This is a genomic window from Spirillospora sp. NPDC047279, from assembly GCF_040643285.1.
In the GTDB taxonomy this organism is placed as follows: Bacteria; Actinomycetota; Actinomycetes; order Streptosporangiales; family Streptosporangiaceae; genus Spirillospora.
Map to the genome: position 1 here is coordinate 1 of NZ_JBEYUA010000017.1, position 225195 is coordinate 225195.

211 protein-coding genes, 3 tRNA genes and 1 pseudogene (1 of these 215 only partly in view) are annotated in these 225195 nt (G+C 73.1%); 109 read left to right on the plus strand and 106 right to left on the minus strand.

What is annotated here, in order from left to right; genetic code table 11:
* The 9 genes from arc to ABZ810_RS35665 form a co-directional block, all read left to right on the plus strand.
* Positions 1-1522 (plus strand): proteasome ATPase (gene arc / locus ABZ810_RS35625; RefSeq protein WP_358410813.1); only part of this gene is annotated, 1522 nt, incomplete at its 5' end.
* A gap of 294 nt (positions 1523-1816) precedes the next feature.
* Positions 1817-3334 carry a depupylase/deamidase Dop gene (gene dop, locus ABZ810_RS35630; protein WP_358410815.1) on the plus strand — a complete coding sequence of 506 codons (1518 nt, stop codon included), beginning with the start codon at positions 1817-1819 and terminating at the stop codon, positions 3332-3334.
* A 178-nt stretch (positions 3335-3512) separates the two neighbouring features.
* The gene (locus tag ABZ810_RS35635; protein ID WP_358410817.1) at positions 3513-3722 is read left to right on the plus strand and encodes a ubiquitin-like protein Pup; all 210 of its coding nucleotides are present in this window, start codon (positions 3513-3515) and stop codon (positions 3720-3722) included.
* A 269-nt stretch (positions 3723-3991) separates the two neighbouring features.
* Entirely contained in the window at positions 3992-4837 is an 846-nt protein-coding gene (gene prcB, locus ABZ810_RS35640) for a proteasome subunit beta (protein ID WP_358410819.1), read from the plus strand.
* A 21-nt stretch (positions 4838-4858) separates the two neighbouring features.
* A complete protein-coding gene (prcA, locus tag ABZ810_RS35645) occupies positions 4859-5608 on the plus strand; it encodes a proteasome subunit alpha (RefSeq protein WP_358411179.1) in 750 nt (249 codons plus the stop codon).
* Between the two features lie 209 nt (positions 5609-5817).
* Positions 5818-7176: a Pup--protein ligase gene (gene pafA / locus ABZ810_RS35650; RefSeq protein ID WP_358410822.1), complete on the plus strand. Its 1359-nt coding sequence runs from the start codon at positions 5818-5820 to the stop codon at positions 7174-7176.
* Between the two features lie 110 nt (positions 7177-7286).
* Positions 7287-8228 carry an FKBP-type peptidyl-prolyl cis-trans isomerase gene (locus ABZ810_RS35655; protein ID WP_358410823.1) on the plus strand — a complete coding sequence of 314 codons (942 nt, stop codon included), beginning with the start codon at positions 7287-7289 and terminating at the stop codon, positions 8226-8228.
* A gap of 57 nt (positions 8229-8285) precedes the next feature.
* Positions 8286-9002, plus strand: coding sequence for a helix-turn-helix domain-containing protein (locus ABZ810_RS35660; protein ID WP_358410825.1), 717 nt, complete (start codon positions 8286-8288; stop codon positions 9000-9002).
* Between the two features lie 31 nt (positions 9003-9033).
* Complete coding sequence (locus ABZ810_RS35665) at positions 9034-9510, plus strand: DUF3291 domain-containing protein (protein WP_358410826.1); 477 nt, start codon at positions 9034-9036, stop codon at positions 9508-9510.
* A 3-nt stretch (positions 9511-9513) separates the two neighbouring features.
* On the opposite strand, the gene ABZ810_RS35670 is transcribed toward ABZ810_RS35665, so the two are convergent.
* Complete coding sequence (locus ABZ810_RS35670) at positions 9514-10596, minus strand: DUF3866 family protein (RefSeq protein WP_358410827.1); 1083 nt, start codon at positions 10594-10596, stop codon at positions 9514-9516.
* Positions 10597-10752: 156 nt separating this feature from the next.
* Here ABZ810_RS35670 and ABZ810_RS35675 point away from each other — a divergent pair, with 156 nt between their 5' ends.
* The 9 genes from ABZ810_RS35675 to ABZ810_RS35715 all read left to right on the plus strand — a co-directional run bounded on the left by ABZ810_RS35675 (position 10753) and on the right by ABZ810_RS35715 (position 19313).
* Positions 10753-11721: a WYL domain-containing protein gene (locus tag ABZ810_RS35675; RefSeq protein ID WP_358410829.1), complete on the plus strand. Its 969-nt coding sequence runs from the start codon at positions 10753-10755 to the stop codon at positions 11719-11721.
* Positions 11718-12701, plus strand: coding sequence for a WYL domain-containing protein (locus ABZ810_RS35680; RefSeq protein ID WP_358410830.1), 984 nt, complete (start codon positions 11718-11720; stop codon positions 12699-12701). Before ABZ810_RS35675 ends, ABZ810_RS35680 begins: the two co-directional genes overlap by 4 nt.
* 273 nt (positions 12702-12974) lie before the next feature.
* Positions 12975-13352: a Sec-independent protein translocase subunit TatA gene (gene tatA / locus ABZ810_RS35685; RefSeq protein WP_358410832.1), complete on the plus strand. Its 378-nt coding sequence runs from the start codon at positions 12975-12977 to the stop codon at positions 13350-13352.
* Between the two features lie 53 nt (positions 13353-13405).
* A complete protein-coding gene (gene tatC / locus ABZ810_RS35690) occupies positions 13406-14275 on the plus strand; it encodes a twin-arginine translocase subunit TatC (RefSeq protein WP_358410834.1) in 870 nt (289 codons plus the stop codon).
* Positions 14276-14332: 57 nt separating this feature from the next.
* On the plus strand, positions 14333-17101 hold the full coding sequence (locus ABZ810_RS35695; RefSeq protein ID WP_358410836.1) for a DEAD/DEAH box helicase: 2769 nt from the start codon (positions 14333-14335) through the stop codon (positions 17099-17101).
* A gap of 121 nt (positions 17102-17222) precedes the next feature.
* Positions 17223-17534 (plus strand): DUF2470 domain-containing protein, encoded by a 312-nt coding sequence (locus ABZ810_RS35700; RefSeq protein WP_358410837.1) that lies wholly within the window; start codon positions 17223-17225, stop codon positions 17532-17534.
* Between the two features lie 158 nt (positions 17535-17692).
* The gene (locus tag ABZ810_RS35705; protein ID WP_358410839.1) at positions 17693-18358 is read left to right on the plus strand and encodes a biliverdin-producing heme oxygenase; all 666 of its coding nucleotides are present in this window, start codon (positions 17693-17695) and stop codon (positions 18356-18358) included.
* A gap of 100 nt (positions 18359-18458) precedes the next feature.
* Positions 18459-19022 carry a hypothetical protein gene (locus ABZ810_RS35710; protein WP_358410840.1) on the plus strand — a complete coding sequence of 188 codons (564 nt, stop codon included), beginning with the start codon at positions 18459-18461 and terminating at the stop codon, positions 19020-19022.
* Positions 19023-19112: 90 nt separating this feature from the next.
* Positions 19113-19313 (plus strand): hypothetical protein, encoded by a 201-nt coding sequence (locus ABZ810_RS35715; RefSeq protein ID WP_358410841.1) that lies wholly within the window; start codon positions 19113-19115, stop codon positions 19311-19313.
* Position 19314: 1 nt separating this feature from the next.
* Here ABZ810_RS35715 and ABZ810_RS35720 read toward each other — a convergent pair whose 3' ends face one another.
* The 4 genes from ABZ810_RS35720 to ABZ810_RS35735 form a co-directional block, all read right to left on the minus strand.
* Positions 19315-20748, minus strand: a complete 1434-nt coding sequence (locus ABZ810_RS35720; RefSeq protein ID WP_358410843.1) for an RNB domain-containing ribonuclease — start codon at positions 20746-20748, stop codon at positions 19315-19317.
* 92 nt (positions 20749-20840) lie between these two features.
* A complete protein-coding gene (locus tag ABZ810_RS35725) occupies positions 20841-21590 on the minus strand; it encodes a Crp/Fnr family transcriptional regulator (RefSeq protein ID WP_358410844.1) in 750 nt (249 codons plus the stop codon).
* A 472-nt stretch (positions 21591-22062) separates the two neighbouring features.
* Positions 22063-22995 carry a 5'-3' exonuclease gene (locus tag ABZ810_RS35730; RefSeq protein ID WP_358410846.1) on the minus strand — a complete coding sequence of 311 codons (933 nt, stop codon included), beginning with the start codon at positions 22993-22995 and terminating at the stop codon, positions 22063-22065.
* Between the two features lie 36 nt (positions 22996-23031).
* Entirely contained in the window at positions 23032-25518 is a 2487-nt protein-coding gene (locus tag ABZ810_RS35735) for a SpoIIE family protein phosphatase (RefSeq protein WP_358410848.1), read from the minus strand.
* Between the two features lie 250 nt (positions 25519-25768).
* Here ABZ810_RS35735 and ABZ810_RS35740 point away from each other — a divergent pair, with 250 nt between their 5' ends.
* From ABZ810_RS35740 to ABZ810_RS35760, 5 genes are all read left to right on the plus strand, one after another.
* A complete protein-coding gene (locus tag ABZ810_RS35740; RefSeq protein ID WP_358410850.1) occupies positions 25769-26890 on the plus strand; it encodes a Xaa-Pro peptidase family protein in 1122 nt (373 codons plus the stop codon).
* A 252-nt stretch (positions 26891-27142) separates the two neighbouring features.
* Entirely contained in the window at positions 27143-28333 is a 1191-nt protein-coding gene (gene ugpC, locus ABZ810_RS35745) for a sn-glycerol-3-phosphate ABC transporter ATP-binding protein UgpC (RefSeq protein WP_358410852.1), read from the plus strand.
* 52 nt (positions 28334-28385) lie between these two features.
* Positions 28386-29687: an ABC transporter substrate-binding protein gene (locus ABZ810_RS35750; RefSeq protein WP_358410853.1), complete on the plus strand. Its 1302-nt coding sequence runs from the start codon at positions 28386-28388 to the stop codon at positions 29685-29687.
* A 31-nt stretch (positions 29688-29718) separates the two neighbouring features.
* Entirely contained in the window at positions 29719-31332 is a 1614-nt protein-coding gene (locus ABZ810_RS35755; protein WP_358410855.1) for an ABC transporter permease subunit, read from the plus strand.
* 329 nt (positions 31333-31661) lie between these two features.
* Positions 31662-32519: a carbohydrate ABC transporter permease gene (locus tag ABZ810_RS35760; RefSeq protein WP_358411181.1), complete on the plus strand. Its 858-nt coding sequence runs from the start codon at positions 31662-31664 to the stop codon at positions 32517-32519.
* Between the two features lie 178 nt (positions 32520-32697).
* On the opposite strand, the gene ugpC (ABZ810_RS35765) is transcribed toward ABZ810_RS35760, so the two are convergent.
* On the minus strand, positions 32698-33942 hold the full coding sequence (gene ugpC, locus ABZ810_RS35765) for a sn-glycerol-3-phosphate ABC transporter ATP-binding protein UgpC (protein ID WP_358410857.1): 1245 nt from the start codon (positions 33940-33942) through the stop codon (positions 32698-32700).
* Between the two features lie 191 nt (positions 33943-34133).
* On the opposite strand from ugpC (ABZ810_RS35765), the gene ABZ810_RS35770 reads away from it, so the two are divergent.
* On the plus strand, positions 34134-35210 hold the full coding sequence (locus tag ABZ810_RS35770; RefSeq protein ID WP_358410859.1) for a LacI family DNA-binding transcriptional regulator: 1077 nt from the start codon (positions 34134-34136) through the stop codon (positions 35208-35210).
* Positions 35211-35351: 141 nt separating this feature from the next.
* Complete coding sequence (locus ABZ810_RS35775) at positions 35352-35792, plus strand: winged helix-turn-helix transcriptional regulator (RefSeq protein WP_358410861.1); 441 nt, start codon at positions 35352-35354, stop codon at positions 35790-35792.
* Between the two features lie 26 nt (positions 35793-35818).
* Here ABZ810_RS35775 and ABZ810_RS35780 read toward each other — a convergent pair whose 3' ends face one another.
* The 7 genes from ABZ810_RS35780 to ABZ810_RS35810 all read right to left on the minus strand — a co-directional run bounded on the left by ABZ810_RS35780 (position 35819) and on the right by ABZ810_RS35810 (position 43572).
* Complete coding sequence (locus ABZ810_RS35780) at positions 35819-36712, minus strand: TIGR03619 family F420-dependent LLM class oxidoreductase (protein WP_358410863.1); 894 nt, start codon at positions 36710-36712, stop codon at positions 35819-35821.
* A gap of 111 nt (positions 36713-36823) precedes the next feature.
* Positions 36824-37807, minus strand: coding sequence for a pyridoxal-phosphate dependent enzyme (locus tag ABZ810_RS35785; protein WP_358411183.1), 984 nt, complete (start codon positions 37805-37807; stop codon positions 36824-36826).
* On the minus strand, positions 37723-38265 hold the full coding sequence (locus ABZ810_RS35790; RefSeq protein ID WP_358410865.1) for a DUF1707 and FHA domain-containing protein: 543 nt from the start codon (positions 38263-38265) through the stop codon (positions 37723-37725). The genes ABZ810_RS35785 and ABZ810_RS35790 overlap by 85 nt, the downstream gene beginning before the upstream one ends.
* A gap of 185 nt (positions 38266-38450) precedes the next feature.
* Positions 38451-39668 carry an acyl-CoA dehydrogenase family protein gene (locus ABZ810_RS35795; protein ID WP_358410867.1) on the minus strand — a complete coding sequence of 406 codons (1218 nt, stop codon included), beginning with the start codon at positions 39666-39668 and terminating at the stop codon, positions 38451-38453.
* 128 nt (positions 39669-39796) lie between these two features.
* Positions 39797-40876, minus strand: coding sequence for a DUF3616 domain-containing protein (locus ABZ810_RS35800; RefSeq protein ID WP_358410869.1), 1080 nt, complete (start codon positions 40874-40876; stop codon positions 39797-39799).
* A 62-nt stretch (positions 40877-40938) separates the two neighbouring features.
* Positions 40939-42126, minus strand: coding sequence for a cytochrome P450 (locus ABZ810_RS35805; protein WP_358410871.1), 1188 nt, complete (start codon positions 42124-42126; stop codon positions 40939-40941).
* A 60-nt stretch (positions 42127-42186) separates the two neighbouring features.
* Positions 42187-43572 (minus strand): lysine 2,3-aminomutase, encoded by a 1386-nt coding sequence (locus ABZ810_RS35810; RefSeq protein ID WP_358410873.1) that lies wholly within the window; start codon positions 43570-43572, stop codon positions 42187-42189.
* A gap of 142 nt (positions 43573-43714) precedes the next feature.
* Here ABZ810_RS35810 and ABZ810_RS35815 point away from each other — a divergent pair, with 142 nt between their 5' ends.
* The 8 genes from ABZ810_RS35815 to ABZ810_RS35850 all read left to right on the plus strand — a co-directional run bounded on the left by ABZ810_RS35815 (position 43715) and on the right by ABZ810_RS35850 (position 52719).
* Entirely contained in the window at positions 43715-44761 is a 1047-nt protein-coding gene (locus ABZ810_RS35815) for an L-erythro-3,5-diaminohexanoate dehydrogenase (RefSeq protein WP_358410875.1), read from the plus strand.
* Positions 44762-44818: 57 nt separating this feature from the next.
* Positions 44819-46150 (plus strand): DUF2252 domain-containing protein, encoded by a 1332-nt coding sequence (locus ABZ810_RS35820; RefSeq protein ID WP_358410877.1) that lies wholly within the window; start codon positions 44819-44821, stop codon positions 46148-46150.
* A gap of 98 nt (positions 46151-46248) precedes the next feature.
* Positions 46249-47856: a lysine 5,6-aminomutase subunit alpha gene (locus tag ABZ810_RS35825; RefSeq protein WP_358410879.1), complete on the plus strand. Its 1608-nt coding sequence runs from the start codon at positions 46249-46251 to the stop codon at positions 47854-47856.
* Positions 47853-48773, plus strand: coding sequence for an OAM dimerization domain-containing protein (locus ABZ810_RS35830; RefSeq protein ID WP_358410881.1), 921 nt, complete (start codon positions 47853-47855; stop codon positions 48771-48773). Before ABZ810_RS35825 ends, ABZ810_RS35830 begins: the two co-directional genes overlap by 4 nt.
* Complete coding sequence (locus tag ABZ810_RS35835) at positions 48770-49189, plus strand: hotdog fold domain-containing protein (RefSeq protein ID WP_358410883.1); 420 nt, start codon at positions 48770-48772, stop codon at positions 49187-49189. The genes ABZ810_RS35830 and ABZ810_RS35835 overlap by 4 nt, the downstream gene beginning before the upstream one ends.
* 469 nt (positions 49190-49658) lie before the next feature.
* Positions 49659-51338, plus strand: a complete 1680-nt coding sequence (gene lnt / locus ABZ810_RS35840) for an apolipoprotein N-acyltransferase (RefSeq protein ID WP_358410885.1) — start codon at positions 49659-49661, stop codon at positions 51336-51338.
* A 5-nt stretch (positions 51339-51343) separates the two neighbouring features.
* A complete protein-coding gene (locus ABZ810_RS35845; RefSeq protein WP_358410887.1) occupies positions 51344-52090 on the plus strand; it encodes a polyprenol monophosphomannose synthase in 747 nt (248 codons plus the stop codon).
* Positions 52091-52200: 110 nt separating this feature from the next.
* On the plus strand, positions 52201-52719 hold the full coding sequence (locus ABZ810_RS35850; protein ID WP_358410889.1) for an FxsA family protein: 519 nt from the start codon (positions 52201-52203) through the stop codon (positions 52717-52719).
* 122 nt (positions 52720-52841) lie between these two features.
* Here the strand turns inward: ABZ810_RS35850 and ABZ810_RS35855 are convergent, their stop codons facing one another.
* From ABZ810_RS35855 to ABZ810_RS35865, 3 genes are all read right to left on the minus strand, one after another.
* Positions 52842-53186, minus strand: a complete 345-nt coding sequence (locus ABZ810_RS35855; protein WP_151560963.1) for an RNA polymerase-binding protein RbpA — start codon at positions 53184-53186, stop codon at positions 52842-52844.
* Positions 53187-53381: 195 nt separating this feature from the next.
* Positions 53382-53981 (minus strand): ATP-dependent Clp protease proteolytic subunit, encoded by a 600-nt coding sequence (locus tag ABZ810_RS35860; RefSeq protein ID WP_358410891.1) that lies wholly within the window; start codon positions 53979-53981, stop codon positions 53382-53384.
* Positions 53978-54562 (minus strand): ATP-dependent Clp protease proteolytic subunit, encoded by a 585-nt coding sequence (locus ABZ810_RS35865; RefSeq protein WP_358411185.1) that lies wholly within the window; start codon positions 54560-54562, stop codon positions 53978-53980. Before ABZ810_RS35865 ends, ABZ810_RS35860 begins: the two co-directional genes overlap by 4 nt.
* 140 nt (positions 54563-54702) lie before the next feature.
* On the opposite strand from ABZ810_RS35865, the gene ABZ810_RS35870 reads away from it, so the two are divergent.
* A complete protein-coding gene (locus ABZ810_RS35870; protein WP_358410893.1) occupies positions 54703-54999 on the plus strand; it encodes a type II toxin-antitoxin system Phd/YefM family antitoxin in 297 nt (98 codons plus the stop codon).
* On the opposite strand, the gene ABZ810_RS35875 is transcribed toward ABZ810_RS35870, so the two are convergent.
* Entirely contained in the window at positions 54996-55787 is a 792-nt protein-coding gene (locus ABZ810_RS35875; protein ID WP_358410895.1) for a glycerophosphodiester phosphodiesterase, read from the minus strand. The genes ABZ810_RS35870 and ABZ810_RS35875 overlap by 4 nt on opposite strands.
* Before the next feature lie 302 nt (positions 55788-56089).
* Between ABZ810_RS35875 and ABZ810_RS35880 the strand changes: the two genes are divergently transcribed.
* Positions 56090-56302 carry an EF-hand domain-containing protein gene (locus ABZ810_RS35880; protein ID WP_358410897.1) on the plus strand — a complete coding sequence of 71 codons (213 nt, stop codon included), beginning with the start codon at positions 56090-56092 and terminating at the stop codon, positions 56300-56302.
* Between the two features lie 20 nt (positions 56303-56322).
* Here the strand turns inward: ABZ810_RS35880 and ABZ810_RS35885 are convergent, their stop codons facing one another.
* Together ABZ810_RS35885 and ABZ810_RS35890 are read right to left on the minus strand one after the other, a co-directional pair.
* The gene (locus ABZ810_RS35885) at positions 56323-56862 is read right to left on the minus strand and encodes a TrmH family RNA methyltransferase (protein WP_358410898.1); all 540 of its coding nucleotides are present in this window, start codon (positions 56860-56862) and stop codon (positions 56323-56325) included.
* The gene (locus tag ABZ810_RS35890; protein WP_358410900.1) at positions 56859-57473 is read right to left on the minus strand and encodes a methyltransferase; all 615 of its coding nucleotides are present in this window, start codon (positions 57471-57473) and stop codon (positions 56859-56861) included. Before ABZ810_RS35890 ends, ABZ810_RS35885 begins: the two co-directional genes overlap by 4 nt.
* Positions 57474-57621: 148 nt before the next feature.
* Here ABZ810_RS35890 and ABZ810_RS35895 point away from each other — a divergent pair, with 148 nt between their 5' ends.
* Positions 57622-58437, plus strand: a complete 816-nt coding sequence (locus tag ABZ810_RS35895) for a rhomboid-like protein (protein ID WP_358410902.1) — start codon at positions 57622-57624, stop codon at positions 58435-58437.
* A gap of 22 nt (positions 58438-58459) precedes the next feature.
* Here ABZ810_RS35895 and ABZ810_RS35900 read toward each other — a convergent pair whose 3' ends face one another.
* From ABZ810_RS35900 to ABZ810_RS35910, 3 genes are read right to left on the minus strand one after another with little or no spacing between them, the layout of a single operon-like run.
* Positions 58460-59407 carry a VWA domain-containing protein gene (locus tag ABZ810_RS35900; protein ID WP_358410904.1) on the minus strand — a complete coding sequence of 316 codons (948 nt, stop codon included), beginning with the start codon at positions 59405-59407 and terminating at the stop codon, positions 58460-58462.
* Positions 59404-60420 (minus strand): DUF58 domain-containing protein, encoded by a 1017-nt coding sequence (locus ABZ810_RS35905; RefSeq protein WP_358410906.1) that lies wholly within the window; start codon positions 60418-60420, stop codon positions 59404-59406. Before ABZ810_RS35905 ends, ABZ810_RS35900 begins: the two co-directional genes overlap by 4 nt.
* A complete protein-coding gene (locus tag ABZ810_RS35910) occupies positions 60417-61430 on the minus strand; it encodes a MoxR family ATPase (protein WP_358410908.1) in 1014 nt (337 codons plus the stop codon). The genes ABZ810_RS35905 and ABZ810_RS35910 overlap by 4 nt, the downstream gene beginning before the upstream one ends.
* Before the next feature lie 131 nt (positions 61431-61561).
* On the opposite strand from ABZ810_RS35910, the gene ABZ810_RS35915 reads away from it, so the two are divergent.
* Genes ABZ810_RS35915 through ABZ810_RS35925 form a run of 3 tightly spaced genes read left to right on the plus strand, consistent with a single transcriptional unit; the run spans position 61562 to position 64745 of the window.
* Positions 61562-62323, plus strand: a complete 762-nt coding sequence (locus ABZ810_RS35915; protein ID WP_358410910.1) for a hypothetical protein — start codon at positions 61562-61564, stop codon at positions 62321-62323.
* 60 nt (positions 62324-62383) lie between these two features.
* A complete protein-coding gene (locus ABZ810_RS35920; RefSeq protein ID WP_358410912.1) occupies positions 62384-63046 on the plus strand; it encodes a LysE family translocator in 663 nt (220 codons plus the stop codon).
* A gap of 25 nt (positions 63047-63071) precedes the next feature.
* Positions 63072-64745, plus strand: a complete 1674-nt coding sequence (locus ABZ810_RS35925) for a DUF885 domain-containing protein (RefSeq protein ID WP_358410914.1) — start codon at positions 63072-63074, stop codon at positions 64743-64745.
* 84 nt (positions 64746-64829) lie between these two features.
* Here ABZ810_RS35925 and ABZ810_RS35930 read toward each other — a convergent pair whose 3' ends face one another.
* From ABZ810_RS35930 to ABZ810_RS35945, 4 genes are all read right to left on the minus strand, one after another.
* Positions 64830-66254, minus strand: a complete 1425-nt coding sequence (locus tag ABZ810_RS35930) for a DUF6596 domain-containing protein (RefSeq protein ID WP_358410916.1) — start codon at positions 66252-66254, stop codon at positions 64830-64832.
* On the minus strand, positions 66251-66631 hold the full coding sequence (locus tag ABZ810_RS35935) for a YciI family protein (RefSeq protein ID WP_358410918.1): 381 nt from the start codon (positions 66629-66631) through the stop codon (positions 66251-66253). Before ABZ810_RS35935 ends, ABZ810_RS35930 begins: the two co-directional genes overlap by 4 nt.
* Before the next feature lie 125 nt (positions 66632-66756).
* Positions 66757-67680 (minus strand): alpha/beta hydrolase, encoded by a 924-nt coding sequence (locus ABZ810_RS35940; protein WP_358410920.1) that lies wholly within the window; start codon positions 67678-67680, stop codon positions 66757-66759.
* A 59-nt stretch (positions 67681-67739) separates the two neighbouring features.
* Positions 67740-68435: an alpha-ketoglutarate-dependent dioxygenase AlkB gene (locus ABZ810_RS35945; RefSeq protein WP_358410921.1), complete on the minus strand. Its 696-nt coding sequence runs from the start codon at positions 68433-68435 to the stop codon at positions 67740-67742.
* 40 nt (positions 68436-68475) lie between these two features.
* Between ABZ810_RS35945 and ABZ810_RS35950 the strand changes: the two genes are divergently transcribed.
* Positions 68476-69258, plus strand: coding sequence for a leucine-rich repeat domain-containing protein (locus tag ABZ810_RS35950; protein WP_358410923.1), 783 nt, complete (start codon positions 68476-68478; stop codon positions 69256-69258).
* Here the strand turns inward: ABZ810_RS35950 and ABZ810_RS35955 are convergent.
* Positions 69249-69842 (minus strand): GNAT family N-acetyltransferase, encoded by a 594-nt coding sequence (locus ABZ810_RS35955; RefSeq protein WP_358410925.1) that lies wholly within the window; start codon positions 69840-69842, stop codon positions 69249-69251. The two genes, ABZ810_RS35950 and ABZ810_RS35955, sit on opposite strands and share 10 nt — an antisense overlap.
* Positions 69843-70194: 352 nt before the next feature.
* Between ABZ810_RS35955 and ABZ810_RS35960 the strand changes: the two genes are divergently transcribed.
* The 4 genes from ABZ810_RS35960 to ABZ810_RS35975 all read left to right on the plus strand — a co-directional run bounded on the left by ABZ810_RS35960 (position 70195) and on the right by ABZ810_RS35975 (position 72403).
* Positions 70195-70267: transfer RNA gene (locus ABZ810_RS35960), tRNA-Asp, on the plus strand.
* Between the two features lie 32 nt (positions 70268-70299).
* Positions 70300-70374, plus strand: a tRNA-Cys gene (locus tag ABZ810_RS35965).
* A 27-nt stretch (positions 70375-70401) separates the two neighbouring features.
* Positions 70402-70474, plus strand: a tRNA-Arg gene (locus tag ABZ810_RS35970).
* 141 nt (positions 70475-70615) lie between these two features.
* Positions 70616-72403 carry a thiamine pyrophosphate-requiring protein gene (locus ABZ810_RS35975; RefSeq protein WP_358410927.1) on the plus strand — a complete coding sequence of 596 codons (1788 nt, stop codon included), beginning with the start codon at positions 70616-70618 and terminating at the stop codon, positions 72401-72403.
* A 53-nt stretch (positions 72404-72456) separates the two neighbouring features.
* Here ABZ810_RS35975 and ABZ810_RS35980 read toward each other — a convergent pair whose 3' ends face one another.
* From ABZ810_RS35980 to ABZ810_RS36015, 8 genes are all read right to left on the minus strand, one after another.
* Positions 72457-73302: a 5'-3' exonuclease H3TH domain-containing protein gene (locus ABZ810_RS35980; RefSeq protein ID WP_358410929.1), complete on the minus strand. Its 846-nt coding sequence runs from the start codon at positions 73300-73302 to the stop codon at positions 72457-72459.
* Between the two features lie 138 nt (positions 73303-73440).
* The gene (locus ABZ810_RS35985; protein WP_358410931.1) at positions 73441-74913 is read right to left on the minus strand and encodes a M20/M25/M40 family metallo-hydrolase; all 1473 of its coding nucleotides are present in this window, start codon (positions 74911-74913) and stop codon (positions 73441-73443) included.
* 95 nt (positions 74914-75008) lie between these two features.
* Positions 75009-76991: a thiol reductant ABC exporter subunit CydC gene (cydC, locus tag ABZ810_RS35990; protein WP_358410933.1), complete on the minus strand. Its 1983-nt coding sequence runs from the start codon at positions 76989-76991 to the stop codon at positions 75009-75011.
* A complete protein-coding gene (gene cydD, locus ABZ810_RS35995) occupies positions 76988-78652 on the minus strand; it encodes a thiol reductant ABC exporter subunit CydD (protein WP_358410934.1) in 1665 nt (554 codons plus the stop codon). The genes cydC and cydD overlap by 4 nt, the downstream gene beginning before the upstream one ends.
* A gap of 13 nt (positions 78653-78665) precedes the next feature.
* Positions 78666-79409, minus strand: coding sequence for a cytochrome d ubiquinol oxidase subunit II (locus ABZ810_RS36000; RefSeq protein WP_358410935.1), 744 nt, complete (start codon positions 79407-79409; stop codon positions 78666-78668).
* Positions 79410-79486: 77 nt separating this feature from the next.
* Positions 79487-80731: a cytochrome ubiquinol oxidase subunit I gene (locus tag ABZ810_RS36005; RefSeq protein WP_358410936.1), complete on the minus strand. Its 1245-nt coding sequence runs from the start codon at positions 80729-80731 to the stop codon at positions 79487-79489.
* A gap of 159 nt (positions 80732-80890) precedes the next feature.
* Positions 80891-82135, minus strand: a complete 1245-nt coding sequence (locus ABZ810_RS36010) for an MFS transporter (RefSeq protein WP_358411187.1) — start codon at positions 82133-82135, stop codon at positions 80891-80893.
* Positions 82136-82186: 51 nt separating this feature from the next.
* Positions 82187-82678, minus strand: a complete 492-nt coding sequence (locus tag ABZ810_RS36015) for an Lrp/AsnC family transcriptional regulator (protein WP_358410938.1) — start codon at positions 82676-82678, stop codon at positions 82187-82189.
* A gap of 70 nt (positions 82679-82748) precedes the next feature.
* On the opposite strand from ABZ810_RS36015, the gene ABZ810_RS36020 reads away from it, so the two are divergent.
* The 4 genes from ABZ810_RS36020 to ABZ810_RS36035 all read left to right on the plus strand — a co-directional run bounded on the left by ABZ810_RS36020 (position 82749) and on the right by ABZ810_RS36035 (position 85425).
* Positions 82749-83714, plus strand: a complete 966-nt coding sequence (locus ABZ810_RS36020; RefSeq protein ID WP_358410940.1) for a pyridoxal-phosphate dependent enzyme — start codon at positions 82749-82751, stop codon at positions 83712-83714.
* Positions 83715-83788: 74 nt separating this feature from the next.
* Positions 83789-84010, plus strand: a complete 222-nt coding sequence (locus tag ABZ810_RS36025) for a hypothetical protein (protein WP_358410942.1) — start codon at positions 83789-83791, stop codon at positions 84008-84010.
* Between the two features lie 209 nt (positions 84011-84219).
* Positions 84220-84711 carry a GNAT family N-acetyltransferase gene (locus ABZ810_RS36030; RefSeq protein ID WP_358410944.1) on the plus strand — a complete coding sequence of 164 codons (492 nt, stop codon included), beginning with the start codon at positions 84220-84222 and terminating at the stop codon, positions 84709-84711.
* 288 nt (positions 84712-84999) lie between these two features.
* Complete coding sequence (locus ABZ810_RS36035; protein WP_358410945.1) at positions 85000-85425, plus strand: hypothetical protein; 426 nt, start codon at positions 85000-85002, stop codon at positions 85423-85425.
* Between the two features lie 433 nt (positions 85426-85858).
* On the opposite strand, the gene ABZ810_RS36040 is transcribed toward ABZ810_RS36035, so the two are convergent.
* Together ABZ810_RS36040 and ABZ810_RS36045 are read right to left on the minus strand one after the other, a co-directional pair.
* Complete coding sequence (locus ABZ810_RS36040) at positions 85859-87730, minus strand: hypothetical protein (RefSeq protein ID WP_358410947.1); 1872 nt, start codon at positions 87728-87730, stop codon at positions 85859-85861.
* Positions 87731-87959: 229 nt separating this feature from the next.
* Positions 87960-88421: a hypothetical protein gene (locus ABZ810_RS36045; protein ID WP_358410949.1), complete on the minus strand. Its 462-nt coding sequence runs from the start codon at positions 88419-88421 to the stop codon at positions 87960-87962.
* A gap of 225 nt (positions 88422-88646) precedes the next feature.
* On the opposite strand from ABZ810_RS36045, the gene ABZ810_RS36050 reads away from it, so the two are divergent.
* The gene (locus tag ABZ810_RS36050; RefSeq protein ID WP_358410951.1) at positions 88647-89654 is read left to right on the plus strand and encodes a tyrosine-type recombinase/integrase; all 1008 of its coding nucleotides are present in this window, start codon (positions 88647-88649) and stop codon (positions 89652-89654) included.
* A 372-nt stretch (positions 89655-90026) separates the two neighbouring features.
* Here ABZ810_RS36050 and ABZ810_RS36055 read toward each other — a convergent pair whose 3' ends face one another.
* From ABZ810_RS36055 to ABZ810_RS36075, 5 genes are all read right to left on the minus strand, one after another.
* On the minus strand, positions 90027-90692 hold the full coding sequence (locus ABZ810_RS36055; RefSeq protein ID WP_358410952.1) for a hypothetical protein: 666 nt from the start codon (positions 90690-90692) through the stop codon (positions 90027-90029).
* Complete coding sequence (locus tag ABZ810_RS36060) at positions 90689-91660, minus strand: winged helix-turn-helix domain-containing protein (protein WP_358410954.1); 972 nt, start codon at positions 91658-91660, stop codon at positions 90689-90691. Before ABZ810_RS36060 ends, ABZ810_RS36055 begins: the two co-directional genes overlap by 4 nt.
* Before the next feature lie 52 nt (positions 91661-91712).
* Positions 91713-92264 carry a hypothetical protein gene (locus tag ABZ810_RS36065; RefSeq protein WP_358410955.1) on the minus strand — a complete coding sequence of 184 codons (552 nt, stop codon included), beginning with the start codon at positions 92262-92264 and terminating at the stop codon, positions 91713-91715.
* Positions 92265-92367: 103 nt separating this feature from the next.
* Positions 92368-93015, minus strand: coding sequence for an HAD-IB family phosphatase (locus ABZ810_RS36070; RefSeq protein ID WP_358410957.1), 648 nt, complete (start codon positions 93013-93015; stop codon positions 92368-92370).
* Between the two features lie 67 nt (positions 93016-93082).
* Positions 93083-93574 carry a DUF1707 domain-containing protein gene (locus ABZ810_RS36075; protein ID WP_358410958.1) on the minus strand — a complete coding sequence of 164 codons (492 nt, stop codon included), beginning with the start codon at positions 93572-93574 and terminating at the stop codon, positions 93083-93085.
* A 284-nt stretch (positions 93575-93858) separates the two neighbouring features.
* Between ABZ810_RS36075 and ABZ810_RS36080 the strand changes: the two genes are divergently transcribed.
* Entirely contained in the window at positions 93859-94755 is an 897-nt protein-coding gene (locus ABZ810_RS36080) for a phosphatase PAP2 family protein (RefSeq protein WP_358410960.1), read from the plus strand.
* Between the two features lie 72 nt (positions 94756-94827).
* A complete protein-coding gene (locus ABZ810_RS36085) occupies positions 94828-94995 on the plus strand; it encodes a hypothetical protein (protein WP_358411191.1) in 168 nt (55 codons plus the stop codon).
* Between the two features lie 135 nt (positions 94996-95130).
* Here the strand turns inward: ABZ810_RS36085 and ABZ810_RS36090 are convergent.
* A pseudogene (locus ABZ810_RS36090) lies at positions 95131-95478 on the minus strand (cupin domain-containing protein); the annotation flags it as partial.
* Positions 95479-95510: 32 nt separating this feature from the next.
* Here ABZ810_RS36090 and ABZ810_RS36095 point away from each other — a divergent pair.
* Positions 95511-96524, plus strand: a complete 1014-nt coding sequence (locus tag ABZ810_RS36095) for an ABC transporter ATP-binding protein (RefSeq protein WP_358410961.1) — start codon at positions 95511-95513, stop codon at positions 96522-96524.
* Positions 96525-96527: 3 nt separating this feature from the next.
* A complete protein-coding gene (locus tag ABZ810_RS36100) occupies positions 96528-97352 on the plus strand; it encodes an ABC transporter permease (protein ID WP_358410962.1) in 825 nt (274 codons plus the stop codon).
* Positions 97353-97386: 34 nt separating this feature from the next.
* Here ABZ810_RS36100 and ABZ810_RS36105 read toward each other — a convergent pair whose 3' ends face one another.
* Complete coding sequence (locus ABZ810_RS36105) at positions 97387-98049, minus strand: response regulator transcription factor (RefSeq protein WP_358410963.1); 663 nt, start codon at positions 98047-98049, stop codon at positions 97387-97389.
* A gap of 67 nt (positions 98050-98116) precedes the next feature.
* Positions 98117-99823: a histidine kinase gene (locus tag ABZ810_RS36110; protein WP_358410964.1), complete on the minus strand. Its 1707-nt coding sequence runs from the start codon at positions 99821-99823 to the stop codon at positions 98117-98119.
* A gap of 177 nt (positions 99824-100000) precedes the next feature.
* Here ABZ810_RS36110 and ABZ810_RS36115 point away from each other — a divergent pair, with 177 nt between their 5' ends.
* The 5 genes from ABZ810_RS36115 to ABZ810_RS36135 all read left to right on the plus strand — a co-directional run bounded on the left by ABZ810_RS36115 (position 100001) and on the right by ABZ810_RS36135 (position 104420).
* Entirely contained in the window at positions 100001-101218 is a 1218-nt protein-coding gene (locus ABZ810_RS36115; protein ID WP_358410967.1) for a sensor histidine kinase, read from the plus strand.
* 69 nt (positions 101219-101287) lie between these two features.
* Positions 101288-101953 carry a response regulator transcription factor gene (locus ABZ810_RS36120; RefSeq protein ID WP_358410969.1) on the plus strand — a complete coding sequence of 222 codons (666 nt, stop codon included), beginning with the start codon at positions 101288-101290 and terminating at the stop codon, positions 101951-101953.
* A gap of 67 nt (positions 101954-102020) precedes the next feature.
* Complete coding sequence (locus tag ABZ810_RS36125) at positions 102021-102614, plus strand: sigma-70 family RNA polymerase sigma factor (RefSeq protein ID WP_358410970.1); 594 nt, start codon at positions 102021-102023, stop codon at positions 102612-102614.
* Complete coding sequence (locus ABZ810_RS36130; RefSeq protein WP_358410971.1) at positions 102604-103386, plus strand: methylated-DNA--[protein]-cysteine S-methyltransferase; 783 nt, start codon at positions 102604-102606, stop codon at positions 103384-103386. The genes ABZ810_RS36125 and ABZ810_RS36130 overlap by 11 nt, the downstream gene beginning before the upstream one ends.
* A gap of 188 nt (positions 103387-103574) precedes the next feature.
* Positions 103575-104420, plus strand: coding sequence for a hypothetical protein (locus ABZ810_RS36135; protein WP_358410972.1), 846 nt, complete (start codon positions 103575-103577; stop codon positions 104418-104420).
* Positions 104421-104486: 66 nt separating this feature from the next.
* On the opposite strand, the gene ABZ810_RS36140 is transcribed toward ABZ810_RS36135, so the two are convergent.
* Both ABZ810_RS36140 and ABZ810_RS36145 read right to left on the minus strand, forming a co-directional pair.
* A complete protein-coding gene (locus ABZ810_RS36140; RefSeq protein ID WP_358410974.1) occupies positions 104487-105239 on the minus strand; it encodes a 2OG-Fe(II) oxygenase in 753 nt (250 codons plus the stop codon).
* A gap of 65 nt (positions 105240-105304) precedes the next feature.
* Positions 105305-106210, minus strand: a complete 906-nt coding sequence (locus tag ABZ810_RS36145; RefSeq protein WP_358410976.1) for a DMT family transporter — start codon at positions 106208-106210, stop codon at positions 105305-105307.
* 93 nt (positions 106211-106303) lie between these two features.
* Here ABZ810_RS36145 and ABZ810_RS36150 point away from each other — a divergent pair, with 93 nt between their 5' ends.
* The 3 genes from ABZ810_RS36150 (at position 106304) to ABZ810_RS36160 (ending at position 108619) form a co-directional block, all read left to right on the plus strand.
* A complete protein-coding gene (locus ABZ810_RS36150) occupies positions 106304-106888 on the plus strand; it encodes a CGNR zinc finger domain-containing protein (RefSeq protein WP_358410977.1) in 585 nt (194 codons plus the stop codon).
* Positions 106889-107016: 128 nt separating this feature from the next.
* On the plus strand, positions 107017-107613 hold the full coding sequence (locus ABZ810_RS36155; protein WP_358410978.1) for an isochorismatase family protein: 597 nt from the start codon (positions 107017-107019) through the stop codon (positions 107611-107613).
* 7 nt (positions 107614-107620) lie between these two features.
* Positions 107621-108619 carry a DJ-1/PfpI family protein gene (locus tag ABZ810_RS36160; RefSeq protein ID WP_358410980.1) on the plus strand — a complete coding sequence of 333 codons (999 nt, stop codon included), beginning with the start codon at positions 107621-107623 and terminating at the stop codon, positions 108617-108619.
* Positions 108620-108740: 121 nt separating this feature from the next.
* Here ABZ810_RS36160 and ABZ810_RS36165 read toward each other — a convergent pair whose 3' ends face one another.
* The 3 genes from ABZ810_RS36165 to ABZ810_RS36175 all read right to left on the minus strand — a co-directional run bounded on the left by ABZ810_RS36165 (position 108741) and on the right by ABZ810_RS36175 (position 111216).
* Positions 108741-109367: a YigZ family protein gene (locus ABZ810_RS36165; protein WP_358410981.1), complete on the minus strand. Its 627-nt coding sequence runs from the start codon at positions 109365-109367 to the stop codon at positions 108741-108743.
* Positions 109368-109381: 14 nt separating this feature from the next.
* Positions 109382-110215, minus strand: a complete 834-nt coding sequence (locus tag ABZ810_RS36170) for a DUF3152 domain-containing protein (RefSeq protein ID WP_358410983.1) — start codon at positions 110213-110215, stop codon at positions 109382-109384.
* 215 nt (positions 110216-110430) lie between these two features.
* Entirely contained in the window at positions 110431-111216 is a 786-nt protein-coding gene (locus tag ABZ810_RS36175; protein WP_358410984.1) for an HAD-IIA family hydrolase, read from the minus strand.
* Positions 111217-111370: 154 nt separating this feature from the next.
* Here ABZ810_RS36175 and ABZ810_RS36180 point away from each other — a divergent pair, with 154 nt between their 5' ends.
* The gene (locus ABZ810_RS36180) at positions 111371-113086 is read left to right on the plus strand and encodes an AMP-binding protein (protein WP_358410986.1); all 1716 of its coding nucleotides are present in this window, start codon (positions 111371-111373) and stop codon (positions 113084-113086) included.
* A 113-nt stretch (positions 113087-113199) separates the two neighbouring features.
* Here ABZ810_RS36180 and ABZ810_RS36185 read toward each other — a convergent pair whose 3' ends face one another.
* From ABZ810_RS36185 to ABZ810_RS36195, 3 genes are all read right to left on the minus strand, one after another.
* A complete protein-coding gene (locus tag ABZ810_RS36185; protein WP_358410988.1) occupies positions 113200-113775 on the minus strand; it encodes a TerD family protein in 576 nt (191 codons plus the stop codon).
* 241 nt (positions 113776-114016) lie between these two features.
* On the minus strand, positions 114017-115813 hold the full coding sequence (locus ABZ810_RS36190) for an acyl-CoA dehydrogenase (protein WP_358410990.1): 1797 nt from the start codon (positions 115811-115813) through the stop codon (positions 114017-114019).
* 254 nt (positions 115814-116067) lie between these two features.
* The gene (locus ABZ810_RS36195; protein ID WP_358410992.1) at positions 116068-117132 is read right to left on the minus strand and encodes an acyltransferase domain-containing protein; all 1065 of its coding nucleotides are present in this window, start codon (positions 117130-117132) and stop codon (positions 116068-116070) included.
* A 208-nt stretch (positions 117133-117340) separates the two neighbouring features.
* Between ABZ810_RS36195 and ABZ810_RS36200 the strand changes: the two genes are divergently transcribed.
* Positions 117341-118357 (plus strand): ketoacyl-ACP synthase III, encoded by a 1017-nt coding sequence (locus ABZ810_RS36200; RefSeq protein WP_358410994.1) that lies wholly within the window; start codon positions 117341-117343, stop codon positions 118355-118357.
* Positions 118358-118379: 22 nt separating this feature from the next.
* Here the strand turns inward: ABZ810_RS36200 and ABZ810_RS36205 are convergent, their stop codons facing one another.
* Both ABZ810_RS36205 and ABZ810_RS36210 read right to left on the minus strand, forming a co-directional pair.
* A complete protein-coding gene (locus tag ABZ810_RS36205; protein WP_358410996.1) occupies positions 118380-119516 on the minus strand; it encodes a serine hydrolase domain-containing protein in 1137 nt (378 codons plus the stop codon).
* 132 nt (positions 119517-119648) lie between these two features.
* Entirely contained in the window at positions 119649-120713 is a 1065-nt protein-coding gene (locus ABZ810_RS36210) for an aminotransferase class V-fold PLP-dependent enzyme (RefSeq protein WP_358410998.1), read from the minus strand.
* Positions 120714-120797: 84 nt separating this feature from the next.
* On the opposite strand from ABZ810_RS36210, the gene ABZ810_RS36215 reads away from it, so the two are divergent.
* Both ABZ810_RS36215 and ABZ810_RS36220 read left to right on the plus strand, forming a co-directional pair.
* A complete protein-coding gene (locus ABZ810_RS36215; RefSeq protein ID WP_358410999.1) occupies positions 120798-121733 on the plus strand; it encodes a LysR family transcriptional regulator in 936 nt (311 codons plus the stop codon).
* Positions 121734-121776: 43 nt separating this feature from the next.
* Positions 121777-122556, plus strand: coding sequence for an alpha/beta hydrolase (locus ABZ810_RS36220; RefSeq protein ID WP_358411000.1), 780 nt, complete (start codon positions 121777-121779; stop codon positions 122554-122556).
* 96 nt (positions 122557-122652) lie between these two features.
* On the opposite strand, the gene ABZ810_RS36225 is transcribed toward ABZ810_RS36220, so the two are convergent.
* The 4 genes from ABZ810_RS36225 to ABZ810_RS36240 all read right to left on the minus strand — a co-directional run bounded on the left by ABZ810_RS36225 (position 122653) and on the right by ABZ810_RS36240 (position 127302).
* Positions 122653-123117: an SRPBCC family protein gene (locus tag ABZ810_RS36225; RefSeq protein ID WP_358411002.1), complete on the minus strand. Its 465-nt coding sequence runs from the start codon at positions 123115-123117 to the stop codon at positions 122653-122655.
* A gap of 227 nt (positions 123118-123344) precedes the next feature.
* Positions 123345-124307, minus strand: coding sequence for a WYL domain-containing protein (locus ABZ810_RS36230; RefSeq protein ID WP_358411003.1), 963 nt, complete (start codon positions 124305-124307; stop codon positions 123345-123347).
* Positions 124308-125790: 1483 nt separating this feature from the next.
* Complete coding sequence (locus tag ABZ810_RS36235; RefSeq protein WP_358411005.1) at positions 125791-127095, minus strand: hypothetical protein; 1305 nt, start codon at positions 127093-127095, stop codon at positions 125791-125793.
* 3 nt (positions 127096-127098) lie between these two features.
* Positions 127099-127302 (minus strand): hypothetical protein, encoded by a 204-nt coding sequence (locus ABZ810_RS36240; RefSeq protein ID WP_358411006.1) that lies wholly within the window; start codon positions 127300-127302, stop codon positions 127099-127101.
* 357 nt (positions 127303-127659) lie between these two features.
* Here ABZ810_RS36240 and ABZ810_RS36245 point away from each other — a divergent pair, with 357 nt between their 5' ends.
* From ABZ810_RS36245 to ABZ810_RS36255, 3 genes are read left to right on the plus strand one after another with little or no spacing between them, the layout of a single operon-like run.
* Entirely contained in the window at positions 127660-129507 is a 1848-nt protein-coding gene (locus ABZ810_RS36245) for a hypothetical protein (RefSeq protein WP_358411008.1), read from the plus strand.
* Positions 129504-129662 (plus strand): hypothetical protein, encoded by a 159-nt coding sequence (locus tag ABZ810_RS36250; protein ID WP_358411009.1) that lies wholly within the window; start codon positions 129504-129506, stop codon positions 129660-129662. The genes ABZ810_RS36245 and ABZ810_RS36250 overlap by 4 nt, the downstream gene beginning before the upstream one ends.
* A gap of 10 nt (positions 129663-129672) precedes the next feature.
* The gene (locus ABZ810_RS36255; RefSeq protein ID WP_358411011.1) at positions 129673-130458 is read left to right on the plus strand and encodes an SDR family oxidoreductase; all 786 of its coding nucleotides are present in this window, start codon (positions 129673-129675) and stop codon (positions 130456-130458) included.
* 71 nt (positions 130459-130529) lie between these two features.
* Here ABZ810_RS36255 and ABZ810_RS36260 read toward each other — a convergent pair whose 3' ends face one another.
* The 7 genes from ABZ810_RS36260 to ABZ810_RS36290 form a co-directional block, all read right to left on the minus strand.
* Positions 130530-130829: a 4a-hydroxytetrahydrobiopterin dehydratase gene (locus ABZ810_RS36260; RefSeq protein WP_358411012.1), complete on the minus strand. Its 300-nt coding sequence runs from the start codon at positions 130827-130829 to the stop codon at positions 130530-130532.
* Positions 130830-130882: 53 nt separating this feature from the next.
* Positions 130883-132865 (minus strand): glycosyltransferase family 39 protein, encoded by a 1983-nt coding sequence (locus ABZ810_RS36265; protein ID WP_358411014.1) that lies wholly within the window; start codon positions 132863-132865, stop codon positions 130883-130885.
* 4 nt (positions 132866-132869) lie between these two features.
* Positions 132870-135005 (minus strand): glycosyltransferase family 39 protein, encoded by a 2136-nt coding sequence (locus ABZ810_RS36270; RefSeq protein ID WP_358411015.1) that lies wholly within the window; start codon positions 135003-135005, stop codon positions 132870-132872.
* Positions 135002-136258, minus strand: a complete 1257-nt coding sequence (locus ABZ810_RS36275; RefSeq protein ID WP_358411017.1) for a bifunctional glycosyltransferase family 2/GtrA family protein — start codon at positions 136256-136258, stop codon at positions 135002-135004. The genes ABZ810_RS36270 and ABZ810_RS36275 overlap by 4 nt, the downstream gene beginning before the upstream one ends.
* A 120-nt stretch (positions 136259-136378) precedes the next feature.
* Positions 136379-137818, minus strand: coding sequence for a HAMP domain-containing sensor histidine kinase (locus tag ABZ810_RS36280; RefSeq protein ID WP_358411189.1), 1440 nt, complete (start codon positions 137816-137818; stop codon positions 136379-136381).
* Positions 137818-138525, minus strand: coding sequence for a response regulator transcription factor (locus tag ABZ810_RS36285; RefSeq protein WP_358411019.1), 708 nt, complete (start codon positions 138523-138525; stop codon positions 137818-137820). Before ABZ810_RS36285 ends, ABZ810_RS36280 begins: the two co-directional genes overlap by 1 nt.
* Positions 138526-138638: 113 nt before the next feature.
* Positions 138639-139727, minus strand: coding sequence for a hypothetical protein (locus ABZ810_RS36290; protein ID WP_358411020.1), 1089 nt, complete (start codon positions 139725-139727; stop codon positions 138639-138641).
* Between the two features lie 266 nt (positions 139728-139993).
* Between ABZ810_RS36290 and rsgA the strand changes: the two genes are divergently transcribed.
* Positions 139994-141067, plus strand: coding sequence for a ribosome small subunit-dependent GTPase A (rsgA, locus tag ABZ810_RS36295; protein WP_358411022.1), 1074 nt, complete (start codon positions 139994-139996; stop codon positions 141065-141067).
* 11 nt (positions 141068-141078) lie between these two features.
* On the plus strand, positions 141079-141591 hold the full coding sequence (locus ABZ810_RS36300) for an N-acetyltransferase (RefSeq protein WP_358411024.1): 513 nt from the start codon (positions 141079-141081) through the stop codon (positions 141589-141591).
* Between the two features lie 74 nt (positions 141592-141665).
* Here the strand turns inward: ABZ810_RS36300 and ABZ810_RS36305 are convergent, their stop codons facing one another.
* Both ABZ810_RS36305 and ABZ810_RS36310 read right to left on the minus strand, forming a co-directional pair.
* The gene (locus ABZ810_RS36305) at positions 141666-142508 is read right to left on the minus strand and encodes an ABC transporter permease (RefSeq protein ID WP_358411026.1); all 843 of its coding nucleotides are present in this window, start codon (positions 142506-142508) and stop codon (positions 141666-141668) included.
* The gene (locus ABZ810_RS36310; RefSeq protein ID WP_358411028.1) at positions 142505-143458 is read right to left on the minus strand and encodes an ATP-binding cassette domain-containing protein; all 954 of its coding nucleotides are present in this window, start codon (positions 143456-143458) and stop codon (positions 142505-142507) included. Before ABZ810_RS36310 ends, ABZ810_RS36305 begins: the two co-directional genes overlap by 4 nt.
* A 107-nt stretch (positions 143459-143565) precedes the next feature.
* Between ABZ810_RS36310 and ABZ810_RS36315 the strand changes: the two genes are divergently transcribed.
* Positions 143566-144393: a TetR/AcrR family transcriptional regulator gene (locus ABZ810_RS36315; protein WP_358411030.1), complete on the plus strand. Its 828-nt coding sequence runs from the start codon at positions 143566-143568 to the stop codon at positions 144391-144393.
* 28 nt (positions 144394-144421) lie between these two features.
* Here the strand turns inward: ABZ810_RS36315 and ABZ810_RS36320 are convergent, their stop codons facing one another.
* Positions 144422-145252 (minus strand): ABC transporter permease, encoded by an 831-nt coding sequence (locus tag ABZ810_RS36320; protein WP_358411032.1) that lies wholly within the window; start codon positions 145250-145252, stop codon positions 144422-144424.
* Positions 145249-146289, minus strand: a complete 1041-nt coding sequence (locus ABZ810_RS36325) for an ATP-binding cassette domain-containing protein (protein ID WP_358411034.1) — start codon at positions 146287-146289, stop codon at positions 145249-145251. The genes ABZ810_RS36320 and ABZ810_RS36325 overlap by 4 nt, the downstream gene beginning before the upstream one ends.
* Before the next feature lie 96 nt (positions 146290-146385).
* Here ABZ810_RS36325 and ABZ810_RS36330 point away from each other — a divergent pair, with 96 nt between their 5' ends.
* On the plus strand, positions 146386-146961 hold the full coding sequence (locus ABZ810_RS36330) for a TetR/AcrR family transcriptional regulator (RefSeq protein WP_358411036.1): 576 nt from the start codon (positions 146386-146388) through the stop codon (positions 146959-146961).
* Here ABZ810_RS36330 and ABZ810_RS36335 read toward each other — a convergent pair.
* Positions 146955-147953 carry a YafY family protein gene (locus ABZ810_RS36335; RefSeq protein WP_358411038.1) on the minus strand — a complete coding sequence of 333 codons (999 nt, stop codon included), beginning with the start codon at positions 147951-147953 and terminating at the stop codon, positions 146955-146957. The two genes, ABZ810_RS36330 and ABZ810_RS36335, sit on opposite strands and share 7 nt — an antisense overlap.
* Positions 147954-148051: 98 nt before the next feature.
* Here ABZ810_RS36335 and ABZ810_RS36340 point away from each other — a divergent pair, with 98 nt between their 5' ends.
* The 3 genes from ABZ810_RS36340 (at position 148052) to ABZ810_RS36350 (ending at position 150644) form a co-directional block, all read left to right on the plus strand.
* Positions 148052-149206 carry a winged helix DNA-binding domain-containing protein gene (locus ABZ810_RS36340; RefSeq protein WP_358411040.1) on the plus strand — a complete coding sequence of 385 codons (1155 nt, stop codon included), beginning with the start codon at positions 148052-148054 and terminating at the stop codon, positions 149204-149206.
* 75 nt (positions 149207-149281) lie between these two features.
* Positions 149282-149890 carry a helix-turn-helix domain-containing protein gene (locus tag ABZ810_RS36345; protein WP_358411041.1) on the plus strand — a complete coding sequence of 203 codons (609 nt, stop codon included), beginning with the start codon at positions 149282-149284 and terminating at the stop codon, positions 149888-149890.
* 1 nt (position 149891) lies between these two features.
* Positions 149892-150644, plus strand: coding sequence for an SRPBCC domain-containing protein (locus tag ABZ810_RS36350; protein ID WP_358411043.1), 753 nt, complete (start codon positions 149892-149894; stop codon positions 150642-150644).
* Between the two features lie 30 nt (positions 150645-150674).
* On the opposite strand, the gene ABZ810_RS36355 is transcribed toward ABZ810_RS36350, so the two are convergent.
* Positions 150675-151508 carry an NAD(P)H-binding protein gene (locus ABZ810_RS36355; protein WP_358411045.1) on the minus strand — a complete coding sequence of 278 codons (834 nt, stop codon included), beginning with the start codon at positions 151506-151508 and terminating at the stop codon, positions 150675-150677.
* A gap of 98 nt (positions 151509-151606) precedes the next feature.
* Between ABZ810_RS36355 and ABZ810_RS36360 the strand changes: the two genes are divergently transcribed.
* Positions 151607-151975: a helix-turn-helix domain-containing protein gene (locus ABZ810_RS36360; RefSeq protein ID WP_358411047.1), complete on the plus strand. Its 369-nt coding sequence runs from the start codon at positions 151607-151609 to the stop codon at positions 151973-151975.
* Positions 151976-152030: 55 nt separating this feature from the next.
* On the opposite strand, the gene ABZ810_RS36365 is transcribed toward ABZ810_RS36360, so the two are convergent.
* Entirely contained in the window at positions 152031-153068 is a 1038-nt protein-coding gene (locus ABZ810_RS36365; protein ID WP_358411049.1) for a tyrosine-type recombinase/integrase, read from the minus strand.
* A gap of 88 nt (positions 153069-153156) precedes the next feature.
* Positions 153157-153339: a hypothetical protein gene (locus ABZ810_RS36370; protein ID WP_358411051.1), complete on the minus strand. Its 183-nt coding sequence runs from the start codon at positions 153337-153339 to the stop codon at positions 153157-153159.
* Positions 153340-153493: 154 nt separating this feature from the next.
* Between ABZ810_RS36370 and ABZ810_RS36375 the strand changes: the two genes are divergently transcribed.
* Positions 153494-157072 carry a discoidin domain-containing protein gene (locus ABZ810_RS36375; RefSeq protein WP_358411053.1) on the plus strand — a complete coding sequence of 1193 codons (3579 nt, stop codon included), beginning with the start codon at positions 153494-153496 and terminating at the stop codon, positions 157070-157072.
* Positions 157073-157135: 63 nt separating this feature from the next.
* Here ABZ810_RS36375 and ABZ810_RS36380 read toward each other — a convergent pair whose 3' ends face one another.
* Positions 157136-157852 (minus strand): MerR family transcriptional regulator, encoded by a 717-nt coding sequence (locus ABZ810_RS36380; protein WP_358411055.1) that lies wholly within the window; start codon positions 157850-157852, stop codon positions 157136-157138.
* Between the two features lie 107 nt (positions 157853-157959).
* Here ABZ810_RS36380 and ABZ810_RS36385 point away from each other — a divergent pair, with 107 nt between their 5' ends.
* Complete coding sequence (locus tag ABZ810_RS36385; protein ID WP_358411056.1) at positions 157960-158895, plus strand: ABC transporter ATP-binding protein; 936 nt, start codon at positions 157960-157962, stop codon at positions 158893-158895.
* Positions 158892-159743 (plus strand): ABC transporter permease, encoded by an 852-nt coding sequence (locus ABZ810_RS36390; protein ID WP_358411058.1) that lies wholly within the window; start codon positions 158892-158894, stop codon positions 159741-159743. Before ABZ810_RS36385 ends, ABZ810_RS36390 begins: the two co-directional genes overlap by 4 nt.
* Before the next feature lie 67 nt (positions 159744-159810).
* On the opposite strand, the gene ABZ810_RS36395 is transcribed toward ABZ810_RS36390, so the two are convergent.
* From ABZ810_RS36395 to ABZ810_RS36410, 4 genes are all read right to left on the minus strand, one after another.
* Positions 159811-160683 (minus strand): hypothetical protein, encoded by an 873-nt coding sequence (locus ABZ810_RS36395; RefSeq protein ID WP_358411060.1) that lies wholly within the window; start codon positions 160681-160683, stop codon positions 159811-159813.
* 173 nt (positions 160684-160856) lie between these two features.
* Positions 160857-167210 (minus strand): tetratricopeptide repeat protein, encoded by a 6354-nt coding sequence (locus ABZ810_RS36400; RefSeq protein WP_358411062.1) that lies wholly within the window; start codon positions 167208-167210, stop codon positions 160857-160859.
* Positions 167211-167354: 144 nt separating this feature from the next.
* Positions 167355-168032, minus strand: coding sequence for a response regulator transcription factor (locus ABZ810_RS36405; RefSeq protein ID WP_358411064.1), 678 nt, complete (start codon positions 168030-168032; stop codon positions 167355-167357).
* A complete protein-coding gene (locus ABZ810_RS36410) occupies positions 168029-169294 on the minus strand; it encodes a histidine kinase (protein WP_358411066.1) in 1266 nt (421 codons plus the stop codon). Before ABZ810_RS36410 ends, ABZ810_RS36405 begins: the two co-directional genes overlap by 4 nt.
* Positions 169295-169585: 291 nt before the next feature.
* Here ABZ810_RS36410 and ABZ810_RS36415 point away from each other — a divergent pair, with 291 nt between their 5' ends.
* Positions 169586-171709 (plus strand): MMPL family transporter, encoded by a 2124-nt coding sequence (locus tag ABZ810_RS36415; protein WP_358411068.1) that lies wholly within the window; start codon positions 169586-169588, stop codon positions 171707-171709.
* A 71-nt stretch (positions 171710-171780) separates the two neighbouring features.
* Positions 171781-172821: a hypothetical protein gene (locus ABZ810_RS36420; protein ID WP_358411070.1), complete on the plus strand. Its 1041-nt coding sequence runs from the start codon at positions 171781-171783 to the stop codon at positions 172819-172821.
* A 164-nt stretch (positions 172822-172985) separates the two neighbouring features.
* On the opposite strand, the gene ABZ810_RS36425 is transcribed toward ABZ810_RS36420, so the two are convergent.
* From ABZ810_RS36425 to ABZ810_RS36460, 8 genes are all read right to left on the minus strand, one after another.
* A complete protein-coding gene (locus ABZ810_RS36425) occupies positions 172986-173564 on the minus strand; it encodes a DUF1707 domain-containing protein (RefSeq protein WP_358411072.1) in 579 nt (192 codons plus the stop codon).
* Positions 173565-173613: 49 nt separating this feature from the next.
* Entirely contained in the window at positions 173614-174375 is a 762-nt protein-coding gene (locus tag ABZ810_RS36430; RefSeq protein WP_358411074.1) for an ABC transporter permease, read from the minus strand.
* The gene (locus ABZ810_RS36435; RefSeq protein ID WP_358411076.1) at positions 174372-175166 is read right to left on the minus strand and encodes an ATP-binding cassette domain-containing protein; all 795 of its coding nucleotides are present in this window, start codon (positions 175164-175166) and stop codon (positions 174372-174374) included. Before ABZ810_RS36435 ends, ABZ810_RS36430 begins: the two co-directional genes overlap by 4 nt.
* 31 nt (positions 175167-175197) lie before the next feature.
* Positions 175198-175626 carry a hypothetical protein gene (locus ABZ810_RS36440; RefSeq protein WP_358411078.1) on the minus strand — a complete coding sequence of 143 codons (429 nt, stop codon included), beginning with the start codon at positions 175624-175626 and terminating at the stop codon, positions 175198-175200.
* Positions 175627-175645: 19 nt separating this feature from the next.
* Positions 175646-175897 (minus strand): hypothetical protein, encoded by a 252-nt coding sequence (locus tag ABZ810_RS36445; RefSeq protein WP_358411080.1) that lies wholly within the window; start codon positions 175895-175897, stop codon positions 175646-175648.
* A complete protein-coding gene (locus tag ABZ810_RS36450) occupies positions 175894-176256 on the minus strand; it encodes a DUF2089 domain-containing protein (protein ID WP_358411082.1) in 363 nt (120 codons plus the stop codon). The genes ABZ810_RS36445 and ABZ810_RS36450 overlap by 4 nt, the downstream gene beginning before the upstream one ends.
* Positions 176257-176539: 283 nt before the next feature.
* Entirely contained in the window at positions 176540-177487 is a 948-nt protein-coding gene (locus ABZ810_RS36455; protein ID WP_358411084.1) for a hypothetical protein, read from the minus strand.
* 293 nt (positions 177488-177780) lie between these two features.
* The gene (locus tag ABZ810_RS36460) at positions 177781-178518 is read right to left on the minus strand and encodes a VOC family protein (RefSeq protein ID WP_358411086.1); all 738 of its coding nucleotides are present in this window, start codon (positions 178516-178518) and stop codon (positions 177781-177783) included.
* Positions 178519-178665: 147 nt separating this feature from the next.
* Here ABZ810_RS36460 and ABZ810_RS36465 point away from each other — a divergent pair, with 147 nt between their 5' ends.
* From ABZ810_RS36465 to ABZ810_RS36510, 10 genes are all read left to right on the plus strand, one after another.
* Entirely contained in the window at positions 178666-179106 is a 441-nt protein-coding gene (locus tag ABZ810_RS36465) for a VOC family protein (protein ID WP_358411088.1), read from the plus strand.
* Positions 179107-179208: 102 nt separating this feature from the next.
* Entirely contained in the window at positions 179209-181896 is a 2688-nt protein-coding gene (locus tag ABZ810_RS36470) for an AAA family ATPase (RefSeq protein WP_358411091.1), read from the plus strand.
* Positions 181897-182017: 121 nt separating this feature from the next.
* Complete coding sequence (locus tag ABZ810_RS36475) at positions 182018-182572, plus strand: dihydrofolate reductase family protein (RefSeq protein WP_358411094.1); 555 nt, start codon at positions 182018-182020, stop codon at positions 182570-182572.
* 67 nt (positions 182573-182639) lie between these two features.
* On the plus strand, positions 182640-183419 hold the full coding sequence (locus ABZ810_RS36480) for a maleylpyruvate isomerase family mycothiol-dependent enzyme (protein ID WP_358411096.1): 780 nt from the start codon (positions 182640-182642) through the stop codon (positions 183417-183419).
* A gap of 214 nt (positions 183420-183633) precedes the next feature.
* The gene (locus tag ABZ810_RS36485; RefSeq protein ID WP_358411098.1) at positions 183634-184809 is read left to right on the plus strand and encodes an aldo/keto reductase; all 1176 of its coding nucleotides are present in this window, start codon (positions 183634-183636) and stop codon (positions 184807-184809) included.
* Between the two features lie 131 nt (positions 184810-184940).
* Positions 184941-186416 (plus strand): lipase family protein, encoded by a 1476-nt coding sequence (locus tag ABZ810_RS36490; RefSeq protein ID WP_358411100.1) that lies wholly within the window; start codon positions 184941-184943, stop codon positions 186414-186416.
* 445 nt (positions 186417-186861) lie between these two features.
* On the plus strand, positions 186862-188025 hold the full coding sequence (locus tag ABZ810_RS36495; protein WP_358411102.1) for a hypothetical protein: 1164 nt from the start codon (positions 186862-186864) through the stop codon (positions 188023-188025).
* Positions 188026-188045: 20 nt separating this feature from the next.
* Positions 188046-188423, plus strand: a complete 378-nt coding sequence (locus ABZ810_RS36500) for a VOC family protein (RefSeq protein WP_358411104.1) — start codon at positions 188046-188048, stop codon at positions 188421-188423.
* On the plus strand, positions 188420-188815 hold the full coding sequence (locus ABZ810_RS36505; RefSeq protein ID WP_358411106.1) for a YciI family protein: 396 nt from the start codon (positions 188420-188422) through the stop codon (positions 188813-188815). The genes ABZ810_RS36500 and ABZ810_RS36505 overlap by 4 nt, the downstream gene beginning before the upstream one ends.
* Complete coding sequence (locus ABZ810_RS36510; protein WP_358411108.1) at positions 188812-190053, plus strand: sigma-70 family RNA polymerase sigma factor; 1242 nt, start codon at positions 188812-188814, stop codon at positions 190051-190053. Before ABZ810_RS36505 ends, ABZ810_RS36510 begins: the two co-directional genes overlap by 4 nt.
* Positions 190054-190133: 80 nt before the next feature.
* On the opposite strand, the gene ABZ810_RS36515 is transcribed toward ABZ810_RS36510, so the two are convergent.
* The 4 genes from ABZ810_RS36515 to ABZ810_RS36530 form a co-directional block, all read right to left on the minus strand.
* Complete coding sequence (locus ABZ810_RS36515) at positions 190134-191198, minus strand: ABC transporter permease subunit (RefSeq protein ID WP_358411110.1); 1065 nt, start codon at positions 191196-191198, stop codon at positions 190134-190136.
* Positions 191195-192088 (minus strand): ABC transporter ATP-binding protein, encoded by an 894-nt coding sequence (locus ABZ810_RS36520; protein ID WP_358411112.1) that lies wholly within the window; start codon positions 192086-192088, stop codon positions 191195-191197. The genes ABZ810_RS36515 and ABZ810_RS36520 overlap by 4 nt, the downstream gene beginning before the upstream one ends.
* Positions 192085-192477 (minus strand): GntR family transcriptional regulator, encoded by a 393-nt coding sequence (locus ABZ810_RS36525; protein WP_358411114.1) that lies wholly within the window; start codon positions 192475-192477, stop codon positions 192085-192087. The genes ABZ810_RS36520 and ABZ810_RS36525 overlap by 4 nt, the downstream gene beginning before the upstream one ends.
* 132 nt (positions 192478-192609) lie before the next feature.
* Positions 192610-193605, minus strand: coding sequence for a hypothetical protein (locus tag ABZ810_RS36530; RefSeq protein WP_358411116.1), 996 nt, complete (start codon positions 193603-193605; stop codon positions 192610-192612).
* A 76-nt stretch (positions 193606-193681) separates the two neighbouring features.
* On the opposite strand from ABZ810_RS36530, the gene ABZ810_RS36535 reads away from it, so the two are divergent.
* On the plus strand, positions 193682-194167 hold the full coding sequence (locus tag ABZ810_RS36535; protein ID WP_358411118.1) for a GNAT family N-acetyltransferase: 486 nt from the start codon (positions 193682-193684) through the stop codon (positions 194165-194167).
* 13 nt (positions 194168-194180) lie between these two features.
* Here the strand turns inward: ABZ810_RS36535 and ABZ810_RS36540 are convergent, their stop codons facing one another.
* Positions 194181-194780 carry a TetR/AcrR family transcriptional regulator gene (locus ABZ810_RS36540; protein WP_358411120.1) on the minus strand — a complete coding sequence of 200 codons (600 nt, stop codon included), beginning with the start codon at positions 194778-194780 and terminating at the stop codon, positions 194181-194183.
* A 117-nt stretch (positions 194781-194897) separates the two neighbouring features.
* Here ABZ810_RS36540 and ABZ810_RS36545 point away from each other — a divergent pair, with 117 nt between their 5' ends.
* The 5 genes from ABZ810_RS36545 (at position 194898) to ABZ810_RS36565 (ending at position 200101) form a co-directional block, all read left to right on the plus strand.
* The gene (locus ABZ810_RS36545; RefSeq protein WP_358411121.1) at positions 194898-195683 is read left to right on the plus strand and encodes an RNA ligase family protein; all 786 of its coding nucleotides are present in this window, start codon (positions 194898-194900) and stop codon (positions 195681-195683) included.
* Complete coding sequence (locus ABZ810_RS36550; RefSeq protein WP_358411122.1) at positions 195670-196794, plus strand: AAA family ATPase; 1125 nt, start codon at positions 195670-195672, stop codon at positions 196792-196794. The genes ABZ810_RS36545 and ABZ810_RS36550 overlap by 14 nt, the downstream gene beginning before the upstream one ends.
* A gap of 120 nt (positions 196795-196914) precedes the next feature.
* Positions 196915-197676, plus strand: coding sequence for an SDR family oxidoreductase (locus ABZ810_RS36555; protein WP_358411123.1), 762 nt, complete (start codon positions 196915-196917; stop codon positions 197674-197676).
* Positions 197677-197778: 102 nt separating this feature from the next.
* Positions 197779-199038, plus strand: coding sequence for a cation:proton antiporter (locus ABZ810_RS36560; protein ID WP_358411125.1), 1260 nt, complete (start codon positions 197779-197781; stop codon positions 199036-199038).
* Between the two features lie 82 nt (positions 199039-199120).
* Positions 199121-200101, plus strand: coding sequence for an SDR family oxidoreductase (locus tag ABZ810_RS36565; protein WP_358411127.1), 981 nt, complete (start codon positions 199121-199123; stop codon positions 200099-200101).
* A gap of 38 nt (positions 200102-200139) precedes the next feature.
* Here ABZ810_RS36565 and ABZ810_RS36570 read toward each other — a convergent pair whose 3' ends face one another.
* The 4 genes from ABZ810_RS36570 to ABZ810_RS36585 all read right to left on the minus strand — a co-directional run bounded on the left by ABZ810_RS36570 (position 200140) and on the right by ABZ810_RS36585 (position 202777).
* Entirely contained in the window at positions 200140-200370 is a 231-nt protein-coding gene (locus tag ABZ810_RS36570) for a hypothetical protein (protein WP_358411129.1), read from the minus strand.
* Positions 200371-200406: 36 nt separating this feature from the next.
* A complete protein-coding gene (locus ABZ810_RS36575) occupies positions 200407-200634 on the minus strand; it encodes a hypothetical protein (protein ID WP_358411130.1) in 228 nt (75 codons plus the stop codon).
* A gap of 29 nt (positions 200635-200663) precedes the next feature.
* Positions 200664-202265, minus strand: coding sequence for a CocE/NonD family hydrolase (locus ABZ810_RS36580; RefSeq protein ID WP_358411132.1), 1602 nt, complete (start codon positions 202263-202265; stop codon positions 200664-200666).
* A 62-nt stretch (positions 202266-202327) separates the two neighbouring features.
* Complete coding sequence (locus ABZ810_RS36585) at positions 202328-202777, minus strand: DUF3237 domain-containing protein (protein WP_358411133.1); 450 nt, start codon at positions 202775-202777, stop codon at positions 202328-202330.
* A 74-nt stretch (positions 202778-202851) separates the two neighbouring features.
* Here ABZ810_RS36585 and ABZ810_RS36590 point away from each other — a divergent pair, with 74 nt between their 5' ends.
* Complete coding sequence (locus ABZ810_RS36590) at positions 202852-203391, plus strand: MarR family transcriptional regulator (RefSeq protein WP_358411135.1); 540 nt, start codon at positions 202852-202854, stop codon at positions 203389-203391.
* Between the two features lie 39 nt (positions 203392-203430).
* Here ABZ810_RS36590 and ABZ810_RS36595 read toward each other — a convergent pair whose 3' ends face one another.
* A complete protein-coding gene (locus ABZ810_RS36595; protein WP_358411136.1) occupies positions 203431-204378 on the minus strand; it encodes a YafY family protein in 948 nt (315 codons plus the stop codon).
* A 105-nt stretch (positions 204379-204483) separates the two neighbouring features.
* On the opposite strand from ABZ810_RS36595, the gene ABZ810_RS36600 reads away from it, so the two are divergent.
* Positions 204484-205227: an alpha/beta hydrolase gene (locus tag ABZ810_RS36600; protein ID WP_358411137.1), complete on the plus strand. Its 744-nt coding sequence runs from the start codon at positions 204484-204486 to the stop codon at positions 205225-205227.
* Between the two features lie 37 nt (positions 205228-205264).
* On the opposite strand, the gene ABZ810_RS36605 is transcribed toward ABZ810_RS36600, so the two are convergent.
* The 6 genes from ABZ810_RS36605 to ABZ810_RS36630 form a co-directional block, all read right to left on the minus strand.
* On the minus strand, positions 205265-206554 hold the full coding sequence (locus ABZ810_RS36605; RefSeq protein ID WP_358411138.1) for a cytochrome P450: 1290 nt from the start codon (positions 206552-206554) through the stop codon (positions 205265-205267).
* Positions 206555-206613: 59 nt separating this feature from the next.
* On the minus strand, positions 206614-207291 hold the full coding sequence (locus tag ABZ810_RS36610; RefSeq protein ID WP_358411139.1) for a phosphatase PAP2 family protein: 678 nt from the start codon (positions 207289-207291) through the stop codon (positions 206614-206616).
* Between the two features lie 41 nt (positions 207292-207332).
* Complete coding sequence (locus tag ABZ810_RS36615; protein ID WP_358411140.1) at positions 207333-208535, minus strand: LLM class flavin-dependent oxidoreductase; 1203 nt, start codon at positions 208533-208535, stop codon at positions 207333-207335.
* 136 nt (positions 208536-208671) lie between these two features.
* Positions 208672-210534, minus strand: coding sequence for a glycoside hydrolase family 3 protein (locus ABZ810_RS36620; protein ID WP_358411142.1), 1863 nt, complete (start codon positions 210532-210534; stop codon positions 208672-208674).
* Positions 210535-210634: 100 nt separating this feature from the next.
* A complete protein-coding gene (locus tag ABZ810_RS36625; RefSeq protein WP_358411144.1) occupies positions 210635-211870 on the minus strand; it encodes an AI-2E family transporter in 1236 nt (411 codons plus the stop codon).
* An 85-nt stretch (positions 211871-211955) separates the two neighbouring features.
* Positions 211956-212732, minus strand: coding sequence for an IclR family transcriptional regulator (locus tag ABZ810_RS36630; protein ID WP_358411146.1), 777 nt, complete (start codon positions 212730-212732; stop codon positions 211956-211958).
* 150 nt (positions 212733-212882) lie between these two features.
* Between ABZ810_RS36630 and ABZ810_RS36635 the strand changes: the two genes are divergently transcribed.
* From ABZ810_RS36635 to ABZ810_RS36670, 8 genes are all read left to right on the plus strand, one after another.
* Positions 212883-213902: an ABC transporter substrate-binding protein gene (locus ABZ810_RS36635; RefSeq protein WP_358411147.1), complete on the plus strand. Its 1020-nt coding sequence runs from the start codon at positions 212883-212885 to the stop codon at positions 213900-213902.
* Positions 213899-214921: an NrtA/SsuA/CpmA family ABC transporter substrate-binding protein gene (locus tag ABZ810_RS36640; protein WP_358411150.1), complete on the plus strand. Its 1023-nt coding sequence runs from the start codon at positions 213899-213901 to the stop codon at positions 214919-214921. The genes ABZ810_RS36635 and ABZ810_RS36640 overlap by 4 nt, the downstream gene beginning before the upstream one ends.
* Positions 214918-215775, plus strand: coding sequence for an ABC transporter permease (locus ABZ810_RS36645; RefSeq protein WP_358411152.1), 858 nt, complete (start codon positions 214918-214920; stop codon positions 215773-215775). The genes ABZ810_RS36640 and ABZ810_RS36645 overlap by 4 nt, the downstream gene beginning before the upstream one ends.
* Positions 215772-216635 (plus strand): ABC transporter ATP-binding protein, encoded by an 864-nt coding sequence (locus ABZ810_RS36650; RefSeq protein WP_358411154.1) that lies wholly within the window; start codon positions 215772-215774, stop codon positions 216633-216635. Before ABZ810_RS36645 ends, ABZ810_RS36650 begins: the two co-directional genes overlap by 4 nt.
* A complete protein-coding gene (locus ABZ810_RS36655; protein WP_358411156.1) occupies positions 216632-217459 on the plus strand; it encodes an LLM class flavin-dependent oxidoreductase in 828 nt (275 codons plus the stop codon). The genes ABZ810_RS36650 and ABZ810_RS36655 overlap by 4 nt, the downstream gene beginning before the upstream one ends.
* Positions 217449-218561 carry an LLM class flavin-dependent oxidoreductase gene (locus ABZ810_RS36660; RefSeq protein ID WP_358411158.1) on the plus strand — a complete coding sequence of 371 codons (1113 nt, stop codon included), beginning with the start codon at positions 217449-217451 and terminating at the stop codon, positions 218559-218561. The genes ABZ810_RS36655 and ABZ810_RS36660 overlap by 11 nt, the downstream gene beginning before the upstream one ends.
* A complete protein-coding gene (locus ABZ810_RS36665; RefSeq protein WP_358411159.1) occupies positions 218558-219466 on the plus strand; it encodes an ABC transporter substrate-binding protein in 909 nt (302 codons plus the stop codon). Before ABZ810_RS36660 ends, ABZ810_RS36665 begins: the two co-directional genes overlap by 4 nt.
* 178 nt (positions 219467-219644) lie before the next feature.
* Positions 219645-220061: a thioesterase family protein gene (locus tag ABZ810_RS36670; RefSeq protein ID WP_358411161.1), complete on the plus strand. Its 417-nt coding sequence runs from the start codon at positions 219645-219647 to the stop codon at positions 220059-220061.
* Positions 220062-220216: 155 nt separating this feature from the next.
* On the opposite strand, the gene ABZ810_RS36675 is transcribed toward ABZ810_RS36670, so the two are convergent.
* From ABZ810_RS36675 to ABZ810_RS36685, 3 genes are read right to left on the minus strand one after another with little or no spacing between them, the layout of a single operon-like run.
* Positions 220217-221311 (minus strand): DUF6569 family protein, encoded by a 1095-nt coding sequence (locus ABZ810_RS36675; protein ID WP_358411163.1) that lies wholly within the window; start codon positions 221309-221311, stop codon positions 220217-220219.
* Positions 221308-222648 (minus strand): hypothetical protein, encoded by a 1341-nt coding sequence (locus ABZ810_RS36680; RefSeq protein WP_358411165.1) that lies wholly within the window; start codon positions 222646-222648, stop codon positions 221308-221310. Before ABZ810_RS36680 ends, ABZ810_RS36675 begins: the two co-directional genes overlap by 4 nt.
* Before the next feature lie 51 nt (positions 222649-222699).
* A complete protein-coding gene (locus ABZ810_RS36685) occupies positions 222700-223464 on the minus strand; it encodes a TetR/AcrR family transcriptional regulator (protein ID WP_358411167.1) in 765 nt (254 codons plus the stop codon).
* A gap of 98 nt (positions 223465-223562) precedes the next feature.
* Between ABZ810_RS36685 and ABZ810_RS36690 the strand changes: the two genes are divergently transcribed.
* Positions 223563-224579 (plus strand): ATP-binding cassette domain-containing protein, encoded by a 1017-nt coding sequence (locus ABZ810_RS36690; RefSeq protein WP_358411169.1) that lies wholly within the window; start codon positions 223563-223565, stop codon positions 224577-224579.
* 20 nt (positions 224580-224599) lie between these two features.
* A protein-coding gene (locus ABZ810_RS36695) for an ABC transporter permease (protein ID WP_358411171.1) crosses the window boundary here: on the plus strand, positions 224600-225195 show its 5' portion. 253 nt of this gene lie beyond the right edge of the window; 596 of the gene's 849 nt are visible here — the first part of the coding sequence; its start codon is at positions 224600-224602; the stop codon falls past the right edge of the window.

A 225195-nucleotide genomic window follows, 5' to 3' on the forward strand; every position in this document is an offset into this window, starting at 1 on the left:
CGTGGCGCTCAAGGAGGAGGTCGACAGGCTCGCCCAACCGCCATCCGGCTTCGGGGTCTTCCTGGAAGCCCGGGACGATGGAACGGTCGACATCTTCACCGGTGGCCGCAAGCTGCGGGTGAACGTCAGCCCGGCGGTGGACGTCGACGAGCTGAAGCGTGGCCAGGAGGTCATGCTCAACGAGGCGCTCAACATCGTCGAGGCACTGGAGTTCGAAGAGCAGGGCGAGGTCGTCATGCTCAAAGAGGTCTTCGCCGACGGTGAACGGGCCCTGGTGATCGCGCACGCCGACGAGGAGCGCGTGATCAAGCTCGCCGAGCCGCTGCGGGGCGTCCCCCTTCGGGCGGGCGACTCGCTGATGCTCGAGCCCCGCTCGGGATACGCCTACGAAAAGATCCACAAGGCCGAGGTCGAGGAGCTGGTCCTCGAGGAGGTCCCCGACATCTCCTACGAGGAGATCGGTGGCCTCGGGCCGCAGATCGAGCAGATCCGCGACGCGGTCGAGCTCCCCTACCTGCACGCGGACCTGTTCCGCGAGCACCAGCTGCGTCCCCCCAAGGGCGTGCTGCTCTACGGTCCCCCCGGTTGCGGCAAGACGCTCATCGCCAAGGCGGTCGCCAACTCGCTGGCCAAGCAGGTCGCCGAGAAGACCGGCCAGGAGGGCAAGAGCTTCTTCCTCAACATCAAGGGCCCCGAGCTGCTCAACAAGTACGTCGGTGAGACCGAGCGGCACATCCGCCTGGTCTTCCAGCGGGCACGGGAGAAGGCCTCGGCCGGCACCCCGGTGATCGTGTTCTTCGACGAGATGGACTCGATCTTCCGGACCCGCGGGTCCGGTGTCTCCTCCGACGTCGAGAACACCATCGTCCCGCAGCTCCTGAGCGAGATCGACGGTGTCGAGGGCCTCGAGAACGTGATCGTGATCGGTGCCTCCAACCGGGAGGACATGATCGACCCGGCGATCCTGCGGCCCGGCCGGCTGGACGTCAAGATCAAGATCGAGCGTCCGGACGCCGAGGCGGCCAAGGACATCTTCTCCAAGTACATCCTCGAAGGGCTGCCCCTGCACCCCGACGACGTCAAGGAGAACGGCGGAGCCACGGACGCCACCGTGGAGGCCATGATCCAGCGGGTCGTCGAGCGGATGTACACCGAGACCGAGGAGAACCGCTTCCTGGAGGTCACCTACGCCAACGGTGACAAGGAGGTCCTGTACTTCAAGGACTTCAACTCCGGCGCGATGATCCAGAACATCGTCGACCGGGCCAAGAAGATGGCCATCAAGCAGTTCCTCGACACCGGCCAGAAGGGCATGCGGGTCGCGCACCTGCTCGCGGCCTGCGTCGACGAGTTCAGCGAGAACGAGGACCTGCCCAACACGACCAACCCCGACGACTGGGCCCGGATCTCCGGCAAGAAGGGCGAGCGGATCGTCTACATCCGCACGCTCGTCTCCGGCACCAAGGGCGCGGAGGCCGGCCGTTCGATCGACACGGTCGCCAACACCGGTCAGTACCTGTAAAGGCGGGAACGAAGCGACGACGCTCGTGCGGAACACGGCGGTCACCCCGGCGGGTGGCCGTCGTGTCCTGCTTCCACGGCCTTCACACCACGGCTTCCCGGCCGCCGGCGCGGCGGCCGGCACGGCACGCGGGTCGGCATGCCGACGTCCTCGCGGCCCGGCCGGCGATGATCCAGCGGCCGACACGCCGGGGGCGAACGATTCGCCTGTCGCGCCCCCACCGGCGCGGACACTCCCGCAACCCGGTGCGGAGCCCCATGGCTCCGTCCCGCCCGCCCCGATAGGCTCGACGATATGAGTGTTCGGCGGGTGATGGGCATCGAGACCGAGTACGGCATCTCCGTACCTGGTCAGCCGGGGGCCAACGCGATGGTGACCTCTTCCCAGGTCGTCAACGCCTACCTCGCGGCATCGGCGGCACGGGCGCGGCGCGCCCGCTGGGACTTCGAGGAGGAGAACCCCCTGCGCGACGCGCGCGGGTTCGACCTCGCCCGGGAGGTGGCCGACCCGAGCCAGCTCACCGACGAGGACCTCGGCCTGGCCAACGTCATCCTCACCAACGGCGCGCGGCTCTACGTCGACCACGCGCATCCCGAATACTCCGCGCCCGAGTGCACCAACCCGCGCGACGCGGTGACCTGGGACAAGGCGGGGGAGCGGGTGATGGCCGACGCCGCCGCGCGCGCCGCCCTGGTGCCCGGCACCCACCCCATCCAGCTCTACAAGAACAACACCGACAACAAGGGCGCCTCCTACGGCTGCCACGAGAACTACCTGATGAAGCGGGAGACGCCGTTCGCCGACGTCGTCCGCCACCTCACCCCGTTCTTCGTGTCCCGCCAGGTCGTGGCCGGCGCGGGCCGGGTCGGCATCGGCGTCGACGGCCGCGGCGACGGCTTCCAGATCAGCCAGCGCGCCGACTTCTTCGAGGTCGAGGTGGGCCTGGAGACCACGCTCAAGCGGCCGATCATCAACACCCGTGACGAACCTCACGCCGACCCCGAGAAGTACCGGCGGCTGCACGTCATCATCGGCGACGCCAACATGAGCGAGGTGTCGACCTACCTCAAGCTCGGCACCACCGCGCTGGTCCTGGCGATGATCGAGGACTCGTTCCTGACCGTCGACCTGTCGGTCGACATGCCGGTGGCGGCGCTGCGCGCGGTCTCGCACGACCCGAGCTGCAAGCACCTGCTGACCTTGCGCGACGGCCGCAAGATGACCGCCGTCCAGCTGCAGATGGAATACCTCGAGCAGTCCCGCAAGTACGTCGAGGACCGTTTCGGCGTCGACGTCGACGAGATGACCAAGGACGTGCTGGACCGCTGGGAGTCGGTCCTGCACCGCCTCGGCGACGACCCGATGCAGCTGTCCCGCGAGCTGGACTGGGTGGCCAAGCTGGAGCTGCTGGAGGGCTATCGCAGCCGCGACGGCCTCGACTGGTCGCACCCGCGCCTGCAGCTGGTCGACCTTCAGTACTCCGACGTGCGGTCCGAGAAGGGCCTCTACAACCGGCTGGTCGAGCGCGGGCGCATCGAGCGCATCGCGACCGAGACGCAGGTGCAGGAGGCCATCGAGGAGCCGCCGGAGGACACCCGGGCCTACTTCCGGGGCCGGTGCCTGCGCCAGTACGCCGATTCGGTGGCCGCCGCGTCGTGGGATTCGGTGATATTCGACGTGCCGGGCCGGGAGTCGCTCCAGCGCGTGCCCACCCTGGAGCCGCTGCGCGGCACCAAGCAGCACGTGGGCGGCCTCCTGGACCGCTGCCGTACCGCCGCCGACCTGGTGGCCACCCTGACCGGGCAGAGCTGATCCCAGCCCCGTGAACGCCGTGCATTCGTGACCGGTATGCCCGTTTCAGTGTTTCCAGGACGGGCGATAACCTCCGCAAGCCCCGGCGCTGTCGGTGGTGGCGAAACGGCCCGCGTCGGCCGCTCGTCACCGGTGATCGGAGATAGGGTTGGGGTACCGGCAGGAGTGGAGGTACGGGATGGCCACGAAGGACACCGGCGGTCAGAAGCAGACAACTCGTCGCACCGAAGAGGTCGAGGAGACCCAGGGGGCGACCGAGGGCGACGTTCAGGAACGTCAGGACAAGCTGAGCGATGACGTCGACGCCATTCTGGACGAGATCGACGAGGTCCTCGAAGAGAACGCCGAGGAGTTCGTCCGGTCATACGTCCAGAAGGGCGGAGAGTGACGCGGATCACTTCGATTCGTGTACCGCGCTACTGCACGGTGCGTTGAACGTATAGCCAGATCCGAGGAGGCGTGCTCCCGGGCCGAAGGGCCCGCGGGGCACGCCTCCCGGCGTTCCCGGTGCCGTCCGCGGGCGGGGTTCGCCCTGAGCTGACCGCGCCGGGGATCACGCGGCATGCAGCGGCGGTCCTCGGAACAGTAGGGTCATAGGCGTCCGCGCCGGTGCGCTCATAAGGGGGAGCCGGCGCACTGGTGGAGGGAAGGAGTCGCGTGGCGTCCCACGAATCGCACACCGGACGTCTGCCGGGGCTGTTCATCAACCCGGGCACGTCCTCGTTCACGGATTTCCTGGGGGCGTACTCCCCGGAGATGTTGCCCGGGCGGAGGACGCCTCCGGCGTCTCCCGTGGGGGACGACATCCCGCACGGGACGACGATCGTCGCCGTGACGTTCCCCGGCGGGGTGGTGATGGCGGGGGACCGGCGGGCGACGGCGGGCAACGTGATCGCCCAGAGGGACATCGAGAAGGTGTTCCGCGCCGACGAGTTCTCGGCCATCGCGATCGCCGGCACGGCCGGCATCGGCATCGAGATCGTCCGGCTCTTCCAGGTCGAGCTGGAGCACTACGAGAAGATGGAGGGCCGCACGCTCTCCCTCGAGGGCAAGGCCAACCGCCTGGCGACCATGGTGCGCGGCAACCTGGCGATGGCGATGCAGGGGCTGGCGGTGGTGCCGCTGTTCGTCGGGTACGACGAGGAGCGCGACACCGGGCGGATCTTCTCCTACGACCCGGCCGGCGGCCGGTACGAGGAGCGGGACTTCTACTCGATCGGCTCCGGGTCGGTCTTCGCGCGGGGGGCGCTCAAGAAGCTCTACCGGCCCGAACTCTCGGCCGAGGACGCGGCGCTGGCCTGCGTCCAGGCGCTGTACGACGCGGCCGACGACGACTCGGCGACCGGCGGTCCCGACCTCACCCGGCGGATCTTCCCGGTGGTCGCGACCGTGACGGACGACGGGTACCGCAGGCTCGGTGAGGACGAGGTCGGCGCGATGGCGCAGACCGTCGTCGACGGGCGTTACGACTCGCCGGGCGGCCCGACCGCCCCGCTGCGATAGAAGGGATCCAGACCGGTGTCCATGCCGTTCTACGTGTCGCCCGAACAGCAGATGAAGGACAAGGCCGACTACGCGCGCAAGGGCATCGCGCGTGGCCGGAGCGTCGTCGTGCTGCAGTACGACGACGGCATCCTGTTCGTGGCCGACAACCCGTCCCGGGCGCTGCACAAGATCAGTGAGATCTACGACCGCATCGCGTTCGCGGCGGTCGGCAAGTACAACGAGTTCGAGAACCTGCGGCTGGGCGGTGTGCGGTACGCCGACGTGAACGGCTACCAGTACGACCGGCGCGACGTGACGGCCCGGGGCCTGGCCAACGTGTACGCGCAGTCGCTCGGCACGATCTTCACCGAGACCAACAAGCCCTACGAGGTCGAGATCGTGGTCGCCGAGGTGGGCACCGAGGCCGCCACCGACCAGATCTACCGGCTGACCTTCGACGGCTCGGTGGCCGACGAGCACGGCTACGTCGCGATGGGCGGCCAGGCCGACGCGGTGGCGCAGGCCCTCAAGGACAGCTTCCGCGAGGACATGTCGCTGGCGGACGCCCTCAAGGCGGCCGTGCAGTCGCTGGAGGCGCAGGACTCCGACCGTCATCTGGAGGCCAAGTCGCTCGAGGTCGCGGTGCTCGACCGCAACCGCGAGCACCGGTTGTTCAAGCGGCTCCCGGCGGCGCGGATCGAGTCCCTGCTGGGCGAGGCGGCCGGGGACGCGGGCGACGGCGCGGGCGACGGCGGGGACGACGGCGGGAACGACGACGCCTCGACCTGACGTGTGACCGGCCGGAGACCCGCCGTGACCGCGCCCCGCGCGGCGACGGCGGGTCTCCGCACGCCGGGGCCCCGCCGGTTATTGATCTACAATGTAAAGGTGCCGGGCCGGACGGCCGTCAGGCCCGGCGGAGCGCCGTGCCGGGGGCGCTGCGAAACCAGGGGCTTCAGAGGCTGCCAACTCGGGGCCCGGCCGCATAGGGTCAGGGTGTGGACAGGCGCATCTTCGGGCTTGAGAACGAGTACGGCGTCACTTGCACCTTCCGCGGTCAGCGGCGGCTGTCACCCGACGAGGTGGCCCGCTATCTGTTCCGCAGAGTGGTGTCGTGGGGCCGTAGCAGCAATGTGTTCCTGCGCAACGGCGCGCGGCTCTACCTGGACGTGGGAAGCCACCCCGAGTACGCCACGCCCGAGTGTGACAGCGTCATCGATCTGGTGACGCACGACAAGGCGGGCGAGCGGATCCTCGAGGGGCTGCTGGTCGACGCCGAGCGCAGGCTCCGCGAGGAGGGCATCGCAGGCGACATCTACCTGTTCAAGAACAACACCGACTCGGCCGGCAACTCCTACGGCTGTCACGAGAACTACCTGGTCGGACGGCACGGCGAGTTCGGCCGGCTGGCCGACGTGCTGATCCCCTACCTGGTCACCCGTCAGATCATCTGCGGCGCCGGCAAGGTGCTGCAGACCCCCCGCGGCGCGGTCTACTGCGTCTCGCAGCGCGCCGAGCACATCTGGGAGGGCGTCTCCTCGGCCACCACCCGGTCCCGGCCGATCATCAACACCCGCGACGAGCCGCACGCCGACGCGGAACGGTTCCGCCGGCTGCACGTGATCGTCGGCGACTCCAACATGAGCGAGACCACGATGTTGCTCAAGGTCGGCGCCACCGACCTGGTGCTGCGGATGATCGAGGCGGGCGTGGTGATGCGCGACCTCACCCTGGAGAACCCGATCCGGGCGATCCGCGAGGTCAGCCATGACATGACGGGCCGCCGCAAGGTCCGGCTCGCCAACGGCCGCGAGGCCAGCTCGCTGGAGATCCAGAAGGAGTACTTCGGCAAGGCCAAGGACTTCGTCGACCGCCGCGGCGGCGACGAGGTCGCGATGCGGGTGCTCGACCTGTGGGAGCGCACCCTGCGCGCGGTCGAGACCGGCGACCTGGACCTGGTGTCGCGCGAGATCGACTGGGTGACCAAGTACCAGCTGATCGAGCGGTACCGGCGCAAGTACGACCTGCCGCTGTCCTCGCCGCGGGTGGCCCAGCTCGACCTGGCCTACCACGACGTGCACCGCGAGCGGGGCCTCTACTACCTGCTGGAGAAGCGCGGCTCGGTGGAGCGGGTCGCCAAGGACCTGGAGATCTTCGAGGCCAAGTCGGTGCCGCCGCAGACCACTCGCGCGCGGCTGCGCGGCGAGTTCATCCGCAAGGCGCAGGAGAAGCGCCGCGACTTCACCGTCGACTGGGTGCACCTCAAGCTGAACGACCAGGCGCAGCGCACCGTGCTGTGCAAGGACCCGTTCCGCTCGGTCGACGAGCGCGTCGACAAGCTCATCGCCGGAATGTGACCCGTGCCGGGACGACACGGGACACACCGGGCTGACGGAAGGTGACCAAGGGGTAGGGTGAGCGCTCAATTGCGCTCGCCGCCCCTGGCACCCCCTGGAGAAGGACCCGAATGCGCCGTCGTCCCACCGGTCTCCGCCGTTCGGCGGCGGCCTTTCTGATCACGCCTCTGCTGCTGTCCGGCTGCTCGCTCTTCGGCGGCGGCGACGACGTCCAGGTCGCGGTCAAGGGCGCCGCGGGGACGCGCCCGGACGTCTCGTTCCCCAAGGACAAGCCGGGCGCCGAGCTGGCGGTCAAGACCCTCGACGAGGGCAAGGGCGCCGAGGCGCGCAAGGGCGACCTGGTGGTCGCCGACTACGTCGGCTACCGCTGGAGCGACGGCGGCTACAAGCTGCTGGCCAACACCTACATGGCCGGCCAGCCCGGCGCGTTCCCGGTCGGGCAGCTGATCAAGGGCCTGGACGAGGCGCTGGACGGGGCGCGGGTCGGCGGCCGGATCGTGGCCAAGATCCCGCCCAAGGACGGCTACGGCACCAAGGGCGACGCCCAGCACCAGGTCGGCGGCAACGACTTCCTGGTCTACGTGCTCGACGTCCGCGCGGTCTACCCCGGCACGGCCGGCGCGCAGGGCCGCCAGCAGCCGCTCGACGACCCGCGGCTGCCCAAGGTGGCCGGATCCGCGGGCAAGGCGCCCACGGTGACCGTTCCGCGCACCGCGCCCCCGGCCAAGCTGGCGATGAAGGTCCTGGTCGAGGGCGCCGGCCCGGAGGTGCGCAAGGGCCAGCTGCTGGCGCTGCAGTACGTGGGCCTGTTCTGGCGGGACGGCAAGGCGTTCGACTCGTCCTGGAGCAGCGGCCGCCCGTACGCCGCCACCATCGGCACCGGCCAGGTCATGAAGGGCTGGGACGACGGCCTGCTGGGCCGCAAGGTCGGCAGCCGCGTGCTGCTGGTCGTGCCGCCGTCCCTGGGGTACGGCTCCAAGGGTCTGCCGCAGGCGGGGATCAAGGGGAACGACACCCTGATCTTCGTGGTGGACATCCTCGGCGCCCACTGAGGCGCGTCCCGCCCGTCATCTTCTATCTCCGGCGCCGGTTGTTCTTAGAATGGCGGGGTGGAGGACATCGACGCGATCGCCGTGCTGCAGGACCCGGTCCGGCGGCGCCTGTACGACTATGTGGCGGCCCAGGGCCACGAGGTGAGCCGGAACGAGGCGGCCGAGGCGGTCGGGGCCCAGCGCACGCTGGTGGCGTTCCATCTCGACAAGCTCGTGGCGGCCGGCCTGCTGGAGACCGAGAGCAGGCGCCTCACCGGCCGGTCCGGCCCGGGGGCCGGGCGGCCCGCCAAGCTCTACCGGCGTTCGGCGGGCGAGCGTGCCGTCTCGCTGCCGCCGCGCGACTACCGCACGGCCGCGGACCTGCTGGCGGAGGTCGCCGAGGCGGCGCGCCTGGACGCCGAGCTGCACGAGGCGGCGCGGAGGCAGGGGCGCGCCCTGCGGGGCGGCGAGCGGCCCGCTGAGAGCCCGGAGGCGGTGTCCGACCTGCTCGCGGACCGTGGCTACGAGCCGTACGCGGAGAGTGGCAGGGAGGACGGCACTGAGGATGGCGCTGAGGACGGCGCCGAGGACGGCACGGCGGCCGGGACCGTGCTGCGCATGCGCAACTGCCCGTTCCACGCCCTCTCCGAGCGTTACCCGCCGCTGGTGTGCGGGATGAACATGGCCCTGCTCGAAGGGCTGCTGGAGGGCAGTCCGGGGGCGTCGGTGCGGATGGACCCGCGACCGGGATCGTGCTGCACGGTGGTGGAGATTTCTAAAAACAATGAGAATTGACATAGAGATCCGGCCGTGGTGAGGTGGGCCCATGACCGCACATCACCTCGCCCAGTTCAACGTGGGCGTCCTCAGGCACCCCCTCGACGACCCGCGCACGGCGGGCTTCACCGACATGCTCGAGCCGATCAACAAGGTCGCCGACGGCGCGCCGGGGTTCGTGTGGCGGCTCGTGGACGACGGGGGAGCGGACGCGACCTCGCTGCGCCCGCTGGGCGACGACGTGATCGTCACCATGTCGGTCTGGGAGACCAGGGAGGCGCTGTGGGAGTTCGTCTACCGCAGCGGCCACCTGGACCTGCTGCGGCGGCGCGGCGAGTGGTTCGTCCGGCCCGACGAGGCCGACCAGGTGCTCTGGTGGGTCCCGGCCGGGCACACGCCGACCCTGGAGGAGGGCGTGGAACGCCTGGAGCTGCTGCGCCGCGAGGGGCCGGGCCCGCGCGCGTTCACCTTCCGCGACGACTACGCCCCCGTGCGGGCGGAGGCGCCGATGCGGGCGCAGGCTTGAAAGTCAGTCCAGGAGGGTCGCGGCGTGCCGCCCCGCCGCGGCGGCGGTGAGGAAGTAGGCCAGGTCCTCGTCCAGGCGGCGGCCCATCGTGGACATCCGCACGCCCCAGTCCTTCTCCGCGGCGCGCAGGACGTCCTCCAGTCCCTCCACTCCGGCCGGGATCAGGTCGTGGCGTTCGCCCAGCGTCGCGGCCTGCGCGGCCACTTTGGCGCCGAACTCGCCGCCCAGCTCGGGCACGACGACGTCGGCCCGGGCCAGCGCCACCCGCCCGTAGGCGGTGAGGCTGTGGTGGGAGACGCCCTGGTGGCGCTCCCGCAGGTCGCCCTCGCTGACCCGCAGCGAGGCCACCGGCCGGCCCGACAGCACCGCCGCCGCGTTGACCGCCTCGCCCGCCGACACGCCGGAGAAGCCCCAGCGGGTGCCGGTGCCGAGGTTGCCCGGGCCCTGGGCCAGCACCACGACGTCCGCGCCGAGCACCAGCCGGGCGCCCAGCAGGCCGGTGTGCACCGTGACGGCCTCCAGATCACCGCCGAACGCCTGCCCGGCCGTGACCGTGCCCGCCAGCGCCCCGGCCTCGGTGAGGCGGCCGATCGACATGGAGAACCACGACGGCAGCGCGCCGCCGTCGGGCATCACGTACACCACCTTGGCGCCCGGGCGGCCGGCCAGCAGCCCCGCGAGGATCGGCGGCAGCGCCGAGTGCAGGTCGGCGACGATCACCGGCATGCCGTCCAGGGAGTCGGCGTCGCGCAGCAGCTCGTGGTGGGGGGAGTCCTGCTCGTCCGCGCCGAGCACGGTGGCCTGGAGCGGGGTGTAGCGCGCCTTGACCAGGTGACCGGGGCCCGACGGGTCGGGCGGCAGCCGGTCCGGCACCGCCACGACCATGGCGTAGCCGCCGGTGCCCAATCCCATCGCCAAGGCCGTAGTGTTGAGCAGGACGGCGTCGCCCGGCTCCGGCCGCCCCACCAGTGCGGGGTAGGCCAGCGCACGGCGGATGCCGTCGCCCTCGATCGCGACGTCCAGTTCGACCGCCCCCGGCCATTCCCGCCGGATGCTCTCCACCGTGCCTTCGCGCCATCGGATCACACCGGAAACGGTAGCGTCCTGATCGCGAGAACGTGCGGACGCGGAGCCCGTCCTTTGGCAGGGTGGTCCGGTGGGCCGTAACGGAGCGCGCGGGCGAGCCGATCCGGCGCAGGGACCGGCCGCGGGGGCCCGGACAGTGAGAGGTGGTGGGCGAAAGTGTCGCGGCGCAAGACCGAGCGCCTGCTCAATCTGGTGGTCTGCCTGCTCGCCACCCGGCGTTACCTGACGGCCGAGCAGATCCGCCAGGCGGTGCCCGGGTATCCGGACTCCGACGAAGCGTTCAAGCGTATGTTCGAACGCGACAAGGAGGAGCTGCGCGAGCTGGGCGTACCGCTGGAGGTCGGCAGCGATCAGCAGGGCGGCGGGGGAGAGGAGATCGGCTACCGGATCCCCCCGCAGGCCTACGAGCTGCCCGACATCCACCTGTCGCCCGACGAGGCGGCGGTGCTGGGCCTGGCCGCCCGGGTGTGGCAGCGCGCCAGCATGGCCGACGCCGCCTCCGGCGCGCTGCTCAAGCTGCGCGCCGCCGGGGTGGAGACCGACGGCGCCACCGGCCTGGGCATCGAGCCGCGGGTCGACACCGGCGACCCGGCGTTCCCCGCCCTGTGGGAGGCGGTCCGCGACGGCAGGCCCGTCACGTTCGACTACCGCGGCATCGGGCGCACCTCGGTGGTGCGCCGCCACCTGGAGCCGTGGGGCGTGGTGAGCCGCCGCGGCCGCTGGTACGTGGTCGGCCACGACCGTGACCGCGACGAGACCCGGGTGTTCCGGCTGAGCCGCATCACCGGCGAGGTCGGCCCCGACGGCCCGGCCGGCAGCGTCAGCGTGCCCGCGGGCGTGGACGTCCGCAGCCTCGCGTTCACCTGGGGCGACCCGGTCAACGAGCCGCGCCCGGCCACCGTCCGCCTCCGGTCCGGCGCGGCGCAGGGCCCGCGGCAGTGGGCCAAGGACGTGCACACGATCGACGGCGAGTGGGACGAGGCCACCCTGACCTTCCGCGACGTCGACCGGTTCGCGCCCTACCTGGCCCGCTTCGCCGACGACGTCGTGGTCCTCGACCCGCCCGACCTGCGCGAGGCGGTCATCCAGCAGCTGAAGGCGGTCCTGGCGGTGAGCGACCGATGAGCAGGACGACGGCGGGCAAGGCGAGCGCCACGACCTCCACCGACCGGCTCGGGCGGCTGCTCGCCCTGGTGCCCTACGTGGTCAACCGCGACTCGGTCGCCCTCGACCAGGCCGCCGCCGCGTTCGGCGTCACCGAGAAGCAGCTGATCGACGACCTCAACCTGCTGTGGTGCGTCGAGCTGCGGGCGCCCGACCCCTACTGCCCGATCGATCTGTCCTACGAGGGCGGCGAGATCATCGTCACCGAGGCCGAGTCGATCGCCCGGCCGCTGCGCCTGAAGGTCGACGAGGCCTCCGCGCTGCTGGTCGCGCTGCGCATGCTGGCGGGCATCCCCGACCTGGAGGACCGCGACGCCCTCAGCCGCGTGATCGCCAAGCTGGAGAGCGCGGCCGGCGCCGCGGCGTCGGTCAGCAGCCAGGTCGCGGTCGAGGTCGACGCGCGCGGTGACACGCTGAGCGCGCTCCGTGAGGCCGTGGCGCGCGGCAGGCGCGTGCACCTCAGCTACTACGTGCCGGCCCGCGACGAGAACACCGAGCGCGACGTCGACCCCATGCGGCTGCTGGTCGTCGAGGGCAACACCTACCTCGAGGGCTGGTGCCGCCGGGCCGAGGCCGTCCGCGTCTTCCGGCTCGACCGCATCCGCGACCTCCAGGTCCTCGACGTGCCCGCCCAGGTCCCCGACGACGCCGAGCCGATCGACGTCGACGCCGGGCTGTTCCGGCCCTCGCCGGGCGACGTCCAGGTCACCCTCGAGCTGACCCCGCAGGGCCGCTGGGTCGCCGACTACTACCCGTGCGAGAGCGTCGAGGAGCTGGGGGAGGGGCGGCTGCGCATCGTCCTGCGGACCCCCGACACCCGGTGGATCCGCGGGCTGGCACTGCGGCTCGGTGACCAGGGCAGGGTCGTCGCGCCGGCCGACCTGGCGGCCGGTGTCCACGACGACGCCGTGCGGGCGCTGGCCCAGTACGACAAGGTGTGACCGCTTCGGCTACGGTGGCGGGCGTGGGGTGGGTTCCGGCAGCCGTGGCGATGGGCTTCATTGGCATGGCCATACTGGCTTTTTGCAGCTTCAAGGTCTACCTTGGCGTGCGGAGGCTTGGGCGTGAACTTGATCGAACTCGTCGGAATCTAGAGCCGAAACAATCCGCGTTGCAGGATGAACTCGAAGCACTCAAGGACGCGCGAGAGTCACAAGGCCCCGGAGACGGCGTACGATCGTCCTGAGTACCACCTGCTCTGAAAAGGATTGCGCATGCCGAACATCGGGACCCCCGAGCTGCTGATCATCCTCCTGGTCGTCGTTCTGATCTTCGGATCGGCGAAGTTGCCGCAGCTCGCACGCTCCCTTGGCAAGTCGGCCCGGATTCTGAAGGCCGAGACCAAGGGCCTGCGCGAGGACGACGACGAGCAGCCGTCCGACAAGGCCGACAAGCCCGCCCAGACCGCCGCTCCCCAGCAGGCGCCGCAGGACGCTGCCCGCGACCGCGCCGCCCAGCTGCGCGCCGAGGCCGCCCGCCTGGAACGCGAGGCCTCCGGTCAGGACGCCGCGCAGCGTTCCCAGGGCGCCCTTCCCTCCGGCGAGCCGATCCAGGGCGTGCCGGTGGACCCCAGCCGCACGCGCCAGTCCTGATCATCCCCCTTCTCGCGTAAAGACGGGTCCGACCTCTCAAAACGATGAAGACGATGAGCCAGCAGGTCAACCCCGAGGGCCGTATGCCGCTCATGGAGCATCTCCGTGAGCTGCGCAACCGTCTGATCAAGGCGATACTGGCCCTGCTGGTGGGCACGGTCATCGGCTGGATCTTCTTCTCACCGGTCTGGGACTTCCTCAAGGAGCCCTACTGCTCCCTGCCGCAGTCCAAGGACCTCAACGGCCAGACGTGCTCGCTCGTGGTGAACGGGATCTTCTCGTCGTTCTTCCTGCGGCTGAAGATCGCGTTCATCATCGGGCTGATCCTGTCCTCGCCGGTGTGGCTGTTCCAGCTGTGGGCCTTCGTGGCGCCGGGGCTCTACCGGCGGGAGCGCCGGTGGACCTACGTGTTCATGGGCGTGGCCATCCCGCTGTTCTTCGTGGGCACGGCGCTGGCCTACATCACGGTCGACAAGGGCCTGTCGATCTTCCTGGGCTTCGTGCCGGACGACGTCTCGGCGCTGATCACCGTCGACCACTACCTCGGCTACGTGCTGGCGATGCTGCTGGTCTTCGGCCTGACGTTCGAGCTGCCGCTGTTCGTGGTGATCCTCAACCTGGCCGGGGTGCTGAGCTCGGCGCGCATCCGCAAGTCGCAGCGGATGATCATCTTCGGCATCTTCGTGTTCAGCGCGGTCGCCACGCCCAGCGCCGACCCGTTCACCATGCTGGCGCTGGCGTTGCCGACCGTCCTGCTGTTCGAGGTGGCCGCGTTCCTGGCCTTCCTCAACGACCGGCGCAAGGCCGGCCGGCCCGAGCTCTACGAGGGCCTGGCCGACGACGAGGCGTCGCCGCTCGACCTCGAGGCGATCGACGCCGAGATCGAGCGCGGCGAGCAGGCCCGGAGCGATCGGCGACACTGATCACCCAGTCGGGCCCTGAATTGGGTATCGGGCCGGTCGAAACCGTAGGCTCGATACATGACCACCCCCGACACGCCGTCGGCCGACCAGAGCCCGTCCGAGCGCTACGCGGCCTACCGCAAGCGCACCGCCGGGAACGGGCCCGCCCTGCTCGACTTCCAGACCCTCTATGACTTCGCGCTGGACCCGTTCCAGCTCGAGGCGTGCCGGGCGCTGGAGGGCGGCAGCGGTGTGCTGGTCGCCGCGCCCACCGGTTCAGGCAAGACCGTGGTCGGGGAGTTCGCCGTCCATCTGGCGCTCACCGGCGGGCAGAAGTGCTTCTACACCACGCCGATCAAGGCGCTGTCCAACCAGAAGTACGCCGACCTGGTCAAGCGCTACGGCCCCGACAACGTCGGCCTGCTCACCGGCGACAACAGCGTCAACGGCGAGGCGCCGATCGTCGTCATGACCACCGAGGTCCTGCGCAACATGCTCTACGCGGGATCGCACACCCTGACCGGGCTGGCGTTCGTCGTCATGGACGAGGTGCACTACCTGGCCGACCGGTTCCGCGGCGCCGTCTGGGAAGAAGTGATCATCCACGTGCCCGACTCGGTGCGGATCGTGGCCCTGTCGGCCACGGTCAGCAACGCCGAGGAGTTCGGCGAGTGGCTGCAGGAGGTGCGCGGCGACACCGCCGTGATCGTCGACGAGCACCGGCCGGTGCCGCTGTTCCAGCACATGCTGGTCGGCACGCGGCTCTACGACCTGTTCGTCGACACCGGCAAGGGCAAGGACCGGCAGGCCAAGGTCAACCCCGAGCTGCGCCGGATCGCGCTGGACGAGGTGCGGCGCGCCAAGGTCAACCAGGGCAGGCGGACCGGGCGGCGGCGAACCGCGCGCCCGCAGCGTTACCGGCCGCCGCTGCGCTCGGACGTCGTCGAGCGGCTCGACCGCGCCGGGCTGCTGCCCGCCATCACCTTCATCTTCAGCCGCGCGGGCTGCGACGCGGCCGTCATGCAGTGCCTGCACGCCGGGTTGCGGCTCACCTCCAAGGAGGAGGCCGAGGAGATCCGGGCGCACGTCGAGCTGCGGACGTCCGACATCGCGGCCGAGGACCTGCGCATCCTCGGCTACGACGACTTCCTGTCGGGCCTGGAGCGCGGTGTCGCCGCCCACCACGCCGGCATGCTCCCCACGTTCAAGGAGATCGTCGAGGAGCTGTTCACGCGCGGGCTGATCAAGGCGGTGTTCGCCACCGAGACGCTCGCCCTGGGCATCAACATGCCCGCGCGCACGGTCGTCATCGAAAAGCTCGACAAGTGGAACGGCGAGGCCCACGTTGACCTCACGCCGGGGGAGTACACCCAGCTCACCGGGCGCGCCGGTCGGCGCGGCATCGACGTCGAGGGCCACGCGGTGGTGGTGTGGGGGCCGAGCGTCGACCCCGGCTCGGTGGCGGGGCTGGCGAGCACCCGTACCTACCCGCTCAACTCCAGTTTCCAGCCGTCCTACAACATGGCCGTCAACCTGGTCGGCGCGGTCGGCAACGAGCGGGCCCGCACGCTGCTGGAGGAGTCGTTCGCGCAGTTCCAGGCCGACCGGGCCGTGGTGGGGCTGGCGCGGCAGGTGCACAAGAACGAGGAGGCGCTGGAGGGCTACGCCAAGGCCGCCAAGTGCCACCTGGGCGACTTCATGGAGTACGCCGCGATGCGCCGCCGCCTGTCGGACCGCGAGGCCGAGCTGGCGCGCGAACGGTCGTCGTCGCGGCGCGCGGAGGCCGCCAGGTCGCTGGAGCACCTGCGGCCCGGCGACGTCATCCTGGTGCCCAGCGGGCGGCGGTCGGGCGTGGCGGTCGTGCTCGACCCCGGCGTCGGCCGGCGCTCCGACGGCCCGGCGCCGCTCGTGCTGACCATCAACCGGTCGGTGCAGCGGCTGTCGATCCTGGACTTCCCGCGCCCGGTCGAGCCGATCGAGCGCATCCGCATCCCCAAGTCGTTCAGCCCGCGCAACCCGCAGGCGCGCCGCGACCTGGCGTCCACGCTGCGCAACAAGGTCCCCGACGACGTGAGCGAGCGCAAGCGCGGCGGGGGCGACGCGCCGGCGGCCGACGACGCCGAGATCACCGAGCTGCGCGCCGAGCTGCGCCGCCACCCCGTGCACGCCTGCGACGAGCGCGAGGACCACGCGCGCTGGGCCGAGCGCTTCTTCCGGCTCGAACGCGAGACCGAGCAGCTGCGCCGCCGCGTCGAGGGCCGCTCGCAGGTCATCGCCCGCACGTTCGACCGGGTGTGCGCGGTGCTCGAACAGCTCGGCTACCTCGACGGCGACGAGGTGACCGACGAGGGCCGCCGCCTCGGCCGGATCTACAACGAGCTCGACCTGCTCACCGCCGAGAGCCTGCGCGCCGGGATCTGGGAGCGGCTCGACCACGCCGAGCTGGCCGCGTGCGTGTCCGCGCTGGTGTACGAGTCGCGGCAGCCCGACGACGCGGCGCCGCCCAAGACGCCGGCGGGCGCCGCCCAGGACGCGCTGGCGGCGATGGTGCGGTTGTGGGGCGAGCTCGACTCGATCGAGAGGGACAACCGGGTGTCGTTCCTGCGCGAGCCCGACCTGGGGTTCGCGTGGACGGCCTACCGGTGGGCCAAGGGCCACGAGCTCGACGCGGTGCTGCTGGACGCCGACATGACCGCGGGCGACTTCGTCCGCGCGGTCAAGCAGCTTCTCGACCTGCTCGGCCAGGTGTCGGACGCCGCGCCGCCCAACAGCCACATCCGCAAGACCGCGCGCAAGGCGATGGACGCCATGCGCCGCGGCGTCGTCGCTTACTCCTCGGTGGCCTGACCGGGGCGCTCGCCGGCCGACCGGCCCGGCTCCCAGTTAAGTTAGGCTTGCCTAATTTGCGGGGCCGGGCCGGTCGCACGGCCGCGTTAGGGTGACCCCAGCCGTTCCGAGAGGTGGATCAATGACGGACATCGACCCGTTCACCGACGACGTCGTGGCGCAGATCATGCGGCACATGAACGAGGACCACGCCGGCGACTCGCGGATGATCTGTCAGGTGCTCGGCGGCCAGCCCGAGGCCGACGCGGCGCTGATGAGCGGCATGGACGCGGACGGGATCGAGTTCGTCGCGGTGGTGGGCGGCAAGGACGTGCCGGTGCGGATCCCGTTCAGCGAGCGCCTGACCGAGCGCGTCCAGGTGCGCCGCGAGGTCGTCCGCATGTCGGACGAGGCGCGCGACGTCCTCGGGCTGGCGCCGCGCGACGGCCGCTGATCGGGCGTCCGGATCCCGCTTGGTGTTCCGACGCGGCGTCGGTAAAGTAGCCTACGTCACGTCGGAAACTTCGCCGGGAGGCCTTCCGCTGCAAGTTAGGTGAGGCTAACCTAACTTGCATCCGGATGATCCGGGTGAAGCGGGCGAAGGGGATGTGCATGAGTGCGGACGAGCCCGGCCAGGGTTTCTCGGTGGCGTTGCGGACGGCCACCTGGAGCGACCACGGGGACAACGAGGGTTCGTCGTACATGACCGCGCTCGTCGAGGGCCGGCTCGGCCGGGACGAGTACGCGGTCCTGGTGGCGCAGCTCTACCACGTCTACGACCTGCTGGAGGACGCCGCCGACCGGATGGCCGCCGATCCGGTGGCCCGCGCGTTCGACTTCGGCGACCTGCGCCGCCGCGAGGCCCTCCAGGCCGACCTGGCGTTCTTCTACGGGCCCGGCTGGCAGGGCCGCATCAGCCCCAACGACGCCACCCGGCGCTACTGCGACCGGCTGCGCGAGGTGTGCTTCGAGTGGCCCGGCGGCTTCGTCGCCCACCACTACACCCGCTACCTCGGCGACCTGTCGGGCGGGCAGTACATCGCCCGGCAGGTCGAACGTTCGCTCGACATCGCCGCCGGCGAGGACGGGGTGCGCTTCTACCGGTTCCCGGGCAAGCCCAAGGGCTACAAGGACCGCTACCGCGCCCTGCTCGACGGGGCCCCGTGGGACGAGGCCGAGCGGGCCCGCATCGTCGACGAGGTCAAGCTCGCCTACCGGCTCAACGCCGAGGTGACCGCGGAGCTGAGCCGCGACCTGCGGATCGAGCCCGCCGCCTGAGCACCGGGCACCCCGCGGGCGGGCCGCGGGCGGCACCGTGATCTCCTGATACGGACGGTGACCGTTCCGGCGTCACCGGTGACCCGATCGGGGGAGCGGGATGCGTACGACGGGGATGCGGAGGAGAGGGGCGGTCGCGGCCGCCGCCATGACGGCGGCCGTGGTCTCGGGCGGGTGCGGGGCCCAGATCCCGGTGCAGCTGACCAAGGCCCCGCCGGCCGGCGCCGCCGGGAACGTCGGCGGCATCGCCGTCCGGAACCTGTTCGTGCTCGGTTCCGGACCCGGCGGAACGCTGGCCGCGGGCGCCGCCGCCCCGGTGTACTTCGCCCTGGCCGGCAGGGCCACCGTGCAGCAGACGGCCAACGCCCAAGGGCAGGTCCAGCCGCAACCCGGCGGTGACGTCCTGCAGAACGTGACCTCGCCCGACGCGGCGTCGAGCCGACTCGTCGCTGGGCCCGTCTCCATTCGCGATGGTCAGAACGTCCGGATCGGACCGGAAGCGACGGTTCTGCTCGAAGGACTGGCCAGGCCGCTCTCGCCCGCCGACAACGTGAAGATCACGCTGAGTTTCAAGGAGTCCGGGTCGCGCACGTTCGATGTCCCCGTGCTGCCGCCGAACGGCTTCTGGAGCAGCTACTCGCCGGCACCGGCGAGCACGGGCTGACCGAATCGGGCCGGTGGTTTGAAACGGTTTCGTTCGGAGATCTCCTGTGTGCGCTTCGGGGGGTATGGCGCTACTTAAACGGAGGTCACCATGCTCGCGATCGTCGCAGCGATCGTTTTCGGACTCGCCCTGCTCTTCGACCTGGCCGACGTCCAGTCCGACCCGTTCAACTACATGACGCTCGTCACCGTGGGCCTGCTGCTGCTCGCCCTGCATCTGGCGGGCGTCGGCGGCTCGACCAACTGGCGGGGCCGCAACTGGTCGCGCGGCCGTGCCCGCAGCCGGCGGTGACTCAGGCCGTTCGTGAGAAACGAACCTGACGGCGAACGGGGTCGGACTCCTCCAGGCGCACCTTGACCGGGTCGCCGAGCGGCAGTCCGTCCCCGTCGCAACGGGCCAGCACCGCGGGGTCGAGCAACTGCACGAGCCCGCCCGAGCCGTTGCCCGACACGTCCACCACCACCGCGTCGAACACCTCGCCGACATGCTCGCGCAGCAGCAGGGCCTCGACCAGGTCGACGCAGGCACGGTCCACCGAGCCGCTCTGCTGCAGGCTCCTGCGCATGATGTCGGGCAGGTCGTGCAACGCCGCGAGCACCCACTCGGGCACGTCGCGGCCCGCGGTCAGCGCCAGGCAGATCTCGGCCGCGTAGCGGTCGGCCAGCCGCCGCAGCGGCGCGGTGACATGCGCGTACGGCGCGGCGACCGCCGAATGTTCCAGCGCCGCCGGATCGTCCGGGCGGGTGCCCTCGAACGCGGTGTACCCCGCGCCGCGCATCAGTCCCACCGCCTCGTGCAGGAACGCCGCGTGCCGGGACGACGCCGGGTCGAGACCGCGGACGACCTCCCCGTACGAGCGCCCCTCGGGCCAGTCGATGCCGAGCGCGGTCGCCGACCTGCGCAAGCGGGTCAGCCCCTCGGCGGGCGCCGGCGGCATCGTGCGCAGCAGGCCGATCCCGCCGTCCAGCATCAGCCGCGCGGCGGCGCGGCCGGCGAGCAGCGAGATCTGCGCGTTCCACGCCTCGCTCGGCAGCCCGCCGCGGAAGGCCAGCCGCCAGCCGTCCTCGCCGCGCACGACCTCCTGCTCGGGCAGCGGCAGGCTGACGCCGCCGCGCGCCGCCTCGGCGTCGAGGAGCAGAGCGCCGATCTCGGCGAGCAGCACGATGCGCGGATCGGCGGTCGCGTCCCGCTGGGCGTTGTCGTAGTCGAGGCGCTCCCGGCTGGTCACGATCCGCCGGCGGACGTCGACGTCCGCGATCCGCCCGTTCTGGTCGACGTCGACGGTCCACACGACGGCGGGGCGCGCCTGTCCCGGCAGCAGGCTCGCCGCGCCCTCGGACAACTCCGTCGGATGCAGCGGTGCCTTGGCGTCCGGCAGGTAGAGCGTCACGCCGCGCGCGTGCGACTCGGTGTCGATCGGCCCGCCGGGGCGGACGAACGACGCCACGTCGGCGATCGCGTAGTGCACCCGGTAACCCGAGCCGGCGCGTTCCAGGTGCATCGCCTGGTCGAGGTCCATCGAACCGGGCGGGTCGATGGTGAAGAACGGCAGATCGGTCGCGTCCGGAGGGGGCTCGGGCAGCAGCCGCGCCGCCGCGGCGGCCTCGGCCAGCACGGGGCCGGGGAACGCGCCGGGCACCGCCATCTCCTGGCGGATCCGGTCGAGGCCCGCGCGGACCTCGGAATCGGCCTCCTCAGAACGGAGCCGTATCGACCGATGGAGCACTCCACGAGCGTAGGGGGCCGACCCGGCAAGACCGGGCAAAGGACGCTGATCTTCCCGGCAAAGCCGGTCGGCGGTGTCCTTCTCGGCCGTCGTCAATGCGTCCCCGAGGCGGCCGGAGCGCTGGCGAACGCCTTCAGCCCGGGCAGGTCGACCACGGTGATACGGCGCCAGCCGGTGCGCACCAGCCCGTGGCCGCGCAGGTCGCTGAGCGCCCGTGCGACCGTCTCGCGGGACGCGTCCATCCAGCTGCCCAGCTCCTCCTGGGACAGGGGCGGCGCGATGTCGATGCTGCCGTCGGCGCCGGGCGCGCACCGCTTGGCCGACAGCTCGGCCAGATGGGCCAGCAGCAGCGCCAGCCGCTGCGTGCCCTTGGCCGACACGTGCGCCTGGAGCCGCCGGTCGGCGTCGTCCTGGCGCCGTACGAGGGTGCCGCTGACCAGCATCCAGACGCGCGGGTGGGCGTCGAGGAACGCGGTGAACCGGGCCGCCGGGATCACCAGCGCCGACAGCGGGCTGAGCGCCGTCACCGTCGCCGACCGGCGGCGGCTGCCGAGCACCGCGCTCTCGCAGACCAGGTCGCCGGGGCCGCGCACGGCCAGCACGACGTCGTGACCGTCCTCGGTGGCGGAGGTGACCTTGGCCCAGCCCTCTTTGATGATGATGATGTGGTCCGATTCCTCGCCCTGGTAGCAGAGCGGCGCGCGGGCCGGGAACCCGCGCGGGCGCGCGACCTGGCGCAGCGCCTCGCGCTGCGGGACGTCCAGGTCGTTCCAGAACCCGTCCCAGGACGGGGTGTCGGACGCGTGGTCGTAGGGGCGGGGCGGAATGTTCCTTTCGCTCACCGGGGGTCCGTTTTCTGAGCGCTCCGGGAGGGGAGGCTCGCCAGTCGGGGTGGAGTCCATTCCAGTGGACAATCGCGCCGTGGGTTATGGCAAGGCCGACGGCCGTATTGCCGGACGTCAGATCCACCACATCGGGGGCCGTGCGCCACAGGACCGATCGTCGTTCGCGTGGCGTCCGTGGAGATCCGCGCATCGACCGTGGAGATCCGTGTGGCGTCCGTGGAGACCGGTACCCGCAGCAGTTGGGGGGAGTGGGGCGGTGAGGCCCAGTGCCGCGGGCACCGGCGGCTCACGAGCCGGCCGGGCGATCGCAGGTCGACAGGATCTGCATGGCCCTCCAACGGCGGTGCGGTCGTGCTGCTCACGCGTCCAGCAAAACCCGCCATTGATCACGATGCTGCGCCCAGAGGGCCGCCTAATCTGCGTCACCTGACACAGTGGTGAGGCCGGGCTTGCCGCCCGGATCGGGCGGTCAGGCCCGCCGGTCAGCCGCCAGCGCGTTGAGCAGGCGATTCACCGGGCTCTCCAGGCCCCAGCGGTCGGCGAGTGTGACCAGCGCCTCAGGGTCGCGCGGCGACGAGGGCAGCCGGTCGTCGAGATCGCGGAGCTCGCGGGAGTCGATGTCGGTCACGACCCGCACCACGGTCTCGGCGGCGGCGAGGTAGTCGCGCGCACCCTCGAGCCGCTTGCGCGCGCCGGCCGGGAACCCCTCGGTGCCGCCGGACTCCAGCGCCTCGATGACGCCGTCGATCGAGCCGAAGCGCGTGATGAGCGCGGCGGCGCTCTTGTCGCCGATGCCCGGCACGCCCGGCAGGCCGTCGCTGGGGTCGCCGCGCAGCGTCGCGTAGTCGCCGTAGCCGCGGCCGGGGATGCCGTACTTCTCGGCGACCTCCTTTTCGCCCATGATCTGCAGGTTGCGGATGCCGCGCGCGGTGTAGAGCACCAGGACCGGGCCGCGCTCGTCGACGAGCTGGAACAGGTCGCGGTCGCCGGTGACGATGTCGACCGCGCCGGCGGGGGCGCCGCGCACCGCCAGGGTGCCGATGACGTCGTCGGCCTCGTAGCCCGGCACGCCCACCCGCGCCAGCCCGACGGCGTCGAGCACGTCGTCGATGATGGGCAGCTGGAGCTCGAGCGGGTCGGGGGTCTGGTCACCGCCGTCCTCGGCGACGCGGTGCGCCTTGTAGGACGACAGCGCCTCGACGCGGAACGCCGGCCGCCAGTCGGCGTCCATGCAGCACACCAGGCGCTCGGGGGAGCGGTCCTGGACCAGCCGCGCGATCATGTCGATCAGGCCGCGGACCGCGTTGACCGGCGTCCCGTCCGGCGCCTTGACCGACTCGGGGACGCCGAAGAAGGCGCGGAAGTACAACGACGGCGTGTCCAGCAGCATCAGCCCGCTCATAGGCCTCATCGTGCCATGCCGGGCCGACGAACGTGGTCACCTGATCTGCACGGCGAGCAGGCAGGTGTCGTCGTTGGGGTTGGCGGCGCCGACGGCGCGCAGTACCCGGTCGATGAGCAGGTCGGGCCCCGCGCTGGAATGGGCCTCGACCGCCTCGCGCAACAACCGGAACCCGTCGGTGAGGTCCCGGTCGCGGCGCTCCACCAGGCCGTCGGTGTAGAACAGCAGCGTGTCGGCGGGCTCCAGCCTGGTGTGGGAGAGCGCCAGCTGCGGCTGGTCGATCGCGCCGAGCAGGACCCCCTCGGGCTGGTCGAGCATCTCGGCCTTGCCGTCGCGCAGCAGTACCGGCGGCGGGTGCCCGGCCTGCGCCCAGGTCAGCGTCTGGTCGGCGGGCGTGTAGCGGGCGCAGATGACGCTGGCGGTGAGCGACTGGTGCCGGGTCATCAGCAGCCGGTTGAGCCAGGACAGCAGCCGGTCGGGCTGCTCGCCGGTGCAGGCCAGGCCGCTGAGCGCGTTGCGCATGCGCGCCATCGCGGCGGCCGCGGCGAGCCCGTGCCCGGACACGTCGCCGATCGCCAGGAAGACCTCGTCGTCCGACAGCGCGGTCGCCTCGTACCAGTCGCCGCCGACCCTGGTCTGGCTCTGCGCGGGGAGGTAGCGCACCGCGACGCGCATGCCGGGCAGCATGCGCGGGCCGCGCGGCAGCGGCAGGATCGCGCGCTGGAGCTCCACCGCGATGTGGCGCTCCTCGGCGATGCGGCGGCGTTCGCGCTTGAGCTCCTGCCGGGTCGCGGCGAGCATCGCGTCGGACCGGCGGCGCTGGCTGACGTCCTGGAAGACCGTGTGCAGCGCGATCGGCTCGCCGACCGCGTCGAGGACGGGCTCGGCCATGACCCGCAGATGCCGGACGTCACGGCCGACCCGGAACCGCAGCTCCAGGTCGGCGGCCTCACGCCGGCCGAGCAGGGTGCGCATGAGGTGCTCGGCGTGCGGCAGGTCTTCGGGGACGACGTAGTCGGCGAGCCGTTCGAGCGCCAGCGGCCCCTCCGACCGCGGCCGGCCCAGGATCGTGTAGAGCTGGTCGGACCAGCGGATGTCGCCGGTGGCCAGGTCCCACCGGCTCCAGCCGAGGTTGCCCAGCCGCTGCGCCTGGAGCAGCTGCGCCGACAGGTCGGCCGAGTCGTCCTGGAACTGCCAGCTGGCCAGCACCCCGCCGCCGACCCGGCAGGCGCGCACGCTCATCGTCGCGGGCACCAGCCGGCCCTTGACCAGGCTGGCGTAGTCGCGCGGGCCGCGGCGCAGCGGCACGCCGGTGTCGAGGACGCGGACGTACTCCTCGAACAGGTCGGTGACCGCCAGGCCGGGGTACTGCTCGAGCAGGCGCTTGCCGACCAGGTCTTCGGGGCGGTGCCCGGGCAGGTCGGTGGCGTCGGAGTTGACCGCGTCGACATGGAAGTCGACGACGCGGCCCGACTCGTCGCGGATCGGGGACATCAGCGCGCACGGCCCCTGGATGGCGTCGAGCACCGCCCGCAGCCACGGCGCCCCGGCCGCCGCGTCGGAGGCGGGCGCCAGGTCGCGCAGCCGCCGCGCGCACGCGGCCAGCACCGAACGCACGTAGCGGCGGGTGCCGTCGTCGGAGTCCAGCGGCTGCGCCCAGGAGATCTCGACGGCGCCGACGATGCGGCCGCCCACGATGAGCGGCAGGCACGAGTGCGGCCCGGGCAGCTGGGCCGACCCGCCGACGAGGGCGAGCTGCGCCGGGTCGGCCGCCCACAGCGGCGTGCCGCCGCGCACCGCCTTGACCAGGCCGATGTTGCAGTGCGGCGGGATGCGCGCCCACTCGCTGACCACGTGCGCGGGCAGCGAGCAGGAGCCCGCGACGCGCAGCGCGCCGTCGGGCTCCAGTACGGTCAGCAGCGCGCTGTGCGCGCCCAGCCAGCCGAGCGCCTCCTCGGCCAGGCGCTGCGCCAGCTCGTCGCCGGTGCGCGCCTCGGTGAAGGCGGCGGCGGCCAGGTGGCGGGCGGCGGCGAGCGGCGGCGGCAGCGCGCCGTCACCGTCGGGGCCTGCGCCGATGCCTGCCTCGATGCCTGCGCCGATGCCTGCGCCGATGCCTGCGCCGACGCCCGCTTCAGGGCCCGCGTCGTGGGAGGCGAACGCGCGACCGCCGTTGAGGTGCACGCCGTCGGGCGCGCGCGGCGGCGGCGGAGCGGGCTCGGTGGTGCCGGCGATGTACGTCGCCGGGTCGAAGATCGAGGTGGTGGGGCGGGCGGGCTCGGGGGCGGCTCCCACGCCGGTGCCCAGCAGCAGCGCCGCGGCGACGGCGGGCTCGACGTCGGCGTCGGCCGCCAGCTGGAGGAGATGGTCGTGGGCGGGTTCGACGCCGCAGCTCAGCCGTTCGGCCAGCAGGCCCTTGGCCTGCTCGACGACCATGCGCGAACGCAGCTCGCGGCGCTGGTCGTCCAGCTCGCGCCGCAGCCGCTCGACGGTCGCGGCCAGGGCGACGGCATGGCTTTCGTGCATGGCGCTTTCCGGCATGACGGCCCCCCGGTCGTCCATGGTCAGGAGCGGCCGGGATCGGGCCCGGCGTGCGAGAGCGCGGCGGCGCTTGTCATCCTGGTTCCTGGGATCCTTGTTCGTATCCGAAGCGGACGATCCGGTGTCGGAGCACGTACAGAATGTAACAGGACCAGCTCACAGGGGAGGGAGGAAGCGGAAATCCGTCACGGCCGGGGCCTTCGCGAAGGCCGCCGTACGGATCTCGCTACCCAGGATGGAGACGGATGTGACAACGGAGTTGTATCCGCGTGAGCGGCTCTCACGCGTTCAGGAGGCGACCGCCGCGTCGGGGCTGGGCGCCCTGCTGCTGACGCCGGGGCCCGACCTGCGGTACGTCACGGGGTACAACGCGCTGGCCCTGGAGCGGCTCACCTGCCTGGTGGTGCCCGCCGCGGGCGACCCGTTCCTGGTGGTGCCCCGCCTCGAGCTGCCGGCCGCCCAGGAGTCGCCGGCCGGCGCGCTGGGCGTCGAGCTGGTGCCCTGGGACGAGACCGACGACCCGTACGCGCTGGTCGCCGGGCGGCTGCCCGGCGGGGTCGCCAAGGTGGGCCTGGCCGACCGCATGTGGGCGATGATGGTGCTGCGCTTCCGGTCCGCGCTCCCGGGCGCCGAGCAGGTCACGGCGGGCAGCGTGCTGCGCGAGCTGCGCATGCGCAAGAGCGCCGCCGAGGTGGCCGCGCTGCGCGAGGCGGGCGCCGCGATCGACCGGGTGCACCGCCGGGTGCCCGGGTTCCTCAAGGCGGGCCGCACCGAGCGCGAGGTGGGCCGCGACATCGCCGACGCCATCATCGCCGAGGGCCACGAGACGGTCGACTTCGTCATCGTCGGCTCCGGGCCCAACGGGGCCAACCCGCACGCCGAGCTGTCGGACCGCGTGATCGGGCCGGGCGAGCCGGTCGTGGTCGACATCGGCGGCACGATGCCGAGCGGCTACTGCTCGGACTCGACGCGCAACTACTGCGTCGGCGAGCCGCCGGCCGACTACCTGGCGTACTACCGGGTGCTGGAGGAGGCGCAGCAGGCCTCGTGCGACGCGGTCCGGCCGGGCGTGACGCCCGAGGCGGTGGACGCGGCGGGGCGCGACCTCATCGCGGCGGCGGGTTACGGCGAGTACTTCATCCACCGCACCGGCCACGGCATCGGCCTGGAGACCCACGAGGAACCTTACATCGTCAAGGGCAACACCGAGCCGCTCGAGCCCGGCATGGCGTTCTCGATCGAGCCCGGCATCTACCCCGGCGCGCACGGCGCCCGGATCGAGGACATCGCGGTCTGCACCGAGGACGGCGTCGAACGCATGAACTCCACCGAAAGGAACGTGGTCATCGTCGGCTGACCGACGTATCGCGCGACAGAGGGGCGGCCCGCCATCGGGCCGCCCCTTTGTCATCCGATGCCAAGTTTTTTCCGGCGTGCCGGCCGTACGGTCGGGGCGGGCGCACGGGGAGATAACGATCTACGCACCAAATGTCTCAGTAAGTGGTGTGTGTGTTGCGGCCCGGCCACGCACAGAGGTACGACGTTATTCCTTGTTCCGACGGGGTTACGGACTGATGTCCCCGAGATGGCCGGACGAAGAGGAGACGCCGTGGCAGAGGTGGCGCTGACGGGCGTCGGGAAGGTCTATCCCGACGGCACCCGCGCCGTGACCGACTTGAACCTGGCCATCCAGGACGGGGAGTTCCTCGTACTGGTGGGCCCTTCGGGTTGCGGAAAGACGACCGCGCTGCGCATGGTGGCCGGCCTGGAGGAGATCTCCGAGGGAGAGGTCACGATCGGCGACCGGGTGGTGAACCGCATTCCCTCCCGGGACCGTGACGTGGCGATGGTGTTCCAGAGCTACGCGCTCTACCCGCACCTGTCGGTCCGCGACAACATCGGCTTCGGCCTCTCGCTGCGCAAGCTGCCCAAGGCGGAGATCCGCGAGAAGGTCGAGCGCGCCGCGCAGATCCTCGGGCTCACCGACCACCTGGACCGCAAGCCCCGCAACCTGTCGGGCGGCCAGCGGCAGCGGGTGGCGATGGGCCGCGCGATCGTGCGCGAGCCGCAGGCGTTCCTGATGGACGAGCCGCTGTCCAACCTGGACGCCAAGCTGCGCGTCCAGACTCGCGCCGAGATCGCGCGCATCCAGCGCGACCTCGGCGTCACCACGATCTACGTCACGCACGACCAGACCGAGGCGATGACGCTCGGCGACCGGGTCGCGGTGATGAAGAAGGGCGAGCTCCAGCAGGTGGCACCGCCACAGGAGCTCTACGACCGGCCGGCCAATCTCTTCGTGGCCGGCTTCATCGGCTCACCCGCCATGAACCTGCTTCAGGGCACGTTGTCCGACGACGCGGAGAACCCGAGTCTGACGGTCGGCGGCCAGACGCTCACGATTCCGGCGCAGGTGCTGCGGGACCGGGAGGACCTCGGCGGCTACCTGGGACGTGAGGTGGTGTTCGGGATCCGTCCCGAGGACATGGAGGACGCCGAGCTCGTCGAGACCGCCGACGGGGCACGCCTGAGCTCCACCGCGGAGCTCGTGGAGGCGATGGGCTCCGACGTCCTGGTGCACTTCGCGGTCGAGGCCGCTCAGGTCGTCACCGAGGACACCAAGGAGCTGGCCCGCGACGCGGGCACCGACGTGCTCGGCGCGCTGGACGCGCCGCGCACCGACCTGGTCGCACGTTTCAGCCCCCGGACCCGGGTGAAGGTCGGCGACCCGCTCGACATCCACGTGGACACCGGCCGCCTGCACTTTTTCGACCCCGAGAGCGGTGCCTCGATCTGGTGATCGGGCGCACCGCCGTTCAGGAAGGAAACGAATGCGCAGCAACCGTTCTGCCGTGATCCGGGGCACCGCCCTGGCGAGCGGCCTGCTCCTCGCCCTCGCGGGCTGTGGCGGCGACGACTCCGGCGACGGCGGCGGTGACTCCGGCGGCCAGTCGCTCAAGGGCACCAAGCTCGAGGTGGCGGCCGTGTGGACCGGCGCCGAGGGCGCCGGGTTCAAGAAGGTCCTCGACGCCTTCGCGAAGAAGACCGGCGCGACCGTCACGCTCACCCCGACCGGTGACAACACCGCCACCTTCCTGCAGACCAAGATCCAGGGTGGCGCGCCGCCGGACATCGCGATGCTCCCGCAGCAGGGCGTCATCGCCGAGTTCGCCAAGAAGGGCTGGATCAAGGAGCTCAGCCCCGAGGTCCAGACCGCGGCCAAGCAGAACTTCTCCCAGGTCTGGCAGGACTTCGGCACCGCCGACGGCAAGATGTACGGCCTGTACTTCAAGGCCGGCAACAAGTCGCTGGTCTGGTACCGCACCAAGGCGTTCCAGGACGCGGGCGTGCAGCCGCCGACCGACTGGGCCACGTTCGTCAAGTCCGCGCAGACCCTGTCGGACGCGGGCACCACGCCGCTGGCGATCGCGGGCGGCGACGGCTGGACGCTGACCGACTGGTTCGAGAACGTCTACGCCTCGCAGGCCGGCGTGGAGAAGTACCGCCAGCTGTCCAAGCACGAGATCAAGTGGACCGACCCGTCGGTCAAGCAGGCGCTGCGGACGCTCGCCGAGATCTGGGGCAAGCCCACCCTCATGGCGGGCGGCGTCACCGGGGCCACCACCACGCCGATGGACAAGGCGGTCACCGACACCTTCGGCAGCGAGCCCAAGGCCGCCATGATCTCCGGTGCCGACGTCGTCTCGGCGACCATCAGCGAGACCAAGGCCAAGGTCGGCACGGACGCGCTGGTCTTCCCGTTCCCCAAGACCGGGGAGAAGCCGCCGCTGGTCGGCGCCGGTGACGCCGCGGTCATGCTGAAGGACAACAAGGGCAGCCAGGAGTTCATGAAGTTCCTGGCCACCCCGGAGGCCGCGGCGGCCTGGGCGAAGGTGGGCGGCTACATCTCGCCCAACAAGGGCCTCGACCTGTCGAACTACCCCGACGACGTCCAGCGCACCAGCGCCAAGGCCGTCATCGACGCGGGCGACGACTTCCTGTTCGACATGTCCGACCTCTACCCGGCGGCCTTCGGCGGCACCAAGGGCGCGGGGGAGTGGAAGCGTCTCCAGGACTTCCTGAAGAACCCCTCCAGCGTCGACGCGACGGCCGCCGGCCTCGAGGCCGACGCCGCCAAGGCCCTGAAGAGCTGACGACGACACCGACGGGACAACGGAGAACCACATGACCGACTCCCCCGAGAGTCCGGCCGCGCCCGAGCCCTCGGGGGAGCGGCCGAAGGCCGGAGCCGAGGCCCCCGCCGGGGCCGCGGCCGGCACGAAGACCAGGCCGGCGGCGCAGCCGGCCGCCGGCAACGGCCGCGTGGGCCCGCCGCCGTGGTTGTCGAGCGGCTTCCTGCTGCCCGCGATCCTGGTGCTGGGCCTGCTGGTCGTCTATCCGATCTTCTACACGCTCTGGCGGAGCCTGTACGACGGCTCCGGCGAGAAGCTCGTGGGCCTCGGCAACTACGTCGACATGTTCACCGACGACGTCACGTTCAGCGGCGGCGTGTCGGCGGGCAAGGTGATCGTCACCTTCCTGGTCCTGCTGATCGCGGTCGGCACGGTGTTCGCCGCCTACGCCGGGATCATCGAGTGGCGCCGGGTCTGGCTGACCTTCGCGTTCCTGGTGGGCGCCGAGATCCTGATGTGGGCGCTGCTGTCGGCCGAGTCGCCGATGTACACCGCGTTCCGCAACAACCTGATCTGGGTCATCGCGGCGCCGTCCATCATCGTGGCACTCGGCCTGATCTTCGCGGTGGTGACCGAGCGCATCCGCTGGGCGGCGGCGTTCAAGCTCATCGTGTTCATGCCGATGGCGATCTCGATGCTCGCCGCCGGCGTCATCTTCACGCTCGTGTACGACCGGGCGCCGGAACGCGGCGTGCTGAACGCGATCGCCGTCGGCGCGCACGACACGTTCAAGGAGTCCTCGGCCTATCCGGGCGTCCGGCCGCGCGAGGCGGGCGGGCCGATCACGGCGCAGAAGACGCCCGACGGCACCGCCTACGTGACGCGGGCGGCGGTGCAGCCCGGGCAGACGGCGCTGCTGCCGCTCGTCGCGGTCACGCCGGAGATGCAGAAGACGCTGTCGCCGGCCAAGGCGGCGACCGCGACACCGGGCGCCGTCGCCGGCACGGTGTGGGCGGACTTCACCCCCGGCGCCGCCGCCAAGCCCAACCAGGTCGACCCGTCGGAGAAGGGCCTCGGCGACATCAAGGTCGAGGCGGTCTCCGGCGGCAAGGTCGCCGCGACGGCGACGACCGCGGCGGACGGCACCTTCGTGCTCAAGGACCTCCCTGCCGGGTCGTACACCGTGCGGCTGCCCGCCTCCAACTTCGCGGCGCCCTACAACGGCATCGACTGGCTCGGCTCGAGCCTGGTCACCGCGTCCATCATCGGCGCCTACATCTGGATGTGGGCGGGCTTCGCGATGGTGCTCATCGGCGCGGGCCTGGCCGCGATCCCGCGGGACGCGCTGGAGGCCGCGCGCGTGGACGGCGCCACCGAGCTCCAGGTGTTCTGGCGGGTGACGATGCCGCTGCTGGCCCCGGTGCTGGTGGTCGTGCTCGTCACCCTGGTCATCAACGTGCTGAAGGTGTTCGACCTGGTGTACATCATCGCGCCCGGGGCGACGCAGCAGGACGCGAACGTGCTGGCCCTGCAGATGTACCTGAAGTCGTTCACCGGTGAGGGCGCCGACCAGGGGATGGGCAGCGCGATCGCGGTCGTGCTCTTCCTGCTCGTGCTGCCCGCGATGATCTTCAACATCCGCCGATTCCGCCAGGAGCAGGGATGACCAGCGAACCCAGGTCCGCGGACGGGACCCCCAAGGACGAGGCGCCGGACAAGGCGCCGGACAAGGCGCCGGGCGAGGCACCGGGCAGGGCACCGGACGAGAAGCCGGAGAAGACGCCGGACGAGGCCGCGGCGGGGACGCCGGACGAGGGTGCCGCCGCCGCGCCGGAACAGGAGCCGGCGAAGGCCGAGCCCGTCGCGGAGTCCGAGCCTGTCGCGAAGGCCGACGCCGGTGACGAGGCCGGAGCCGGTGGCAAGGCCGACGCCGGTGGCAAGGCCGACCCCGCTCCCGCGCGGAACCAGGGCGCGGCGGGCGCGCCGCGCCGCGGCGTGGCGTCCCGGATCGTGAACCGGCTCGGCGGCGGGGCGGCGCAGATCGCCCTGATCCTGGTCGGGGTCGTGTGGCTGGTGCCGACGTTCGGGCTGTTCATCGCCTCGCTGCGCGGCCAGGCCGCCAACACCGAGAGCGGCTGGTGGAAGATCTTCACCAAGCCGACCGAGATCACCCTGCAGAACTACAAGGACGTCCTGTCCAACGACGACATGACGTCGGGGTTCGTCAACACGGTCCTCATCACGGTGCCCACGACGGTCCTGGTCGTGGTCATCGCGTCGCTGGCGGCGTACGCGTTCGCCTGGATCGAGTTCCCCGGCCGCGACTGGCTGTTCCTCGGCGTGGTCGGGCTCCTGGTGGTGCCCATTCAGGTCGGCCTCATCCCGGTGGCCAAGCTCTACGGCGGGATCGAGATCGGCGGGTTCAAGATGTTCGGGTCGATCCCCGGCGTGGTGTTGTTCCACGTCGCCTACGGCCTGCCGTTCGCCATCTTCCTGCTGCGCAACTACTTCGCCGGGATCCCGCGCGACCTCCTGGAGGCGGCGCGGATGGACGGCGGCACCGAGTGGACCATCTTCCGGCGGGTGATCTTCCCGCTGGGCGGGCCCGCGATCGCGTCGCTGGCGATCTTCCAGTTCCTGTGGGTCTGGAACGACATGCTCATCGCGCTGATCTTCGCCAACCGCGACTCGCAGCCGCTCACCGTGGCGATCCAGCAGCAGGTCAGGCAGTTCGGGTCCAACATCGACATCATCGCGCCCGGCGCGTTCCTGTCGCTGGTGGTCCCGCTGATCGTGTTCTTCGCCTTCCAGCGTTACTTCGTCCAGGGCGTCCTGGCCGGGTCGGTGAAGTAACCGGGCACGATGAAGCGCCGCATGCCCTCAGATGAACGGCATGCGGCGTATTCCCGAAAAATGTGACGCGCATCACGTTCCCCACAGCCTGTGGACAAGGCTGTGGGGAACGTGATGCGCGCCTATGTGGAAAGGGCTGCGGACCTGTGGGCGAGCGCGGCGGCCCCGGCCCGGCGGATCAGGCCTCTTCGTCGTCGGCCGGCTGCTCGACCGCCGCGGCGGACTCGTGGCCGATCGACAGGCCGCTGGCCGGGTCGAAGAAGTGCAGGCGGCGGGTGTCGACCGCGAGCTCGATGTCCTGGCCGGGGCGGACGTGCGAGCGGGCGTTGACCCGGGCCGTCCAGAGCGCCTTGTTCTCGATCAGCGGGATCGCCATGTCGGCCTCGCCCTCGGCGGCGTCCTCGGCCAGGTCGGCGGTGTCCTTGTGCTCGACCGGCGGGGCGTCGATGGTGAAGATGACGTTGATCTCGCTGCCCAGCTCCTCGGTGACGCTGCTCTTGGCGGCCAGCGGCGCCCAGTCGGGCTTGGCGTGCGCGGCGTCCTCGAAGTCCGAGGGGCGGATGCCGAGGATGATCTTCTTGCCGATGTAGCCGTCCAGCCCGGGCTTGTCGGCCAGCAGCGCGTCCGGCACCGGCAGCTCGTAGCCGGCGAAGGAGACCTTCGCGCCGCCGTCGCCGCGGGTGAGCTCGGCCTCCACGAAGTTCATGGAGGGCGACCCGATGAAGCCGGCGACGAACAGGTTGACCGGGTTGTCGAACAGCCGCTGCGGGGTGTCGACCTGCTGCAGCTTGCCCTCGCGCAGCACGCAGACCCGGTCGCCGAGGGTCATGGCCTCGACCTGGTCGTGCGTGACGTAGACGGTGGTGACGCCGAGGCGCTCGTGCAGCTGGCTCAGCGAGGCGCGCATGGACACGCGCAGCTTGGCGTCCAGGTTGGACAGCGGCTCGTCCATGAGGAACGCCTGCGGCTGGCGCACGATCGCGCGGCCCATCGCCACCCGCTGGCGCTGGCCGCCGGACAGGGCGGCGGGCTTGCGCGACAGGTACTGCTCCAGGCCGAGCATCTTGGCCGCCGAGAGCACCTTCTGCTTGATCTCGGCCTTGGGCGTCCCGCGCAGCTTGAGGCCGAACGCCAGGTTCTGCTCGACCGTCATGTGCGGGTAGAGGGCGTAGTTCTGGAAGACCATCGCGATGTCGCGGTCCTTGGGGGCGAGGTCGTTGACGACCTGGTCGCCGATGGAGATCTTGCCGCCGCTGATCTCCTCCAGCCCGGCGATCATCCGCAGCGCGGTCGACTTGCCGCAGCCGGACGGGCCCACCAGCACCATGAACTCACCGTCGCGGATCTCCAGGTCCAGGGAGTCCACGGCTTTGACGCCACCCGAGTAGATCTTGTCGATCCGGTCCAGCTCGATCTTGGCCATCTCGCACCTCTCGCCACCGCCCGGCCGGATTCCGATCCGGGCTCCCCGATCACCGGCCTCCCGGACCGGGATCGTGTTCTGATGGAAACGTTTCCAACCCACTCGGTTGAGCAGGCCTTTTAGCTCTGTGCCGCATTTAACCCTATGGAAACGTTTCCATGACAAGGGTGGATCATGAAAGAATGCCCGGCATGGCCGACAAGGGAGATTCCGGGGTGCGCCGGGCGGGCACGGGCCCCGGGCGGCGGACGGGACGACCAGCGACGATCAAGGACGTCGCGGCGGCGGCGGGGGTGGGCATCGCGACCGTGTCGCGGGTGTTCTCCGGCGGCTCGGTCAGCCCGGAGACGCGTGAACGGGTGCTCGCCGCGGCGGGGGAGCTGGACTACCGCCCCAGCGCCGTCGGCCGGAGCCTGAAACTCCAGCGGACGGGCGGCATCGGGGTCATCGTGCCGGACGTGACCGACCCGTTCTGCGCGGACCTGGTCGCGGGCGTGCTGGACTGCGCCCGCACGCTGGGCGAGCACGTCCTCCTGGACGCGGCGCACGGCGACGGCGAGCGGGAGGCGGGCATCGCCGACCGCATGATGGAGCAGCGGGTCGACGGCATCATCGTCGTTCCGGGCGGTGACCCCGCCGCCTGGCACGCCCTCGTGGCCGCCGGCGGGTGGGTCGTCTCGGTCGACCGTGAGATCGCCGGGCCACCGGAGATCCCCGCCGTCCTGATCGACGACCGGGCGGGCGTGCGGGCGCTGGTGGAGTACCTGGTGGGGCTCGGCCACCGGCGGATCGCCTTCCTCGGCGCGGCCGGACCCGGCGAGCCGGCCGGCGTGCGCGAGACGGCGTTCCGCGACACGCTGGCGCGCCTGGGCGTCCCCGTGGCGGACGATCTCGTGGTGGCGGCCAGGCCGGAGCGCGACAGCGCCTACGCGGCCGCGGCGGGCCTCCTGCAGCGCCAGGCGGAGGTGCCGGCGGTGCTGGCGTCGGGGCACCTGCTGGGGGAGGCCGCGGTCCTGGTGGCACGCGAGCTGGACCTGCGGGTGCCCGCGGACGTGTCGATCGCGATGATGGGCGACGTGCCGTGGGCGGAGTTGTGCGACCCGCCGCTGACGGCCGTGGCGCGGCCCGGCTACGACGCCGGATACCGCGCCTGCGAGCTGCTGGTGCGCGACCGTGCCCGGCGGGCGCCGGGCGCGCCGGTGGTGCTGCCGGCCGAGCTGATGATCCGGGGGAGCTGCGGCCCGCCTCGGTCGCGGCGCGGACGGTGAGGCCGCGCGTGGGACCGCGCGTGGGACCGCGCGTGGGACCGCGCGTGGGACCGCGCGTGGGACCGCGGGTGAGACCGCGCTGCCGATCTGTGACCGGATCCGACTCGGCACCGGAGGCCCCGGCACGCTAGATTCTCCGAGGTGGAGGAGATCGATCGTCAGATCATGACACTGCTGGCCGACGACGGGCGGATGAGCTTCACCGACCTCGCCAAGGAGACCGGCCTGTCAGTGTCCGCCGTGCACCAGCGGGTGCGCAGGCTGCAGAAGCGCGGCATCGTCAAGGGGTTCACGGCCCTGCTCGACCACGAGCAGATCGGGTTGCCCATGACGGCCTTCGTGTCGATCAAGCCGATCGACCCGGCCGCGCCTGACGACGCCCCCGACCGGCTCAAGCACATCACCGCGATCGAGGCCTGCCACTCGGTCGCCGGCGAGGAGAGCTACATCCTCAAGGTGCGGGTGGGTTCGCCCAACGAGCTCGAAGACCTGCTCCAGCAGATCCGGGCCGCCGCCAACGTCGCCACCCGCACCACCGTCGTGCTCAGCACGCCGTGGGAGGGCCGCCGCCCGCCCATCTGACCCCCGAGCCCGAGCCGGCCGCCGATCTAGCGCGGCGCGAACTCGGCCAGCGCCTCGTTGGCGCGCGGCACCGCGTCGGTCGCCGACGTCAGCTCCGGGTCGAAGTTGAGATCGACGAACGCCTCGGTCATGCCCTGCTCGGCGATCCGGGCGAGGTCGCCGCGGATCTCCTCGTACGATCCGGTCAGCGGTGTGCGCCCGGCGGCGCCCGCGGGCCCCACCCGTACGGCGGCGCGGCAGACGAAGCGCAGCGCGCCCGGGTCGCGGCCGGCCTTCTCGGCGGCGTCGCGGACGACGCCGACCGACCGGGCCAGGCCGGCCGGGTCGGCGCGGCTCGAGCTGATCCAGCCGGCCGCCAGGCGCCCGGCGCGCCGCAGCGCGGGGTCGGACGCGCCGCCGAGCAGGATCGGCGGCTCGGGCGACTGCACGGGCGCGGGCTCCATGCGGACCGGCGGGAAGTCGTAGAACTCGCCGTGGAACTCGCTCGCCTCGTCGTGCCACAGCGAGCGCAGCGCCGCGAGGAACTCCTCGGCGCGGGCGCCGCGCCGTTCGATCGGCGCGCCGGAGACGGCGAACTCCTCGGGCATCCAGCCCAGGCCGAGCCCGAGGTCGAGCCGGCCGCCGGACAGGTGGTCGAGGGTCGCGGCCTGCTTGGCGAGCAGGGCGGGGGAGACGAACGGCAGGTTGACGATGGCGACGCCGAGCCTGATCGTCTCGGTGAAACCGGCGAGATAGCCGAGGGTGACCAGCGGGTCGGGCACGCCGCGGTACGTCGCGTCCGCCGATCCGGCCGGGGTGACCAGGCGCTGGAGCGTCCACAACGAGCGGTAGCCGAGGCTCTCGGCCTCCTGGGCGATGAGGACCTGGTTGCCGGGAGCGGCCCACGCCCCCGAGACCGGCACGGCGAACCCGATGTGCACGACGCTCCCCTCCGTTGGCGACTCCGACGGCGCTGACCGTCCCGGCTCGAACCTTACAACGTCAAGGCGCCGGGCCGGTGCGTGCCCCGCCCGGCGGCGCGAGGAGGCATGTCAGCGGGGGAGGGGGCCGGGGGCGTCCGCGACGATCGAGACGATCGTGCCGTCCCCGCGCCCGGCCGCCAGCCGCAGGGCGGCCCGCAGGCAGGTGCCGCTGGAGGGGCCGGCCGGGATGCCGGTGACCTCGTGCAGGTGCCGGGCCGTCGCCAGGCTGTCGTCGTCCTCGACGGGGATGACGACGTCGACGACCGAGGCGTCGAAGCCGGGCTCGACCCGGGGACGGCCGATGCCGTCGATGCGCGACGGCATCCCGGTGGCGTAGTCGGCCACGTCGTAGGCCCAGGCCGCGAAGTAGGCGCTGTGCTCGGGATCGGCCACCGCGATCCGGGTGGGCAGCCCGGCCTCGCGCACGTGGCGGCCGAGCGCGGCGCTGGTCGCGCCGCTGCCCGCGCCGGCCACCACCCACGCCGGCGGCTCGTCCAGGAGGCCGAACAGCTCCACCGCCAGCGACCTGTCGTCGACCGGGGCGAACGGGTCGAGGACGTGGCCGCCGATCTCGGCCGCGAGCCGCCGCGCCTCGTCGTAGACCGCCAGCGGCGGGTCGTGGCGGCGGCACTCGCCGCCGTGCCGTTCGATGCGGGCGGCCTTGTCGGGCCGGGTGCGGCCCGGCACGACGGCGATCATCCGCAGGCCCAGGAGGCGGGCGAACCAGGCCGCGGCGACGGCGGTGTTGCCGCTGGTCGGTGTGATGATCGCCATGCCCTCGGTGAGCGCGCCGGACGCCACGGCGCCGCGCAGCAGGGTACGGACGGGACGGTGCTTGAGGCTGCCGGACGAATGCGCCGACTCGTCCTTCAGCAGGATCCGGGCGTCGCCCGGGTAGGGGAGCAGCGGTGTCGGGGCGGCGCCGGCGGCTTCGCCGTCCAGGCGTTCCAGCGCAGCCGCGGCCCAGCTCAGGGGGCCGCCACGATGAAGCTGGAGTTGCCGAAGCCGACCTCGTCGCCGGGGCGGACGCGGGCCGGGCCGGTGAGCCGCCAGCCGTTGACGCGGGTGCCGTTCATGGAGCCCAGGTCGGAGATCATCCAGTCGCCGTCGTCGTCGCGGTAGATCTCGGCGTGAAACCGGGAGACGGTGAGGTCGGTGAGGATGAACTGGCAGCCGGGCGCGCGGCCCACCACGATCCGGGTGAGCCCGGACGGCGGCAGCATGAACCGCGGCAGCCGGGGCGCCCTCCAGGCGGCCTCGATGCGCGCGGTGACCTGGGAGACCGAGGAGATGATGCCGGTCAGCCGGTTGACGACGCGGTTGGTGGACGGCAGGTCGTGGACGATGTCGGCCAGCTCGGCCTGGCTCTGGGCGCGCAGGACCTGGTCGACCCGGCGCTCGAACGTCTCGTGCGACATCCGGCCCTCGGCCACCCGATCGCTGAGAACGCGCAACACGCGGTCGCGCTCCATATCGGACGCTCTCACCGGATATGAGGGCTGACCGTCCATAGCTGTGAGTATCCAGATCCCGTCGTCGGCTGTCCAGGAAAGCCCCGCATCCTCAGAATAAGTGATCATCCGCACTCATCCCTTATGGGTTCGACGTCCGCCGATCACCAGAAGTTCGGGTGACCGGCGGGTTTCCCGGCACGGTCCGCGGCGCGATCCGGTCAGCGCGGCGGCACCGGATCAGGTCACCGCGACAGCAGGTCGCGGGCGATGTGGGTCACCTGGATCTCGTCGGTGCCGGCGTAGATCTGGAACGATTTGGCGTCGCGGGCGAGCTGCTCGACGCGGTACTCGCTCATGTAGCCGTTGCCGCCGTACAGCTGGACGGCCTCCATCGCGACCTCGCTGGCGGCCTGCGCGGCGTAGAGCTTCATCGCCGACGCCTCGGCCAGCGTCGGGGTGCGGCCGGCCTTCTGCATCTCGATGTGCCGGAACACCAGGTTCTGCACGTTGATGCGGGCGACCTCCATCTTGGCCAGCTTCAGCTGGATGAGCTGGAAGTCGCCGATCCGCTGCCCCCACAGCTCGCGCTTCTTGGCGTAGTCGATCGACAGCTTGAGGCATTCCTCGATGACGCCGAGGGACATCGCCGCGACGCCGGCCCGCTCGGTGACGAAGTTCTGCTTGGCCGACTCCTTGCCGCCGCCCGAGCCGCCGGACAGCACCCGGTCGGCGCCCGCGCGCACGTCGTTGAGGAACAGCTCGCCGGTGGGGGAGGAGTGCAGGCCCATCTTGCGCAGCGGCCTGCTCTGCTCCAGCCCGGGCATGCCGCGGTCGAGCACGAACGTGAGGATCTCGCGGTCGCGCCGGTCGCCCCCGGCGGCCCCGTCGTCGAGCTTGCAGTAGAAGACGATGGTGTCGGCGTACGGGCCGTTGGTGATGAACGTCTTGCTGCCGTTGAGCACGTACTCGTCGCCGACCTTGCGCGCGGTGGCCTGCATGCCGCCGAACGCGTCGGAGCCGGAGTTGGGCTCGGTGATGGCCCACGCGCCGACCTTGTCCATGGTGAGCAGGTCCAGGCCCCAGCGTTCCTTCTGCTCGACCGTGCCGCGCTTCATGACGGTGCCGGCGGCGAGGCCGAGGCTGACGCCCATGGCGGTGACCAGGCCGGGGGAGACCTTGCACAGCTCGATGATCGGCAGCATGCTCATCGCGGCGTTGCCGCCGGCGGGGCGGTCGCCGTCGTCGTCGCGCTGCTCGCCCGACCGTTCCCTGGCGATGCGGGAGGCGAACGAGGAGCGCGCCATCTCGTCCATGCCGAACGTCTTGTAGAGGCTCCGGATGAGGTCGTAGGGCGGGAGCTCACCGGCGTCGAGCGCGTCCAGGTTGGGCCGGACCTCGGCGTCGATCCAGCCGCGCACCGCGTCCCGGATCATCAGGTCTTCGTCGGACCACTCGATCATGCTCCCCGCCCTTCCCGGTCGGCCGCGCCCATCGCGTCCCTGCTCGGAGATGCCCATCCAAGCAGAAACTGAAAGCGAGCACTTATTCGGGGGTGGTGGTGCCCGTCACCTGCCGAGCGGGCCGGGCCTCACTTCTCGAAGGACACGACGTCGGCGAGGATGCCGCCGCCGGGCGTCTGCCGTTCCTGCGACGGGCTGTCGTAGACGACCAGCAGCCGGGGGCCGACGGCGTCGGGCTCGTCCAGCACGGCGATGCCCTCGGCGTGGTCGTCGCCGGCGCCGTACGGCAGTTCCCCGACGAGCTCCAACTCGGCGGCGGGAACGATGTCGGGCGCCTGGACCTTGGCCGCGCCCGGCCAGCGCACCACCTGCACCGGCCCGTCCAGGTCCATGGTGGGGCCGGTGAGGATCAGCAGGTCGTCGCCGTGCGGGCACAGGTCGCGGATGCCCAGGCCGCCGAGGTCGAGGAAGTGCGTGCGGTAGCGGGCGCCGCCCTCGCCGAGCGGGCGCAGCCGCAGCCGGCCCGGGTCGTCGGGGTGGGTCTCGGGGTGGATCTCCAGGAGCACCGCCCAGCCGCGCAGCACCGGGCCGCGGAAGCCGATGTAGACGCGGTCGCCCTGGACGGCGATGCCCTCGATGTCGATGCCGTTGTCCTTGCTGGGGATCGGCAGGAACGGCGCGAGGTGCGGGTCGTCGGCGAGCAGGTCGGTGATGGAGTCGCCGTGGCCGCCGAGGACGGCGGCGGTGTGCTCGCCGTCGCCGCGCACCACGTCGGGCAGGCCGTCGGCGCCGGTCACCAGCGGGAGCCGGGCGAGGATGTAGCGGTTCTCCTCGCGCACCACCGTGCCGAGCCGCTTGCGGCTCTTGGCGTCGGACTGGCCCTCTTTGATCTTCTTGCGCTTGAGGCTGTGCGAGCCGATCGCCCACAACCAGCCGTTGGCGCGGGCCAGGCCCTCGATGTCGGCCTCCTCGTCGGGACCGGCCGGGAGGGTGACCAGGTCGGCGAGCGAGACGGTGCGGTGCCCCTCGTAGGCGGTGACGCGCCCCGCCGCGTCGGTGGCCGCGGTGAGCCGCTCGATGGTGGCGGTCTCGTCGCCCGCCACCCACAGGCAGGAGCCGTCCTGGCGGACGGCGGAGAGATTGGTGTGCGTCTCGGCCTCGACGCTCGCGTGCCCGAAGCGCAGCTCGACCCGGCGTTCCACGATCATGCGCAGATGTTCCCACACAACCTGGGGCGAAGGCTCCCCTATCGCTGCAGGCCAAATGTGATCTACTTTGTAAAGGCGGGCTCCCAGATCACCGGCAGTGACGGCGGCTTACGGAACACCAGCCCCCGCGGCGCCACATCGGCACCGGCGACCAGCCGCAGCCCCGGCAGCCGGTCCAGCAGCGCACGGAGCGCCACGGCCGTCTCCAGCCGGGCCAGATGGGCGCCGAAACAGAAGTGCGGCCCGTGCGCGAAGGCCAGGTGGTCACCGGCGTTGGCGCGCCGCACGTCGAACGCGTCGGGGTCGGCGAAGACCGCCGGGTCGCGGTTGGCGCCCGCGATCGAGACCCGTACCAGCTCGCCCTTGGCGATCCGGGCGCCGGCGATCTCGACGTCCTCGGTGGCGTACCGGTCGACGACCGAGGCGGCGGGCTCGAACCGCAGCGACTCCTCGATCGCCCCGCCCAGCAGCGCGGGGTCCGCGCGCACGAGGTCCAGCTGCCCGGGGTGGGCGAGAAGGTGCAGGGCGGCGTTGGAGATCATGCCCTCGGTGGTGTCGATGCCGCCGAACATCAGCACCGCCGCGTTGGAGACCACCTCGTCGGCGCTCAGCCCCTCCTCCTGGTGCGCGGCCTCGGCCAGCAGCGAGTCCGAGCCGGGCACGGAGATCGCGTCGCGCACGGCCGCGCCGAGCCGCTCGTAGGCGTCGCCGGCCTGGCCGGGTCGCCCGGCGGTGATGTCGGACACCGCGGTCACGAACGTCTCGTACCAGGAGCGCACGGTGGCCGCGTCCACGCCCTCCAGGCCGAGCGCCTCGGCCACGACCGCGACGGCGAGCGGGCCGGCGAGGTCGGCGCGCAGCTCGGCGCGGCCGGCCGGCGCCATGCCGCCGACCAGGCGGTCCACCTCGGCCTCGACGAACGCGGTGAACCGGGCGCGGGTCCGCGCGGGCCGGAACGGGCGGGCGAACGGCTCGCGGTGGCGGGTGTGCGTCCGCCCGTCCAGCGACAACATGCTGGGGCCGACGACCTGCGCGGTGGAGAAGCGCGGGTCGTCGACGGTGAACGCGGCGGCGTTGCGCATGACCCGCAGGGCCGGGGCGTGCGCGGTGACCAGCCACCCGCCGAACGCGGGCAGCCAGGACACCGGTTCGTGCTCGCGCAGGCGGGCGAGGAGGGGGTGCGGGTCGTTCTCCAGTTCCCCGACCGTGGCCTCGGCGCCGACGGGGAAGCTCTCTGACCGGTATGTCACCTCTGTGAGGGTAGTCAGCGATACGGGTGGACGGCCCGGCAGGCCGTGCGGCCCGCCAGGTCAGGCGGCCGTCGGGCGCTCCTGCCACCACTGGCGGCCGGCCTCGGGCAGGGTGTGGATCGGGTCGTAGTACTCGTAGCGGCGGGCCAGCGCCTCGGGGTCGGCGGCCTCCAGGGCGGTGCGGTAGTTCTTGGTCCAGTAGGAGATGCCGCGTTCGCGGTCGTAGTCGGTGAGCTGGTGCACCCAGCGCTTGCCGACGTAGGGCACGTCGCAGACGATGCGCGGGGTGGCGAAGCCCGGCAGGTAGCCCATGATCGCGTGCTGGAGCTCCTGGGCCTCCCACACCGCGACCCGCCAGTGCTCGCTGTAGGGGATCATGTCGCACATGTAGAGGTAGTAGGGCAGGATGCCGGCCTCGTCGAGGAGTGCGAACGACAGGTCGAGCAGCTGATCGGGGGTGGTGTTGACGCCGCGCAGCAGCACCCCCTGGTTGCGCACGTCGCGGATGCCGGTCTCCAGCATCGCCCTGGCGGCGCGGGCGACGAGCGGGGTGACCGACTGCGCCGCGTTCACGTGCGTGTGGACGGCTATCTGCACGCCCCGCCCGTGCGCCTTGGTGGCCAGGCGTTCCATCCCGGCGCGCACCTCGTCCTGCAGCCAGTGTTGCGGCAGCCCCATCAGGGCCTTGGTGGCCAGCCGGATGTCGCGGACGTTGTCGATGTCCAGGAGGGCGTCGACGAACGTCTCCAGGCGAGGCCAGGGCAGGTTGGCCACGTCGCCGCCGGAGACGACCACGTCGCGCACGCCGGGGGTGCGGCGCAGGTAGTCGAGCATGGCGCCGTGCCGGTCGGGCGCCTTGATGGTGAACTTGTGCTTGTTGACCGCGGGGGTCGAGGTGCCGACCAGGTCCATGCGGGTGCAGTGCCCGCAGTACTGCGGGCAGGTGGGGAGCAGCTCGGCCAGCACCTTGGTGGGGTAGCGGTGGGTGAGGCCCTCGACCGCCCACATCTCGGCCTCGTGCAGCGAGTCGCGGGCGGCGTAGGGGTGCGAGGGCCAGTCGGTGCGGCGGTCGCCGAACACCGGGATCATGTAGCGCCGTACCGGGTCGGCGTAGAACGCCTCGGTCGAGCTCACGTCCATCGTGTTGAGCATCTGCGGCGTGACCAGCATCGACATCGTCGCGCGTTCGGCCTGGTCGCGCTCCAGGTCGGCGTAGAAGCCCTCGTCCAGGAGATCGCCCATCAGCGCGCGCAGCTGCCGCACGTTCTTGACGCAGTGCGCGCGCTGCCACTGCGCGGACTCCCACTCGGCGGCCGTGACCTCACGCCAGCCGGGGAAGCGGGTCCAGTCGGGCTCTTCCAGGGGCCGCCGGGCGTAGGCGTAGGGCTGTTGCGAGGGTCCGGCCGTGCCTGCCGCGGCGGGCTCCGGACGCAGGGCAGTGGTCATCGTTGACCCCTTCGCGCGTACGTTCTTAACGATATGTTGCCTGAGACGGACGTTACGGGAAGAATTCCGTATATACCAGTGGTGCCCGGGACATCCTCCGGGGAAGCCAAATTCGGACAGGAAAGCCTAGGCGGGCAGGAATATGGACGCAACAAGCTCTCCGGTGGGGCTGCACCGGGTGCTGGAGCCGCCCGGCGTGCTGCCCCAGGCGGCCGCCCGGCTCGACACCGATCCGCGCATCCGGCCGGACGAGGTGCGGATCAGGGTGGAGCGCCTCAACCTGGACGCGGCCTCGTACCGCCAGCTGCACACCGCGCACGACGGCGATCCCGCCGCGATCCGCGCCGCAGTGCTGGAGATCATCGCCGCGCGCGGCAAGATGCAGAACCCGGTCACCGGCTCGGGCGGGATGCTCGTCGGCGTCGTCGACGAGGCCGGCCCGCGCTCGCCGCTCGGGCTGAAGGCGGGGGACCGGGTCGCCACCCTGGTCTCGCTGACGCTCACCCCGCTGGAGATCACCGACGGGCTGGCGCGCTGGGACGGGCGGTCCGAGCAGGTCCCGGCCGAGGGCCACGCCATCCTGTTCGCCCGTTCCATCGCCGCCGTGCTGCCCGCCGACCTGCCCGTGCCGCTGGCGCTGTCGGTGCTGGACGTGTGCGGCGCGCCCGCCCTGACCCACCGCGTGGTCCGCCGGTACGAGGGGCCCGGCGGACCCGTGGTGGCGGTGCTGGGCGCGGCCGGCAAGAGCGGCTCGCTGTCGCTGGCGGCGGCCCGCCGCGCCGGTGCCGCCCGCACGATCGGGCTCGTCCCGACCGAGGCGGAGCGGCGCCGCCTGGCGGACTCCGGGCTGGCCGACGAGGTCGTGCTCGCCGACGCCCGCGACCCGGTCGCGGTCGCCGCGGCGCTGGGGGAGCCCGCGGACGTGACCGTGGTGTGCGTGGACGTGCCGGGCTGCGAGCACGGCGCGATCCTGGGCACCGCGCCGGGCGGCACGGTGGTCTTCTTCTCCATGGCCACCTCGTTCGCCGCGGCGGCGCTGGGCGCCGAGGGGCTGGCGGCCGACGTCACGATGCTGGTGGGGAACGGATACGTGCCCGGGCACGTCGATCTTGCGTTGGACCTGCTGCGATCGGAACCCGCGGTTCGTGCGCTGTTCACCGCCCGGGAAGGGGGGAAAGCGCGAGAATGACCGGGTCGGCCCCGGCCGCGGCGGGGGACCCCCGGATCATCCTCGAGGAGCACTGCGATGGCGAGCATCACCCGGTCACTGCGCGAGCGTGACCCCAAGGAACGTCAGGCCCAGATCGTCGAGGTCCTGGTCGACGCCTTCTCCGATCTCATGGAGCGCAGCCCGGCCGAGTTCCGCCGCCGTTTCCGCAAGATGGCCTCCGACCCGTTCGCCTTCTACCGCGGCAGCGCCTGCCTGTTCTACGCCGACATCGTCGACGACGAGGACCCGTGGGCCGACGAGCGCACGGCCCGGGTCTGGATCCAGGGCGACCTGCACGCGCAGAACTTTGGCACGTACATGAACGACGACGGCATCTTCATCTTCGACGTCAACGACTTCGACGAGGCCTACGTCGGGCACTTCACCTGGGACGTCAAGCGGCTGGTGGCCAGCCTGGCCCTGCTGGCCTGGAGCAAGGCCATCTCCGACTCCGACATCCGGCGGCTCATCGAGACCTACGTGCACGCCTACGTCGACCAGGTCCGCGACTTCGCCGAGCACGACGGCGACGACGAGTTCGCGCTGACCCTCGACAACACCGACGGCTACATCCGCGCGGTCCTGGTCGCCGCCCTGGCCAACACCCGCATCGAGCTGCTCGGCGAGATGACGCTGGTCGAGCGGCACGAGCGGCGCTTCCGCAGCCGGCCGGGGGTGCGCCGCCTCGACGACGCCGAGCGCGCCAAGGTCGAGCGCGCCTACGAGGCCTACCTGGCGACCATCCCGCGCGACAAGCGCCTGCGCCCCATCACCTACCAGGTCAAGGACATCGTGGGCGCCTCGGGCTTCGGCATCGGGTCGGCGGGCCTGTCGGCGTACAACATCCTCGTCGAGGGCAACAGCCAGGCCCTGGAGAACGACGTCGTCCTGTCGATGAAGCAGGGCAACGTCGCCGCCCCCAGCCGCGTGGTCGACGACCCGCGCATCCGTGACTACTTCCAGCACCACGGCCACCGCACCGCGGTCTCCCGCCGCGCCCTGCAGGCCAACACCGACCCCTGGCTCGGCCACACCGAGATCGACGGCGTCGGCTACGTCGTCCAGGAGCTGTCCCCCTACGAGGAGGACCTGGACTGGACGTCGCTGACCGAGCCCGAGGAGATGCTCTCGGTCCTGGACGACCTCGGCCGCGCCACCGCCAAGATCCACTGCGTCTCCGACAGCGACTCCGACCACACCCTGGTCGGCTTCCAGGTCGAGAACGCGATCACCGCGGCGATCGGCGACGACGAGAAGGTGTTCGTTGCGGCCATGGTCGCCTTCGGCATGGAGTACGCCTCCGTCGTCCGCGACGACCACCGGCTCTTCGTCGACGCCTTCAGGAACGGCCAGATCCCCGGCCTGTAACGTCGTGCGGAAGAGGTTCTTGCGGATTGGGGCCGGTTTGCCGGAGGATCTTCCGTAGGAATCCCGCCAGCACGGACGATTGTTCGAGGGGGTCGGCAATGACGCCGCAACGCAAACTCGACCTGGACCCGGCGGTGGTCGCCCGGGCGAGACGCCTGGCCGCCCGCGCGGCCGAGCCGATCATGCAGATGGCGCGCACGCACACGACCGTCTCGGTGGAGCGGGCCCTGCTGCGCCTGGCAGGGCTCCGGGGCGCCGACGACGAGGGCCGCCCGTGGGTCAACCACCTCGCCGACGCCGTCCGCGACCAGGTGGGCCTGGAGCACGGCGTGGCGCTGCCGGTGTGGGACGCGCTGGCCGAGGGCCCGCACGGGTCGCTGGCCGAGCTGGCCGAGGCCGCGGCCCGGGGACGGGTCTCCTTCCGGCTGCCCGGCGGCGGCGACGCGGCGGCCGCGCGGGAGGCCGCCCGCCGCGCCGCCCGGATCGGGATCACCGCCATCGACCGGCGCCGCGCCGAACGCGAGCGGGTGCTGGCCGAGGTCGGCGACCCGAAGCAGCCGTGGATCTACCTGATCGTGGCCACCGGCGACATCTACGAGGACATCCCGCAGGCCCAGGCCGCCGCGCGGGAGGGCGCCGACGTGGTGGCGGTCATCCGGTCGACGGGGCAGTCGCTGCTGGACTTCGTGCCCGAGGGAGCCACCCGCGAGGGCTACGCGGGCACCTACGCCACCCAGGAGAACTTCCGGCTGATGCGGGCGGCGCTGGACGACGTGTCGCGCGAGCTGGGCCGCTACGTCCGGCTGACCAACTACGCGTCCGGGCTGTGCATGCCCGAGATCGCGACGCTGGCCGGGCTGGAACGCCTGGACATGATGCTCAACGACTGCATGTACGGGATCATCTTCCGCGACATCAACCCCCGCCGCACGTTCATCGACCAGCGGTTCTCCCGGCAGATCCACGCGCGGGCGGGGATCGTGATCAACACCGGCGAGGACAACTACCTCACCACCGCCGACGCGGTCGACGCCGCGCACACGGTGATCGTCAGCCAGCTGCTGAACGAGCGGTTCGCGCACGAGGCGGGGCTGACCGACGGGCTGCTGGGGCTCGGGCACGCGTTCGAGATCAACCCGGCGATCCCGCAGTCGTTCCGGCTGGAGCTCGCACACGCCCAGCTGGTGCGCGAGCTCTTCCCCGACGCGCCGCTGAAGTACATGCCGCCCACCAAGCACATGAGCGGCAACATCTTCGCCGGCTACCTGCTGGACGCCTTCTTCAACCTGGCCGGGGTGATGACCGGGCAGTCGATCATCCTGATCGGCATGATGACCGAGGGCATCCACACCCCCTGGTTGTCGGACCGCGACCTGGCCCTGGAGAACGTGCGCTACGTCCGGGACGCCTGCGGCGACCTCGCCGACGACTTCATGCCCCGGCCCGGCGGGTTCGTCGCCGAGCGGGCCCGGCAGGTGTTGTCGGAGTCGGTCGACCTGCTCGACCGGATCTGCGACGACGGGCTGCTCGCCGCGATCGGGGAGGGCACGTTCGGCATCACCCGCCGCCCCGCCGACCGCGGCAAGGGCCTGGACGGAGTGGCCGAACGCGCCGGCGGGTACTTCAACCCCGCGATCGACATCCTCGACGGCGAGGATCCGCACGCCCACCACGGCGCCCACGACAGCGAGGAGGTGCCGGCATGACCATCTCCGGAGACCACTCGCCCGACGGCGGCGCCGGCCTCGACGCGGGGGCCGGTGCGGGCCTCGGTGCCGGGCCTGGTGCCGGGCCTGGTGCCGGGCTTGGTGCCGGGCTCGGGACGGGCACCGAGACCCGGGCGCCCGCCGAGCCCGCCGACACCCGGCAGATCATCCGGCCCTACGGCGACACCACCGGCGACGGCATGGTGCAGATGTCGTTCACCCTGCCCGTCCCGGCGGGCAAGCGCGCCGAGGCGGCGGCGCTCCAGCTGGCCGGGAAGATGGGCCTGGAGCCGGCCAGCGTCGTGCACGCCAAGCCGATGGGCCCCGACTTCACCTTCTTCATCGTCTACGGGCGCGTCGGCCACCTGATCGACTACGCGGGCATTCCGGTGCCCGAGGGCCGCGAATACCCGCTGCTGACGGCCAAGGAGGTCAACCTGGCCATCCGCGAGGCGCTGGGCCGCCGGCTGGTGGTGGTCGGCGCCTGCATCGGCACCGACGCGCACACCGTCGGCATCGACGCGATCCTCAACGTCAAGGGGTTCGCGGGGGAGAAGGGCCTGGAGTACTACCGCGAGATCCAGGTGGTCAACATGGGCGCCCAGGTCACCGTCGCCGAGCTGGTCGAACGCGCCAAGGCCGAGAACGCCGACGCGGTGCTGGTCTCCCAGGTCGTGACGCAGCGCAACGCCCACCTGCACAACACCAAGCAGATGGCCGCCGCCTTCCACGCCGAGTACCCGACCGCGGTCGCCGCCGGGATGGGCCGGCCGCTGCTGGTCGTCGGCGGGCCCCGCTTCGACACCGTCGCCGCCGGAGATCTCGGCGTCGACCGGATCTTCGGCAAGGGCACCACGCCCGCCGAGGTGGCCAGCTTCCTCGCCCACGTCCTGCTGCCCAGGGAGACCGACCGGTGACCGATCCGTTCGACGGCTCGAGCTTCGAAGGGCTGAGCGTCACCCACCGCCGCTACGTGCCCTACGCCCACGCCCACTACGCCGGGCATCTCGTCGACGGCGCCTACGTCCTCGGGCTGTTCGGCGACGTCGCCACCGAGGTGTGCATCCGCTCCGACGGCGACGAGGGCCTGTTCGCCTCCTACTCCGACGTCCGGTTCCACGCGCCGCTGCGTGCCGGGGACGTCGTGGAGGCCACCGCCACCGTGACCCGGGTCGGGCGGCGCAGCCGCACCCTGGAGTTCGAGGCGCGGGTGGTCTGCCGGGGCCGGCCCGACAAGGGCGAGTCGGCCGCCGAGGTGCTCACCGAACCGATCATCGTGGTCACCGCGACCGGCACCGTCGTGGTGCCCGAACCGGTGCCGCCACAGTTGTGACCCCTGTGACCACGGTGATTTACCGACCACGTCCGATCATGGTTTTCACCTTGTGAAACAAGGGGTCCCCGCAGAACGTGAGGCGGTTGACAAGGGGGCGGAAGCCGGTAGTTTGGCAGCAGTCCAGCACGGGACTCACCGATCGGCCGCCCGAGGCGCCACCGGACATCGCGCCACGACGGGCACGAGTGTTGATTCGCTCCCACTCCCGTTCGAGCCAGGTGCGGGTGACCGGAAGCCGCGTCACGGCGGAGCCGCCCGATCGGGCGGGGGCTTGGACCCGGAAAGGGCCCGGACATCCAGTAGAAAACGGAGCATCATCGTTCTCACCGCCTGTGGGACGACTCCGGCCCGATGGATGTCACGGGCCCTCTTCCGTGCCCGGACCCCGCCGCCTCCCCCTCCGAGGTCGTGCCGGGCCCGCCCGGACGGTAGCGTTCCCGCCAGTGGTGTTGTTGGACAAGGAGCCATGGTGGCGCAGGAAACCCTCCCGGACCGGACGCCGGCCGACGAACCGGTCGCGGCGTCCGGCGATGCCGCCGGCTCCGGCGGTCCCGGAGCCGCCGCCGACGCCCCCGCTCAAGCCGCCGCCCGCGGACGCGCCGCGCGCCTGAGAGCGTTCCTGCGGACCAGCGGGCGGGCCGGATGGCCCCGCACCCTCCTCGTGGCCGCCGCGGGCCTGATCATGTACCTGGCGTTCCCGCCGGCCGACCTGTGGCCGCTGGCCCCCGCCGGCGTCGCCCTGTTCACCCTGGCCCTGCGCGGCCTGAGCGCCCGCACCGCGGCGTGGCTCGGGTTCGTCGGCGGCGCCGCGTTCTTCCTGCCCGTCCTCACCGGCATCGCGGCGATCGGCCCGGACGCCTGGATCATCCTGAGCCTCGTCCAGGCCCTCTACTTCATCCCGCTCGGCGCCGGCGTCGCCCTGGTGACCCGGCTGCGCGGCTGGCCGGTGTGGACCGCCGCCCTGTGGGTCGCCGAAGAGCTGCTGCGCGGCAACGTGCCGTTCGGCGGGTTCCCCTGGGCGCGCCTGGCGTTCAGCCAGACCGCCACCCCGCTCACCCCCTACGCCTCGCTGGGCGGCGCGCCGCTGGTCACCTTCCTCACCGCGCTCCTGGGCGGCCTGCTCGCCTACGCGGTGGTGACCGTCCTGGCGCACCGCGACGGCCCCTTCAAGCCCGCCGCCGCCCCCGTCGCCCTCGCGCTGGCGGCCGGCGCCGCGGTCGTCGGGGGAGGCCTGGCCGTCCCGACCCCGGCCGAGGGCCGGCCGGTCACCGTCGCGGTCGTCCAGGGCAACGTGCCGCGCCTGGGCCTGGACTTCCTGGGCCAGCGCAAGGCCGTCCTCAACAACCACGTGCGGCAGACCCACAACCTGGCCCGGCAGGTCCGCGAGGGCAAGGTCGCCCGCCCCGAGCTGGTGGTGTGGCCGGAGAACGCCAGCGACCTGGACCCCTACGCCGAGCCCGAGGCCTACACCGCGATCGACGCCGCCGTCCGCGACATCGGCGTCCCCGTCCTGGTCGGCGCCCTGGTCGACACCCCCGACGGCGAGCACGTGGAGAACCGCGGCATCGTGTGGGACCCCCGCAGCGGCCCCGGCGACTACTACGTCAAGCGGCACCCCGTCCCGTTCGGCGAGTACCTGCCGTTCCGCGGCGTGCTCACCAAGCTGATCACGCGGTTCGAGCGCATCCCGCGCGACTTCGCCCGGGGCACCCGCTCGGGCGTCATGCGGCTCGGCCCGGTCACCATCGGCGACGTGATCTGCTTCGAGGTCGCCTACGACCGGGAGGTCCGCGACGTCGCCGCTGGCCGGCTCCTGGTCGTGCAGACCAACAACGCCACCTACGGCAAGACCAGCCTGCCGCCGCAGCAGATCGCGATGTCGCGGCTGCGGGCGGTGGAGCATGGCCGTACGATCTTGGTAGCGGCGACGAGCGGCATCAGCGCGATCGTGGCGCCGGACGGGAAGATGATCGACCAGTCCGGCGAGTTCACACCCGACATCCAGGTGGCGAGCGTCCCGGCGCGCACCGAGCGCACCATGGCCGACCGGGTCGGCGCCCGGCCCGAGTGGGCCCTGGCGCTGCTGGCCGTCGGGGCGGCCGGCTTCGCCGTGCGGACCACCCGCAGGAAGAACGAGGGGAAGTAGCACCGATGGAGATCCCAGCCGAGCTCGGCCGGGTGCTCGTGATCATCCCGACCTACAACGAGCGGGACAACATCAAGAGCATCCTCGGCCGGGTGCGCGACGCGGCGCCGACGGTGGACCTGCTCGTGGTCGACGACGCCAGCCCCGACGGCACCGGTGAGCTCGCCGACGCCCTCGCCGAGACCGACGAGCAGATCAAGGTGCTGCACCGCACTGGCAAGGAGGGGCTCGGCCCCGCCTACATCGCCGGGTTCCGGTGGGCGATGGAGCACGGCTACGACGTCATGGTCGAGATGGACGCCGACGGCTCCCACCAGCCCGAGGAGCTGCCCAAGCTGCTGACCGCGCTCGTCGGCGCCGACCTGGTGATCGGCGCCCGCTGGGTACCGGGCGGCAAGGTGGTCAACTGGCCCAAGAGCCGCGAGGCGCTGTCGCGCGGCGCCAACACCTACACCCGGCTCATGCTGGGCGTGCCGCTGCACGACGCGACCGGCGGCTACCGGGCCTTCCGCGCCGCGACCCTGCAGAAGATCGGCCTGGACGGGGTCGACTCGCGCGGCTACTGCTTCCAGATCGACCTGGCGCTGCGCGCGCTGCGGCAGGGCCTCAAGGTCGTCGAGGTGCCGATCACGTTCGTCGAGCGCGCCCACGGCAACAGCAAGATGAGCCGCGACATCATGGCCGAGGCGATGTTGCGGATCACCCGGTGGGGCGTGGAGGCCCGCACGGCCAAGCTGCGCTCGCGCCGCTGACCGCGCGGCCGGTTCCGCCCTGCGCGGAGAGGCCCTCGCCGGGGAAACGATCGCGTGCCCTCCGGCGTTGACAGGGACAGAGACGAACCCTTCTACGCGAAGATGGAACGATGCTGGCGTTCGTGTTGGTCCTGGCCTTCCTGGTGATGCCGATCCTGGAGATCTACGTGATCATCCAGGTGGGGCAGGTGATCGGCGCCTGGTGGACGGTGCTGCTGCTGATCGTCGAGAGCCTGCTGGGCGGCTGGATCGTGCGCCGCGAGGGCAGGCGCGCCTGGCGTGCCCTCCAGGAGACCTTCGGCCGCGGCCAGGTGCCCGACCGCGAGCTGGCCGACGCCGCGCTCGTGCTGGTCGGCGGTGTGCTGCTGCTGACGCCGGGGTTCGTCACCGACATCTTCGGGTTCATGTTCGTGCTGCCGTTCACCCGGCCTGCGGTACGGCGGCTGCTGACCGCCTGGGCGGCGCGCCGCGTCAAGATCGCCCAGACCCGGGTGGGGCCGATGTTCCCGCCCGGCGCCGGCGCCTTCGACCCGTTCGGCGACCCGATGGGCCGCGGCGACCGCCCGTCGGAGCCGCACGGCCCGGTGGTGCGGGGCGAGGTCCTCAACGACGACGACAAGCCCGCCTGACCGCGCCCGGGGCCGCCTTGGGCCACGGAGGGTCTCCCGCCTCGAGCTGACGGCCGTGCCCGTGCCCGGACATGACCGAGCCCGCGTCATCCGGAGATGACGCGGGCTCGGCCGGTGTCGGATCAGGCGGTCTTGCGACGTCCCGCTCGCAGGATCGCCAGCCGCTCGGCGAGGACCTCCTCCAGGTCCTCCAGGGTCCTGCGCTCCATGAGCATGTCCCAGTGGGTGCGCGGCGGCTTGCCCTTCTTGGCTTGCGGCAGTTCGCCGTCGACCCGCAGGGCGGTCGCCCCGCAGTTACGGCATTCCCAGGTCATCGGCACCTCGGCCTCGGCTGCGAGCGTCACGGTGAACCGGTGGCCCTTCGTGCAGGTGTAGTCCACCTCTTGGCGAGGGGCCAGATCGGTGTTGCGATCGTTCTCGTAGCTCGTCGCTCCGAGTCGGGTGCCGCGAAGTGCGCGCTCGGCCATCGTCACGTGCCTCCCAGGCGGCTTGCTGTGTTGTACTCCCCAACGCTGAATACCAAGGCAAGATTCCCGCCTCGGCGCCAATCCAACCCTGTAGTTTCGGCCTACCTGAGCCCGGCGGGAGAAACTTTCAGCCGCCGCAGGTCTTGCGAAAAGCGCGCACGTCGTTTAAGGGGCCCGGGCCGACGTCTCGCCGGCCTACTTGCGGGTGGTGAGCACGTCGTCGATCAGGCCGTACTCGCGCGCCTCGGCGGCGGTGAGGAAACGGTCGCGGTCGATGTCGCGGGCGACCTCGTCCAGCTGCCTTCCTGTGGCCTCGGCCAGGATCTCCTCCATGCGCTCCCGCATCCGGATGATCTCGCGGGCCTGGATCTCCATGTCGCTGGACTGGCCGCGCTGCACGTCGGTGGCGGGCTGCTGCAGCAGGATCCGCGAGTTGACCAGCGCGGCGCGCCGTCCCTTGGTGCCCGCCGCCAGCAGGATCGCCGCCGCGGAGCTGGCCTGCCCGACGCAGGTGGTCTCGATCTCCGGGCGGATGTAGCACATGGTGTCGTGCACGGCCAGCATGGCGGTCAGGGAGCCGCCGGGGGAGTTGATGTAGAGGCTGATGGGCCGGTCGGGGTCCATGCTCTCCAGCGCCAGCATCTGCGCGGTGACGTCGTTGGCCGCGGTGTCGTCGACGGGCGTGCCGAGGAAGATGATCCGGTCCTCGAACAGCTTGTTGTACGGGTTCATCTCCTTGATCCCGTACGAGGTGCGCTCGACGAACGACGGCAGCACGTAGCGTCCCTCGCTCATGAGCCCACCCGCTCGGTGCTGTCGACGACGTGGTCGACCATGCCGTACTCGCGGGCCTGCTCGGCGGTGAACCAGCGGTCGCGGTCGGAGTCGGCCTCGATGCGCTCCAGCGTCTGCCCGGTGTGGAAGGCGGTGCGCTCGGCCAGGGTGCGCTTGAGGTAGAGCGACTGCTCGGCCTGGATCTTGATGTCGGACGCGGTGCCGCCGATCCCGCCGTGCGGCTGGTGCATCATGACCCGCGCGTGCCGCAGCGCGTACCGCTTGCCCGCGGCGCCCGCGCACAGCAGCGTCTGCCCCATCGAGGCGGCCATGCCCAGCGCGACGGTGGAGACGTCGTTGGGGACGAACTGCATCATGTCGTAGATGGCCATCCCGGCGTCCACCACGCCGCCGGGGGAGTTGATGTAGAGCGTGATGTCGCGCCGCCCGTCCTGCGCCGACAGCAGGAGCAGCTGCCCGCACACCCGGTTGGCGAGCTGGTCGTCGATCTCCTGGCCGACGAAGACGATCCGCTCGGCGAGCAGCCGTTCGTACAGCGCCGCCTGCGCCAGCATCGGCGCCTCGGCCACCGTGGCGCGCATCCGCGGCGCGAACACCTCGTCCGTCCCGTCCATGAGCCCTCCATGATCATCTGTACGTTACGTACGCAACGCTCTGTTGGTACGGACTGTACATTTGATGGGAAGGGAAGACGAGGAGGGTTCGCTATACGATGAATCGTGTGGATGAGCAGCCGGTCACCGAAGCGCGGAAGAACTTCGCCGATCTGGTCAACCGTGTGTCCTACACGGGCGAGCCGATCGCGCTGACCCGCCGTGGCCGGGTGATGGCGGCCCTGGTCTCGGCCGAGGACCTGGAGTTGCTGCGGCTCCTCAAGGAGGGGCGCCTCGACCTCACCCAGGCCGCCCCGCGCCCCGACGAGCAGGTGCGGCCCCCGGTGCGCCCGCAGGGGCCCATGCGCATCGCCGCCGAGTACCGCCCCGGCGGCCCGCCCCGGCCTCCCGGCTTCGGGCGTTAGCGGGTCCAGAGCCCCCGCGCGGCCATCACGTGCCGCAGTGTCACCAGCTCGTCGGTCATGATGCCGTCGATGCCCAGATCCAGCAGGCGGGCCATGTCGTCAGCGTCGTTGACGGTCCAGGCGTGCATCTTCAGTCCCAGATCGTGGGCCTTGGCGACGAACGCCTCGGTGACGAAGGGGAGCCGGCCCAGGCTGTGCGGCACCTGGGCGCAGGCGATCCCGGTCGCGGCCAGGCGCACGAGCTTGTCGGTGGCGCCGCCGTAGGACTTGGCGCGCAGCGCCATCACGCCGCGCGGGCCGAGCGACATGCACACGTCGCGTTCGGTGAACAGCGGCAGGCGGGCGCGCATCTGGGCCAGCCGCCGGGTGGAGAACGAGGTGATGCAGATCCGGTCCCAGGCCCGGGTGCGGTGCAGCGCCTCGGCGAGCGGGCCGATGACCGTCGCGTCCTTGAGGTCGATGTTGACGCGGGCGTCGGGCCAGGAGCCGAGGACGTCCTCCAGCCGGGGGATGGGCTCGCTGCCGGCGATGCGGGCCTTGGCGACCTCGGCGTAGGGGAGCCGGGAGACGGTGCCCTTGCGGTCGGTCACCCGGTCGAGGGTGCGGTCGTGGAAGGCCACCACGACGCCGTCGGCGGTCGCGTGGGCGTCGGTCTCCAGGTAGCGGTAGCCGAGGTCGACGGCTCGCTGGAAGGCGGCCATGGAGTTTTCGGGACGGCCGCCGGCCCCGCCGCGATGGGCGAACGGGATCGGGCCGGGATGGTCCAGGAAGGCGTAGTCGCGCGGCACTCACCCGATTATGACGATCGCGTCGCCCCAACGCGATTTCGGCCTTACCTTACTTTGTCAAGGCCCCGGCCGATGACGCCGCCGTCCCCTGGTGAGCAGGGTGCCGCACAGACCGATGGCCCTACGCCTGTCGAGCCTGGCGACCTCGTCGATGGCCCGGAGCCTGAAGGTGATGTCGGTGCGAGTCCGGCCGGGCTCCTGAGTCTGACCGGCCCGGCGGCGCTTCCAAAGCCCTGAATTCCGGGACTGGCGAGGTGCTAGCTTCCTTGGGCTGAATGCTCCCGTGACGAGAGGTGTGCCCCATGTCCGATGTGAACGAGTACAAGGCCGCGTTCGAGATGGTCGACGTGGACGGCGACGGCTACATCTCGGCGGAGGAGCTGCACAACCTGATGCGCGCGCTCGGGCAGGACATCAGCGAGACGCGCGCGGTGGAGGTCGTGGTGCAGGCGGACGGCAACCGCGACGGCAAGATCTCGCTGGAGGAGTTCGCGGCGCTGCTGCAGCGGGGTTAGCCGCGGCGCGCGGTGACGGGTCAGCCGGCCCACTCGCGGCGCCGGGCCTCGCCGAGGGCGATGGCGGTGGCGACGGCGACGTTGAGGGAGCCGACGCGGCCGACCTGCGGGATGTAGGCGACCGCGTCGGCCGCCGCGAGCAGGGCGGGGGAGCAGCCGTGGTCCTCTCCGCCGACGGCCAGGCACACGTCGCCGTCCAGAGGCGCCTCGTGGAGGGGGAGGGCGTCGCCGGTGAGCTCGACGGCCACCAGGCGCAGGCCCTCCTTGCGGACGGCCTCGGCGGCTTCGGCGGCCGTGCCGGCGTGGCTCCAGGGGAGGAGGCGCTCGGTGCCCAGGGCGGTCTTGGCGACGTTGCGGTGGGTCGGGGGAGTGGCGTTGCCGGCCAGCCACAGGTGCTCGACGCCGAAGGCGGCGGCGCTGCGGATGATCGAGCCGATGTTGAACGGCTGGGTGACCGATTCGACGAGCAGTCCGAGGCGGGCGTCGGTGCGCCGCCGCCAGTCGCGGTTGAGGCGCTTGACGTCGGTGGGGCGCAGCTGCCTGCGTTCGGGCGTGGTCATGTGGCAGGGCCTTCGGTACGGGCGGATACGGCGAGGATGCGGAAGGCGGACCGGGAGGCGATCCGCTCGGTGGGGAAGCCCTGGTCGTTGAGCCAGCGCTGCAGGGAGTCCGATCCCAGGTGCTTCTGGACGACCAGGTGGGCCAGGCCGCCGGGGGTGAGGCGGGGGAGCCAGGTGAGGAGCAGGTCGTGCAGGGCGGCCTTGCCGATGCGGATCGGCGGGTTGGACCAGATCGCCTCGAAGCGCAGGCCGGGGTCGGTCTCCTCCGCCAGGTTGAACCTTACATTGTCAAGGCCGGCGGCGATGGCATTGCGCCGCGCGAGGTCGAGCGCGCGCTCGTTGACGTCCACCCCTAGAACGCTCGCCTGCGGCGAGCGGCGCGCCATGGTGAGTGCGATGGGGCCGTAGCCGCAGCCCAGGTCGAGCAGGGTGCCTGAGGGCGGGGGAGGGGGCACGGTCTCCAGCAGGATGCGGGTGCCGAGGTCGACGCGGTCGGGCGAGAACATGCCCCGGTCGGTCTCCAGGCGCAGGTGCAGGTCGGGCAGGACGAGGTCGATGCTGCGCGGTTTGCTGGCGGCGCCGGGCCGGGGCGCGAAGTAGTGTTCCCCCACGTCGGCCGACCGTATCAGCGCTGGGCGGGTGTCGTTGCGCCCGGCGCCGTTCCGTGGGTGAGAAGGTGCACGTCAGACGTGACGGAGCGTGGTCACTCGGGGACGGGCGGTCCTGCGGGGCCGGTGGCGGGCGGGGCTGGAGGCCTGGTTGATTTCGAGGACGGTCCTGATCGCCTGCCTGGTGGCCGTGGTCGTGTGGTACGTGCTGTGCGGGCTGGGGCGCTGGTTCCCGTGGGCGTCCGGCCTGGTGGAACGGTGGTCGCCGCGGACCCGGTGGCTGCACGCGTGGGTGTTGTCGGCGCCGGCGACGTTCACGTACGTGGCGATCTTCACCGGGTCGACGCTGGTGCAGCGGACGGCGCCGCCCAAGCTGATCGAGTTGCTGACGACGTTGCAGAGCACGAACCTGCGCAACCTGGCGCGGGCGCCGCTGGAGGTGCTGCTGGACAGCATGTGGTGGGTGGCCGACCGGGGTGCGGGCCTGGTGCTGTACATCCTGCTGTACGTGACGGTGGTGGCGTGGGGGGAGCGGCGGTACGGGACGCCGCGGATGCTGGTGATCGGGCTGTCGGGGCATGTGTTCGGGTCGTTGCTGACGGCCGCGGTGGAGACGCGGGCGTTGCGGACGGGCCGGGCGCCGGCGGAGCTGGCGATCACCACGGACGTGGGCGTCAGTTACGTGATGGTGGCGGGGTGTGCGGCCGCGGTGCTGCTGATGCGCGGCCGGTGGCTGGTGGCGGGGGTGGTGTCCCTGGTGGTGGGGATCGTGGCGCCGGCGGTGGTGATGCACACGATCTGGAACCTGGGGCATCTGTTCGCGACGTCGTGCGGGCTGCTGGCGGCGTGGGCGCTGCTGCGGGTGGCGCCGGCGCGGCGGCCGCCGGATCTGTTGCGCTGCCTGCCGCCGAGGACGCCGCCGGTGCCGCGTTCGACCCGGGTGGGGGCTGAGGCGGAGGCGGGCTGAGCCGGGCTGGAGCCGGGGCCGGTCAGGGCAGGCGGGAGAACCAGACGAGGGAGACGCCGCCGGCGGCGAGAGCGAACAGCAGCGCGAAGCCGGTGAAGCGGGCGGAGATGTCGCGGTGTTCGGTCTTCCAGCCCAGGGAGCTGCCGATGTTGGCGTACACCTCGGACAGCTGGCCGCCGTCGGCGGCCTCGTAGGCCTTTCCGCGGCTCCCTTCGGCGAGGGTGCGCAGGGTCTCCTTGTTGACCGAGACGCTGGTGGTCTCGCCTTCGATGTCGACGGTGCCGTAGGGGGTGCCGAAGGCGATGGTGGAGACCGGGATCTGGGCGGCGCGGCTGGCGTCGATGGCCTCCTGGACGGTGCGGCCGGTGGTGTTGTCGCCGTCGGACAGCAGGACGATGTGGGCGGGCGGTGGGTCGTTGCTGGCCTGGGAGTCGAAGGAGCGGATGGCCTGCAGCGAGGTGAAGACGGCTTCGCCGATGGCGGTGCGCTTGGCGAGCACGAGCTGGTCGATGGAGGCGATGGCGGCCTCGCGGTCGGCGGAGGGCGCGGCGACGAGGTTGGCGCTGCCGGCGAAGGAGACGACGCCGACGTTGAAGCGGCCGGGCAGGTCCTGGATGAACTTCTTGGCGGCCTCCTTGGCGGCGCCGAACCGGTCGGGGGCGACGTCCTTGGCCATCATGGACAGGGAGACGTCGACGGCGACCATGACGGTGGCGCGGTCGCGGGGGACCTTGACCGAGGACGCGGGCCGCGCGAATCCGATCATCATGAGCAGGAGCATGGCCACGAACAGCAGGGCGGCGAGGTGGCGGCGCCAGCCCGGGCGTTTGGGCGCGACCTGGGAGAGCAGCGCGAGGTTGGTGAAGCGCACGGCGTACTGGCGGCGGCGCAGCTGCATGAGCACGTAGGCCAGGGTCAGCAGCGGGAGCAGGATCAGCAGCCAGAATCGTTCGGGTGACAGGAAGGTCATGCGCGCACCCCCGGCGCGACGGTGCGGCCGGCGGCGCGGCGCTGGCGGAGGGCGAACCGGGCGACGTCGGCGATCCAGTCGCGGTCGGTGCGCAGGACGAGGTGGTGGGCGCCGCTGCGGCGCAGGGCGTCGCGGGTCTGGGCGCGCTGGGCGGCGGCGGCCGCGGCGTAGCGTTCGCGGACCTTCTTGTTGAGGACGATCTCGTGGACGGCGCCGGTCTCGGGGTCGGTCATCTCGACGAGGCCGACGTCGGGCAGGTCGAGCTCGCGCGGGTCGATGATCTCGACGGCGAGGACCTGGTGGCGGACGGCGAGGCGGCGCATGGGGCGTTCCCAGGCGGGCGGGCCGCCGAGGGCGGCCGAGCCGTCAGGGCCGCCGGGGCCGGTGGTGTCGAGGGCGTCGGGCGGCGGCAGGAAGTCGGAGATGATCACGCGGAGGCCGCGGCGGGTCTGGCCGCGGTCGAGGGCGGAGATGCCGGCGGGCAGGTCGGGGGCGGCGGGGTCGCGGGTGCCGGGCTCGGCGTCGAGGATGGCCTGCAGCATGGCGTACATGGCGGCCTTGCCGGTGCGGGCGGGGTGGCGGCGCAGGCCGTCCTGGCGGAGCAGGTAGCTGCCGACGCGGTCGCCGAGCCGGACGGTGAGGAAGCCGACGGCGGCCAGGGCGGCGACGGCGAGGTCGCGTTTGACCATGGCGCCGGTGCCGAAGTCCATGCTGGGGGTGAGGTCGACCAGGGCCCAGGCTTCGAGTTCGTGGTCGGCGATGAGGTCGCGGACGTGCGGGGTGGTGGTGCGGGCGGTGACGGCCCAGTCCATGTGGCGGACGTCGTCCTCGCCCGGCTGGTAGAGGCGGGCGTCGGCGAGTTCGGTGCCGGGGCCGGGGATGAGGCCGAGGTGCTCGCCGTTGAGGAGGCCGTCGAGGCGGCGGGTGACCTGCAGTTCGAGCCGCCGCAGGGTGCGTTCTGGGGCGAGGGCGGCGAGTTTGCCGCCGCGGCGCGGGCGCCGGGGCGAGGTCATCGTGCGGTGACCGCGACGCCGTGGTTCCAGACCACGCGGGGCGGTGGGACGGCGGCGATGATCTGGCCGACGACGTCGGCGGTCTCGACGCCGTCGGCGAGGGCGTCGAAGGTGAGGACGATGCGGTGCGCCATGACGTCGCGGGCGACGGCGCGCACGTCGTCGGGCAGGACGTAGTCGCGGCCGTTGAGCAGGGCGAGGGCGCGGGCGGTGGCGACCAGGCCGAGGGTGGCGCGGGGGCTGGCGCCGATCTCGATGACGCGGCGCAGGTCGGGCAGCCGGTACTGCTCGGGTTCGCGGGTGGCCATGACGAGCCGGACGATGTAGTCGGCGACCAGTTCGTGCACCGCGACCTCTTCGGCGGCGCGCTGGAGGGTGGTGAGCCGGTCGGGGTCCAGGATCGGGGTGGCCTCGGGCGGGTCGACGCTCATGCGCTGGAGGATCTGGAGCTCTTCGTGGGCGCCGGGGTAGTGCACGTCGATCTTCATCAGGAAGCGGTCGCGCTGCGCTTCGGGCAGCGGGTAGACGCCTTCGGACTCGATCGGGTTCTGGGTGGCCAGGACGATGAACGGCTTGGGCAGCGGGTAGGTGTTGCCGCCCAGGGACACCTGCCGTTCGGCCATGACCTCCAGGAGCGCGGACTGGACCTTGGCGGGCGCGCGGTTGATCTCGTCGGCGAGGACGAAGTTGACGAAGACGGGGCCGAGCTCGACGTCGAACTGCTCGGTGGAGGGGTGGTAGATGCGGGTGCCGACGATGTCGGAGGGCACCAGGTCGGGGGTGAACTGGAGGCGGGCGAAGGTGCCGCCGACGACCTGGGCGAGGGTGCCGACGGCGAGGGTCTTGGCGACGCCGGGGACGCCTTCGACGAGGCAGTGGCCCTTGGCGAGGAGGGCGACGACCATGCGCTCCACCATGTGGTCCTGGCCGACGATGACCTTCTGGACCTCGGCCACGGTGCGCTGGAGCAGCGCGGCGGCCTGGTCGACATCGTGAGCGGCGACGGTCATCTGGGAGTCCTCGCTGTCTCCTGGTGCGGGCGGGCGCCCTTTCGACCCTACGCGATCATCTCTACCCAATCGCGCGGTATCCCCACGTGCTCGGTGATCAGCGGGCTGTGACGGTTGTTAGTCTGGCGCCCATGTCGAGGCCGTTGCCGCCGGGGGATCCGGTTCAGCTGGGTCCGTTCCGGCTGTCCGCGCGGCTGTCGGAGACCTCCGCGGGGATCGTGTACCTGGGGGAGGACCACGAGGGCCGGCGGGCCAGTGTGGCGGTGCTGACGCGGGGCGCGGCGGGTGACGCGGCGGCGCGGGACCGGTTCCGGGCGGCGATCACGGCGTCGCTGCCGGGCCCGGGGCGGCCGCCGGAGTTCGATCCGGCGGGGCCGGCGCCGGTGGTGGCGGCGCATCCGGACGGGCCGGCGCCGTGGGTGGCGGTGGACTACGACGTGGACCGGCCTGATCGGCTGGGCGCGGAGCGTTTTCTGGATTCGGTGCTGCTGGAGGGGTCGTTCCGGGGCCGGCGGGCCGGTCAGGTGGGGCGGCGCCGGGGGCCGCAGTTCCAGCCGTACTGGCTGGGGGCGGGCGGCCCGGCGCTGGAGCGTCCGCCCGCGCCGCCGCCGGTGCCGGCTCCGGCGGAGCGGTCGGCACGCGGCCTGGTGTCGGCGATCTTGACGTTGGCGGCGGTGCTGGTGGTGCTGGCGTTGCTGATGCTGGTGTTGTTCGCCTGCCAGCCGGAGGCCGAGGATCCGCCTCCCCCGCCGCCGGAGCCGACGTTGCAGACGCCGACGCCGTCGCCGGACGAGACCACCGAGGCGCCGTCGCCGACCCCGACGCCGTCTCCGAGCGATACCGCGCCGTCGCCGTCCCCGGGTGACGGTGATGACGGCGGCGGGCCGCTGTGAGGCGTTCGTCGCGGTGAATCGGCGTTGCGCGGGGCGGCTGGGTGAGTCCAGCATGGCGGCATGCTGGAGAGCCTGATCGCCTTCACCGGCGCCGCGGTCCTGATCGCCATGGCCCCCGGGCCGAGCACCGTCGTCATCATGCGCGAGTCGATGCGGTCGCGGCGTGCCGGGCTGCTGACGACGCTGGGCAACGAGACCGGTGTGCTGATGTGGGGGGTGGCGGCGGCGCTGGGCCTGTCGGCGCTGCTGGCGGCGTCCGAGCTGGCCTATGACGGGCTGCGGGTGGCGGGTGCGGCGGTGCTGGTGTATTTCGGCGTGAAGGCGCTGTGGCGGGCGCGGCGCGGCGCGGCGGAGACGCCGGCGGCCGAGGTCGCTTCGGCGGGTGACGCGGTGCAGGGGCCGGTGGAGGGGCCGGTGGTGGTGCCGGGGTGGCGGTCGTTCCGGCTCGGGCTGATCACCAACTTCGCCAACCCGAAGGCGGGGGTGTTCGCGGTGTCGTTCCTGCCGCAGTTCGTGCCGGACGGGGCGCCGGTGCTGGCGATGTTGCTGCTGTTCTCGGCGATGTGGGCGCTGATCGACCTGGTCTGGTACTCGGGGATCGTGTGGCTGGTGGCGGCGGCGCGGCGGTGGTTCGAGCGGCCGCGGGTGCGGCGGCGCCTGGAGCAGGTGTCGGGGGTGGTCCTGGTGGGCCTGGGCATCCGGCTGGCCGCCGAGACCAGGTAGTGCGGGGACGCCCTAGCCTGGGGCGGTGACCGCACTGGATGATCTCGCCGACCGGTATGTGGACGACTTCGCCGCGCTGGATCCGTGCCGGGCGGCCCTGATGGGCATCGCCGGGCAGGAGTCGGCGCTGACCGACTACAGCCCGGAGGGGTTCGCCGCGCGCACCGACCTGTCGCGGCGGACGCTGGCCGACCTGGACGCGCTGAGCGCGGGCGACGGGGCCGGCAACGGCGCGGGTCACGGGGCCGGCGGCGCGGGGCGGGTGGCGGCGGCGGTGCTGCGTGAACGCCTGCACGTGGAGCTGGCGCTGGACGAGGCCGGGGTCAGTGACCACCTGATGGACACCATCGACGGGCCGGTGCAGCGGCTGCGTCAGGCGTTCGAGCTGCTGGACGAGGGCCCGGCCACGCCGTGGGAGGCGATGCGGGCCCGGCTGCGGGCGTTGCCGGGATCGCTGGAGGGGTTGCGGACGACGCTGACGCGGGCGCGGCAGGAGGGCCGCGTGGTGGCGCGGCGGCAGGTGCTGCGCAACGTGCGGGCGTCGGCGCAGACCGAGGCGTACGTGGCGGGCCTGGCGGCCGCCTACGGGGAGGGGCCGCTGCGGCCCGAGCTGGACGCGGCGTGCGGCGAGGCGGCGCGGGCGCTGGCCGGTTTCGGGGCGTTCCTGGCCGGTGAGCTGGCCCCGTACGCGCCCGAACGTGACGCGCTGGGACGTGATCGCTACGAGCTGGGCGTCCGGGACTTCCTGGGAACGCGGCTCGACCTGGCGGAGACCTACGCGTGGGGGTGGGAGGAGCTCGCGCGGATCGGCACCGAGATCGACAACGCGGCGGAGCGGGTGCTGCCGGGCGAGCCGCTGCCGACGGTGCTGGCGGCGCTGGACGCCGATCCCCGCTACCGGGTGCGGGGCGCCGAGAGGTTCCGGGCGTGGCTGCAGGAGCTGGCCGACGGCGCGATCGCCGAGCTGCACGGCACGCACTTCGACATCCCCGAGCCGCTGCACCGGGTCGACTGCCGTATCCCGGCCGAGGAGGGCGTCTACTACCTGGCGCCCGCCGAGGACCTGTCGCGGCCCGGCACGGTGTGGTGGGGCGTCGCCGACCCCGACCGGGAGATCGTCACCTGGGGCGTGCCGGCGACGATGGTGCACGAGGGCGTCCCGGGGCACCATCTGCAGCTGGGCGTCACCACCCTCAACACCGGCACGCTCAACCGGTTCCAGCGGCTGTCCAGCGAGCTGTTCCCGGGGCACTGCGAGGGGTGGGGGCTGTACGCCGAGCGGCTGATGGGCGAGCTGGGCTACTTCCGTGACCCGGCGCACCGGCTGGGCATGTGGGCGGGCGGGCAGCGGTTCCGCGCGGCGCGGATCGTGCTGGACATCGGCCTGCACCTGGAGCTGGAGATCCCGCGCGGCGCCGGGTTCCACGAGGGTGAGCGGTGGACGCCGGAGCTGGCGCTGGAGTTCCTGCGGGCGCACACCACGCCGGACACGGCGGTGGAGTTCGAGATCGACCGGTATCTGGGGCGGCCCGCGCAGGCCATCGCCTACAAGGTGGGCGAGAAGGTGTGGCTGGAGGCGCGTGAGGCGGCGCGGCGCCGGGAGGGTGCGGCGTTCGACCTGAAGGAGTTCCATCGCCGCGCCCTGGACCTGGGCCCGATGGGCCTGGACCTGCTGCGCACCGAGCTCGCCGCCGCCTGACCGGCGTTCAGGCGGCGGGGCGGCTGGATGATCGCGCCCGGGGCTGATCTTGTCCGTGGGGGCTTGGACGGCCGGGCGGGCGGGTCAGGGCGCGTCGGGCGGTGGGAGGGCGCGTCCGGCGAGGTGGTCGCGTTCGACGGGGTTGCGGGCGCCGCCGGCGGCGCGGCGGTAGGCGGCGCGGGCCTCGGCGTGCCGGCCGAGCCGCTGGAGCATGTCGGCGCGGGCGGCGTCCAGGCGGTGGTAGCCGGCCATCCGCGGGTCGGCGGTGATGGCGTCGAGCTCGGCCAGGCCGCGTTCGGGCCCGGAGGCCATCGACACCGCCACGGCGCGGCCGAGCGCGGCGACCGGTGAGGGGTGGGTGACCAGCAGGACGTCGTAGAGGGCGACGATCTGCGGCCAGTCGGTGTCGGCGGCCGACTGGGCCTCGGCGTGCAGGGCGGCGATGGCGGCCTGGACGGCGTAGGGGCCGGCGCCGGGCGGTCGTGCGGAGCGCAGGGCCTGTTCGACCAGGGCGCGGCCTTCGGCGATCAGGGTGGTGTTCCAGCGGGTGCGGTCCTGGTCGGCCAGCAGCACCAGGTCACCGGCGGCGTCGACGCGGGTGGCGCGGCGGGCGTCCAGCAGGAGCAGCAACGCCAGCAGGCCGGTGATCTCGCTGTGCCCGGGGAGCAGGTCGGCCAGCAGCCGGGCGAGGCGGATCGCCTGGTCGAGCAGTTCGGGCCGGGTGAGGGTGGTGCCGCGGCTGCCGGTGTGCCCCTCGGTGAACAGCAGCGCGACGACGGCCAGGACCGCCGGGAGCCGTTCGGTGAGCTCGTCGCCGGACGGGGTGCGGTAGGGGATCCCCGCTTCGTGGATCCTCTTCTTGGCGCGGGTGAGGCGGGCGGCCATGGTCGGCTCGGACACCAGGAACAGCCGGGCGATCTCGGGCACGTGCAGCCCGCACACCAGCCGCAGCGTGAGCGCGACCGCCGCCTGCGGCGCCAGGGCCGGGTGGCAGCAGGTGAAGATCAGCCTCAGCCGGTCGTCCTGGGGCCCGCCCGCCCCTTGCCCGACGGCGTGACCTGCCGCGTCGCCGTCTTCGGGAGCGTCGGGGAGGATGAGCAGCGGCAGCTTGCGCGCCAGGGTGGTGTCGCGGCGCATGCGGTCCAGCGCCTTGCGGCGCGCGGTGGTGGTGATCCAGCCGACGGTGTTGCGGGGCACGCCGGTGCGCGGCCAGGTGGCCAGGGCGGCGACGAACGCCTCCTGGACGGCGTCCTCGGCGGCGTCCAGGTCGCGGGTGAGGCGCACGACGGTGGCGAGCGTCGCCGCCCACCCCCGCCGGTGCGCCTCCGCCACGGCGCCCTCCACGTCGGCGCCCTTCACGTCGGCGCCCTCCACCGCGGCGCCCTCCACCTCGTCCGCGGGCCCGGACCCGCCGACGCCGGCGCCCGCCGCCACGCTGACGTCCGCGCCCGCCTCCAGGCCGGGGGAGGCGTTCGCGCCGGCGGAGGCTTGGGCGTCCGGGTCGGTCACGCGTCCGGCTCGGGGTCCTCGACGTCCCAGATCGGCCGCACCTCGATGCCGGCGCCCATGGGGCAGTGCCGGGCGATCTCGAGGGCGTCGTCGAGGTCGCGGGCCTCCACGACGTAGTAGCCGCCCAGATGCTCGGTGAGCTCCACGAAGGGGCCGTCGGTGACGGTCAGGCCGCCGCCGGATCCGGCCTTGGCGTCGCCGGGCCGCAGCGTGGTGGAGGCCGAGGCGGGCCGCAGCGCCTCCCCCGACCAGGCGATGCCGCGCCCTTCCAGGTACTCGATGAACACCTCGTGCTCGGCCAGGGCGGCCTTGAGGTCCTCTTCGGGGACGGCGGCCCAGTCCTCGTCGGTGTCGTACATCATCAGCATGTACTTCATGGTGGTGTCCTTCCCGCTTGCCGTCGTGTCGTTCATATGACGGACGGGGCCCGCCGGAATCGACAACGTCGGGGAAACAGCGATTCCGGAGAACGGCCCCGCCCCGGGAATCAGCCGGGGAAGGGTCAGCGGCGGCGGGTGAGGCGGGCGTGGACGGCGGCGCCGATCTCGGCGACGGCTTCGGCGGGGCGGCGGGCGTAGGACCCCCAGCCGAGGAACCCGTGGTCCAGGCCGGTGCCGGTGATCAGGGTGGTGTCGACGCCGGCGCGGGTGAGGCGCTGGGCGTACCGCTCGGCCTGCGGGCGCAGCCGGTCGTGCTCGGCGGTGGCGATGATCGTCGGCGGCAGGGTGTGCGGGTCGGGGACCAGCAGCGGGGACACCTCGGGCAGGGTGCGGTCGGTGCCGTGCAGGTAGAGCTCCAGGATGCGGGCGAGGCCGCCGCGCGGGAACTCCAGCCCGTCGGGGTCGGGCAGGTCCGGCGGGACGGTGCGCAGGTCGACGGCGGGATAGACCAGGAGTTGCAGCGCCGGTGCCTGGTCGCCGCGCAGGCGCCAGGCGGCCGCGGCGGCCAGCTGGCCGCCGGCGCTGTCTCCGGCGACGCCGATCCGGGCGGGGTCGATGCCGTGGCGGCCGGCGTGGGCGGTGGTCCACCGTACGGCCGCGGCGGCGTCGTCGACGGGGGCGGGGTAGGGGTGTTCGGGCGGGCGCCGGTAGCCGACCGAGATGAGGGTGATGCCGCAGGCCAGGGTGAGGGCGCGGGCGACGGGGTCGTAGGACTCCACGTCGCCCAGCACCCAGCCGCCGCCGTGGAAGTACACCAGGGCGGGGGAGGGTGAGGGTGCGGCGGCGGGCCGGTAGAGGCGCGCGGGCAGCGGTCCGGCCGGTCCGTCGATGGTGAGGTCTTCGACCACCTCGACGGGTGGGCGGGGGAGGGTGGCGAGATCGGCGGCGTGTTCGTCGCGGATCTGGGTGATGCCCTTGCGGCCCGCGGGTGGTTCGGCGGCGAGGCGGGCGCGCAGGTAGGCCAGGTAGTCGGGTTCTCTCCCCATACCTTGAACCTTACTGTGTAAAGCAGGGTGGCAGGAAGTACTCATCATCCACCCCGCGTTCATCCGGCATCGAGGCCGGATACCCGCAGGGTGATGTTGAGGCGTCCACCGGTCAGGCCGATGTCCCGGGGGCCGGTGCCGGGCAGGATCTTGGTGATGCCGTGGTAGGCCATCCGTGCGGGCCCGCCGAACACCAGCAGGTCGCCGGACTCCAGGGGCACGTCGGTCCAGGGCCGTCCGCGCGACTCGGTGTTGCCGAGCCGGAAGACGCCGGTGTCGCCGAGGCTGAACGACACCACCGGGGCGCGGCCGCGTTCGTCGCGGTCCTGGTGCAGGCCCATCCTGGCGGCGTCGTCGTAGAAGTTGACCAGGGCGATGTCGGGCCGGTAGCCGTCCGCGCCCTCGATGTGCGCGGACTCGTCGCGGCAGGTCTCGCGGCAGGTCTCGGTGCCGGGGTAGGCGTCGCGGACGGCACGTTCGCCGAGATCGGCCAGCCAGTCCGGGAGCGGCTTGACGGGCTCGCCGTCGACCTCGCGGACGTACCGGTAGGGCTCCCAGTGCCAGCCCAGGCACACCGTCCGCACCGACATGACGCCGCCGCCCGGCAGCCGCGTCCGGCGCATGCCGGCGAGCGGGCGTGCCCATTCGCGGCACGCCGCGACCAGGTCGCGCTGGGCGGCCTCGTCCAGCCAGCCGGGCACGTGGACCGCTCCGGGCGCGGGCTCGCCGCGGGGCCGGGGGATCAGTGCCGTCATCGCCCCAACCTACGCGCCGTGGGTGATCTAGTGTCGGGGCATGGACGAGGTGCGGTTACGCGACAGGGGCCTGACGGAGATCCCGCCGGAGGTGTGGGGGAAACGCGGGCTGCGGTGCCTGGACGTCGGGAGGAACCGGCTGGCGCAGGTGCCGGCCGAGCTGGCCGGGCTGACGGCCCTGGAGGAGCTCTACCTGGACGGCAACCGGCTGGAGCGGATGCCGCCGGTAGGGGCGATGCCGGGCCTGCGGGTGCTGGACCTGAGCGTCAACCGCCTGGCGGCGCTGCCCGGAGGGCTGGGCGGGCTGGGGCGGCTGCGGTACCTGTACGCCGCGGACCTGCGGCTGGCGGGCCTGCCCGAGGAGATCGGCGGCCTGGCGGGGCTGCTCTACCTGAACGTCAACGGCAACGGGCTGGCGGAGCTGCCGCGGCAGGTCGGCCGGCTCGGGGCGCTGAGGGAACTGCGGGCGATGCGCAACGCCCTGACCGGGGTGCCGGAGGAGATCGGCGGCCTGGCGGGGCTCCGCGAGCTGCATCTGGAGGGCAACCAGATCACCGGCCTGCCTGGGACGGTCGGCGCGCTGGCGGAGCTGCGCGTCCTGAACCTGCGCTGGAACCATCTGGACGCGGTTCCCGGCGGGGTGCGCGGGTTGCGGGCGCTGCGGCATCTGGATCTGCGCGCCAACGACCTGCGGGTGTTGCCCGGGTGGGTGGCGGACCTGCCGTCGCTGGACAAGCTCGACCTGCGCTGGAACGCGCGGCTGCGCCTGGAGCCTGGTCTGGTGGGGGATCTGGAGGCGCGCGGCTGCGTCGTCTACGCCTGATCTGGGCCCTGCTGATCCGGGCCCTGCTGGGTCGGTCGGCCGAGCGAGGAGGCGGTGGCGCGGTAGAGGACGTGACGGCGCAGCGGGTGCCCTTCGGGCAGGTCGGGGTGGTCGAAGTCGGCGGCGCTGTCGTGGGTCATGCCGATGCGGCGCATGACGGCCTGGGAGCGGGTGTTGCCGGTGGCGGTGAACGACAGGATCTCGGCCAGCCCGGCGTCGTGGAACCCGAACCGCAGGGCGCGGCGTGCGGCCTCGGTGGCGTAGCCGTGGCCCCAGGCACCGCGGGCGAGCCGCCAGCCGATCTCGACGCCGGGCAGGAACGGGGCGTGGAAGCCGGGCACGCTGAGGCCGGTGAAGCCGATGAACCGCCGGTCGGCGGTGGTCTCGACGGCCCACAGCCCGAATCCGTGTGCGGCGAATCCGGCGGTGATGCGGGTGGCGAGCGCGTCGCTGGCGGCGCGGTCGAGGGTGGCGGGGAAGTGCTCCATGACCGCGGGGTCGGCGTTGAGTTCGGCGAACGGGGCGAGGTCGTCCTCGCGCCATCCGCGCAGGGTGAGTCGTTCGGTGGTCAGAACCGGCGCCATCCGGCCGACTTTAACCGCCTCGCGTCGCCTCGCGTCGCCTCGCGTCGCCTCGTGCCGCCTCGTGCCGCCTCTTGTCGCCGCGGGGAAAATGCGTTGCGACCGTTGCGGGTCGCGGGCAGTCTAAAGGGGCAGTGAGGTCCGCCGACTGGGAGAGGAGCCGGGACATGAAGCAGCGCCTGTGCGATCGGGCCGATCGGGTCACGCCGTGTACCCGGCGTGTGCGGCGTACCGGGTGTACGCGGCGGCGGGCGGATCGCTGATTCCTGTGTGACGACGGGTTCTCCGGCCGCCTTCCCGCTCCAGGGAACGGCGGTTTCTTCTTTTTTCGCCCTTTCTTTCTTTGTGTTGTCTTGGCTCCGCAGCTCAGTGGTGAGAGCACCGGCTTGTCGCGCCGGGTGTCGTGGGTTCGAATCCCATCGGGGTCGCTGCCCGCCCCTGTGGTCGGGGGCGGGTGCTGGACGCAGTGGCCGAGTGGTTCAGGCGACGGTCTGCAAAACCGTCTACGCGGGTTCGATTCCCGCCTGCGTCTCCACGGCCCGGGGATTGGCCCTGGGCCGGGCTCCCCGTAGCTCAGAGGACAGAGCTCCGGTTTCCGAAACCGGGCGCCGCAGGTTCGATTCCTGCCGGGGAGGCATCTGGTGGCGAAGTCGGCGTTTCGCGTTCTCCGTTACCGGCTGTGAGGGGTTCCGGGCGGGTGGTGAATGTTTGCCGGTGGCGGGCCGGGTACGGCGGCTGGTGAGCGACCCGAGTCCGCGATCCGGAGGAGCGAAAAGATGGCGCAGGTGGCCGACTACGTCCTGGCGCGGCTGAGGGAGTGGGGCGTGCACCGGGTGTACGGCTATCCGGGGGACGGCATCAACGGCTTCCTGGGGGCGTTCGAGCGGGCCAAGAACGATCCGGAGTTCCTGCAGCCGCGCCATGAGGAGATGGCGGCGTTCATGGCGTGCGGGCATGCCAAGTTCACCGGCGAGACCGGGGTGTGCATGGCGACGTCGGGGCCGGGCGCGATCCATCTGCTGAACGGCCTGTACGACGCCAAGCTGGATCATGTGCCGGTGGTGGCGCTGGTGGGGCAGCAGCGGCGGCCGTCGCTGGGCGCCGGCTACCAGCAGGAGGTGGATCTGGCGTCGTTGTTCAAGGACGTGTCGGAGTACGTGCAGGTGTGCATGACGGCGTCGCAGGCGCGGCATCTGGTGGATCAGGCGATGAGGGTGGCCGCGGCGGCACGGGGTGTGGCCACCCTCATCTTTCCCGCGGACGTGCAGGAGGAGGACGCGGTGACGGCGCCGCCGCGTGCGCACGGCAGCGTGTTCTCGGGGGTCGGGTCGTACCGGGCGGTGACGGTGCCGCCGGTGGCGGCGGTGCGGGACGCGGCGGAGATCCTGAACGGCGGTGAGCGGGTGGCGATCCTGGCGGGGCAGGGGGCGCGTGGTGCGGCGGCCGAGCTGACGCAGGTCGCCGATCTGCTGGGGGCGGGGGTGGCGAAGGCTTTGCTGGGCCGGGACGTGCTGCCCGATGATCTGCCGTTCGTGACGGGGCCGGTGGGGTTGCTGGGGTCGCGGGCCAGTGACGACATGCTGATGAAGTGCGACACGCTGCTGATGGTGGGGACCGGGTTCCCTTACGCGGAGTGGCTGCCGGAGGAGGGGCGGGCGCGGGTGGTGCAGATCGACCAGGACGCCAGCCGCATCGGCCGCCGTGTCCCGGTGGACGCGGGGCTGGCGGGCGACGCGCGGGAGACGCTGCGGCTGCTGATCCCCTATCTGGAGCACAAGGAGGACCGTGACTGGCGGCGTGGCGTCGAGGCGGACGTGGACGAGTGGTGGCGGATCATGGAGCGGCAGGCGCGGCAGCGGTTCGAGGCGATCAATCCGCAGCTGGTGGCGTGGGAGCTGAACGACCGGCTGCCCGACGGTGCGATCCTGACGGCCGATTCGGGGTCGGGGACGACGTGGTGGGCGCGGCAGCTGCGGTTGCGGGCGGGGATGCGCGCGTCGTTGTCGGGGACGCTGGCGACGATGGGGCCGGGGGTGCCGTACGCGATCGCGGCGCGGTTCGCGCATCCGGACCGGCCGGTGGTGGCGTTCGTGGGGGACGGCGCGTTCCAGATGAACGGCATGAACGAGATGATCACGGTGGCGCGGTACGCGGAGCGGCTGGCGGGCCCGCCGCTGGTGTTCTGCGTGCTGAACAACCGGGACCTGAACATGGTGACGTGGGAGCAGCGCGCGATGGGCGGCGACCCGAGGTTCCCCGCGTCGCAGGACCTGCCGGACGTGCCGTACGCGGCGTACGCCGAGCTGCTGGGGTTGACGGGGATCCGCTGTGAGGACCCTGATGATGTGGGCGCGGCGTGGGATCGGGCGATGGAGGCCGACCGGCCGGTGGTGCTGGAGTTCGTGGTGGACGCCAACGTGGCGCCGCTGCCGCCGCACGTCTTGGCCGAGCAGGCCAGGAACACCGCCAAGGCGTTGTGGCGTGACCCCGACCGGGTGGGGGTCGCGGCGGCGGCGTTCCGGCAGAAGATGGCCGAGGTGTTCGAGGTCCGCCGCCACGGCTGACCCGCCTGGCGTCGCCGGCTGCGGGTCGCGGGCGGCGGGTCACCGGCTGCGGGTCACCAGAGGTCGAGCTTGTCCAGGACCTCGGCGGCGGGCGGCAGGAACGGGCTCGGTGAGCCGGTGAGGGTGCGGGGGAGCGGCACGTCGGTCCGCAGCTCGATGATCTCCCGCCAGGCCAGCAGCTGGTCGAACTGGTCGCGGACGCGGGTGCCCTTGGCGCCGGTGAGCCGTCCCGACTCCGGCAGGTCGTGGACGCTCAGGCCGCCGGCCAGCAGCGCCGCGGCGGTCTTGGGCCCGATCCCCGAGACGCCGGGGATGTTGTCGGACGGGTCGCCCGACAGGGCGCGGAAGCACGCCCACTGGGACGGGGAGACGCCGTGCCTGGCGTGGACGCGGTCGGCGCCGACCAGGCGGTCGCCGGGCCGCAGCGCGGTGTTGAGGACGCGGACGCGCGGCAGGTCCAGCAGCTGGTAGAAGTCCTTGTCCATCGACATGACCAGCCGGTCCCGGCCGTGCGAGGCGTGCACGAGCGTGGCGATGACGTCGTCGGCCTCGGCGCCGTCGGGCTCCACCCAGCCGATCCCGTACATCTCCAGGCCCGCCTTGACGTCGGGCAGCGACAGCAGCGGACGCCGCGCGGCGGGGTCGTCGGGCCGGTTGGCCTTGTAGGCGGGGTCGGCGAGCTTGCGAGCCGCCGAGCCGCCCTCGACGTCGAAGGCGACCACGACCTCCGGCGGGGCGGGCACCTCGTCGCGGATCGCGGCGCGCAGCAGCGTGAAGAACCCGAACGCGCCGGTCAGGTCGCGGGCCTGGTCGCGTGACAGGATCGGCGCGGCGCCGAATCCGTGCGCGGCCCGGAACAGCAGGTTGTTGCCGTCGACCAGCAGCACCGGGACTTCCATGCACCCCACCCGTCTCCGTGAACGTTCGATTACGGAGCGTCACAGTACGGGGTGTGGTGCGGCGGGGCGGGGCGGCTCGCCGGGGGAGCGGCGGGCCGAGGACGGTCGGGGGCGGGTCGGGGTGGGCGGGGGTGGTGGTCAGGAGGCGACGCGGGGGAACGCGACCGGGCCGCGGTGGCCGTCGCGGTCCACGGCGCGCACCCCGAACTGCACGTTGTCCTTCGCCAGGTCGACGGTGACGCGGGTGACGTCGCCGACGTCGATGCGGTGCGTCCACTCCGGCGCGGTCGTCTCCCGCCACACCACCTCGTAGCCAGCCAGCCCGGCGTCGGTGCCGCGGTCCCAGGTGAGGGTGGTGTCGTTGGTGAGCGCCGCCGCCAGGATCTGCACGTTCTCGGGCGTGCCCGGTCCCTGCGCCAGCGACCACAGCGCCGCCGCGTTCACCTTGGCCACGCGCGCCATGTAGGCGTAGTCGACGAACCGCGGCAGGTCGCCGAACTGCACGCCGTTCTCCACCCGGACGTCCTGGTGCTCGTGGTCGTAGTTCTCGCGCGGCTCGGTGAACCGCGCCGCAGGGTAGCCCTGCCGCAGGAACGACACGTGGTCGCTGCCGCGCAGGTACCGGTCGCGGCGCCAGATGACGCGCACGTCCATGCCGGTGTGGCCGCCGGACGCCACCTCGTGCACGAACCGCGCCAGCTGCCGCGACGGCCCGTCGTTCTCGCCGCCGACCGACTGGCGGATCGCGGCCTCGGCGGGCGTCTCGGCCGTCGGCACGCCCTCCACGAACAGCCGCACCGTGTACGGGTCGGGGCGGGTGCCGTCCCAGCCGCGGCTGGCGCCGACGATGTCGTTGCTGAACATGGCCTGCACGTCGGCGCCGGCCGCCTTCAGCTGCGCCGCCATGTGCGCCGACCCGTACAGGCCCTGTTCCTCGCCCGACACCGCGGCCAGCACGAGGGTGCCGTGGGTGCGGCGGGTGGCGAACAGCCGCGCCAGCTCCATCACCACCGCCACGCCCGAGGCGTCGTCGTCGGCGCCGGGCGCGTCGCTGGTGAAGTTCATGACGTCGCTGACGCGCGAGTCCAGGTGCCCGGTGACCACGTACACGCGTTCGGGGGAGGCGTCCCCGCGCAGTGTCGCGATCACGTTGGTGATGGTGGTGGGCTGGGGGATGCGCGGCGAGACCGGCTGCACGAACGACTGCCGCGCCACGGTCATGCGGCCGCCGGACGCGGCCGCGTACTCGGCCATCCGGTCGTGCACCCAGGTGGTGGCGGCGCCGATGCCGCGCGCCGGGTCGTCCTGGCTGGACAGGGTGTGGCGGGTGCCGAACGCCACCAGCCGTTGGACGGTGGCCTGGATGCGGCGGGCGTCCACCTGCCGCAGCAGGTCGCGCAGCCCGGCGTCGGGGCGCTGGGGGGTGATGGGGCGTCCCGGTGCCGGGTCGCCGGGACCGGCGTACGCCGACGCCGGGGCGGAGGCATGGGCGGAGGCACGGGCGGACGCCTGGTCCGCGAGCAGGGGCGCCGTGGCCGCGGTGACGGCCGAGGCGGACAGGAACGCACGGCGGCTGGAGCCGGCGCGCTCGTGAGCGTCACTGTTCTCCATGCCGATGAATCAAGCCCTTTTGCCGGGCCGCGTCCAATCCCGCTGCGCCGCCGTGCGATCACCGCCCGGTCATCCGGCAGGTCAGCGGGCCGTGTTCAGGCGGTGAGGAGTTCGGACTCCCACAGGTCGCGGTAGGCGCCCGGCCGCGCCAGCAGCTCGGTGTGGGGGCCGCGCTGCACGACGCGGCCGCGATCCAGCACCACGACCTCGTCGGCGGCGTCCAGGGCGGCCAGCCGGTGGGTGACCAGCAGCAGCGTGCCGCCGCCCGGCGACGTCAGCAGCTCGCGGGTGATGTCGTCGGCCATGGCAGGGTCCAGCGCCTCGGCCGGTTCGTCCAGCACCAGCACCGGCGGGTCGGCCAGCAGCGCCCGCGCCAGCAGCAGCCGCTGCCGCTGCCCGCCCGACAGGCCGCGGCCGCCCGCCCCCACCACCGTGTCCCACCCGTCCGGCAGCCCGGCCACCACCTCCAGCAGCCGCGCCCGCCGCGCCGCCGCCTCCAGCTGCCCGGGCGTGGCGTCCGGCCGCGCCAGCATCAGGTTGCCGCGCACCGTGGTGGCGAACACGTGCGCGTCCTGCGCCAGCCCGCGCACCGCCTGCCCGGCCTGGCGTCCGCCGTCCAGCGGCCCGGTGGCGTGGCCGCCGACGCGGACCACGCCCGACTCCGCGGCCACCGCACCGGCCACCACCGCCAGCAGCGTGCTCTTGCCCGCCCCGCTGGCGCCCACGATCGCCACGCGCCGTCCCCGCTCCACCCGCAGGTCCACGCCGTCCAGCGCCACCCGGTCACCGAACACCGCACGCACCCCCAGCAGCTCCACCGGCAACGGCCCGCGCGGTGTTCCGCCCGACCGCCCCGCACCAGCATCCGTTCCAGCTCCAGTTCCGGCCTCGTCTCCCGGCGTCGGTGCGGACGGCGGGGCGGCGGCCAGCAGCGCCGACACGCGCCGGACGGCCGGCAGCACCTCCCGCAGCCGCTGCGCCGCCGACGCCAGCGGCAGCACCGCCTCCACCGCGACCAGCGCCGTCAACGCCACGACCGCCACCGCGACCTCGTCGGCGCCCGCGCGCATCGCCGCCCACGCCGCCCCGGCCGCCGTCACCCCCTGCAGCACGAACCCCGCCGCCGTCACCGCCGCCGCGACCCGCGCCGCCGACCGTTCGGCGGCCTCCAGCCGGACCGACGCCTCCCGCGCCGCCGCCGCGAACCGGTCACGCGCCCCGAACACCGCCAGCTCCGTGCCGCCCTCCAGGACGTCCAGAGCCGTCACCGCCAGCCGTTCACGCTCGGCCGCCGCCCGCCCGGCCGCGCGGCCACCCGCCAGCCACGCCGCCCACGGCACCAGCACACCCGCCGCCACCAGCCCGGCCGCCACCGCCCGCACCGCTCCCGGCTCGGCCACCGCGCACACCACCACACCCGCGACGCCGCACGCCACCGCCGCGACCGCCGGCAGCAGCACCCGCAGCAGCAGATCCTGAACGGCGTCCACGTCCGACACCATCCGCGTCAGCGCGTCACCGTCGCGCGCCACCGCGCCCCGGCGTACCGCCAGCGCGTCGAACACCCGGCCGCGCAGCTCCGCCAGCGCCCGCAACGCCACGTCATGACCGGCCAGCCGCTCCACGTAGCGCAGCGACCCCTTGGCCAGCGCGAACCCGCGCACCGCCACGATCGCCAGCGACAACGCCGCCAGCTCGGGCCGCTGCGCCGCCCGCGCGATCAGCCACGCCGCCGCCGCGATCAGCCCCAGCCCGCACAGCTCGGCCGCCACACCCGCCAGCCCCGCCGCCACCAGCCGCACCCCGTACGGCCGCACCGCCCCCCACACCCCGGCCACTCCACCGCCCCGCACCGTCCCCCCGCCCTTCACGCCCCCGCCCGACCCAGCCGTGCCCGACCCAGCCGCAGCCTTCTCGATCCCGCCTTTCCACGCCATGTCCCCGTCCCTCAGCCCCTCGCCGTTCCAGCCCGTGTCCTTCTCGGCGGTGTCCTGATCAGGCGTGCCGCGCCCGGCCGCGTCCTGCCTGGTCTTGTCCTGCCTGGTCTTGTCGTGGCCGGTCTTGTCGTGGCCGGTCATGCCGCCGCCTCCGTGTCGCGGGTGCCGTCCTCGATACGGCCGCCGCGCATCCGCACCACCCGGTCCGCGAGGCCCACCAGCGCCGGCCGGTGCGCCACGATCAGCGCGGTGCGGCCCGGCAGCGACCGGGCGGCGCCCTGCACCAGCGCCCGTTCACTGGCCAGGTCCAGCCGCGCCGACGGCTCGTCCAGCAACATCACCGGCGCGCCGGTCAGGTAGGCGCGCGCCACCGCCAGCCGCTGCCGCTGACCCGCCGACAACCCCGCGCCGCCCTCACCGAGCACGGTCGCGTACCCGTCCGGGAGCTCACCGACGAACGTGTCGGCGGCCGCCGCGCGCGCCGCGGCCGTGACCTGCTCGCCGGTGGCGTCCGGTACGCCCAGCCGGATGTTGTCGGCCACCGACGCCGCGAACAGGTGCGGCGCCTGCGGCACCCAGCCCACCCGCCGCCGCCACGCCGCCAGGTCCAGCTCCGCCAGGTCGGCGCCGTCCACCAGGACCCGCCCCGACTCCGGCTCCACCAGGCCGAGCAGCACCAGCAGCAACGTCGACTTGCCCGCCCCCGACGGTCCCGCGACCGCGACGCGTTCACCCGGTGCGATCCGCAGCGACACCTTCTCCAGCGCGGGCCGCTCGCGGCCGGGGTAGCGGACCGTCACCTCCTCCAGCACGATCTCCGGCGCGCCCTGAACGCGGAGGAGCGCGCCACCGGTGCGTTCACACGGCGAATCCAGCGCTTCGAACGCACGTTCGGCCGCTGCGACGCCTTCCGCGCTGGCGTGGAACCGTGCCCCCAGCGCCCGCAACGGCAGGTACGCCTCCGGCGTCAGCAGCAGCACCAGCAGCCCGGTCGACAACACCATCGAGCCGTCCAGCAGCCGCAGCCCGACCGGGACGGCCACCAGCGCCACCGACAGCGCGCACACCAGCTCCAGCACCAGCGACGACAGGAACGCCACCCGCAGCGCCCCCACGGTCGCCCGCCGGTGCTCGCCCGCCAGCTCCCGCACCACCCGCGACTGGTGCCCGGTCCGCCCGAACGCCCGCAACGTCGCCAGGCCCGCCAGCACGTCCCGGAAATGGCCGCCCAGCCGCTCCAGCGCCCCCCACTGCCGGCCCGTCAGCGCCGCCGTCCGCATCCCCACCAGCGCCCCGAACACCGGCACCAGCGGCACCGTCACCGCCACCACCAGCGCCGACGCCCAGTCCGCGGCCGCCAGCCGCGCCAGCACCAGCACAGGCACCACGCACGCGGCAAGCAGCTGCGGCACATACCCGGTAAAGAACGGGTCGAGCGCGTCCAGGCCCCGCGTCAGCAACGTCACCCGCTCACCCGCCGACGCCGAACCCGCGGCGGACCGGTCGCCTCCGCCGCCCGCAGCGGCGGGACGGGGGTGGGCGAGCAGCGCGCCGCGCAGCTCGCGCTTGGCCGCGGCCGACGCCCGCGCCGCCACGGCACCGGTCGCGTGCGCCAGCACCGCACGGCCCGCCACGCACACAACCAGCGGGACCAGCCACCGCGCGTCCAGGCCTGCGATCGCGCGCGCCAGCAGATCCGCCTGCGCGACCAGCAGCACACCCTGCCCCGCCGCCAGCAGCCCCAGCGCCACCAGCACACCGCGCGGCAGGCGGCGCAGCAGACGACCCTCGACCGGCTTCACCACGACCTCCGTCTCACAGGTACGAGGGGGCGCTCACACGCTCCCGGAACGTCCACCACACCAGCGCCTGCGCGGCCAGCAGCAGCGGCAGCAGCACCACCGTCGTCACGGCCGTGACCTGCAGGCCCAGCCCGTCGGCCGCCGACGCCGACCACGGCAGCCGCGTCCCCGCCAGGACCGCCACCACCGCCAGCGCCGCACCGGTCAGCGGGTAGGGGGCGGGGAAACGCTCGGCCCGCGCCGCCAGCACACCGGTCAGCCGCCACCGCGCCAGCGCCACCCCGTGCGCGGCGAACAGCGCCGCCAGCGGCAGACCGGCCACCGTCCCGGCGTTCAGGCCGCCGCCGGCCAGCAGCGACCCCAGCAGCGCGGCCCACGCCAGCGCCAGCGCCCAGCTTCCGGCGACGATCGCGCCGTCGCACAGCGACCGCCACGCCGCCGCGTCCACCCGGCCGCGCAGCCACAACCCCATGTCGCGCACCACCCAGCCCAGCAGCAGCACCACGAACACCGGGAACAGCTCCTCCAGCAGGTGGTGCTCCAGCCCGGGGAACGCGCCCGCGACGATCCCCGCCGCCGACACCAGCCACACCTCGTTCCCCAGGAAGAACGGCGCGATCGCCGCGATCACCAGACGCCGTTCGGCGTGCGAACGGCCCAGCACCGGCAGCAGCATCCCCACCCCGATGTCGGCGCCGGCCAGCACCAGGTACGCGCCGGCGAACACCGCCAGCATCACGATCGCCAGAATCTCCATCGTCAGGCTCCACTCACATCCAGATCGGACTCGAACGCCCCCGCGGGTCAGAAGGCCACGGGTCACAAAGCCGCGGGTCAGAAGGTCGCGGTGAGCGCGGGCGCCGCGGGCTCGGGCGCCGGGGCGGCGCCCAGCCGCGCCGCCTGCGGGCCGCGGCGGGCGTAGCGGGCCAGCAGCCACACGTTCACCGCGATCAGCACCGCGAACAGGGAGGTGAACGCGGTGAACGACGCCGTCATCAGCCCTGGGCCCACGTCCGACAGCGCGTCCTCGGTCTTCAGGACCCCGTACACCATCCAGGGCTGCCGTCCCACCTCGCGGAACACCCAGCCGGAGAGCATCGCGATGTAGGGGAGCGGCACCGAGGCGATCATCAGGACGTGGAAGACGCGGCCGCGTACCAGCCAGGTGCCGAACGGCAGCTTCACCAGCGCGATCAGCGCGATGTTGCCCATCAGCAGCCACATCATCACCATCGTGATCATGCCTGCCTCGCTGAGCGCGGGCGGGGTGTAGTCGCCCGGCCCGAACCGTGCGGTGAACTCGGCGACCTGCGCCGCGACGCGTTCGGCGCTCCCGCTCTTGGTCGGCTGCAGGTCCTGGTACTGCATCCCGCCGAACGTGACGACCGGCCCCACCGACAGGATCACCGTCAGCAGGCCGATCCGCATCGACCGGCGGAAGAACTCCACGTCGGCGGTGCGGCGCAGCAGGTGGTAGGCGCTCACCCCGGCCATGAAGAACCCGGCGGTCAGCAGCCCGCCGAACAGGACGTGGAAGAACGCCAGCACCGCCGGGGGATTGGTCATCAGCGCGCCCAGATCGGTCAGCCGCGCGGTGCCGCCGGCCATCTCGTAGCCGACCGGCCGCTGCAGCCATCCGTTCGCGACCAGGATGAAGTACGCCGAGAAGTAGGCCGTCAGCGTCACCACCCAGATCAGCGCCAGGTGCGCCCACCGGTTCAGCCGGTCCCAACCGAAGATCCACAGGCCGAGGAACGTCGACTCGACGAAGAACGCGATGATCGTCTCCATCGCCAGCGGCGCCCCGAACACGCCGCCGACCATCGTCGACATGCCGCCCCAGTTCAGCCCGAACTGGAACTCCATCACCAGCCCGGTGACGATCCCCACCGCGTAGTTGATGACGTACAGCTGGCCCCAGAACCGGGTCATCCGCGCGTGCACCACGCTGCCCGACACCGTCGCCCGGGTCTGCGTCACCGCCACCAGCGTCGCCAGGCCCAGCGTCAGCGCGACGAACAGGAAGTGCGACCCCGCCGTCAGCGCGAACTGGACCCGGGCGAGCATCAGCGCATCCATGAGCTCACGCCCCCTGATCAGGTTCGTTCCGTTACGACCCCGATCATGGGTTGAGCCGCGTGCCCGCCGAATCAGGCGCGAGCGTGCACCCGTCCTGCGCCTTTCGCGCACCGCCGCGCCGCGCGGCTACATCGCAGGATGTACGGGCGCCGCCCCCGCCTACACCCCGTCCCGGGGACCGGAAGCGGGAGGCCGCCGACGGCGCGGGAGCCACAACGCGACGCCCATCGCCAGGAACGGCAGCGCCGCGACCGCGAACAGCACCTGCGGCCCCGCCCACACCGACCCCAGCGCGTACCCGGCGAACACCAGCACGGCGGCGACCTCGGCGCCGAACCCGGCCATCGACATCACCGTCGCCCGCGACCGGTCGGAGATCTGTTCCTGCAGCCGCGCCTCCACCGCCACCCGCGCCCACTCGATCACCCCGAACGCCACCGCCACCAGCACGATCCCCTCCACCCGGCCGCCGGCCGCGCCGAGGGCCATGCACACCGCGGCGCCCACCAGCGCCGGCGCCAGCCACCGCACGCCCCGGCCCGCCAGCCAGCCGCCCGCCGTCTCACCCACGCCCACCACCAGCATCAGCAGCGGCACCAGCGCCGCGCCCGCCACCATCGCCTCACCCAGGACCGGCAGGTACTCGTCCATCGCGGCGAACCCCATCACCGCCGCCGCCAGCACCAGCGCGCCCCGCACCCGCGGAACCCGCCGCACCTGGCCCCAGCCGTCGCGCAGCACCTCCAGGAACGGCCCCTCGTCCTCCTCCGCATCCTCCGGCCCCGCATCCTCCGGCCGCTCACCGTCAGGGCCCGCTCTGTCAGGGCCCGCTCTGTCAGGGGCGTCCGGCGCGGTGCTCGCGGTGCGCGACTCGGGGAGCGTCAGCGCCAGCGCCGAGCACGCCACGCACGCCAGCACGCTCACCACCCCGGCGGCCCGGTAGCCGCCCGCCGCCAGCACCGGCGCCGCCACCCCGTTCGCCAGCATGATCGCCGTGGTGCCCAGTGCCTGCGACCGCCCCATCAGCCGCGCGTACGAGCCCGCGGCGCCCACCCGCGCCAGCTCCTCGTACACCAGCGCCTGCAAGGTCCCCGACCGCAGCGCCGTCGCCACGCCCCACAGCACGAAACCCGCGGCGAACGACGGATACGACGGCAGGAACGTCCACAGCGCGAAGCCCGCGCCAGTCAGCAGGGGAGAGGCCGCCAGCAGCCGGCGGCGCGAGAACACGTCGGCCCACAGCCCCGAGGGCAGCTCGAAGACGAACCCCGCGACCGACCAGATGACGAACAGCGACGAGATCGCCGCGGGGGACAGCCCGGTGTCGGCGAACAGCAGCGCGTACACCGGGTACAGAACGATGAAGTCCTCGAGGAACGCGCAGGCGTACAGCCGGCGTGCCAGCCCGGACTCAGGCCTCGTTGAAGATCAATGTCGCCAGGTCATGGACGCAGCCTACCCCGCCGCCCCCTCCAGCGGCACCGACAAACCCGACTTGACCGTCTCGTAGGCGGGCAACGTCTCATAGCGGCGCACCGCCGTGGCGTCCCCGACGAACAACCGCCGCGACACCCGCCGGTACGCCGCCAGATCCGCCGTCACCAGCACCACCACGTAGTCCCACTGGCCCACGATGCTGAAGCACTGCTGCACCGACGCCTCGGCCAGCATCCGCTCCCGGAACCGCGCGTGATGCGCCGCGTCGTCGTCGGCCAGCGCCACCAGCGCCACCGCGGTGAACGACGCGCCCACCGCACGCGGCTCCACCACCGCCACCTGCGCCCGGATCACCCCCGCCGCGCGCAGCCGCACCAGCCGCCGCTGCACCGCGCTGGGGGACAGGCCCACCGCTTCGCCCAGCTCGTGCAGCGGACGCGACGCGTCCACCTGCACCAGCCCCAGCAGCAGGCGATCGATCTCATCCAGGACGTACGGCGAAACGGTCACGCAAGAATCTTGCGTCAGCGCGGGAAAATCTACAAACGCCTCCTCCGCCGCCCGCCCTACCGTTCACCCCATGACCACCACCCGTGACCTGCCCGGGCAGCCGCCGCACGGCCTTGACCTGGACCGCATCGCCGCCGCCCGCACCACCATCGACCCCGTCTTCCTCAACAGCCCCCAGTACGTCGACGACCACCTCTGCGGGCGCCTGGGCCGCCGCGTCCTCACCAAGATCGAGACGCTGAACCCGCTGCGCAGCTTCAAGGGCCGCGGCGCCGACCTGTACGTCGGCGGCCTGCCCGCCGGGCACACCGTCGTCTGCGGCTCGGGCGGCGGCAACTTCGGCCAGGCCATCGCCTACGCCGCGCGCCGCCACGGCCTGCACGCCGAGGTGTTCGTCCCGGCCGGGACCTCCGAGCTCAAGACCCGCCGCATGGCCGCGTTCGGGGCCCGCGTCCACCGCGTCGACGGCCCCCACAAGCAGCACGCCGCCGACCACGCCGCCGCCGCGCCCGACCGCCACTTCGCCGTCGACGGCCGCGACGCCGCCATCTCCGAGGGCGCCGGCACCATCGGCGCCGAGCTCCTGGACTCCGCCACCCCCTTCGACACCCTCCTGGTGCCCGTCGGCGACGGCGCCCTCATCACCGGCATCGCCGCCTGGATCAAAGCCCACGCCCCGCGCGTCCGCGTCATCGGCGTCACCTCCGCCGCCGCGCCCGCCCTCGAACGCTCCTGGCGCACCGGCCGGCCCCACACCGTCCAGCAGCGGCCCACCATCGCCGCCGGCATCTCCATCCGCCGGCCCGAACCCGAGGCCGTCACCCGCACCCGCGCCCTGGTCGACGACATGCTCCTCATCGACGACGACGCCCTCCTGGACGCCATGCGCCTCACCGCCGACACCCTCGGCATCCTGCTCGAACCCGCCGGCGCCGCCGCGATCGCCGCCATCACCGCCCACGACGTCCCCGGAGACACCATCGCCGCCGTCCTCACCGGCGCCAACGCCGACCCCGCCCACTACCGCACCCCCTGACCCGCACCCCCGGCCCGTCATGCAGGCAGGTACGCCGGCAGACCGGGACGCCCGTCCACGACCGCACCCCGGTCGTGCAGGCCCCCGTCGGCCTCACCTTCGTCACCTACGAGCACCCGCTCGGCATCCACACCGCCGACGACCGCGTCCGCGCGTTCAAGACCGGCCCGCAGGCCGGCTGGTTCAACCACATCAACGTCAACGCCCACGACCACGGCGGCCACTTCATCCCCTGGGAGAACCCCGACGCCTGGGTCAGCGACCTGCGCCGCACCTTCCACGGCCGCCGACCCTGAACCAACGCCGCGCGCCCGCCCGGCGACCGGCCAGGCGAACCGCGCCGGGGGACAGGCACGCGAAAACCCTTTGCCCCCGCGCCGGCACCCCCGCTAACGTCCCGCTCCGGGAGAGACACGCTCTCCGGACGGTTCAGGAGGCTGATGAATATGGCTGCCCGCAGCCCTCTTCAGCACGCCCTCAACCGACCGACCAAGAGAGACCCCACGTGTCCACCAACACCACCCGACTGACCACCCCACGCCTCATCCTGCGCACCTGGACCGCCGACGAAGCCACCACCGTCACACGCGGCGCCCGCGCACCCCAGTGGGCCGACGACTTCCCCTCCGAAGGCGACCACCTCATCGCCGGATTCATCACCGAGCACCCCGGCACCACCCTCGGCGAATACGGCCAGCGCCTCATCATCGAACGGGGGAGCGGCCAGGTCATCGGCGCCATCGGCCTGTTCTGGCCCCCCGCCGGCGGCGTCCTGGAAATCGGCTACGGCATCGTCGCCTCCCGCCGCGGCCGCGGCTACGCCACCGAAGCCACCCGGGCCATGACCGAACACGCCCTCACCGCACCAGGCGTCCACACCGTCACCGCCGGAGTCGACCTCACCAACCCGGCCTCGGCGCGTGTCCTGGACAAGTGCGGATTCCACCACTGGACCACCGAAGACCAGACGGCCCGCTACCGCTTCATCAGGACCTGACCACCGGCCGGGGCCGGTGACGATCACCACCGGCCCCGGCCATCGCCGCCCTCAGGAGTTGCGGTCGACCAGCATGACCGTCGAGCCGCTCTTGAGAATGGCCCCTTCTCGGAGATGTACTCCCTGGCCATGATGTCCAGGACACCACTACCGACCGTGAAGTCCCCGCACTTCTCACTGCCGTTGCCCCCATGGTTGGCCGGGGTGATGGCGCCATTTCTGCCGTGACGGGTCAGAGGCGTTACCGGACCATGCGAGCAGGGGAGAGGCGCTCGCCGCCGTGCACCAATGGCCGCCTCCTACCGCGCCGCCGGTGACGACACCGCCGCACGCACCGTCCAGCTGGCCAAGCATCGCCACCACCGCGCCACCCTGCCCCGGTGGACCCGCCCGTGGGGATACCTGCAGGACATCACCGTCGGGTACGGGTTCCGGCCATGGCGCGCCGCCGCCTGGCTGATCGCATTGATGACCGCCGGCGCCGCGCTGTTCGCCGCCCACCACCCGCCGCCGCTGAAACCAGGGGAGGCACCGCAGTTCAACCCGGTCATCCACACCCTGGACGTGCTCCTGCCGATCATCGACCTCGGGCAGGAGAAGGCGTTCAACCCCGAGGACTGGTACCAGAGGCTGGCGTTCGCGCCGACGGTCCTGGGATGGGTGCTGGCCACCACCGTCGCCGCCGGCGTCACCCGCGCCCTCGGCCGCCAGTGACCGAACCCCCTCACCCCTTCCCGGCACAGCGCCGTACAACTGACGAATGCCCGGCGCGAACCCGGGACCGCACACCCTAGTGGGGCATGTGCCGGGGGAGAGGAGCGTCGGAGCGCGACCGGCGCACTGATCACGGAGAGTCATATGATGCTCTCTTTCTGCTTCCGCGAGTCAAGATCGTCGAGAGGGGGGTTGAGTGAAGCGCCCGGGGGCGATGGAGGGGTTCGCGGAGTGACGTTCGCGGTGTCGGGTGCGGGGTGCTCGGTGGGCGAGTTTGCCTGAAACGCGGCTCGAGCCCAGGTGGGAGCCGGAAGGGGGTTCATCCGGCTTACTTAACATAATGTACATTATCGACCAAGGGGGAGAGCCGCCCAGGAGAGGGGCTCGGAGCGCCTCTGGAGCACCGACTTTCCCGGGAACCCTCCCTCGCGGCCTACGGGATCTGGCGCTGGGCCCGGATGGGCGCGCCGGGGCTGTGGGGATTGCCGTGCTCGGCCTGGTACACCGGCATCGGCTTCTGGTCGTAGTTCACCGCCGACACCGTGATCTTGCCGCTCGGCGCCGCACCCGAACGCGGACCCTCAGCGATCAAGAAACCCTTCTTGACCGCCGGACGCGAGAACGGGCCGTCCGCGCTCAACGCCACCACCCGCCGGCTCGCCGCGGCCAGGTAGAACCACCGGCCCTTGGGCGACCTCCACCACGTACCACTGGCCACGTCACGCTGCAGGCGGCTGCAGTCCCAGGTATCGGAACGGCGCCCCGTCAGCGTCGCGCCCCGCCCGTCCAGCAACAACGCATAGGTGGCGCTGCGACCGCTCCCCAGCGTGTACCGCGTACACACCCAATGGCCGCGCCCACCACCATCGGGCAGATCACCCGCCCAGAACTCCCACGCCATCGCCGACTCCACGCTGCCGCCACGGTCGGCGACCACGCCCGGACCGGCACCCGAGCACGCCAGCCGCCCCCACAGCTCGAACCCGAACGGGATCGCCTCCGGCGCCCCGTCGATCTGATGCGGCCCCAGCCGCCGCACCGGCGCCGGCGGCGGCGGCTGATACATGATGTTGGCCGCCTGCAGCCCGCCCAGATCGGCCAGCGTGTACGGGCGGCCGTGCGCGATCGACGGCTGCTGCAACTCCAGCACCGGCCCCCGCCAGCAGCCGCCCGGCTTGTGCGGACGCGGCAGCGCCTCGGTGACCCCGCCGCGCACCGGAACCTGCGCCCAGTCGGCGTCGCCCCCGTCCAGCGCGGCGGCCTTGACGCCGGTCACCCACGGCGGCAGCAGCAGCCGTCCCGGCGCCAGCTTGAGCGGGCTGGCGCCACCGGGCAGCAACCGCCCCTCCGGATAGATCTCCAGGCGCGTCCCCGAACCGCCGGTGGTGTAGCGGGCGACGCGCGCCGAGTCGTGCAGCAGCGCCACCCGGTCGGCGCCGACCGTGCCCGCGTACAGCAGATGCGGCGCCGAGTCGGGCGGGCCACCGGCGGCCTGGTCGAACGTGGCCGCGCCGGAGGGACGGCTCCAGGCGCGCAGGGCCTCCTTGACGAAGCCGCCGTCGCCGGCGAGGTCACCGCGGGTGGGCCAGGTGTCCAGATCCAGGCGCGTGGTGCGTTTCCACACCTCGGCGCCGACCGTCGTCACCCGGTCGGCGCCACCGGCGCCGTGGCGGCCGCCGTGAGCGCCGTCGTGGGCGCCGCCGTGGATGTGGTCGCGGGCGCCGGCCCACGGATGGCCGGTGGCGAACGAGACCCCGGCGACCAGCGCGGCGGCCAGGAGCGCGCCGCCCACGGCCAGGATGGGCCGCGACATCGCGGGCCGGGCGCGCCGCCCGTACAGCCGCGTGATGGTCGGGTCCATTGGCGGCCGGGCCAGCAAGGTGGCCTGGTCGCCCGGGGCGACGCGTTCGTCGACGGCGGCCGCGGCGCGCAATGCGGCCTGCGGGTCGGCGACCTCGAGCCGGGCCAGCAGGTCGCGGGCGTCGTCCTCGGTCATCGATTCCACGCGCAGCAGGACGTAGGCGGTGCGTTCGTGCGGCTCGAGCCGGGCGATCTCCTCGGCGAGCGCCTGGTCCTCGTCGGTGCTGGTGACGGCGGGCTGCAGGCGCAGCCACGGGCCGAGACGGGCGCGGGTGCGGCGCGGGGGGTGCAGTGCGCGGCGCAGGACCTGCTGGCGCAGGCGCCGGTACACCTCGTCGGCGGGTTCGTCGCGGGCGCGGCGCGGCAGGCTCTGGTTGACGATCCAGTGGGCCTGGATGAGGCGTTCCTGCCTCCCCCGGTCTTCGGGGAGGACGAGATACGCCATTCGGACAAGGTCGCGGTAATGCTTGTTGAGGACGGCGCGAACCTTTGATTTGCCTGCATTGTCCGACATGGAGGCCCCTCAGGTGGTGAGTCGTTCATTCCCGAGCCCCGATGCCTACCTTATCCAGCAAATCGGCGCCTCCGCAATTAGAGAATTGGTATTTCAATTGCCCCGATCAATGACGCAATGAACTCATCGCAATTATGTGTTGAAATGCCGCATAGTGCGGTCAAGCGGGTGAACGGCGGAACGGCTCGAGCGCCGCCATGTAGTCCACGAGCCGCACGCCGATCTCGAACGCGAGATCCCGGTCGGACAGCTCGGGATCGAGCCACAGCTCCGAGACGCGCCGCCACGCGGCGGGGCCGATGAACGGCCCGGCGGTCGCGTCCTCGCCCAGGGCCGGGCGCCAGCGGGCCTCGGCGGCGGTGAGCCGCCCGAGCGCGGCGTCGTTGTCGGCGGCCTTGGGGTGCTCGGCGTGGAAGCCGATCTCGACGGCGTGCTCGCGGGCCTGCACGGCGATGTCGGCGGCGATGACCTGCGCCTCGTAGTGCTCGCGCTGCGGCGCGGCGTCGCCGAACCAGGCCTTGACGCCGGTGCGGCGCACCATGAGCCTCAGCTCGCCGAGATCACGGGGTGCCGATCCCCTGACGACCTCGCCGACCTGCTCGAACAGTCCCTCGTCCAGCACGTGCCGACCTCCCGGTGGTCATTGTGCCGCAGGGGTGTGACAGTGCCTCGCCCGGCGATCGATTCCACAAACCCGACAGAATCCCGCTTCTGTCGGGTTTGATACTGATTGTCTGATTCTTGATGGTGATCGATTCTGTCGTACGCCGGCGGTAACGTCCGGCAGGTGCGTCCTGCCGATGTTCAGCGTCTCAGCGTTGCCGAGACCGTCGACCGATATGCCGAAATGGTCCGCGCGAAGGCGTCCACGGGTGCGCTGGCGCCCGGCAGCGCCGAGGTGTACGCGCGCGACGTCCTCACCTTCGCCGAGCTCGCCGGGCCCGACCGCGTGCTGGACGACCTGGACGGCGCCGACGTCGACGAGGTGCTGCTGAGGTTCGCGCGCAAGCCCGACGGCCGCCGTCCCCCCGGTGACGCCTCTCCCCCGCCGCCGGCGTCCGCCGGCCCCTCGCAGAGCGGGGCGTCACAGGCGCGCTTCCGCCGGTCGGTGTCGGCGTTCTTCCAGCATGCGGCGCTGTCGGGGTGGGTGCAGCTCAACCCGATGCCCGCCGCGACCGTCCGGCCCAAGCAGCGCGGCGGCCTGCGCGCCGAACGGCGTGCGCTGACGGCCGAGCAGGCGGCGGGCCTGGTGGGCGCCGCCCGTGACCTGGGCGCCGCGCCCGAGGGGACGGACGCTCCGGGGCGGCGGCGCCGGCCCGACCAGCGGACCGAGCTGCGCGACGCGCTGGTGGTGCTGCTCCTGGCGGCGGTGGGTCCGCGGGTGTCGGAGCTGACGGGCGCCAACGCCGAGGACTTCTTCGTCAACGACGCCACCCGTTACTGGCGGATCTTCGGCAAGGGCGGCCGGACGCGCGACGTGCCTCTCCCCCGGCCGGTGGCGGTGGTCCTGGACGCCTACCTGGCCGAGGGGCGGCCCGTGCTGGACCGCGGCCTGGAGCCCAAGGCGCTGCTGCTGTCGTGGCGGGGCCGGCGGCTGGCGCGCGGTGACGTGCAGGCGGTGATCGACCGGGTGCTGGCGCGGGTGGAGCCGGAGCACCGGCGCGGTGTGACGCCGCACGGGCTGCGGCACACGACGGCGACCCACCTGCTGGCGGCGGCGACCGACATGGACGCGGTCCGGCGGGTCCTCGGCCACGCCGACCTGTCGACCCTGGGCCGCTACCGCGACGAGCTGCCCGGCGAGCTGGAGGCCGCGATGCGCGTACACCCGCTCCTGGGCCGCGAAGACACCTGAACGCCGGGCGCGGCGAGCGCCGGTGAGCCTCGGCGGTGAGCCGCCCGGGGTGCCGCGGCCCCGCCCGCTGACCTGATCGGCTTCACCATCCGGAACGAGCGCGTGGTCACAGGGCCTGCACTCTCGGGCTTGCGCTGCCCGACGGAACGGACTGCGGCGGGGCCCGGCCGGCGGGCTGCGAGAGGTGACGGCGCCGTGCGGGCGACCCGCCTGGGTGCCCTGAGGGCCGATCCCCCGGCGGCTGGGCTTTGGTGCCTGGGTGGGTGATGGCCCGTCGCCCGGTGGTTCTGGTGTTCCGGCCGCGTTCGGGTGGTGTGGTCTTCATGGACGGGGGCGTGCTTGCCGTGTCCGGGGGCGGGCCCGGGTGGGGGGTTAGACCCAGCCGATGTCGGAGGGTTGGGGGAAGCCTCGGTGGAGGACGCCGTAGGCGGTGAGGAGGATCAGGGCGGGGGCGAAGGACTGGAGGAGGAGGCGGCCCAGGTGGTGGCGGGTGGTCCAGCCCCAGGCGGTGAAGGCGGCGCTGACGGCGATGGCCGCCAGGGCGGTGCCGCCTTCCAGGGCGTTGGTGGTGAAGGTGACGCCGGTGAGGAGGGCGAGGAGGACGGGCAGGAGGCCGGGGGCGGGCGGGCGGTGGGCGAGGGTGGCGGCGAGGGCGGCCAGGACGAGGGCGAGGCCGCCGTACCAGAGGTAGTGGCCCATGACCTCGTCCCAGAGGTGGACCAGGTCGCTGGGGTCGCGGTTGCTGACGGAGTTGGCGGCCAGGTGGATGCCGTGGCCTTCGACGTAGGTGATGGCGCCGGTGAGGTAGAGGAGCCAGACGCGGGTGGTGGCGGTCGCGGCGTGCAGGGCCGCGGCGGCGGGGAGCAGGACGGCGTAGGGGGTGATCAGGTCGGCCCAGTCGGCCCAGCGGGTCTCCCCGGCGTTGCCGAGCCAGGCCAGGCCGAAGCCGATGTGGTGGGTGAGGGCGTAGGCGACGGCCATGGCCGCCAGCCAGGGCAGGTGGCGGGTGGTGGCCGCGGGTGGGGTGGTGGCCCTCATGGGTTCTCCTGGGCGTGGACGAGGGCGTCGCCGGTGGGGGTGCGGTGGTAGAGGACGGAGCGTCCGGTGCGGCGGCGCTGGATGAGGTGGGCGTTGCGGAGGATTTTGAGGTGGCGGCCGATGGAGCCGAGGCCTTGTCCGGTGAGGGCGACGAGCTGGGTGGTGGTCTTGGGGGTGTCCAGGAGGAGCAGGACGGTGGCGCGGGCGGGGCCGAGGAGGGCGTGCAGGGTGTGGGGGGCGGGTGGGCTGCCGGGTTCGGTGAGGGTGGCGGTGCAGGGGTAGATGACGGCGGAGCGCTGATGGGCGTCGTCCCAGGTGAGCCAGGTCTGGTGGTGGGTGACGGGGACGAAGAGCAGGTGGGCGTGGGTGAGGTGGCGGGGTGGGTGGTCGTGGGTGGTGATCTGGAGGCGGTCGTCGCCGAGCCAGCGCATGCCGGGGCGCATGTCGTGCAGGGCGGTGGCCCAGCCGCCGTCGCCGAGGTGGGTGGTGCGGGCGACGATGTCGGCTTCGATGATGCGGCGGCGGCGTGGCCAGGTGGGGTGGACGGTGTGGGTCCAGGCCCAGGTGAGCAGGTCGGCGGCGCGGTGGGGCAGGTCGTCGCGGTGCAGGGTGGCGGGGAGGGGGCGGCCGAGTGATTCCAGCAGGTCGGTGCGTGCGGTGGCGGGGGGTGTGGTGCGGACGCGGGTGAGTTCGGCGGGGAACGTGGCGTCGTCGCCGGAGGGGGTGGGGGTGAGGAAGGTGGCGTTCCAGCGGGGGCCGAGGGCGGCGTGGATGAGCTGGGCGGTGACGGGGTCGGCGGCGAGGTGGCGGCGGTACGCGGGCAGGTGGGCGTCGAGCCAGGCGCGTTCGCCGGGGTGGGTGGCGGTGGCGCGGTGCAGGGTCTTGAGGGCGGCGGTGGTCTCGGCGAGGGGCGAGACGGTGAAGCGGCCGCGTGCGAGGGTGTCGGCGTTGATCTGCCACCAGCCCATGTGTCGCCCCCTGGGGGGAACGATATCGCCCGTGGTCGGCGTTGATCGCCGGTCAGCGTCCGAGTGTCTGCTGGAGGTAGGTGGCGCAGGCGGTGCGGCGGGGGCCTGGGGGGAAGCGGCGGGCGCATTCGGCGCGGATCCAGGCGGGTGGCTGCGGGGGTGGGGCGGCGGGGCGGCTGGTGGGTTTCTTGGGCGGGCGGCGGGGCGGGGCGACCGTGGCCGGTGCGGTGGGGGTGCGTGGTGGGGGCTGGGGTGTGGGGTGCAGGCTGCGGGTGGGCTGGGGGCGGGTGGCGTCGTGGCGTCCGGTGGCGCTGGTGGAGGCGGGTGCGCGCCGGGTGATGGTGGCGGCGGGCGGCGGTGGCGGTGCGGTGCGGGGGCCGCTGGTGGCGGTGGTGCCGTGGGTGGCGGCGGGTGCGAGGTCGCCGTGGCCGTCGCGGTGGGTGTGGTGGGCGACCTGGACGACGGCCCAGACGGCGGTCGCGGCGGTGACGGTGAGCAGGGTGAGGGCGGCCGTGGGGTGGGCCCGCGGTGTGGTGCGCGGCCTGGTGCGCGGTGTGGTGCGCGGTGTGGTGCGCGGTGTGGGCGGCTGTGGTGGCCGGGTCATGTGACCCACGGTAGGCGGGCGGGTGCGTGCCGCGATGGTTGTTGCGCGGTTTGGTGCGAGGCCGGTGCGAGACCGGTGCGAGGACGCCCGTTGCGGTGGCCGGTCAGGTGGCGGGGGTGTCGAGGAGGCCGCGGCCGAGGCGGTAGGCCTGGGTGAGGTCGCCGCCGCGGTAGTCGGCGGCGGCGATGCCCGCGAGGTGGTGGTCGGCGTTGACGGCGACGGTGCGGGTGAGGTGGCGGAAGAGCGGGGCGTCGGACATGGAGTCGCCGTAGGCGACGCACTGGTCGAGGGTGAGGCCGTGGCGGGTGCGCAGGTCGTCGGCGATGCGGACCTTGTCGGCGGGGGTGAGGACGCCGGCGGGGTCCAGGGGCGCGGTGAACGGCAGCGGCGGGAACCGTGAGGCGATGACGTCGTCGAAGCCCACGTCGAGCAGGTGGTGGGCGAAGAAGTCGGGCGACATGGTGATGACGGCGGAGCGTTCGCCGCGGTGGCGGATGTCGGCGGCGACGTCGGCGATGCCCTCCAGCCAGGGTCCGTCGGCGTAGGCGGCGGCGACGTCGGCGGGGGTGAGGGTGTCCCAGAGGGCGTGGATGGCGGCGGAGAAGGCGCGGGTGTCGAGGTCGCCGGCGGCGAAGCGGGATTCGAGGTCGTGGAGTTCGGTGAGGGTGCCGAGCCGTCGCGCCACTTCGAGGTTGGCGGTGGATCCGGTCAGCAGCGTGCCGTCCATGTCGAAGATGTGCAGGTTGCTCACGATCAGGTGATTCTGGTTGATGGCGGACGGGTGGCGCGAACGGTTTTCGGCGGTGCCGAGCGGGCGTTCAGTGGCGGGTCCTGTGCTTGTCCTTGGCGTCGGGCCAGAGGGCGTAGGAGGCCAAGATGGCTGCCCAGATGCCCACGGGCGCCGCGGGCCAGAACCACTCCAGGTCTCCCGCGCGTACGCACTGGACGGTCCAGATGACGGTCATGATGAGCGCGCCGCCGGCCCAGTAGCCCCATTCGGCGGCCCATTCGCGTTTGTCGGCCTGCTCGGCGGCGGCGGTGCGGGCGGCCTGGGCCTTGGCGAGGGAGGCCTGGGAGGCGGGCAGGTCGCCGGTGAGCGGCGCCAGGTCGCCCATGGTGACGGCCGTGGCGGCCCGCTCGAGCCGCCGGTCGTACTCGGTGGTGTCCAGGGCGCCCTCGGCCAGGGCGTCGCCGAGGCGTTCGATCACGGCGTTGCGGTCGGCGTCGCCGGCGCGCATCGCGTCGGCGGCGGTGTCGGCGGTGTCGGCAGCGTCGGCGGTGTCGGTGATCTTGCTGAAGTGCGTGGTCATCGGGTTCCTCCCCCGTTCGAGCCGGTGATTCCAGCATCACGCGCCGTGCCGCGCGGATCGTCCTCCGGCGTGAGGAATCGCGGGTACATCGTTCGCAGGACGCGTCTCGGCGCCGCGTGCGGGCCGCCGAAAGTCGGGGGCGGCGGGTGCCGTTCGGTGGGTGCGGCCGCTTTGATCACCCCCTAGCCTGACTTTTCGGAAGAAATCAAGGAACGCTGGGTGAACCTTTGGGGTCTGGTGGAGGATCTCACTCTGCATCGGCCGTTCCGAGCGTGAGGGAGAGCATGCAAGCGCCTGAGTTCAGCGCCGACTGGTACCGCGCGATCACCGGGTTCGCCGACGGGTTGCCGTCCTGGGTGCACGCGGTCGCCGAGGTCGGCACCGACGCGGGGCTGCTGCTGTTCGCCGCGCTGATGGTGGCGGGGTGGTGGCGGGCCCGCGGCGGCGCGGCCGACGGCATGGCGGTGGCGCTGGCGGCGCCGTTCGCGGTGGTGGCCGCCTACCTGGTCAGCGAGGTATCCAAGACCTTCCTGCGGGAGGAACGGCCCTGCCGGGCGGTGGCGGACGCGGTCAACATCGCGGCGTGCCCGGCGCCGGGCGACTGGTCGTTCCCCAGCAACCACGCGACGATCGCGGCGGCCTCGGCGGCGGCGCTGGTGGTGGCGTGGCGCACGCTGGCCCCGCTGGTGCTGCCGCTGGCGGCGCTGATGGCGTTCTCCCGGGTGTTCGTGGGCGTGCACTACCCGCACGACGTCGCCGCCGGGTTCCTGGTGGGCGTGGCGGTGGCGGTGCCGGTCGCGCTGCTGGTCGGCCGGCTGCTGGCACCGGCGGTGGAGCCGGTGCGGTCGCTGCCGGCGGGCGCGCTGCTGCTGGGCCCGCCGTCGGCGTTGCTGGACCGGCCGGACGCACCGGCCGGGCGCCGTGGACGGCATTCAGGACGGCACGCGGCACAGCGTGCGCCGAGGCAGGCCGTCCAGCACCCCGGGCACCACCCCGGGTACGACCCGGCGCAGCCCTCCGTCGCCGCGCAGCCCGCCCCGCACCCCGCGCAGCACGGCGGGCAGAACGCCCGGCGGCACGCCGCGGCGCCGCACGCCGGGGAGCACGCCGAGCCGGCCGATGTGACGCTGCCGGACGTGATGACCGCGCCGCGGTGGAACGGCACCCACCCGCCCACCTGAACCGCCCCGGAAGGGGCGGCGTGGGGTCAGGGCGCCCGCGCCGGGCCTTCCAGCTTCGCGCGCAGCCCGGCGGTGAAGACCCGCTCGCTGAAGAACGCCGACAGCTCCGCCGCCTGCCCGGGCTCGCACTCGAACCGGGCGCTCCACTCGACGAAGGCCGTCCCGGTCAGCGTGACCGGGGCGATCCGCAGCGTCGCGGTGCACGCCGAGACGGGGAACGGGCTCTCCTCGAGCCGGTAGGTGTAGCCGCGGGGCCTCGTCGACGGCCATCAGCCTCTCGCGTACGAGCGAGCCGTCCGCCAGCCGCAGCCTGCGCAGGAGTTCCAGCGGCCCGCCCAGGTGGTGCAGCCACAGCTCGTCGGAGCGGACCGTGTGCCATCGCGACTCCTCGGCGGGGCGCAGCAGGAGGTAGATGAGGCTCGCCGCCGCCCGCGCCGCGGGATAGCCGGGCGGGCGGACGCGGTGGCCGGACTCCCAGGTCTCCCGGTACCAGCCGCCCTTCGGGGTGGCGGCTGAGGCCGAGCGCCTCGCCGAGCGGCGGCAGGCCCAGCGCCTGGGGCCGCCGCTGATCGGGAACGAGGGAACGCCCTGCCGCCGCCTGCCCGTCTCCGTCCGGAACCTGCCGAAAGTCAGGGGTGGCGGGTGGCGTTGGAGCACTGTGGCGGCACTCCCCCGGTTCCTAGCGTCGTGACCATCAGGACGACCACGACCACCGACGACCACCGACGACCACGGCCATGGGGCCGGGAGGCCAGATGATCACATTGCGGGGACTCACCAAACGGTTCGGCGACAGGGTCGCCGTCAGCGACCTGACCCTGGACATCGCGCCGGGGAAGGTCACCGGGTTCCTGGGGCCCAACGGCGCCGGCAAATCGACCACGATGCGGATGATCCTGGGCCTGGACCGGCCCACCGCCGGGCAGGCGCTCATCGGCGGCCGCCCGTACGGGACGCTGCCGCGGCCGCTGCTGGAGGTCGGGGCGCTGCTGGACGCCAAGGCGGCGCACCCGGGCCGCACCGCCCGCGCCCACCTGCTGGCGATGGCGCGCAGCAACGGCATCCCGGCGCGGCGCGTCGACCAGGTCCTGGACACCGTCGGGCTGACGGCGGTCGCGCGCAAACGCGCCGGATCGTTCTCGCTGGGCATGGGACAGCGGCTCGGCATCGCCGGCGCGCTGCTGGGCGACCCGCGGGTGCTGCTGTTCGACGAGCCGGTGAACGGCCTGGACCCCGACGGGGTGTTGTGGGTGCGGCGGCTCATGCGGTCGCTGGCCGCCGAGGGGCGCACCGTGTTCGTCTCCAGCCACCTGATGAGCGAGATGCAGCAGACCGCCGACCGGCTCGTGGTCATCGGCAAAGGCCGGCTGCTGGTGGACGCCCCCGTCGCCGAGGTGATCGCCGCCAGCTCCCGCAACGCGGTACGGGTGCGCACCCCCGACCCCGGGCGCCTGCGCGCGCTGCTGGCCGGCGAACCCGGACCGCCCCAGGTGACGCCCGCACCCGGCACCCACGGCACCGCCGACGCGGCCAGTGGGGCCGGTGCGGTCGGCGGAGCGCTGGTGGTGACGGGCGTGCCCATCGAACGGATCGGGACGCTCTGCCACCACGCCGGTGTGCCGCTGTACGAGCTGAGCCCGCAGGAGGCGTCACTGGAGGAGGCCTACATGGAGCTGACCGGCGCGAGCGTGGAATACGCCACCGGTGGGCCGGCCACGGCGGGGTCCGCCACGGCGGAGTCGGCCTCGGCGTCCACGGCGGGGGTGTGAGGGATGACGACGATCACCGAGGTGCGGGACGGGCGTTCCACCGGCGGCGGAGGCGGAGGTGAGGGCGGCGGGTTCGCGGGAGCCGCCGCGGCCGAGTGGACCAAACTGTGGTCGCTGCGGTCGACGTGGTGGGGGCTGGCGTCGGCGGCCGGGCTGATGACGCTGATGAGCTTCATCCTGGCGACCTCGACCGCCTCCAACAACACCAACGAGATCACCACCGACGACCAGGGCGTGGTGTCGGTCAGCGGGATCGCCGTCGGCGCGATCGACCTGGTGCAGTTCGTGCCGGTCACCCTCGCCATCCTGGTGATCACCGCCGAGTACGCGACCGGCGGCATCCGCGCGGCGCTGCAATGGGTGCCGGTCCGCGGGCGGATGCTGGGAGCCAAGGCCGCGGTCGTGGCGGCGGTGACCGCGCCGGCCGGGATGGTGCTGGCGGTGCTGGGCACCGCGGTCGCCGGGCCGGGGCTGGGCCGGTGGGGGCGCTTCTCGTTCGGCGACGCCGCCGCCGACGTGCTGAACGTCGGCGTGTACCTGGCGCTGATCTGCGTGTTCTCGCTGGGGATCGGCGCGGTGCTGCGCAGCACCGCGGGTGCGCTGACCGCCGCGTTCCTGCTGCTGATGATGATACCGATGTTGCTGTCCAACAGCCCGATCCCGGCGCTGCGGCACGTGTCGGACTCGCTGCCCAGCAGCGCCGGGCGGCACTTCATGGCCGCCGAGCCCGGCCCCTATCCCGCGCTGGTCGGCCTGCTGATCCTGGTGGCGTGGGCGGCGGCGGTGATGGTGGCGGCCATCGCCGTGCTGAAACGCCGCGACGCCTGACCACCGCACCCCGTGCGAGGCGGGCGGCGGCGGGTCAGCCGCGGTCGTCGCCGACGAGGCCCGCCTCGTAGGCGACGATCGCGGCCTGCACGCGGTTCTTGACGTCCAGGCGGGTCAGGATCGCGCTGACGTAGGCCTTCACCGTGCCCTCCACGACATGCAGCCGCGCCGCGATCTCGGCGTTGGACAACCCGGCGCCCACCAGCGCCAGCACCTCGCGTTCACGCGGGGTCAGGCCGCCGGTGCGCTTGCGGGCGGCGTCCGCGGCGGCCAGCCGCCCGCCGCCCATCTCGGTGATGACACGGTGCGCGACCCTGGGCGACAGGTAGGCGGCGCCGTCGGCGACCGCGTGCACCCCGGCCTGCAGCTCGCGCGGATCGCCCGACTTCAGCAGGAACCCGGCCGCGCCGCCGGTCAGCGCACGGTGGATGTACTCGTCCTCCCCGAACGTCGTTAGCATGATCACAGCGGTGGCCGGGGCCGCGCGGCGCAGCTCGGCCGCCGCCGCCAGGCCGTCCAGCCGCGGCATCCGGATGTCCAGCAGCGCCACGTCCGGCCGGTGCGCCAGCGTCAGCTCGATCGCCTGGTGCCCGTCGGCGGCCTCGGCGACGACGTCGATGCCCGGATCGGCCGACAGGATCGCCTTCACCCCGGCGCGGATCATCGCCTCGTCGTCGGCCAGCAGTACCCGGATCACCCGGTGTCCCCTCTCACGATGCGGCGGTACGGCACAGTCTCGGCTCGGCAGGTTCCGGTACGGCGGCTCATGGCTCCTCGCCCGGCTCGGAGGTGACCAGGGTGGCGTCCTTGCCCGCCAGCCGGTCACCGGCGAAGCACAGCCGGTAGACGGTACCGATGCCCAGCAGGTTGCCGTCGGAACGGTAGAACTCGCAGCTCGACCCCGCCGGCGGCGCCGGGAACGACGCCCGCTCGGCATCGGACTGGATCAGCTGGACGCGCGGCAGCACCCGTTCCACCTCCGCACGCGGCTGTCCCACCCGCAACGACCGGTAGTCGCCGGGATCCAGCACCGAGTTGAGGGTCGCGTAGGCGTAGTAGCCCAGCATCACCGCCCCCAGCACCGCCGCCAGCACGGCGGGCACGCCGATCGCGGTGAGCAGCCCCCTGCGGACCTGGCGGCGTTCCAGAGCCAGCCGCCGCGCCGTCTCCCGCGCCTCCCCGCCCCCAGCGCGGCTCTCAGCGCCGCCCCGAGCACCGTTCTCAGGCGCGGGCCGGGCGCCGGACGGAGCAGCCTGGGACGGCGCCGCGGCGGCGGGCGCGGACGCGTCCGGGGTGAGCGGAAGCCGCGCGGCCACCTCGAAACCACCGTCGCCGGTCGCGCCCGTGCGCAGGGTGCCGCCCGCCAGGCGGACCCGTTCGGCCAGCCCGGTCAGGCCCCGCCCGCCGCCGGGCGGCAGCAGCGCCGGGCCCGACGGCGGCAGATTGGTGACGGTGACCGCGACGGCGCCGCCCTCATGGCGCACCCGGACGGTCACCGGGGCGCCGGGGGCGTGCCGGGCGGCGTTGGTGAGCGCCTCCTGCACGACACGATGCGCCGCCAGCGTGCCCATCGACCGCGCCGGCGGCGTAGCCCTGCCACCGCCGTCACGGCCGTCACCGCCGGGAGCGCCGTGCGCGCCGACGCCGGTGTCCAGAGTGACCGGGATGCCGGAGGTTCGGGCACGTTCGACCAGGTCGGCGATGCTCTCATCGGCCGGCGGAGCCGTCGCGGCCGAACGGTCCGGCGCCGCGTCGTCGCCGAGCACGCCGATGATCTCGCGGAGGCGTTCGGTGGCGTCGGCGGCGCTGGCGCGCAGCTCGGCCGCCGCGCCCCGGTGCCGCTCGTCCAGGCCCGGCGCCACCTGCAGGGCGCCGGCCCGCACCGCGATCAGCGCCAGCTCGTGGCCCAGCGAGTCGTGCATGTCCTGGGCGATGCGGGCGCGCTCGCGCAGCCGCTCGCGTTCGGCCACGATGCGCTGCTCGCGCTCGAGCCGTTCCGCGCGCTCCCACCCGGCGTGCACCAGCTCCTGGTACTGCCGCCAGTAGCGGCCCACCAGCCACGGCAGCACCCCGATGACCACCAGGTAGAGGGTGAGCGGGAACCAGCTGACCACATTGACGCCGCGCGCGATGTTGACCGCCGCCCCCAGCACCAGCACCGCGGTGAACGCCCACAACACCGGGCGCGCGTGCGCGGTGCGGCGGCCGGTCAGGTAGGACATCACCGGGATCGAGAACGCGAAGTTGCCCTGCAACGGCACCAGCGCCAGCACGATCAGCAGCGCCACCAGCGGCCGGGTGCGCGTCAGCGCCACCGCGGCGCCCAGCGCGCCCACCCCCGCCAGCGCCAGCCACCACACCCCCGGATCGGACACCGGCGGCAGCAGCACCCCGTACACCACCGGCAGCGCCAGCACCGCGTACAGCACCACGTCCTTGATCACGGTGCGGCGGGTGCGGGGTTCGGTCACCCCGCCCACGCTACCGGCCGCTGATCAGCGCTGATACTGCCGAAAGTCAGGGACGCGGGTCGTCCCCGCGGCCGACGCGCCCGCCCGCCCACCCGGTCGCTCACCGGCGGATCACCGGCCGTCGGCAGGTGATCACCGGGTGGGCGGGGCGGGGCGCCGCTGGCATAGGTTGGTGCCGTGACCCGCACCCTGACCTGGTGGACGCCGCCGCGCGCCGACGTCGCGCTGGCGGTGGCCGCGCTGGTGGTCAACCTGGTCATGGCGGGAATGAACGTCCAGCGGAACGACGAGCCGCTGTGGCCGTGGGGCGCGGCGCTGATCGCGGTCGGGTCGCTCGCGCTGATCGCGCGGCGCCGCCACCCGGTGATCGTGCTGGCGGTCACCATGGTGGTGTCGGTCGTCTACTACCCCTCGGGGTTCCCCGACGGGCCCGTCGCGTTCGTGTTCGTGATCGCCCTCTACACGGTGGCCGTGGAGTGCCGGCTGTTCGTGTCGCTGGCCGCCGCGATGATCCTCAACGCCGGTTTCGTGCTCTCCAACGTGATCAACGGCGCCGCCGGCGACGAGGACCCCGACATGGTCATGGGCGCCCGGTCGGTGGCCGGGCTGACGTTCTGGCTGCTGCTGGTGATCGCGCTCGGGCAGTACGTGCGCAACCGCCGCGACCACGCCGCCGCCGCCGAACGCCGCGCCGTGGAGGCCGAACGTTCCCGCGAGCAGGAGGCGCGGCGCCGCGCCACCGAGGAACGGCTGCGCATCGCCCGCGAGCTGCACGACGTCCTGGCCCACCAGATCTCGCTGATCAACGTGCAGGCCGGGGCCGCGCTGCACCGCCGCGACGACCCCGCCAAGGCCTACGACGCGCTCGACGCCATCAAGCAGGCCAGCAAGGACACCCTGCGGGAGCTGCGCGGCGTCCTCGGCGTGCTGCGGCAGGTCGACGAGCAGGACGAGGACGCCGCCAGCCCCGTGGCGCCCACCCCCTCGCTGGAACGCGTCGAGGAGCTGCTGGCGCAGACCACCGCGGCCGGGCTGCCCGTCACCCTGGTCGGCCAGGTGCCCCAAGGGCCGCTGCCCGCGCCGGTCGGGCTCGCCGGCTACCGCATCGTGCAGGAGGCCCTCACCAACGCGGTGCGGCACGCCGGCGCGACGGCCGCCACCGTCCAGATCACCCGCGACGCCGACGCGGTGACGGTGCAGATCGACGACGACGGCGGCGGACCCGCAGACCCCGCCGCGCTGACCGGCGGCAACGGGCTGCGCGGCATCAGGGAACGGGCCGCCGCGATCGGCGGGCAGATGACCGCCGGGCCCGGCCCGGCAGGCGGATTCCGGGTATGGGCGCGGCTCCCGCTGCGCGACCCGGCGGCGCGGATCGAGGAGAGTGCACGATGACAGAGGCGACCACGTGATGACACCGAACCACCTGACGACCGGGGCACACGCCAGGACGGGGGCCGGCACGTGATCCGGGTGGTGCTGGCCGACGACCAGACGCTGGTGCGGGCCGGGTTCCGGTCGATCCTCGAAGGCGAGGACGACATCGAGATCGTCGCCGAGGCCGGCGACGGCGAGCAGGCCGTGCGGCTGGCCGACGAGCTGCGGCCCGACGTCGTCCTGATGGACATCCGCATGCCCGTCCTGGACGGGCTGGAGGCCACCCGCCGCATCGTCACCGACCCGCGGCTGGAGGCCGTCAGGGTCGTCATCCTCACCACCTTCGACCTCGACGACTACGTGTACGGGGCGATCAAGGCCGGTGCCAGCGGGTTCCTGGTCAAGGACACCGAGCCGCCCGAACTGATCCACGGCGTGCGGGTCGTGGCGCGCGGCGACGCGCTGCTGGCGCCCACCGTGACCCGGCGGCTCATCGCCGAGTTCGCCTCCCGCATCACCGCGCCGCCGCCCGCCGTCGAGCTCAACGCCCTCACCGACCGTGAACGCGAGGTGCTCGAGCTGGTCGCCGCCGGGCTGTCCAACGAGGAGATCGCCGGCCGGCTGGTGCTCAGCCCCGCCACCGCCAAGACCCACGTGTCCCGCATCCTGGCCAAACTCGGCGCCCGCGACCGCGCGCAGCTGGTCGTCCTGGCCTACGAGAGCGGCATGATCCGTCCCGGCTGGCTCAGCTGACCAGGCCACGCCGCCCCGCCGCCGCCGCCCACCGCAACCGGACCGGGCACCGCGGTGTTGAACGGATGTGACGATCACGGACGAAACCGGAGTGGACGAGGTCGCGGCACACGTCGTGACCGCGCTCACCGGTGACCTGGACCACGGCTTCACCGTCCTGTACGACGCCTACCGCGGCGCGGTGTTCTCCACCGCGCTGCGGCTGTGCGGGCGGTGGGCCGAGGCCGAGGACCTGTCCGCCGAGGCGTTCCTGCGCGCCTACCGCGCCCTGACCGGCTACGACACCGACCGCATCGGCGAGCTGCGGCCACGGGCCTGGCTGCTGACCATCCTGATGAACCTGTGGCGCAACAGCCTGCGCAGCGCCGCCCGCAAACCACCGCCCGGCCCCCTCGACGCCGCGCCCGACCCCGCCGACCCCGCCGAGGGCGTCGAAGCCGCCGCCGCACGGCACGAGACCGGCCGGGAACTGGCCGGTCTGCTGGCAGGCCTGCCCGAGGCCCAGCGCGCCGCCGTCGTCCTGCGGCACGTCGCCGACCTGCCCGTCGCCGAGATCGCCACCGTGCTCGCGATGCCCGAGGGCACCGTCAAGTCGCACATCTCCCGGGGACTGGCCCGGCTCCGCACCATGCACACCAAGGGGGCACCCGATGCGTTCTGACGTTCCCGACCCACTGCACGACCCACTGCACGACCCGCTGGCCGGAGAGCTGGCCGCGCTGGCCTCCGACGCGCCCGGCACCCTGCTCGACCGCATCGTCGCCCGCCGCGTCCAGGTGCCCGCACCGTTGGGCCAGGTCCGGGTCGCCTTCACCGACCACGGCGTCGCCTACCTGCGCGCGGGCCTGGACAAGGAGGAGTTCACCGCCGCGTTCCGCCAGCGGTTCGCGCGGCCGCTGCTGCCCGCCGACCGGCCGCCCGCCGGGCTGCTGCCCGCCCTGCGCGACGGCCGCCTCGGCGCCCTGCCGCTGGACCTGCGCGGCCTCAGCGACTTCGAGGCCGCCGTGCTGCGCGCCGCCGCCGCCATCCCGCGCGGCCAGACCCGCCCGTACGCGTGGGTCGCCCGGCAGGCCGGACGCCCCAAGGCCGTCCGCGCCGTCGGGACCGCGCTGGGCCGCAACCCCGTGCCGCTGCTGATCCCCTGCCACCGCGTCACCCGCTCCGACGGCGCCGTCGGCCAGTACATCTTCGGCGCCGGCGCCAAGGAACGGCTCCTGCGGCAGGAGAACGTCAACCTCGACGAGGTCGCCGCACTCGCCGCCGGCGGGGTGTACTTCCTGGGCAGCGACACCACGCGCATCGTGTGCTACCCCACCTGCGCCGACGCCCGCCGCATCACCCCCGCCCACCGGCAGGGGTTCCGCACCCTGGACGCCGCCCGCGCCGCCGGATACCGGCCCTGCCACCACTGCCGCCCCGGCCTCACCGCCTGACCCGGCCCCGCCGCCCCGATCAGCACGACCCCGCCGAACGGCCCACGAACAGCCCGACCGCAGCCCGACCGGCACAACCGACCGGCGCAAACGACCGGGCGGGCGGAACGGGCCGGCGCGGCGGCCGTCCGGCTCGGGCGGGAAGGTGATCTGGACGGGCCGCGGCGGCGACCGCTAGCGTGAGCGCGATGGACGAGGTCTGGCGGTTTCTCGAGGCATATCACGTGCCCGTCTACTTCTCCCCCGAGGCCGCGGCCGCCTACAAGGCCGCCGGGCTCAAGGGCTACTGGATGGGCTACTTCGCCTCCCGGTCGGCGCCCCTGGGCGCGCCCGGCCCCGAGGTCGTGACGGCCACGTTCTACAACTTCGCGCCGCGCCGCGCCGCCCGCGCGCTGCCGGACGCCTGGGCCCTGTGCCCGCCCGCGCGCGTGCTGGAGGCGCGGCTGGAAGCCGCCGACCAGACCCTGCGGCGGCTGCTCGGCGACCTCGTCGACACCCCCGAGGTCGCCGAGGCCGCCGGCCTCGCCCGCCAGGCCGCGCAGGCCTGCCCCGCCCAGGGACGGGCGCTGTCGGCCGCGCACGCCGCGCTGCCCGTCCCCGACCAGCCGCACCTGGCGTTGTGGTGGGCCGCCAGCGTCCTGCGCGAGTTCCGCGGCGACGGCCACATCGCCGCCCTGGTCAGCGGCGGCCTGGACGGCTGCGAATGCTGCGTGGTGTCACGCGCCCTCGGCGCCGCCCCCGACGACTTCGGCGAGCAGCGCGGCTGGAACGGCGACGAATGGCAGGCCGCCGTCCAGCGGCTCACCGCACGCGGCTGGCTCACCCCCGACGGCGCCCTCACCGACCAGGGCCGCGACGGGCGCGCCGCCATCGAGGACACCACCGACCGGTCCGCCGCCGCGCCGCTGCGCGCCCTCGGCGGCGACGCCACCGCCCGGCTCACCGAATGCCTGCGCCCCCTGGCGCACCGCATCGTCGACTCCGGCGGCGCCGCCCCGTTCCCCACCGCACTGACGATCCGCCCCACCACCTGACCCGCCGCGCACAGAACGCGCACCGACGGCGCGCACCGGCCGGTGCGCGCGGTCGGTGCGCGTCATTCACCGCGCGTTATGGAAGATCACACCCAGGACGTGGCGGTCGCCCGACACCACCCGGCTCACCCCGTGCCGCATCGCCACCCGCTTGTGGCCCCGCGCCGACGGCACCGGCCGGTGCCGCACCGGGAAGATCACCCCCTGGCCCAGGCCTGGCCGCACCACCACCGGCCGCGACTGCGCCCGCGGCCGCTGCTCCACGAACACGCTCTCCCCGCCGGTGAAGTCCACCTCCGGGCGGCTCAGCATGACCGCCACCTGCAACGGGAACGTCAGCTCGCCGTACACGTCCTGATGCAGGCAGTTGTAGCCGCCCGGCCCATACCGCAGCAGCAGCGGCGTCGGACGGTGCTGGCCCGCCGCCGCGCACGCCTCCACCAGCCCCGCCAGATCCTGCGGGAAGGCCGGCTCGCCCAGCCGCGCCGCCCACCGGTTGGCGATCCGCGCCAGCGGCGGATACAACGCGGTGCGCAGCCGCGCCACCAGCGGCGGCAGCGGATCCCGGAAATACCGGTACTCACCCTCGCCGAACGCGTGCCGCGCCATCACCACCGTGCTGCGGAACGCACCGTCCCGCCCGTACAGGCCGACCAGCTCCGCGCACTCGCGCGCGGTCAGCAGCGGCGGCGTCACCGCGACACCGGCATGATCCAGCTCCTCCTCCGCACGCGCCCAGTCCACCGCGCCCTCGGCGGCGGGGGCATCGGCCGGCAGAGCCTGCTGGTACGACATCACGGGGAGTCCCTTCTCACGCACGACGTGGCCTCTCCACCAACCCCGCCCGCCGCCACCCGGTTGCACCCGGGCCGGACGGGACGTGGTCAGGACCGGCCCGCCAGCAGCACCCCAACACCGCCCAGCGCCAGCCCCGCGACCGTCCACGCGTCCAGCGCCTGCCCGATGACCAGCCACGCCAGCACCGCCGTCACCGACGGCGTCAGGAAGAACAGCGTGCTCACCCGGCTCGCCGACGCACGCCGCAACATCGTGTTCAGCAGCAGGAACACCCCGACCGAGTTCACCAGGACGATCCACGCCAGCGCCGTGCCGAACGCCGGCCAGTGCCCGACCCGCGGCGTCTCGAACGCCAGCGACGACAACCCGATCACCGGCGCCGCCACCAGGAACTGCACCGCCGTCCCCGAGAACACGTTCATGTCGGCCACGAACCGCTTCTGGTAGACCGTCCCGGCGCTCAACCCCAGCAGGCCCACCACCAGCAGCACCACGCCCAGCGGCGAGAACGCCACCCGGCCGGCGACCGCCAGCACCACCCCCGCCGCGCCCAGCGCGAACCCCGCCCACTGGCGGCCCGTCACCCGTTCCCCCAGCAGCGACGCCGCCAGCAGCGCGATCACCACCGGGTTCAGGCCCTGCGCCAGCGCCACCACGCCCGCCGGCAGCCCCAGCCCCATCGCGGTGTACAGCGCGCCGAACTGCACCGCCTGGATCAGCAGCCCGGTCACCGCGATGTGCGCCAGCAGCCGCCCGCGCGGCCACGGCGCCCGCAGCACCAGCGCCAGACCGGTCAGCAGCAGCCCCGCCAGCGCGAACCGCGCGAACGTCAGCAGAAGCGGCGGCGCCGCGTCCACCCCGATCGCGCCCGCGATGAACGCGCTGCTCCACAGCAGCACGAACACCGGCGGCATCATCGCCGCCGCCCGCGACCGCCGCCCCGCCACACCCGCGGGCACCTGCGGGACCTGCCGCTCGAGCCGCACCGCCATGCCGACCCCCACACCCGCGCCGATAACCGTTCAATACGGTTACCGAGTCTGGGGAGCGCGTACATAACCTGTCAAGACGGTTATGCTGGGGTGATGGGGTTCACCTTCACCAGCGGCGACCTCGCGCTCGACTTCGCCGGCACCGTGCAGCACCGCCGCAGCGACCGCCGCGACCTGCTCACCACGCCCGCCGACCTCGCCGCGTGGACCGTCGAGGCCGGGCTGCTCACCACCCCGCCCGGCGCCGCCCCGCCCAGCACCGCCGTCACCGGCCTGCGCGAAGCCGACCTGGACGCCGCCATCCGCCTCCGCGAAGCCGTCTACCGCCTCGCCGCCGCCCGCACCGGCGCCGGAACCGGGACCGGCGAAGCCGACGACCGGGACCTGGTCAACCAGCACGCCGCCGGCGCACCCGTCACCGTCCGCCTCACCCCTGGCGGCACCGTCGAGCGCACCGGCGACCTGGCCGCCGCGCTCGCCTCCCTGGCCCGCGCCGCCGTCGAACTGCTCGGCGGCCCCGCCGCCGCGGACATCAAGGAATGCGGCGCCGACCCGTGCACCCGCCTGTACCTGGACTCCTCCCGGCGCCGCTCCCGCCGCTGGTGCGACATGCGCGAATGCGGCAACCGCGCCAAGGCCGCCGCCTTCCGCGCCCGCCACGCCGCCGACCGCCCCTGACCGCCCCTGACCGCCCAGGGCGACTCTGGCCAACCCCCGCCTGGACATCCCTTCTCCTGACCGGATCGTTCCGGCGACCGGCCCGATGATGCCTCCCCGGCCACCACTCCGCCGGGCACCATCGGGACATGAACAGCGCCCTGCTCGTCATCGACGTCCAAGAGTCCTTCCGCGCCCGGCCCAGCTGGCAGGCCGTCTCCGCCCCCGACATCGCCGAACGCGCCGCACGCCTGGCCGCCGCCGCACGCGCCCGCGGCGACATGGTCGTCTGGGTCCTGCACGCCGAACCCGGCACCGGCGACCCCTTCGACCCCGACCTGGGCCACGTCCGCCTCATGGACGGCCTGGCGCCCGCCCCCGGCGAACCGGTCGTCACCAAGACCTCCCGCAACGCCTTCACCACCACCAACCTGCAACAACTGCTCACCGCCGCCGGCGTCACCGGCCTCACCGTGTGCGGCATCCAGACCGAGCAGTGCTGCGAGACCACCGCCCGCCTGGCCGCCGACCTCGGCTACGCCGTCACCTTCGTCACCGACGCCACCGCCACCTTCCCGATCGCCCACCGCGACGCCCCGCCCGGCCAGAGCCTCGCCGAGACGCTCGCCGACCCCCGCACCCTCACCACCGACCAGATCATCACCCGCACCGAGTACGCCCTCGCCGGCCGCTTCGCCACCATCGCCACGCTCGCCGACCTCACCCCGGCGGCCGCGGTAGTCTGACCAGATCGTGTCCCGGATCGTCTTCCTGCTCGTCCCCGGCCTGCACCTGCTCGACCTGGCCGGGCCCGCCCAGGTGTTCTCCACCGCCACCGACCAGCTCGACGACCGCGCACCCGCCTACCGGCTGCGCTACGTCGCCGAGCAGGAAGACGTCCCCACCGCCCAGGGCCTGCCCGTCCGCGCCACCACCACCTGGCCCGAGCTCACCCCCGCCGACATCGTGATCGTCCCCGGCTGGCGCTGGCACACCACCCCCCACGACACCTTCCACGGCCGGTACGGGCGCATCGCCGCCGGCACCGCACGGCGGCTCGCCGACCACCACCGGCGCGGCGGCACCGTCGCCAGCGTCTGCGCCGGCGCGTTCGCGCTCGCCGCCGCCGGGCTCCTCACCGGCCGCCGCTGCACCACCCACCACCAGCTCCAGGACGAACTGGCCCAACGCCACCCCGACGCCACCGTGATCCGCGACGTCCTCTACGTGACCGACGGCCGCGTCGTCACCTCCGCCGGCATCGCCAGCGGCATCGACCTCGCCCTGCACCTCATCGCCGTCCGGCACGGCCCCGGCGCCGCCGCCCGCATCGCCCGCACCATGGTCGTCTACGCCCGCCGCAACGGCGACGACCAGCAGATCGGTGCCATGCTGCGGCACCGCTCCCACCTCAGCGACGCCGTCCACCGCGTCCAGGACCTCATCGACGCCCGCTTCGCCGACCCGCTCCCGCTCACCGCCCTGGCCACCACCGCCCAAGTCAGCGAACGCACCCTCACCCGCCAGTTCACCGCCGCCACCGGCCTCACCCCGCTGCGCTACCAGCAACTGCTACGCCACGAACACGCCGAACACCTCATCGGGCAAGGCGCCACCATAGAATCCGCCGCCCGCGCCGTGGGCTTCCAAGACGCCCGCATGCTCCGCCGCCTCCGCACCCGCCCCACCCCCGACAACCCCACCCCCGGCTCCAGAGGCGGCGACAGAACCCCCCACCACCGCCCCCTGTAGAAGCCGAACCCAACACCAGAGCCGAGCGGCGTGGCGTGGCGTGGCCGGCGATCCAGCAGAACCGCTGAGCCTGGCTGGTGGCGGCGTGTGAGGTGTGGGGGACTCTTGCCGCTGATGGGGGTCAGGGGTTGACGGGGACCTCGATGTGGCCGGGGGCGCCGCGCGTCAGGCGGGCGCGGCCCGCCGTCACCTCGGCCGCCCAGGCCTCGAAGGCCGGCAGGTCTTCCAGCGGCACCGGCACGTCCGCCGCCATGCCGTCGCCGTACCGGACGTCGCCCGGCTGGTGGCCGCGGCCGTGCAGGTCGCCGAGGAAACGGCCTGCCAGGTCGTGCCCGACCTGGACCGTCACCGTCACCACCGGCCGCAGCTCCACCACGCCGACCGCGTCGACCGCGGCCGACACCGCCTGGCCGTAGGCGCGCACCAGGCCGCCCGCGCCCAGCTTCACCCCGCCGAAGTAGCGCGTCACCACCGCCGCGGTGCCGGTCAGGCCGCGCCGCACCAGCACCTCCAGCATCGGGATGCCCGCCGTCCCCGCCGGCTCCCCGTCATCGTTGCTCTTGGTGATCTCGCCGTGCTCGCCCACCACATAGGCGGTGCAGTTGTGGGTGGCGTCACGGTGCGCGCGGCGATGCCCGGACAGGAACGCCACCGCCTCGGCCTCCGAGCCCACCCGGGCCAGCGTGCAGACGAAACGCGACCGGCGGATCTCCAGCTCCACCGAGCCCGCCTTCTGGATCATGCGCATGGTGACCCCCGAGCCTACGCCCGGGGGAACGGCCAGGCGTTGGGGCGGCAGCCGTACAGCGACTTGGTCTGCTGCACCATCACCGGCGCCCGCCGGCCCGGCCCCGGGCACTGCTGATGCTCGTGCCCCAGCAGATGCCCCACCTCGTGGTTCACCAGGTACTCCCGGTAGGTCGCCAGGTCACGGCCGTAGCTGGTGGCGCCCGTCCCCCAGCGGCGCGCGTTCAGCACCGACCGGCCGCCCTGCCCGCACGACAGCTCACCACCGGTGATCAGCGGTGCGCACATCCGGTCCACCAGCGCCGGGCTCGACAACGACACCCGGAACCGCACCGGGCCGCGGCTCACCCGCACGAACCGCGTCGTGCCGCCCCGCCCCCAGCCGCGCGGATCGTTCAGCACCCGGTGCACCTCGGCGGCGAACTCCGCACCGCGGAACGGCAGCCCCCGCTCGACCTCCACCAGGTAACGCACCACCGTGCCGCGGCGCCCCTCCGGCGCCCGCCAGGCCCCCGGCACGACGGCGTACGTGCCGCGCGCCGAACGCGGCACCCTCACCGGCAGCGGCTGGCGTCGGCCGTTGACGATCGGCCCCTGCCGTTTCACGCGCGGATGCGCCGCCGCCACGGGAGACGGCTTCGCCGCGACGGCCGGCGGGGCCGGGGACGACCGTCCCTCCGGTGTGCTCTCGCCGGGTGCGGCCAGCCAGACCGCCGTGCCCGAGGCCGCCGCCACCGCGACCGCCGCGCCGCCCGCGACCAGCCACACCCCGGCCCGGCCCGGGCCACGGCCCCTCCGCCGGCGGCGGCGCGACGACGCCGGGGCCAGCGGGTCCCTGAGATCGTGCATCAGTCCCGGTCAGCGCCTCGCGACGCGCGCGTACCCGCCATGTCCGCCCCCCGATGATCTTTTCTGGACCCTGGCATCGTAGTCGCGCGGCGATCATGAAGGCGCGCCGGGGCGGCCCGTGTCGCAGGGCCGTCCCCGCGGCGCCCGGCACCGCCATGACGGCGCCCCGGCGGCCGCGTGAACCGGCGCCGAGCGTCCCGTACCGGCGCCCGGGGTCAGGCGTCGACCATGTCGACGACGTCGGCGATCGACGGCACCACCTGCGAGGGGCGGAACGGGAAACGTTCCACCTCCTCCTTGCGGGTCACCCCGCTCAGCACCAGGATCGTGTGCAGCCCGGCCTCCACGCCCGCCACCACGTCGGTGTCCATCCGGTCGCCGATCATCGCGGTGCTCTCGCTGTGGCCGCCCACCACGTTGATGGCGGTGCGCATCATCAGCGGGTTGGGCTTGCCCACGAAGTAGGGCTCGACCCCGGTCGCCTTGGTGATCATCGCGGCGACCGCGCCGCACGCCGGCAGCGAACCCTCCGGCGACGGGCCGATCGGGTCGGGGTTGGTGGCGATGAACCGCGCGCCGCGCTCGATCAGCCGGATCGCCTTGGTGATCTGGGAGAAGCTGTAGGTGCGGGTCTCGCCCAGCACCACGTACTCGGGGTTGAGGTCGGTCAGCACGTACCCGGCCTCGTGCAGCGCCGTCGTCAGGCCCGCCTCGCCGATCACGTACGCCGACCCCTCGGGCCGCTGGTCGGCCAGGAACCGCGCGGTCGCCAGCGCCGAGGTCCAGATCGACCCCGGCGGCACGTCCAGGCCCAGCGCCTTCAGGCGCGCCGACAGGTCCCGCGCGGTGTAGATGGAGTTGTTGGTCAGCACCAGGAAGGGGCGCCCCGAGGCCGACAACCGGCGGATGAACTCGTCGGCGCCGGGGATGGGCCGCCCCTCGTGCACCAGCACCCCGTCCATGTCCGACAGCCAGTACTCGATCGGCCTGCGCTCGCTCATGGGCATCATTGTCGCAGGTGGATCACCGGGTTCGGACGTCCGCGGGATTGACCCCCGGCCGGAGTCGATCATAGATTCGCGGCGAGGGCGCACCGAACCGCGTTCGGCACGGGAGCGCGGGGCGAGGCGCCACCCCACCCCGCGGAGGTATGGCATGCCCACCGACCCCAGCGTCCCCACCGTCCGGCAGGTACGGGAGGCCCTGACCGCCCCCGGGCAGCCGTTCGAGATGGACCAGGTCGACATCCGCGGCGTCCGCACCCGCGTCTGGAAACACGCGCCCACCACCCTGCGCGACATCCTGGAGCTGTCGCGCGGCCACGGCGACAAGCCCTACCTGGTGTACGAGGACGACCGCGTCACCTTCGCCGGGCACTACGCGCGCGTCGCCGCGTTCGCCCGCCGCCTCACCGGCGACCACGGCGTGCGCAAGGGCGACCGCGTGGCCATCGCCATGCGCAACTACCCCGAATGGTCGGTGGCGTTCTGGGCCGCCGCCGTGGCCGGCGCCGTCGTCGTCCCCCTCAACGCCTGGTGGAGCGCCGCAGAGCTGGAGTACGGCCTGCGCGACAGCGGCGCCCGGGTCCTGATCGCCGACCTGGAGCGCGCCGAACGCCTGGCCGCCGCCCTGCCCGGCCTCGACCTGGCCGCCGCGCTCGTCGTGCGCGCGGACGGCGCCCCGCTGCCCGCCGGCACCGCGCCCTTCGACGACACCCCCGGCGACGGGGACCCCGGCGTGCTGCCCGACGTCGCCCTCGACCCCGAGGACGACGCGACGATCTTCTACACCTCCGGCACCACCGGCCGGTCCAAGGGCGCCCTGGGCACCCACCGCAACATCACCACCAACCCCGTCAGCCTCGCCTACGGCATGTTGTCGGGCGGCGTGCGCGCCGGCGGCGTCCTGGACCAGCTGCTGGCGCCCCAGCCCCGCGTCACCCTGCTGTCGGTGCCGTTCTTCCACGCCACCGGCTGCCACTCGGTCCTGGTCACCAGCGCCCTGCAGGGCGGCACCGTCGTGCTGATGTACAAGTGGGACGCCGAACGCGCCCTGGCACTCATCGAACGCGAGAAGGTCACCGGGTTCGGCGGCGTTCCCACCATGGCCTGGCAGGTGCTCACCCACCCCGACTTCGGCAAGTACGACACCTCCAGCCTCGCCGGCGTCAGCTACGGCGGCGCGCCCGCCGCGCCCGCCCTGGTCGACACCATCAGGGAACGCCTGCCCGACCGCGTGCCCGGCAACGGGTACGGCCTGACCGAGACCTCCTCGGTCACCACCTACAACGCCGGGTTCAACTACCTGGAACGCCCCGCCAGCGTCGGCCCGCCCGTCGCCGTCTGCGACGTCAAGGTCGTCGGCCCGGCCGGCGACGAGCTGCCCGCGGGCGAGGTCGGCGAACTGCTCATCCAGGGCCCCAACGTCATCAAGGGCTACTGGAACAAGCCCGAGGCGACCGCCCAGGCGTTCACCGGCGGCTGGTTCCACTCCGGCGACCTGGCCCGCCTCGACGACGACGGGTTCGTCTACATCGTCGACCGCGCCAAGGACATGCTCATCCGCGGCGGCGAGAACGTCTACTGCGCCGAGGTCGAGGCCGCCCTGCACGAGCACCCCGCCGTCGCCGACTGCGGCGTCATCGGCGTCCCGCACCAGATCCTCGGCGAGGAGGTCGGCGCCGTGGTGGTGCTGCGGCCCGGCACCGCCCTCACCCCCGCCGAGCTCCGCGCGTTCCTGCGCGACCGCATCGCCGCGTTCAAGATCCCCGAACACGTGTGGTTCCGCGACGGGGAACTGCCGCGCAACCCCGGCGGCAAGCTGCTCAAGACCCGGCTGCGCGAGGAACTGCTCGGCCCCGCCGGTACCTGACCCGCCCCGGTCGATCGAAGAAGGGGCGCCCCGGCCATGCGGCCGGGACGCCCCCTCGGACACGTGCCGCCCGACCGGGCCGGAACCTCGATCGGACGCGGGCGGCGCCTCGGTCAGACGTTGACGCCGAAGTCGGACGCGATGCCCGCAAGGCCCGAGGCGTAGCCCTGGCCGACGGCGCGGAACTTCCACTCCTCGCCGTTGCGGTAGAGCTCGCCGAAGACCATCGCGGTCTCGGTCGAGGCGTCCTCCGACAGGTCGTAGCGCGCGAGCTCGCTGTTGTCGGCCTGGTTGACGATGCGGATGAACGCGTTGCGGACCTGGCCGAAGTTCTGCTGCCGGTTGTCGGCGTCGTAGATCGACACCGGGAACACGACCTTGGAGACCTCCGGCGGCACCGTGGCGAGGTTGACCTTGATCTGCTCGTCGTCGCCCTCGCCCTCGCCGGTCAGGTTGTCACCGGTGTGCTCGACGGCACCGTCGGGGCTCTTGAGGTTGTTGAAGAACACGAAGTGCTTGTCCGACAGCACCTTGTTCTCCGGCGAGCACAGCAGGGCGCTGGCGTCGAGGTCGAAGTCGCCCCCCGTGGTGGTCCGTACGTCCCAGCCCAGACCCACCACGACCGCGGTCAGTCCAGGAGCCTCCTTGGTCAGCGACACGTTGCCGCCCTTGCTCAGACTGACTCCCACTGCGTGCACCTCCGAATAGTTCTCCCGTGCGGGCTCCGGCGCCCGCACGGTCTGTTGGTAAGAACGGTAGCCACCCTGCGGCGGTTCCCTTGCACGTTTAGCACACGGCGTGGCCAAGATTCACCTCTCGGCGTGTCGCGGCACCAGCCCACCACCGCCCAGCGCCCGCCCACAGACCGTACGGCGCCCGCGCGGCGGGCCCTGGAACGCGCTCAGCGCCCGCCACGGCGGCGATCGGGCCTCAGCGCCGCTCGACGAACGCCGTCGGCGCCGTCACCTGCGCGGGCAGGTCCAGGGCCGCGGCCAGCGCCCCCGCGTCGGGCGCCAGGATGTCGCACAGCTCACGCCGCCGCGCCGCCACCCGCTCCAGCAGCCCCGGCGCGGCCACCCCCTCGTCCAGCAGGACCCCCGCCTGCCGGTCCAGCCACCCCAGCGCGTACAGGCTCAGCAGCGGCCGCAGCGCCGCCGGGCCCGCGTCGACCGCCGCGGCGACGATCTCCAGGACGGTACGGTCGGCGCAGGCGCGCGCGGTGCGCGCCGCCAGAGCCAGATTGTCGTTCCACGCCTCGAAGCCGTCGTGGCCCGCCGCCCGCGCCGCCTCGATCCGGCCCGACAGGCGCCGCTGCAGCCGCAGCTCGCAGTCACGCGCCAGACGCAGCCACACCGCCGGGGACGCCAGATCATCCTCCTCCGGCGGCCCCGCGGGCAGGTCCGGCGGCTCGTAGCGGTCCAGATCGGCCATCGCCCGGGCGGTGTCGAACAAGATCAGCTCATTGTCGCCGCCGGCGTTCATGTAGGCGTGCGCCAGCCCGCGGTAGGCGTTGAGCCGGTCGACCGCGGCGAACCCCGGCGCGCCCGAGTGCACCCGGCACCGCGACACCGTCTCCTGCGCCTCGGTCGTGGCGGCGACCTTCAGCAGCGCCAGGTCGCGGTCCACCGCCGACCACGGCGCCCACGCCGTCGCCGGGCCGCCCGGCCCCGCCGCGGCCTCCCGCGGCCGCTTGACGTGCTCGGCGACGGTGGTCAGCGCGTACGCCGACGCCAGCGCCCCCAGCACCGCCTCCTGCACGTTGCGGTAGTCGGTCAGCGGCCGCAGCGGCGCCAGCCGCCCCAGCGTGACCCGCGCGGACGCGTGCGCGTGCAGGATGCCCGCCGCCGCCCGCGTGATCGCCGCCGACACCGACACCACCGCCCGCCACACCGGCGGGCCGATGCTCATCGACCGGGTCAGCCGCTCCACCGGCCCGCCCACCGGGTCGTGGAACGCGCCGTCCGGGCCGATCTCGGCGCCGTCGCGCAGCCACGCCTCGTAGGGCACGCGCAGATCGGCCAGCCGGACCGCGGCGTAGTCGACCATCAGCCCGGTGGTGTCGGGCGCGGGCACGATCTCGACGCCGGCCGGCACCGCGCCGCCGGCGCCGCGCAACGGCACCGCGAACACGAACGTGCCGTGCTCGCGGCCGCCGTGCTCGAGCGTGGCGTACACCGCGGCGATCTTGGGCAGGTCCGGGTGCGCGGTGTTGGTGGGGAACTTCACCGCCTGGTCGTCGGGCGTGGTCAGCACGAACTCGCGGGCCGCCGCGTCGTAGCGGGCCAGCGTGCGCGGCGCCAGGTGGCTGTTGCTGCGTCCCACCTCGGTCATCAGCAGCGCGCCGAACGCCTCCATCGACTCCAGCGCGTCGCGGGCGGCCCGCGGCCCCTCCCGCTCGGCCCCGAACCGCAGGATCGGGCCCAGCGCCAGCGTGTAGTGCAGCAACATCACGTGGAACAGCCCCGGATCGGCGATCGCGGCACGTTCCAGCAGCGCGCACAACGCCGGCGGGTCGTCCATCAGTTCGGGCGCCGGCGGCGCCGCCAGGCCGGCGTGCCGCAGCCGCCGGTAGGTGAGGGCGTGCCGGTCGGCGGCGGCCAGGCCGTCGGGGTAGGCGAAGAACTCGCCCGGCACGGCCTCCTCCAGCCGGGCGCGGGTCTTGGCGGAGAGGCCCGCGCCGCGGACCAGCCGCAGCAGATCGGGATCGGGCAGGGAGTCGGTTCCCATCGCGGCGCTCCTGTCGGTAGCGGGACCAGAGGGGAGGCGGGTGGTACGGAGCGGATCGTGCAGAGCGGATCGTGCGGAGCGGATCGTGCGGATCGTGCCGGGCCTTCGGGAGCGGGGCGGGAGCGGGAGCCGGGGTCGTCGCGGGAACTACGGGAGCGGCGGGCTCGGTCCGGGCGGGCCGGAAGGGGACGGGCCGAGTCCAGGCGGGCTCAGTCCAGGCGGGCTCAGTCCAGGCGGGCTCAGTCCAGGCGGGCTCAGTCCAGGCGGGGGCGTTCGAGCGGGTCGGGCGGCGGGACCGGATGGACGCCGGCCGCGGACTTGCTCACCGGGGAGCCGGGATGACCCGACGGCCGCGGCCGTTCCCGCAGCGGTGCCAGCGTCGGCACCCCGGGCAGGGTCAGCCGGGCGCACTGGCACAGCGCGTTGCCCGCGCCGGCCTCGGCGAACGCGGTCGCGCCGGCCTGGTGCACCGCCAGCAGGATCTCCGGCAGCCGCACCGGCTTGACGATGCAGTCGGTCAGCGCGCGGTGCAGGTCCTCGCCGTCGTGGTAGGCGCGGCCGCGCACCGGCGAGTACACCGGCACCTCCAGCGGCCGCTGCGGGAACGCGCGGATCATCGCGTACCACTCGTCGTCGGCGCCGGTCATGGCCGGATGGTGCGACAGGTAGGGCACGGCGAGGCGGACGGCGCGGACGCCGGCCTTCTGCGCGGACGCCAGCACCGCCTCCAGCGGCTCGTCCGGGCCGCTGACCACGGTGACGCCGGGGGCGTTGAGGCAGGCGACGACGACCTCGGGCACGCCCGCCTGGTCGATGCACGCCTGGGTGCCGTCCTCGTCGGCCTCCAGCAGCCCCATGCCGCCGCCGGCGCCGCGCCGCGACAACACGCCGACGAGGCTGACCGCCATCCGGGCGCCGTCGCTGACGCTGAACACGCCCGCGCACACCAGCGCGGCGATCTCTCCGAAGCTCTGGCCGACCGCGAAGCCGAGCGGGACGCCCTCGGCGCGCAGCACCCGGTCGACGGCGACCGAGGTGGTGTAGGCCGACAGCTGTGCGACGCCAGGCCGCCGGGCGGCCTGGCGGTATCCGCCGGGATCCTCCAGGAGGATCTCCCGCAGGGAAGGCCACCCGTCGCCGGGCAGTCCCTCCTGGACGGCGTCGACGATGTCGCCGACGATGCGGTGAGCGGCCGGCGACGTCCGCGACAGTGCCCGCAGATCCGGGACGCCGGCCGAGCCGGTGCCCGGGAACAGGAACGCGCATTGGTCGTCCGGGGTGAAGTCCTGCGTCCAGCCGGTGGGGGAAAAGGTGGACACGCGGGGTTCTCCTTACCTCTAAGGAAGGGCCGACTTTCCTTATTGGATGAAGACCGCTTTGTAGTTGTTATGGATTGAAAGTCACGAAATGCGATTATTCACTCAAGGGATCGGTATGACAACCGTCCGTGTGGCCAGTATGCACGGGCGAGACCGGTCCAGGCATTGGCGAACCGTCCGGCCCCGCGCGGGACGGGAAGGAGGACGCATGAACGGGCGGCCGGTCGTGCGGCAGCGGTGGGCGATCAGGGGCACCGGCTCCTACCTTCCCGACCGGCGCGTTCCCAGCGACGACCTGTCGCGGTCGATGGGGCTGGACCCGGGCTGGATCGAGGACCGCACCGGCATCCGGCACCGGCACGTCGCGGCGACCGGGGAGGCCGCCTCCGACCTCGCCGCCGGCGCCGCCCGCCGCGCGCTGGAGGCCGCCGGGCTCGAGCCGGGCGACATCGGCCTCATCGTGCTGGGCACCTCCACCCCCGACGAGCTCGGCCCCTCCACCGCCTGCCGCGTGCAGGCGATGCTGGGCGCCGGGCAGGCCGCGGCGTTCGACGTCGCCGCCGCCTGCACCGGGTTCGTCTACGGGCTGCAGAACGCGGTCGGCTGGCTGGCCACCCAGCGCGGCAAGGCCCCCTACGCGCTGGTCATCGGCGTGGAGGTCTACTCGCGGTTCCTCAACACCGGCGACCGCGCCACCGCCGCGCTGTTCGGCGACGGCGCCGCCGCGGCCGTCATCGGTCCCGCCCCCACGCCGTACGGGATCGTCTCGATGGGCCTGGGCGCCGACGGCACCCGCGCCGGCGACGTGCTCATCCCCGCCGGCGGCAGCCGCGCCCCCGCCAGCCCCGGCACGCTGGCCTCTCTCGGCCACACCATCCACATGGACGCCCGCGCGGTGCGCTCGTTCATCGTCGAGATCCTGCCCACCCTCATCGCCGAGGCGACCGGCGACGCCGGCGTCAAGCCCGGCGACCTGGCGCTGGTGATCCCCCACCAGCCCAACCCGCGGCTGGTGGCCTCGCTGGCCGACCAGGCGGGCCTGTCGGAGGACCAGATGGTGATCGCCGGGCAGGACGTCGGCAACATCGGCGCGGCCAGCCTGCCGTTCGCGCTGGACCGCGCGGTCCGCACCCGCGGCGTGAAGGAGGGCGAGCTGGTGCTGCTGGCCGGGTTCGGGGCGGGCCTCACCTGGGGCCACACCCTGTTCGCGTGGCCACCCAACTAGCCCGGGAGGTTCTCGGAGGAGGTCAGGAGGACAGGGCGGCGTAGGCCGCCAGGACGATGCCGATGCCGCGGTCGTCGCCGAGCGTGCCGCCGAGCATCCGGTTCATCGTGTACGCCACCGTCATCCGCGCGTCCAGGTCGACCACCACCACCGAGCCGCCCCAGCCGCCCCAGAAGCAGGTGCGCGGGTTCGGCGAGATCGGCGTCTCCGCGCCGTTGAGGCCGTAGCCCATCCCGAACGCCAGCGGCACGCCCAGGCAGCGGTCCCTGCCGCGGGACTGCTCGCGCAGCACCGCCTCGCAGCCCGCCTCCGACAGCAGCCGCACGCCCCGCGCCTCTCCCCCGCACGCCAGCACCGACTGCACCGCCGCGACCGAACGCGCGTTGCCGTGGCCGCCCGCCGCCGGCACCTCCGCGCGGCGCCACGCCGTCGTGTTGGCCGTCTCGGGGCCGAACGCCGGGTTGCCGTAGTGGCGCAGCAGCGTGCGGGCCGCCGCCATCGCCGGGCCCTCCCCGGTCGGCATCGGCGCCGGGATCACCGGCGCCACCCGGTGGTCGTGCTCGGGCGCCAGGCCGATGTGGAAGTCGGCGCCCAGCGGCCCGGCGACCTGCTCGGCGAAGAACGTGCCGACGCTCGCACCGGTCACCCGCCGGATCACCTCGCCGACCAGATAACCCTGGGTGAACGCGTGATAGCCCGACTCGGTGCCCGGCTCCCACGCCGGGGCCTGCGCCGCCAGCGCCGAGGTGGCGGCCTCCCAGTCGTACAGGGCCTCGGTGGGCAGCGGCTTCTCCCAGCTCGGCAGGCCCGCGGTGTGCGACAGCAGGTGCGCCACCGTCACCCGCTCCTTGCCCGCGGCGGCGAACTCCGGCCAGTACCGCGCGACCGGCGCCGACAGCTCCAGCTCGCCGCGGTCGGCCAGGATCAGCGCGCACAGCGCCGTCATCGTCTTGGTCGTCGACCAGACGTTGACGATCGTGTCGCGCTCCCACGGTCGGGTGCGGGCCTCGTCGGCGTGGCCGCCCCACAGGTCCACCACCGCCTCGCCGTCCAGGTACACCGCCGCCGAGGCGCCCACGTCGTCGCGTTCCAGCGACCTGGCCAGCGCCTCGCGCACCCCGCCGAACCTGTCGTCGCACCTGCCGTCGATCAGCGTCATGAACGCACCGTAGTCCGCCCCGGGACCCGCCCACCAGAGCGGGATTCGGTGACCGGGCGTGACGACCGGGAATGACGACGGGCCGCCCCGCGGCCCTCCCGGCGGGACCCGCCAGCGCGCCGCCGCGCCCGGTCAGGCCGTGGCGTCCACGATGACGCGGCCCGCCAGCAGCTCCAGCACGCGGTCCACGTCTGCCTCGGTGGTGTAGAGGTGGAACGCGCAGCGCAGCCGCCCAGCCCGGACCGCCGCGCTGACCCGGTGGTCGTTCAGCAGCTCGGCGGTGCCCTCGGGCACCGCCACCGACACGATCGCCGAATCGCCCGCCGGCAGCCCGAGCCCCGCGCGGAACCGCGCCGCCATCGCCACGTCGTGCCGGTGGATCGCCTCCACGCCCACCCGCTCCAGGAACTCCAGCGCCGGAGCCTGGCCCGCCCACGCCGGCCAGGCGGGCGACAGGTCGACCCGGCGCGCGTCCGAGGCCAGCCGCAGCGGCCCGCCGTAGATCGAGTCCCACACGTCGGCGCCGGCGTACCAGCCGGCGGCGATCGGCGGCAGCCCCGCCAGGGCCTCGGCGGTGCCGGTCAGGAAGCACGTGCCGCGCGGGCCCAGCAGCCACTTGTAGCCGCCGCACACCATCAGGTCGACCCGGCCCGCGGGCAGCGGCAGCCACCCGGCGGCCTGCGTGGCGTCCAGCAGCACCCGGGCGCCGTGCGCGCGGGCCGCGCCGAGCAGGTCGTCCATCGCCACGATCCGGCCGTCGGCCGACTGCACCGCCGACACCGCCACCAGATCGACGCCGGCGTCGACCGCGTCCACGATGCGCTCCAGCGGCACCGAGCGCACGGTCAGCTCCGGCCGCGCCAGGAACGGGAACAGCAGCGAGGTGAACTCGCCGTCGGCCACCAGCACCGTCGACCCGGCCGGCAACGACTCGGCGACCAGGCCGACGAAGTAGGACACCTGCGGGCCGATCGCCACCCGCTCGGCCGGCACCCCGACCAGCCGCGCGAACGACTCGCGCGACCGCGCCACGACCACGTCCATCTGGCCGGTGGTCAGCCGTCCCGCCGCCCGGTCGCGCTCGACCGCCAGCGTCGCCTCGTGCGCGGGCAGCGGCGGCAGCCCGTAGCTGGCGGTGTTGAGGAACGTGGTCTCGGGGGCGAACGCGCGCCGCGCCTCGGCGATCGGAAGGCTCATGCTCCGATCATCACCAGACGCCCGCCCATAGGTCAAAGTCCGATCCTCTGGAGCTCCCATAAGCAGCATTGATAGCTTGGCGGGATGCTCGACCTGCACCGGGGCCGGATCCTGCGCGAGGTGGCGCGGTCCGGCTCGATGACCGCCGCGGCGCGGGCGCTGTCCTACACCCAGCCCGCGGTGTCCCACCACATCGCGCGGCTGGAGGCCGAGGTCGGCACGCCGCTGGTGATCCGGCACGGCCGCGGCGTCCGGCTCACCGAGGCCGGGCGCATCCTGGTCGAGCACGTCGACGACGTCCTGGCCCGGATGGCCGACACCGAGGAGCGCATCGCCGCCCTCGCCGGACTGCGCGCCGGCCGCGTCCGCGTCGCCGTCTTCCCCACCGCGGCCGCCGCCCTGCTGCCCGACGCGCTGGCCGCCCTGCGCGACCGGGCGCCCGAGGTCGCGGTCACCCTCGTCGAGGCCGAGCCGCCGCAGGCCCTGGCCGCCCTGCGGGCCGGCGAGGCCGACCTGGCGGTGGTGTTCTCCTACCCCGCGGCGCCGCCCGACGAGGAGGCCCGGTGGCGTGCCGTGGAATTGTGCGAGGACCCCGTCCGCGTCGCCGTGCACGCCTCGCACCCCCTCGCCCTCGCCGGCGCGGCGGGCCCCGCCGGGCGGGACGGGCTCGGCGCGCTCGCGGAGGAGACCTGGGCGTCCGGCTGCGAACGCTGCCGCGGCCACCTGATCCGCGCCTGCGAGGAGGCCGGATTCACCCCGCGCATCGCGTTCGCCACCGACGACCACGTCGCCGTCCAGCGGCTGGTCGCCCGCGGCCTGGCGGTCACCGCGCTGCCCGGGCTCGCGTTCGCCCTGCACCACGAGCCGGGCGTCGTCGTGCCGCCGCTGCCCGACCTGGGCCGCCGCCGCATCACCGCGCTCGTCCCGGCCGGCGCGCGCCCGCCCGCCGTCGCCGCGCTCCTGGACGAGCTCACCGCCGCGGCCACGGCGATCAAGGTCTTGACTCCCCGGCCCCGATGACGACATAACGGACTATTCGTGTCCGTTCGCCAGGGGGAGCCGCATGCCGTCCATCACCGTCGCCGACGCCGGAGTGCACTACGAGGTCGAGGGCAGCGGCCCCGGACTGGTGCTGGTGCACGGAACGCAGGGCAGCGGCGAGTCCAGCTGGGGGCACCTGGTCGACGGGTTCTCCGCCGACCGCACCGTCATCCGCCCCGACTTCTCCGGCAGCGGCAAGACCACCGACGGCGGCGGCGAGCTCACCGTGCGGGGCCTGGCGCGCCAGGTGGCCGCCGTCGCTCGGGCCGCGGTGGACGGGCCGGTCGACCTGGTCGGGTTCTCGCTCGGCGCGGTCGTGGCCGCGGCGGCCGCCGCCACCGAGCCGGGCCTGGTGCGCCGGCTGGTGCTGGTCGCCGGATGGGCGCACACCGGCGACGCCCGGCAGAAGCTGATGTTCGAGCTGTGGCGCGACCTGGACCGCGTCGACTTCGGGTTGTTCTACCGCGAGGTGATCCTCAACGGGTTCAGCCCCGCGTTCCTCGAAGGGCTCGGCCCCGACGGCATCGCCGCCGCCCTGGCCGCGGGCTCCCGCGAACCGGGGCTGGACCGCCAGATCGACCTCGACCTGCGCGTCGACATCCGCGACCTGCTGCCGCACGTCACGGTGCCGACCCTGGTCGTCGAGCTGACCCGCGACCAGTTCGTCCCCGCCTGGGGGCCCGCCGCGCTGCACGAGGGCATCTCCGGCAGCCGCTACACCGAGATCGACAGCGGGCACCTGGTGTTGTTCGAACGCCCCGCCGAGCTCACCGAGCTCATCCGAGGCTTCGTCCTCGACTGACCCGGCCCCCGCGATCCGGCCCCCGCGATCCGGCCCTCGCGATCCGGCCGGCCCCGGGGGTGCGGGCGGGGGCAGGGCCCGCATCCACCGGAGGGGTCAGTACGTCGGGTCCTGGCCGACCTCGCCGCGCCAGCCGCCGGTCTCGTGGCCGCGCTTCTCCACGAACTCGGTGAAACGCTTGAGGTCGCCCTTGACGCGGCGCTCGACGATGTGGAGCGCGTCGCCGGCCTTCTCGACCACGCCCTCGGGGGCGAACTCCATCTGGAGCATCACCCGGGTGCGGTCGGGCCCCAGCCGGTGGAAGGTGACCACGCCGGCCTGGCGGGGCTCGCCGACCGACGTCCACGCGATCCGCTCGTCGGGGACCTGCTCGGTGATCTCGGCGTCGAACTCGCGCCGGATCCCGCCGATGCTGGTCTCCCAGTGCGTGCGCGTGTCGCTCACCTGCTGGATCCTGTCGACCCCCTCCATGAAGCGGGGGAAGTCCTCGAACTGCGTCCACTGGTTGTAGGCCGTGCGGACCGGGACGCCCACGTCGGCCGACTGCTCGATCGTGCTCATGTTCGGTTCCCTCCTTCGGCAACGGGCGCAGCCCTGCCCGCGGAACCCCTCAGCAAACACCGGCGTCAGACACCCGCCGCGGCGGTCAGGGCCAGCCCGGCCCGCAGCAGCGGGCGGCGACCGGGAGCGGGCGACGGAGGGCAGGCGGCCATGGATGTTCCTTTCCTGCCCCCGGCCTCCCATGATGACAGTGAGTGACGACGAGGGACGGCGAAACCCTGAACCGGCTAGCCTGCGGCGCGCACCAGGCGGCCGCCCAGGTCGCGCAGCCGGTCGGCGAGCTCGGGCGGCTCCACCACCTCGAAGTCCAGCTCCAGGAACGCGATGCGCAGCGCCGTCCACTCCAGCGACTCCGGCTCGGTCCGCACCAGGCAGGTGCGCCCGTCGACCGGCTCCAGCTCGGCCTCGCTCACCCGGAACCGCTCGGCCAGGCGTTCGGCCGAGGCGTGCACCCGCAGCACCGCCCGCACCCGCGGCCGGTCGGCGGCGCGGCCCTGCCGGACGAACGCGGCGGCGTCGGCGGCGGGCAGCTCGCGCGGCGCGAACCGCACACCGGCGGGCAGGACGTCCTCGACCCGGTCGGCGCGGAACGTCCGCCAGTCCGCGCGGTCCAGGTCGTAGGCCACCAGGTACCAGCGGCGGCTCGCCGGGACCAGCGCGTGCGGCTCGGCCCGCCGCCGCGACAGCGCGCCGTCCTTGTCGCGGTAGCCGAACCGCACCCGCTCGTGGTCGCGGACGGCGGACGCCAGCACCGTCAGCGTCTCGGGCGCCACCACCGGACCCGCCGGCGGCCCGTCGATCGGCACGGTCGCCGCGTTCAGCGCCTGGACACGGCCGCGCAACCGGGCCGGCAGCACCTGCTCGAGCTTGGCCAGCGCCCGCACCGAGGTCTCCTCGATCCCGGCGACCGCGCCACCGGCCGCGCCGCGCAGCCCGACCGCGATCGCGACGGCCTCCTCGTCGTCCAGCAGCAGCGGCGGCATCGCCGTGCCCGCCTCGAGCCGGTAACCGCCGATCTTGCCCAGCGTGGCGTGCACGGGATATCCCAGCTCGCGCAGCCGTTCCACGTCCCGCCGCACGGTCCGCGGGCTCACCTCCAGCCGCTGCGACAGCTCCGGGCCGGTCCACTCACGCCGGGTCTGCAGCAGCGACAGCAGCTGCAGCAGCCGGGCCGAGGTCGTGTCGCTCATCCCCGCAGTATCCCCGCGAACGAGGACGGTAACTGACCGCGTTCACCCCGGGCCGCGCGGCCGGCGGGACACGGGCGGGGGGTGTCCCTATGGGATTCGTCAATGACCTTGCGGCGCGTGTAGGTGTCCGGTGAGGTCGTCTAGGCAGTGGTTGAGGTCTTGCCGGGTTGTGAGGTCGTAGTGGGTGCTGGTGGTGGCTCCGGTGCTGACGTCGCCGACGACGAGGTCAGCTTCGCCGCTGGTCCAGACGGTGAGTTGGGCGAGGGTGTGGGTGTTCTCGCAGGTGACCCAGACCGCAGGTTTGAGGGTGGGGGTCCGATGGTGAGCTGCCACCGGACGCCTGCAGATTCCCATCCTGGGCCGCGGTCTTGGATGGCCGCGGTGATCAGGCCCTGGTCGAACTCGCTCATGGAAGTGATCATCCCAGGCATGCGTCAGGCTGCCTGACCAGCTGGTGTGCTTCACCACCTGGCTGTGGTCCCCGGGCAAGCCCACGCTCCCCTAGCCCCCGCACGGCCCTCGCACAGACTGCGCACCGCACGCCCGCGCCGGGCCGATCCGGTGGTCTGGACGGACGCACCCGTCCGGACCACCGGATCTCGACTTTGGTCTATCGGGACTAGAGCTTCGGACGCATCGCCGCCGGACGCGCCGCGACACCCTGAAGGAGATGAACGGGGAGACCAGGCTTCAGTCCGCGATCAGGGGGCGTGTCATGACCGGCACCGAAGGCCGCTGGGTGCTCGACCACCGGGGGCACCGGCTCGAGGTGGAGACCGTGCGCACCGGCTGGCAGCGCGTCGCACGGCTGTACGCCGACGGCGCGGAGGCGGGCACGGCCGAGGAGATCCTCACCAAGGGCGAGATCGCCTACGGCGACGACCTCACCGTGGTCGTGCTCTTCGACCCGCGCGGGCTCCTGGACGGCGAGGCGAGCAGGGTCGAGCTCGCCCCGGCGAAGAAGGACGGCGACAAGCCCGAGGTCGAGGCCGGGAAGCCGGACGGCGACGGCACGGCCGAGCCCGCGGACACGACCGACGCGAAGGCCGAGAAGGGCGAGGAGAAGCCCGAGAACGTGCCGTTCGGGCCGCCGGAGGGGAGCCGGGCCGCCCGGCGGGAGGCGTGGGGGCGCGAGCACCCGGTCCTGTACGCCGCCCGGCACCCGCTCGCGGCCACCGCCAAGGTGCTGTTCCCGCTGCTGGGCCTGGGCATCCTGGTCAGGTGGCTGCTGTCGCTGCTGCCCGACATCGACGTCGACCTGCCCTCGATCCCCAAGCCGTCGATCGACCTGCCCGACCTTCCGCTCCCCGACATCGACATCGACCTCCCCCTTCCCGACGTCACCCTGCCGTGGTGGGTGAAGGCGATCCTGGCCAGTGCGAAGTTCTGGGTGCCGATCCTCGTCGCGATCGGAGTGGCGGCCGGCGAGGTCCGCAAGCGCAAGAAGAAGGCCGAGGCCGGCGCGGGCGCCGCCTCCGGGACGTCAGCCGCTGAGCAGCGCGAAGAGACCGAAGCAGGTGAGGGCGACCATGACGACCGCGATGGGGAGCTGCCCGGCGACGGTACGGCCCGGCGGCTGGGTGCGCAGGGCGAGGTCGTGCGCGGCGATGGTGGCCGCGATGTGGCCGAGGACGATGGCGTTGACCTGCACCTGGGCGGTGAGCGTGGGCCCGGCCAGCCCGTAGTCGACCCGGTTGCCGGTCGAGCCGAGCAGGTTCAGGCCGGTGCCGAAGGGGTCGCTGGCCAGGATGACGGTCATCTGCCCTTCCAGCAGGAAGAACGAGAAGTAGTGCGCCAGGGTGTAGCCGAGCGCGATGGGCAGCAGCGTGGCGGCGAACCGCCCCGGTAGCTCCGCCGCGTCCTCCCCGGTGAGCAACCCGGTCACCCGCAGCGCGCCCACGTACAGCACGGTGACCACGCCGACGCAGCCCGCCAGGCCGAGCGTGCCCGCGACCAGGCTGCCGGGGTCGACGTTGTCGCGCCAGTACGTCGTGCGGGTGATGCCGTCGAAGCCGGTGGAGCCGATCAGCACGCAGGCCGCGGCGACCAGGCCGGGTTCGGCGGTGACGCGCATCAGCCCGGTCAGCGGGGTGCGCAGCACCAGCCTGCCGTCGCCGCGCCGCCCGACCGGGCACAGGCGCGCCAGCAGGCTGGAGTAGGCCTCGAACCCGTCGCCGCGGGTGAACCACTCCCGCCCGTACACCCGGGCCAGCACCAGGTTGACCGCCGCGTACCCCAGGATCAGGCCGCCCACCAGGCGCGGGTCGGACCGGTGCGGCGCGACCAGCTCCAGCCACACGAACCCGGTCAGCCACGCCGCGGCGGGCCAGTAGCCCAGCCGTACGGGCAGCGGCCGCCGCCCGGCGGGGTCGGCCCGGGTGATCGCGCAGAGCGCGGCGTGCAGCGTGCGCAGCGGGTTCACGCGCCGCCACACCGGTCCCAGCAGCACGCTGGCCGGGACCAGGCCGACCCAGAACGTCACGTACAGCGCCCACGGAGCCAGGTTGGCGGTGTCACCGCCGGGCCCCGCGAACGCGACGACCACCACGAACGCGGCCGCCGCCAGCGCCAGCGCCCGCCCGGCCAGGGTGAGCGCCGGGGCGTCCAGGAACCGCGCCGCCCCCGGCGGCAGCGGGCGCCCGCCGTCGGGCCGCAGCCGGGGCCGCCGCCACGCCACGGTCAGCACCAGGAACGAGGCGGCCACCGCGGCTCCCCCGCCGACGATGGCGGCGACGGCGTCCAGCGGCAGGTCGGTGCGCCCTCCCAGGCCGTGTGCGAGGACCTCCACCGCTCAGCTCACCTGGAGTTCGAAGACGCGGGCGCCGGAGTGGTGCAGTTCGGCCTCGAAGACCCCCGGAGTGTCGGCGACGAGCTCCAGGGTGGCCGCCCGCCCCGGCGTGATCTTGAGGGTGCGGTCGTAGCCGTGCAGGTGGAACTCGTCGGCGGCGTCGCCGGTGATGGTGATCCGGACGGTGGTGCCGCGGCGCACCTTCACCCGCCCCTGGGCCGTGCTGACCTTCCCCCTGGTGACGGTGGCGGTGACTGTGGTGACATCGCTCCTACCCGAGGGTGAGGCCGAGCTGGCGGGTGCGCTAGACGCCGCGCCCGGCCCGGCCGTACCGCCGGACGAGGGCGCGGGCTCCCCGCAGCCCCCCGCAGTCACGAGCGTTCCAGCAGCTACGGCCGCCGCCAGCGTCCTCAACACCGCGACCTTCATGCGTCTCCTTCCCTGCGGGTGCTTCACACCACAGACCGTGACACTAGACAATGACACATAGCGAGATGACATACTCCGGCCGGGGTGAGTTTGTACCCCGTTATGTCGGCTATGGGAGCACCCGTGTGGGATCGAGTGAGTGAACCAGGACTGTCCGTCGCGCTGCGTCTGGCCGCGCCCGCGGAGAAGCCCGCGGGCGGCGCCGCCCTCGACCAGATCGTCATCGCCACCGGCGGAGCCGCGCTCCTGACCGCGCTCCTGCTGGTCTTCGGCTGGGGCCACCGCACCGGAAAGATCACAGTGCTGACGCGGCTGGCCGCCCTGGCCCAGCGCGGACCCGGCCGCGGCCTGCCCGGCTGGGCGGCGCTGCCCAGCATCGTGGCGATGTTGTCGCTGATCACCGCGCTGCTCGGCATGTACTGGGACATCTCCCTGCACATCTCGCACGGCCGCGACGAGGGCCCGCTGGCCAACATCGCGCACTACCCGATCCTCATCGGGCTCTTCGGCATCTTCACCGCCGGCGTCCTGGCGGTCACCCTGCCCAAGGGCGAACGCCCCGGCGGCGCGGCCGTGCGCATCACGCGCCACTGGTACGCGCCGGCCGGCGGCGTCCTGCTGGCGGGCGCCGGGTTCTACGCGCTGCTGGGCTTCCCCCTCGACGACGTCTGGCACCGCATCTTCGGCCAGGACGTCACGCTGTGGGGGCCGACCCACCTCATGCTCATCGGCGGCGCCGGCCTGTCGCTGGTCGCCATGATGATCCTCGAACGTGAGGGGCGCCGCGCCCGGCAGGACGTGCCCGGCTCCCAGCCCGCCGCCTGGCAGCGCTGGGTCCGCCGCGGCATGATGTCGGGCGGCCTGCTGATCGGGCTGTCGGTGTTCCAGGCCGAGTACGACTTCGGCGTCCCCCAGTTCCGCCTGGTCCACCAGCCGTTCCTCATCGCGCTGGCCGCCGGCTGCGCCCTGGTCGCCGCCCGCCTGTGGGTCGGCCGCGGCGGCGCGCTGTTCGCCGTGCTGTTCTACATGCTGATCCGCGGCGGCGTCGCGGTCGTCGTCGGCCCGGTCATCGGCGAGCTGTGGGCCTCGGTGCCGCTCTACTTCGCCGAGGCGCTGTGCGTGGAACTGGCCGCGCTGCTGCTCGTCCGCCGCCCGATAGCCCTCGGCGCGGTCAGCGGCGTGCTCATCGGCACGGCCGGGTTCGGCGCCGAGTTCGGCTGGAGCCGGTTCGCCATGAAGCTGCCCTGGACCGGCGACATCCTCGTCGAAGGCATGATCATGGCGATCGTCGGCGGCGTGGCCGGCGGCCTGTGCGGCGCCCTGCTCGCCGAAGGACTCGAAGGACGGCTGCCCAGACCCGCGGTCTCCCGCACGTTGTTCGCCGCCGCCCTCGTCGGCGCCGCGGCGGCCGTCGCCAACGGCCTGGTGATCAACGTCCCCACCGGCGAGAAGGCCACCGTCACCCTCACCGACGTGCGCGGCGGCGCCGCCGACCGCACCGCGCACGCCCGCATCGAGCTGTCCCCGCGCGACGCCGTCGACGACCCCGCCTGGGTCGCCATCACCGGCTGGCAGGGCCAGGGCCTGCACGTCGAGCCGCTCATCCGCGAGAGCCAGGGCGTCTACCGCACCAGCGCCCCCATGCCGCTGCACGGCGACTGGAAGACCCTCATCCGCATCCACGACGGCCGCACGCTGGCGGGCGTGCCCATCTACATGCCCGCCGACCCCGCCATCGGCGCCAAGGAACTGCCCGCGCCGCAGAGCTTCACCCGCGACGTCCAGAGCGAGAAGAAGATCCTCCAGCGCGAGCTGAAGTCCGACGTCCCCGGCTGGTTGTGGCTGGCGTCCTCCTCGGTGGTGCTCTTCTGCACCCTCGTCCTGGTCATCGCGCTCGGCTGGGGCGTCGCGCGCATCGCCCGCACGCTCCCCGAACCGGCCGAGACCCCCGCCGACGCCGCACCGCCGAAGGTCACCGCATGACGGCCGGCACGGTCGACGGGGTCCTGGCCACCCACCCGATCATCAGCGCCGTGCCGTTCTTCGTGCCCACCTTCATCGTGGTCGCGGTGATCGCGGTGGTGATCTGGCGGGACCGCCGGCAGGGGGACGAGGAGGAGCCCGGCGACACCCTCTAGGGTGCGGGACATGACCTCACCGCAGTCGGCGTACCTGTCCTCGCTGTTCTCCCTCGACGGGAAGGTCGCGCTGGTCACCGGGGGCAGCTCGGGGATCGGCCGCGCGATCGCCACCGCGCTGGCGCGGGCGGGCGCGAGCGTCGTGGTGATCGCTCGCCGCGAGAGCGAACTGGACGACACCGTCGCCGAACTGGAGTCGCACGGCTGCCGCGCCGCCCGGGTCAGCGCCGACCTGGGCGACGCCGACGCGGTGCGCGCCGCCGCCGAGGACGCGGTCAAGCCGTTCGGCGAGCCCGACATCCTGGTCAACTCCGCAGGGGTCAACCTGCGGCCCCCGATGGGCGAGATCGGCGACGACGTCTGGGACGTCACCATGGCGGTCAACCTGCGCGCCCCGTTCCTGCTGGGCGAACGGTTCGGGCCGGGCATGGCCGGGCGCGGGTACGGCCGCATCATCCACGTCTCGTCGCAGCAGGCCCACCGCGCCTTCGTGCAGAGCGGCGTCTACGGCGTCTCCAAGGGAGGCCTGGAGTCGCTGGCGCGCTCGCAGGCCGAGGCGTGGTCGGTCCGCGGCGTCACCAGCAACACCCTGGTGCCCGGGTTCGTCCTGACACCGCTGAACGCCCGGCTGGCCTCCGACACCGAGAAGGTCGCGGCGCTGGCCGCCCGCACCATGGCCGGCCGCAACGGGCTGGCCGACGACTTCGCCTCCGCCGCGGTGTTCCTGGCCGGGCCCGGCTCGGCGTACGTCACCGGCCAGGCCCTCTTCGTCGACGGCGGCCTCTCCGCCCACTGACGCCGCCGGCGGCATGACTCACCGGCGCCGCCGGCCGCATGGCTCACCGGCGCCGCCGGCCGCGCCGCCCGCTACTGGGCCGCGTGGTCGGCGGCGATCTGGTCGATCCGCCGGGCCAGGTCGAAGTCCTTGCCGGTCAGCCCGCCCGCGCTGTGGGTGGTCAGCGCGAACGTCACGGTCCGCCAGCGGACGTCGATGTCGGGATGGTGGTCGGCCTTCTCGGCCGCCCGGGCGACCTCGACCACCAGGTCGATGCCCGCCAGGAACGACGGAGCCTTCAGCTCCCGGCGGATCTCGTCGCCCTCCCGCGCCCAGTCGGGCAGGTCCTTGAGGTGGGTGGTGATGGCGGCGTCGTCGAGGGTCTCGGCCATCGGCTCGCTCCTTTCGCTCGGCCCCGTGGTCCCCCGAGTACACCACTCCAAGGTCACCGCGTCAGGTCGTACACGCTCACCCCGCCGACCGTCGTCGCCGTGTAGGTCGCCGCGACCCATTCGCTGATCTGCTCAGCGGCGTCGCTGCCACCGGACGAACCGCCCATGCCGCCGCCGGGACCGCCGCCCATCCCGCCACCGCCCCCGATGAAGTAGTGGATCTTCCCCTCGCGGACGTACTGCTGGAACCGGGCCAGCGTGGGCGCCGGGTCGGTGCCGTTGAACCCGCCGACCGCCATCACCGGCTCGCCGGTCGCCAGCTGGTAGCCGGCCGCGCTGTTGGACCGCACCGCCGCCGCGACCCACCGGTAGGACGACGCGTCCTTCTTCAGCAGCGCGGTCAGCTCGCCGCTCGGCGTCGCGGCGTTCAGCAGCCCGCCGCCCCCGCGCGGGCCGCCACCGCCGCCGCCCGGCATCTGCCCGGGACCACCGCGGCCGGAACCGGACCCGCCACCCGGCCAGCCCTGCTGATTCTGCTGGTTCTGCCCGGTGCCGAAGCGCGCCTGCGCGCCCGGCGGACGGCCGTCGCCGCCGGGTCCGCGGAACCCGCCGCGACCGCCGGGACCACCGCCCGGCCCACCGCCGGTGGACGGCCCGGCCGTCACGATCGCGCCGGTGTGCGGCGTGGTCACCGTGTCGGCGGCGTACGCGGCCGGACCGGCCAGCGCCATCACCGTCGCCAGCCCCGCCGCCGCGACCGCCGCCGCGCGCGGCAGCCACTCCACCGCCAGCAGCAGCCCCGCCGCGACCAGGCCGCCGAGCAGGACCGCGGGCCCCAGCCACGGCTGCCAGTCCTGCGTGCGGGCCAGCAGCGCGTACGACCACACCGCCGTCACCGCGACCACCGCCGCCAGGACCACCGTCGCGGCCCGCTGCTCCCGCCGCCGCCACAACATCGCCGCGCCCATGCCGACCAGCGCGGCCACGGCCGGGGCCAGGGCGACGGTGTAGTACTCGTGGAAGATCCCCTGCATGAAGCTGAAGATCAGCGCGGTGAGCAGCAGCCACCCGCCCCACACCGCGAACGCGGCGCGCTCGGGGTCGGTGCGCGGCGCCCGCCGGGTGATCCACGACCCGGCCGCCAGGAGGATCAGCGCCGCCGGCAGCAGCCAGGAGATCTGGCCGCCGATCGAGTCGCCGAACATCCGCAGCCAGCCCGAGTCCTGGTTGAGGTTCCCCAGCCCGCCGACCTCGTCGCCGTTCAACCGGCCCAGGCCGTTGTAGCCCAGCGCCAGCTCCAGCACGCTGTTGTTCTGCGAGCCGCCGATGTACGGGCGGGAGCCGGCGGGCACCAGCGCGACCGCCAGCACCCACCAGCCCGCCGACACCAGCATCGCCAGCCCGGCCAGCAGCAGCTGCCAGATCCTGCGCCGCACCGGCGTCGGTGCCGCCACCAGGTAGACCAGCGCGAACACCGGCACCACCAGGAACGCCTGCAACATCTTGGCCAGGAACGCGAACCCCACGCACGACCCCGCCAGCAGCAGCCAGCCCGTGCGCGCGTTCTCCTGCGCCCGCAGCAGCGCGTACGCCGCCACCGTGAGCAGCAGGACCAGCATCGCGTCGGGATTGTTGAAGCGGAACATCAGCGCCGCCACCGGCGTCAGCGCCAGGGCGGCGCCGGCCAGCAGCCCCGCCCCGGCGCCGAACGCGCGGCGCACCGTCGCGTACAGCGTGCCGACCGTGGCCACGCCCATCAGCGCCTGCGGCACCAGGATGCTCCAGGAGTTCACCCCGAAGACGCGCGCCGCCAGCGCCATCGGCCACAACGCGGCCGGTGTCTTGTCGACCGTGATGGCGTTGGCCGCGTCCGACGACCCGAAGAAGAACGCCGTCCAGTCCGACGCGCCCGCCTGGACCGCCGCCGAGTAGAACGCGTTCGCCCACCCCGAGGACCCCAGGTCCCACAGGTACAGGACGGCCGTCAGCACCAGCAGCGCGGCGAGCGCCATCCGGTTCCAGCGCGTGGAGGTCACCCGATCACCCCAGGTAGTAGAGCTGTGCACCGCTGCCCGAGGACGACGATGACGAGCTTCCGTAGTCGGACGCGTCGACGAGCTTCCCGTTCTTCTGCACCCACGCGGTGACCTCGGAGTCGCCGCCCCCGGGGCCGCCGCCTCCGCCGAGCAGGACGTAGTGGAGCTTGCCCTCCTTGACGTACTGCTGGAGCTTGTCCACCGTCATCGCCGGGTCGCTGCCGGTGAAGCCGCCCATCGCGATCACCGGCTTGCCGGTCCGCAGGATCAGCGACGACGCCTGCTGCGCGCTGGAGACCGCGACGAGCCACTCGGCGGCGCCCTGGTGCTTCTCCAGGTAGTCGGTCATCTGCGTGTCGACCTGCCCGCCGGGTCCGCCGCCGCGCATGCCGCCGCCGAATCCACCCGACGGGGGACCCGGACGTTGCTGCCCGCTGGACGACCGGCCGTCACCCTGCTGCCCGTCGCCGGCCCCGCCGTTGTTCGGCCGGCCGTTGCCCTGCTGGCCCTGGCCCATGCCGGGAGGTGTTCCCTGCGGCATGCCGCCGCCCATGCCGGGCGGCCTCCCGCCGCGCGTTCCGCCGCCGCCCGGACGGCCGCCGGGGCCGCCGAAGCCCATCCCCGAGGACGGCCCGGCCAGCGGGTTGGTGCCGTTGACCGGCGAGGACGCCGCCGACACCGCGTACGCGCCGGGACCGGCCAGGCCCGCGACGAGCGCCAGCGCCAGACCGGCCACCGCGACCGGGCGCCGCGCGCGTCCGGCCAGCAGCGCGACCACGGCCAGCACGGTCACCGCCGCGACCAGCCAGCGCAGCCACGGGTTCCAGTCGGGAGTACGGCCGAGCAGGACGAACGACCAGGCACCGGTGGCGGCGACCGCCGCCGGCAGCACCCAGGCCCACGACCACGAACGCCGGTACGCCTCGTACATCAGGACCGCGCCCGCACCCGTCAGCGCCGCGATCGCCGGCGCCATCGCCGTGGCGTAGTAGGGGTGGAAGGTGCCCTCGGCCAGGCTGAACACCAGGAAGTGCACCAGCAGCCAGCCGCCCCAGATCAGCAGGGCCGCACGCGCCAGGTCGGTGCGCGGCCGCTTCCAGACCAGGACCAGGCCCGCGACCAGCGCGATCGCGGCGAAGATCAGGAGCCAGGAGATCTGGCCGCCCATGATGTCGTTGAACAGCCGGCCGATGCCGGACTCGCCGCCGAAGCTCGCACCGCCGCCGCGGCCGCCGCCCGGACCGCCACCGGGGCCGCCGCCCTCGCCGAAGATCCGGCCCAGGCCGTTGTAGCCGATGACCAGATCCCACACGGTGCCGTCGGTGCTGCCGCCGATGAACGGGCGCTTGTCGGCGGGCAGCAGGTCGACGACCAGCATCCACCAGAAGCTGGACGCCGCGAGCACCACGCCCGCGCCCAGCAGGTGCACGATCCGCCGGACCACGCCGGTCCGGGCGGCGACGAGGTAGGCCAGCGCGAGCGCCGGCACCACCAGGTAGGCCTGCATCATCTTGGTGTTGAAGCCGCAGCCGACGAAGAACGCCGCCGCCGCCAGCCACCGCCAGCGGCCGGTCTCGATCGACCGCTGAGCCGCCCAGGCCGCCAGCACCATGAGCAGCACCAGCAGCGTGTCGGGGTTGTTGTCGCGGTCGATCGCGACCGTGATCGGCGTCAGCGCCAGCACCGCCGCCGCGACGAGCGCGGCCTTGTACCCGAACGCTCGCCGCACCGTGGCGTAGAGGACCGCGACCGCCGCGATCCCCATCAGCACCTGCGGCAGCAGCAGGCTGAACGTGGAGAACCCGAGGATCCGCGCCGACACCACCTGGGCCCACAACGCCATCGGCGGCTTGTCGACGGTGATGAAGTTCCCCGCGTCCAGCGAGCCGAAGAAGAACGCGCTCCAGCTCTGGGTGCCGCTCTTGACCGCGGCCGAGTAGTAGGAGTTGGCGTATCCGCTCGCCGACATCCCCCACGCGTACAGGGCGCCCGCCATGAGCAGGATGCCCCACAACAGCGGGCGTACCCAGGCCGGGTCCTCGGGAGGTCCCAGGAACAGCCGCGCGAACCGTCCCCGGCTCGGCCGCCGTTCGGGCGGTGACTCCGCCTGAGGTGGCGAGATCGGCTGGAAGGTCGTCATCGGTCGTCTCCCCCGGAGATCGTCGGCTGGGTCTGGAGGCGGCGCGGGTGGAACACCCACGCGCGCATGAGCAGGAACCGCACCAGCGTCGCCACGCCGTTCGCGCAGATCAGCGCGGCGAGCTCGACGGTGCGGGAGGCGTCCGGCGCGGCCGCGTGCAGGATCGCCAGGCCGCCGGTGCTGAGGGTCAGCCCGAGCAGGAACGCCACGCCGCCCTCGATCTGCTGCCGGAACGCGCCCTGGGCGCCGGTCACGCCGAAGGTGAAGCGGCGGTTGGCGGCGGTGTTGCCGATCGCCGTGATCACCAGCGACAGCGCGTTCGCCGCGAACGGCCCGGTCACGGTGCGCAGCAGCACGTACAGCAGCAGCTGCGCCAGCGTGCTGATGATCCCGATGATGGCGAAGCTGGGCAGCTGCCGCGCCATCCCCGTGGGCAGCGCGGGCCCGTCCTGCGAGGCCGGACGCGGCCGGCCGCCCACCGGTGCACGGAACGCGCCGGTCAGCATCCGACGTCCCACCCGCGCCATCCCCTTCAGGTCGTCCATCGCGGTCCGCAGCACGTCCACACGGCTGTCGGGATCGTCCACCCAGTCGACGGGCACCTCATGGATCCGCAGGCCGTTGCGCTCGGCGAGCAGCAGGAGCTCGGTGTCGAAGAACCACTCCTCGTCCTCCACCGACGGCAGCAGCGCCTGGACGATCTCGGTGCGGGCGGCCTTGAAGCCGCACTGCGCGTCGGAGAAGCGCGCCGCCAGCGCGGTGCGCAGCAGCAGGTTGTAGCAACGCGAGATGATCTCACGCTTGGGGCCGCGCACCACGGCCGAGCCGCGCGAGAGCCGGCTGCCGATCGCCAGGTCGCTGTGCCCGGAGATGAGCGGCGCGACCAGCGGCAGGAAGGCGTCCAGGTCGGTGGACAGGTCCACGTCCATGTAGGCGACCACGTCGGCCTCGCTGCCGCTCCACACGTGCCGCAGCGCCCTGCCCCGCCCCTTGCGCTCCAGCCGCACCGCGCGCACGTCCGGCAGCTCGGCGCTCAGCGCCTCGGCGACGTGCCAGGTCCGGTCGGTGCTGGCGTTGTCGGCGACGGTGACGCGAAAGGGATAGGGGAACGTCTCGCTCAGGTAGGAGTGCAACCGCCGGACGCTGGCGTCCAGGACGTGTTCCTCGTTGTATACGGGCACGACCACTTCGACCAGGCGCCGTCTCGGCTGTGTCCTGGCAGGAGAGGCCGTCTCGGTGACCAGTTGGCTCATGAGACCACCGTCGTCAGCCGGTGTGGGAGTGGCCTGAGCCGATCATTAACCGCGGATGAGAAAGCGGCGGTGCCCCTGTCAGGAGGCACAGAGGAGGCACAGAGGAGGCGGGGAAACGGCTCAGTCGCGTGCCGAGATCGTGCCGGGAAGCCGGAGGCGGGCCAGCGTCCCGCCGCCGTCGGCGGGTTCCAGCGCCACCTCGCCGCCGCTCTCGTGCACGACGCGGGCGACGATCGACAGGCCCAGCCCCGAGCCGGGCAGGCTGCGCGCCGACGTGGACCGGTAGAACCGGTCGAACACGTGCGGCAGGTCGTCGGGGTCGATGCCCGGGCCGTGGTCGCGGACGGTCAGCTCACCGCCGGCCAGCCGCACGTCCACCGTCTCGTCGGGCGGGCTGAACTTCACCGCGTTGTCCAGCAGGTTGACCACGGCCCGCTCCAGCGACGACGGGTCGCCGTGCACGTACCAGGGCTTGGTCTCGGCGGTGATGCGCAGGCCGGGGCCGCGCAGCCGGGCACGGTCGACGGCGCGCGCGACCACCTCGTGCAGCGCGACCTCCTCCTGCACGGGCTCGTCCTGGTCGGGGCGGGCAAGCTCGAGCAGGTCGCCGACCAGGCTCGACAGCTCCTGCATCTGCGCCTTGACGCTCACCAGCATCCGGTGCCGGGTCTCGGGCGGCAGCTCGCGGCCGGTCTCCTGGGACCGCAGCAGCAGATCGATGTTGGTGCGCAGGCTGGTCAGCGGCGTGCGCAGCTCATGTCCCGCGTCGGCGATCAGCTGCTGCTGGCGGTCGCGGGACGCGGCGAGCGCGGCGGTCATCGTGTTGAACGAGCGGCTCAGCCGCGCGATCTCGTCGGCGCCCTCGGCCGGGATGCTGGTGTCGAGGTCCTCGGTGCGGGCGATGTGCTCGACGACGCCGGTCAGCTCGTCCACCGGCCGCAGCGACGCCCGCGCGACGACCAGGCCCGCCCCCGCCGACACCAGGACGCCCAGCGCGGACACCGCGATGAGCAGCCACGCCAGCGTGCTCAGCGGCCCCTCGACCTCCTCGAGCGACAACGCGTAGGACACCGCGGCCTGCGTGCCGTCCTCGGCGGTGAACGGCACCGTGTAGACGCGGACGCCGATCTGCTCGCCGTACCGGTCGACGCCCGTGCCGTCGCGCAGCACGCTCTCGCGCTCGCGCTTGGCCACCTGGACGTCGGCGTCGGTGATCGTGAGCGATCCCGCGTAGGGCACCGTGCAGGCCCTGCCGTCCGCGGTCACCAGCTGCAGGATCGCGTACGGTCCCGGCGGCGGCTGGTTGACGCCCTCGTTGCTCGCCGTCGAGCTGCAGGTGCTCAGGTCGTAGCCGAGCTGGCGGCCGAACCGCCAGAACCGCCGCCCCGGCTCGTCCTTGCCGCCGGGCGGGCCCGCCGCGCTCCGCAGCCGCCGGTCCAGCTCGTTGTAGAGCTCGCCGCGCACCAGGAACCAGCTGGTGGTGGCGCACGCCGCGACCGCCAGCGCCACGGCCGTGGCCACCAGCAGGGCCAGGCGGGCGCGCAGCGTGAGACGTTTCATCACGCCGCCGAGCGGAGCACGTAGCCGACGCCGCGCACGGTGTGCACGAGCCGCGGCATCCCGTCGATCTCGGTCTTGCGGCGCAGGTACATCACGTACACGTCGAGGGAGTTGGAGGCGGGCTCGAAGTCGAAGCCCCAGACCGTCTCCAGGATCTGCTCGCGGGTGAGGACCTGGCGCGGGTGCAGCAGGAACATCTCCAGCAGCATGTACTCGGTGCGGGTCAGCTCCAGCGGCTTGCCGGCCCGGGTCACCTCGCGGGTCAGGGTGTTCATCCGCAGGTCGTCGAAGGTGAGGATCTCCTGGTCGGGCTTGTCGCCGGAGGTGGCGGCCATCGAGCTGCGGCGCAGCAGCGCGCGGATGCGCGCCAGCAGTTCGTCCAGCTCGAACGGCTTGACCAGGTAGTCGTCGGCGCCGGCGTCCAGGCCGGTGACCCGGTCGCCGACCATGTCGCGGGCGGTCAGCATCAGCACCGGCATGCCGGCGCCCACGGCGCGCATGCGGCGGCAGGCGGTGAGCCCGTCCATCCGGGGCATCAGCACGTCCAGCACGACCAGGTCGGGCTTGTCGCGCTCGACCCGCTCCAGCGCCGTCATGCCGTCGGCGGCCTCGGTCACCCCGTAGCCCTCGAACTCCAGGCTCCTGACCAGCGACTCCCGGACGGCGGGTTCGTCGTCCACGACCAGAATGCGGGCAGGCGGCTCCATGCACCCACCGTAACCAGCCGCCGACCGCCCACCGCGCACCGCGGGGCGTTTCTCATCGTTCTCTCACCAAGTTCTGAGCGGTCCCTTAACGGGCGGCCGGGACCGGGCAGCGGCTAGGAGGCCTGGTCACGGTCGGGGCCGCCGCGCTGGGCCCCATCCTCGCCGGGCGTGCGGGGAGCCCCGGACGACGGCGGCGGCTGGGTCGCGGTCAGCCAGGTCGTCTTCATGACGTCCACGACCACGTCCTTGGCGACGTCGCGCATCAGGTCGCGCAGCGCGTCCTTCAGGGCGATCTTGAGCGCCTCGCGCATGAGCTCGGCCATCACGGTCTCGATCGCGAAGGCGGTGGCCCGGGTGGCCGCCTGCCCCGCCAGGCCGCGCGCCGTGCGGCCGAGCGGGCTGCCGGCGGCCGCGGACAGCAGGCCGGACGCCGATCGTGCCGGGTCGTCGCCCACCAGGTCGCGGGCGACGTCGCCGACGAGGGCCGCGGCCAGCGAGGTGACCGGGTTGAGCTCGGCGAGCGCGACGGCGCTCTCGGCGCGGCCGCGCACCCCCCGGACCAGCTCGCGGGCGGCCTCGCGGGCGGTGCGCCGGACGACGTCGACGATGATGTCGCGGCCCGCGACGAGGGCGACCTCGACGGCCACGTCGGCGACCGCGTCCAGCGCGGTGTCGGCCACCGCCTTGGTGGCGGCCTGCACGACCGGGTCGGCGGCGGCGCGGCCCGCCATGTCCAGCGCGGTCGCGGTGGCGGCGCGCGCGAACGGGTTGCGGGCCGCCAGGCGGGCGGCGGCGACGGCCATCGGGTGCTGTGCGGCCTGCCCGGCCAGGGTGAGGGCGGTGGTGGTCATCGCGTACGCGGTGCCGGTGACCGGGTGGGACTCGGCGGCGGTACGGGCCTCGATCACCGCGCGTTCGGCCGCCGACGTCGCGATCTTGACGGCGGCGTCGCGGGCCGCCTGCTCGATGAGGCCCATCGCCGGGGTGCGCGACACCTGCTCGACGATCTGTACGGCCGCCCGGCCCGCCGCGTCCCGCGCCGCCTGCCGTACCGGCTCGGTCACCGTGCCGGCGGCGCGCACGGCCTGGTCGGCCCGGACCACCAGCTCGCGGCGGCCGGACCCGGCCGCCTGAACGGGCCGGTCCGTGGACCGTTCCTGCGGAGGACCGCCGCCCTCTTCGACCTGTTCGTCCACCACCATCGCCCCTGTCCCGGTGAGGTTCCCGCCACTTTCACCATAACCGCCACTGGTGAATGTAACGAGATATGTCGCGGCAAGGTGCCCGGAGCGGCCGTGTATTCTGGGACGCGGACTCTGAGAGGGAGGTGAGGTGCATGGCCGTCGCGGTGATGGCTGCTGCCCGCAGCAGCATTCCGGCCCACCTCATGTCCCGGGCTCTCGGCTGAATCGACCCGTCCGACCTTCGTTCGGCGCGCCGGAGCCCCTTCACGTAAGGGTTCGATCCGTTGTCTTCTGCATATCCGCAGACACTCTCGTCCTACGGCTGGGACGAGAGCCTGGAGAACGACTTCTCCTCACACCGCGCCGCGGGGCTGATCCCCGGGCGCATCGCCGCGGTCGACCGCGGCCAGTGCGACGTCATCACCGAACACGGCCCCCTGCGGGCCGACACCACCCCGGTCGCCTCACCCGGCGACCCCGTCCAGGGGCCGTGCACCGGCGACTGGGCGGCCGTCCGGACCGGAGAGCACCCGGCGGTGGCCGCGCTGCTCCCCCGCCGCACGGCCATCGTCCGCTCGTCCGCCTCGCTCGACTCCCGCGGCCAGGTCCTGGCCGCCAACGTCGACACCATCGCCATCGCGGTCGCGCTCGACACCCGCCTGGCCCTCGGCCGGGTCGAACGCCTGCTGGCGCTGGCCTGGGAGAGCGGCGCCCGGCCGGTGATCGTGCTGACCAAGGCCGACCAGGCCGCCGACCCGGCGGCCGCCGAGGCCGAGGTCGCCACGGCGGCGCCCGGCGTCGACATCGTCTCGGTCAGCGCCACGACCGGCGAGGGCGTGGACGTGGCGGCCGCCGTGCTCACCGGCACGGTGGTGCTGCTCGGGCCGTCCGGCGCGGGCAAGTCCACGCTCGGCAACGCCCTGCTGGGAGCCGACCTCCTGGCCACCGGGGCGGTCCGCGACCAGGACGGCAAGGGCCGCCACACCACGGTCCGGCGGGAACTGCTGCCGCTGCCGCACGGCGGCGTGCTGATCGACACCCCCGGCCTGCGCGGGGTCGGCCTGCGGGACGCCGCCGAGGGCCTGCAGCAGACCTTCGCCGAGATCGAGGAACTGGCCGAGGGCTGCCGCTTCTCCGACTGCTCACACCAGAGCGAGCCGGGGTGCGCGGTGCTGGCCGCGATCGAGGACGGCACCCTGCCGCAACGCCGCCTCGACAGCTACCGCAAACTGGTGCGGGAGAACGAGTGGGCCGCCTCCCGCAACGACGCACGGCTCCGCGCGGAGCGCGAGAACAAGTGGAAGGCCATCACCAAGTGGCAGCGGCAGCACTACAAGGCCCAGGGCCGGGACCGGTGAAGGGGGACGCCATGACCGGCTGGAAGACCAGGCCGGAGACCGGCCGCGACCTCACGGCCGTGCGCCGGGTCGTGGAGGAGGCCTTCCCCACCCATGAGGAGGCCGACCTCGTCGACGCCCTCCGCGCCGACCCGGCATGGCTGCCGGGGCTGGCGTGGGTGGCCGAGGCGCCCGGCGGAGAGGTCGCGGGGTTCGCGCTGCTCACCCGCTGCCGGGTGGGCGACGGCGCGGCCCTCGCACTGGCGCCGGTCGCCGTGCTGCCGCGCCACCAGCGGCAGGGGGCGGGCGGCGCGGCCGTGCGCGCCGCGCTCGCGGCGGCCCGCGACCAGGGCGAACGGCTGGTCGTCGTGCTCGGGCACCCGGACTACTACCCCAAGTTCGGGTTCCGGCGGGCGTCCGCCCTGGGCATCGGCGTCTCGTTCGAGGTGCCCGACGAGGCCCTGATGGCCCTCGTCCTGGACGGCTCCGGCCCGGACGCGGTCCCCTCGGGGACGGTCCGGTACGCGGCGCCGTTCGGGGTCTGACCCACCTCGGGCCGGGGCCGGCGGGAGACGCCACCTCCCGCCGGCCCCGGCCACCGCCGCCCTGCCTCTGCCGGTCAGCGGCCCTTGCGCTGGTAGGTGCGCACGGTCAGCGGCACGAACACCACCAGCAGTACGACCGACCACATCACGGTCGCCGCCACCGGGTGGGCGAGCGGCCAGGAGGCGCCGTCGGCGGGCGCGCCGGGGTTGCCGAACAGCTCCCGGCACGCCGCCGTCATCGCGCTGACGGGGTTCCAGTCGGCCAGGGTGCGCAGCCAGGACGGCATGCCCTCGGTCGGCACGAACGCGTTGGACAACATCGTGAACGGCAGGAACAGCGGCACGAGCTGATCGGCCGTCTGCTCGTTCCTGACCACCATCCCGAAGTAGCAGCCGAGCCAGGCCAGCGCGTACCGCAGCAACATCAGCAGCAGGAACGCCTGGACCGTCGGCCACCACCCGCGGTGCGGCTGCCATCCCACGCACAGGCCGGCCAGCGACATGATCGTCAGGCCGAGCATCCCGCCCAGCAGCGTGTCGGCGGCCGTCTGCCCGAACGGCACCGCCGAGCGGGCCATCGGCATCGAGCGGAACCGGTCCATGACGCCCTGCGAGACGTCGGTGGCCACCTTCACCGTGATGACCATGACCGAGCTGAACGTCACCATCGAGAACAGCCCCGGCATCAGGTACTCGCGGTAGTCGCCGCCGCCGGGCACCTGGATCGCGCTGCCGAACACGTACCCGAACAGCACCACCATGATCGCCGGGAAGATCAGCGCGCCGATCAGCTCGCCCGGCTGCCGCCGGATCCGGCCGAACTCACGGCCGATCAGCGTGAGCCCGTCGGTGAGCGCCCAGCGCGCCCGGCCGATCCGGCCCGCCGGGGCCGGATCGGCCATCGTGATCGTGGTCATCGCACGGTCTCCTTCCGGCGCGCGGCGTCGGTCAGCCGCAGGAACACCTCGTCGAGGGTGGGCCGGCGCAGCGCGACGTCCGCCGCGGCGACCCCCGCGCGGTCGAGCTCGCGGACGGCGTCGGCGAGCCGGACGGCGTCACCGGTCAGCGGGACGCTGAGCCCCACCGGCCCGGTCATCGCCGGGTCGGTGCCCGCCAGCCGGTGCATGACGGCCGCCGCCTCGCGCAACATCGACGGCTCCTCCAGCACCACGTCCAGCCGGTCGCCGATGGTGGCCTTCAGCTCGTCCGGCGTGCCCGCGGCGATCACCCGGCCGTGGTCGACCACCGCGACGTCGTCGGCGAGCCGGTCGGCCTCGTCCAGGTACTGCGTGGTCAGCAGGACGGTGGTGCCGTCGGCGACCAGCTCGCGGATGCTCTCCCAGATCTCGCCGCGGCTGCGCGGGTCCAGGCCGGTGGTCGGCTCGTCCAGGAAGAGCACCTGGGGGCGCAGGATGAGGCTGGTGATCAGGTCGAGGCGGCGCCGCATGCCGCCCGAGTAGCCGGCCACCTGCCGGTCGGCCGCCTCGGCGAGCCCGAACCGCTCCAGCAGCTCGTCGGCACGCCCGTGCGCCTGGCGCCGCGGCAGGTGGTAGAGGCGCCCGAACATGCGCAGGTTGCCGCGGCCGGTGAGCTTCTCGTCCACCGCTGCGTACTGGCCCGCCAGCCCGATGAGGGCCCGGACCCGGTCGGCGTCGCGGACCACGTCGTGCCCGGCGATGCGCGCCCGCCCCTCGTCGGGGTCCGACAGGGTCGCCAGGATCCGTACCGCCGTCGTCTTGCCCGCGCCGTTGGGGCCCAGAACCCCGCAGACCGTCCCCGCCGGGACGCTGAGGTCCAGGCCCCGCAGCGCGTGGGTGCCGCCGAAACGTTTGTGCAGCCCCTCGGCGACCACGATCGGCTCGGCCATGATGATCTCCTTCACTGGGTACGCCGTACGCGGTTAATGCGGCCAGGCTAAGTTACTGGGTACGATGTACGCAACTAGATAGGCTGACCGCACGGAGGAGGTGGCCGTTGAGCGGCGAGGAGTACGCCAACATCTGGATGCGCCCCGAGCGTCCCGCCCGGGGGCCGCGTCCCGCCTACAGCCGGGCGCAGATCACCGAGACGGCGATCCGCGTCGCCGACGCCGAGGGCCTGGACGCCGCCTCGATGCGGCGCATCGCCGCCGAGATGGGCGCGGGCGCGATGTCGCTCTACCGGTACGTCCCGAGCCGCGACGACCTGATCGAGCTGATGGTCGACCACGTCCACGGCGAGCAGGACCTGCCGGACCGGCCGACCGGCGACTGGCGCGCCGACCTGTCCCGCGTCGCCGAGGAGTCGCGGGCCATGTGGCTCCGCCACCCGTGGCTGATCTCGCTGCACCGCGGGCGCCCGGCGTTCGGCCCCCGCCAGCTGAAGATCATCGAGTTCGCGGCCGGCGCCCTGGACGTCGGGCCGTCCGTCGACGAGATCCTCATCCTGCTCGACATCCTCAACGGCTACATCGAGCGCACGGTGCGCGCCGAGCTGATGTGGGCCGAGGAGGCCCGCCGCACGGGCATGGGCGAGTTCGACTGGATGGCGCGCAGCGGCCCGTACATCCGCAGGATCCTCGACAGCGGCGACTACCCGATGTTCACGCGCATCGTGGTGGACGCGCGGCAGCCCCACCTGCGGCCCGACGAACGTTTCCGGGACGGGCTGGAGAAGGTGCTCGACGCGGTCGGCGCCTCGATCCAGGACGCCGCGTCAATGGTGGAGGGCGCGATGGCGATGGATGACGAGCCGGACGGTGGTGTTGACGACTACCGTGCCGTCGGCCGCGAGCTCCCTTTCGTGCGCTTCGAACCTCGCTGAAGCTCCGGGAGGCTCGCGGGCCGCGGCTTCAGCGGTCCAGGCGGCGGTAGCGGCGGGCGGCCAGCGGGAGGAACACCGCGATGATGAGCAGCGGCCAGCCGACCGCGAGCAGTATCGGATGCTGGGCCGGCCACGAGTCGTCGCCGACGCCGGGGTTGCCGAACAGCTCGCGGGTCGCGTTCACGGTCGCCGACATCGGGTTCCACGCCGCGATGGCGCCCAGCCAGCCGGGCATCTGGGACGGCGAGACGAAGGTGTTGGCCAGGAACGTCAACGGCATCAGGAACATCCAGGACGCCGCGGCGCCCTCGGGCGTGACGTGCAGGCCCACGAAGATGCCCATCCAGATCAGCGCGAAGCGCAGCAGCAGGAGCAGCCCGACCGCCGCCAGCGCCTTGGCGGGCCCCTCGTGCCAGCCCCAGCCGACCACCAGGCCGCAGGCGAGCAGGATCAGCAGTTCCACCACCGAGTTGACCATGTCGGCGAAACTGCGGCCCAGCACCACCCCGGCCTGCGAGATCGGCATCGTGCGGAACCGGTCGCTGACGCCCTTGGCGACGTCGTTGGCCACCACGCTCATCGTCGTGGCCACCCCGAACACCATCGTCTGCGCGAAGATGCCCGGCATCAGGAACTCGCGGTAGTTACCGCCGCCCTCCACGACCATGGCGCTGCCGAGCACGTAGCCGAACAGCAGCACCACCACGATCGGGTACGTCAGCTCCGAGACGATCAGGGTGGGGTTGCGGGTCCAGTGGATGAGCCCCTGCCCCGCGACGACCCGTCCGTCGGTGAGCGTCCAGCGCAGCTTCTCCAGCCGGGTCCGCGGGATCGGCGGAACCGTCAGCGTGACCGTCATACGGCCACCTCCTCGTCACGGTCGCCGGCCGTCCCGGCCCGGCCCTCGGCGGACCCTCCCGCGGCGGACCCTTCCTCGGCGGACTGCCCCTCGGTGGACTGGCCGGTGAGGCGCAGGAAGACCTCGTCGAGCGTGGGGCGCCGCAGCGCGACGTCCTCGATCTCGACGCCGGCGTCCTGGAACGCCCGCACCGCCGCGGTGAGCGCGGCGATCCGGTCGTCCACCGGGACGTGCACCCGCCGGGTGTCCTCGTCGCGTTCGGGGGACGCGCCCGTCAGCCCCGCGAGCAGGCGGGCGGCCTCGGACAGGTCGGCGCCGTCGCGCACCACGACGTCGAGCCGTTCGCCGCCGATCCTGGACTTGAGCCGGTCCGGGGAGTCGTCGGCGATCACCCGGCCGGAGTCGAGCACCACGATCTGCCCGGCGAGCTGGTCGGCCTCGTCCAGGTACTGCGTGGTCAGCAGCACGGTGGTGCCGCCCGCGACCAGCGACCGGACGGCGTTCCAGACCTCGTTGCGGTTGCGCGGGTCGAGCCCGGTGGTCGGCTCGTCCAGGAAGAGCACCCGCGGAGCCAGGATGAAGCTCGCGGCCAGGTCGAGCCGCCGGCGCATCCCGCCCGAGTAGTGCTTGACGCGCCGGCCCGCGGCGTCCTCGAGGCCGAACCGCGCCAGCAGCTCGTCGGCCCTGCGCCGGGCCGTACCGGGCGACAGATGGTAGAGGCGCCCCCACATCGCCAGGTTCTCCCGGCCGGTGAGGATCTCGTCGACGGCCGGCGCCTGACCGGTGAGCCCGATCCGGTGCCGGACCTCCCCGGGTTCGCGCACCACGTCGTATCCGGCGACCATGGCACGGCCGGCGTCGGCGCGCAGCAGCGTGCTCAGGATCCGCACCGCGGTGGTCTTGCCCGCCCCGTTGGGCCCCAGCAGCCCGCACACCGTGCCCTCGGGAACGGCGAGGTCGACCGCGTCCAGCGCGGTCATGCGTTTGTACCGCTTGGTCAGCCCTTCGGCCAGGACTCCGAACTCCGTCGATGCCACGGAACTCACCTCTCCAATTTTGGGACATCAATGTCTCATTGAGAGTGCCATATGTTCCATCATGGATGTCAAGTGATACTTTTCGAGGCGATGAGCATGACCGAGACATCCGAGTCCGGCGCGCGGGGACGTACCCGCCGCGCCATCCTGAGCGCGGCCGCGCGGGTGCTGGCCCGCGACCGCTCCGCGACGCTGGCCGACATCGCGGCCGCGGCCGACGTCGGGCGCAGCACGCTGCACCGCTACTACGCCGACCGCGACGTCCTCGTCCAGGCGGTCGTCGAGGATTCGCTCGCCGTGCTCCAGGAGGCCACCGAAGGCGCCGGGCTCGACCAGGGCCCACCCGCCGACGCGCTCCGGCGGCTGGTGGCGGCCCTGGTGGACGTGGGCGACCGCGCGCTGTTCCTGTGGGGCGACCCGCGGGTCCTGGAGGGCTACCCCACGGCCGGCGACCCCGACTGCGAGCCGGTCGACGACCCGATGATCGAGCTCATCGAGCGCGGCCAGGCCGAGGGGGCGTTCGACCCCGGCGTGAGCGCCCAGTGGATCCAGCACGTGGTGTGGGGGCTGATCTACACCGGCGCGGAGGACGCCGCGTACGGGCGCATCCCCCGCCACGGCGTCGCCCAGCTGGTGATCCGCACCCTCGAGAACGGCATCCGCCCTCACTGACCGGGCGGGCCCCCGGTGCCGGAGCCCGCGGCCGTCCGGGTGGCGCGTGCGGTGCGCTCCGCCAGGTCGCGCAGGTGCTCGATGAGCTCCGGCGGCTCGTGCACCTCGAACTCGCAGCCGAGCATCACCAGCGCCTGGGCGAGCCACGGCAGCGTGTCGGTGTGGCTGCGCAGCAGGCAGCGGTGCGCGTCGATGGGCTCCACGTCGCCCGGCCGGTCGCCCAGGCGTCCCGCGACCCGCTCGGCAGGGACGTGCAGGGTGGCCACCGCCCGGTAGGTCGGCACGGTCGAATAGATCTTGCGGGTGATGAACTCGGTCGCGTCCCTGGCGGGAAGCTCGCGCGGCGTGAACCGCCGCCCGATGCCGCGCGGCTCGCGGACGCGGTCGACGCGGAACACCCGCCAGTCGTCGCGTTCGACGTCGTAGGCGACCAGGTACCAGCGCCGCCCCAACGGCACCAGCCGGTGCGGCTCGGCCAGCCGCCGGGTCTCGGCGCCGTCGGCCGCCTCGTACCGGAACCGCACGCGCTCCCGGCCCGCCGCGGCCGAGGCGAGCGTGGTGAGCACCTCCGGGTCGACCATGGCCGGCTGCCGAGGCCCGGCCATCGGCTCGGTCGCCGCGCCCAGCGCGCTCACCCGGCGCCGCAGCCGCGCGGGCAGGACCTGCTCCAGCTTGGCCAGCGCGCGCAGCGAGGCCTCCCCCATCCCCTCGATCGGATGGCCCGCCGCGGTGCGCAGGCCGAGCGTGATCGCCACCGCCTCCTCGTCGTCCAGCAGCAGCGGCGGCATGGCGGTGCCCGCGACCAGCCGGTAGCCGCCGACCGAGCCACGGCTGGCCTCGACCGGATAACCCAGGTCGCGCAGCCGCTCGATGTCGCGGCGGATCGTGCGCGGGCTCACCCCGAGCCGTTCGGCCAGCTCGCCGCCGGGCCACTCGCGCGGCGTCTGCAACAGGGACAGCAGGCTCAGCAACCGCGCCGGGGTGTCGCTCATGAGATCAAGCATGCCCGGTGGCTAGGACGTGAGCTGACCTAATGGACCCCTATGTTTGGTGGAAGGCCCTGTTCCGGGGCGTGAGACGAGGAGGGCGCATGGCAGAGCTGCCGCGGTTCACCTGGGTCGACGTGTGCGCCCGCCGCCTGGAGCGGCACGCGCTGACCGTCCCGTCCAAGGAGGCCCGCCCGGCCGACATCGTGGCCGCCATGGCGAGCACGCACGCGCAGGTGATGTCGGCGGCGGAGCTGGGCGTCGCGACGCGCATCGAGGGAGCCACCCGCCAGGACGTGCGCGAGGCGTTGTGGAGCGAGCGCAGCCTGGTCAAGACCTACGGCCTGCGCGGCACGGTGCACCTGGTGCCCGCCCGGGACCTGCCGATGTGGGTCGGCGCCCTGTCCGCCCTTCCCGAGGGGCCCGAGGTGGGCCCCCCGCACATCCGGCTGAATCCCGAGCAGCGCGAGCAGGTCGTGGCGGCGGTCGGTGACGCGCTGGACGACGCCGAGCTGACCATCGACGAGCTCACCGCCGGGGTGGTCGAACGCACCGGGCCGTGGGCCGGTGACCTGGTCATGGAGGCGTTCCAGGGCAAGTGGCCGCGCTGGCGGCAGGCCATGCACCTGACCGGGGTGCGCGGGACGTTGTGCTTCGCGCCCAACCGGGGGCGCAAGGTCACCTACACCAATCCGCGGCGGTGGCTGCCCGGCTTCCGCCCGGCCGAACCCGACGCGGCCCTGCGCTGGCTGGTGACGACCTACCTGCACGCGTACGGGCCGTCCACGCCGCAACGTTTCGCGCACTGGCTGGGGACGCAGGCGACCTGGGCGAGCCGGTTGTTCGCGTCCATGGGCGACGCGCTCCAGCAGGTGGACGTCGAGGGCGCCGTCGAGTGGGTGGAGGCCGGGGACATCGACGTTCCCGAGGAACTGCCGGAGGGCGTCCGGCTCCTGCCGTACTTCGACGGGTACGCCTACCGTGTCGGCAACCAGCCGCCCGCGCGCCTCTACCCCGGCCGTGCCGCCGAGCGGGTGCTGCCGGGCAACTTCCAGGTCCTGCTGGTCGACGGCGTCGTCGGCGGGTTGTGGCACCAGCGCCGCTCCGGCCGCAGGATCGACGTGACGGTCGAGCCGCTCGGCACGCTCGGCCGCGCCCGGCTGAGGGAGCTGGACGACCAGGTCGAACGGCTCGGGACGATCCTGGAGGGCGAGCCCCGGCTGACGATCGGCACCGTCACCGTGGGCGGCCACGCCTGACCCGTCCTGCGCCGCCTCGCACCGAAAACTTTCCTTGTCTTGACACTGATACTTTTCGGCTGCCACCCTGGGGACATGGACGAAGTTGCGGTGATCGAGGACGCGGCGGCGGCCGAAGTGTCGCTCGACCCGGTGCGCGCCCGGCTGCTGGCCGAGCTCGCCGAGCCCGCCTCGGCGACGATGCTGGCGGCGCGCGTCGGACTGGCCCGCCAGAAGGTCAACTACCACCTCAAGGCGCTGGAGAAGCACGGGCTCGTCGAGCTGGTCGAGGAGCGGCGCAAGGGTAACGTCAACGAGCGCATGATGCGCGCCACGGCGGCCTCCTACGTCATCTCCCCCACCGCGCTGGCCGCGGTGCAGCCCGACCCGGAACGTTCGCCCGACCAGCTGTCGGCCCGCTGGCTGCTCGCCGTGGCGGCCCGCCTGGTCCGCGACGTCGGCATGCTGATCACCGGCGCGGCCAAGGCCGACAAGCGCGTCGCCACGTTCGCCATCGACGGGCAGATCCGCTTCGCGTCCGCCGCCGACCGCGCCGCCTTCGCGCAGGAGCTGGCCGAGACGGTCACCGCGCTGGTGTCGCGCTATCACGACGAGAACGCCCAGGGCGGACGCGAGCACCGCGTCGTCGTCGCCCTGCACCCCCACGTTCCCGAGCCGCATGACCAGACCACCAAGGAGACCTGACATGGGCCACGAGTTCGAGCTGGAGAAGGAGATCACCGTCGCCGCCACGCCGGACCAGGTGTGGGACGCCATCGCCACCGGGCCCGGCGTGGACGCCTGGTTCATGGGCCGCAGCGAGATCGAGGCCCGCGAGGGCGGCACCACGAGCTTCACCATGGCCGGTCAGACCGAGCTCTCCACCGTCACCGCCTGGGAGCCGGGCAAACGTTTCGCCTACACCGGCGAGGCCGGCGACGACGGCGCGTTCATGGCGGTGGAATACCTCATCGAGGGACGCGACGGCGGCAGCACCACCGTGCGGCTCGTGCACAGCGGCATCCTGGGCGGCGACTGGGAGACCGAGTTCGAGGCCATGAAGACCGGCTGGGACATGTACCTGCACACCCTGGCCGCGTACCTGCGGCACTTCGCGGGCCGTGCGTCCACCACCGCCTCCGGGTTCAGGCCCGGCGTCGACGGCCCGCGGTTCTGGGCGGCGGTCCGGGAACGGTTCGGCCTGGGCACCGAGGTCGCCGAAGGCGACCGCGTGCGCCTGTCGGACCCCGAGCTCGGCACGGTCGAGGGCGTCGTGGACTACGTCGACCTGCCCTCGTTCCTGGGCGTGCGCACCGACGACGCGCTGCTGCGGTTCATCCACTCCGGCGAGCACCGCGGCTCGGTCGCCGTCCTGGGCCACCACCTCTACGCCCCCGGGGCCGACCAGGAGACCGCCGAGCGAGGCTGGCAGAACTGGCTCGGCGGTCTCCCCGCCTGACGCTTCCGCTCGGACGCCGCGTGCCGCCGGCTACTTGAAGGCGGCGGCGTTGCGTCCTGCCCATTCGGCGAACGTGCCGGCGGGCCGTCCCAGGACCGCCGGCACGTCGGGGCTCACGCGCCGTTCGGCCTCGGTCGGCTCGCCCAGGATCTCCAGCGTGCCGTCCACCACGACCTCGGGCATGAACCGTGACATCGCGGCCCGCGCCTCCGCCCGGGTCTGCTCCACGAACTCCACCCCCTCGCCGAGCGCTCCGGCGATGGCCCGCGCCTGCTCGCGCGGCGTCACCGGCTCCGGACCGGTCAGCACGTAGGTGCGTCCCGCGTGCGTCCCGTCGCGCATCACCGTGGCGGCGACGGCGGCGATGTCGGCCGGGTCGACCAGCGGCAGCCCGACGTCCCCGAACGGCGCGACCACCGTCCGGTGCTCGCGGATCGGCTCGGCCCACCAGTACGCGTTGGAGGCGAACCCGCCCGGACGCAGGATCGTCCAGGCCAGACCGGTCTGCTTGACGGCGTCCTCGAAGACGCGCAGCGGGGCGTGCGACGGGTTGGCCGGGCGGGTCCCGGCCCCTTGCGACGACAACATCACGATCCGCCGCACTCCGCTCGACTTCACGACGTCCAGGACGCCGTCCGGCTCGAGGCCCTCGGCGGCGACCAGCAGGAAGAGCACCTCGGCGCCGTCCAGCGCCGGGCGCATGCTTTCGGGGTCGGTCAGGTCGGCGGCCACGTGCCGGACCCCCTCGGGGACGGCCCCGGGGGCGGGCCGCCGGGAGACGGCGGTGACCTTCTCGCTCGCTTCGGCCAGCGCCTGGACCAGCGGCCGGCCGACGTTGCCGGTTGCTCCGGTGACGACGAACATCTATGACTTCCCTTCGGATATCCATGTGGACCCGGGAAAGCTAACATCTTCGATATAGTAGGTACCTAGAAGATAGTGACTACCTCAGAGGTGATGACATGGCCCCGACCGCGGCACCCGAACCCGTGGCCGCGTGCCCGATCGCCCCGGTGGTCGACATCGTGTTCAGCCGCTGGACCACGCCGATCCTGTGGACGCTGAACGAGTTCGGGCGGCAACGGTTCGGGGAGCTGGAGCGCCGCATCGGCACCATCACGCCGAAGGTGCTGACCCAGCGGCTGCGGCAGCTCGAACGCGACGGGCTCGTCGTGCGCACCTACCACCCGGAGGTCCCGCCGCGCGTGGAGTACGAGATCAGCGAGCTCGGCCTCAGCCTCGTACCGGTGTTCGCCGCGCTCGGCACCTGGTCCACCGTCAACCTGCCCAAGGTCGAGCAGGCACGCCAGGACTACGACGCGGCCAACTGACCCGGCCACCGAACGCCGGACGCCGACCGGACGCCCACCGGAAGCCGACCGCCGGTCAGCCGGGCCGTATCTCCTCGCCGGACATCGCGGGGAAGGGCAGCTTGTCGACGGCGCTGCGGCGCCGCCGCTCGGGCCGGCGGTCGTACCGCGCCGTGGTGGCGGGCGAGGAATGCCCGACCAGCTGCTGCACGGTGACCAGGTCGACGCCCTCGTCGAGCAGGTCGCCGATGAAGGTGCGGCGGAAGTCGTGCGGCGTCATCGACGGCAGCCCCGCCTCGCGCCGGCGCTTGACCACGACGTTGCGCACGGCCGCGTCGGTGAGCGCCCTGTGCTGGAGCGCACCCGACTTGTGCACGGGCTTGAACAGCGGCCCCGACGGGCGGTCGTCCAGCGACAACCACGTGCCGAGCAGGGTCGCGGCCGACTCGTGCAGGTACTCCAGGCGTTCCTTGTCGCCCTTGCCGACGATGCGGAGCGCGCGTTCACCCGGGTCATAGTGCTCGCGCCGCATCCCGGCGATCTCCGAACGGCGTGCCCCGGTGGTGTAGAGCGTGGCCAGCAGCGCCGCGTCGCGGCGGCCGGCGGGCGTGGCGTCGAGCGCGCAGGCGCGCAGCAGCGCGGCGAACTCGGCCACATGGATGCTCCGGCCGCTCGGCAGGCGGGTGCCCTTGAAGTTCTTGACCTCCTTGGCCCGCTGGTAGTCGTCGGTCGACATCTCCCCCAGGCTCCACGCCGCCTTCAGCACTCCGCGCAGTGCCGCCAGATGCTGGTTGCGGTAGGCGGGCGACCAGGGCCGTGCGGTCCCGTCCGCCTCGAGCGAGGTCTGCCGCCCGAGCAGCGCGCGGATGGCCGCGGTGTGCTCGGCCCGCAACGCCGCCCAGGGGAAGTCCCGCCCCTCGACGCCGCCAGGATCGGCGCCTGACGCCTCGGCCAGGAACGCGGCGATCCGGTCGAGGCACGCGCTCATGGTGCGCCGCGACCGGGGGCTCTCCAGCGACGCGACGTACACCAGGTAGGGATTGCGCGACGCGGGCGCCTCGGCCCGCGCCAGGTGAACGGGCGCCGCCGACTCCACCGCACTCACCTGATCCACGCGTCCGACCCTAGCCGGGTACGCGGATCAGGCGACCGAGCCGAACCACCCGGCGAGCCGTCCCGAAACGCGCCGTACCGCGCCGGGCTCACGTCGTGGCGAGCAGCGCCCGGCCGGGGGCGAGGCGTGGCCCGGCGGGACGGGGGTCGTGGCTTTCGCGGAGTTGCAGCGGCTTGCGCTCGTTCGCATGGACGCGCGAGGGCGGTGCGGGCAAGGAGCGCAGGTCGGACGCGGAAACAGTCGTCGCGTTGACGGCTGCAAACTGTCGCAAGTTTTCAAGTTTCTGTATGACTCTTGCGCTCTTCTGTTGGTTTGCTTAACGTCTGTGGCGCACCTCACACGCCTCCCAAGGCGTGCCACCCACCCCCTGCCGTCCGCCGGCGGCCCCTGACCGCGGCGGGCGGCCGTCCCCCGAGAGGTCCGGGATGAGATCGAGGTACATCAGCGTCCTGCTCGCCGCGGCGCTCACCGCGGCCTGCCTGATCGGCCCGGCGTCGTCTCCGGCGATCGCCGCGCCCGTCAACCTGGCGGCCGGGAAGGCCGTCTCCGCGAGCACCGTCAACGGCCCGTACGCCGCGCGCAACGTCAACGACGGCAACCAGGGCAGCTACTGGGAGAGCGCGAACGACGCCTTCCCGCAATGGATCCAGGTCGACCTGGGCGCGTCGGTCGACACCGAGAAGGTCGTGCTCAGGCTGCCGGCGTCCGGCTGGGGTGAACGTACGCAGACCCTGGCCGTGCAGGGCAGCCTGAACGGCACGTCCTACACCGACCTGGTCCGGCCGGGCGCCCGGGTGTTCTCCCCCGCGCAGAACAACACCGTGACGCTGGCCTATGGCGCCGCCCAGACCCGCTACCTGCGGATAGCGATCACCGCCAACACCGGCTGGCCCGCGGGCCAGCTGTCGGAGCTGGAGGTCTACGGACCGGAGTCGGGCGACCAGGCGCCGCCGACCGCGCCGTCCGGCCTGGCCTACACCGAGCCCGGCAACGGGCAGATCCGGCTCACCTGGGGCGCCTCCTCCGACGCCGTCGGCGTGACCGGGTACGACGTGTACGCCAACGACGTCCTGCGCGGCAGCGTCGCCGGCAACGTGCTGGCCTACACCGACACCCAGCCCGCGAGCGCGACCGTCGCCTACCACGTGAAGGCCCTGGACGCCGCGGGCAACCTGTCGGCGCCCAGCAACACGGTCGTGCGGCAGGGCCAGGGGGGCGGCACCAACCTGGCGGCGGGCAAGCCCGTCACCGCCTCGTCCACGATCTTCAACTTCCTCGCGTCCAACGCCAACGACGGCAGCCTGGCCACCTACTGGGAGTCGGCCGCGGGCGCCTATCCGGCCACGCTGACGGTCGGCCTGGGCGGACGCGCGACCCTGTCGTCGGTCGCGGTCAAGCTCAACCCCGACGCCGCCTGGGGCCCGCGCACCCAGAACATCGAGGTGCTCGGACGCAACAGCGCGGGCGGCGAGTTCACCACGCTCAAGGCCGCGCAGACGTACACCTTCGACCCGGCGTCGGGCAACGGCGTCTCGATCCCCGTCACCGGCACCGCCGCCGAGGTGCGGCTGCGGATCACCTCCAACAGCGGCGCGACCGGCGCGCAGGCCGCCGAGTTCCAGGTCTTCGGCACCCCGGCGCCCACCCCCGACCTGTCGGTGTCCGACGTGTCGTGGACGCCCGCGGCGCCGGTGGAGACCGACACGATCACCCTGCGCGCCACCGTCCGCAACCATGGCACCGGCGCCGCCGACGCCAGCACCACCGACTTCCTGATCGGCGGGCAGAAGGCCGGCTCGGCGGCCACCCCGGCGCTGGCGGCCGGCGCGTCCGCCCAGGTCACCGCATCCATCGGCACCCGTGACGCCGGGTCGTACGCGGTCGCCGCCAAGGCGGACGCGGGCGACGACAACATCGAGCCGAACGAGACCGACAACCAGGCCGCCGCGACGTCACCGCTGGTCGTCAAGCCAGTGCCCAGCTCCGACGTCGTCGCCTCGGCCGTCACCTGGAACCCCGGCAACCCGTCGGCGGGCAACACCGTCACGTTCTCGGTCACCGTCAAGAACGAGGGGACCGTGGCCACCGCCGGCGGCTCCCACGGCGTCGTGCTCACCCTGCTCGACGGCAACGGCGGCACCGTCAGGACCCTGAACGGGTCGTACAGCGGCGTGCTCGCGCCGGGCCAGTCGACCGCGCCGCTCAGCCTGGGCACCTGGACCGCGGCCAACGGCCGCTACTCGGTGCGCGTCGTCCTCGCCGACGACGCCAACGAGCTGCCGGTCAAGCGCGCCAACAACACCAGCACCCGCCCGTTCCACGTCGGACGCGGCGCCAGCATGCCCTACGACCACTACGAGGCCGAGGACGGCGCGCTCGGCGGCGGCGCCCAGCTCGCCGGGCCGTCCATCGACGTCGGCACCGTGGCGGGCGAGGCGTCCGGCCGCCGCGCCGTCACGCTCAACTCCACCGGCGCGAGCGTGGAGTTCACCACCAAGGCCAGTACCAACACCCTGGTCACCCGCTTCTCCATCCCGGACGCTCCGGGCGGCGGCGGGATCACCTCGACGCTGAACGTCTACGTCGACGGCACGTTCCTCAAGCCGATCACGTTGTCGTCGCGGCACGCCTGGCTGTACGGGAACGAGACCAACCCCGGCAACGCGCCGGTGCCCGGCCAGGCCCGCCACATCTACGACGAGGCCCACCTGCTGCTCGGCACCACCGTCCCGGCCGGAAGCAGGATCAAGCTGCAGAAGGACGCCGCCAACACCACCACGTACGCGATCGACTTCGTCAACACCGAGCAGGTCGCGCAGAAGGCCAACCCCGACCCGGCCAGGTACGCCGTGCCCGCCGGCTTCACCCACCAGGACGTCCAGAACGCCCTGGACAAGGCACGCCAGGACCCGAACCTGGTCGGCGTCTACCTTCCCGCGGGCGACTACCAGACCTCGAACAAGTTCCAGGTGTACGGCAAGGCGGTCAAGGTCGTCGGCGCGGGCGTCTGGTTCACCCGCTTCCACGCCCCCGCCGGTCAGGAGAACACCGACGTCGGATTCCGCGCCGACGCGACCGCGAACGGCTCCACGTTCGCCAGCTTCGCCTACTTCGGCAACTACACCTCGCGCATCGACGGCCCGGGCAAGGTGTTCGACTTCCAGAACGTGTCGGACATCGTCATCGACGACATCTGGGCCGAGCACATGGTCTGCCTCTACTGGGGCGCCAACACCGACCGCATGACCATCAAGAACGCCCGCATCCGCGACATGTTCGCCGACGGGCTCAACATGACCAACGGCAGCACCGACAACCTCGTCACCAACAGCGAGGCGCGCTCGACCGGCGACGACGGCTTCGCGCTGTTCTCGGCGATCGACGCGGGCGGCGCGGACATGAAGGGGAACGTCTACGAGAACCTCACCGCGATCACGCCGTGGCGGGCCGCGGGCGTGGCCGTCTACGGCGGCTACGACAACGTGTTCCGCAACATCCACGTCGCCGACACCCTGGTCTACTCGGGCATCACGATCAGCTCGCTGGACTTCGGCTATCCGATGAACGGCTTCGGCTTCGAGCCCAAGACCCGGTTCGAGAACATCTCGATCGTCAGGGCGGGCGGGCACTTCTGGGGTGATCAGACGTTCCCGGGGATCTGGCTGTTCTCGGCGTCGAAGGTGTTCCAGGGCATCCGGGTGTCGAACGTCGACATCGTCGACCCGTCCTACAGCGGCATCATGTTCCAGACCAACTACGTCGGCGGGCAGCCGCAGAACCCGGTCACCGACACCGTCCTCACCGACGTCTCGATCACCGGCGCGAAGCGCAGCGGCGACGCCTGGAACGAGAAGTCCGGGTTCGGGATCTGGGTGAACGAGATGCCCGAGGCCGGTCAGGGCCCGGCGGTCGGCGAGGCCACGTTCAACGGCCTCCGGATGAGCGGCAACCACCAGGACATCCGGAACACCACCACCACCTTCAAGATCATCCGAAATCCGTGACCTGAAGACCGGCAGGGCGTCCACCGGGAGATCGGCGGGCGCCCTGCCGTCACGGTCGCGGGCTCACCCGCGCACGTGTTCGGTGAGGTAGTGATGCAGGAGGCCGGAGCCCTCCAGCATGGCGAGCGCGGTGGCGGTGTGCACCGCCTGCCGTTCGGCGAAGGCCGCGCGCAGCGCCCCGGTGTCGCCCGTGCGGCGCAGCCCGTCGAGGACGGCCCTGATCTGCGGCAGCCCGTACCGGCCCTGCCGGAGGATCTGCACCATGCGCGCGTCCCGGACCTCGTCCGGCCCGTACCGCCGGTAGCCGCTGACGGGCTCGCGCCGCGGCAGGACCAGCCCCGCCTCCTCCCACACCCGCAGTGCCGAGGTCCGAACGCCCAGGAGCCGGGCGGCCTCGCCGATCCGCAGATCCGTGCGCGGTGCGTCCGCCATGCCGGGCCCGGCGGCGGCGACCGCCTCCAGCGCCGTGCTCGCCGTCTGGAGCGTGAGCCGCTGCTCGTGCAGCGCGGCGTGCCGGGCGTCGACGAGGGCGAGCGCGGCCGGCAGATCTCCCGCGTGCACCGATCGCATGACCGTGCGCGCGACGTCCCACCCGTACCCGCGCGCCAGCGTCCGGTAGGTGAGCATGGCGTCGCGGTGACGCGAGTCGAACGTGCGGTAGCCCGCCGGCGTGCGCTCGGCCGGCGGCAGGATGCCGTCGTCGGCGTAGTTGCGGATCTGCTGGGCGGAGACACCGGCGATCCGCGCCAGATCGACCGGCCGCAGCGTCGCACGGCTCACCGAACGTTCGCCTCCGTAGTTGAGGGTTGGCACCGCATGACCCCACCCTATGCGGATGCCGATCACGTCAACCTTCAAGTGGATACCTCAATGAGACGCTTGAAGGTATGGACGCAGGTGACAACGACGAAAGCGTCATCAGGACGCATGGCCTCAGGATGCGCTACGGCCCGCTCGACGTGCTGCACGATGTGAACCTCCGGGTCGGCCGCGGTGAGGTGGTCGCGCTGCTCGGGCCCAACGGCGCCGGCAAGACCACCACGATCGAGATCCTCGAAGGGTTCCGCCGCCGCTCGGCGGGCGAGGTGCGGGTGCTGGGCGTCGACCCGGACGACGGCGACGAGGCGTGGCGGGCCCGGCTGGGCATCGTCCTCCAGTCCTGGCGCGACCACGGCCGCTGGCGCGTCGGCGAGCTGCTGGACCATCTCGGCCGCTACTACCTCCCGTACGGCGGCCCGGCACGCCCCCGCCCCCACGACATCCCCACCCTCCTCGGCCAGGTCGGGCTGGCCGACCGCGACGGCGCGGTCATCGCGACCCTCTCCGGCGGGCAGCGCCGCAGGCTCGACGTGGCGATCGGCCTGGTCGGCCGCCCCGACCTGCTCTTCCTCGACGAGCCGACGGTCGGCTTCGACCCGCAGGCCCGGCGCGAGTTCCATGACCTGGTGAAGAGCCTGCCCTCGACCGACGACACCGCGATCCTCCTCACCACCCACGACCTGGACGAGGCGGAACGGCTCGCCGACCGGATCGTGATCCTGGCCGGTGGCCGGATCATCGCCGACGGCAGCCCCGCGGTGCTGGCCGCGCAGCTGTCGCGCACGTCCGAGGTGCGCTACACCCGGCGCGGCGAACGGCACGTCGAGCAGGTCGAGGACGCCACGAACCACGTGCGCGGGCTGTTCGCGGCGCACGGCGAGGAGATCGGAGACCTGGAGGTGCGCCGGGTGGGACTGGAGGACGTCTACATGACGCTGGTGCGGGAGTTCGAATCCGGACGGCGCACCGAGGCGCCGCGCGAGCTCGCGGAGGTGGCCCGGTGAACGCCCGCGCCGTCGCCCTCGACGCGGGGCTGCGCCGCGGCCGGGTCGAACTCCGGCAGAGCCTCGTCAGCGGGCAGGACCTGTGGTCGGCGTTGTTCTTGCCGATCATCGCGCTGGGCGTCATGTTCACGCTGAGGAACGACACCGTGCCCGGCACCGGGTTCTCGCTGGGCTCCCAGGCGGTACCGGGCATCCTCGGCATGAACGTCGTCATGAACGCGATGGTGGCGCTCGCCTTCTCCCTGACCCTGGACCGGGAGGACGGGACGCTGCTGCGCGCCAAGGCGACGCCCAACGGCATCCTCGGCTACCTGACCGGCAAGGTCGTCAGCCGGTCCGGCGTCGCCGTCGCCGGGATCCTGCTCCCGCTCGTCCCGGCGGCGTTCCTGTTCGACGGTCTGGAGCTGGGCGAACCCGCGTCCTGGCTGACGCTGGCCTGGGTCATGGCCGTGGGGCTGCTCGCGCTGCTGCCGCTCGGCGCCGTCCTCGGCTCGCTGTTCGGCTCGGCGCAGAGCCTGGGCTTCATGACCCTTCCGGTGATGCTGCTCATGGGCATCTCGGGCGTCTTCTATCCGCTGACGGCGCTCCCCGAATGGTTGCAGTGGACCGCCCAGGCGTTCCCGTTCTACTGGATGGGGCTCGGCCTGCGTTCGGCGATGTTGCCGGACACGATGGCGGCCGCCGAGATCGGCGACTCCTGGCGGCATCTGGAGACGCTCGGCATGCTCGGCCTGTGGGCGGTCATCGGGCTGGCGCTGGCTCCGGCGGTGGTGCGCCGCATGGCCCGCCGTGAGTCCGGGTCCGCGGTCGAGGCCCGGCGCCACAAGGCGCAGCAGCGCCCGATGTAGCGGGAACGGCCGCGCGGCGGCCGCTGGGATGGACGGGCGGCGCCGGTCGCAGGGCCGGTGCCGCCCGTCACCAGGCGGCGCTGTAGGGACGTCCTTCGGGGAAGGGCAGCCGCTCCCAGCCGCCGCCGAGCCCGATGCGGTAGGCCGATCCCGAGGCGAACGCCAGCAGCTCACCACCGCAGCCGCACATCGCCGTCCGCTGCCACATCTCGGGGGCGCCCTGCGGATCGGGGCCGCGCAGCTCGAACAGCACGTGCGGGTCCGGCCCGCCGGAGAACGCCAGCAGCCGGGTCCACCGCGGCTCCCCGTCGGTCACCTCGGCCTCCACGGTGGTCAGGTAGAACGTGCCGCCGTCCCGGCCGATCACGACGTCGAGCACCATGTTCGACCTGGGCAGGGACGTCGCGATCACCGCGCTGCCCGGGACGAGGTCGCCGCCGGGTTCGAGACAGGCCACCCGGACCTCGGTCGCCCCGTGCGGGGTGCCGGGCATCCAGAGGAAGGCGACGCGCCCGCCCTCCGCCCAGGTCACGCCGGTGACCTCGCCCGTCCGGCCGACGCCGATGCCGCGGCGCGAACCGTCCGTGCCGAGCAGGTGGGCGAGCTCCGGACCGCCGGCGCGCGTGCACGCCAGGAGGATCTGGGCGCCGTCCGGCGACGCCGCCATGCAGGTGGGGTCGAACGCGCCCAGCCGCTCGCCGGGCAGCGGCGTCAGATCCCGCGGCTCGCCGTCGACGCCGATCTCCACGCGGAGAACGCCGATCCGCAGGTCCTCGAACCGGACCGCCGCGTAGAACGTGCCGGGCGCGCCCGCCCGGGTGACGTGGAGCCATTCCGCGCCGCCCGGCGGCAGCGGAATGACGGCCGTGGGCTCGCCGGTGGCGGCGTCGCGTACCGCCGCGGTACCGGACCGGCCGTGCCCGGTGGCGACGAGTGCCACGAAATGGCTTCCGCACGCGCCTGACGACACATCTTCATCTCTACACAAGCGATGCCGCGCCCTCAAGGTTCCCATCGGTGAGGTCCGCGGGCAGGAGCCGTTCGGTGAGCAGCCGCCATTCGTGAACGTAGCCGAGCGCGGCACCCGTCTCGGCGAGAGCGGCCGACCGGGGCTCAGGCCGAGTCGCCGAGGAGCTTGCGGGCCTGCTCGGCGAACGTGTCGTCGCCGGACCCGGCCGCGCGCAGCAGGTGCTCCCTGGCCTCCTCGGCATGACCGTCGCTCAGCCGCATCTCACCGAGCCGGTAGGCCGCCTCCCCCACCAGCTCGGCGCTGGTGGTGCCGGTGGCCAGGGTGAGCTCGTAGAAGCGCGCCGCCGAGTCACGGTCACCGAGCCAGTACGCCAGCTCGCCCAGGTGCGCGGCGGCCAGCGGCGCCTGGTCGCCGTCGCCGGAGTCGACCACGGCCTGATACCAGCGCAGCGCCTCGGGCCAGTCGCGGTCGCGTTTGGCGAGCGCGCCCAGGTACATCTTGGCCAGGAGCGGCGCGGCGCCGTCCGGCTCACCGGGCAGCTTCAGCGCCCGCAGGTACTGCTCGCGGGCCCGGCCGGGGTCCTCGTCGTGATACGTGCGGCCGATGAGCACGACGGCGTGCCGGCCCAGCCGTTCGTCGGACTCGGGGATACGGTCCAGGACCTGCCGGGCCTCGGCCGGTTCGCCGGCCTTCACCAGATGCTCGCCGAGCGTCAGCAGCGCGATCGGCTCGCCGCCCTCGGCGGCGCCGCGCAGGGTGCGCAGCGCGGCCGAGTCGTCGCCCTGGTCGCTCTGCATGATGCCGAGCATGCTGCTCAGCAGCGCCTGCGAGCCGTCGTCGAGCCCGGTCGCGGCCGCGTCGTCGAGCCCGGTCGCGGCCGCGTCGTCGAGCCCGGTCGCGGCCGCGTCGTCGAGCCCGGTCGCGGCCGAGTCGCCGCGCACCCGCTCGGTCACCCGTTCCAGCGCCGCCGCGTCGCCCACGGTGCGCAGCAGCGGGACGAGCCGGCCCCCGGCGACGAGCCTCACCTCGGCGTCGGGGTGGTCGAGCAGCCGCTCGTAGGTCGCGCGCGCACGGGCGGCGTCGCCCGCCGACACGAAGAGATCCGCGAGCCTGACCTGCACGTCCGGGGCCGGGTCGCGAAGGAACCCGAGGGCTCCCTCGGCATAGACCAGGGCGCCGGCCCGGTCCCCCGCCTCGGCGCGTTCGGCGGCGCGCGTCTCGCACAGGTCGAACGCGATCTCCGGATGCCCCGCGTCCGCGGCGTGCGCGAGCGCGAAGACCGCCAGCTCGTGCTCCTCCCGCCGCGTGGCGGTGTTGGCGACGACGCACACGTTGGTGACGGCGTCCTCCACGGCGGCGGCCACGCGCTCGTCCTCGTCCCGGTCGACGTCGATGGCGCTGACCTGGGCGAAGGCCAGGGCGGCGGTCTCCAGGTCGTCCTCCTCGAACGCCAGCCGGCCGAGCATGCTGCCGGCCTGCACGCGCACGCCCGCGTCGGCGGACTCGGCCGCCGCCTGCCGGAGCTCGGCGCGGGCCAGATCGGACCGGCCGTCGCCGCGCAGGACGCGTGCCAGGTCGATGCGGATGCGCGGGGTGGTGTCGTCGTCCCCCACCTCGATGCCCTGCCGGTAGAGGCGCACCGCCGCGTCGGCATCGCCCCGGTAGAGCCGCGAGTCGCCCCAGGCCCAGTAGCCGTAGGCCACGGTCTCGGGGTCGTCGCTGGTGACCGCCCTCTGGGCGGTCTCGGCCGCCCCGTCGTAGTCCTCCATCTCCAGCAGCGCGTTCAGCAGGCTGCGCAGCGGCAGGAGCGCGGCGGGGCCGCCGGTCTCGGCGCCCTTGCGGTACGCCTCCACGGCCGCGGCCGTGTCGTCCTCGATGTAGCGGTGGATGTCGCCGATGTCGTCGTGCGCGGTGGCGACCTCGTCGAGGTCCCCGTACTCCACGACGAGCTCCAGCATCTGGCGGGCCCGCGCCGGCTCGCCGGTCATGATCTCGCGTGCGGCGTGGATGACCTGCCGTCCCGCGTCGCCCGCGGTGGGCGTCCCGGCCTGGTCGCGCAGCAGCCCGCGTACGGAGTCCAGGTCGTCCGGATCGGCCTGCTCGTCCGGGTCGGAGTCCGCGGCCTCTTCGTCCGGACCGGCGGGGAGGCCGGCGGCGGTCGCGGCGACGGCGAGGGCCCGGGCTCCCTGGCCCATGTCGCGCAGCAGGGTCAGCAGGGACGCGGTGGCGGTCGCCCGCACGGCGGTGTCGGCGGATTCGGTGAGCGGCTCCAGCAGCGCCCTGGCCTCCTGCTGGTGGCCGTGCTCGACGAGCAGGCGCGCCAGGGCGATCAGCGAGGCCTCGTCGCCGTCCGGCGGGAACTCGGCGGCGCCCTTGTAGTACGTGCGGGCCGTCTTCAGATCGCCCTGCTCGGCCGCCTCCACGGCGTACGCGTGCGCCTGCTGGAGCGCCTCTCCCGGCACTCCCCCGGCCGCCAGCAGGTGCAGCGCCCGGACCGCGACCGCGGCGTCGCCGTCCTGGCCGACCTCGCGCGCCAGGATCAGGAGGGTTTCGCCGAGCCACTGGTAGAGGTCGTGGTCGGACTGGTTCGGGTCGGGATGGAACCACCCGGCCGCGGCGGCGGTGCCGAACGCCTCCGCGGCGCCCGCCCGCTCGCCGTCCTCGTACAGCCAGGAGCCCAGCCGCGCGCCGGCGTGCATGACGGAGGTGTGGTCGTCGCTGGCGAGCACCCGCTCCATGACGCGGCAGGCCGCCTCGGTCTCGCCGAGTCCGTGCAGGGCGTTGCCGAGCCCGACGTGCAGGTGGGGCATGTAGTGCAGGGCGGCGCCGGCGATCGCCTCCCGGTAGGTCGCCGCCGCCGCGGCCAGGTCGTCGCGGCGCTCGGCGAGGACGGCGCGGGCCAGCAATCCGTCGGTGACGGCGTCGCGGTCGCCGCTGTCGAGAGCACGCCGTACCGCCTCCTCGGCCCGGTCGTGATCGTCGCCGTCGGCCAGGAGGCTCACCAGCAGGCGCAGGCAGGCGATCGCCCGCGGGTGATCGACGGCCGCGCCGCGTTCCGCGACCGTGATCGCGGCGTCGAAGTCGCCGCCCAGGTCGCAGGCGCGGGTGAGGTGCTCGGCGGCCTCCGCGACGTCCTCGGCCCGGCCGTACTCCACGAGCAGGTCGAACACGGCGTGGGCTTCCGCGTCGTCCTGGCGTACCCACAGCAGGCACGTCTCGGCGAGCAGGGTGGACGCCGTCGCGGCGTGCTCGGTCGGCCGCAGCCGGTCGAGCAGGGACCGGACGGCGTCGCGGTCGGCGTCGAGGAGCGACATCCGCAGTCCGGCGAGGTCGCTCGAGCCGTACTCCTCGGTGTAGAGCGCCAGCGCGCCGTCCCGGTCGCCCTCGCCCAGCCGCAGCAGCGCGCGTTCCTTGGCGGTCGCGACGCCCAGGCGTTCCCTCGCCTGCATCTGGACGGCGGGTTCTTCGGCCTCCGCCGCCCGTTCGAAGCAGGGACGTGCCGAGCCGGTGTCGCCGAGCGCGGTGAGGTGGTCGCCGAGTTCGAGCGACGCCGCGGCGACCTGTTCCGGCGCGTACGGCACGCCGATCTCGGCGAGCCGTTCGAAGAGCGCGACGGCGCGACGGCCGTGGTCGGCCGCCTCCGCGGTCTCGTTCCGGCGCGCGAGCACCCGTGCCAGTTCCACGCACGCGACGCCGGAGGCTTCGACGGCCTCCACGTCGGCGGGGTGGTCGGCGATCGCCTTGCGCAGGTACGCGGCGGCCCCGGTGAGGTCGCCGAGCCGGCCCAGGACGGTACCGACCACCAGGTCGGGGTGGGGCACGTCGCCCGCCTTCGCGGCCTGCAGGACCCTGGCCTCGTCCGCCCGGCCGACGGCCGCCAGCGCACCGACCGCCTCGTCCAGGACCTCGGCGAACCCGTCCTCGTCCGTGGGCATCCCGTCGAGGGCCTGCCGGAACGCCGCGGCGGCGCCCTCCAGGTCGCCCTTGTCGCGGCGGGCGGCGGCGAGCCACCGGGCGCCCCGCCGGGCGAGGAACGCGTCATCGCCCGCCGCCGCGCGGTCCCATGCCTCCGCCGCGCCCGCTTCGTCGCCGGCGTCGTTGCGCAGCGCGCCGAGATAGAGCGCGGCCTCCTGGACGAGCTCGGGAGGGCCGTCCTCGGCGACGAGCGAGAGCGCGGCTTCGGCCGCCGCGAGGTGCCCGCCCCGCTGCCAGGCGTGCGCGCTCTCCAGCGCCAGCTGCCCGGTCATGAACGACTGGTGGTCGTCGCCCCGCTCCCGCACGGCCGCCAGCGCCGCGCGGGCGCCGGCGAGGTCGCGGTCGAGCAGGCGCCGCGCGAACACCCCGTCGGGGCCCAGTTCCTCGTGGTCCTCCGGCACCAGGTCGAAGGCGGATCGTGCGGCGTCGAGGTCGTCCGTCCGCACCCGGGTGAAGCCGAGCAGCCACGCGCTGCGCGGGGCGAGGAGCCGGTCCGCCCGCGCGATGATCCGTTCGTGCGCCGCCGCCGCGCCCGCCAGGTCGCCGCGGCCTTCGAGGATCTGCAGCAGGCCGGTGTGGGCCTCCATGAGCAGGCCGGGATGCCCGCCGTCGCGGACGCGCGTGTAGGCGGCCAGCGCCTCGTCGGCGTCGTCCTCCCGGCCCCGGGCGACCAGTGCGCCGCCCAGGGCCAGCGACACCCATGCCGACAACGCCGGATGCCCGCCGGCCGCCGCCCGCCGGAGCAGCTCGATCGCGGTGTCGGGGTCGTCACCGCCCCGCAGGAGCCAGGAGAGGACCGCGGCGTGCGACAGCGCCAGCGGGTCACCGGCGCCGGCGGCACGTTCGATCAGCTGCACGCCCTGCGAGAGCGGCGCGCCCAGCGAGACGATGACCTGCGCCAGGACGCTCGACCCGAGCGCGGCGACGGCGGCGTCGGGGTGTTCCGCGCACTCCTGGTGGCGGGCGATGCCGACCTCGCGGCCGTGCCGCTGGTAGTCCACGAAGGCGGCGAGCACGGGATGATCCTCGCCGGCGAGGATCAGGTGCCGGTCGACGGCCGCGGCGAAACCGTTGGCGAAGTCCGCACCGTCGGCGATGAACGCCAGCAGTTCCTCGGCCTGTTCGGCGTCGCCCTCCCCCAGCTCCAGCAGGGCCAGCGTCCGCGCCGCGCGGTCGGACTGGTCGCCGACCTCGGCGTCGACCACACGCCGCAGCAGCGCGCGGGCCCCTGGCAGGTCGCCGGCGCGCACCATCTCCAGGGCGGTGTCGCAGTCGTCGAGGGCCTGTTCGCGCTCCTCGTCGGGGCCGCGCACGGCGGTCTCGGCCTGCGCCAGCGTCAGCCGTGCCTGGAACGAGACGTCGGAGTCGTCCAACTCCGCCGCGCGGTGCAGCAGCTCGATGATCGCGGTGCGGCGCGGATCGTCGTCGGCGAGCCCGTGCAGCATCATGCCCAGGAAGTGGACGGCGCCGATGTGGAACTCCGACTCGGCGTCCAGGACCACGCGCCAGCACGCGACGGCCTCGTCGATCTCGTGGTCCTCCGCGTGCACCTGGCCGAGGCAGGCCCGCGCCTCGACGGAGAAGCGCGGGTGACCGGTCTCGGCCACCCGCCGCAACAACGCCCGGCACTCCTCGTCGTCGCCCAGCTCGCGGGCGAGCTTGGACTGCTCGATGAGGGCGTCGAGCCTGATCTCCGGCCGGTGGTCCTCGGCCGCCCGCCGGTACGCCTCCAGGGCCTCGATCGGCTCGCCCAGATCGACCAGCGCCGCGCCCAGCAACTTCTCGGACCTGCCGCGTTCGGCCGGGTCGCCGGCCGCCAGCGCGTGCTCCATGACCCGCCGGCAGTCGCCGAACTCGCCGCGCGCGGCGTGGATCGAGTACAGCCGGAACGCGGCCTTCGAGCACAGCTCGGGCATGCCGTGCGTCAGCATGCGGTCGAGCGCCGTCTCGACGACCTCGGACCCGGGCGTGTCCTCGTGCTCGTCCAGCGCCGTGATCGCCTCGTACGCAGCCCAGGCCTCGCGTTCCCGCTCTCCGCCGTCGTCCGGCCACCGCGGCGTCTCCAGCTCCGCGGTCAGCTCCGCGGCCCGCGGGTGTTCGCTGCGCCGGGCGCGCTCCAGCGCGGCCGCGGCGCCGCCGAAGTCGCCCAGCCGCCGCGACACCGACACCAGGGTGATCTCGGCCAGCAGTGTGATCTCCGCGTCCGGCCCCGACGCGGCGGCGCTCAGCGGCCGGTGGGCCAGCGCCCACTGGTCGGCGTCCACCAGCATCATCCCGAGGAGGATCGCCGAACGTTGCGCGAAGACGGGGTGGCCGCCCGCGAGCACCGAGCGGTGCACCGCCGCCGCCCCGTCCAGGTCACCGCCGTCCTGAAGGACCCGGCCAAGCGTGTACGCGGCCTCCGGGCCCGTCTCGGCGTCGCCCGCGACCACGATCTCCCGCAACGCCGTCGTGGCCCCGTCCAGGTCCCCTTGCCGCCATTGTGCGTTCGCCGCGCTGAGCCGCTCGGCCCACGAAGACATCGCCCGACACCCCTGTCATCCGCCCGCCGTGATCTCCACCGTGCAGCGTCGGAACGTACATGATCGGTAACAGGTATTTCCGGCGTTTGACGCAATCCGGTCGGGCCGTGGTCGGTCAGGCGGCGGGCCGGTGGCAGGCCCGGCTCAGTGGCCGATGTCGCGCTCTCCCGCCTCGACGAGCCCGCTCTCGTAGGCGAAGATCACGATCTGGGCGCGGTCGCGCAGGCCCAGCTTGGTGAGGATGCCCGACACGTGCGACTTGACGGTGGCGGGCCCGATGAAGAGCTCCGCGGCGATCTCGGAGTTGCTGGTGCCGCGGGCGACGGCCGCCATCACCTCGCGTTCGCGCTCGGTGAGGCGTTCCAGGCGGGCGGCGACGGTGGTGTTGACGGTGAGGCGCCTGGCGAACCGGCCGATGAGCCGCCGGGTGATCGAAGGGGCGAGCAGCGCGCCGCCGTCGGCGACGGTACGGACGGCGGTGGCGAGCTGGTCGGGCGGGATGTCCTTCAGCACGAAGCCGCTCGCCCCGGCGTGCATCGCCCGGTAGACGTACTCGTCGGGGTCGAAGGTGGTAAGGATCAGCACCCGGACCGTCCAGTCGGACTCGGCCAGGATCCGCTCGGTCGCCTCCAGGCCGTCCAGGCCCGGCATCCGGATGTCCATGAGGATCACGTCGGGCCGGTGCCGCCGCGCGACCTCGATCGCCTCGTCCCCGGTCCCGGCCTCGGCGACGACCTCGATGTCGTCGTGGATCCGCAGGATCATGGCGAAGCCGCCGCGGACCAGGGCCTGGTCGTCGACGATGGCGACACGGATGCTCACGCGGGCTCGCCTCCGGTGGGCAGGTGGGCGACGACTTCGAACCCGCCGCCCGGGCGCGGCCCGGCGTCGAGTGTGCCGCCCAACAGTAGTGCGCGTTCCCGCATCCCCACGATGCCGTGGCCGCCCTTGGTTCCGTTCGCCTCGTCGTGCGCGCCACGGCCGTCGTCGAGCACCTCGATGAGGATCTCGCCGCCGGTACCGCCCTGCCTGACGCCGAGCCGCACGTCGGCCCTGGAGCCGGGACCGGTGTGCTTGAGCACGTTGGTGAGCGCCTCCTGCACGATGCGGTAGGCGAACAGGTCGACGCGCGCGGGCAGGTCCGCCGGCACCTCGCTCATCGCGAGCGTCACCTCGACGCCCGTCCCGCGGATCTGGTCGGCGAGCCGGGGGACGTCGGCGAGGCCGGGCTGGGGTTGCGGCCCGTCGGACCCGTTGTCGGGGCGGAGGACGCCGAGCAGGTGGCGCAGCTCGGCCAGCGCCTGCCGTCCCTCCTCCTCGACCGCCCCCATCGCCCGCAGGACGGGCTCGGGCACCGGGCCGTCCGCGGCGTGCTCGGCCATCGCCTTGGCCGCCCCCGCCTGCACCGTCATGACGCTCACCCGATGGGCGACCACGTCGTGCAGTTCGCGGGCGATGCGGGTGCGTTCCTCGCCCACGATGCGGCTCGCCTCGGCGTCCTGCTCGGCCAGCACCCGGGCGGTGTGGCGATCGCGCAGCCGCAGCCCGCGGCCGATGTACCACAGCGCGATCACGAAGCTCGCCCCGAAGGCGACGTCGCTCCACGGCGCGGGATCGTTGCGCAGGTCGGCGGTGACGAGCACGACGGCGGCCGCGACGCCCGCGAGCCCCCGCCACGAGCTCGGCCGGAACGCGCCGGCCGGCTGGGGACGGTCGTCGGGTGCGTACCGCCCGGCGCTGTAGAGCGCGAGGAGCACCGGGACGCCGATGAGCGCGCGCGGGACCGGCAGCAGCAGGGCCCAGCACACCAGGGTGAGGGCGAGCACGGCCAGGGGCGCGCGGCGGCGCCAGTACAGCGCCGCACCCGCCGCGACGAAGACCGGCAGGGTTGCGAGGTTGAGGTCGGCCGGATGGCGGAAGGCCAGCTCGTCGCCGGCGGCGTCGCGCACGAACACCAGGACCAGGACGACCACGCCCGCGAGGACGGCGTCCGCGGCGTCGGGCCAGCGGGTGAAGGGGCCCGGGAACCTTCGGGGGACGGCCCGGGCCGATGGCCGGGCGGGCGGCGTTGTGCGGTTCACCATCGCTCCACGGTGTGAGTCGCGGCGGTCCGCCACGGCTTTGTCGGCGGACGCGGAGCCACCGTATGCAGCGTGGGGGCGCACGGTCATCCGCCGCGGGGCGGAGGCCGCCTCCGCCGCCGGACGGTGATGGAGGGCGGCCCGGGGGCGTTCACGACCCGCCCTGCGAGGGAGATCGATCCCGCCGCCGGGCGGGCGACCGGCCGGGCGCTGGCGAGCACGGTTGAACGGACCGTCCAGACGCGGCACCCGCCGCTGGATCCGGCCCCTCCGAGGAATCCAAGGAGCACCCTCATGCATCGCGTCATTCGTCGCGTCGGCGACGCCAGCGCCCGCCGCCCATGGGTCACGATCGGGTTGTGGGCCGTCCTGCTCGTCGTGGTCATCGGGCTGGCGGGATCGGCCGGCGGCAGATTCGCCGACGACCTGTCCGTTCCGGGAAGCCAGAGCGAACGCGCGGCCGAGCTGCTGCACGAACGTTTCCCCGAAGCGGCGGGCGGCAGCGCCAAGGCCGTCTTCGCCGCGCCGGACGGGCAGCGCCTCGACCTCTACCGGCCCGCGGTCCAGGCCGCCCTCGGCCGGATCGCCGCCGTGGAGCACGTGGCCGGCGTGGCCGATCCGTTCACCGCCGGCACGGTGTCGCGCGACGGGCGCATCGCCTACGCCGAGATCACCTTCGACCGGCCGTCGGCCGGGCTCGGGCCCGAGCCGCTCACGGAGATCGGCGCGGCGATGGCCCCGGCCCGCACGGCCGGCGCGATCGCCGAGCTCGGCGGCGACGCGGCGTTCGTCAACGCCGAGACCGAGACGTCCGGCACCGAGGCGGCCGGTCTGCTCGCCGCGCTGGTCGTGCTCCTCGTGGTGTTCGGCACGGTCGCCGCCGCGCTGCTGCCGATCGTGATCGCCCTGGTCACCGTCGCGGCCGGGCTGGGCGGCATCGCACTGCTGGCACGCGCGATGGACGTCACGGCCGCCGCCCCGAGCGTCGGGGCGCTGATCGGGCTGGGCGTCGGCATCGACTACGCCCTGTTCGTCGTGGCCCGGTACCGCGACAACCGGGCGAGCGGCCAGGACGACCGCACCGCGCTGTCGAACGCCATGGCGTTCGCGGGATCGTCGGTCGTGGTCGCCGGCGGCGCCGTCATGGTGGCGATGGCGGCGCTGCTGCTCACCGGCGTCGGCCTGCTGGCCTCGATCGGCGTGACCACCGCGCTGGTCGTGCTCGTCGCGGTGGCCAGCGCGCTCACCCTGCTGCCCGCGTTGTTGTCGCTGCTCGGCGGCCGCATCGACAGGTGGCGCGTCGTCCGCCGCCGCCGTCCCGCCGCCACCGCCGCCGAGGCCACGGCGTGGTGGCGGCTGGCCCATCACGTCGCCGGCCGCCCGTGGCCGTACGCCCTCGCCGCGTCGGCGCTGCTGATCGCGCTCGCCGTCCCGGCGCTCTGGATGCGGACCGGCTACCCGACCGCGGCCGACGACGGGACGAGCACCACGCACCGCCGCGCCCACGACCTGCTGGCCGAGGGCTTCGGCCCCGGCCACAACGCGCCGCTGCTCCTGGTCGCCGACCTGCGCCGCTCCGGCGGACGGGCCACGGACGTCACCGCGCTGTCCGCGCGGGTCGACGCCGACCCGGGCATAGCCTCGGTGGGCCCGCCGCGCACGTCGCCCCGAGGGGACACGATCGTGCTGCTCGCCATCCCCACGACCGCCCCCGGTGATCCCGAGACCCCCCGGACCCTGGAACGGGTCCGCGGCCTCGCGCCCGCCACCGTCGCCGTCGGCGGCGTCACCGCCATGACCGACGACCTCACCCGGCAGCTCGACACGACCCTCCCGGTCTTCATCGGCGCGGTCCTGGCGGCCTCGTTCCTGCTGCTGATGGTGATGTTCCGCGCCGTCGTGGTCCCGCTGAAGGCGGCGGTGATGAACCTGCTGTCGATCGGCGCCGCGTACGGCGTCGTGGTCGCGGTGTTCCAGTGGGGCTGGTGCGCGGACCTGTTCGGACTGGACCGGACGTACACGATCGCCTCGCCGCTGCCCACGATCTTCTTCGCGGTCCTGTTCGGGTTGTCGATGGACTACGAGGTGTTCCTGCTCTCCCGGATCCGCGAGCACTACGACGCCACCGGGGACAGCACCGAGTCGGTCGCCCGCGGCATGGCGGGCACCGGCCGGGTGATCACCTCCGCCGCACTGATCATGACGGTGGTCTTCCTCGGCTTCCTCGCCCACCCGTCGCCGCTGGTGAAGATGCTGGGCCTGGGGTTGTCGACGGCGATCCTGCTCGACGCGACGATCGTCCGGATGGTGCTGGTGCCCGCGACCATGGCGCTCCTGGGGCACGCCAACTGGTGGCTCCCCCGCCGGCCCGGCCGCCGTGCCGCGCGGTTGATGGCACCGGCGGCGCCGAACCGGTAAAGAAGGACCACCACCGTGAGGCTGGCGGCGAGATCCCGGGCGCCGCCGTCTCCGCCGACAGAAGGGACGCCATGGAAGCGCGCCTTGATCCCGCGGACGCGGGCGCCGCGAGCCTGGACAGCGACACGGCGGACGGGACCGCCGCCGATCCGGTGGCTCGTGACGCCCGCAGTTTCGGTGCCTTCTCGGCCGCCGGCGGCTGGACGTTCGCGCTCATGGTGGCCCGGAGCGTGCGCAAGGGCGAGCGGCGCGGCTCGGACACCGCGGGCGAGCCGGGGGCCGTTCCCGGCAAGGTGAGCCTGAAGGCGTTCGCCGAGCAGGCCGGCTGCGACGCCGCCCGCGTGTCCCGGTACTGGCGGGCCTGGGAGCGGGCCGCCGACGAGGGTGTCGTCCCGCCCGCCGGCAGGCTGTCGCCCGGTCAGGACGTTCCGCTGCCCGAGCCCGACACCTGGGCCTCGTACTTCATGGTGTACGAGGCGACCACCGACCGGCACGCCGGCCTGGCCGCGGAGGCCGAGTCGATCGGGACGAGCTTCAACAAGGCCGTGGACATCGCCTCCAACCGCCCGGCGATGCGCGCGGCGATCCTGGGAGATCCGCAGACGGCGGCCGCGGCGCGAGAGGCCCTGCTGGGCCGCCCGCAGGAACGGACCGCGATCATCGCGCAGGCCCTGACCGACCCCGACACCCGCAGGCAGGCCGCCGCCGAGTCCCGCCGCGTCGAGCGGGCCGCCTACGTGGAACGGGTGCTGTCCGAGGGCAAGGCCAAGACGCCCGGCGGCCAGATGATCGACCTCGACCCCGCCGAGGGGGCCGACGTGGTGGCCAGGCTGGCGACGGTCCGCGACCCCGAGGCGACCGTCGAGGAGGTGAACGAGGCGTACGAGTACGTGCAGGACCTCATCGCCGGCGCCGTCGACGCCGATCCCGACGTCCTCGTGCACGAGCAGCGCACCCGGATCGGCAAGGTGGTCACCTCGACGGTGAAGAACCTGCAGACGATCGACCCCGACGACCTGCTGGCCTTCGCCGACGACTCGGTCATCACCGGCCTGTCCGAGCTCCAGCGGCAGGTCAACACGCTTGCCACGCTGGTCCTCAAGCAGACCTGATCGGCGCGCCGGCCACCGGCGCGGCCCGGTCACCAGCGGTCCCAGTGCAGGACGTGGTCGCGAGGGATGCGCCGGGCGGGCTTGAAGTCGGTGCCGAGGGTGTAGGCCAGCGGGATGAACGCGGCGAGAAGGACGGCTAGCGCGGCCTTCGCGCGGTGACCGCGTCAGCGGCGGGGCGCCTGCCACCTGGCGGCGAGCCGGCCGTGCAGCAGCCGGCCTTCCAGGCGGACGTACAGCGTCTCCGGCGTGCCGTCGTCGGCGTCCCTGTCGATCGCCACCACGCTGTGCCGCACCGACACCTCGCCGGCGTCCAGCACCATGCCCGGCGCGAGGACCAGCTCCACGTTCCCGCCGCGGACGCGCAGGTCGATGACCAGCTCGGGCGCGGTGCGCACCGCGCTGGTCAGGTCCAGCATCACCTCGCACCACGCGGTGCGCAGCGCCAGCCTGCGCGGCAGCGTCCATCGGCCGTCGCGGCGCACCGAGCCGTGCTTCTCCTTGAGGGTGAGCAGGTCGGCGGGCGGCAAGGCCGGCCTGCCGCCGCCCGGCACCGCGACCAGATCGGCGGTGAGCGGGGTCAGCGCGTCGATGGTGCGGGCGGACAGCGCCGCGTCCAGCCGTTCGTCGAACTCGGCCGGGTCGATGCGGCCGTCGGCGACGGCGGCGCGCAGCAGGTCGATGACCCGGTCGCGGTCCGCGTCGGACGCGCGCAGTGCGGGCGGGCTGGGCTGATCTGCCGGCATTTCGGTCTCCTCGGCGGCGGCGCGATGCGGCGGCGCGGCGGACGGGCGGCTAGGCGATCTTGCGGCGGTAGGTGGCCATGGCGAGGACGTACGCGACGACGAGGATGCCCAGGCACCAGGCGAGCGCGGTCCAGATGCCGGTATGGACCGGCTGTTGCGCGAACAGGTCGCGGATCGTGTCGACGATGGACGTCACGGGCTGGTTCTCGGCGAACGCGCGCACCGGGCCGGGCATGGTGCCGGTGGGCACGAACGCCGAGCTGACGAACGGCAGGAAGATGATCGGGTACGAGAAGGCGCCCGCGCCGTCCGGGGTCTTGGCGGTGAGGCCGGCGATGACGGCGAGCCAGGTCAGGGCCAGGGTGAACACGACGAGGATGCCGGTGACGGCGAGCCAGGCGGCCGGTCCCGCACCGGAGCGGAATCCCATGAGGAGGGCGACGAGCACGACCAGCGCGAGCGAGATCAGGTTGGAGACCACCGAGGTCAGCACGTGCGCCCACAACACGCTCGACCGTGCGATCGGCATGGACTGGAACCGTTCGAAGATCCCGCTCTTCAGGTCGGCGAAGAGCCGGAACGAGGTGTAGGAGATGCCCATCCCGACCGTGATCAGCAGGATGCCGGGCAGCAGGTAGTCGACGTAGTGATCCGATCCGGTGCGGATCGCGCCGCCGAACACGTAGACGAACATCAGCATGAGGGCGATCGGCGTGACCGTGACCGTCATGACGGTGTCCAGGCTGCGGGTGACGTGGCGCAGGGTCCGGCCGGTCAGCAGGGCGGTGTCGCCCAGGAAGCGCGTGATCATCGTTGCTCCCCGGGGGGCCGGGCCGTGGCCTGGTCGTCCGCGCCGGCGCCGATGATGGCGAGGAAGACGTCTTCGAGCGACGGCTGCTTCTCGACGTACTCGACCTCGGCGGGAGGCAGGAGCCGTTTCAGCTCGTCGAGGGTGCCGTCGGCGATGATCCGCCCCTCGTGGAGGATCGCGATCCGGTCGGCGAGGTGCTCGGCCTCGTCCAGGTACTGCGTGGTGAGCAGCACCGTCGTGCCCTGCCCGGCGAGCGCCTTCACGCTCTTCCACACCTCGAGGCGGGCCTGGGGGTCGAGCCCGGTGGTCGGTTCGTCCAGGAAGATCACCGGTGGGTCGCCGATGAGGCTCATGGCGATGTCCAGGCGGCGGCGCATGCCTCCGGAGTACGTCGACACCCGCCGCTCCCCCGCCTCGGTGAGCTGGAAGCGGGCCAGCAGCTCGTCGGTGACCCGCCCGGGGCTCTTCACCCGCCGCAGCCGGGCCACCAGCACGAGGTTCTCGCGGCCGGTGAGGATCTCGTCCACGGCCGCGAACTGCCCGGTGAGGCTGATGGACTCCCGCACGTCCGCCGGCTGCGTGGCGACGTCGAAGCCCTCGACCGTGGCCGTGCCGGCGTCCGCCTTGAGCAGCGTGGACAGGATCCGCACGACCGTGGTCTTGCCGGCGCCGTTGGAGCCGAGCAGGGCGAAGACGCTGCCCGGCGCCACGCCGAAGTCCACGCCGCGCAGCACGCGCAGGTCGTCGTACGACTTCTCGAGACCCTGAACGTGGATCGCCCGTGCCGTCATCGGGATCTCCTCTCGTCGGCCCGTGGCCGTGTCACTCGCAGTACACCCGCATCGTGGAGCCGGGGTCGTCGAGGTCGATGGTGAGGTCGTCGAGGTGCTCGATCAGCTCCTCGAGGTCCTGCGGCTTGAGCTCGGCGAGGTCGAACGGGACCCCCACCTTGTCGAGCTCCGCGTTGACCTTGGTGATCGCCACCGGCGGGATGAGGCTGGTGAGCCGGACCCCGGCGCGCAGCAGCTGGAGCGGAATCCGGATGTTGATCCGGCCCGGTGCCTCGCCGCTGGATTCGTCCGACCAGCTCATCAGCACGCGCAGGTACTTGGGCCGGGCTTTCGACCGGGACTCGGCCGGTGGCGACTCGGGCCGCGTTCGTTCGAGGGCGTCGATCAGCCGCTCGGCCTCGTCTGCGGTGATCTTGCCCTCGCCCAGCATCTGCAGGATCTGGCGGCGCTGCTCGTTCATCACGGCTCTCTTCTCCGACTCATCTGACGCTGACCAGCACGGCCGTCCGGCCCTGTTCGTACTCGAAGCGGGTGCCGGGCAGCGCCCACAGCAGCCGCCCGATGCCGCGCAGCGCGCCCACCGGGCTCACCCGGAAGACCAGGCACGTGACCAGCACGGCCAGGAGCAGCAGCGGTGACAACACCAGCAGCACCGGCACGACGGGGACGTACAGCCGCGACCAGCGGCCGCTACGGCGGCGACGGCGCACCGTGACCAGCTGCGGGATCATCGGGGCCGCTCCAGCTCGGACAGCGCCTCCTCGGCGCTGATCTCCCCCCGGCGCAGGCGTTCGACGACGTCGGCACCGGTGGGAGCCGGATCGACGTCGACGAAGTCGAGCTGCCCGGCGATCCTGTTGAGCCGGGCCTTGACCGTCGGGTAGCTCACCCCGAAGATCCGCTCCATCTCCTTGATCGAACCGTGCGCCCGCACGAACACGGCGACGAAGACCTGGTCGTCGGCGCTGAGCTGAGCCAGCTGCGGCGGCTCGAACTGCCCCTCGACCGCGACGCCGCTCCCGGCCAGCCGAACCCGCTCGACCACGAACGCCCGGCCCTGCGTCAGGTCCGTCAGCTCCCGCCACTCCACCCTCGGCCCCCTCGCTCGCGACAACCAGCCCGCTGTTCAGTTGTATCTTGACTTTCTTAAGTCCACAACTCAAAGATCTTGATTTTCTCAATCTCGATCTTGAACAACCTGAACCTCGGCCCTCCTGACATCGAGACCACCAACGGCCCGCACAACGGTGGACGTTGTTGATCAAGAGGGGCGGGGACGAGCTCTGCCACGTGGACGCCACGGCGCCGGCGGCGTCGATCAGGCGGGCCGGGGATCAGCGGGGCGGGGCAGCCGGCTGCGGTAGGTCAGGGCCTTATCCGTCGATATCCGACGATCGCCACCGGGCTCCAACGGCCGTACGCAGCAGGGCCACCAGGATCGCGATGCCCGCGCCGATGCTCAGCCCGTGTTCCACCACTGCGACCGGCACGTACTCCACCGACCGGTAGTCACCCGGGCGAAGGAGGGCCAGCGGCAGCTTCCAGGCGCTCCAGGCGAACAGCGAGCCGGACGCTGCGAACCCCAGCGTCATCGGCACCCACCGCGGCAGCCGGGACAGAGCGTGGCCGGTCGTCAGTACCCACAGCGCGCCCGCCGCGACCAGCGCCCAGATCCCGGCGTTGCCGATCATGAGGCGGGCATTGGTGTCCATCCTGGCCGCCTGCGCCGGATCCAGACCGAGGGTGCCTCCGAACGCCCATGACAGCCAGAGCACGCCCAGCCCAGTGACGAGAACGAGCAACGGGGCCGATGGCCTGCCCGCCGCTCCCCCGGCCCGTCCAAGGAACGCGCCCGGCCAGCGTTCCCGCAGGTAGATGGGGAGGGCAAGGGCGAGCCCGGCCGCCATCCCCATGAAGCCGATGGTGAGCAGGACCACCTCCCAGGCCGGCATGGCGTTCTCGCCGCCCGACTCCTGGCCGCCGCCCAGCACCGCGCTGACCACCATGTAAGGCAGCAGCGGCACCAGGAACCCGCTGCCCGTCCACGCGACAAAGACCAGTGGCCGCGCCGGGAGACCGCGCCCCCAGGGCTGCGCCAGAGCCAGCCCCAGCGCGACTCCAACACCGGACATCCCCACGGTGGCGACATTCAACAGGAGCCATTCGGCGAGCCTCATACCGCTGGGACCGTGCCCGAACAGCCCCGCGACGACCCAGACGGCCTTGACGCCCAGGTAGCAGGACATCGTGAGGGCGGCTCCGTAACCCGCGAGCCGCCGTACGGCGCTCCAGCGAGGCCCCACCGCAGTTGTCTCGTACATGATCAGCAGTCTCAGCCCTCACGGGTGACGGCGTCCTCCCCCGTAAGAGCCGTTCGCTTCCCCCGCGAGAGGGACCGGCGGGTTCGGGGCCGGTGCGGACGGATCTCGATCACCGGGCACTGGCCGGACGCGCCGGCCCGCTCCTGGCATGTCGGGCCGGTGGCTCGCAGCGCGCGGGACATCGCCACCGCCGTCCGGGTGCTCTCCGGCCCGGACGGTGCGGACGGTCAGGTGCGGCACGCGCCACCGCTGGACGCGGCCGCCGGACCAGGCGTAGGTGAGGAGGGTCCGCGTCAGCCCGGGGTGAGGACGTCGAACTCGTTGCCCTCCGGGTCGACGAGGCACGTCCACGGGACGTCGCCCTGGCCGAGGTCGATGTCGGTGGCGCCGAGCGCGCGCAGCCGGGCCACCTCCGCCGCCTGGTCGTCACCGGGGTACGGCCGCACGTCGAGGTGGACGCGGTTCTTCACGGTCTTGGCGTCGGGCGTGCGGAGGAACTCCAGGTACGGGCCGACGCCCTTGGCGGAGCGCAGCACCGCGTGATCGTCGTTCACCTCGTGCAGGGTCCAGTCCATCGCCTGGCCCCAGAACCGCGCCATGACCCGCGGATCGGTGCAGTCGGCCACCACCGCGGCGATCGGCCCGGTGTCCCGGTAGATCTCCCGAGGCTCCAGGACGCAGAACTCGTTGCCCTCCGGGTCGGCGAGGACCGTCCACGGGACGTCGCCCTGGCCGATGTCGGCGGGCGTCGCGCCGAGCGCCTTGAGGCGTGCGACCAGCTCCGCCTGATGCTCGACGGAGGTGGTCGCGAGGTCGACGTGAACGCGGTTCTTCACCGTCTTGGGCTCAGGAACGGTGATGATGTCGATGCAGACCGCGATGGGGTCGGGATAGTCGAAGCCCTCGGGTTCGAGGTTGGTGACGCCCGGTCCCTCGCTGTCGATGGTCCAGCCGAGCGCCTCCGCCCAGAACCGGCCGAGGGCGGCGTCATCCCGGGCGTTCATCGCGATCTGCACGAGCCGTGTCGCCATGACGCTGATCTTATGTCCCTGAAGGGAAGGCCAAAAAACCGCCGGTTATCGGCCACGAGCTGAGGTTCCGCGGCGTTCTCGTCGATTTTCCTGGAAGATCTGCACGTTCCGGCAGGACGAGCCGCACGACGATGAGGGAGAACCGCCATGACGATTCAGCGGATGGACAACGTGGGCATCGTCTTCGACGACCTGGACGCCGCCATCGCCTTCTTCACCGAACTCGGCATGGAGGTGGAGGGCACGGCGCGGGTCGAGGGCCCCGTGGCGGACGTCACCGTCGGGCTCGACGGCGTCAGCTGCGACGTCGCGATGATGCGGACCCCGGACGGTCACGGCCGGCTCGAGCTGGCGAAGTACCGCACCCCCGCGGCGGTCGGCGCGAATCCGCAGAACCCGCCGCACAACACGGTGGGCATGCACCGGGTCATGTTCGCCGTCAACGACCTCGAGGACGTCGTCGCCCGCCTGCGCACGCACGGCGCCGAACTCGTCGGCGGGGTGGCCCGGTTCGAGGACAGCTACCTGCTCTGCTATGTCCGCGGCCCCGAGGGGATCATCGTCGGCCTGGCCCAGCAGCTCGGCTGACGGCGGCGCGTTCGTGCGGTACGGGCGCCGAGGGCCGGCATGAGCCCCGCGCGGCCGGCAAAGACGACATGGCCTGCACGGCTCGATGGCTACACTGATCCGGTGATCGTGGGGCGCTCCCTCGAACGGTCGCGGCTGACTCGCCTGGTGGCCGACGCGAAGGACAGCCGGAGCCGGTCGCTCGTGATGCGGGGCGAGGCGGGGATCGGCAAGACGGCGCTGCTCGACTACGCGGCCGCCATCGCCGACGGCATGCGCGTGCTGCGCGTGGTCGGGATCGAGTCCGAGGCCGAGATCCCGTTCGCCGCCCTGCAGGTGATGCTGGCCGGCGACCTCCACCGTTTCGACGCCCTGCCGGCACCGCACGCACAAGCGCTGCACGCCGCGTTCGGGACGGGGTCCGCCTCCGGCGACCGGCTCATCGTGGGGGCGGCGGCCCTGACGCTCCTCTCGGAACTCGCCGGCGACGGCCCGCTGTTATGCCTGTTCGACGACGCCCAGTGGTTCGACCAGTCATCCGTCGACGCCCTGCTGTTCGCGGTGCGGCGGCTCCACGACGACCCGATCGCGGCGATCTTCGCGGTGCGTGACGGCGAGCGCCCCTTCATCGCCTCCGGGATCGACGACATCCGCCTGCCGCGCCTGGATCACCGGGATTCCGCCCGGCTTCTCGCCGCCATCGGCTCCTCGCCGAAGGAGATCGCCGACCGGGTCCTGCTGGAGTCGGGCGGCAATCCGCTCGCGATCGTCGAGCTCGCGGCCAGCGCCGCCGGTGGCACGCCGCCGGCACCCGTCGCCCCGCTCGCGGCCGCCGGACGGCTGGAGGAGCACTATCGCCTGCAGATCCGCGCGCTGCCCGAGCGCACCCGGCTGGCGTTGCTGCTCGCGGCCGCCGATCACGGCTCCGAGCCGTTGTCGTTCCTGGCCGCCGCCGGGCGGCTCGGGCTGGACGCGTCCGACCTGGAGCCGGCCGAGCGCGGCCGCCTCGTCCGCGTGACGTCCGACGCCGTGGAGTTCCGGCATCCGCTGATCCGCGCGGCGGCGTACCAGGAGGCGCCCTTCGCGCGGCGGCTCGAGGCGCACCGGGCGTTCGCGGACGCCCTCTCCGATCCGCGGGACGCCGACCGCCGTGCCTGGCACGCCGCGTCCGCCACCGGCGGCATCGACGACGAGGTGGCGGCGGACCTGGAGCGGGCCGCCGAACGGGCCTTCGGCCGCGGCGGGCCGATGGGCGCCGCACGGGCACTGGAGCGGGCCGCGCAGCTGAGCGGCGACCCCGCCGTCCGGGCCCGGCGCCTGGTGGCCGCCGCGCGTGCGGCCTATGACGCCGGCCGGCTCGATCGTGCGGCCGAGCTGGCCACCGCCGGTGCCGCGTTGACCCGTGACCCGGTCGAGGCGGCCGAGGCGGGGTGGGTCCGGGCTCAGGTCGCCTACGAGCGCGGCTCGCCCGCCGGAGCGAGCATGCTTGCGCTCGACGCCGTCACGCCCGTTCTCACGGCTGATCCGGTCCTGGCCGTCGGCCTGCTGACGGAGGCGACCTGGTGCGCGCGGGACGCGGCGGACGAAGAGCTGCTCAGCCGATGTGCGGAGCGGTTGCGGATCGTCCGCGGCGGTTCCCCCGAGATGACCGGCGGCCTGGTGGGTTTCACCGACCTGCTGCGCGGCCGGCCCGAGGCGGCCGTGCCACCGATGCGCGATCTGGTCCAGGCCGCCCACACCGGGGGCGTGGAAGGGTCGGTCGAGCGGCTGACCGCCGGCTTCATGGGCGTGCTGATCGGCGCGGACGACATCGCCGTGCCCCTGCTCGACGGTCACGTCGCGGCGCTTCGTGACCAGGGCGCGCTGGGCTGGCTGCCCTACGCCCAGGAGCCGCTCGCGCTCGCCCAACTGGTCACCGGCAGGTTCCAGGACGCGGCCGCGAACGTGGCCGAGGCCATGTCGCTGGGCGCCGAACTGGGTCAGGACCTCCAGGTGGTCGTCCTCACCGCGATCTCGGCCTGGCTCGCCGCGGCGCGCGGTGAGGCGGCCGCCACGTCCCGGCAGGCCGGCCTCGTTCTGAACGATCCCCGGCATCATGCGATGGCGGCCGCCCAGGCGGAGTGGGCACTGGCCCTGATCGACCTCATGGACGGCGACCCCGCCGCCGCCCTCGACCGGCTCGACGGCGTCTGCGGCGGCATGTGCGGCTGGGACGTGACCATCCGGGCCATTCCCGACCACGTGGAGGCCGGGGTGCGAGCCGGCGACCCGGAGCGCGCGCGACGGCATCTGCCCCGGCTCACCGCGTGGGCGGAGCACACGCGGAGCCCGGTGGCGACCGCGCTGGCCCTGCGATGCGAGGCACTCCTCAGCGACGGACCCGAGGCCGGGCAGCGATTCGAGGCGTCCTTGGGCGTCGAGGGGTGCGGGCCCTATGACCGGGCGCGGACGCGGATGGCGTACGGCGAATGGCTGCGGCGCAACCGCCGCCGCTCCTCAGCCCGGGCCGAGCTGCTGGAGGCGCTTGCCACGTTCGAGCGCATCGCGGCGCATGGCTGGCATCGACGGGTCAGGACCGAGCTCAACGCGCTGGGCGGCGCGGCCCCCGAGCCGCCCGCGGCCGTCAGCGGCGTCGCGCGCCTCACGCCGCAGGAGTTGCAGGTCGTACGGCATGCGGCACAAGGGCTGAGCAACCGCGAGATCGCCGCTCGGTTGTTCCTCAGCCCTCGCACCGTAGGGCATCACCTCTACAGGGCGTATCCGAAGCTGGGTATCAGCCGGCGCGCGGAACTGTCCCAGCTCGACCTGTGAAGCCCATCGGGTAAGTACGCGGGCACGTCATCGCCAGTCGTTCGACCGATGCGGCCCCGTCGCCTCCGCTCCTACCGTTCACAACACCACCCGCTCACGGACGGAGACCGGAGGACCCGCGATGGGACAGCTCATCGTCCACAACGACATCGCCGCCAACGGCGTGTTCGAGTCGCCCTCGCACGAGGACTGGCTGGCGCTCGACAACGACAGCTCGGACGCCGGGCTGGAGCAGCTGGTCCTGGCCGACGCGATGGTCCTCGGCCGCAAGACCTACGAAGGCCTGGCGGCCGTCTGGCCCCAGCTGACGGAGGACCCCGTGCTCGGGCGCTTCGCCGGCCGGATCAACGCCATGCCGAAGTACGTCGCGTCGCGCACGCTGACCGAGCCGCTGGAATGGAACGCCACCCTCATCAAGGGTGACCTCGACCAGGCCGTGGCGGAGCTGAAGAACGCGCACGGCGGCAGGTTGATCGTCTCCGGTGCCGGCGAGCTCGTCCATGAGCTCGCCCGCCAGGGACTGGTCGACGAGTTCTGGCTGCGGGTCCATCCCATGCTGTGGGCGGCGGGTTCGCGCATCTTCGACGGCGTCGGCCCCATCCGCCTTCAGCTGGTGGCCGCGACGCCGTACCGGTCGGGCGTCGTGTGGTTGCGCTACCGGCCCGCGACCGGCTGATCCGGCCGCCCAAGACGACCTGACCCCGCCGACTCGGGTAGAACACACGACACTTGGAGGTACAGAGATGGACACATCAGCGTATTTGAAGGCCGTCGTCGAGCAGACGAGCATCCTTGCCGACTGGATGCACGGCAAGGATGCGACGGCCCCCGTCCCGACATGTCCGAAGTGGACGCTGACCGATCTCGTCGACCATGTCGGCGGGACCCAGCGCATGGTGGCCATGCTCGTGGGCGAGCGGATGGACGAGCCGAGCAAGGCGTACGCCGGCTACGTTCCGGGTCCGACCGATTCGGGCCAGTGGCGCGACTGGCTGAACGAGGGCGCGGCCAAGGCGAGCCAGGCGTTCGCGTCGGTCGCCGATGACACGCCGGTGTGGGATCCGTCGGGCGCCGCCGCGGGCGTGCCGTTCTGGTCCCGCCGGCTGTTCGGCGAGGCCTGCGTGCATCGCGCGGACGGGGCCGCGGCCCTCGGCATGCCGTACGAGCTGGCGCCGGAGCTCGCCGTCGAGGCCCTCGAGGACTGGCTGGACACGATGACCTCCCGCGGCTACTGGGAGAACAGGCCGGGCTTCGCCGACGCGATGCGCGGCGACGGCCAGACTCTGCACTTCCACGCGACCGACGCGCCGGGAGAGTGGGTGGCACGCCGGGAACCGGGCAAGGTCGCGCTGGAGCGCACGCACGCCAAGGCGGACGTCGCGGTACGCGGCTCAGCCGTCGATCTCCTGCTCGTGATCAGCAGGCGCCGGCCGCTCAACGCGGCCACCACGCTGGAGTTTCACGGGGAGAAGGCGCTGTTCGACCACTGGATCGAGCACATGGACTGGGTCACCGAGGGCTGACCCGAGCGCCTCCCCGCAGGCTGGCACCGACCCGCCATCGCCCGGCGACACCAGGACGCCGGGCGATGGCGTTCGTCTGAAGACGCTATGGCGTCGTGTTCAAACGTGTTAAGGGGTGCCTCTGTTTACCCCTTTCAGCAGTGACTCCCTGCCGCTGGGCGATGCGGGTTGCCTGAGGCCCATACCCCTATCGCTGATGCGGAGAAGGTGTCGAATGTCTGACAACAACAGCCGTCGCCGGTTCTTGCTGGGCACGGCGGGTCTGGCGGCGACTTCTGCGGTCGCCGGGATGGCAGGCTCTTCCTCTGGCGCGCAGGCGTCCGTTGCCCCGGGCGCGTCTACGTCGGCTGGAGGCGGGGGCGACGCGAAGAGGGCGATCACGCTGGCTTCGCGTCGCCGGCTGGGGTCGCTGAAGGTCTCCTCCATCGGCCTGGGTTGCCAGACGATGCCGGGGAACCTGTACGGGCCGGTCAGCAGCCGCGAGAACATGGTCGCCATCATCCGCACGGCCGTCGACCAGGGCGTGACGCTGTTCGACACCGCTGAGGTGTACGGGCCGCTGGAGTCCGAACGCATTCTCGGTGAGGCGCTGCGGCCGGTACGTGACCGGGTGGTGATCGCCTCGAAGTTCGGGTTCGAGGTCGACCAGCAGACGGGCGAGCGTGGCGGCCTCAACAGCCGGCCCGACAACATCCGGCGATCGGTGGACGGCATGCTGCGACGCCTGCGCACCGACCACATCGACCTGCTGTACCAGCACCGGGTCGACCCGCAGGTGCCGATCGAGGACGTGGCGGGCACGGTCAAGGAGCTGATGGCCGCCGGCAAGGTCCGCCATTGGGGCCTGTCGGAACCGGGCCTGAAGACGATCCGCCGCGCGCACGCGGTACAGCCGCTGACCGCGATCCAGAACGAGTACAACCTGCTGTGGCGTGGCGCGGAGGATCAGGTTCTGCCGTTGTGCCAGGAACTGGGTATCGGCTTCGTGTGCTGGGCTCCGCTGGCGTACGGGTTCACCACCGGCACCATCAACCCCTACACACGGTTCGCGCGGGGCGACTTCCGGGCGGTGGTGCCGCGTCACTCGCGCGAGAACATGGCGGCCAACATGGCGGTGGTGCAACTGGTGCAGGAGTGGGCCGTCCGCAAGGGTGTCACGTCCGGTCAGCTGTCGCTGGCATGGTTGCGGGCGCAAAAGCCGTGGATCGTGCCTATCCCCAGTGCCACCCGGACCTCGCACCTGCTGGAGAACATCGGCACCGAAGAGGTCACCTTCACCGGCGACGAACTGCAGCAGTTCACCACCGCCCTGAACGCGATCGAGATCCAGGGCGAACGACTGCCGGCCCCGGTGCTCGCCCAGACGGGAGTCGAAGCGCCGATGCCGTGACACCCGGCGGAAGCCGCCGGGCGTCCTTCGTCAGGTGTCCGTAGAGTCGCGTCATGACGACTCCCGCGAAGAGCAGGCAGCGCGGTCCGTATGCCCGGTCGGCGGAGCGCCGGGAGGCCATCGCCGCGGCGGTGCTCGACATCGTCGTGGAGAAGGGGCATCGCGGCGTCACCACGGCGGAGGTCGCCGAGCGGGCCGGGACACGCGAGCCGACGGTTCTGTACCACTTTCCGAGCAAGGACCACCTGCTGGTGGCGGCGTTGCGGCGCTCGGACGAAGAGCAGGCAGCGGCCGATTCCGGTGGGGACGCCGACGCCGATCTGCCGGCGAGGCTGCGAGCCTTCGCGGACTCGGTGACGCGCAGGGCCGGGGTACTGCGGCTGTACGCGGCGCTGGCCGGGGAGGCGACGACGCCCGGCCACCCCGCCCAGGAGTACTTCGCCCAACGCTACGCGGCCACGGTGGCAAGGTACGCGATGCAAGCAGTCCCTTCATTCCCGTGGACCGGGGCAGCCCGCTCCGCCTCAGTCCTGTCGCTGGCCTCCGCACTGGCGATCACCGCGTTCGTCCCCACCGCCCGCGCCCACGGCCCGGCCCCCGGATCCGTCCCGCCCGACCAGGACCCCCCTTCTCCGGAACTCACCGCCGCCCCGGGCATCGGCAAGTCCAACCCCTGGACCCTCAACGGCTACTCCGGCGGAGCCAACGCCACCGGCTGGGCCGCCCAGCTCCAACCCGCCTACGCACCCGACGTCACACTCAAAGGCATCGCCATGGGCGGCACCCCGGCCGACCCCGAGAGACCGAGGCCACCGACTGGCGCACCACGATCGAGGACGTCAAGACCGCCGCCACCGGTCTTCCGCAACGCCACGAACCTCATCGGCCGACCTCGCCCCCAGCCACCCACACGACTGGCCGTTCAGTGGGCTGGCGGACAGGTGACTCGGTCGGCGCACCATTTGGTGCCGCCTGCCGGGTGGACTGATGCGGGTTGCTCACCGATGAGTTTGGGAGTGCCGGGTGGTCAACACCGGTACACCGAGAGACGATGGGAGACCTCGATGGCCAAGGTGCGCTGGCACTTGATGATGTCGCTGGACGGGTTCGCGGCCGGCCCGGGCCACTCGCTGGAGTGGATGTCGGGGGTGGTGGTCGACCCGGACGTGCACCGGGAGTCGATCGCCAGCCTGGGCGCCGTCCTGGGGGGCCGCCGTGGGTACGACGCCCTGGCTGAGCAGAATCGCCAGGCGAGCAAGGAACCGTACGGCGGGGCGTGGAGCGGTCCGGTGTTCGTCCTGACACATCACCCTGAGGACGCCGTCCCGGACCCCGGTGTCACGTTCCTCAACTGCGACGTGGCCGAGGCGGTCGAGATCGGGCTGGCCGCGGCAGACGGCAAGGACCTGGAACTGCACAGCCAGGACATCGCCCGGCAGTGCGTCGAACGTGGCCTGATCGACGAGTTCCGGGTGCACCTGGCACCAATCATGCTGGGCTCTGGAGTGCGGCTGTTCGACTGCCCCGGTATCGAGCCGGTCCGGTGGGCCCGCATTCACGACGGCCATCCTGCACAAGCCGTGGATCTGCGCTACCGGCGCGCTTGACCGATGCGTACCGAACGTTGCGCCCGGCCCGGGACGATCACGAACCGCAACCGCGACTGATCACAGAGCCACTTTGGTCCTGGGGCCACGTTCGGGAGAACACCGCCGACCCCGCGGTGTCTTTCCGGCGTACTCCCGTCGTCCCCGTCGACGAAGTGGAACGTGGTCCCGCCCGGCCGCTCCCACGGGTCACGCTTGCGCTCGAACGTTCCTGCACGATGTCGTTGTCGCGCTCAACCCGGAGGAATCAGGCACTCCTACCAGGGTGGCGCCCCGGTAGGCGCAGCCCTCGCACCGGCGCGGGCAGCGCGATGGCGGACTCATCGCGGGAGGGTCTTGGTTGGCTCAGCTTCTGCAAACGAACATTGTCGTAAGTTAGGACGACACGTTTTCTGGGACTTCTTATTTTCTGGAAATAGGAATCCAGAAAATCTAGGGTGGGGATGTGAGTGAAGCTGAGACGGTGGACGTGCAGGGTGACGAGGCCGGAGAGCGGCCCTGCCGGTATTGCGGGCGGCCCGTCCCCCAGCGGGTGGGACGGGGACGGCCCCGGGAGTACTGCCTGGAGGGCGACTGCCAGGGGCGGGCCAAGCGTGAGCGTGAGCTGAGGCGGGCGACGCCGGGGCTGGAGGGGGCGCTGGCGCGCGCCGAGGACCTGTACGAGCGCATGGAGCAGGGGCTGACGGCGGCCCTCGCTCCCCTGGCGCAGGCGCTGGACGCCGAGCTGTCCCCGCGCGGGGTCGAGGCGCAGATCAGTGCGGTGCGGGCCGAGGCGCAGGCGCAGGTCGCGACGGCCCTCGCGGAACGTGAGGAGGCCGTCGAACGGGCGGTGCGGGCCGAGCGGGACGCGGAGAAGGCCAAAGAGCAGGCGCGCGCTGCCCGGCAACGGGCGCAGCAGGCCGAACGGGACCGCGACGACGCCGCCGAGGAGGCGGTACGAATGCGCGCGGAGGCCGACGCCGAGGTCACCAGCGCACGGGACGAGGCGGAACGGACGATCGCGGCCGTGCGGGAGGAGGCCGATCAACTCGTACGGCAGGTTCGGGAGGAGACCGGAGCCCGGGTCGAGAAGGCACGGGAGGACGTTCGGGAGGCCGTGAGCGCGGCGGAGGTGGCCAGGGCGGACGCCGACAGGGCCCATCTGGAGGCCGATGCGGCCAGAGCCGAGACCGAGCGGGCGCGCACGGACGCCGGGCGGGCGCGTGAAGAGGCCGCCGAGGCCAGGGAGCAGGCGGGGGCCTCGGAGCGGGAACGGGCGGCGGCGGCCTCGCGGGCCGAGGCGGCCGAGAAGGCCGGCGAGAGAGCCGAGGAGGCGCGCGAACGGGCCGAGGCACGGTCGGCGGAGGCCGTCGGCAGGGCCAGGGCCGAGGTCGGTGAGGCCAGGGAACGGGAGGTCGCGGTTCAGGCGCAGGTGGAACTGCTGCGCGAGGAGGTCGCCGAGGCGCGGCTCGAGCTGCGCGCCGAGCAGGCCAGGAACGGGGAGCTGGCGCGGGAACGCGACGCGGCGCGGCAGGAGGCCTCGGCGCAGCGGGAGCGCGCGGTCGCCGCGGAATTCTCCGCGCGGGAGATGTCGAGAACCGTGCCCGCCGATCCGACCTCCGGGGTGTGACGACGACGAGAGGACGGATCATGGAACACCCTGTGGTGCACTTCGAGATCATCGGGAGCGACCCGGGACGGCTGCGCGGCTACTACGGTGCGCTGTTCGGGTGGGAGTACCAGCTGGGCGACGCCGTGACCGAGGAGGTGTCGGCGCCCGGGGAGTACGGTTTCGTTCCCGGCGCGGGCGTCCCCGGCGGGATCGGCGGCGGCCCGGGCCACGCGGGCCGGGTGCTGTTCTACGTCGGTGTGCCCGATGTGGAAGAGGCGCTGCGCAGGGCCGAGAGCCTGGGCGGCAAGCGGACGATGGGGCCGTCGAAGGGCGGCGACTTCTCCGTCGGGCACTTCACCGACCCCGAGGGGAACCTGATCGGGATCGCCGGCCCGCCGGCGGAGGAGGCACGATGAAGTTCCTGCTGCTCATCTACGGCAACCCGGAGAACTGGGAGCATCCGATGTTCCTGCGCGACCCGGGCTACCTGGCGCTGCCCGAGGCGGAACGCCGGGAGCTGGCGGCGCAGGCGGACGCGCTGTTCGAGGAGATCAGGGAGTCGGGCGAGTTCGTCTCCGGCACGGCCCTGGCCGATCCGGTCACCACCCGGACCGTCCGGGTGCGCGAGGGGTCGGCGGCGGTGACCGACGGGCCGTTCGGCGAGTCCAAGGAGCAGCTGGCCGGATACTTCGTCGTCGACTGCGACGGGCCCGAACGGGCTGCCGAGATCGCCGGGCGGTTCCCCGACGCGCGGTTCGCCGCGGTGGAGGTGCGTCCGATCATGGACACGGCCGGCCGGGAGATGTGAGCACCGGCACCGGGACCGAGGACCTGCTGCGCCGTCTGGCGCCGCGGGTCCTCGCGGCGCTCGTCCGCCGGCACGGCCACTTCGAGAGCGCCGAGGACGCCGTTCAGGAAGCGCTCCTGGCCGCCGCGACGCGGTGGCCGGAGGACGGCGTGCCCGACCGCCCGGACGCGTGGCTGATCCGGGTGGCGTCCCGGCGGCTGGCCGACCTGCTGCGCAGTGAGGAGGCGGGCAGGCGCCGGGAGGAGAGGGTCGCCGCCACCACGCCGCGCGACGAGCTGCTCGCGCCCGCCGCCGATGAGGACCGCGGCGACGACACGTTGACGTTGTTGCTGCTGTGCTGCCATCCGAGCCTCACGCCGCCGTCGCGGATCGCGCTGACGTTGCGCGCCGTGGGCGGCCTGACCACGGCGGAGATCGCCCGCGCGTTCCTGGTGCCGGAGGCCACGATGGCGCAGCGCATCAGCCGCGCCAAGCGGCGCGTCAGGGCGAGCGGCGCCCGCTTCAACCTGCCGCCCGAGCCGGAACGGGCCGAACGCCTCCGTTCGGTCCTGCACGTCCTCTACCTGATCTTCAACGAGGGGTACACCGCCACGTCGGGCGCCGACCTGCGGCGCGGCGACCTCACGCGGGAGGCGATCAGGCTCACCCGGACCGTCCACGACCTGCTGCCCGCCGACGGCGAGGTCGCCGGGCTGCTCGCGCTGATGTTGCTGACCGAGGCCCGCGGCCCGGCCCGCACCGGGCCGGACGGGTCGCTGGTCCCGCTCGCCGAGCAGGACCGGTCCCGGTGGAGCCGCCGCCCGCTGGAGGAGGGCGTCGCGCTCATCACCCGCACGCTCGCGCGGGCGCGGCTCGGCCCGTACCAGGTGCAGGCGGCGATCGCGGCCGTGCACGCGGAGGCCGCGCACGCCGGCGGCACCGACTGGCGGCAGGTCGTCGCGCTCTACCGGCTGCTCGACGACCTCGAGCCCGGCCCGGTCGTCACGCTCAACCACGCGGTCGCGGTGGCCATGGTGGACGGCCCGCACGCGGGTCTCGCGCTCCTGGAGCCGCTCGACGCCGACGACCGGATGGCGGGCCACCACCGGCTGCACGCCGTACGCGCGCATCTGCTGGAGATGGCCGGTGAACGGGAGGCGGCGCGCGACGGCTATCTGACGGCCGCACGGCTGACCACCAGCCTTCCCGAGCAGCGTTACCTGCGGGAACGTGCGGCACGCCTGCCCGGAACGCCATGAGGTGAAGAGCGTCGTGAGGTGAGCGGAGCCTCCCCGCACGGGGACGCTCCGCTCACCTCACGACGACGGCGGCGCGGCGATCAGGAGACGCGGCGGCGCAGCCACCAGAAGGAGAATCCGGCGAGGCCCGCCGCGAGGGCGACGAAGACTCCGGTCTCGATCAGCTGCAACGACCAGAAGCGGCTGTCGGGGTGATAGGTGATCCGCTGCTGGTAGCCGAGTTTGTTGATCGCGTCGACGCACGCCTGCGGAGGGCCCGGGGGCCTGCGGGGAGCGGCGCCGCCCTCGGGCGGCGGCGGTCCCTCGGCCTGGGGTCCGCAGAACTGGGAGAAGGTGGTGAAGGGGATGGACTCCACGGCCTTGCCCGAGGGGTCCACGGTCTGGTTGGTGAGCACCCAGGCCTTGGGGTCGGGCGCCTCCGTCCGGATCCGTACCGGGCCGCTGGGCCCTTCTGACATCAGAGAGTCGAGGTTGTCCCTGGTGATCTGGGTGGTCAGCGTGGTGGCCGGGAGGAGGTGGGGCCGGACGAACAGCGGCATGACGACCTGGAGGAGGACGAACACCACCATGGTGAGGGTCATCGCGACGAGGGTGCGGCGGGCCACCATGCCGATGGTGACCCCCAGGACGAACGCGAACGCCGCGTAGCCGACGGCGGTGATGCCCCGGGTGTCGAACAGCAGCGGTGACATCCGCACGAACTGGTCGGCGGCGCTCTTGTCGAGCGGGGAGATCCACCAGTTGACCATCAGGGAGCCCAGCGTGGCGGCGAGCACCGAGGCGGTCCCGACCAGCGCGAGCTTGACGGTGAGCCACCGGGTCCGCGTCACGCTCTGGTTCCACGCCAGGCGGTGCGTGCCCGCCTCGAGCTCGCGGGCGACCAGCGGCGCCCCCCAGAACAGGCCGATCACCGCCGGCAACACCAGCACGAGGAGCGTGAGGATCAGGAACGGGGACTTGTAGTCCTCGAAGAGGTTCTGGGTGAAGATCTGGCAGGCCTCCTCGGTCTTGCAGGTGGCGATGCCGTGCGAGTAGTCGTTGGACAGTTCGTATCCGGTGACGGCCAGGACGGCCGCCAGGACCGCCAGGAAGCCGCTCATCACCGCGGCCTGGGCGCGGAACTGCCGCCAGGTCAGCCAGATCATCGTTGCACCTCCAGGAGTGCGCGGTGGCCGTTGCCGTCGGCGGGCCGCTCCATGTACGCCAGCACGAGGTCCTCCATGCTGATCGGGGTGACGGTCCAGGAGGGGTCGTGGATCGGGGTGTTCGTGCGGACCACGAACGTGGACTGCCGGTCGGTGTGGCTCGCGGTGATGACCTGCTGGTCGGCGGGAAGCGAGCCGTCGTCGCGGCGCGGGCCGGTGAGGCGGAAGTGGCTGGCGAGCAGGGCCTCCACGTCGCCGGTCACCTGGACCTTGGAGTCGACCAGCACCACCAGGTGGTCGCAGGTGCGCTCCAGGTCGGACACCAGGTGGGAGGAGAGGATCACGCTGAGCTCGTGCTCGGCGACGGCCTCCATCAGGTTCTGGAGGAACTCGCGGCGGGCCAGCGGGTCCAGGGCGGCGACCGGCTCGTCCAGGATCAGCAGTTCGGGCCGCTTGGCGATGCCGAGGGTGAGGGCGAGCTGGGCGCGCTGGCCGCCCGAGAGCTTGCCGGCGCGGTGGCCGGGGTCGTACCCCAGCTTGGCGACGCGCTTGGCGGCCAGGTCGGCGTCCCAGCCGGGGTTGAGCCGGGCGCCCAGCTTCAGGTGCTCGGCGACGGTGAGCCCGGCGTAGGTCGGGGTCTCCTGCGCGACGAACCCGACCTTGGACAGCTGCGCGGTGCCGCTGCCGGGGCGGCCGCCGAGCACAGTGATCTCTCCGGCGGTGGGCGCCATGAGCCCGCCCGCCAGGTTGAGCAGGGTCGTCTTGCCCGCTCCGTTGGGCCCCACGAGCCCGACGACGTGTCCGGAGGGGATGTCCAGGTTGCACTCCGACAGGGCCCAGCGTTGCCCGTACTTCTTGCCGAGCCCCCGTGCCTGCAAGGCGGCGGTCATGCTATGTCCTCCTGTGCGGCGTTGCGAAACGTGCTCATGAAGAGGGCCTCGATGCTTTCCTCGTCGAGGCCGGCCCTGCGGGCCTTGGCCAGCCACTTGCGCAGCTCACGCCGCAACGGCTCGTGCGCGGCCAGGGACTCGTCGGTCAGTGACACCGTCACGAACGTCCCCACCCCCTGCCGTGCTTCGACCAGGCCTTCGTGCTCGAGCTCGCGATAGGCCTTCAGCACGGTGTTGGGATTGATCGCCAGCTGGGCGACCACCTCCTTGACCGTGGGCAGCTTGTCGCCCTCGCGCAGCATGCCCAGCCGGAGTGCCTGCCGTACCTGCCGGACGAGCTGCAGGTAGGGCGAGAGCCCCGACTTGGTGTCCAGATGGAACTCGATCACTCGACGCTCCGTTTCATTCATCTAGTTAACTAGTACTATAAGATGGGTGTGGAACGGCCGCCTGTCAAGAGCGGCGAACGAGAGAGGCCGGAGAGCCTCCGGCCGGCCTTGGAGAGGAAGCCTCGGGAGGTCTCAGGAGGCCTGGCGGCGGCGCGAGCCTGCCCCGGTGGCGTACGCGGTGAGCCGGTTGAGCACCTGCCCGCCGCGGCCGTCACGGCCGTCGCGCCACAACTCCGGCCGCGCGGCAGGCAGGGCGTAGCACGGCAGGCCGTCGGAGAGCATCTCCAGGGTGCGGGGCTCGCCGAGGGTGGCGGCGGCGAACGTGTACACGTCGGCGAGGCGCGGCGCGATGACGCCGTAGTCGAGCAGGCGCGGCAGCGGCCCCTCGGTGCCGACCAGGTCCTCGGCCGCCAGGCCGGTCAGCGGGTACCGCTCGGGAAAGCCCCGCCGCAGGTCCAGGAAGAACCCGACCGAGCCCCGCCGCGGGTCGGCGGCGACGCGGCCGACGGCGCCGAACGCGCCGAGCGCCAGGCGCGGCCTGGCCACCAGCGCGTGCGTGTAGAGCACCCGCAGCAGCGCGACGTTCATCATGAACCGCTCGGCCGGCAGTTCGGCCTCGGCCAGGTCGAGGTGGCCCAGGTAGCCGGCGACGACGCTGGAGTTGTGGGCGCGGTACCAGGCCGCGGGCGAGGGCGCGCGCAGGAACTCCCGCCACATCGCCACGCTCGGCGCCGACACCGCCCCGTTCCCCTCGCTCAGCGGCCCCTCGCTCAGCGGCCCCTCGCTCAGCGGCCCCTCGCTCAGCGACCCGTCGGTCCGCCCGCCCCGCGACCCGCAGCACTGCCCGCCGTGACCGTCCTCCAGGGCGGCCGCCTCGATCTTGTCGCGGAGCAGGCGGTCGTTGACGGCACGCCACCACCGGCTGCCGGGACGGGCCGCGTCGGGCGGGTCCAGCACGCCGCGGGCGATCTCCCAGCGCAGGAACGCCAGCTCGGCCCGCCCGTACGCACGATGGCGCGGCGCGCCGGCCAGGTAGAACTCGGTCGCCAGCCGGAACCGCGCGGCGGCGTCACCCGACACTGCCGCGACCTTCGCGGCCGCGACCGACGCGGCCTCGGTCTCCGTCACCCGCTCACCGCCTGAGCCTCGCCGGACCGATCGAGAAACAGTGTCGCATCGGCCGGTGGTCACCTACGATCACGGCATGTCCCTCGCCGTACGCCTGGCCGAGCCCCGTGACCTGCCGTTGCTTCCCGCCATCGAGGCGAGTGCCGACGGGGTCTTCCGTCCGGTGGGCATCGTGTTCCCGCCGGGGCCGACCGTCATCGAGGAGGTCGCGGCCGAGGCGCGGCAGATCCTGGTCGTCGGCGACCCGCCGGTGGGCTTCGCGGCGGTGACCGAGGTCGACGGCCACCCGCATCTGGAGCAGATCGCGATGCACGCCGACCACACCGGGCGCGGCCTCGGCGGCCCGCTGCTCGAACGGGTGATCGGGGACGCCTCCGGTGACCTCACGCTCATCACGTTCCGCCACGTCCGGTGGAACGGCCCGTGGTACGAGCGGTACGGCTTCGCCGAGTGGCCGGAGCCGCGGTGGGGGCCGCAGCTGCGCGCCCACTGGCACGCCGAGATCGCCGCCGGCCTGCACGAGCTGGGCCCTCGCGTGGTGATGCACCGCTCCGCCGCCTGACCCGCCGCACGGATCAGCGGGTGAAGGCGCCCGCCCGGGCCGCCGCGAAGGCCGCTGATCCGGCCCGGTCGGCCACGGCCTCGTCGATGCGTTCGCCGGTGATGAAGAGCCGGTAGTACAGCGGCGCCACCGCGGCGCGCACGACCTCGGCCGAGTCGGTGCCGGCGGGCAGCTCGCCGCGTTCGACCGCCCGGTCGACGACCGCGGCGGCGTCCTCGTGGCGGCGTGCGAAGAAGGTGTGCAGGGCCTTGGCCGCGCCGGGGTTCTGGACGGCCGCGGCGACGAACGCGGCGGCGACCGGGCCCTGCTCGGCGTCGGCGAATCCGCTCTGCACCAGCCGGGCCAGCGCCCGCAGGTCGCCCTCCGCCGAGCCGGTGTCGGGGACCGGCCAGGGCTCGGCGGCGGCCAGCTCCAGCGCGTCGGCCACCAGCCCCTCGGCGCTCCCCCACCGCCGGTAGACGGTGGTCTTGTGCACTCCGGATCGGGCCGCGACGTTGTCCACGGTCAGCCCCTGGTAGCCGTGCTCGGCCAGCTCGGCGAGCGTGGCCTCCCGCACGGCCTCGCGGGTCCGCGCGGTGCGCCCGCCCGGCCGCACCGTCCCAGGTCCGGTCATGGTCGCCACCTTAACGCAACTTTTGTTGCAAAGCCCGGCGACACCGGCCCGATACCGCCCTGAGGACAGCCGGAAATCCGGTTGGCCTGCGGCGAGAAGGTCCACTACAACGGATTCATGCTTCGCAAATATCCCCGTACCCGGCACATCGAGGGGTCGCGGTTGCAGCCCGGCGACCACGATCTCGCCGCCGTGCCGTTCCGGGAGATCGCGGGGCGGTACCTGGTGGTGGAGGAGAAGCTGGATGGCGCCAACACCGGCATCAGCTTCTCGCCGGAGGGCGAGCTCCGGCTGCAGAGCCGCGGCCACTTCCTCACCGGCGGGCCGCGGGAGCGGCAGTTCGGGCCGCTGAAGGCGTGGGCGGCGTCGGTGCGGCACCGGTTGTGGCCCCGCCTCGGCGACCGCTACGTCATGTACGGCGAGTGGCTGTACGCCAAGCACACGATCTTCTACGACGCGCTCCCCCACTACTTCTGCGAGTTCGACGTCCTCGACCGGCACGACGGCACGTTCCTGTCGACCGCGCGCCGCCGCGAGCTGCTGGCGGGCACGCCGGTGGTGTCGGTGCCCGTCCTGCACGAGGGGCCGCTCGCCGGTCTCGGCGCGCTGACCGCGCTGACCGGCCCGTCCACCTGCCGCACCGACGGCTGGCGGGACTCGCTGCGGTCGGCGGCGTCGGCGGGCGGCGCGGATCCGGAACGGGTCACGGCCGAGACCGACCGGTCCGACGACATGGAGGGCCTCTACATCAAGGTGGAGGAGGGCGGGCTGACCGTCGACCGCTTCAAGTGGGTGCGGCCCAGCTTCCTCACCGCGATCCTCGACTCCGGCACGCACTGGCAGGACCGGCCGATCATCGCCAACGGCCTGGCCGACCCGGAGGTGCTCCATGCAGGTGGTTGAGGCGCTGTGCCCGGCGCCGCCGCACTGGCGGGTGCCATGGCCGGAGATCCGGGAGACGTTCGCGTGGGTGCGCGACCTGGCGGGCGTGCCGCAGGACGCGATCCACCACGCCGAGGGCGACGTCGAGGTCCACACCCGGATGGCGTGCGAGGCGCTGGCGTCGCTGCCGGCGTGGCGGGCGCGTCCCGCCGGCGAGCGGGTGCGGTTGTTCACCACGGTGCTGATGCACGACGTCGCCAAGCCGTACTGCACCCAGACCGGTGAGGACGGGCGCATCACCGCGCACGGCCACTCGCGGCGCGGCGACCTGATGGTGCGCCGCGTTCTGTGGGAGCTGGGCGCGCCGATCGGGTGGCGCGAGCACGTGGCGGCGCTGGTGCGCCACCACCAGGTGCCGTTCTGGGCGCTGGAGCGGCCCGATCTGCAGCGGATCGTGTTCCGGGTGAGCCTGCTGGCGCGCAACGACGACCTGGTGCTGCTGGCCACGGCCGACATCCTGGGACGGGTCTGCGGCGACACCGCCGAGGTGCTCGACAACATCGCGCTGTACGAGGAGTACTGCGCCGAGCAGGACTGCCTGGACGTCCCCCGCCGTTTCCCCTCCGACCACGCCCGGTTCTGGTACTTCCGCAAGCCCGGCCGCGATCCCGAGTACGACGCCTACGACGACACCCGTCTCACGGTGACGGTGCTGTCGGGGCTGCCGGGGGTCGGCAAGGACACCTGGATCAGCGCCAACCGCCCGGATCTGCCCGTGGTCAGCCTCGACCGGCTGCGCACCGAGATGGGTGTCGGCCCGGCGGGCGACCAGCGTCCGGTGGCGGCCGCCGCGTACGAGGTGGCGCGCGGGCATCTGCGGGCGGGCCGCTCGTTCGTGTGGAACGCCACGAACGTGTCGCGGATGTTGCGCGAGCAGTGCACCGGCCTGGCCGCCGACTACCGCGGCCGGATCGAGCTGGTCGCGCTGGAGGCGCCGCCCGAGGTGCTGCGCAGGCGCAACCGGTCCCGTCCCTCCCCCGTCCCCGACGCGGTGATCGACCGGCTGGTCGGCCGCTGGGAGATGGCCGACCCCACCGAGGCGCACCAGGTCAGCTGGCTGTCCACCGCCTGACCCTGCCTGTCCACCGCCTGCCCCTGCCTGACCTGCCCGGTCACCGCCTGACCCGGCGGGCCGCCGCGTCCTGGCAGACTCGGTGGTCCGAGGTCGTTCGCAGGGAAGGCGGTGAGGCCGGTGGACGCGCACGGTCAGGTGGCGCTGGTGACGGGAGCCGGGTCGGGCATCGGGGCGGCGGTGGCCACCGGGTTGCTGGGAGCGGGCTGGCGGGTGGTCCTGGCCGGCCGGCACGGGGAGACGCTGCACGCGACCGCGGACGCGTCGGGCGCCCCGGCGGAGCAGGCGCTGGTGTGGACCGCCGACGTCACCTCGCCGGCGTCGGTCGAGGCGTTGTTCGGCGCGGTCCGCCACCGGTGGGGCCGGCTGGACCTGCTGGTCAACAACGCCGGCACGTTCGGCAGGCCCGCGCCGGTCGAGGACTTCGACGTCGCGCAGTGGCGGACGGTCCTCGACACCAATCTCACCGGCTCGTTCCTGTGCGCCCGGCAGGCGTTCCGCATCATGAAGGAGCAGGACCCGCGCGGCGGGCGGATCATCAACAACGGTTCGTTGTCGGCGCACACGCCGCGCCCCGACTCGGTCGCCTACACCGCGAGCAAGCACGCCGTGACGGGCCTGACCAAGACGTTGTCGCTGGAGGGCCGCCGCCACGGCATCGCGTGCGGCCAGATCGACATCGGCAACGCCGCCACCGACATGACCAGCACCTTCGGCACGGGCACGTTGCAGGCCGACGACTCGGTCAAGCCCGAGCCCGCGATGGACGTGCGCAACGTGGTGGACGCCGTCCTCTACATGGCGGGCCTGCCACTGGAGGCCAACGTGCAGAACCTGACGGTGCTGGCGACCACCATGCCCTCTTACGTAGGCCGCGGCTGACCCGCCCCGTCACCGGGGGTCCCGCGTCCCCGGACGCCTGACGCACGGCGTCCGGGGACGGGGCCCATGATTCTTCGGCGGCGATCAGGGCACCGGACTGGGGTGGGAGCCTCGGATGTCATCTTCCTGATCGCGGGCGGCGGCGCTCTGCTCGCCGCCGTGCTGCCCGCTCTGGTCGCCCGGTGGCCGGTCTCGCTGCCGATGGTGTTCCTGGCGGGCGGGATGCTGGTCTACCTGGCTCCGCTGCCGTTGCCCGAGCCGGACCCGGTGGCCTACCGGACGGCGTTCACGCACATCACCGAGGTGTGCGTGATCGTGTCGCTGATGGGCGCCGGGCTGGCGCTGAACCGGCCGTTCCGGCCGCGGGCGTGGTCGAGCACGGGACGGCTGCTGGCCGTGGTGCTGCCGGCGACCACGCTGGCGGTCGCCGCCGCCGCGTACGGGCTGCTGGGCTGGCCGGTGGCGGCGGCGCTGCTGCTGGGCGCGGTGTTGTCGCCCACTGACCCGGTGCTGGCGTCCGACGTGCAGGTCGGCGAGCCCGCCGATGCCGAGCAGGACGACGACGAGGTGCGTTTTTCGCTCACCTCCGAGGCCGGCCTCAACGACGGGCTGGCGTTCCCGCTGGTGTACGCGGCGATCGCGCTGGCGGCGGCCGGCGGGGCGGGCGGCTCGTTCTCCTGGGTGGGCGAGTGGCTGGCGGTCGACCTGCTCTACCGGTGCGCGGCGGGCGCGGTGACCGGGCTGCTGATGGGCTGGGCGCTGGGGCGGTTGTTCTTCCGCGCCGACAGCCCCTCGCTGCGGCTGGCCGAGCGGCGCGAGGGGTACGTGGCGCTCGCCACCACGCTGACCGCCTACGGCGTCGCGGAGATCATCGGCGGGTACGGGTTCATCGCGGTGTTCGTCACGGCGTGCACGATCCGGGCGGCGGAGCGTTCCCACGGCTATCACGGCATCCTGCACGGCTTCATCGAGCAGACAGAACGGCTGCTGACGGTGTGGTTGCTGCTCCTGCTCGGCGGGTTCGTCGTCTCCGGCGGCCTGGGCGCGCTGACATGGCGGGGCGCCGCGGTCGGGCTGCTGCTCCTGCTGGTGTTCCGGCCGCTGATCGCGTGGCTGGCGCTGCACCGCGGTCCGGCCGGTCCGCGGGAACGCCCGGTGATCGCCTTCTTCGGCATCCGCGGCGTCGGCTCGCTGTTCTATCTCGCCTACGCCCTCGGCCACGCCGACTTCGGCGTCGCCGCGGAGACGTTGTGGGCGGTGGTGGCGTTCACCCTGGTCGCCTCGATCTTCCTGCACGGCCTCACGTCCACGGTGGCGTTGTCATGGCTCGACCGTCTCCGTGAGGCCCGCGCCCGCGCCTGATCGCCGCCGCGCCGCCGTTTGCCGCGAACCCGGCGGGTAGGGGATGCGCCCGTCCCATAGCCCGTCACACAGAGGAGGACGCATGCGGACCAAGAACACCGTCGTGGTCATCACGGGGGCCTCGAGCGGCATCGGGCGCGCCACCGCGCTGGCCTTCGCCGGCAAGGGCGCGACCGTCGTGCTGGGCGCGCGGCGCGGAAAAGCGCTCCAGCAGGTCGCCGAGGAATGTCAGGAGCGGGGCGGCCGGGCCCTGGCCGTTCCGACGGAGGTGACCGACGAGGCCGCCGTGGAGGAGCTGGGCCGCCAGGCGATCAAGCGCTTCGGCAGCCTGGACGTCTGGGTGAACAACGCCTCCGTCAGCGTCTACGGCCCCTTCCTGGAGGTGCCGATGGAGGACTTCCGGCGTGTCCTGGACGTCGACGTCATGGGATACGTGTACGGCGCCAGGACGGCGTTGCGGCAGATGCGCGAGCAGGGCCGCGGCGTGCTGGTGAACGTCTCGTCGATCGCCTCGATCGCGCCGATGCCCTACACGACCGCGTACAGCATGGCCAAGGCCGCGGTGACGGCGATGAGCGCGAGCCTGCGGCAGGAGTTGCGGCTGGCCGGTGAGCGCAAGGTCAAGGTGTGCACGGTACTGCCGGCCACCGTCGACACCCCGTTCTTCCAGCACGCCGCCAACTACACCGGGCGGCGGGTGGTCGCGATGCCCCCGGTCTACCCTCCCGCGCAGGTGGCCGACACCATCCTCGGCCTGGTGCGCAACCCGAAGGACGAGGTCGTCGTGGGGGGCGCCGCACGCGCGATGCGGCGGGAGGCGCGCCGTCATCCCCAGACGGCGGAACGCGCCATGGCCCGGCAGGCCGACCGCGCTCACCTGTCGAGGGACGAGCACGCCCCGGCGATGTCGGGGAGCCTGCACGTCACCTCGTCCGGGCTGGGCGAGGTCGAGGGCGGCTGGGGAGGACGGCGCCGCACCGCCACCCGCCGGGTCGTGGCGATCGCGGCGGCGGGGGCGGTCACCGGCGCCGTCGTGGCGGCGGCGAACCGCGCCTCCGCCTGAGACCGCTCCCCCGAGCCGCGCCGGTCAGGTTCGGACGTTCACGCCCGGACGTGCTGGACGCCGACCTGGCCGGCGCAAGAGGCGCAGCAGAAGAATCTGCCGTCGGCCTCCACGCCGTGCCCCAGGACGCGGCAGTCGCAGTGCTCGCAGGCGGGAGCGATCGTGTGCGCGGCGCACTCGATGCTGTCGAAGGTGTGCGTCCGTCCCTGGTGGGTGGTGACGGTGAACGTCTTGTCGTACTCGTTGCCGCAGGTGTCGCAGCGTGCCATGGGCTCTGCCTCCTCAGGTCGCCGGGCCTCCTCAGGTCACCGGTCGTCCTCGTCGTCGAGCTTGATGCCCTCCAGCGGGTCGCCCCGGCGGGTGCCGCCGGGCTCGGACTCGTAACCCTCGCTCGCGCTTCCCATCCCGGGGATCACACGGTCCTTCGGCTGGGACTCCGAGCCGGAGCTGGCCCCCGGCCCGCGGTCGAGCGCGGTGTCGCGTGAGGTGTCGCGTGAGGTGTCGTCGTCCTGGCGCTTCCCGTTCGTAGCCATGGGTCGCGCCTACCCGGGCGCCGCGGCCGTTAACGCGGGACGATCGGGAGGGTGATGTAGGAGTCGGGGAACACCGTCTGGTGCTGGACGACCAGGTCGTCCTCGGTGGCCTCGGCGGCGGGGCGGCCGGTGCCGGGGTTGCGGTCGAAGCGCGGGAAGTTGGAGCTGGAGATCTCGACCCGGATGCGGTGGCCGGCCTTGAAGACCTGGCTGGTGGCGACCAGGTCGATGGTGAACGTGCCCGAGGCGGTGGTGGTGCGGACGATGCCGTCGATGACGCTCATGGCCCGGCCGTCGCGGTGGACGTTGACGAGCTTGGCCGTCCAGTCGGTGGCGGCGGCGGAGGTCTCGGCGTGCAGGGTGACCGACAGCGGGCCGGTCACCTCGACGTCGGCGTCGAGGACGTCGCTGGTGTAGCAGAGCACGTCGGGGCGGCGTTCGAGGTCGCGCTGGTCCTGCGGGCCGACGTTGGTGGGGTCGGCGAGCAGCAGCGGCCCGCCGAGGGTGGGGACGGGGTCGCGCGGGTCGTAGGCAAAGGTCGCCGGCTCGGCGGCGGCGGTGGCGGGTTCGGTCGACAACACCCCGTCTCCGTGCAGGTAGTAGCGGGTGTCGACGGCGCGGGCGAGCGGCCAGGCCTCCTCGTCGCGCCAGACGTCGTCGCCCATCACGAAGATCCGCACGGCGGGCCCGGTGTCCCGGCCCTGGAGGAAGGCCAGCTGCCGCTGGTCGAGCTGGGCGGCGCGGCCGGAGGCGGCGAACCCGAAGTCCAGCCGCCCGGCGCCGGACGCGCCGGGGCCGAGGTGGGTCCAGGGGCCGATGACCAGCGGGCCGCCGAGGCGGCGGTGGTTCTCCAGGGTGCCGGGCAGGAAGAGGTCGAACCAGCCCGCGGTGTGCATGACCGGCACCTCGATGCGGTCGTGCCGCAACGTCTCGGCGGTCTCCTGCCAGTAGGCGTCGCGTTCGTGGTGGTCGACCCACTCCCGCCACCAGGGGATGCTGGGGACGTCGCGCACGGGCAGGGTCCGGACGGCGGCGTTCTGGTCGCCCAGGATCGGGAACAGCGCGCCCAGCCGCGCACCGACGTCCTCACCGGCGTCGGCGGCGTGCATCAGGCCGAGGATCGACTGCAGCGACCCCCAGTTGAGCGCGGAGCCGAGCGCGAACGCGCCGCCGTGGTACTTCAGCCCGTCGTAGAAGTCGTGCGGGGTCATCGAGGCGACGACGGCCTTCAGGCCGGGCGGACGGGTGGCCGCGGCCTGCAGCGCGCAGCCGGCGGGGTAGGACATCCCGCTCATCACGACCTCGCCGTTGCACCAGGGCTGCGCGGTGATCCAGGTGATGGTGTCGTGCCCGTCGTCGCCCTCGTCCAGCCAGGGCCGGAACTCCCCGTCGCTGGTGCCCCGGCCGCGGCAGTGCTGGGTGACCACGGCGAAGCCGGCCTTGAGCGCGGCCGTCACCGCGACCATGCGGAACGACTCCTCGCCGTAGGGCGTGCGGACCAGCAGCGCCGGGAACGGCCCGCCGTCGGTGCGCCGGTGGACGGCGCCGCGCAGCAGGGTGCCGTCGCGCATGGGCATGGCCACGTCGTTGTCGACGGTGACGGTGTACGGGGACGGGTCGAGCTTGGGCATCGGGGTTCCTCGCGGCGGGTGGGGCGGGGTCGGGTCACGTCAGCAGGGTCACGTCAGCAGGGTCACGTCAGGGTGTAGGCGTCGTACTTCACGGCGTCGGCGGTGCGGGCGGCCGAGGCGACGGCCAGGGTGCGGTTGAGCCACTGGTACCGCCGGTCGCCGGTCTCGAAGCGGCAGAACAGCCGGAAGTAGTACTCGGACGGGTCGACGATCTCGCCGTCGGCGATGCGCCGCAGGACCTCGGGCGGGCCGTGCCGCACGCCGCTGGTGGAGATGTAGAGGTGGGCGCCGTCGTGGGTGCGCAGGGTGTAGCGGGTGTCGACGGTGATCGAGCCGTCGGCGTGCACGACCTGCCAGTCGCCGCCGCCCGCCAGCACCTCGCCCGACAGGCGGGCGCCGTCGAACGACCCGCCGGTGATCGCCACGAAGCGGCGGCGGCCCCACTGGGAGTCGCCGAGGTCGAGGATCGGGTCGAGGCGCACGGTGAACGTGGCGAGGGGTTCGAGGTTCACGGGTCACCCGGCTCCAGGTTGTTATGGCCGAAACAATATTCCCGGCGGGTGCGCGGGTGCGCAAGACTTGGGCGGTGACCGGAGCCGGAGCCGACGCCGAGCGGCAGGTCGTCCCCGTGGACGTGCGGTACGCGGCGTTCGCCCGCGAACGGCTGGCCGCGATGCCGCCGCCCGCCGATCCCGCCGCGTTCGATCTCGCCTATCACCTGCTGCAGCTGTCCTACCTGCTGGTGACCGACCTGGAAAACCGCGTCCACCGCCCGCGCGGGCTGACGCTGCCGGGGTTCCGGCTGATGTTCAAGTTGTGGCTGCTGGGCCCGACGCAGCCGGTGCGGCTGGCCGAGCTGTCGGTCATGTCGCGGTCGGCGGTGACCAACGCGGTCAACACGCTGGAACGCGGCGGCCTGGTCGAGCGGCGGTCGATGCCGGAGGACCGGCGCGCGGTCGTGGTCGCCCTGACCCCGGCGGGCGAGGCGGCCGTGCGCGAGGCGTTCTGCGAGCAGACCCTGCGGGAGCGGGAGTGGTTCGACTCGCTGGACGACGCCGAGCGCGCCGAGCTGACCCGCCTGCTGATCCGGCTGCTGCACCACCGCCCGGCCGACATCGGCCCCTGACCCCGCCCGGTTGGACAGGCTCGGCTGTGCTCGTCTCCGTCAGCGGTCGGCCTGGGCGCGCAGGGTGTCGGCGAGCGCGCGGACCGCGTCGCGCAGCTCGGCGGGACGCCGCACCACGAACGGCCAGCCCAGCCCGGCCAGCATCTGCGCCATGCCGTCGAGCCTCTCGGCGCGGGTGACCATGAGCACTCCCCCGTCGGTGGCGGTGAGGGTGGCGGTGGACGCGGGCACGCGGCGCCGCGCCTCCTCCAGGCCGGTCTCCAGCAGCACCTCCACCTCGTGCTGGTAGGGCACCCGCGACAACGACCGGGTCACGTGCTGAACGGGGTCGACCCCTTCGGGGACCTCGTAGGTGTCCTCGCCCGGCGTGGCCGCGGCCACGCGGTCCACCCGGAAGGTGCGGGTCTCGCCGCTGCGGTGGTCGTGCCCGGTCACGTACCAGCGGCCGGAGTGGAACACCAGGCCGTAGGGGTCGACGTCGCGTTCGCTCTCCTCGCCCTGGAAGGAGCGGTAGCGGATCCGCACACGGCGCCGTTCGCGCGCGGCGGCGGCCAGGGTGAGCAGGGCGGCGGTGCCCGGCGCGGTGGCGTCGCGGGCGGCGAGGGTGAAGGCGAGCGTGTCCTGCAACGCCTGGACGCGGTCGCGCAGCGCGGGCGGCAGCACGCGCTGCACCTTGGCCAGGGTGCGCTCGGTCGCCTCGCCGGGCAGGCCGACGCGGCGCCCGGCCAGCAGTCCCAGCACCACGGCGGTCGCCTCGTCGTCGGTCAGCATCAGCGGCGGCAGCTTGAAGCCGGGCATCAGCCGGTAGCCGCCGTAGCGCCCGCGTTCGGCGACCACGGGGATGCCCAGCTCGTCGAGGCGGGCGGCGTACCGCCGCACGGTGCGCTCGTCGACGCCCAGGCGCTCGGCCAGCTCGACCCCGCGCATGCGGGGGTGCGCCTGCAGCAGCTCCAGCATCGTGAGCACGCGCGTCGTGGGACGTGACACAGGTCACTCTCTTAATCCGGGCGGGAACTGTCCGGTATCGACTCTAGGTTAAGGACATCGGCTCGGAAGAACACCTCGAGACAGAAGAAAGAAAGAAGGCGCGAGATGGCGACGTTCGTTCTGGTTCCCGGTTTCTGGCTCGGCGCGTGGGCGTGGGACGAGGTCGCGGCCAGCCTGCGGGCGGCGGGCCACCGGGTGCACGCGGTCACGCTGACGGGCGTGGCCGAGCGGGCGGCGGAGGCGACGCCCGAGGTGGACGTGGACACCCACATCGCCGACGTCATCGGCGTCATCGAGGACAACGACCTGCACGAGGTGGTCCTGGTCGCGCACAGCGGCGCCAACATGCCGGTCACGGGCGCCGCCGACCGCGTTCCCGGGCGGCTCGCGCGGATCGTCTACGTCGACTCGGGGCCGCTGCCGTCGGGGATGGCGCAGATCGACTTCACCGACCCCGAGGAGCAGGCGGCGCTGCGCAAGCAGGTGGAGGCCGAGGGCGACGGCTGGCGTCTGCCGGTGCCGCGCTTCGACGCCGAGGCCGACGCGCACATGATCGCCGGGCTGACCGCCGAGCACCTGGCCGCGTTCGCCGAGCGCGGCACGCCCGAGCCGTTCGGCGCGGCGACCCAGCCGCTGGCCCGGCCGGCCACGCCGCCCGCCACGCCGAAGACCGCGATCCTCAGCACCTTCCCGCTCGCGGCGATCGAGCAGATGGCCGCGAGCGGCAACCCGGCGTTCAGCCTCATGACCGGGCCCGAGTGGTCCTACCGCGAGCTGCCGACGGGCCACTGGCCGATGTTCTCCAAGCCCGCCGAGCTGGCCGGGCTGCTGGCCGACATCGCCGGCTGAGCACCGCGGCGCCTGATCCGCCCTCTGGCCGCTCCGGTCAGGGGGCGGTGAACGTGCAGGGCAGGCGCTTGATGCCGTTGATGAAGTTGGAGACCAGGCGGTCGGGCTCGCCGTCGGTGCGGATGTCGGGCAGCCGGGTGAACAGCTCGCGGAACATCACGGAGATCTCGCGGCGGGCCAGGTTGGCGCCCAGGCAGAAGTGCGGGCCGGGGCCGCCGAACCCGACGTGCGGGTTGGGGTCGCGGGTGATGTCGAAGGCGTCGGGGTCGGGGAAGACGTCCTCGTCCCGGTTGGCCGAGTTGTAGAACAGCAGCACCTTGTCGCCCTTGCGGTAGTGGTGGCCGTTCATCTCGTGGTCCTGGGCGAGGTTGCGGCGGAAGCAGATGACCGGGGTGGACAGCCGCACGATCTCCTCGACGGCGCCGGGCAGGCGGCCGTCGATGTCCTCCAGCAGCAGCTCGCGCTGGCGCGGGTTGTCGCTGAAGAGCTTCAGCCCGTGGGCGATGGCGGTGCGGGTGGTCTCGTTGCCGGCCACCACGAGCAGCAGGAAGAACGTGCCGAACTCCTGCGCGGTGAGCTTCTCGCCGTCGACGTTGGCGTTCACCAGCGCGGAGGTCAGGTCGCCGGTGCCGGTGCCGGTGCGCTCCCTGCCGAGCCTGGCGGCGATCCGGTGCAGCTCGCGGCTGGCCCAGGCGACCTTGGCCAGGCCGAGGCCGGTGCGGATCCGGCCCATGTCGGGGGTGATGCCGGTGTACTCGGGGTCGGAGTTGCCGAGCACGATGTTGGTCAGCCGGATGACGCGCGGGTAGAGCTCGTCGGGGATGCCGAGCATGTCGCAGATGATCTCGACCGGGAGCCGGACGGCGACCTTCTCGACGAAGTCGCCGGGGCCGGCGGCGATGAGCTCGTCGACGATGCGCGCGGCGCGGCGCTGCACGTCGTCCTCGGTCTTGGCGAGCATGCGCGGGCTGAACGCGCGGGACACGATCCGCCGGATCTTGGCGTGCCGCGGGTCGTCCATGTTGATCATGGAGTTGACGTAGCGGTCCAGCCAGCCGGGCGAGTCGATGACGCTGGTGGCGTTGGGCTCGCTGGAGAAGATCTTGTGGTTGCGGCTGGCCTCGGCGACGTCGGCGTGCCGCACCAGCGCCCAGTAGCCCTCGCCGCGCTTGGTGAACGGGACCGGCGGGTCGGGGTAGAGCCGGGGGCCGTCCTCGGACCGCAGCACCGCGAACGCGGCCGCGCGCTCCTCCAGGGGGCGTGTCCAGAACCGCAGATCACTGAGGTTGATGTCGCCGACCTGCCCGCCGGGCGCCTGGATGGTCACCGTCGTACCGCCTTCCGTGTACCCACTACCCTCATGTTTGGGTAAGCGCTTGGTTACGGTCAATCCCCCGGAGCGGGCTGTGACCCAGGCCACCTCCGCGGCAGCTCACGGCCCGCGCAGCCCAGGACGGCCCCCAGGCCCCACCCCGCCAGGGCGTCGGTGGGCCAGTGGTAGCCCAGCGTCACCACCGCGACCGCGACGCCGGCGATCAGCAGGTGGGCGGCGGCCGTCCAGCGGCGGGACGCGCCGAGCGCGGCGAGGATGAAGATCCAGCACGCGGCGGCGTTGGCGGCGTGCCCGGAGGGATAGGACAGGTATCCGGCCTGGAAGAGCTCGTCGACGCCGGTACGCGGCGGCGTGCGCGCGAACACCGTCTGGGCGGCCCTGATCACCAGTTCGGTCGCCACCAGCCAGGCCGCGCACGCCGCCAGGAGGCCGAGCGCCCTGCCCCGGCCCTGCCCGCGCCGCCGCCAGGCGGTCCACGCGGCGGCGAGCGCGGCGAGGGTGGCGACGATCCAGTACTGGCCGCCGTTGACGATCGTGCGCCAGAAGAGGTGCCAGGCGCCGGTGCGCGGCGGCAGCCCGCCCGCGAACGTCCACTGGTCGAACTGGCGCAGGAGCCCGCCGGCGAGCACGTCGAGCGTGGTCGCGACCGCGACGACGGCGGCGGCGAGCGGCAGCGCGTACCGCCGTGTCCGGGCGGGTGCCGAGAGCGGAGTGCGAGCTCCTTTCTGCATGCCCCCGATCCTGCCCTACCTGGGCCGATGCTCCGTTCCGTTCAGGAGCCCCCCGGCGTGGCGCCCGATTCGTCGGCCTGCTGCTGGACCTTCGCCATGATCGCCTCGGTGGCGGCGCCGATGAACCGCGGCCGGTTCTCCGCGGCCCAGTCGCGGCTGGCGGCCAGGGTCGCCGCCGACCCCTGGAAGACCGGCGCGACGTAGCGGGCGAACAGCTCGTAGGAGCGGCGGGTCTGCGCGGTGTCGGCCCAGTCGTGCGCCATCAGCAGGTAGGTGCCGAAGCCGCCGGACTGCTCGGCGAGCCGCTGGATCTGGGCGATCGCGTCGTCGGGCGTGCCGATGACGCCGAGGCCGGTGGCGTTGATCGCCTCGACCAGCGCGTCGGGGTCGTCGGTGTCGGGGGCGATGGGCAGGGCGGCGACCTTCTGGAAGTAGCCGACCCAGTCGGCCAGCCCGAACGCGACGTCGCGGGCGGCCTGCTCGCGCGTCTCGGCCAGGTGCATCGGCCCGACCAGCCGCCAGCCGGCCCGGTCGGCGGTGGTGCCGAACTGCGCGGCGCGTTCCTCCATGACGCCCCAGTGGTAGCCGAGCGCGTCGAACCCGGCCGTCTGGGTGGCGCCCAGCGACAGCAGGCTGCAGCCGAACCGGCCGGCGGCGCGCGGCCCGGACGGGGACACCATGGCGGCGACCGCGACCTCCAGCTCGCCGCGGTAGGGGCGCAACTGCAGGCGCGCGTCGCGCAGCTCGAACCAGCCGGTCTTGGCGGTGACGGGCTCGTCGCCGCGCAGCAGCGCCAGGACGGCCTCCAGCGACTCCTCCATCATGTCGCGCTGGCGGGCGACCTCGATGCCCATCATGGACGCGTCGGAGGGCAGCGCGCCGGGCCCGACGCCGAGCATGACGCGGCCGCGGGTGAGGTGCGACAGCAGCACCATCCGGTCGGCCAGCATCAGCGGGTGGTGGTAGGGCAGCGAGGACACGCCGGTGCCCAGGCGGATGTGGCGGGTACGTTCGGCGGCGGTGGCGATGAACACCTCCGGCGAGGCGATGATCTCGAACCCGGCCGAATGGTGCTCGCCGATCCAGGCCTCGTCGAAGCCGAGGGCGTCCAGGTGGACGACCAGGTCGAGGTCACGTTCCAGCGCCAGGGTCGGGTTCTGGCCGACGGGGTGGAACGGCGCGAGGAAGATGCCGAAACGCGGCGGGCCGGCGGCCGGCGCGGGCGACGGGGCGGGTGTGCTCATCGGATCCCCTGTCCACAATTCGAATCGCGTTCTAGAGACGTGCCTACCATCCGGGGCCCCGCCGCGTCGACCGCCCCGATCACCGGAAAGGCGACCGGGGCGGATCCCGGCGGGTCGGCGGCGGGTCAGCGGCGGGTCAGCGGCGGTAGGCCAGCCCGTGGCCGAACGGGTAGAGGGCCTGGCCGGGGTCGCCCTGCGCCGGGATGGTGACCGGCAGCCTCCCGGACGGGTCGAGCTCGCCGAACAGCACCTTGCCCAGGGACCGCACGGCCTCGGCGGTGTAGGAGTAGGTGGCCAGGTAGGTCTGCGCCTCGGTGAAGTAGGCGATGTCGTAGGCGTCGCGGGCGGCGACCACCACGACGGGCTTGCCGGTGGCGACGAGCGCCTTCACCAGGTTCATCTGGCCGGGGCCGTTGTGGGGTTCGCCGGGCAGCGAGGGCTTGATGTCCCAGGCGCGGTTGGTGACGGCGACGATCAGGTCCTGGTCCTGGGCGGCGGCGACGGTCTGCTGGACACGTTCGGGCGTCGGGCTGACGCCGCTCTCGGACACGGTGGCGGTGGCGCCGCGCTTGGTGAGCTCCTCGCCGAGCAGGCGGGTGGTGGTGACGCCCCAGCCGGCGACGAGGACCTTGCGGGCTCCCGGGGCCAGCGGCAGCAGCCCGGCGTCGTTCTTGACCAGGGTGGTGGTGCGGTCGGTGGCGCGCTGCGCGGCGGCCAGGTGGGCGGGCGTGCCGACCAGGTCGCCGACCTTCGACTCGTCCACGAACGCGTCGCGGAACAGCCCGCGCTTCTTCTTCAGCGCCAGGATCCGGTAGACCGACTCCTCGATGCGCTCCTCGGTGAGCTCGCCGCCGCGGACGGCGTTGACGACGGCGTTCAGCTGCGTGCGGAACAGGCCGTTGCCGGCGGCGTCGAAGGAGGGCGGCTTGAGCAGCACGTCGACGCCCGCCTTGAGCGCCAGCACCGGGACGCGGTCGTCGCCGTACTTGGTGCGCACGCCCTGCATGTCGAGCGCGTCGGTGACGATGACGCCCTTGTAGCCCAGCTCGCCGCGCAGGATGCCGGTGAGGATGGGCTTGGACAGCGTGGAGGGGTCCTCCGAGGGGTCCAGGGCGGGGTAGATGATGTGCGCGGTCATGATGGAGTCGGCGCCGCGCGCGATGGCGGCCTTGAAGGGCGGCAGGTCGACGCGTTCCCACTGCTCGCGGGTGTGCTCGACGCGCGGCACGCCGATGTGGCTGTCGGTGGTGGTGTCGCCGTGGCCGGGGAAGTGCTTGACGGTCCCGGTGACGCCGCCGTCGCGGTAGCCGTCGACCTGCGCGGCGACCATCCGCGACACCAGCGCCGGGTCCGAGCCGAACGAGCGCACGCCGATCACCGGGTTGCCGGGGTTGACGTTGACGTCGGCGTCGGGCGCGTAGTCCTGGTCGATGCCGATGGCGCGCAGCTCCCGGCCGGTGATGCGGGCCAGGGTGCGCGCGTCGCGGGTGCTGCGGCCGGCGGCCAGGGCCATGCTGCCCGGTGACTGGGTGGCGGGCGGCTGGACGCGGGCGACGATGCCGCCCTCCTGGTCGGTGGCGATGGTGGCGGGGATCTTCAGCCGGGTGGAGGCGGCGGCGCGCTGGATGCCGTTGGAGAACGCGGCGAGCTGCGGCGGGTCGGTGACGTTGGGCGGGTCGGCGGAGTAGTAGATGATGCCGCCGGGCTGGTAGCGGGAGATGAGCTGCGCCGCGTTGTCCAGGCCGTACAGCTTCTGGTTGCGGGCGACGTCGGCGGGGTCGGTGGTGTCGGCGCTCTTGCCGTACACCTGGAGCACGAACAGCTGCGCCGCCTTCTCCTCCAGCGTCATGGCGTCGATGAGGCGCAGCAGCTGCCGGTCCTTGCCGTGGCCGTGGCCTTCTCCCCCGCCGGGTGCGGCGGCCCGCGCGGGCGGCGTCACGGCGGACAGGGCCAGGGCCGCCACCGCGGCGGCCAGGACGGTTCGACGGGGACGGTGCATGTCGGCTCCCTGGGCTCGCTTCGGCGCCGCCCCCGACCGGCGGAGGACCCCGACCAAGATCGAGTTCCTGAGGGCAACGTAAGCACGCGCATGCCGGTCGTCAACCGTCCTGACGGCGTTCGTCAGCGCCGTCGCCGTCATCAGCGCCGTCGCCGTCGTCCTGCCGGCGTTCGCCGCGGGGCCGGTCGCGCAGGCGTTCGCGCACGCCGGGCCGCGCGACCTCGGTGAGCGGGTGGTCCTCCACGTCGTAGCGGCGGATGTAGGCGCCGAGGAAGGCCTGCAGGCTGGCGCCGACGGGCAGGGCGAGCAGCGCGCCGATGGGCCCGATGACGGCGGCGCCGGCCAGGACCATGCCGAACGCGACGGCGGGGTGCATGTCCAGGGTGCGGGCGGTGATCCTGGGCTGCAGGATGTAGTTCTCGAACTGCTGGTAGGCGATGATGAACAGCAGGACCCACAGCGCGGTGGCGGGGCTCTTGCCGAGGGCGACCAGCACCGGCGCGGCGCCCGCCAGGTAGGTGCCGACGGTGGGGATGAACTGCGAGACCACGCCGACCCACAGCGCCAGCGTCAGCGCGTACGGCACGTCCAGCAGCCACAGCGCCAGGTAGTGGGCGATGCCGGAGAACAGCGCGAGCAGCGCCCGCGAGTAGATGTAGCCGCCGGTCTTGTGGACGGCGATCTCCCACGCCCACAACACCTGCTGCTGGCGGCGCGGCGGCAGCAGCGAGCAGACGGTGCGGCGGAACTGCGGTCCCTGCGCCGACAGGTAGAAGGTGAACAGCAGCACCCCCAGGCCCTGGAACAGCACGCCGAGGGCGGTGGCGCCGATCCCCCAGACGTTGCCGGCCAGTCCGGACAGGTGCTTGGAGATCTCCTCGGTGATCGTCGGCAGCCTGGTGAGCAGGGTGTCCTGCGACAGGCCGGTGCCGAAGGTCTGGTTGATCCAGTCGATGAGCTGGTCGACGTAGCCGGGGAAGCCGTTGACCAGGTTGGTGGCCTGCGAGACCAGCAGCGAGCCGAGCACGCCGAAGAAGACCGCGCCGAGCGCGGTGATGACCAGGAACATCACGCCGGTGGCCACGCCGCGGCGCCAGCCGCGGTGGGCCAGCCAGTTGACGGCGGGTTCGATGGCGAACGCCAGGAACAGCGAGGTCAGCAGCAGGAGCAGCAGGCCCTTGAGCTTGGCCAGCAGCCACAGCGCCCCGGCGAACAGCAGCACGGTGGAGGCCGCCAGCACGAACGCCTTGAGCAGCCAGGGCGGCATGGCCCGCGCCGGGTCGGCCGCGTCCACCGCGTCCGGGGGCCGGGCCGGTGGATCATGGGACTGCGCCATGGCGGCAACGCTAGCCACGGCCGGGCGCGGGGCCGCGGCGCACGCACCCGCGACGGGGCGATCTTTGCCTGGATTTCGCGGGCGCTCAGTGGTGGCGGCGCTCCGCCGGGGGCAGCAGGAGGACTTCCAGGGCGCGGGCGCAACCTTGCGCGTGGGCGAGGAACCAGGGGATGCGGGCCTCGGTGATGACCTCGGGCGTCGAGCGCAGCGCGAGCGCGTAGCGGGCGTGGCCCGCGCGGTCGAGCAGGGGCACGGCGAGGGTGCGCACGCCCTCGGCGGACTCGCCGTCGTTCATCGCGTGGCCCACGGCGCGGACCCGGTCGACCTCAACGCGCAGCCGGCGCACGTCGGCGATGGTGCGCCCGGTGAGGGGGCGCAGCGGGCCGAGCTCTGCCAGGTCGTCCTCGCCGGGCCTGGCCCAGGCCAGCAGGACCTTGCCCAGGGCGGTGGAGTGCAGCGGCCGGCGCAGCCCGACGCCGGGGTCGGCGCGCTGGACGGTGACGCCGGCCAGCAGGAGGGCGTGGTTGCCGCTGCGGATCGCCAGGTCGGCGGTGGCGCCGGTGGTCTGGGCCAGGTGCTCCAGCTCGGGGCCCGCGTGGTGCAGGCCGCGCTGGTGGAAGGAGAGCAGGCCGAGCTCGAGCACGGACGGGCCGATGCGGTAGTGGGCGCCGGCGGTGTCCTGGACGAGGAAGCCCGCGTCGTTGAGGGTCCGGACGAGCCGGTGCGCCGTCGAGGTGGTCAGGCCCAGCCGCCGGCCGATGTCGGAGGCGGTCAGCGCGGGGCCGCCGTCGCGGAAGCAGTGCAGCACGTTCAGGGCGCGCGTCACCGCCTGGCTTCCCTTGGCGCCGTTGGTCACCGACACGCCTGACTCCCCCTGCCCACAATACGGAAAACTCGACCGAACCTACCTGGTTGCATAGCGAGTGGTCACCTCGATGCTCGGGGCGAATAGTTTCCCACGATATGGGATCTATGTTGAGTTGGTAGGTTTTGTTGTAAATACTTCCGGCTCATGGTCACCACGCGTCCGGAGAACCTCTGGTTCACCCGCTGTCCCGTTCCCACCGCCACCGGCATCGCCGCGGATCAGGGCTGGCTGGAGGCCGAGTTCGCGCCGGACGGCATCCGGGTCCGTTCCCTCCAGGAGCAGGGCGTCGGCGACGTCCGCGGCGAGCATTTCAGCCACCGGCTGCCGACGCTGATCCGCGAGGGCGGCAACGTTCCCGCGTTGTGGGCGCGCTCCAACGACGCCCCCACGCGGCTGATCGGGCTGACCTGGTTCGAGGAGCGGCAGGTCATCGTGGCGCGGCCCGGCTCGGGCATCCACGGACCCCAGGATCTGAAGGGCCGGCGGGTGGCGGTGCCGCGGCGCACGATCGACATCGACTTCTGGCGGGCGATGGCGCTGCGCGGCTTCGACGGCGCGCTGCGCCAGGCCGGCCTGACCCTGGCCGACGTCGAGCTCGTCGACCTGGACGGCGACGTCCTGCCCGGCCAGTGGGAACCGGAGCTGGCGGCGCTGCGCGACGGCCGGGTCGACGCCGTCTACACCAAGGGCGCGGTCGCGGTGGAGTCCGCGGCCCGGTACGGCGCCGAGGTCGCCGTCGACCTGGACGCCCTCGCCGGCCGCCGTGCCCGGGTCAACAACGGCACGCCCCGCCCGATCACGGTCGACCAGCGCCTGCTGGACGACCACCAGGACCTGGTCGTGCGTTTCCTGGCGGTGCTGCTGGCCGCGGCCGACTGGGCCGGCGAGCATCCCGCCGGGTTCGCCCGCGTCCTGGAGGCCGAGACCGGCTCGGGTCCGGGCGGGGTGGCCGGCGCCTACGACGCGGGCCGGCACCGCGAGCTGCACGCCGGGCTCGGCGACGACCGGCTCGAGCTGCTGGCCGAGCAGGAGGCGTTCCTGCGCGGCCACGGCTTCCACGACTCCCGGGTGGACGTCTCCACCTGGGCCGATCCCGCACCGCTGGCGGCGGCGCGGGACCTCCTTCCCCGTCTCACCCTCGTCTCACAGGAGAAGCAGTCATGACGCGCTTTGGTTTCCGGTATCGGGCCCGCCGCCGGGTCCTTGCCGCGGGCGTCCTCGCCGCGGCCGTTCTCGCCGCCGCGGGCTGCGGTGGCGCGTCGGGGTCGGCCTCGTCCTCCGACGGGACGGTGGTCCTGCGGGTCCCCGACCCCGGCAACTCCGGGGTGCTGGCGCGCGGCAAGAAGGACGGCTCCCTGGCCAAGGCGCTGTCGGCGGTGAACACCAAGGTCGCCTGGACGGGCAGCACCGGGCCGTTCGCCCCCGCGGCCCAGCAGATCAACGCCGGCCAGCTGGACTTCTCCCAGGGGTCCATCACCTCCGCGATCGCCGCGCTCGGCCAGAAGCCGGGCTTCAAGCTGTTCGCCCAGATCGCGCCGGACAAGGCCGGCGAGGGCATCCTGGTGCGCAAGGACTCCCCGATCTCCACGGTGCGCGACCTGATCGGCAGGAAGGTGGCCGTCAACAAGGGCGGCACCGCCGAGTACCTGCTGCTCAAGGCGCTGGAGAAGGAGGGCGTCAAGCCCGACCAGGTCAAGCGCGTCTACCTCAACCCGGCCGAGACGGCGCCGGTGTTCAACTCCGGCCAGGTCGACGCGTGGGCGGTGTGGGCCGCCTACTCGGTCCCGGAGATCTCCAAGGGGAAGGCGCGCTTCCTGGTGAACGGCGACCAGGTCGGGTCGCAGAACTACTCCATCTGGGCGGTGCGCACCAGGTTCGCCGAGGAGCACCCCAAGGTCGTGCAGGCGTTCTACGAGTACCTGCGCGAGCGCGGCCTCCAGCAGATCAAGGACCCGGCGGCGTTCATCAACGTGTTCACCGAGGCGGGGCCGCAGGCGTTCAACGGCGCGGCGCGCGAGCTCACCATCAGCAACCTGCGCCAGGGCGCGGCGGCGGCGCCGATCGGCGCCGCCCAGCTGGCCGACTTCGACGGCGTCGCGCGGTTCTTCGCCGACCTGAAGGTCACGCCGGCCAAGGTGGACGTCAAGCCGCACGTCCTGAGCCTTGCCGGGAGCGGCGCGTGACCGCCCCCGCCCCCGCCCCGGCCCCGGCCCCGGCCCCGGCCGCCTATCCGGGGCTGGTCGTCCCGCGGCCGAGGCTGCCCAAGCCGCGGCGGCGCGAGGTGACGCTGGCGCTGCGGACGCTGGGCCCGCTGGCGCTGCTGGGCGGGTGGTGGCTCGCCTCGGCGACCGGGGTCCTGCGCCCGGACGTGCTGGCCTCGCCCGCGACGGTCGCGTCCGCCGCCCACGAGCTGTGGGCGGACGGCCAGCTCACCGACGCGCTGCGGGTCTCCCTGACCCGCGCGGTGCTCGGGCTGGCGCTGGGGTTGTCGATCGGCCTGTTCCTGGGCGTGATCACCGGCTTCTCGCGGATCGGCGAGGAGCTGCTGGACTCTCCCCTGCAGCTGCTGCGCGCCCTGCCGTTCCTGTCGCTGGTGCCGCTGTTCATGGTGTGGTTCGGGATCGGCGAGTCCGCGCGGGTGATCCTGATCGCGGTCGCCACGACGTTCCCGATGTACGTCTCGACCGCGGGCGGTGTCCGCAACGTCGACCGGCGGCTGCTGGAGGCGATGCGCTCGTTCGGGCTGCGCGGGTGGCCGCTGGTCCGCCAGGTGGTGCTGCCGGGCGCGCTGCCGTCGCTGCTGGCGGGGTTCCGGCTGTCGATGACGCTCAGCGTGATCGCGCTCATCGCGGCCGAGGAGATCAACTCCACCGCGGGGATCGGCTACCTGATGACGCAGGCGATGAGCTTCTCGCGCACCGACATCCTGTCGGTCTGCGTGCTGATCTACGGGGTGCTGGGGCTGATCGCCGACCTGGTCGCCCGCGGGGCCGAGCGGGTGCTGATGCCGTGGCGGGCGAAGGAGGCGGCGCGATGAGCGAGCACGGTGACGACACGGCCGCGGCGGGCGACGTCGCGGTGCACATCGAGGGCCTGCGGCGGGTGTTCGGGACCCGCGCGGTCCTGGACGGCCTGGACCTGGACATCCGCCGCGGCGAGTTCGTGGCGCTGCTGGGCGCCAGCGGCACCGGCAAGACGACGCTGCTGCGGATCCTCGGCGCGCTGGACCGTCCCGACGGCGGCACGGTGCTGGCGCCCGAGGCCCGCACGATCGTCTTCCAGGAGCCGCGGCTGGTCCCCTCCAAGCGGGCGCTGGACAACGTGCTGGTGGGGTTGCCGCGCGGGGGCCGGTCGCGCGAACGCGGGGAGCGGGCGCTGGCCGAGGTGGGGCTGGCCGACCACGCGCGGGCGTGGCCGCACACCCTGTCGGGCGGTGAGGCGCAGCGGGTGGCGCTGGCGCGGGCGCTGGTGCGCGAGCCCGAGCTGCTGCTGCTGGACGAGCCGTTCGCGGCGCTGGACGCGCTGACCCGGCTGCGCATGCAGGACCTGGTCGACGACCTGGTGCGCACGCACCGGCCGGCGGTGCTGCTGGTCACCCATGACGTCGACGAGGCGGTGCGGCTGGCCGACCGGGTCGCGGTGCTGCGGGACGGCACGCTGGTCACCGACGAGAGGGTGGAGGTGCGGCGGCCCCGCGACCCCACCGATCCGGTCTTCACCGCGCTGCGCCGCCGGCTGCTGTCCGACCTGGGCGTACGCGAACCCGAACCGGAACCCGAACCGGAATCCGAACCCGAATCCGAACCCGAATCCGAACCCGAATCCGAACCGGAGTCCGGACCGCGGTCCGGGCTGGAGTCCGAGCCGGCGCGAGAGCCGGAAGGAGTGGCACGTTGACTCGTTTCCACGTGGTGGTGCCCACCCGTCCACCGCGGCGGGCCGAGCTGCCGGAGTTCCTCACCGACGTCCGGCCGGGCGGGCGGGAGCCCGAGCACCGCCCGGCCGCGCGGGGCGCGGAGCTGGGCGGGCTGGACGGGGTGTTCGTCCCGTTCGACCCGGGCGGGCACGACCCGCTGATCCTGGCGCCGGAGCTGCTGCGCGCCTCCCGGTACCTGCAGGTGACCGCCGAGTTCCATCCGGCGATCGCGACGCCGGTGTACGCGGCGAAGGTGTCGGCGTCGTTGCAGCGGTACGCGGCCGGGCGGCTGGCCTGGCAGATGACCGTCGACCTGCCCGCGGCGGTCGCCCGCGCGCACGGCGACTTCCTGGAGGGCGACGCGCGCTACGCACGGGCCGACCAGTTCCTCACGATCGCCAGGGGCGTGTGGAACGACAGCCCGTTCAGCTACGAGGAGGAGTACTTCCAGGTGCTGGACGGCGGGCTGCCCGGTTCGCGGGTGCCCCGCCCGTTCCCTCGCGTCTACCTGTCGGGGACCTCACCGCGGGCGCTGGAGTTGTCGGCGCGGCACGCCGACGTGCACGTCCTGGAGGCCGGCGAGGATCCGGCGCTGGTTCCGGAGGGGGTCGAGGCGGCGGTGCGGCTGCCGTTCGGCCTCGGCGCGCCCGGTGCCGAGGGGCGGCTGGTGGAGGAGATCGCACGTCGCCGGGATCAGGGCGTCGCCGAGTTCGTCCTGGTGCCGTCGGCGCCGGTCGCGGACGTGTACGCGTTCGCGCAGCGGGTGCTGCCGCTGGTCGGGAAGGAGTCCGAGAGTGTCGGTTGACGTCTACTGGCGGATCGCGATGGAGGGCGACGCGCCCGCGCTGCGGCTCGGCGACATCACGCGGGGCGGGTTCGGCCCGTACCGGCCGGGGAGTCTGGGGCCGGGGCTGCGCGGCGGGGAGCCCGACGGGTACGGGCCGCTGGACTACATGGCGGAGGTGGCCCGCGCCACCGAGCGCGCCGGTTTCGTCGGGGGGCTGATGCCGTCGTTCCCCGAGACCGACGACCCGTGGGCGGCCGCGGCGGCGCTGGCGGCCGAGACTCGGGCGTACCGGTTCATGGTCGCCTTCCAGCCCGGTTTCCTGCATCCGGTGCAGGCGGCACGGATGTCGGCGTCGTTGCAGGCGGCGAGCGGGGGCCGGCTGGTCTACAACATCATCTCCGGCGGGGGCGGCCCGCAGCAGCTGTGGTGGGGCGACAAGGTCGACCACGACGACCGGTACGCCCGCACGTCGGAGTTCCTGGACGTGCTCAAGGGCGCCTGGAACGGTCCGTTCGACCATGAGGGCCGCTTCTACCGGGTGGAGGGCGCCGGGCTGCCCGCGGACCTGCGCGACCAGCCGTTCCCCGAGGTCTTCTTCTCGGGGTCCTCGCCCGCGGCGATCGCGGCGGCCGGGCGGCACGCCGACTACTACCTGTCGTGGCTGGAACCGTTCGAGGCGCTGGCCGAGAAGTTCGATCTGGTGCGCCGGCACAGTGACACGCCGCCGAAGTTCGCGGTGCGGGTGGACGTGCTGGCGCGCGAGACCGAGGAGGAGGCCTGGGAGGAGATCCGGGAGGGCTGGGCCCGGGTCGGCGAGCGGGACCGTACCCCGGAGTCGAGCGGGTCGGTCGGCTGGCAGCGCGGCCGCGCGTTCACCGCGGGCGCGGGCGACGCGTTCGCGGATCTGGAGGTCCAGCCGAACGTGTGGGGCGGGTTCAACCGGCTGCGACCGGGCCCGCTGTTCGGCCTGGTCGGCGACTACCACCAGGTCGCCGAGCGGCTGAACGAGCTGATCGCGCTCGGTGTGGACGCCTTCATCCTGGCCGGCGTCCCCCATCTGGAAGAGGCCCGGCGTGTGGGCCGCCACGTACTGCCCTTGCTGAAAGGAAACACCTCATGAGCCTTCGCGTCGGATTCTTCCCGCAGAACAACTCGCTGTGGGTGCTGCGCCATCGGGGCGTCCTGGAACGCGCCGTCCCGGACGTGGAGTGGGTCGATCTGCGGTCGCTGCCGGCCGGGCGGCGCCCCTCCCCCGCCGAGGGCCTGCCGTCGGTGCACGGCGACCATCTGTTCGACGGCGGGTACGACTTCATCGGCACGGGCTCGACGCCGCCGGTCACCGCGCAGGCCAAGGGCCACGACGTGGTGTACGTGGCGGTGTCGGGCCCGCGCGTCGAGAACGGGCGGCTGGTCGTGCGCGCCGATTCGCCGATCGCCTCGCCCGCCGATCTGAAGGGTCGCCGGGTGGCGCTCGGCCACGGGTCGTGGCAGACGACGCTGCTGCTGCTGGCGCTGGAGAAGGCGGGCCTGAGCTGGGGCGACATCGAGCCGGTGGACGCCTACGGCAACGCCGCCGAGCTGTTCCTGAACGGGGATGTCGACGCCTGGGTGGGGTCGTATCCGTTCCTGACGGAGGTGGAGCGCCGCACGGAGGTCCGGACGGTGATCGAGACCGATGGGCTGTTCAGTCACCGGTCGTTGTGGTTCACCAGCCGCGCGTTCGCCACCGAGCGCCGTGACGAGCTGGCCGCGATCGTGGCGGCGCTCCAGGAGTCGGACGCCTGGGTGCGGGAGAACCCGCGCGAGGCGGCCGGGTTCTTCACCTCCGAGGACGCCGACCTGGACGCTTGGGAGCACGCGCTGCGCACCCGTCCGTGGGGCCTGCACCCGGTCGAGGAGGAGTTCGTCGCCGAGCAGCAGCACGCCGCCGACCTGTTCCACGCCAACGGCCTGGTCGACCGGGGCGTCCGCGTCGCCGACGCCGTCCTGCCCGAGGTCAACGACCTGGTCCGCGCCACCCGCTGACCGCGCGCCGCACGGCGGGCCCGCCCCGTAACCCCCCGCCCCGTAACTCCCCGCGCCGTACGCCCGCCCCGCGCCGTCCGCCGCGCGGCTGCTCCTGCCGGAGGACGATCTTCGCCGGGATCATGTTCGCCCGCGCGGGGGATGTGCGGGGCGGTCGCGGTGGGTGAGGATGGCCGCCATGGCGGAGACGTTCACACATCGGCTGCGGGTGCGCTACAGCGAATGCGACCAGCAGGGCGTGGTGTTCAACGGGCACTACCTGTTCTTTTACGATGTCGCGCTGACCGAGTTGTGGCGGGCGGTGATCGGCCCGTACACCGACATCCTGGAGCAGGGCTACGACCTGGTGGTGGCCGAGGCGCGGATCCGTTACCGCGAGGGGGCGCGGTTCGACGACCTGGTGGACGTGCGGATGCCGATCGCCAAGCTCGGCACGACCAGCATGGTGGTGCGGCCGGAGTTCCGGGTGGGCGACAGGCTGATGGCCGACGGGGAGATGGTGCACGTGTTCATCGAGCCGGCGACCAAGCGGAAGACCGAGATCCCGCCGGACGTGCGCAAGGCCCTGGAGCCCTATCTGGTGGACGGGGCGTAGCGGGGCAGAAAGCGGGACGGGCGGCCGGCGCTCTCATCGGGCTCAGGATCGCTTGTTCAACGTCATCCCAGATCTGGAATCAGGGTTCTGCCCGACGCGCCCGGCTCAGTTCCCGCGTCATATTCAAGTGGTCCCGGCGGCCCCGGGCAACCCGTTTACGCGATCGTCCGGGCGAACAGCGAGGCGTAGACCGGCCGGTCGCCGTCGGTGACGATCTGGCCGGCCACCTCGCCGCCGGTCACCGTCGACAGCCGCAGCCCGAGGTAGCGCTCCTCCTCCTGGAGGCGCGCGCCGGCGGCGGGGATGGCGGCGATCCATCCGGCGACCTCGTCGATGCGGGCGGCGCGGTCGCGTTCCAGCGCGGCCCGCAGCCCGGCCAGGTCGCCCGCGTCGAATCCGGCCGGCACGCCCTCCCCCGCCGCCTGGCCCTGGCTTGGGCCTGAGGCCGGGTTCGAGGCCGGTCCGCCGGTGGTCGCGGCGGTGGGCGGCTGGGCGGTGCGCTCGGCGTGCCAGGCGGCGGGGCCGTAGGCGAAGCAGACCAGCGCCATCCACAGCTCGGCGAAGTAGACCGGGTCGGGGGCCAGCTCGAGCCCGGCGAACCGGTCGCCGACGAAGAACAGCGCGCCCAGCTGCCCGGGCTGGAGCTCCAGGCGGCTCCGGTACTGGGTGAGGACCGCGCGGCGGCGTGACAGCACCTGCTCCAGGTGGCCGCGCTGGGGCAGCCCGTAGCGGCGGTTGAGCCGGCCGATGTCGTCCCACAGCTTGCTGTAGCCCTCGACGCCGCGCAGTTCCAGTGCGCGGGCGCGCAGCTCGGCGGGCAGCACGAAGAACCACTGGTCGCGGCCGGTGAGGTAGCCGCCCTGGCTTTCCTGGACGCAGCAGGCGTCCTCGAACATCAGGGCCGCGCCGGGCGCCAGGAACGCCGACCGGCACAGTGCGTGGTTCTGTGCGGCGTCCTGGATGTAGCCGATGTGCAGCGGCACGATCGCGACGCCGTCGGTGGCGCCGTTGCGCAGCTCGACGCGCCCGTATCCGGCGACCTGCGACAGCTTGAGACCGGAACGCGGCGGCACGATGCCCTCGTAGGCGGGTCCGGTGATGGGCACCATCGTCAGGGCGCCCGCGCGCTGCGGGACGCCGAGCCGGTGCCGGGCCAGCGCGAGCGGCCCGGGCACCAGGGTGTCCGGGGCGAGCGCGTCGGTGGCCGTCGCGCCGGTGCCGGTCTTGCGGGTGCTGCCGGTGGTGGTCATGCGGCGATCCCTCCCATCTGTGCCGCCTGCCGGTGCAGGACGTCCAGGCGGGTGCGCATCGCGGCGCGCAGCCAGGGCCCGCCGGCGGTGCAGTGCCCGAACATCCAGGGCAGCAGTTCGGTGAAGTCGTCCTGGTGCCAGAAGCCGCGCTGCGGCAGCGCGGGGGCGGGGCGCCGCAGCGTCAGGTCGTCGGCGCCGGTGAACTGGGCGTGGCAGAACACCACGGGGGTGGTGACGCCGGCGCGCGGCAGGGACGCCGCGACGCGGGCCAGGTCGCCGGGGAACAGGTTCTCGTAGCCGTCCGACACCACCGCGACCAGGTCGGGTGCGGTCTCCAGCGCGTCGAGCAGGCCGGTGGCCAGGTCGGTGGCGCCGCTGGGGTCGCGTTCGCCGCCGCCGATCTCGACGACCCGCAGCCGGGCGCAGATCCGTGACAGCACCATGCGCAGCGCGACGGCCTGCGACAGGACGGCCCATTCGCGGTCGCCGTAGCCGCGCATGGACACCGAGGCGTCCAGGACCAGCGCGACCGATCCCTCGAACCGTGGCAGCGCGGCGGTGGCGGCGTCGAGGTATCCGCCGAGCGCGCCGGTCAGGTCGGCGGCGGGGCCGCCGCGGTACAGGTGCACCAGGGTGGCGGCGATGTCGCCGCGGTTGGTGGCGGTGACGACCGGGCCGCGTTCGCGGGGCGGGTCCAGCGGCAGGACCGGCTCGTAGGGCAGCACGGCGTCGTCGCCGGCCGCCCCGTACAGGGCCCGGACGCGCGGCAGCGCGGCGTGCGGGTCGGTGAGGAACCGCAGCAGGCGGCGCTGCAGGTAGTCCGACCCGGTGTCGCCGTCGCCGACGCGGCGGGCGCAGCCGCGCGCGGTGGCCTTGCCGAGCGCGTGCTCGAAGCAGTCGACCAGGGCGGGCCGGCGGGCGGCGATGAGCGCGTCGGCCTCGGGGTGCTCCAGGACGAACCGCAGCGCGGTGCGGGTGGTGTGCTTGTGGTTGGCGCGCAGCCGCCGCAGCCCGAGCAGGACGGTGATGACGGCGGCGGGCGGCAGCGCGAGGGTGAGGACGCGGGCGACCTGGGCGAGCGTGGCGCGGGTGCCGTCGTCGAGGTCCGCGTGGGAGGCGGCGAGCGTCTGCAGCAGGACGCGGGCGCGCTGCCAGGGCAGCACGCCGGGCGCCAGGCCCAGCAGCGCGTACCCCTCGGGGTCGGCGGTGTAGGCGGCGCGGTGGAAGTCGGCGTCGTCCCAGCACAGGGTGCCGCCCCGGGGCAGGGTGAGCGCGCCGGTGTGGGTCTCGAGGTGGGCCAGCAGCGTGGGGGTGTTCACGTGGGTGGGGGTGTCCATGAGTGCCTCCGCAATCATGGAGTTTAAGAATCACCCCGAGTGCCCCGACACCTATTTTCGAGCGGAGCCCGATTCAGGGCCCGATTCAGGGCCTGAATCGGCGGGGCGGGCGGCGTAGTCGCCGAGGCCCTTCTCGAGCAGGTCGAAGACGCGGCGCGCGTTGGCGTAGACGGTGTCGCGCATCTCCTCCAGGCTCTGCCCGGCGAGTTTGCGCCGCTGGATGTCGTCGATGAGCTCCCACTGCGCGGAGAAGAGCATCGCGGCGGTGATGCGCGGGGTGATGTCGTCGGGGTCGGCGCCGGTCTCCTCGGCGAGCAGGGCGGCGACCCCGGCCTGCGCCTGCAGTCCGATCTCGCGGGCGCGGGCGGTGAGGGCGGGGCTGTCCTGCACGGTCTTGGCCCAGATCTCCGAACCCTCGTGGAAGGCGGTCTGGTAGGAGCGGTGGTCCAGGCCGGTGAGGAACTCGCGCCGGAAGACCGCCACGACGGACTCGCCGGGACGGCGGTCGCGCAGCGCGCGGGCGGCCTGCTCGGTGATCTCGTCCTGCCGGTCGAAGAACAGGTCCTCCTTGGTCTTGAAGTAGTTGAAGACCGTGTTGACCGACACGTCGGCGTTCCGGGCGACGTCGGCGACGGTGACGTTGTCGAACCCGCGCATCATGAACAGCCCGGTGGCGATGTCGGAGATCCGCCGCCGCGTCTCGCGCTTCTTGCGTTCGCGCAGTCCCAGCTCCGGTTCGGAGACCTGCTCAGAGGTCCGCCCGGGCGCCTGTCCGGGTGCCTGCTCGGGTGCCGCCGCCGTCTCCCGTTCGCCCATGCCGGGAGTCTATCCGCCCTTGGGGTCACAGAGAATTTGGAGTGACTTAATTTTTGTGGTTACTCTAACGTCGGCGATTCCGAGAGGGAGGGACGACAGTGATCGAGGCGAGCGGGCTGGCCCGGACGTTCACCACCAAGCACGGCACGGTCGAGGCGGTGCGCGGCGTGGACCTGAGCGTGGCGCCCGGCGAGATCGTGGGGTTCCTGGGCCCCAACGGCGCGGGCAAGTCGACCACGCTGCGGATGCTCACCACGCTGCTGGCGCCGACGGCGGGCGCCGCCGTGGTGGCCGGGCACGACCTGCGCGCCGACCCGGCGGGCGTGCGGCGCCGCATCGGCTACGTCGCCCAGGGCGGCGGCACCGATCCGGCCGTCCCGGCCGCCGAGGAGCTGGACCTGCAGGCCCGCCTGTACGGGGTGGACGACCCGGCCGGGCGCATCGCCGGGTTGTGCGCGCGCCTGGATCTGGAGGGCCTGGCCGACCGGCCGTGCGGGGCGCTGTCGGGCGGGCAGCGGCGGCGGCTGGACATCGCGCTGGGGCTGGTGCACGGGCCGCCGCTGGTGTTCCTGGACGAGCCGACCACCGGCCTGGACCCGCAGAGCCGCGGCAACCTGTGGGACCACATCCGGCGGATGCGCGCCGAGGACGGCACCACCGTCTTCCTGACCACCCACTACCTGGACGAGGCCGACGCGCTGTGCGACCGGATCCTGATCATCGACCACGGCCGGATCGTGGCCGAGGGGACGCCCGCCGAGCTCAAGCGGCGCGTGTCGGGCGACGTGGTCACCCTCACCCTGGCCGGCGCACCCCTCGGACTGCCGGCCGGGGCCGCGGACATGGCCGCGGAGGCGGAGGCGGCGGGCGCGGTGGGCGGTGATGCCGTCGCGCGGGCGCGGGCCGCGTTGTCGCGGCATCCCGCCGTCCGCGAGGCCACCGTCACCGGCGGCACCCTGCGGCTGACCGTCGACGACGGCGACCAGGCGCTGATGGGCCTGGTGCGCGCCCTGGACGCGGCCGGAGTGGAGCTGGAGTCTCTGCACCTGGCCCGGCCCTCGCTCGACGACGTCTTCCTCACCGTCACCGGCCGCTCGCTGCGCGACGCCGCCTGAACCCCCGATCGGAGCCTTCGATGTCCCTCCCCCCGACCGCGTCCCACTCCCAGGCCGATCCCGTCTCCGAGCCCGTCTCAGATCCCGCCGGCCGGGCCGGGTCCCTCTCCCGGGCCGTGCGCGACACGGGCCTGATCTTCCGCAGGCATCTGCGGCAGACGTTGCGCAGCAAGGTCGCGGTGATCTTCGGCCTGGTGCAGCCGCTGCTGTACCTGGTGTTGTTCGGGCCGCTGCTGACGCGGCTGACCGGTGTCGGGTCGTTCGGCGGCGGCAACGCCTGGCAGGTGTTCGTGCCGGGCATCCTGGTGCAGCTGGCGCTGTTCGGGGCCGGGTTCGTGGGGTTCGGCCTGATCGCCGACCTGCGTTCGGGGGTGGTGGAGCGGCTGCGCGTCACGCCGGTGAGCCGGGTCGCGCTGCTGCTGGGCCGGGTGCTGCGCGACACGCTGGTGCTGACCGTGCAGGCGGTGATGCTGGTGGCGGCCGGGCTGGCGATGGGGTTGCGCGCCCCGGCCGCCGGACTGGCGGCGGGTCTGGTCCTGGTGGTGCTGCTGTCGGTGGCGGTGGCGGCGCTGTCGTACGTGCTGGCGCTGGTGACGCGTTCGGAGGACGCGTTCGC

Bases quoted from the DNA above. Each gene is read 5' to 3' on its own strand.
- dop (WP_358410815.1), top strand. From the start codon at position 1,817: ATGAGTGTTCGGCGGGTGATGGGCATCGAGACCGAGTACGGCATCTCC.
- ABZ810_RS35635 (WP_358410817.1), top strand. From the start codon at position 3,513: ATGGCCACGAAGGACACCGGCGGTCAGAAGCAGACAACTCGTCGCACC.
- prcA (WP_358411179.1), top strand. From the start codon at position 4,859: ATGCCGTTCTACGTGTCGCCCGAACAGCAGATGAAGGACAAGGCCGAC.
- ABZ810_RS35655 (WP_358410823.1), top strand. From the start codon at position 7,287: ATGCGCCGTCGTCCCACCGGTCTCCGCCGTTCGGCGGCGGCCTTTCTG.
- ABZ810_RS35665 (WP_358410826.1), top strand. From the start codon at position 9,034: ATGACCGCACATCACCTCGCCCAGTTCAACGTGGGCGTCCTCAGGCAC.
- ABZ810_RS35680 (WP_358410830.1), top strand. From the start codon at position 11,718: ATGAGCAGGACGACGGCGGGCAAGGCGAGCGCCACGACCTCCACCGAC.
- tatA (WP_358410832.1), top strand. From the start codon at position 12,975: ATGCCGAACATCGGGACCCCCGAGCTGCTGATCATCCTCCTGGTCGTC.
- tatC (WP_358410834.1), top strand. From the start codon at position 13,406: ATGAGCCAGCAGGTCAACCCCGAGGGCCGTATGCCGCTCATGGAGCAT.
- ABZ810_RS35695 (WP_358410836.1), top strand. From the start codon at position 14,333: ATGACCACCCCCGACACGCCGTCGGCCGACCAGAGCCCGTCCGAGCGC.
- ABZ810_RS35700 (WP_358410837.1), top strand. From the start codon at position 17,223: ATGACGGACATCGACCCGTTCACCGACGACGTCGTGGCGCAGATCATG.
- ABZ810_RS35705 (WP_358410839.1), top strand. From the start codon at position 17,693: ATGAGTGCGGACGAGCCCGGCCAGGGTTTCTCGGTGGCGTTGCGGACG.
- ABZ810_RS35710 (WP_358410840.1), top strand. From the start codon at position 18,459: ATGCGTACGACGGGGATGCGGAGGAGAGGGGCGGTCGCGGCCGCCGCC.
- ABZ810_RS35715 (WP_358410841.1), top strand. From the start codon at position 19,113: ATGCTCGCGATCGTCGCAGCGATCGTTTTCGGACTCGCCCTGCTCTTC.
- ABZ810_RS35730 (WP_358410846.1), bottom strand. From the start codon at position 22,995: ATGAGCGGGCTGATGCTGCTGGACACGCCGTCGTTGTACTTCCGCGCC.
- ABZ810_RS35735 (WP_358410848.1), bottom strand. From the start codon at position 25,518: ATGCACGAAAGCCATGCCGTCGCCCTGGCCGCGACCGTCGAGCGGCTG.
- ABZ810_RS35740 (WP_358410850.1), top strand. From the start codon at position 25,769: ATGGAGACGGATGTGACAACGGAGTTGTATCCGCGTGAGCGGCTCTCA.
- ABZ810_RS35755 (WP_358410855.1), top strand. From the start codon at position 29,719: ATGACCGACTCCCCCGAGAGTCCGGCCGCGCCCGAGCCCTCGGGGGAG.
- ugpC (WP_358410857.1), bottom strand. From the start codon at position 33,942: ATGGCCAAGATCGAGCTGGACCGGATCGACAAGATCTACTCGGGTGGC.
- ABZ810_RS35770 (WP_358410859.1), top strand. From the start codon at position 34,134: ATGGCCGACAAGGGAGATTCCGGGGTGCGCCGGGCGGGCACGGGCCCC.
- ABZ810_RS35790 (WP_358410865.1), bottom strand. From the start codon at position 38,265: ATGGACGGTCAGCCCTCATATCCGGTGAGAGCGTCCGATATGGAGCGC.
- ABZ810_RS35795 (WP_358410867.1), bottom strand. From the start codon at position 39,668: ATGATCGAGTGGTCCGACGAAGACCTGATGATCCGGGACGCGGTGCGC.
- ABZ810_RS35800 (WP_358410869.1), bottom strand. From the start codon at position 40,876: ATGATCGTGGAACGCCGGGTCGAGCTGCGCTTCGGGCACGCGAGCGTC.
- ABZ810_RS35810 (WP_358410873.1), bottom strand. From the start codon at position 43,572: ATGACCACTGCCCTGCGTCCGGAGCCCGCCGCGGCAGGCACGGCCGGA.
- ABZ810_RS35815 (WP_358410875.1), top strand. From the start codon at position 43,715: ATGGACGCAACAAGCTCTCCGGTGGGGCTGCACCGGGTGCTGGAGCCG.
- ABZ810_RS35820 (WP_358410877.1), top strand. From the start codon at position 44,819: ATGGCGAGCATCACCCGGTCACTGCGCGAGCGTGACCCCAAGGAACGT.
- ABZ810_RS35825 (WP_358410879.1), top strand. From the start codon at position 46,249: ATGACGCCGCAACGCAAACTCGACCTGGACCCGGCGGTGGTCGCCCGG.
- ABZ810_RS35830 (WP_358410881.1), top strand. From the start codon at position 47,853: ATGACCATCTCCGGAGACCACTCGCCCGACGGCGGCGCCGGCCTCGAC.
- lnt (WP_358410885.1), top strand. From the start codon at position 49,659: ATGGTGGCGCAGGAAACCCTCCCGGACCGGACGCCGGCCGACGAACCG.
- ABZ810_RS35845 (WP_358410887.1), top strand. From the start codon at position 51,344: ATGGAGATCCCAGCCGAGCTCGGCCGGGTGCTCGTGATCATCCCGACC.
- ABZ810_RS35850 (WP_358410889.1), top strand. From the start codon at position 52,201: ATGCTGGCGTTCGTGTTGGTCCTGGCCTTCCTGGTGATGCCGATCCTG.
- ABZ810_RS35855 (WP_151560963.1), bottom strand. From the start codon at position 53,186: ATGGCCGAGCGCGCACTTCGCGGCACCCGACTCGGAGCGACGAGCTAC.
- ABZ810_RS35860 (WP_358410891.1), bottom strand. From the start codon at position 53,981: ATGAGCGAGGGACGCTACGTGCTGCCGTCGTTCGTCGAGCGCACCTCG.
- ABZ810_RS35865 (WP_358411185.1), bottom strand. From the start codon at position 54,562: ATGCGCGCCACGGTGGCCGAGGCGCCGATGCTGGCGCAGGCGGCGCTG.
- ABZ810_RS35880 (WP_358410897.1), top strand. From the start codon at position 56,090: ATGTCCGATGTGAACGAGTACAAGGCCGCGTTCGAGATGGTCGACGTG.
- ABZ810_RS35885 (WP_358410898.1), bottom strand. From the start codon at position 56,862: ATGACCACGCCCGAACGCAGGCAGCTGCGCCCCACCGACGTCAAGCGC.
- ABZ810_RS35900 (WP_358410904.1), bottom strand. From the start codon at position 59,407: ATGACCTTCCTGTCACCCGAACGATTCTGGCTGCTGATCCTGCTCCCG.
- ABZ810_RS35905 (WP_358410906.1), bottom strand. From the start codon at position 60,420: ATGACCTCGCCCCGGCGCCCGCGCCGCGGCGGCAAACTCGCCGCCCTC.
- ABZ810_RS35910 (WP_358410908.1), bottom strand. From the start codon at position 61,430: ATGACCGTCGCCGCTCACGATGTCGACCAGGCCGCCGCGCTGCTCCAG.
- ABZ810_RS35915 (WP_358410910.1), top strand. From the start codon at position 61,562: ATGTCGAGGCCGTTGCCGCCGGGGGATCCGGTTCAGCTGGGTCCGTTC.
- ABZ810_RS35920 (WP_358410912.1), top strand. From the start codon at position 62,384: ATGCTGGAGAGCCTGATCGCCTTCACCGGCGCCGCGGTCCTGATCGCC.
- ABZ810_RS35935 (WP_358410918.1), bottom strand. From the start codon at position 66,631: ATGAAGTACATGCTGATGATGTACGACACCGACGAGGACTGGGCCGCC.
- ABZ810_RS35940 (WP_358410920.1), bottom strand. From the start codon at position 67,680: ATGGGGAGAGAACCCGACTACCTGGCCTACCTGCGCGCCCGCCTCGCC.
- ABZ810_RS35945 (WP_358410921.1), bottom strand. From the start codon at position 68,435: ATGACGGCACTGATCCCCCGGCCCCGCGGCGAGCCCGCGCCCGGAGCG.
- ABZ810_RS35950 (WP_358410923.1), top strand. From the start codon at position 68,476: ATGGACGAGGTGCGGTTACGCGACAGGGGCCTGACGGAGATCCCGCCG.
- ABZ810_RS35955 (WP_358410925.1), bottom strand. From the start codon at position 69,842: ATGGCGCCGGTTCTGACCACCGAACGACTCACCCTGCGCGGATGGCGC.
- ABZ810_RS35975 (WP_358410927.1), top strand. From the start codon at position 70,616: ATGGCGCAGGTGGCCGACTACGTCCTGGCGCGGCTGAGGGAGTGGGGC.
- ABZ810_RS35980 (WP_358410929.1), bottom strand. From the start codon at position 73,302: ATGGAAGTCCCGGTGCTGCTGGTCGACGGCAACAACCTGCTGTTCCGG.
- ABZ810_RS35985 (WP_358410931.1), bottom strand. From the start codon at position 74,913: ATGGAGAACAGTGACGCTCACGAGCGCGCCGGCTCCAGCCGCCGTGCG.
- cydC (WP_358410933.1), bottom strand. From the start codon at position 76,991: ATGACCGGCCACGACAAGACCGGCCACGACAAGACCAGGCAGGACAAG.
- ABZ810_RS36000 (WP_358410935.1), bottom strand. From the start codon at position 79,409: ATGGAGATTCTGGCGATCGTGATGCTGGCGGTGTTCGCCGGCGCGTAC.
- ABZ810_RS36005 (WP_358410936.1), bottom strand. From the start codon at position 80,731: ATGGATGCGCTGATGCTCGCCCGGGTCCAGTTCGCGCTGACGGCGGGG.
- ABZ810_RS36020 (WP_358410940.1), top strand. From the start codon at position 82,749: ATGACCACCACCCGTGACCTGCCCGGGCAGCCGCCGCACGGCCTTGAC.
- ABZ810_RS36035 (WP_358410945.1), top strand. From the start codon at position 85,000: ATGGCCGCCTCCTACCGCGCCGCCGGTGACGACACCGCCGCACGCACC.
- ABZ810_RS36040 (WP_358410947.1), bottom strand. From the start codon at position 87,730: ATGGCGTATCTCGTCCTCCCCGAAGACCGGGGGAGGCAGGAACGCCTC.
- ABZ810_RS36050 (WP_358410951.1), top strand. From the start codon at position 88,647: ATGGTCCGCGCGAAGGCGTCCACGGGTGCGCTGGCGCCCGGCAGCGCC.
- ABZ810_RS36055 (WP_358410952.1), bottom strand. From the start codon at position 90,692: ATGAGGGCCACCACCCCACCCGCGGCCACCACCCGCCACCTGCCCTGG.
- ABZ810_RS36060 (WP_358410954.1), bottom strand. From the start codon at position 91,660: ATGGGCTGGTGGCAGATCAACGCCGACACCCTCGCACGCGGCCGCTTC.
- ABZ810_RS36065 (WP_358410955.1), bottom strand. From the start codon at position 92,264: ATGACCCGGCCACCACAGCCGCCCACACCGCGCACCACACCGCGCACC.
- ABZ810_RS36075 (WP_358410958.1), bottom strand. From the start codon at position 93,574: ATGACCACGCACTTCAGCAAGATCACCGACACCGCCGACGCTGCCGAC.
- ABZ810_RS36080 (WP_358410960.1), top strand. From the start codon at position 93,859: ATGCAAGCGCCTGAGTTCAGCGCCGACTGGTACCGCGCGATCACCGGG.
- ABZ810_RS36095 (WP_358410961.1), top strand. From the start codon at position 95,511: ATGATCACATTGCGGGGACTCACCAAACGGTTCGGCGACAGGGTCGCC.
- ABZ810_RS36100 (WP_358410962.1), top strand. From the start codon at position 96,528: ATGACGACGATCACCGAGGTGCGGGACGGGCGTTCCACCGGCGGCGGA.
- ABZ810_RS36130 (WP_358410971.1), top strand. From the start codon at position 102,604: ATGCGTTCTGACGTTCCCGACCCACTGCACGACCCACTGCACGACCCG.
- ABZ810_RS36135 (WP_358410972.1), top strand. From the start codon at position 103,575: ATGGACGAGGTCTGGCGGTTTCTCGAGGCATATCACGTGCCCGTCTAC.
- ABZ810_RS36145 (WP_358410976.1), bottom strand. From the start codon at position 106,210: ATGGCGGTGCGGCTCGAGCGGCAGGTCCCGCAGGTGCCCGCGGGTGTG.
- ABZ810_RS36150 (WP_358410977.1), top strand. From the start codon at position 106,304: ATGGGGTTCACCTTCACCAGCGGCGACCTCGCGCTCGACTTCGCCGGC.
- ABZ810_RS36155 (WP_358410978.1), top strand. From the start codon at position 107,017: ATGAACAGCGCCCTGCTCGTCATCGACGTCCAAGAGTCCTTCCGCGCC.
- ABZ810_RS36165 (WP_358410981.1), bottom strand. From the start codon at position 109,367: ATGCGCATGATCCAGAAGGCGGGCTCGGTGGAGCTGGAGATCCGCCGG.
- ABZ810_RS36170 (WP_358410983.1), bottom strand. From the start codon at position 110,215: ATGCACGATCTCAGGGACCCGCTGGCCCCGGCGTCGTCGCGCCGCCGC.
- ABZ810_RS36175 (WP_358410984.1), bottom strand. From the start codon at position 111,216: ATGAGCGAGCGCAGGCCGATCGAGTACTGGCTGTCGGACATGGACGGG.
- ABZ810_RS36180 (WP_358410986.1), top strand. From the start codon at position 111,371: ATGCCCACCGACCCCAGCGTCCCCACCGTCCGGCAGGTACGGGAGGCC.
- ABZ810_RS36190 (WP_358410990.1), bottom strand. From the start codon at position 115,813: ATGGGAACCGACTCCCTGCCCGATCCCGATCTGCTGCGGCTGGTCCGC.
- ABZ810_RS36200 (WP_358410994.1), top strand. From the start codon at position 117,341: ATGAACGGGCGGCCGGTCGTGCGGCAGCGGTGGGCGATCAGGGGCACC.
- ABZ810_RS36205 (WP_358410996.1), bottom strand. From the start codon at position 119,516: ATGACGCTGATCGACGGCAGGTGCGACGACAGGTTCGGCGGGGTGCGC.
- ABZ810_RS36210 (WP_358410998.1), bottom strand. From the start codon at position 120,713: ATGAGCCTTCCGATCGCCGAGGCGCGGCGCGCGTTCGCCCCCGAGACC.
- ABZ810_RS36215 (WP_358410999.1), top strand. From the start codon at position 120,798: ATGCTCGACCTGCACCGGGGCCGGATCCTGCGCGAGGTGGCGCGGTCC.
- ABZ810_RS36220 (WP_358411000.1), top strand. From the start codon at position 121,777: ATGCCGTCCATCACCGTCGCCGACGCCGGAGTGCACTACGAGGTCGAG.
- ABZ810_RS36225 (WP_358411002.1), bottom strand. From the start codon at position 123,117: ATGAGCACGATCGAGCAGTCGGCCGACGTGGGCGTCCCGGTCCGCACG.
- ABZ810_RS36230 (WP_358411003.1), bottom strand. From the start codon at position 124,307: ATGAGCGACACGACCTCGGCCCGGCTGCTGCAGCTGCTGTCGCTGCTG.
- ABZ810_RS36250 (WP_358411009.1), top strand. From the start codon at position 129,504: ATGACGGCCGGCACGGTCGACGGGGTCCTGGCCACCCACCCGATCATC.
- ABZ810_RS36255 (WP_358411011.1), top strand. From the start codon at position 129,673: ATGACCTCACCGCAGTCGGCGTACCTGTCCTCGCTGTTCTCCCTCGAC.
- ABZ810_RS36260 (WP_358411012.1), bottom strand. From the start codon at position 130,829: ATGGCCGAGACCCTCGACGACGCCGCCATCACCACCCACCTCAAGGAC.
- ABZ810_RS36270 (WP_358411015.1), bottom strand. From the start codon at position 135,005: ATGACGACCTTCCAGCCGATCTCGCCACCTCAGGCGGAGTCACCGCCC.
- ABZ810_RS36275 (WP_358411017.1), bottom strand. From the start codon at position 136,258: ATGAGCCAACTGGTCACCGAGACGGCCTCTCCTGCCAGGACACAGCCG.
- ABZ810_RS36280 (WP_358411189.1), bottom strand. From the start codon at position 137,818: ATGAAACGTCTCACGCTGCGCGCCCGCCTGGCCCTGCTGGTGGCCACG.
- ABZ810_RS36285 (WP_358411019.1), bottom strand. From the start codon at position 138,525: ATGGAGCCGCCTGCCCGCATTCTGGTCGTGGACGACGAACCCGCCGTC.
- ABZ810_RS36290 (WP_358411020.1), bottom strand. From the start codon at position 139,727: ATGGTGGTGGACGAACAGGTCGAAGAGGGCGGCGGTCCTCCGCAGGAA.
- ABZ810_RS36300 (WP_358411024.1), top strand. From the start codon at position 141,079: ATGACCGGCTGGAAGACCAGGCCGGAGACCGGCCGCGACCTCACGGCC.
- ABZ810_RS36305 (WP_358411026.1), bottom strand. From the start codon at position 142,508: ATGACCACGATCACGATGGCCGATCCGGCCCCGGCGGGCCGGATCGGC.
- ABZ810_RS36310 (WP_358411028.1), bottom strand. From the start codon at position 143,458: ATGGCCGAGCCGATCGTGGTCGCCGAGGGGCTGCACAAACGTTTCGGC.
- ABZ810_RS36320 (WP_358411032.1), bottom strand. From the start codon at position 145,252: ATGACGGTCACGCTGACGGTTCCGCCGATCCCGCGGACCCGGCTGGAG.
- ABZ810_RS36330 (WP_358411036.1), top strand. From the start codon at position 146,386: ATGACCGAGACATCCGAGTCCGGCGCGCGGGGACGTACCCGCCGCGCC.
- ABZ810_RS36335 (WP_358411038.1), bottom strand. From the start codon at position 147,953: ATGAGCGACACCCCGGCGCGGTTGCTGAGCCTGCTGTCCCTGTTGCAG.
- ABZ810_RS36340 (WP_358411040.1), top strand. From the start codon at position 148,052: ATGGCAGAGCTGCCGCGGTTCACCTGGGTCGACGTGTGCGCCCGCCGC.
- ABZ810_RS36345 (WP_358411041.1), top strand. From the start codon at position 149,282: ATGGACGAAGTTGCGGTGATCGAGGACGCGGCGGCGGCCGAAGTGTCG.
- ABZ810_RS36350 (WP_358411043.1), top strand. From the start codon at position 149,892: ATGGGCCACGAGTTCGAGCTGGAGAAGGAGATCACCGTCGCCGCCACG.
- ABZ810_RS36355 (WP_358411045.1), bottom strand. From the start codon at position 151,508: ATGTTCGTCGTCACCGGAGCAACCGGCAACGTCGGCCGGCCGCTGGTC.
- ABZ810_RS36360 (WP_358411047.1), top strand. From the start codon at position 151,607: ATGGCCCCGACCGCGGCACCCGAACCCGTGGCCGCGTGCCCGATCGCC.
- ABZ810_RS36375 (WP_358411053.1), top strand. From the start codon at position 153,494: ATGAGATCGAGGTACATCAGCGTCCTGCTCGCCGCGGCGCTCACCGCG.
- ABZ810_RS36385 (WP_358411056.1), top strand. From the start codon at position 157,960: ATGGACGCAGGTGACAACGACGAAAGCGTCATCAGGACGCATGGCCTC.
- ABZ810_RS36400 (WP_358411062.1), bottom strand. From the start codon at position 167,210: ATGTCTTCGTGGGCCGAGCGGCTCAGCGCGGCGAACGCACAATGGCGG.
- ABZ810_RS36410 (WP_358411066.1), bottom strand. From the start codon at position 169,294: ATGGTGAACCGCACAACGCCGCCCGCCCGGCCATCGGCCCGGGCCGTC.
- ABZ810_RS36415 (WP_358411068.1), top strand. From the start codon at position 169,586: ATGCATCGCGTCATTCGTCGCGTCGGCGACGCCAGCGCCCGCCGCCCA.
- ABZ810_RS36420 (WP_358411070.1), top strand. From the start codon at position 171,781: ATGGAAGCGCGCCTTGATCCCGCGGACGCGGGCGCCGCGAGCCTGGAC.
- ABZ810_RS36425 (WP_358411072.1), bottom strand. From the start codon at position 173,564: ATGCCGGCAGATCAGCCCAGCCCGCCCGCACTGCGCGCGTCCGACGCG.
- ABZ810_RS36430 (WP_358411074.1), bottom strand. From the start codon at position 174,375: ATGATCACGCGCTTCCTGGGCGACACCGCCCTGCTGACCGGCCGGACC.
- ABZ810_RS36435 (WP_358411076.1), bottom strand. From the start codon at position 175,166: ATGACGGCACGGGCGATCCACGTTCAGGGTCTCGAGAAGTCGTACGAC.
- ABZ810_RS36440 (WP_358411078.1), bottom strand. From the start codon at position 175,626: ATGAACGAGCAGCGCCGCCAGATCCTGCAGATGCTGGGCGAGGGCAAG.
- ABZ810_RS36445 (WP_358411080.1), bottom strand. From the start codon at position 175,897: ATGATCCCGCAGCTGGTCACGGTGCGCCGTCGCCGCCGTAGCGGCCGC.
- ABZ810_RS36455 (WP_358411084.1), bottom strand. From the start codon at position 177,487: ATGTACGAGACAACTGCGGTGGGGCCTCGCTGGAGCGCCGTACGGCGG.
- ABZ810_RS36460 (WP_358411086.1), bottom strand. From the start codon at position 178,518: ATGGCGACACGGCTCGTGCAGATCGCGATGAACGCCCGGGATGACGCC.
- ABZ810_RS36465 (WP_358411088.1), top strand. From the start codon at position 178,666: ATGACGATTCAGCGGATGGACAACGTGGGCATCGTCTTCGACGACCTG.
- ABZ810_RS36475 (WP_358411094.1), top strand. From the start codon at position 182,018: ATGGGACAGCTCATCGTCCACAACGACATCGCCGCCAACGGCGTGTTC.
- ABZ810_RS36480 (WP_358411096.1), top strand. From the start codon at position 182,640: ATGGACACATCAGCGTATTTGAAGGCCGTCGTCGAGCAGACGAGCATC.
- ABZ810_RS36485 (WP_358411098.1), top strand. From the start codon at position 183,634: ATGTCTGACAACAACAGCCGTCGCCGGTTCTTGCTGGGCACGGCGGGT.
- ABZ810_RS36500 (WP_358411104.1), top strand. From the start codon at position 188,046: ATGGAACACCCTGTGGTGCACTTCGAGATCATCGGGAGCGACCCGGGA.
- ABZ810_RS36505 (WP_358411106.1), top strand. From the start codon at position 188,420: ATGAAGTTCCTGCTGCTCATCTACGGCAACCCGGAGAACTGGGAGCAT.
- ABZ810_RS36515 (WP_358411110.1), bottom strand. From the start codon at position 191,198: ATGATCTGGCTGACCTGGCGGCAGTTCCGCGCCCAGGCCGCGGTGATG.
- ABZ810_RS36520 (WP_358411112.1), bottom strand. From the start codon at position 192,088: ATGACCGCCGCCTTGCAGGCACGGGGGCTCGGCAAGAAGTACGGGCAA.
- ABZ810_RS36535 (WP_358411118.1), top strand. From the start codon at position 193,682: ATGTCCCTCGCCGTACGCCTGGCCGAGCCCCGTGACCTGCCGTTGCTT.
- ABZ810_RS36540 (WP_358411120.1), bottom strand. From the start codon at position 194,780: ATGACCGGACCTGGGACGGTGCGGCCGGGCGGGCGCACCGCGCGGACC.
- ABZ810_RS36545 (WP_358411121.1), top strand. From the start codon at position 194,898: ATGCTTCGCAAATATCCCCGTACCCGGCACATCGAGGGGTCGCGGTTG.
- ABZ810_RS36550 (WP_358411122.1), top strand. From the start codon at position 195,670: ATGCAGGTGGTTGAGGCGCTGTGCCCGGCGCCGCCGCACTGGCGGGTG.
- ABZ810_RS36565 (WP_358411127.1), top strand. From the start codon at position 199,121: ATGCGGACCAAGAACACCGTCGTGGTCATCACGGGGGCCTCGAGCGGC.
- ABZ810_RS36570 (WP_358411129.1), bottom strand. From the start codon at position 200,370: ATGGCACGCTGCGACACCTGCGGCAACGAGTACGACAAGACGTTCACC.
- ABZ810_RS36575 (WP_358411130.1), bottom strand. From the start codon at position 200,634: ATGGCTACGAACGGGAAGCGCCAGGACGACGACACCTCACGCGACACC.
- ABZ810_RS36580 (WP_358411132.1), bottom strand. From the start codon at position 202,265: ATGCCCAAGCTCGACCCGTCCCCGTACACCGTCACCGTCGACAACGAC.
- ABZ810_RS36600 (WP_358411137.1), top strand. From the start codon at position 204,484: ATGGCGACGTTCGTTCTGGTTCCCGGTTTCTGGCTCGGCGCGTGGGCG.
- ABZ810_RS36610 (WP_358411139.1), bottom strand. From the start codon at position 207,291: ATGCAGAAAGGAGCTCGCACTCCGCTCTCGGCACCCGCCCGGACACGG.
- ABZ810_RS36615 (WP_358411140.1), bottom strand. From the start codon at position 208,535: ATGAGCACACCCGCCCCGTCGCCCGCGCCGGCCGCCGGCCCGCCGCGT.
- ABZ810_RS36620 (WP_358411142.1), bottom strand. From the start codon at position 210,534: ATGCACCGTCCCCGTCGAACCGTCCTGGCCGCCGCGGTGGCGGCCCTG.
- ABZ810_RS36625 (WP_358411144.1), bottom strand. From the start codon at position 211,870: ATGGCGCAGTCCCATGATCCACCGGCCCGGCCCCCGGACGCGGTGGAC.
- ABZ810_RS36635 (WP_358411147.1), top strand. From the start codon at position 212,883: ATGGTCACCACGCGTCCGGAGAACCTCTGGTTCACCCGCTGTCCCGTT.
- ABZ810_RS36640 (WP_358411150.1), top strand. From the start codon at position 213,899: ATGACGCGCTTTGGTTTCCGGTATCGGGCCCGCCGCCGGGTCCTTGCC.
- ABZ810_RS36650 (WP_358411154.1), top strand. From the start codon at position 215,772: ATGAGCGAGCACGGTGACGACACGGCCGCGGCGGGCGACGTCGCGGTG.
- ABZ810_RS36665 (WP_358411159.1), top strand. From the start codon at position 218,558: ATGAGCCTTCGCGTCGGATTCTTCCCGCAGAACAACTCGCTGTGGGTG.
- ABZ810_RS36670 (WP_358411161.1), top strand. From the start codon at position 219,645: ATGGCGGAGACGTTCACACATCGGCTGCGGGTGCGCTACAGCGAATGC.
- ABZ810_RS36675 (WP_358411163.1), bottom strand. From the start codon at position 221,311: ATGACCACCACCGGCAGCACCCGCAAGACCGGCACCGGCGCGACGGCC.
- ABZ810_RS36680 (WP_358411165.1), bottom strand. From the start codon at position 222,648: ATGGACACCCCCACCCACGTGAACACCCCCACGCTGCTGGCCCACCTC.
- ABZ810_RS36685 (WP_358411167.1), bottom strand. From the start codon at position 223,464: ATGGGCGAACGGGAGACGGCGGCGGCACCCGAGCAGGCACCCGGACAG.